This is a genomic window from Citrobacter sp. Cf118, assembly GCF_030334095.1.
Taxonomy (GTDB): Bacteria; Pseudomonadota; Gammaproteobacteria; order Enterobacterales; family Enterobacteriaceae; genus Citrobacter; species Citrobacter freundii.
In genome coordinates, this window is record NZ_JAOWES010000089.1 from 1 (window position 1) to 186,360 (window position 186,360).

The following is a 186,360-nucleotide window of genomic DNA, read 5'->3' on the forward strand; positions in this document are numbered from 1 at the left end:
GGAGCGGATTTGAACGTTGCGCAGCAACGGCCCGGAGGGTGGCGGGCAGGACGCCCGCCATAAACTGCCAGGCATCAAATCAGCAAAAAGGCCATCCATTAGGGTGGCCTTTTTGCTTTCAGTTCGTTGAAATTTAATGGATAACCTGCGACAAGAAGGCGCGTGTGCGTTCAGATTTGGGATGAGCAAAAAACTCATCCGGTGGTGCCTGTTCCACAATCTCGCCAAGATCCATAAAGATCACCCGGTCAGCTACTGTGCGGGCAAAGCCCATTTCATGGGTTACACACAGCATGGTCATGCCCGATTGTGCCAGACCTATCATGGTATCCAGCACTTCTTTGACCATTTCAGGATCCAACGCTGATGTGGGTTCATCAAATAACATGATTTTGGGTTTCATACACAGCGAGCGTGCAATGGCCACGCGCTGTTGTTGCCCGCCAGAGATTTGCCCGGGATATTTATGCGCATGTTCGGCAATGCGGACCCGCTCGAGGTAGTGCATTGCCAGTACTTCAGCCTCTTTTTTCGGCATCTTTTGCACCCAGATAGGCGCCAGTGTGCAGTTTTGTAGGACAGTTAAATGAGGAAAGAGATTAAAGTGCTGAAAGACCATGCCAACTTCTTGTCGGACGCGCTCAATATTGCGGATGTCTTCATTGAGTTCAATCCCATCCACCACAATGCGTCCTTGCTGATGCTCTTCCAGATGGTTAATACAGCGGATAGTTGTCGATTTACCCGAACCGGAAGGCCCGCATAATACGATGCGCTCTCCCTGTTTTACCTTCAGGTTGATGTTTTTCAGGACGTGAAACTGTCCGTACCATTTGTTGACGTTTTCCAGCGTAATCATCGCGTCGGTAGACGGCATTAATAATTGGCTCATAAATTCCTCAGTGCGGTGTACGCCCGGTGTTAAAACGTTTTTCCAGATGTTGGCTGTAACGCGACATACTGAAACAGAAGATCCAGTAAATCAGTGCAGCGAAAACATATCCTTCTGTCGACATACCCAGCCACGCAGGGTCCACAGTTGCTTGCTGCACGCTACTGAAGAGATCAAACAGACCGATGATAATGACCAGACTGGTATCCTTGAACAGGGCGATAATCGTGTTAACCAGGCCAGGGATAACCAGCTTGAGGGCTTGCGGAAGAATGACCAGCCCCTGAGTTTTCCAGTATCCTAACGCCAGTGATTCAGCGGCTTCATACTGACCTTTTGGTAGGGCTTGTAACCCTCCGCGAACCACTTCTGCGACATAGGCCGACTGGAAAAGAATAACGCCGACCAGGGCCCGGATAAGCTTGTCGATACTGGTTCCTTCGGACATAAACAGAGGAAGCATGACCGAGGACATAAACAGAACGGTAATCAACGGCACACCGCGCCAGAACTCAATGAAAATGACGGATAAAACCCGCACGACTGGCATATGGGAACGACGTCCCAGCGCCAGTAAAATGCCCCATGGAAGCGCGCCTGCAATCCCCACGGATGCGATAATTAGCGTCAGTGTTAATCCACCCCACTGCCGGGTTTCTACGCGCTCCAGCCCGAAAAAACCCCCATACATCAGCCACCAAACCACCACTGGATAAACGACGGCCCAGACAGCGATATAGCGGCCACGATGCGGGATTGTTTTCAAGAACATGGGAACGATAGACAGCAAACCAATTATCAGGGCCAGATTTACACGCCAGCGCTGATCGTGGGGATAAAGTCCATACATGAATTGCCCAAAGCGTTCATGAATGAACACCCAGCAGGCTCCGGCTTTGGTGCAGTCTGCTCGGGTTGAACCTACCCAGTTGGCCTGAAAGAATACCCAGTTCAACAGTGGCGGAAGAAATGACCAAATCAGCCATATGCATAGTAGGGTGAGCAGGCTATTTGACCAACTGGAGAACAGGTTTTTACGCACCCAGAGTAGGCTGCGGCTTGCCGGATTACTGTGCTGGCGTGAGGGGTGAGACAGCAGGGCTTTTGTCATCATGGCTCCTTAGCGCTCAATCAGTGCAATACGGCGGTTATAAATATTCATCAGCAAAGAAATACTCAGACTAATGATCAGGTATACCGACATGGTGATGGCGATCGTTTCAATGGCTTGCCCTGTTTGATTGAGTACCGTGCCGGCAAACAGTGAAACCATGTCCGGATAGCCAATGGCGGCCGCAAGAGAAGAGTTCTTGACGATATTCAGGTACTGGCTGGTCAGTGGGGGAATGATGACGCGTAGCGCCTGTGGGATGATTACCTGGCGTAGCGTCACCGGATTTGGCAGACCCAGCGAGCGTGCGGCTTCATGTTGGCCATAAGGAACGGCCTGAATTCCCGCCCGAATAATTTCTGCAATAAATGCCGAGGTGTACACCGAAAGCGCCAGAGTCAGTGCCGCCAGTTCGGGAATAAGCACCATACCGCCACGGAAGTTAAAACCACGAAGCGCGGGAATATCCCAGTGAAGCGCAGCGCCAAACATCCACTGTGAAATCACCGGTAAAAGTCCGATCAACGCCAGAGCCATGGGCCAGGTCCGACGTAGCTGGCCGGTTTTGGTCTGATGCATTCTGTTGAAGCGAAATAATCCGATGGTGACGACGATAGCGATAACGACAGCGGTGCAAAAGGCAAAAAAACCTTCTCCCATTTGCGGGGCTGGTATATAGAGCCCCCGGTTACTCAGGAACATCAAATCCAGTGCGTTAACAGCCTGGCGTGGGCCGGGCAGGTTACGTAATACAGCGAAATACCAGAAGAAGATCTGCAGCAGCGGCGGTATATTGCGGAACGTTTCGATGTAGATCGTCGAGAGTTTTCGCAATAACCAGTTATCTGACAGGCGTGCCAGTCCGAGAAAGAAACCGAGAATTGATGCGAAAACAATACATAATGCAGAAACTAATAGCGTATTGAGCAGGCCGACCACAAAGACACGACCATACGTATCGCCTTGCTCGTAATCAATCAGATGCTGGACAATACCAAATCCGGCACTGCGATCGAGAAAAGAAAACCCCGAGGTAATACCGCTATTGTTCAGGTTATTTATCGTGTTATGAATGAGATAGACCGCAATGCTGATAACCGCAATGACGGCGAGTATTTGAAATAACCAGGCGCGGACCGCAGGGTTAGAAAAGGATAACGATCCTTTTACGGTTGAGCGGCGATGGAACATAAGAAAACCTCAGTAACTATGACTCTGGGCTGAGCGCCGCAGTTGCGGCGCCCGTTACATCACTACGCATTAGCGCACCGGTGGCGCATATTGGATGCCACCGTTATTCCAGAGGTTGTTCTGTCCACGTTTGATCTTCAGCGGACTTTCCGATCCAACGTTACGTTCAAAGATCTCCGAATAGTTACCAACCTGCTTGATAATGTTGTAGGCCCATTTGTTATCAAGCTTCAGATCCTTGCCATAATCCCCTTCTTTACCCAACAGGTGAGCCATATCCGGAGTTGCCGGATTAGCCGCTTTTTCATCGACGTTTTTCGAGTTAACACCCATTTCTTCCGCATTCAGCATGGCGAACAGCGTCCAGCGAACAATGGAGAACCACTCATCGTCCCCACGACGTACGACAGGTCCCAGCGGTTCTTTAGAAATAACTTCTGGCAGGACGATCCACTCCGCAGGATTGCTCAGCTTGATGCGTAGGGCATACAGCTGAGACTGGTCGGAAGCCAGCGTATCGCAACGTCCAGATTCCAGAGCTTTGGCTGATTCATCCGAGCGGTCAAAGGTGACGGGGGTGTACTTCATATTGTTGGCTTTAAAGTAGTCGGCCACGTTCAGTTCGGTATCGGTTCCCGCCTGAATACAGACCGTTGCGCCATCCAGCTCTTTAGCGCTCTTCAGACCTGCTTTATTGTGGGTAAGAAAACCAATGCCGTCATAATACGTTACGCCAGTGAAGGACATACCCATACCGGCATCACGAGAGGAGGTCCACGTGGTATTACGAGAGAGCATGTCGACTTCACCAGACTGTAATGCAGTAAAGCGTTCCTTGGCGGTGAGCGGGGTATATTTTACTTTGCTATCATCGCCAAATACGGCGGAGGCAACGCCACGACATATATCAACATCAATACCCGAGAACTTGCCGCTTGCATCGGCATAAGAAAAGCCAGGCAAGCCGTCGCTGATCCCACATTGCACAAACCCTTTTTTCTTTACGGCATCAAGTGTTGCGCCGGCATGCGCCTGATTTGCAACAGCAAGCAGCACGCCGGCCGCAGCCAGGCTGGCGATTATCATCTTTTTCATAGAGCATCCTGTGTGGAGGAATTATTGTTATGGAAACGTTCTGAAAACGTCTTTTACCTGTCTGTGGCTTTGGCCATACTCTTTTAAGCAAAGGTAGTGCCAGTTTTTTGCGCCTGATTATTCGACGCAATATGCAGAGTGTAGACAGGAAAAAATAAATGCAGCGCCCTGAAGTGGTGCAAATTTGAAACGTAAGCCACATTTCGGCGCAAAAAATTTAAAAATCAGACAGGACGCGTGATAACGATTTCTGGCGTTAATATTAATGGCGTGAGAATAATGAAAAGAAACTGTGGTATAACGAAAAACAGAAAAAATGCTAATTTTAAATCGTGGATGTGTGAGGGAAATCTATAATAATTTTATTATATGTCAGTCGCTATTAAGCAACGTTTTGTCTTATATGTAGATTTTATGCTTAGTGCTCAAAGCGCGGTAATAACCGCGCTTTTGAGATGATTTATTTGGTCAGGGCGACAATCCCAAGTGTCAGTCCGGCAACGGCTGCAGCACCACCGGCGATGGCTCCGGCTGTTTCCCAGTTATCCTGGGTAGTGCCTTTCATACAGGTATTGGTATGAACCAGGCGCCCCTGATCGTCGTATACAGGTACGCAAGGAGAATCGTGTGCACAGCCAGCCAGGAATGCGGTAAGCAATGCAACGGATATTAATCTTTTCATGGTGTTACCTCAAAATAAGCGTTTCGCTAATTAAGCAAAGACAAACGCTAAGCCATCTGCGAACTCGGTGATTATTTTACCACTTCTTAAAAAAGGACTGACATGAGGAATAATCTCAATTCATGTGGATTGTAAAAATAATGGATAAAAAGAAAGGTCGTAGGCGAGTTTAGAGGGATAGTTAAAATGAAATAAATGGCTATCTTACTAATAAATAAAGAGGAGCATCGTAGGTAAAAAAGGCGTCCGTAGACGCCTTTATTTTACAAATTAATCGTTGTGCCGACTAAAACGCCGTCTCACGACAACAAAGAAGACGGGGACGAAGAAGATAGCCAACAATGTTGCGGTCAGCATTCCTCCCATAACACCTGTACCGACCGCATTCTGTGCACCACTACCTGCTCCGTGACTGATAACCAGAGGCATAACCCCCAGAATAAAGGCCAGGGATGTCATGAGGATAGGACGAAGACGCATACGCGATGCCTCCAGCGTCGCTTCAATCAACCCCTTGCCTTCTTTATCCATCAGGTCTTTGGCAAACTCGACGATCAGGATGGCGTTCTTAGCCGAGAGGCCGATAGTGGTTAGTAAGCCAACCTGGAAATAAACATCGTTATTCATCCCGCGCAGTGATGCTGCTAACAATGCGCCTACAACACCGAGCGGTACAACCAGCATCACCGAGAACGGAATAGACCAGCTTTCATACAATGCGGCAAGGCAAAGGAATACTACGATTAACGAGATGGCATACAGCGCAGGCGCCTGGTTACCCGACAGCCTTTCCTGATAAGACATACCCGTCCAGTCATGACCAATACCATTCGGCAGTTTTTCCGCCAGACTTTCCATCAGCGCCATTGCTTCACCAGTGCTTCGCCCTGGTGCCGCTTCGCCCAGTATTTCCATGGATGGCATACCGTTGTAACGTTCCAGTCGCGGTGAACCATAAATCCAATGTGATGCACTGAACGCAGAGAACGGAACCATTTCGCCATTGGAGCTGCGGATATACAGATTATTGATGTCCGCTGGCAGCATGCGGTATTTTGCATCCCCCTGAACGTACACTTTTTTCACACGACCGCGGTCAATAAAGTCATTGACGTAATAGCCGCCCAGTGATGCGGAGATAGTTTCGTTGATATCCGACAGCGATACCCCCAGTGCCTGTGCTTTCTCCTGATCAACATCCAGCTTAAACTGCGGAGTATCTTCCAGTCCGTTAGGACGAACGCGAACCAACAGATCGGGGTGTTTAGCCACCATTCCCAGTAGTTGGTTACGCGCTTGCGTCAACGCCGTATGCCCCAGACCGCCCTGATCGATCAGCTCAAAATCGAAGCCGGTTGCGGTACCCAGTTCAACAATAGCGGGCATATTGAAGGGGAAGACTAACCCATCGCGGATCTGGCTGAACGCGCGTGTGGCGCGTGCAATGACCGCTTCAACACTATTTTCCTCGCCGCTACGTTCATTCCAGGGCTTGAGGCTAACGAATGCCAGACCTGAGTTTTGCCCCTGACCGCTGAAGCTAAAACCGTTAACCGTGAAGACGCTTTCGACGTTAGCTTTCTCATTGGTCAGGTAGTACTGAGTAACCTGATCCAGTACTTTCTGGGTGCGCTCTTGCGTAGCTCCTGCCGGAAGTTGAATCATTGTCATAAACACACCCTGATCCTCCTCTGGCAGGAAGGAGGTCGGCAGGCGCATAAACAGAACCGCCATTCCGATCACGATGATCAGATAGACGATAAGGTAACGCCCTGTTTTACGCACAATACCGCTGACGCTATTGGTATAGTGATTGACGCTGTGATCGAATTTGGCATTAAACCAGCCAAAGAAACCGCTTTTTTTCTCGTGATGCTCAGCCGATACCGGCTTCAACAACGTTGCACAAAGCGCAGGAGTCAGGATCAACGCTACCAGTACAGAAAGCGCCATGGCGGAAACGATGGTAATGGAGAACTGCCGATAGATAGCCCCAGTTGAACCGCCAAAGAAGGCCATCGGGATAAATACCGCAGACAGCACCATGGCAATACCAACCAGTGCTCCCTGTATTTGTGACATGGACTTTTCCGTCGCCTCTTTAGGCGGCAGATTATCTTCCATCATCACGCGTTCCACGTTTTCCACCACCACTATCGCATCATCGACCAATAGACCGATGGCGAGCACCATGCCGAACATCGTCAGGGTGTTTATCGAGTAGCCAAACGCGGCAAGTACGGCGAATGTGCCCAACAATACGACGGGGACAGCGATGGTTGGAATGAGCGTTGCCCGGATGTTTTGCAGGAACAAATACATGACCAGGAACACCAGCACGATCGCTTCAAACAGCGTTTTTACCACTTCATGAATGGAGATGGTCACAAACGGCGTCGTGTCGTACGGGTAGACCACCTTCATTCCCTGCGGGAAGAATGGTTGCAGTTCAACCAGCTTGGCTTTGATAGCGTTCGCGGTATCCAGCGCGTTTGCCCCGGTTGCCAGCTTGATCCCAAGGCCGGATGCAGGCTTACCGTTAATACGCGCCACGACGTTGTAGTTTTCCCCACCCAACTCGATACGCGCGACGTCTTTCAGGTGAACAACCGAACCATCGCTGTTCACGCGTAAAGTCACTTTCCCGAACTCTTCAGGGTCTTTCAGTCGCGTTTGCGCAATGATAGAGGCGTTCAACTGCTGGTTAGGTAATGCAGGCGTCCCCCCTAACTGACCTGCGGCAATCTGATCGTTCTGTACCTTCAACTGATTGATCACATCAACTGGCGTGAGCTGATATTTGTTCAATAAGTTTGCATCCAGCCAGATGCGCATGGCGTACTGTGCACCAAACAGCTGCACGTCACCCACGCCATTCAGACGGCTGATTGAGTCTTTAACGTTCGAAGCGACGTAGTCGGAAATGTCATCCTGTGTGGTTTGGGGGTTGTCAGAAACAAAACCCGCGACCATCAAAAAGCTGCTACTCGATTTCTCGACGCTGATCCCTTGCTGCTGAACTTCTTGCGGCAGTAAGGGAGTGGCGAGCTGCAGTTTATTTTGCACCTGTACTTGCGCGATATCGGGATCGGTACCGGACTGGAAAGTCAGCGTAATAGTCACACTCCCGGCTGAGTCGCTGGTGGAGGACATATACATCAGGTTATCGATACCATTCATATTCTGTTCGATAACCTGTGTGACTGTATCCTGAACCGTCTGCGCATCTGCACCAGGATAGGTGGCAGAAATGGCGACCGCAGGAGGCGCAATGGTCGGGTACTGTGCCACGGGCAGTTGCATGATTGCCAGAGCGCCCGCCATCATCAGAATGATAGCCAGTACCCAGGCAAAGATAGTACGCCTGATAAAAAAGTTAGCCATGTCCGGTTACCTTATTGGGCTTTCGTGGCAGGAGTTTCGGTATCGGCGGTTGCTTTAACCTGAACGCCTGGACGTGCTTTCTGTAAGCCGCTCACGATAACTTTGTCACCCGGTTGCAGGCCTTCGCTGATAAGCCATTTGTCGCCAATGGCTTGTGCGGCAACGACTGCTCGAGACTCAACCTGACTCTTGTCATTGACGACCATTACGGTGGCATCGCCGCGAGGCGTACGCGTTACCCCCTGCTGCGGAACGAGAATGGCATTTGGCTGAACACCTTCATCAATGCGTGCGCGCACAAACATGCCCGGCAACAGCGTATGCTGTGGGTTAGGGAACACGGCTCTGAGGGTGATTGATCCGGTGCTTTCATCAACCGTCACATCAGAAAACTGCAAAGAGCCTTTTAGTGGGTATGACTTACCATTTTCCATCACCAGTTCGACTGTACTGCTGGCGCTGTCTTTATGCAGATTCCCTTGTTCAACAGACTGTTTGAGGCGCATAAAGTCGTTACTGGACTGTGTTACGTCGACGTAAATGGGATCGAGCTGTTGAACGGTAGCAAGCTCTGTAGCCTGGCCATTCGTGACTAATGCGCCCTCGGTGACGTTAGATTTACCGATGCGTCCGCTAATCGGCGATGTCACTTTTGTGTAGGCAAGATTGATACGCGCGCTTTCGACCGCCGCTTTTGCCGCGATCACGGAGGCATCGGCCTGACGAGCATCAGCAATTGCCTGATCGTACTCTTGCTGGCTGATGTACTTGGTGCCAACCAATGGCACATAGCGTTTTACCGTTAAATGCGCGATTGCAGCCGCCGCTTCACTCTTCGCCAGTTCACCTTTGGCGCTGTCATAGTCGGCCTGGTAAGTCGCGGGATCGATCTGATAAAGCGACTGTCCGGCGTCAATATCGCTTCCCTCAGTGAAATTCCGTTTAAGCACTATCCCGCTGACCTGGGGACGGACTTCTGCAATTCGGAATGCCGTTGTGCGCCCGGGTAATTCGGTCGTTACGGCTAAAGGAGCCTTTTCGACGACATGGACAGTCACCTGCGGTTCTGCGGGATGAGCTTGTGTTTCTCCCTGATCGTTACAACCGGCGAGTAATGCAGCGGAGACGATGATGAATGAGGGCAGGAGTGAAAACCTGGCATTTTTCGTCATTTCAATTCCTTAAAAAACCGAACGCTCGTTATTAACCGGGTAACGCAGGGGCGATAACGCGCACAAGAGAAAATAATAGTTGGCTATCCTACAAATTATTAGCTAGCGATGTAAGCAATACTTATTTATGGGTGCGATTCACGGCACGTAAAAGCAAAAATAGATTAATCGACTGCTGTTTCATTGTGGTGTTAATAGCAATGCTATGATGCGTATAAACACAAATTGAAATAAGTATTTGGTTTGTGAATATATTGATTGTTGGTATTTGTTTTGTTTATTCGTGTGCAAAGTCAGTAATAATATTCTTTAGGGCTCGTTTAAATAAATGCTAAGTGATACATTTGTTCCATACCGCAAATATTAGATAAGAAAGTTAATCATTCTCTACCTTACCCTTACCTCAGACAGCTGAAACCATGGCCAGAAAAACGAAAGCTGATGCCCTCAAAACGCGGCAGCACCTGATAGAAACAGCGATTGTACAGTTTGCCGCACGTGGCGTAAGCAATACGACGCTAAACGACATTGCAGATGCCGCCAGTGTGACGCGGGGGGCGCTGTATTGGCATTTTGAAAACAAGACGCAATTGTTTAATGAACTATGGTTACAACAACCGCCATTGCGCGATCTTATTCAGGACCAGCTTATTGGCCGTTGGGGAGATAATCCTTTACAGCGACTGCGTGAAAAGTTAGTTGTGGGTTTGCAATATATTGCGCAGAATCCTCGCCAGCAGGCATTAATGCAGATTTTATATCATAAATGTGAATTCCATAACGATATGATATCGGAACAGGCTATTCGTGAAAAAATTGGTATCAATCATCTGGGTATGCGCATTGCCTTGCAGAAATGTATGGATGACGGACTTATCGCAACCAACCTTGATTTAGATGTTATAATAATTATTCTTCATGGGAGTTTTAGTGGCATTGTTAAAAACTGGCTCATTAATCCAATGAGTTATGATCTTTATAAACAAGCGCCAGTATTAGTTGATAATGTATTAAAAATGTTAAGCCCAGATGGTAGCGTAAGGCAATTAGCGCAGAGTGAGAGTCAGGTGGGGTAGTTTTAGCCGCCAGGCCTGACGGCTGCTGAAGTGGGGTTGGTGGCGCTATTCGAGGTCGACGCAGTTGACCAGCTTAAGGGGATTCACTGAGTTCATATTCCGGCACTTATCGTGCTCTGTTGTCATCAGCTCTATCCATTGGATGAGCAGCGCATCAAAAAGAAAAACGAATACTGCAAAAACAACCAGCCACCAATACTTACGAATCATTACCAAACCCTGTGTATTCATGCCCAAGCGTGCAGGGAATATACACGAAATCTGTAACCTGAAAAGCAGACTTACAATGCCTTTACTTTGTTGAAAGATCGCCGCTCTTTGCCGTCAATCGACTCTTTTTAGACAGGTTTTTTGTCTTACGTTTTTTCACCTTGGCAAGCTCAATTTCTGAAAAATGAGAACCGATACTCAGTCTTCTGAGCCCCATTTTTACGTATTCAACATTGATCTCAATCCCGACAAACTTGCGACCCAATTCCACGGCGGTGGCACCGGTGGTGAAGCTGCCGGCAAACGGATCCAGTACCCTGTCATCTGGGTTCGAGGATGCCAGAATTATACGCTCCAGGAGGGCTTTGGGTTTCTGGGTGGGGTGGTTTTCGTATTCGTCCATCAGATAGCGAACGCGTGGGAACTCCCAGACATTTCCCGGCACTTTTTTCTGATTGTATGGCTGTGGTGGATTTTTTCTGTAGTCTATTAGCGCGCGTTGAGCCCCGGTTTTGGCTTCAACCAGAATATCGTCACGATTAAATGTGTAGTTTTTCTGATCTTTTACCATCATCAGGATCGGTTCATACATCGAACCAAAGTAATTTTTAGCCTGTACCCCTGAGCTATCGTATGACCACACGATACGGCTCTTGATAGTAAAGAGCTGGCGGCATTTGAGGTCAATATACGGCATATTCTCCGTACTGTTCATGATGTACATGGTGCCGTGCGGTTTGAGAATGCGATGGCACTCGTCAATGCACTCAAACAGCCACGCCAGAAAAGCCTCTTCATCCCAGGACTCCACCATCCCGTCAAAATCTTTACCGATGTTATAAGGTGGATCGGCAAAAATGAGATCGACGCTTTCAGAAGGCAGTTTTTTCAGTTCGGTCAGTGCATCACCCAGGATTATCTTTTTAGATTCATCGCCAAAATAGACAGGTTCACATCTTGCGTTCATCGCCAAAGCCTCCCGTGTGAAGTTAATAAAAAAGGCGCTTCCCCATGCCGAGTAGCGCCTTTTAAAACAAACATTTAACTGATTAGTATCAGTTCATGCCGTACTGTCAGATTAGCTGTTTTCATGCTTTGGGATGGTTTTTGTATTTTATTTAAAATCAATCAGTTATATGAAATTATGACTGTATATTGTTCCAGTGCTTTTTGTTGTTTATGCTATTATGCAAGCAATTCTGTATAAACATTTGTATAAACACTTTGGGCTGGGTGGTGGTCTATGGCTGGCGAACTTAACAAACTGAGCGACAGGAAGTTAAAGGGATTACATGGCATCCCGGCCAGTAAGATTGAGTTTTATGCTGATGGTGCCGGGTTGAGTGCTAAGGTAACGAAAGCTGGTGGCATTAGCTGGGTGTTTACTTACCGACTCGACGGGCAGAAGCTGCATCGGCTGACTCTGGGGCGCTACCCTGATAGGAGTCTCAAAGAGGCCCGTTCCTCGCGTGATAAATGTCGTCAGTGGCTGGCCTCTGGTAAAGACCCAAAGCACCAGTTGGCGCTAACTACTCAGGAAACGCTTAAACCGGTCACGGTGCAGGAAGCTATCGAATATTGGATACGCGAATATGCGGAAGAAAACCGTGCGAACGTTGAGCGGCATAAAGCGGAGCTGCGCAAACACATTTACCCTTATATTGGGAAAATGGCGCTCGCTGACTGCGAAACCCGCTACTGGCTTGACTGCTTTGACAGGATGAAAAAGAAAACGCCGGTTGCTGCTGGTTATGTATTCCAGATGTGTAAGCAGGCTCTGAAATTCTGCCGCGTTCGCCGTTACGCCGTCAGTACCGCCCTTGAAGATTTGAGTATTCCCGATGTTGGTAAAAAGCAGGCGAAAAAAGATCGGGTATTGAAAGATAAAGAGGTTGGGGGATTGTGGGCTGCTATATCGTCTGGCGATGTTTTTCTGCCTTACTACACAAACTTGCTCAGGATCACCACTTTGTTTGGTTGCCGCACTCAGGAGGCCAGATTGTCAGAGTGGGCCGAATGGGATATGGAGGCGTGGGTGTGGACAGTACCAAAAGCGCATAGTAAAGGTGGTGAAAAGATTGTGCGTCCAGTTCCGGAGGCGATGCGTTCATTTATTGAAATGCTCTACGATGAAACAAAATCATCCGGCTACCTTCTTGGGGTTGTGAAGAATAGCGAAGCTGTTAGCCAGTGGGGCCGTAGTGTTTATAAAAAACTGGGGCATTCTGAACCTTGGACATTGCATGATCTACGGCGAACGCTTGCAACTCATATGAATAATATGGGTATCGCTCCGCATGTTGTTGAACAGTTGCTGGGCCACTCGATGCCAGGGGTTATGGCGATTTATAACCGTAGTCTGTACCTGCCGGAGAAACTGGACGCGCTGAATAAGTGGTATGACCGCTTAGAACTTCTTGCGGGTAATCATCAAAATGTGGTTCTGTTAACTGTAGCGAATAGAGATTAAACTGGTCTTGCGAGTCTAGGTCGGCCAACCGAAAAGCGGGAAACCCTACCCGCCTGGCTCGCGAGTTAATTAGGGGCGTTAAGGGTAACGTTATGGCAGAAAAAGAAATAAAGATTCCATTTTCATATTGTAGATTGTCCAGAGGTGCATCATTTCTGGGGGTTGAACCGTCAGATTTGATCAACCTTGCTATTGAAAATAAAATCGAAATAAGCATGATGCTGAAAAGGTTTCACTGCCGAATCCTTCTTCGTGAAGATTTTAGTGAGGTAAAGGATTGGTATTCATCACTATATTTTCCTCGTACTTTTAATGCTATGTCAGGGCAAACCCGCGCGATAACGAATCACTCTTTTATTGAATTTACTAATGGCCGTTATTTTGAACCGGATAAACTATTATCTGGTTCAGACATCTTTACGGAACAAGAAAGTAAAGGGTTCCTTGTCGGATATGGCTTTGCATTAGGTCTGTGGCGGGTAATGCCCGATCAGTTTGAGTCATCTTTACCTGTGAAGAATTTTTTCCCCGGATTTTTCCCGTGCCTCACGGGCGGTGAAACTCCAGTAATTCAGATTCTGCCAGCCCAATCTTTTATCGATCAGGCTAATGGCAAGAGGTTTAATTTTGACCCTTATGAGTTTGAAGCCGGGTATGATGATTTATGGGTTACTAATTATGATATTAAACGGCTTATGGAAAGCGGCCTTGATTTCGATAAGCTGCCAATGCTCAATGATATTGAACGACCTGATTTAGACTCTGATTCAAAAAATAGTATTAATAAACGCTCAGAAAGTGCAAAAGAAAAACATGCACGAAATGAACTATTAATCTTAAGTGCTGCAATAAAATTCAAAGAAACAAGTGCTGATATTTTCAATGAAAAGTGCTTGAAAAAAGATGGGAGCTACAATTTCTCAGCATGGGCCAGAGAACTTTCCGACAGAGTGCACTTATTCCCTGACGGACAATGCCCGGTCAAGAGCGTTGACACAATTACGTCATACATTAGTAGGCACTTTAAGTTTTAATTGTAGTAGCTTCTAAACGTTAGAAAGGGTGTTCTAATCATTAGATTACCCTTTTTAGAATTAAACACACCCTTTTAAATTTTAGACGCCATTTTTATTAATTCACTTTAGACAAATACTTCCCCCACAACGCAAGAACAGACAGGAAAGGCTCCTTCTGATTGCGTAAAGTGGAGGAAGCATGTCAAATATTCGTTTTACCCCGCCAACACCTGAACAACGCCGCACCATTCTCGCAGAATATGGCATTAAGTTTGATCGCCGTATTCGTGAAAGTGAATGCTTCGAAATAACCAGCCTTTCCCGTTCCACCCGCTGGTATATGGAGAATGAAGGTAAATTCCCGCCACGCTGCCACTTTGGCCGTAATAGTTGCGCATGGCTTTTGTCAGATGTTCTTTGGTGGGTTCGCAATCCACCTGCTGTTGAGAACGTCAACACCCCTTACAACCGTAAATCCGCGTAAGGGGGGCGCTATGCAAAAATTAAATGAGTTGGTTCCGGTTAACCCCGGAAATATTGGCGGCGTGGCGGTATCGCTGGTCAGTGCTAAAAAACTCCATGCGTTTCTCGGCGTTGGGCGTGATTTCACCACATGGATTAAGGGGCGTATCAGTCAGTATGGTTTTACTGCTGGCGTGGATTTTACTGTGGTTGAAAATTTGAGCGCCCCCGTTTCGGGGAGCGCAAAATATCGCCAACAAATTGCACATGATTACTTGATCACTATCGACATGGGTAAAGAGCTGGCAATGGTTGAGCGCAACGAAAAAGGGCGGGAGGTGCGCCGCTACTTCATCAACTGCGAACGCCAGGCAAAAGCCGCCGCTAATATCCCCCAGACGTTACCGGAAGCCCTGCGCCTTGCTGCTGATCTGGCAGAAAAGGCAAGCGAACTTGAAAACCGGCTGGTGGCCGCTGCGCCAAAGGTTGATTTCGCTGATCGCGTGGCGGAGATCAGCAAGGGTATTTCCATTCCCAACTATGCCAAAGCCGTAGGGCTTGGCCCCATCAAATTATTCGGCTGGATGAGGCAACAGGGGATTCTCATCAACGGCGGCCAGCGCCACAACCTGCCTATGCAGCGTTATATCGATAGCGGTTATTTTGCCGTTCGCCAGGGAACGTATGAAACGAATGGCGAGGTAAGAGCCTCATTCACAACGATGCTGACAGGGAAAGGTGAGCAGTGGTTAACGAAGAAACTGATCGCTGGTGGTGTATTGCCGGAGGTGCCGAATGCTGACGCTGAATAAAACAAAGGCAGCTTTGCAGAGCTGCCAATGTCACTACGAAAAGCCGAAACAGATTAAGCATACCAGGGTTAATGCTGGTGGTCAAAGAATGAGCCAGCGCAATTCTGCGCCCGCTGATTTTATTCAGGATTTTGGCTCTTCTTTTGCCTTTTGGCGCTGGCGGCGTTTGATTTCGCCTTTCGCAGCAGTGACAAGAAACCCTGCGGTACTTTCACCTTCATGTTTAAAAAGCTCGATATCTTCCATCACATCATGGGGGATTCGAACTGTGGTCATTTGTGACTTTGCATTCTTCGCACCTGTTGCCATTACTGAAACTCCTTATGTTAGGTGTATTTCAGTATACGCAAAAAAAATAAAAGAAAAAGGCTTGAAGTGTATTTCACTTTGGGCTAGTTTGAATATTAAAGGTGACATACACCTTTCAAGTGCGAAGCCCGGTAGTGCTAGGAACACTAACCGGGCCTCTGACCACAAACCGTTAAGTGAGGTAACAGTTATGGCTGACAATCAGTCTACCCAAACTCGCCCGGAATTTACATGGTTATTCCTGGCAACCCCCGATCACACTCCTGAATGCACACCAGTAGTGCTTCGCTTTGATGCTGATACGGAAGCTAAAGCCCGCGCCGCTTTCCCCGGCTGGGATTTAGTTTTTGCCGCCAAAATCCGCGCTCAGGCTCCTTGCCGCGTTGCGTTCTTCGATTACACCACCCGCCGTGGCTGGGAGTTCGACAGTGCCGCGATTCAGGAGGTACGTCATGGCTAAGCAAACCATAGAGAACAATGTGCACTTCGCATCGTTGAAACAGCGATCCAGCCAGGTAGATGCGCTGATGGTAGCGCTTGAAATTGCCTGCAATGAAATGGAGTCAGGTGATATCGAAACAGCGATAGCCGGAATCCGCTCAATGTCTGCTGATATTTTCACGGCCATCCATGCCATTAAAGATTTGGAGGTGCGCAATGTTTAAAGAGATAAATCTGGATGCTTACTATGAAGATCAGCAGCGTGTTAATGCTCTGATTGGTTCCACTAGTGCGCCTGTACCAACTACACCGGAGAACATTTCGCGCAATCGTCTGTTACGTGTTCAGGCCGGGTTGCGGCATTTACTGACTGAGGTCATACCACAAATCACCGACGAGCAGCACCGCCATGAAGTCTATTTGTGGGTTGATGGGATTTATTCCATTACTCGCTTTGAGGAAGTTGACGCGGAGAAGGTGTAACCATGATCAGTCTCACAAAATTTAATGAGCTGGAAAACCGTGTCGATCTGCTGGTTAACCGCGTCCTGGAGTTAGAACAGCAGGTGCGCACACTCACCGAAAGCCAGGGGGGAGATATTCCTCCCGGTATGGCCCCGGTCGCCACGCTGGCGGCTGAGTTCGGCATATCGACGAAAAAAGCCGAAGAACTGGCAAAAAACACGGGCGTGATACTGGTCAGAATGAAAGCTGGTGGCTTTATCGCGCCGGATAATAAGTTCAGAGAGGTGGCGAGGCAGGTTCTGCGCAGCGCGAAGCGCAAATATGGGTCGGCGTACTGGTATCACCCATTACTTGGCAAATTTCAGATGAGCGGAGGTATCCCACAATGACCGATATTTTTGATGTGCTGGGGCCGTTGTTCCGCAAACTGACCGAAACCTGTATTGCTCACCAGATAGCGGAAACCGGTTCGGCGACATTGCTGGTGGAAAGCGATAAGTATATGGCCCGCTATCGCTTCACGCTGGAGCCGCGCGTAACTGAAAACGTATTGATGAAATATATGATTTTTGGCTGCTTTGACGAATTCGGGCGCGATGAGGGGTTAAGGCGTTTGCGGGATATTCTGCTGACCTGCTTTACCGACGATGGCGATATTAACGAAATGGGGTTGCAGATAGTGAAAAGCTGCCACCTTGAGTACCTGCATGAAGACCTGGGCGCGGATATGTCCAATAAGGTGTTGCACTGATGAAGATGAAGAATGCCCCGAACATTAAATTCCTGCCGAAAGATAAATTTACCGAGGCGATTATCTTTGCGGGTGAAGATGCCTATTCGCATGTGCAGCACTGGATCGAGAGCGAAGGTAAAAGGGCATGGGATGATGTACCGCCTGTTTATCTGGGTAAAAGGCAACTTGCGGAACTGGAACGGTTAAACATTGTTGATAACGGCCGTCGCAGTGTTCGTGTGATCCGCGCTGGCGAACTTTCCGAAATGCAGATAAGCACTATCGCAACCAAACTGGCGCTGGCGGATGTGAAAGAGGCCCGGCTGTTTAATGGCATGTTTGAGCCTCAGCCAAAGGAGGACTGGACGGGCAGGCTTCCACGTCTCAAAGAAGAGGCCGAACGCGGGGAAAGTATTGTGGTGAACCTGCCTGTGAAAAAACGGGAGCCAAAGCCTGAACAGGGCGATGAACTCAAACCCCGCGTGGAAAGCCGCAGCGATGGCCTGTACTGGATCACGCCAAAGGTGGACAAGGATAGTGGCGAGATCATCAATAACGAAACGTGGCTGTGCTCGCCTCTTGAGGTGGTCGGCTCCGGTAGTGACGGGGCAGAGCGCTATCTTGTTTTGCGCTGGCGCTCTCCGCGTGGTCATGAAGATATTACCAGGGCGATCCCCTGTGCTGATATCGGTGAGCGCGACGGTTGGCGCTCACTTAAAGCTGGTGGGGTGAATGTGACCACTAAAAGCACCTTCCGGGCGATTCTGGCCGACTGGTTGCAGCAAAGCGGCATTGATCGGGAATGGATTATCACCCATACCACTGGCTGGCATCACGGCGCATATATCATGCCTGATGGTGAAGTGATTGGTGATCCAGAGACGCCCATTCTCTTTAACGGTCGCAGCGCTGCATCTTCCGGGTATGCCATTGCTGGTACTGCTGCCACCTGGCGGGATTCCGTCGCCCGTCTGGCCGGGGGCAATCCGTCCATGATGCTGGGCGTGGCAGCGGCATTATCCGCGCCGCTTATTGGCCTGGTGGGTGCTGATGGTTTCGGCGTCCATTTGTTCGAGCAGTCGAGCGCCGGTAAGACCACTACCGCCAATATTGCGAGCAGCCTGTGGGGTGAGCCTGATGCGTTGCGGCTTACCTGGTACGGTACTGCGCTTGGCATAGCAAACGAAGCGGAGGCGCATAACGACAGCCTGTTACCGCTTGATGAGGTAGGACAGGGCAGCAGTGCCAAAGATGTTGCCACGTCTGCTTACACCCTGTTTAACGGTGCCGGAAAGTTGCAGGGAGCCAAAGAGGGCGGCAACCGGGAGCTTAAACGCTGGCGCACGGTGGCGATCAGTACCGGGGAAATGGATATTGAAACCTTCCTGGCTGCTGGTGGGCTGAAAGTGAAAGCGGGCCAACTGGTGCGCTTGCTCAACATCCCTATGGAGAAATCGACGACCTTTAACGGTCTGCCAAACGGAAAGGCTCATGCTGACGCACTGAAAGAAGCCTGGATTGATAACCACGGGGCGGCGGGGCGTGAGTGGGTTAAATGGCTGGCGGCTAACCAGCAGGAGGCTAAACAGGCGGTGCGTGACGCGCAAACGCGCTGGCGCGGCCTTATCCCGGCGGATTACGGTGAGCAGGTACACCGCGTGGCCGAACGCTTTGCAATCCTCGAAGCCGCGCTGGTAACTGGTGCATCAATCACCGGATGGAGTGAACAGGCCTGCCGTGACGCTATTCAGCATAGCTTTAACGCCTGGGTGAAAGAGTTCGGCACGGGTAACAAAGAGCACCAGCAGATCATCGAGCAGTGCGAGGCGTTCCTGAATGCCTACGGTTTAAGCCGCTTTGCACCGTTGCCCTATGATCCGTCCAGTATGCCGATTCGCGATCTGGCCGGGTATCGAAAGCGCAAAAGCAGCCATGATGATGCGCCGCTGGTGTTCTATACGTTCCCCGCAACGTTTGAGAAGGAGATAGCTCAGGGCTTTAACGCCAGGCAGTTTGCCCGCGTGCTTGCCGCTGCTGGCTTGCTTTCTGAGCCGTCCAGCGGGCGTGGATACCAGCAGAAATCCCCGCGTATTGATGGGCGTCAGATCAACGTTTATGTGCTTCACCAGGTTGCGGAAGATGGAGAAGAATAAATTACACATGTGAGGGTTGTTAATGTTGGTTCAGTTGGTTCAGTGTCTATTGGTTATGTTCATATGGCTGTTTTATATGGGGTTAATGTCAAAAAAATGAACCAACACTGAACCAACAAATAGCGGTTTTGAACCAACAAACGGGCAGTTTGAACCAACATTTTAGAACCTCATGGACTGAACCAACATGAAAATACCCAATGTTGGTTCAAATCGGGGCTTTGTTGGTTCACTCAACGGAAAATAATCCTTATAAAACAATTACCTTTACAAATTGAACCAACTGAACTAACTGAACCAACATAGTTTTGTATATATACGTGAAAAATAAAGAGGTCATTAATGAAACTGATTGGCAAAGATAACGGGCATATGAGCGATCTTAAGTTTCTCTACAGCGCCGTTGATGAGCTTTCAAATAAAGATGAGATTACGGTGACGGATTTTCTGGCTCTGAGCGCTTTTGTCACTTCTGAAAAACTTGATCTGGAATCGTACCAGTCTGGGCTGGAAGAAGGTGGGCAAGAGCTGTCGAAATATGCCAGCGCTTACCTCGATCTTCTACAGAGGATGGCGGCTGATTTGTCGTACCCAACCTCTGGCCTTGAGAACGCTATCCATAGCGCACAATCAACGGCAAGCTGGGCTTTCTATCAGTGTGGGCTGGATAAAGAATAATCATCCTGCTTAGCAAAAAAAGGCCTGGTTTCTCCAGGCCGTCAAGACTACATGAAATAAATATCTTCTCCCCGTTCGAATACATCAATAATGCCGTGGGCTTCTGAGGGGCATTCTCCGTTAGTAATCAGCGTCTCCCAGAACTTCTGATCGAAACGACGGTCGAGGTAAAAATATCGGCAAATTCCTAAGAGATCACCTCGTTCCCATTCAGGCTTGTATCGAACCTGAAGTTCATCCTCTAGCGCGTAGAAGGTGAGCCTTTCTTTTTTTATCCATGCATCATCAAGTCGCTTGGCAAGAAAAAGTGTTTTTTCCTTTGAGGTAGTGAAAAAATCAGCAAAGGGTTCATGGGGTTTTTGCGGGATGCTACCGTCCGTATCATGGAGAGCTGGATAAACTCCAGACTCCCAAGCATACAGGTAAGCATTGCTGAACTCATCGTGATGCTTTCCGATATGCATTATCTGAATGCGCTGCTGGTTAAAAAGAGCCTGCATGATGTTGTGGTCAGACATGTTAATCCCTCGTCCAGAGTAAAAAGTAAACACCAAAACAATATGGTTTATTCCTGCTTTTGTAAATTATTTGTTCTCCTGTTTTCGCTGCTGTTTGCGACAACATAGAGGTGTTTACTCATTGATTATTATGTATATCTTGAAGAGTGGCACTCAGACGTGAGCCGCCACTGTCCACCTGGTTTTTTCCCGTTCTGCGACGGTTTCCTTTCCAGGTGGACATCCCTCCAAGCGCTGGTTTCACGTCTCAACGTTAATTGTTACGGAAACCACTCCATGAAGAAATTACTTGAATTACGCCAGCAGAAAGCCGCACTCAAAACCCAGATGCGTTCCATGCTGGAAAAAGCTGACAACGAAAAGCGAAGCCTGAACGATGAAGAGGGCAGGCAGTTCGATGAACTCCGCGTCCAGGCAGATGTGCTTGAAGTTGAAATTACCCGCCTTGAAGCTGTCGCCGATGATCAGCGCAATTTGCCTGGTACTTCTGTTGAAGGTAAAGGTGTAAGCAACGATGAGCTGCGCCACTACATCATGACTGGCGATACCCGCTCTCTCTCCACGTTGGTGCAGGCTGACGGCGGCTATACCGTTATCCCTGAGCTGGACAAAGAGATCATGCGCCAGTTGCAGGATGACAGCGTTATGCGCTCCATCGCCACGGTGAAGACCACCAAAACCAACGAATACCAGAAGCTGGTGTCAGTGGGCGGCACTACCGTTAAGCGCGGCACCGAAGGCGAAGCGCGTACCGAAACCAGCACACCGAAGATGGAGCGCGTTGATATCAAACTCAACCCGATCTACGCCTACCCGAAAACCACTCAGGAAATTCTCGACTTCTCCGAAGTTGATATTCTGGGTTGGCTGTCTTCCGAAATCACCGACACCTTCACTGCTACCGAAGAAACCGACTTTGTGAACGGCGACGGTGATAAAAAATCCAAAGGGTTCCTGTCCTATCCGCGTGCGGCCACCAGCGATAAAACCCGTCCGTTCGGCACGCTGGAGAAGATGGAAGCTGCTGCCGTTTCCTCTGATGGCCTTATCGACCTGCTGTATAAGCTGAAAGCCAAATACCGCAAAAATGCCGTATGGGTGATGAACTCCAACACTGCCGCTACGCTGCAAAAGCTGAAAAACGGCAACGGGGATTACATCTGGCGTGATCGTCTCGTCGCTGACTCCCCTGATACCCTCCTTGGCCGTCCGGTTCAATATCTGGAAACGATGCCTGATGCGGCTGCGGGTGAAGCGTTCCTGGCAGTCGGCGACTTCAAGCGCGGTTACTTCATCGTGGATCACACTACTGGCGTGCGTACCCGCCCCGACAACATCACCGAACCGGGTTTCTACAAGGTGCATACTGATAAATACCTGGGCGGCGGCGTGGTGGACTCCAACGCCATCAAGGTGCTTGAGCTTTCCGGCTCCGGTTCCTGATCTGACGTTTAAGGGGCTTCGGCCCCTTTTTGCCCTCTGTGGAGTCCAACAATGAAAACAATCGATTTTGAAATCCGTACCTCCGAACTGAGTGCCAGCAACAAAAAGCTGGTGGGCTATGCCGTGCGCTGGAACAGCCTGTCAGAAGTTATCTGGGATGAGTTCCGCGAGCAGTTTGCGCCGGGGGCGTTTAAAGATAGCCTGGAATCCGGTAGCGATGTGCGTGCGCTGTACGAGCATAACTATACCCAACTGCTGGGGCGTACCAAATCCGGCACGCTGGTGTTGGCCGAAGATGATACCGGGCTACGCTTCGAACTGACCCCGCCGAATACCCAGCTTGGAAACGATGTGCTGGAGCTGGTGGAGCGTGGAGACATTTCCGGCATGAGCTTCGGGTTCCGTGCGCTGAAAGAGTCCTGGGATATTACTCCTACACCGTATATTCGCACTGTTACCGCTGCCGAGCTGCGGGAGATCACCGTTACTTCTATGCCTGCTTACCCTGAGTCCGGCGTGGAAATTGCGCACCGTTCTCTGTTCTCCCAACATCCTGAACTGCGCCGCGCTGGTGATAACCGCCGACGCTGGGCTGACTTAGCGGGGCTGTGATATGTGGAATATCTGGCCTTTTGGCCGTAAATCTGAGCCATCCGAACAGCGCAGCATGACGATTGATGAGTTTCTGGCGATGGCAGGGATTCCAAACACTGGTTCAGGCGAATATGTGTCTGCTGGTACTGCGGAATCTCTGCCGGCGGTGATGAACGCCGTTTCAGTTATCAGTGAGGCAGTGGCAACAATGCCCTGCTATCTCTACCGCGTGCGCAACGATAACGGGCGAGAAGCGCGGGAGTGGTTGAGTAATCATCCGGTAGATTTTCTCCTGAACGAGCAACCGAACGACTGCCAGACGCCATACCAGTTCAAGCGCACGATGATGCGTCATTGCCTGCTGAATGGTAACGCCTATGCGGTGATCCAATGGGGCCGTGACGGCCAGCCGCAATCCCTGCATCCGTATGCGCCGGGGGCGGTTGTTCCTGAGCGTATCGGCCAGCATAAGTACAAATACACTGTTACTGAGCCGTTTACCGGGGCAGTGCGCACTTACTTGCAGGAAGAGATTCTGCACCTGCGCTACTCGACCGATGATGGTTTTCTGGGGCGCTCGCCGATCACCATCTGCCGTGAAGCGCTGGGGTTAGGTCTGGCCCAGCAGCGCCACGGTGCCAGCATTATGAAAGATGGCATGATGGCGGCGGGCGTAGTCACTACTGCTGAATGGCTCGATAGTGTGAAGGGTAAGCAGGCGCTGGACGCGCTTGAGCGCTACAAAGGTGCCAGAAATGCCGGTAAAACACCGATCCTTGAAGGTGGCATGGACTATAAGCAGCTTGGCATGAGCAATCAGGATGCTGAGTGGCTAGCCTCCCGGCGCTTCACCATCGAAGATATTGCCCGCATGTTTAACGTTTCTCCCATCTTCTTGCAGGAATACAGCAACAGCACCTACAGCAATTTTAGTGAGGCGAGCCGCGCCTTTCTCACCATGACGATGCGCCCGTGGCTGGCGAACTTCGAGCAGCAGATTAAATCAGCTTTGCTGGTGGCCTCACCTGTGCCGGGCATTCGCTATCAGGTGGAGTTTGATTCGGCTGACCTCCTCCGTGCTACCCCAACCGAACGTTACGCCACGTATGAACGAGGTATCAAGAACGGGATCATGAACCCGAACGAAGCCCGTGAGCGCGAGGGTATGTCGCCGCGTGAAGGTGGCGACGAATACAGCCAGGCATGGAAGCAGGAAGTGAAGGTCAGTACCGGTTCTGAGAATAAGGAGGATGCGTCATGAGGCCAGGAGGATTAAGGCAACGCGTCACGATTCAGAATTTTACTACCAGCCGAACCCCTTCTGGTGGCGTCATTCAGGAATGGTACGACGTTGCGAGAGTCTGGGCAGAAGTGAAGGGGATCAGTGGCCGTGAGCTGATCGCTGCGGGTGCTGAAATGTCCGAGGTTACATTTCGTATGTGGGTACGTTACCGCTCTGACGTAACCAGTGCCAGCCGGATCATCTGGAAACAGAAAGGACATGATGCAAAAGCATTTGATATTCAGTCGGCAATTCCTGATGAAAAGGCTACCAGGCTGGAGTTGCTTTGTAAGGGAGGGCTTAAGCCGTGAGTGAACTAATTGGGCTTGATGAGGCAAAACTTCACTGCCGCATCGATAACGATGATTCCTATGAAGATGCAATGATTCAGGCATACATCGAAGCGTCACTGGAAGTATGCCAGAAGCATATCGGTAAACGGTTCGGCGCTGGCCTGGAATTCACTCCTGCCATCAAGATTGGATGCCTTATGTACGTTTCCCAACTGTACGAATACCGCACGATGATTAGTGATGTGGAGGCGAAAGAGATCCCCCTTGCTATCTCTGCATTGTGGTCTGTGTATCGCGATGTGGGGGTGTACTGATGCCGTGGCAACCAATGCGCCGGTGCACTGAGCCGGGATGCAATAAGCGGGTTAAGTCTGGTAAGTGCGATGAGCACAAGCGGGAAGCCTGGCGGGCGGAAGATGCCAGACGCGGCCACCGTCGCGCCCGTGGTTACTCAGCATCATGGGAGCAGTACCGCGCTCAGTATCTGAAACGTCAGCCGCTATGTGTCGAGTGCCAGAAGTTGGGCCTCTACGTTCCTGCAAAGATTGTTGATCACATCATCCCTATCGACGGCGGTGATGATGTTCTGTTCTGGCCTGAGTGGAATCACCAGCCGTTATGCCAGATGCATCATAACCAGAAGACCACGCAGCAAGACCCCATCACCAAAGCGAACCGTAAGGCAGGGCTGTACCGAGAGCAGGAAGAGCGTGCAGCCCATCGCAATGACTGGATGTATGAGGCCAGCAATGAATGAGAAAGACGTGGTGAATCTGTACCGATCATTGATGCGCTGCCGTGATGGCTTCATGCAGGGGCGAAGCAGACGCAATGAGCGCCAGACTGCGCAGCGTATGAGCGAGCGTGAACGGGAGTTGCGGGAATGCTTCCGCAACCGCTGACAGACCGCATGGACGGGGTGGGGGAGGTTTTCAGGACAAACCTCAAGGTGCCAGGCACCGCCCGCCCCCTCAAATTTTTATGCACGGTGATTTTTTTGAAAATAAAACGAAAAGGAAAACAGTGAGTTATGCCAAGACCACCAAAACCGCCCGCTTACCTTGATGAAATCGCGGCGCAGCAGTGGAAAGCAAAGGCGAAGCAACTGGCGGAACGTGGTGATCTGACGCCTGCCGACTGGAACAACCTTGAGCTTTATTGCGTCAACTATTCGATGTACCGCAAAGCCGTGGAGGACCTTGCCACGCGGGGCTTCAGCATTGTGAACAGCCAGGGCGGCGAGAGCCGTAACCCGGCACTGAGCGCAAAGGCTGATGCCGAAAAAATTCTCATAAAAATGTCGTCGTTGCTGGGCTTTGATCCGGTAAGTCGTCGCCGTAACCCGCCTGAAACAGAAGAGGAAGACGAGCTTGACCGCATGGAATGATTACGCAATCGCCATAAAATCTGGCGAAATTCCGGCCTGTAAGCGGGTAAAACAGGCCGTTGAAAGGTACTTTTCAGACCTGAATGACCCCCGGTATGAGTTCGATACGGCGACCGTAGAGCGGTTTATTGCCTTCTCGCGGCTCTGTCCACACGTCAAAGGCCCGCTACGTGGTCAGCCTATCGAGCTGGAGCCGTGGCAGCAGTTCGCCTTTGCTAACCTGCTGGGCTTTAAGGTCAGGGAGTCAGGCCGCCGCAAGTACAGCAGCGCCTTTATTGAGGTGCCGCGCAAGAATGCCAAATCCACCGTAGCCGCCATGCTGGCTAACTGGTTTCTGGTGATGGAGAAGGGCCAGCAGGATATCTACACGGCGGCGGTGAGCCGGGATCAGGCCCGAATCGTGTTCGACGATGCCCGCCAGATGTGCCTGCTGTCAAAACCGCTGAAAAAGCGCGTAAATATTCAGGCGCATAAAGTCATTTTCCCGAAGAGCAACAGCCTGCTAAAGCCGCTGGCGGCGAAAGCGGCCACCATTGAAGGGACTAATCCCAGCCTGGCGATTGTCGATGAATACCACCTTCACCCGGATAACGGCGTTTATTCCGCGCTTGAGCTGGGTATGGGCGCACGTCCTGAGGCGATTTTATTCGCCATCACGACCGCCGGAAGTAACGTTGTCTCCGCCTGTAAACAGCATTATGACTACTGCTGCCAGATACTGGCCGGGGAAGAAAGCAACGATTCGCTGTTTGTCCTGATCTACGAGCTGGACGACGAAAGCGAGGTTGAGCAGCCGGAAATGTGGATCAAGGCTAACCCTAACCTGCATGTGTCCGTTGACGCGGCGAAGCTGGAATCCACCATCCAGAAAGCACGGGGCATACCGTCGCAGTGGGTGGAAATGCTGACCAAACGTTTCAATATCTGGTGTCAGGGTTCCACACCGTGGATGGGTGCTGGGGCATGGGATGCCTGTGCACTCGATTATGCCGAAGAAGATCTGGCCGGGATGGAGTGTTACGCCGGATTTGACCTGTCCTCAACCAGCGATATTACCAGCGTGAGTTACGCTTTCCCGTTTGAACGCGAGATCAGGCTTCTTACCCGGCACTATCTGCCCGAAGCGCAGCTACTTAACGTTGCTAACAAAAACCGCGCCATCTATCGCCAGTGGGTAAAAGCGGGCTGGATACGAACCACCCCCGGCGACTGTATCGACTATGACCGCATCCGTGACGATATCCTGCGCGACGCTGAAACATTCAATATCCGGCTGGTGGGCTTTGATACGTGGAACGCCACACACTTGCGCACTCAGTTGCAGGGGGCTGGCCTCGATGTGGAGCCGTTCCCGCAAACCTATCTGAAATTCAGCCCGGTAGCGAAATCCTTTGAGGTTTTTGTTAACCGCAAGGTGGTGCGTCATCGTGGCGATCCGGTTCTGGCCTGGGCGATTGGTAACGTGGTGATGGAGTCCGACGCCAATGCCAATATCAAGCCCAACAAAAAGAAATCCTCCAACAAGATAGACCCTGCGGTTTCTGCGCTTATGGCGTTCGGCACATTCCAGGCAGAGCACGAGGATTTTGCATTCGATATGAGCGATAGCCATAAGCAGCGACTTGCCGAATTTACCGGGATTTGAATATGCTCAAACACAAGAAAATTGAGTCTGTGATCGACGAAATGGCACGTCAATTGGGCCATGAACTTAACGGGCAGGATAAGCTGGTAATCCGCACTAAAACAGCTATGGTGTTGGCCGCTAAACAGCGGCACCGCCAGCGCATGGAAGCGCCACCCTATCAGTGGCGAAAGCCAGATAAATTAAGGCGTTGAAAGAGGTTCATCCCCTATAAAGCACCAGTATTGTTCTGGTGCTTTTTTGTTTGTTCAGACAAATATGTATAAACATCTGTATAAACATTAATAAAAAAGGCGCTATCCCATGCCGAGTAGCGCCTTTTTATTCAATAACATAGCTGAAATCTATCAGTTCATGCCGTATTTTTTCAGTTTTTTACGCAGCGTACCACGGTTGATGCCCATCATCAGGGCAGCACGGGTCTGGTTACCGCGGGTGTATTGCATCACCATGTCCAACAGGGGCTGTTCTACTTCAGCCAGTACCAGCTCATAGAGATCGTTAACATCCTGACCATTCAATTGAGCAAAATAGTTCTTCAGTGCCTGTTTAACCGAGTCACGCAGGGGCTTTTGAGTTACCTGGTCCTGAGAGTTAACGGTAGAAACGGTCAGTACGTCAGAATTTACGCGTTGTTCGAACATAGTTCTGTCAGCTCTTTATTTCTGTTTACGCAAAATTTTCGAAGTATGCCTCCAACGCCGCCAGCTGTTCGCTGGAATCTTCAATGGCGTTGAATGTGCGCCGAAACTGGTCATCCGGAGCGTGTTCCTGGAGATACCAGGATACGTGTTTACGCGCAATTCGGTACCCTTTTGCCTGACCATAAAAGTCGTGCAGTTCCCGAACGTGCGCACAAAGCAAGCGCTTCACCTCTGCCAGAGGCAGCGGGGGCAGCAGCTCCCCAGTGTCCAGATAATGCTGGATTTCCCGAAAGATCCAGGGTCTTCCCTGAGCTGCACGTCCTATCATCAGGGCATCCGCCCCCGTATAGTCGAGTACAGCTCTGGCTTTATGCGGGTCAGTAATGTCGCCATTCGCGATAATCGGAATGGAAACTTTCTGCTTAACTGCCCGAATACTGTCGTACTCAGCATCTCCATTGAACAAACAGGCGCGGGTGCGTCCATGAATGGTCAGAGCCTGAATGCCACAATCTTCAGCCAGTTGGGCAATCTCTACGCAGTTACGGTGTTCCGGAGCCCAGCCGGTGCGAATCTTGAGTGTGACAGGAACGTCCACTGCATTGACGACCTCGGTTAGTATCGACTTCACTAAATCCGGGTACTGCAAGAGGGCTGAACCTGCGAGCTTGCGATTCACTTTTTTAGCCGGACACCCCATATTGATATCAATAATCTGGGCGCCGCTTTCCACGTTAATACGTGCGGCATCGGCCATCTCAACAGGGTCGCTACCGGCAATTTGCACCGTGCGAATTCCTGGCTCATCAACGTGCACCATCCGTAAACGAGACTTGTCACTTTCCCAAACCTGCGGGTTAGAAGACATCATCTCGGATACCGTCAATCCTGCTCCCATCTCATAGCACAGCGTCCTGAATGGTCTGTCAGTGATGCCAGCCATAGGTGCTGCGATCAGGCGATTTCTGAGCTGGTATTGTCCGATGCGCATGAGTTAAGAAATGACCATACTGTGACTGCAAGGCGGCGTATATTACGCATTTTTCGCACGAGATGAAAGGCCAAACTTTGACCAATCCACTGAGGTGGATCAATGAATTGCCGTAAATGTGAACGCATGAAAATATTTAATCATATAAATCATTGCATTATAAAAATGTGTCTATTTTATATACACATATAATTTTGCGTAACTTCTCATTTTTTCTTCAGCTGCAGAAGGTACTGACAAGATATTCTGCTGAATTAATCAGCAAATTACCTCGCCATTGTGTGATCGCTACCTCATTTTAGTACAGGATCTCGGTATCCCCAGAATAGCTTTCCGTAATCTTGCGTTCATTCAACGGCTGCAGCGGGCGATTGTTTGCAGGCCCAACAGTGTAGTGAAATTTATCCAACTGTTCGGCTGAAAGAGCAACAGGCGTTTTCAGGACAGCCCAGGTAACGCCTTCGGTGCAGGGAGGCGTTGTTAGCGAACCACGGTAGCGCCAGTAGGTTTTATTGTCGGGTAAAAGCTGATTGATATTAACTGGTGAGAAGATGGGCATACTGCTGTCTTCCATGGCTGGAAAGGACTCCCACAAATTTTGAATCGCCTGGTTAGGTTCATCGACATCAAACATGACCGCTACGATGGCGATGTCTCCGTGTTGGTTTTTGTGGACTAACTGCAGCTCCAGCGGATAGGTTTTACCGTTGAGGGTATGTTCACTCGGGGCGTGAAAATCAAATTGTTTTAAATAATAAAGCGTTTCATCAATTTCAATGGAATTAGATGTATAGCTACTCATCGTTGCCTGCAACGTATGGTTAATGCTCCGAAATCTAGTTGGGCCATCGAAGTACTGCATGTTGAGCGCGGGAAGACCGAGTTTACTGGTTGTGGTGGTCTGGATGTCTATAGGGGATTGGTTTATGCCTGTCTGGCACGTTGCATACGCTTTGCTGATTTCTCCCCACCGTGCAGGGCCGGTCTCTCCGATATATCCCCATGATGCGGCAAGCGTTGTCAGGGGCATCAAGCATGCTGTTAGTAAAGTTGTTGTAAAACGATAGAAATGCATACGTACACTCAACGAAAACAATATAAAAATTAACAAAATCAATTGATTATTATATCGCTGAGGACAGTGTCGGTATGCTGGTCTATTGTCTGAAAATGGCGTGGTCAGATAACCACGCCGGAAGGGATTATTTTTTCTGACCGGTAATGCGGCACCACTCTTCTTTCTCGATAACCGGATCGAGCGTAAAGAGATCGGCATAGGCTTCACAGACGCTTTCCGCTTGGCTGGCAAGAATACCAGAAAGCCCCAGTAGACCACCCTCAACGGGCAGTACGCTGATTAACGGCGCCAGTTCACGTAATGGGCCCGCGAGGATGTTGGCGACCACCACGTCGGCTTTCATGGCTTCTGGCTGGTCTTTCGGCAGATAAAGCTCCAGACGCTCAGAAACGCCATTACGCTGGGCGTTATCACGGCTGGCCTGAATCGCTTGTGGATCGATATCCACGCCGATGGCTTTCGCTGCACCCAGTTTCAATGCCGCAATGGCAAGAATGCCGGAGCCGCAGCCAAAGTCGATAACCGTTTTACCGTTAAGATCGAGACCGTCCAGCCATTGCAGGCACAGAGAGGTGGTGGGGTGCGTGCCTGTACCAAACGCCAGACCCGGATCCAGCATCACGTTGACAGCATTCTCATCCGGGACATCGCGCCAGCTCGGGCAAATCCACAGACGTTCGCCAAAGCGCATCGGGTGGAAGTTATCCATCCATTCGCGTTCCCAGTCTTTGTCTTCGAGCTGTTCGATTTTATGCACGAAGCCTTCACCCAGCAGCGGATGCTGTTCCAGGATGGCAACAACTTCTTTCATGTCGGTTTCTGCATCGAACAAGCCGATAACGTCGGTATCACCCCACAGGCGAGTCTCGCCCGGCAGAGGTTCAAATACCGGCGTATCATGCGTATCCTGGAAAGTAATGGAAACGGAGCCCGCTTCCATCAGCGCATCGCTCAACTCTTCAGCGTTGGCACCGGTCGTGTTCAGTTTCAGTTGGATCCATGGCATGGCAAAACTCTTTATTTATCAGTAGTCAATATGGCGACTTGCGGGACGGCGGAACCGAAACGGTTGCCGATCAGGAAAGCCAGCAAGCTTATCAGTAACGAGGGCACGATCGGATGGAAGCCCAGGAACTGAACGTTAAAGGTGGCGAGTAAAGCATAAAGCACGCCGCCGACAATCATCGCGCTCAATGCGCCTGACGCGTTTGCCCGCTCCCAGTAGAGGCCCAGCACCAGCGGCCACAGGAAGACGGCTTCCAGCCCGCCAAACGCCAGCAGATTCAGCCAGATAATCATCTCTGGTGGTTTCCAGGCGGCCAGCAACAGTAACGCGCCCAGCAACAGGGTAATCACTGCCGACATGCGCTTCAGCCGGGTTTCGTTTTCCAGCTGTTCCGGGCGAAGGTTCAGGTACAGATCCTTAATGATCGTAGCGGAACTTTGTAGCAATTGGGCATTGATCGTCGACATGATCGCAGCCATAGGGGCCGCGAGGAAAATCCCGGCAGCGACCGGCGGCAAGACTTTGACCATTAGCGTGGGGATAACCAGATCTGGTACCGTCAGGTCAGGGATTACCGCCCGTCCCAGAGCACCCGCCAGATGCATACCAAACATCAGGATCGCCACTACGATGGTGCCGATGATAATGCCGCGGTGTACCGCTTTACTGTCTTTATAAGAGATGCAGCGCACCGCCGTATGCGGCAGGCCAATCACGCCAAAGCATACCAGCACCCAGAATGAGGTCATAAACGTGGGTGACAAAATATCATCCGCGCCCTGCGGCGAGACCAGTTTCGGGTCGATGGTTTGCAGGGTTACCACTGCATTGCTAAGGCCACCGGCGGCATGAACGACGCCGACCAACAAAACGATAGTACCAATCAGCATTACCATGCCTTGCATGGTGTCGTTCAGTACGCTGGCGCGAAATCCGCCGAACGCTGTATACAATGCGATACTGACGCCAAAGATCAGCAGACCGGTTTCGTAAGGAATGCCCGCGGCGGTTTCCAGCAAACGTGCGCCGCCAATAAACTGTACGGTCATTGCTCCGACAAACGCGACCAGCAGGCTAAGGCTCGCCAGCCACACCAGCAGGCGGCTCTGGTAGCGCGCAAACAGCATATCGTTGAGGGTAACAGCATTATAACGACGCGCCAGAATCGCGAATTTCTTACCAAGAATCCCCAATGAGAGCCAGACGGCAGGCAACTGGATCATCGCCAGCAGCACCCATCCCAGTCCGTATTTGTAAGCAGCGCCAGGACCGCCAATAAACGAGCTGGCGCTAATGTAGGTTGCCGTTAGCGTCATCGCTAACACGACCCCGCCCATGGAACGGCTGCCAAGGAAATATTCATTCAGGAAGGTACCGGTCACTCTCTTACGCATGGCGTAAACAGAAAGGCCGAAGACCACCAGAAGATAGGCGACCAGCGGTAAAATAACTTCAAGCTGCATCGTCATCCTCCAACGAAATGTCGCGATAGATAAACTTCACCATCGCCCAGCACAGCACGATGAAAACCAGCGGTGTTAGCAGGCAGGCCATTTCGAACCAGTGCGGTAAGCCGGTAAAACCCAGCGTTGAATCAGGTAAGTAAGCGGCCACTAACCATGTGACCAGATATAAAAGGGTTAGCCACAGCGCCCAGCGCGCCTCTTTATGGGCCTGAACAAAACGAGCGTCCATTTTTTGTCCCTTGTGGATAAAGAAAGCGGGGATTGTACCTTATGGCACGTGCGGGAGGGGAGAAAAACAAAAGGCCGGAATTTCCGGCCTTTTTGGTTAACGCACGCTTACTTTTCCTGAAGTCCGAGTTTTTTCTCCAGATAGTGGATATTGGTTCCACCGTGCTGGAAGTGCTCGTCATTCATGATACGGATCTGCAGGTCAACGTTGGTTTTGATACCGTCGATGATCAGTTCCTGCAAGGCGTTTTTCATACGGGCGATAGCAACGTCGCGGTTTTCGCCATAGCAGATCAGCTTACCGATCATTGAGTCATAGTACGGAGGTACGGTGTAGCCTGCGTAAATATGAGACTCCCAACGCACACCAAAACCACCCGGCGCGTGGAAACGCGTGATTTTACCCGGGCTTGGCAGGAAGGTGTTCGGGTCTTCGGCATTGATACGGCATTCTACCGCATGGCCTTTAACCACAACTTCGTCCTGCTTGATGGACAGCGGTTGACCCGCTGCGATGCGCAGTTGCTCTTTGATCAGGTCAACGCCGGTGATCATTTCGGTTACCGGGTGTTCAACCTGAATACGGGTGTTCATCTCAATGAAGTAGAACTCGCCGTTTTCGAACAGGAACTCGAAAGTACCCGCCCCGCGATAGCCGATATCAACACAGGCTTTGGCGCAACGCTCACCGATGTAGCGACGCAGTTCCGGAGTAATGCCCGGTGCTGGTGCTTCTTCGACAACTTTCTGGTGACGACGCTGCATGGAGCAGTCACGCTCTGCCAGATAAATTGCGTTACCCTGACCGTCTGCCAGCACCTGAATCTCGATGTGGCGTGGGTTTTCCAGGTACTTCTCCATGTAAACCATGTCGTTGTTGAAAGCCGCTTTTGCTTCCGCTTTGGTCATGGAGATGGATTGTGCCAGTTCGGCATCGCTACGCACGACGCGCATACCGCGACCGCCGCCGCCGCCGGAGGCTTTGATGATAACCGGATAACCGATGCGTTTAGCATGAGCGCGGTTAGCGTCCATGTCATCGCCCAGCGGGCCGTCAGAGCCTGGAACTGTTGGCACACCTGCTTTCTTCATCGCGGTGATTGCGGACACTTTGTCACCCATCAGGCGGATGGTGTCGGCTTTCGGGCCGATGAAGATAAAGCCGGAACGTTCTACCTGTTCAGCAAAGTTGGCGTTCTCAGAGAGGAAGCCATAACCCGGGTGAATTGCCACCGCGCCGGTGATTTCAGCAGCGCTAATGATAGCCGGGATGTTCAGATAGCTTTTTACGGATGCTGCCGGGCCAATACAGACCGTCTCATCCGCCAGCAATACGTGTTTTAAATCGCGATCCGCGCTTGAATGCACCGCGACAGTCTTGATGCCCAGTTCTTTACAGGCACGAAGAATACGCAAGGCAATCTCGCCGCGGTTGGCGATAACAATTTTATCCAACATGTTCGCCTCGTTATTCGATGACGACCAGCGGCTCGTCAAATTCTACCGGTTGACCGCTTTCTACCAGAATCGCTTTAACTACGCCGGATTTGTCGGCTTCGATCTGGTTCATCATTTTCATGGCTTCAACGATGCACAGGGTATCGCCCGCATTCACTTTCTGGCCGATTTCGATGAACGCTTTCGCATCCGGGCTCGGGGTGCGGTAGAACGTACCAACCATTGGGGAGCGTACGATGTGACCACTGATTTCCGCTGCTGCCGGAGCTTCCATACTTGGAGAGGCAGTTTGTGCGACAGCGTTAGACAGAGCTGGCTGCTGCATCACTGGTGCAGCATAAGCCTGTTGCATCATCGGAAAACTTGCAGCTGGCGCTGCACGGCTGATGCGTACAGATTCTTCGCCTTCAGAAATTTCCAGTTCGGAGATGCCTGATTCTTCAACCAGCTCGATCAGTTTTTTAATCTTACGAATATCCATGAGTGGGTTCCGTACTCTTTGTTTAGTGAGATTGTGACAAGCGTTTTACCGCCGTCTGTATAGCATTTTTATAACAGTGAGTGACAAGATGCCACGCATCTCAGGCGCTGCACTGGGTGCTGCTGCCATTAAATGAGATTGCCAGACTTGTTAGTCATTGTGCGGCTATCTTCTGCCATTTTCGGGTAAAAGACAAAATATACCTTCAATATGCGATTGTCACCCTTTCAGCGCTTTAAAAACGCTACCGGGGATAGCAAAGTCGCACATTATAACTATTTCGTAGCAATTGGCAGCTAAATACTGGTCTTATCAGGGAAGATAATCAACCGTTAACATGTAAAGAAAATCGGATCGTCCGTGTTTTGCAACGCACTGCACATAACGTGAAACTACCGCCACCACTGGCGAAACTTCTTGTAACGGCACGCTAACAGCACCGCCGCGAGCGCTGCATAAATAATCGGTTGAGGGGAGATAATTTTTACCGACCACAGATAATGTATGGGTGCCAGGATCGCCACAAGATAGACGAAGTTGTGCAGATACTGCCAGTTTTTACCCAGCATTCTCTGTGCAGCTTGCGTAGACGTTAAAGTGAGGGCGAATAATATGACCCAGCTAGCAATGCCCAATGTTAAATAAGGTCGCGTAAGTAATTCCCGCCCTAATAACGCCAGATTATTAATGCCCAGCTCGAGTAACGCGTAGCTGGTTAAATGCAGCGTTGCCCAGGCGAAACACCATAGCCCTAACAGACGACGTGTGCGTATCAATAATGGCTGTTTAGCGTAGCGCGTGAGTGGAGAGACCAGCAAGGTCGCCAGCAAGAATTTCAGAGCTGTCCTACCGGTAAAGTGCTGGATATCTTTGACCGGATCGGCGCTCAGGCCGCCGTGATTTACCGCCCAAAATAGCCAGATAAACGGCAATAAACCGGCAAGATGCAGGCAAACTTTCAGCCCGATAATGTGCTTTGCGGTCAGACGCACTTAAAAATTCTCCTGCAAATTGAGTCCGCGATACAGTGATGCAACCTCTTCGGCATAGCCGTTAAACATCAGCGTGGGCTGACGCTGTACGTCCAGGATACCGCCTGCGCCAATAAAACGCTCAGTGGCCTGGGACCAGCGGGGGTGATCGACATGCGGATTCACGTTGGCATAAAATCCGTATTCATTGGGCGCGGCCAGATTCCAGGTTGTCGGAGGGCGTTCGCGCGTGAGTTTGATACTCACGATCGACTTAATGCCTTTAAATCCATATTTCCACGGCACAATTAAGCGAATGGGCGCGCCATTTTGTGGCGGAAGGGCCTTACCATAAACCCCCACAGTAAGCAGTGTGAGTGGGTGCATTGCTTCATCCAGACGCAGTCCTTCAACATAGGGATATTTTAGCCCGCCGCCAATAAAGCGATCTTTCTGTCCCGGCATATCATCCGGTGCGTACAGCGTTTCGAACGCGACATACTTTGCGTTGCTGGTGGGTTCAACCTGCGCCAGCAGTTTATGTAACGGAAAGCCAATCCACGGCACGACCATTGACCAGGCTTCCACGCAGCGCATCCGATAAATCCGTTCTTCCAGCGGGAAACGGGCGGTCAGCGCATCGTGATCGAGGGTGAGTGGTTTTGCCACCTCGCCACTGATTTGCAACGTCCACGGATCGGTTTTCAGGCTGCCTGCATTGGCTGCCGGATCCGCTTTATCGAGACCGAACTCGTAGAAGTTGTTGTAGCCAGAAACCTTATCCGCAGGCGTTAAAGGAAGTGAATTTTGCCAGGCTGCGGGCTTACTGAAATCAAGCGGCTTACCTGCAGGTGCGGGCGGGCGGTCATTACCCTTAAACCAACTCAGAAGGTCAGCCTGTGCAGGGTGGGGTAAAGACAACGCGGCTGCGCTGATCCCTAGTGCTTTCAGCACCTGGCGACGCTGCATAAAAAAAGCCGACTCGTCAGTGACGTCGGCTTCTGTAAATGGACGTAATTTCTTCATAACAGACTCCCGGCTTACGCGTCATAACTGACAGGGGACGCGTAGTTAATATGGCAGGGAGTCTGTAGATATGCCGCGAAATTTGGTTAATTAAGTGTAAATTTCTGCGCCAGGGCCTGTTACTTCACCTTCACCAGCGTACGGCCTTGCACCTGGTTATTGATGATGGCATCGGCGAACTTCGGCGCATCCGCCAGCGTAATTTCCGTTGCCGCCTGAGCATAGAACGATTCCGGCAGATCCTTAACCAGACGCGCCCAGACCTCTGCACGGCGTGCCGGCGGGGTCATCACCGAGTCCACTCCTTGCAAACGAACGTTACGCAGAATGAATGGCATCACCGTGGTCGGCAGAGCGAAACCACCCGCCAGGCCGCAGGCGGCAACGCAGCCACCGTAGTTCATCTGCGCCAGAACTTTTGCCAGAACTTTGTCGCCAACGGTATCCACCGCGCCAGCCCACAGCTGTTTTTCCAGCGGACGAGACTCGGCAAACTCATCGCGGCCAAGAATACGGTTAGCGCCCAGGCTTTTCAGGTAGTCGTGGGTGCTTTCACGGCCCGAAACCGCCGCAACCTGATAACCCAGCTTATGCAGTAACGCAACGGCTGTGCTGCCCACGCCGCCGCTGGCGCCGGTGACGACAATTTCACCGTCTTGCGGGCGAATACCTGCATCTTCAAGCGCCATAACGCACAGCATAGCGGTAAAGCCGGCGGTACCGATGACCATGGCTTTACGTCCATCCAGTCCTTTTGGCAGCGCAACCAGCCAGTCGCCTTTCACGCGTGCACGCTCAGCCAGTCCACCCCAATGATTTTCACCCACGCCCCAGCCGGTCAGCAACACTTCCTGACCCGCATGAAAACGGGGATCTTCGCTTGCACGTACGGTACCGGCGAAATCGATACCAGGAATCATCGGAAAATTACGAATGATTTTACCCTTGCCAGTGATAGCCAGAGCATCTTTATAGTTCAGGCTTGACCAGTGGATATCCACCGTAACATCGCCTTCAGGTAGCTGATTTTCGTCGAGGGGTTGAACGGATGCGAGGGTTTTTCCGTCCTGCTGTTCTAAGATCAAAGCCTGCATAACCTGTCCTCAATTCGTATAGTGGATTGGAAAATTATTAATGAAGACTATACTCGCTAATCAAAACATGATGCCGATTCTGCGCAATAAATTGCCAGATATACCTGATTTGGTAGTATGCCCACACTGTATGTATAAATGGACGGATTTTGCGTTCAGTTTTGCATTTTTGGGTCGCTTTATCACTTTCAGGCCTGTTTCATAACTGTCGGAGTTAACACAAGGATGCGATTAACGACGAAATTTTCAGCTTTTGTCACGCTGCTTACTGGGTTAACGATCTTCGTGACTCTGATCGGCTGTTCGCTGAGTTTCTATAACGCTATTCAATATAAGTTCACCACGCGCGTGCAGGCGGTCGCGACGGCGATTGATACGCATCTGGTCTCCAGAGATGTCGTTGCGTTAACCCCGCAAATCGATGAGCTGATGGTTTCTGTTGATATCGTGCGCATCGAACTGTTGCAGGGCGAACACGTGGTGTATGACCATTCGCGCACCAGTAGCTACCGACCGGCAGGGACGAACAATCTCTACCGCGAGATCACCGTACCGTTGGTCAAGCATCCGGGCATGTCATTGCGTCTGGTTTATCAGGATCCGATGGGTAACTATTTCCATTCGCTACTGACCACCGCACCGCTCACGATAGCCATTGCTTTCATTATTCTGATGCTCTTTTTGTCTGTGCGCTGGCTTCAGCGCCAGCTTTCGGGTCAGGAGCTGCTGGAGATTCGTTCCACACGTATTCTGAACGGCGAACGTGGACCGAACGTGCGGGGAACGGTCTATGAATGGCCTGCGCGCACCAGCAGTGCGCTCGATATGCTGCTGACTGAAATTCAAAATGCTCGCGAGCAACGCAGCCGCCTGGATACGCTGATTCGTTCCTATGTCGCGCAGGATACAAAAACTGGGCTAAGCAACCGCCTGTTCTTTGATAACCAACTGGCCACGCTGCTGGAAGATCAGGAAAAAGTAGGCTCGCATGGCGTCGTGATGATGGTGCGCCTGCCGGACTTTACGCTGCTGCGCGATAGCTGGGGAATCACCCTCGCGGAAGAACAAATCTCGACGCTGATCAATTTGTTGTCGACTTTTATGACGCGCTATCCGGGCGCGTTGCTGGCGCGTTACCACCGTAGCGATTTTGCCATCCTGCTGCCACACCGCACGTTGAAAGAGGCGGAAAGCATTGCCGGGCAATTATTAAAAGCGGTAGATGCACTTCCGGCTAATAAAATGATCGATCGTGCCGATATGGTTCATATTGGTATTTGCGTTTGCCGCAGCGGTCAGTCGCCGGAGCAAGTGATGGATCATGCTGAAGCAGCCACGCGGAATTCGGTTTTGCAGGGCGGAAATAGCTGGTCGGTCTATGATGACTCGCTGCCGGAAAAAGGTCGGGGCAACGTACGCTGGCGAACGCTGATCGAACAGATGCTCAGCCGGGGTGGGCCGAGAATTTATCAAAAGCCAGCAGTAACCCGTGAAGGGCGAGTGCACCATCGGGAGCTGATGTGCCGTATTTTTGATGGTAACGAAGAGGTCATTTCGGCGGAATATATGCCGATGGTCCTTCAATTTGGCCTGGCTGAAGAGTATGACCGTTTGCAGATAAGCCGTCTGATCCTGCTTTTGGGGTACTGGCCGCAGGAAAATCTGGCGATGCAGATAACGGTTGAATCGCTTATTCGCCCACGTTTTCAGCGCTGGCTGCGTGATACGCTGATGCAGTGCGAAAAATCATTACGCAAACGCATAATTATTGAACTTGCTGAGGCAGATGTCTGTCAACATATCAGCCGGTTACAGCCTGTCATCAGATTGATGAATGCGCTGGGCGTGCGTATTGCCGTTACGCAGGCGGGGTTAACGCTGGTGAGCACCAGTTGGATTAAAGAGCTTAACGTTGAGTTATTGAAGCTGCATCCAAGTCTGGTGAGGAACATTGATAAGCGAACGGAAAATCAGCTTCTGGTTCAAAGCCTGGTGGAGGCCTGTTCGGGAACACCCACGCAGGTTTACGCTACGGGCGTACGTTCGCGTAGTGAGTGGCATACGCTGACAGAACGCGGAGTTGCGGGTGGGCAAGGGGATTTTTTTGCTGCATCACAACCACTTGACACTAACGTGAAAAAATATTCGCAAAGATACTCGGTTTAACCTGCCGTTTAATTTGTTTTCACGTAGAATAACGCGCGCTGTGCCTTCTGGGGGTGTGCTTGCCTGCTCGCCAGGTTGTAACAGCAAACATGCAGGTGAATGACCTTTGACAGGTTGCAAACAAAAGCGAGGAGTGCTGCTGATTTATTCAGCCCTGATGGACTCAGGCCGGTTTTGTAACAAAGGAAACGAACTGCACTAATTTTCACCGTAGCAGATGATTTTTGCGCCTTGTCGCTGCTGCGTGTGGTTGGTAAAGTAAGCGGATTTTGTTTTCCGCCCCAGCTTTCAGGATTATCCCTTAGTATGTTGAAAAAATTTCGTGGCATGTTTTCCAATGACCTGTCCATTGACCTGGGTACCGCGAATACCCTTATTTATGTAAAAGGACAAGGCATCGTATTGAATGAGCCTTCTGTTGTGGCCATTCGTCAGGATCGTGCCGGTTCGCCGAAAAGCGTGGCTGCAGTAGGTCATGATGCGAAGCAGATGCTGGGTCGTACGCCGGGCAATATCGCTGCAATTCGCCCAATGAAAGACGGCGTTATCGCTGACTTCTTCGTGACTGAAAAAATGCTCCAGCACTTTATCAAGCAAGTGCACAGCAATAGCTTCATGCGCCCAAGCCCGCGCGTACTGGTGTGTGTACCGGTTGGAGCAACTCAGGTTGAACGCCGTGCGATCCGTGAATCAGCTCAGGGCGCAGGTGCTCGTGAAGTCTTCCTGATCGAAGAGCCGATGGCGGCTGCGATCGGTGCGGGTCTGCCAGTTTCTGAAGCAACCGGTTCAATGGTTGTTGATATCGGTGGTGGTACCACTGAAGTTGCCGTTATCTCCCTGAACGGCGTGGTTTACTCCTCTTCTGTTCGTATTGGCGGCGACCGCTTTGATGAAGCCATCATTAATTATGTTCGTCGTAACTACGGTTCTCTGATCGGTGAAGCGACCGCAGAACGTATTAAACACGAGATCGGTTCCGCTTATCCGGGCGACGAAGTGCGCGAAATCGAAGTTCGCGGTCGTAACCTGGCTGAAGGCGTTCCGCGCGGCTTTACCCTGAACTCCAACGAGATTCTGGAAGCCCTGCAGGAACCGCTGACCGGTATCGTTAGCGCGGTAATGGTTGCACTGGAACAGTGCCCGCCGGAACTGGCGTCTGACATCTCCGAACGCGGTATGGTGCTGACCGGTGGCGGTGCGCTGCTGCGTAACCTTGACCGTCTGTTAATGGAAGAAACCGGTATTCCAGTTGTTGTTGCTGAAGATCCGCTGACCTGCGTGGCGCGCGGCGGCGGCAAGGCGCTGGAAATGATCGACATGCACGGCGGCGACCTGTTCAGCGAAGAGTAATCGGATGCAGGTTGGGTAGCCCCCGCGGGTTGCCCTTCCGCTCTGATACGAGAATACGCATAGACTATGAAGCCAATTTTTAGCCGTGGCCCTTCGCTACAGATTCGCCTTATTCTGGCGGTGCTGGTGGCGCTCGGCGTTATTATTGCCGACAGCCGCTTGGGTACGTTTAGTCAAATCCGAACGTACATGGATACCGCCGTCAGTCCTTTCTACTTTATCTCAAATGGTCCTCGTGAATTACTCGACGGCGTGTCGCAAACGCTAGCTTCGCGTGACCAACTCGAACTTGAAAACCGGGCATTGCGTCAGGAACTGCTGCTGAAAAATAGCGAACTGCTGATGCTGGGGCAATACAAACAGGAGAACGCGCGTTTGCGCGAGCTGCTGGGATCGCCATTGCGTCAGGACGAACAAAAGATGGTGACGCAGGTCATCTCAACGGTTAATGACCCTTACAGCGATCAGGTGGTGATCGACAAAGGGAGCGTTAACGGCGTCTACGAAGGTCAGCCGGTTATTAGTGACAAAGGCGTTGTGGGTCAGGTCGTGGCGGTGGCTAAACTTACGAGCCGCGTGCTGCTGATTTGCGATGCGACGCATGCGCTGCCCATTCAGGTTCTGCGTAACGATATTCGCGTGATCGCTGCGGGTAACGGCTGCACTGACGATCTTCAGCTCGAACACCTGCCGGCCAATACCGACATTCGCGTTGGCGATGTGCTGGTCACCTCGGGTCTGGGCGGACGTTTCCCAGAAGGTTATCCGGTTGCTGTTGTTTCTTCCGTTAAGCTGGACACTCAGCGCGCTTATACCGTGATTCAGGCTCGCCCGACCGCGGGTCTGCAGCGTTTGCGCTATCTGTTGCTGTTGTGGGGTGCCGATCGTAATGGCGCGAACCCGATGACGCCGGAAGAAGTACACCGCGTTGCCAATGAACGTCTGATGCAAATGATGCCGCAAGTTCTGCCAGCACCAGATGCCATGGGGCCGCCTGCGCCAGTGCCAACTCCTGCAACAGGTGTGACTCCTGCGCCTGTGGATACCACGCCGCCACAACCTGCTCCGCGTAAGCCGGGAGGACAGTAAGTGGCAAGCTACCGTAGCCAGGGACGTTGGGTTATTTGGCTCTCGTTCCTTATTGCACTGTTGCTGCAAGTCATGCCCTGGCCGGATGACATTCTGGTTTTCCGGCCAAACTGGGTACTGCTCATCTTGTTGTATTGGATCCTGGCGCTGCCGCATCGCGTAAATGTGGGCACGGGATTTGTGGTGGGTGCCATACTGGATCTCATCAGCGGCTCCACGCTTGGCGTGCGCGCATTGTCGATGAGTATCATTGCTTATCTGGTCGCGCTGAAATTCCAGCTATTCCGAAACCTCGCGCTCTGGCAACAGGCGCTGGTGGTCATGTTGTTATCACTGGTCGTGGATATTATTGTTTTCTGGGCCGAGTTTTTAGTGATCAACGTCTCTTTCAGACCTGAAGTGTTCTGGAGTAGTGTAGTGAATGGCGTGCTTTGGCCATGGCTATTCTTACTGATGCGTAAAGTCCGTCAGCAGTTTGCGGTGCAATAAGGTTGATATGAATACTCTGTATCTTGCTTCAGGTTCTCCACGTCGTCAGGAGTTGCTCGCTCAGCTTGGTGTTACGTTTGAACGACTGATCCCTGGGATTGAAGAACAGCGGCACCCGCAGGAAAGTGCGCAGCAGTACGTTTCCCGTCTGGCGCGCGAAAAAGCGCAGGCTGGTGTAGCACTGGCACCGCGCGATTTGCCGGTATTGGGTGCGGATACCATCGTTATCCTTAATGGCGAAGTGCTGGAAAAACCGCACGACGCTGCCCACGCCGCAGCAATGCTGCGCAAACTGTCGGGCAAAACGCATCAAGTTATGACGGCCGTGGCACTGGCCGATTGCCAGCACAGTCTGGACTGCCTGGTAGTGACGGAAGTGACATTCAGAGCACTAACCGATGAGGACATCGCGGGTTATGTTGCCAGCGGTGAACCAATGGATAAAGCAGGTGCATACGGTATTCAAGGGTTGGGTGGCTGTTTTGTCAGGAAGATAAATGGCAGCTATCACGCCGTAGTCGGCTTACCGCTGGTAGAAACGTATGAGTTGCTGACCAATTTTAACGCACTGCGTGAGAAAAGGGATAAACATGACGGCTGAATTGTTGGTAAACGTAACGCCATCGGAAACTCGGGTGGCTTACATTGATGGCGGTATTCTGCAGGAAATTCATATTGAACGTGAGGCGCGACGCGGAATCGTAGGCAATATCTACAAAGGTCGTGTAAGTCGTGTACTTCCGGGTATGCAGGCGGCTTTTGTAGATATTGGACTGGATAAAGCCGCATTTCTTCACGCTTCTGACATCATGCCGCACACCGAATGCGTGGCGGGTGAAGAACAAAAACAGTTCACCGTACGCGACATTTCTGAACTGGTGCGCCAGGGTCAGGATCTGATGGTGCAGGTGGTAAAAGATCCTTTGGGAACGAAGGGCGCACGCCTGACGACGGACATCACGCTTCCTTCCCGTTATCTCGTTTTTATGCCGGGGGCCTCGCATGTTGGCGTATCCCAACGTATCGAAAGCGAAACGGAACGCGAACGTCTGAAAAAAGTGGTGGCGGATTACTGCGATGAGCAGGGTGGCTTCATCATTCGCACGGCGGCAGAAGGCGTATGCGAAGAGGATCTGGCCTCGGATGCTGCCTACCTGAAGCGCGTCTGGACAAAAGTCATGGAGCGTAAAAAGCGCCCGCAAACGCGCTACCAGATGTACGGTGAACTGGCACTGGCACAGCGCGTGTTGCGTGACTTTGCCGATGCGCAGCTTGACCGCATCCGCGTCGACTCCCGTCTGACCTATGAGGCGTTACTGGAATTTACGGCGGAATATATCCCCGAGATGACCAGCAAGCTGGAACATTACAGCGGACGCCAGCCTATTTTTGATCTCTTTGACGTTGAGAATGAAATCCAGCGCGCGCTGGAACGCAAAGTTGAGTTGAAGTCCGGCGGTTATCTGATCATCGATCAAACTGAAGCGATGACCACCGTCGACATCAATACCGGCGCGTTTGTTGGGCATCGTAATCTCGACGACACTATCTTTAATACTAATATTGAAGCAACGCAGGCCATTGCTCGTCAGCTGCGTCTGCGTAACCTCGGCGGCATTATCATTATCGATTTTATCGACATGAATAATGAAGATCACCGTCGCCGGGTACTGCACTCCCTGGAGCAGGCTCTGAGCAAGGATCGTGTAAAAACCAGCATTAACGGTTTTTCACAGCTGGGCCTGGTGGAGATGACGCGCAAACGCACACGTGAAAGCGTGGAACATGTATTGTGCAACGAGTGTCCAACCTGCCATGGGCGTGGTACGGTGAAAACGGTGGAAACCGTATGTTATGAAATCATGCGCGAAATCGTGCGGGTACATCATGCATATGACTCCGATCGTTTCCTGGTTTATGCATCTCCGGCAGTGGCTGAAACCCTGAAAGGTGAAGAGTCACATGCGCTGGCGGAGGTTGAGATCTTTGTCGGCAAACAGGTCAAAGTACAAATCGAACCGCTGTATAACCAGGAGCAGTTCGACGTCGTCATGATGTAAATCGTGTAGTGGCACCCGCGCATGTAGGCCGGATAAGGCGCAAGCGCCGTCATCCGGCAATATTCACTCAAGGGGTGTGAGTCATATTTTTTGGTAGACAAGGAGAGGTGCGTGAGGCGATTGCCGGGGATATTACTGCTCACTGGAGCCGCATTCGTTGTCATCGCAGCGCTGCTGGTCAGTGGACTGCGCCTTGCGTTACCTCATCTTGATAGCTGTCGTCCAGCCATTCTTGGCAAGATTGAATCCGCTACAGGTCTACCTGTTTCCGCCAGTCAGCTTTCTGCCAGCTGGCAAAATTTCGGTCCTACGCTTGAAGCGCGTAATATCCATGCGCAGCTAAAAGATGGGGGAGAATTTTCGGTAAAACGCGTCACGCTGGCGCTGGATGTCTGGCAAAGTTTGCTGCACATGCGTTGGCAGTTTCGCGATCTCACCTTTTGGCAACTGCAGTTGCGCACCAATACTCCTATCCAGCGTAGTGAAGGCGGAGATGGAATTGAAACCGACCATCTCAGCAATCTCTTCCTGCGTCAGTTTGATCATTTCGATCTACGCGACAGTCATATCAGCTTTATAACCCTCTCAGGTCAACGTGCTGAACTGGCGATCCCACAGCTTACCTGGCTGAACGGTAAAAATCGGCATCGCGCCGAGGGTCAGGTCAGCCTCTCCAGCCTGACCGGACAGCACGGCGTTATGCAGGTGCGTATGGATCTGCGTGATGACGAAGGGCTATTGAATAACGGTCGGGTCTGGCTGCAGGCAGACGACATCGACGTCAAACCATGGCTGGGCAAATGGATGCAGGATAATGTCGCGCTACAAACCGCGCGTTTTAGCCTGGAAGCATGGATGACGATCAGTAAAGGCGTCGTTTCTGGTGGCGATGTCTGGCTGAAAAAAGGTGGAGCAAGTTGGCTGGGTGAAAATCGTACGCACACGCTCTCCGTCGATAATCTGACAGCGCACATCAGCCGTGAAGAGGCGGGCTGGCAATTCTTTATTCCCGATACTCGTATTACCATGGATGATAAACCCTGGCCGAGCGGTGCATTAACGCTGGCCTGGATCCCTGAGCAGGAAGTCGGTGGCGAGAATAACAAACGCAGCGACGAGTTACGCATTCGCGCCAGCAATCTGGAACTGGCCGGATTAGAAGGGCTACGTCCGATGGCGTCCAGGTTGTCACCAGCGTTGGGTGATATCTGGCGGGCCACGCAGCCAAGTGGCAAGATCGATGTGTTGGCGCTGGATATCCCGTTACAGGCGACAGAAAAAACCCGCTTCCTGTCATCGTGGACCGATTTGGCCTGGAAACAGTGGAAGTTGCTGCCGGGGGCAGAACATTTCTCGGGTACGCTTGCGGGTAGCGTTGAAAATGGGGCGCTCACCGCCTCCATGAAGCAAGCCAAAATGCCGTATGAAACTGTCTTCCGCGCGCCGCTGGAAATAGAGAACGGCGTGGCGACGCTAAGCTGGCTGAAAAATGATAAAGGTTTTCAGTTAGATGGGCGCAACATCGATGTTAAAGCGAAAGCGGTACGCGCGCGCGGTGGTTTCCGCTATCTGCAGCCCACTGGAGATGAACCGTGGTTAGGCATTCTGGCTGGCATTAGCACCGACGACGGCTCTCAGGCTTGGCGCTATTTCCCGGAAAACTTGATGGGCAAAGAGCTGGTTGACTACCTCAGCGGCGCTATTCAGGGCGGCGAAGCGGATAACGCCACGCTGGTGTATGGCGGTAACCCGCATCTGTTCCCGTATCTGCACAACGAAGGGCAATTTCAGGTTCTGGTGCCGCTACGTAACGCGAAATTTGCTTTCCAACCCGACTGGCCTGCGCTAACCGATCTCAATATTGAACTGAACTTCATTAACGATGGTCTGTGGATGAAGACGGATAGCGTCAATTTAGGCGGCGTGAAGGCCAGTAACCTGACGGCTAATATTCCCGACTATGCTAAAGAAAAACTGCTGATTGATGCCGATATCAACGGGCCGGGCAAGGCGGTCGGACCTTATTTTGATGAGACGCCGTTGAAGGACTCCCTCGGCGCTACGCTTGAGCAGTTGCAGATTGACGGCGATGTGAATGCTCGCTTACATCTGGATATTCCGCTAGACGGCTCGCTGGTTACCGCCAAAGGCGATGTCAACCTGCGTAATAACAGCCTGTTTATTAAACCGCTCGACAGCACGCTGAAGAATTTGAATGGTAAATTCAGCTTTATCAACGGCGATCTGAAGAGCGAGCCGATGACGGCGAACTGGTTTAATCAGCCGCTGAACGTCGACTTCTCCACCACCGAAGGGGCGAAAGCCTATCAGGTCGCCGTGAACCTGCAAGGCGACTGGCAGCCAACCCGCATGGGGATTTTACCGGCGCAGGTCAACGATGCCTTAAGCGGCAGCATGGCGTGGAATGGCAAGGTGGGTATCGATCTTCCGTATCATGCCGGACCGACCTACGACATTGAGCTAAAAGGCGACCTGAAGAATGTAAGTAGTCACTTACCTGCTCCGCTGAATAAGGCAGCCGGTGAGGCATTACCGGTGAACGTTAAGGCCAACGGCAATCTGCGCAGTTTTGAACTGACCGGCAACGCGGGCAGTAAGAACCACTTTAACAGCCGCTGGTTGCTGAATCAGAAACTGACGCTTGACCGCGCAATCTGGACGTCGGAAAGCCGCACCGTGCCCGCGTTACCCGATCAGCAAGGTATTGAGCTTAACCTTCCCCCTATGGATGGCGCGCAATGGCTGGCGTTGTTCCAGAAAGGCGCAGCAGATAACGTTGGCACCAACGCCAACTTCCCGCAGCGCATCACGGTGCGTACGCCATCGTTATCCCTGGGCGGTCAGCAGTGGAATAACTTGAGTATCGTGTCTGAGCCTGCGAGCAATGGCTCCATCGTGCAGGCGCAGGGACGTGAAATTAATGCCACGCTGGCTATGCGCAATAATGCGCCGTGGCTGGCCAATATTAAGTATCTTTATTACAACCCCAGCGCGGCGAAAGCATCGCCGACGAAAGCACCACTGAATAGTACTCCAGCCTCGCCGTTTTCCGCCGTGGACAACGTCAGCTTCCGCGGCTGGCCGGATGTTCAGTTACGCTGTGCCGAGTGCTGGATGTGGGGACAGAAATATGGGCGTATTGATGCCGATGTGGCGATTAAAGGCGACACGCTAACGCTGAGTAACGGTCTGTTGGATACAGGCTTTGCCAGACTGACCACCGATGGCGTGTGGGTGAACGCGCCGGGCAAAGAACGAACGTCACTGAAGGGTAAACTGAGCGGCAGTAAAATTGACTCTGCTGCCAGTTTCTTTGGCGTATCGACCCCGATTCGTAACTCTTCGTTCAACGTGGAGTATGACCTGCACTGGCGTAACCCGCCATGGGATCCAGATGAAGCTTCGCTGAATGGGATTTTGCGTACCCGGTTGGGCAAAGGTGAGCTTACTGAACTCAGCACCGGACATGCGGGGCAACTATTGCGACTGCTGAGCTTTGATGCGTTGCTGCGTAAACTGCGTTTTGATTTCAGCGACACCTTCAGCGAAGGTTTCTATTTCGACTCGATTCGCAGCACGGCCTGGATCAAAGATGGCGTGATGCATACCGATGACACGCTGGTGGACGGTCTGGAGGCAGACATTGCGATGAAAGGCTCGGTGAACCTGGTACGCCGGGAGCTGGATATGGAAGCCATTGTCGCGCCGGAAATTTCTGCCACCGTAGGCGTTGCCGCTGCGTTTGCTGTCAATCCGATTGTCGGCGCGGCGGTGTTTGCTGCCAGTAAGGTTCTGGGACCATTGTGGAGCAAAGTGTCGATTCTGCGCTATCGCATCACCGGTCCGGTCGATAAGCCGCAGATTAACGAAGTTCTGCGTCAGCCGCGCAAAGAAAGCCAGCAATAATTTGACGGGGGCGAGTAATTGCCCCAATCTCAACATAGATCCTCTACCGCAGTCCGTAGGCCGGATAAGGCGTTCACGCCGCCATCCGGCATTGAAGTGCCTGATGGCGACGCTGGCGCGTTTTATCAGGCCTACAACAGTAACTAATGAGTAGCAAAACGATGAGTCTGAACCTGGTAAGTGAACAATTGCTAGCGGCAAATGGCCTGAAACATCAGGATCTGTTTGCCATCCTGGGCCAACTGGCCGAACGCCGTCTTGATTACGGCGATCTCTATTTTCAGTCGAGCTATCACGAATCCTGGGTTTTAGAAGACCGCATCATTAAAGATGGTTCTTACAATATCGATCAGGGCGTTGGCGTGCGCGCCATCAGCGGCGAAAAAACAGGGTTTGCCTATGCAGACCAGATTAGCCTGCTGGCTCTGGAGCAGAGTGCTCATGCTGCCCGTACTATCGTGCGTGACAGCGGTGACGGCAAAGTAAAAACGCTGGGAGCTGTGGAGCATCAGGCGCTTTACACCTCGGTTGATCCCCTGCAGAGCATGAGCCGCGAAGAGAAACTGGATATTCTGCGCCGCGTAGACAGCGTGGCGCGTGCCGCCGACAAGCGCGTCCAGGAAGTAACCGCCAGCCTGACCGGTGTTTATGAACTGATCCTGGTAGCAGCGACCGACGGTACGCTGGCCGCTGACGTTCGCCCGCTGGTACGCCTGTCCGTAAGCGTACAGGTGGAAGAGGACGGTAAACGCGAGCGCGGCGCCAGCGGTGGCGGCGGTCGTTTTGGCTATGACTATTTCTTGGGCGACCTTGATGGTGAAGTTCGTGCTGACGCATGGGCGAAAGAAGCCGTACGCATGGCGCTGGTTAATCTCTCTGCGGTAGCTGCGCCTGCTGGTACGCTGCCGGTAGTACTCGGCGCTGGCTGGCCTGGCGTTCTGCTGCATGAAGCGGTCGGTCATGGTCTGGAAGGTGACTTTAACCGCCGTGGTACCTCGGTATTCAGCGGTCACATGGGTGAGCTGGTAGCGTCAGAACTGTGCACCGTTGTGGATGATGGCACAATGGCGGACCGTCGTGGCTCTGTGGCTATTGATGATGAAGGCACACCGGGTCAGTACAACGTGCTGATCGAAAACGGTATTCTGAAAGGCTACATGCAGGACAAACTGAATGCGCGCCTGATGGGCGTCGCGCCGACGGGTAACGGTCGCCGTGAATCTTACGCGCACCTGCCGATGCCACGTATGACCAACACCTATATGCTGCCGGGGAAATCTACGCCGCAGGAAATCATCGAATCCGTTGAATACGGTATTTATGCGCCTAACTTCGGCGGCGGCCAGGTGGATATCACCTCCGGAAAATTTGTGTTCTCTACGTCTGAAGCATATCTGATTGAAAACGGTAGAGTCACCAAACCGGTGAAAGGCGCGACGCTGATTGGCTCTGGTATCGAAGCGATGCAGCAGATTTCGATGGTGGGTAACGACCTGAAACTGGATAACGGGGTTGGTGTGTGCGGTAAAGAAGGGCAGAGCCTGCCGGTGGGCGTGGGCCAGCCGACGCTGAAGGTGGATAACCTGACGGTGGGTGGTACTGCATAACATCATGATGTATGCCCGATAAGCACCAGTGCCATCGGGCATCTTGCCGGATGCGGCGTCAACGCCTTATCCGGCCTACACTTTTTTATTTCTCTTTTCCCCGACCGTACATTCCCTGAAACAGCTGCGCTACATCGACAAAATAGTCTGTCAGATAGTTAATCACCACCTGCACCTTGAGCGGCAATTTGTCTTTTTCGGTATACAGCGCATAGACCGGACGCGGATCCGACTGGTAGCGGGGAAGCAGTATCTCCACTTCGCCACGATTGATCTCATTGATCACCCACATCAGCGGTACATAGGCAATGCCCGCGCCTGCGGCCAGCCAGCGCACCAATGTCATCGGATCGTTAGTCACAAAACGGCCCTCAGGGATCAGACGGGTGGAAATTCCTTCCGGAGCGATAAGCTCGAATTCATTATCCGGGCGCACGCTGTATTCCAGCCACGAGTGGTTGCTGAGATCGGCGGGTTTCTCCGGGACGCCAAACTGTGCGAGATAGCTTTTTGCCGCGCAGACCACCATCGGCATAGCTCCCAGACGGCGTGAAAACAGGCTGGAGTCCTGCAACGCGCCGACGCGGATAACCACGTCCAGACCATCAGCGATTAAATCCGGGGCCGGGATGCCGGTCACCAGATTTACCGTTAATCCCGGATACTCTTTCAGCATCGTGGCGGTTAATCCGGCGAGGACATTTTGTGCCATAGTTGAAGAACAGCCAATGCGCAGGGTGCCGATGGGCGTGTTGTTAAAGGCATAGAGTTGCTCGTGAACATCCTGCGCTTCGTGCAGCATTCTCCGGCAGCCCTGATAATAAATTTTACCGGCTTCAGTTAGCCCAATGCTACGCGTGCTGCGGTTTAGCAGCTTGACTTGTAGTTCATCTTCCAGCTTTGAGACCGTCTGGCTTATCGATGAAACGCTCATTTGTAGCTGTCTTGCGGCGGCGGTGAAGGAGCCCATTTCGACAACTTTGGCGAACACCGACATACGTTTTAATCGTTCCATTGTTCACTCTGGCTTAAAAGTGATTTAGATCACATAATATAGATAACAGCATAACAGTTACGTTAATATATTATTATTCAAATAACGGCTATGTCGCTCTCGCCTGGCTCATCCTTGCCCTTCTCTGCGGTGACATACGCTAGAAAATCTATCATCTGCACTCTCTTACGTTACCAAGGTCAACATGAGTCTGTTTCCCGTTATCGTGGTGTTTGGTCTGTCCTTCCCACCGATTTTTTTCGAATTACTTTTGTCACTGGCGATTTTCTGGCTGGTGCGCCGGGTGCTTGTTCCGACTGGCATCTATGATTTTGTCTGGCATCCGGCTCTGTTTAACACCGCGCTGTATTGCTGTCTGTTCTATTTAATAACGCGCCTGTTCGTTTGAGGTTGAAGTGAAAACACTAACAAGAAAACTCTCCCGCACGGCCATTACCGTGATACTGGTCATTCTGGCCTTCATCGCTATTTTTCGCGCATGGGTGTTCTACACCGAGTCGCCGTGGACGCGTGATGCGCGTTTCAGCGCCGATGTCGTCGCGATTGCGCCGGATGTTGCGGGCCTTATTACCAACGTTAACATCCATGATAACCAACTGGTGAAAAAGGATCAGATCCTGTTCACTATCGACCAGCCACGCTATAAGAAAGCCCTCGAGCAGGCCGAAGCTGACGTGGCCTATTATCAGGTACTGGCGCAGGAAAAACGCCAGGAGGCCGGTCGTCGTAACCGACTGGGCGTGCAGGCTATGTCTCGTGAAGAGATTGACCAATCAAACAACGTCCTGCAAACCGTATTACACCAGCTTGCGAAGGCACAAGCGACCCGCGACCTGGCGAAATTAGATCTGGAACGTACCGTTATCCGCGCGCCAGCAGACGGCTGGGTGACTAACCTGAACGTTTATAGCGGCGAATTTATCACGCGCGGTTCCACGGCGGTGGCATTGGTCAAACAGCATTCTTTCTATGTGCTGGCGTATATGGAAGAAACCAAACTGGAAGGCGTCCGCCCTGGGTATCGCGCTGAAATCACCCCGCTTGGCAGTAATAATGTGCTGAAGGGCACGGTTGATAGTGTGGCGGCTGGCGTAACGAATGCCAGCAGCACGAGGGACGCCAAGGGTATGGCGACCATTGATTCCAATCTTGAATGGGTGCGTCTGGCGCAGCGTGTGCCGGTGCGAATTCGTCTTGATGAGCAGCAGGGAACCTTGTGGCCTGCCGGGACGACTGCGACCGTCGTCATTACCGGCAAGCAGGATCGCGATGCCAGCCAGGAATCTTTCTTCCGTAAAATGGCGCACCGCCTGCGCGAGTTTGGTTAATCGCGATGGGTATTTTCTCCATTGCCAACCAGCATATCCGCTTTGCGGTAAAACTGGCCTGCGCGATTGTACTGGCGCTGTTCGTTGGCTTTCACTTCCAGCTTGAGACCCCGCGCTGGGCGGTGCTGACCGCGGCCATTGTGGCTGCAGGTCCGGCCTTTGCCGCTGGCGGAGAACCTTATTCAGGTGCTATCCGCTATCGCGGCATGTTGCGTATTGTCGGGACATTTATCGGCTGTATTGCCGCCCTGATCATTATCATCAGCATGATCCGCGCCCCGCTATTGATGATCCTGGTGTGTTGTATCTGGGCCGGTTTTTGTACCTGGATCTCGTCGTTAGTGAAGATCGAAAACTCTTATGCCTGGGGGCTTTCAGGCTATACGGCGCTGATCATCGTCATTACTATCCAGGCTGAACCGCTGCTGACGCCGCAATTTGCGCTCGAACGCTGTAGTGAAATTGTGATGGGTATTGTCTGTGCCATTGTTGCCGACCTGCTCTTTTCGCCCCGTTCGGTGAAACAGGAGATTGATGTCGAACTGGATAGCCTGCTGGTGGCGCAATATCAGCTTATGCAGCTGTGCATTAAGCATGGCGACAGCGAGGAAGTGGACAAAGCCTGGGGAGATTTAGTCCGGCGTACGGCGGCGCTGGAAGGCATGCGTAGTAACCTGAATATGGAGTCCTCGCGCTGGGTGCGGGCTAACCGCAGACTCAAGGCATTGAATACGCTGTCGCTTACGCTTATCACACAATCCTGCGAAACCTATCTTATTCAGAATACCCGACCAGAACTGATCACCGATACCTTCCGCGAGTTGTTCGATACGCCGGTTGAAACGGTACAGGATGTCCATAAACAGCTGAAGCGGATGCGTCGGGTGATTGCATGGACCGGTGAACGTGACACACCTGTCACAATTTACACCTGGGCCGGGGCGGCAACGCGCTATCTGTTACTTAAACGTGGAGTTGTCAGCAACACCAAAATTAGCGCTATCGAAGAAGAGATCCTGCAAGGTGAACCGGTGGTGAAAGTGGAATCTGCCGAGCGTCACCATGCGATGGTTAACTTTTGGCGCACCACGCTTTCTTGTGTGCTGGGAACCTTATTCTGGCTGTGGACCGGCTGGACATCCGGCAGCGGCGCAATGGTGATGATTGCGGTCGTCACCTCGCTGGCAATGCGTTTACCCAACCCGCGCATGGTGGCGATAGATTTTATCTACGGTACGTTGGCGGCGTTACCGCTCGGGGCACTCTATTTCCTGGTGATTATCCCTAATACGCAGCAAAGCATGTTGTTGCTGTGCCTGAGCCTGGCAGTGCTGGGATTCTTTCTGGGGATTGAAGTACAGAAACGACGGCTGGGTTCGATGGGGGCGCTGGCCAGCACCATTAATATCATCGTGCTGGATAACCCGATGACCTTCCACTTTAGCCAGTTCCTGGACAGTGCGCTGGGGCAGATTGTTGGCTGCATGTTGGCGTTTATCGTTATTCTGCTGGTGCGTGATAACTCTCGTGACAGAACGGGTCGTGTGTTGCTCAACCAGTTTGTCTCGGCGGCGGTTTCAGCGATGACCACCAACGTGGTACGTCGTAAAGAAAACCACCTCCCGGCGCTTTATCAGCAGCTGTTTTTGCTGATGAACAAATTTCCGGGCGACCTGGCGAAGTTTCGCCTGGCGCTGACCATGATCATCGCGCATCAGCGCCTGCGCGATGCGCCGGTGCCGGTAAACGAAGATCTCTCCGCATTCCATCGCCAGCTTCGACGCACTGCCGATCGCGTGATTTCTGCAGGAAATGACGACAAGCGCCGACGCTACTTTAGCCAGTTGCTGGAAGAGCTTGAGATCTATCAGGAGAAATTAATCATCTGGCAAGCACCACCACAGGTGACCGAGCCGGTAAAACGACTCAGTGGGATGTTGCACAAATACCAGCATGCGCTGGTCAGTAATTAAGAGTTGAAAACCGACGCTAAAAGCGTCGGTTTTTTTATGGCTATACTTACCTGAAAATGCGAGAGACCCCTACATATTGGCGGTCTGTAGAGTGGCTGGCGTCGGGATGGTGGCTATAGATGAATATCTATACATTTGATTTTGACGAGATAGAAGACCAGGGTGATTTCTATCGCGAGTTTACGCGCACGTTCGGTCTCGCCAGGGAGAAGGTGGTTGATTTAGATTCTCTGTGGGAGGTGGTTATCGGGGAAGTTTTACCGTTGCCGCTGGAGATTGAATTTGTCCATTTACCGGACAAGCTGCGCAGGCGATACGGCGCGCTGATTTTACTGTTCGATGAAGCGGAAGAAGAGCTGGAAGGGCAGTTGCGTTTTAACGTTCGTCACTCAATGTAAGACATAAAAAAGCCCCCGGCAGGCGGGGGCAAGTCGTCGGACTTAGACGACGAGGGTTTATTTGTAGAGTTCTGCAGTAGCGTGCCAGTGAGCACCTTCACGGAGTTCTGTGACGCGATAGCTGCTGGCGCCTGCTTTTTCAGCCTTAGCGGCGATGGCTTGACGCATGTCCATTGGTGAACTACCGATCTGAGATACGGAGATGCTACCCATAGATTGCAGATTCTGTGCTTCTTGTGAGTTCACCTGAGTAACCGCGGCACTTGCACCGAAGGAGAGAACAGAAAGAAGGCTTAAGGTTGCAATAGTAGTTTTGATTTTCATGATATTTACCTCGTCGAATTCTTTTATAGGGGTCTACGTTTCGTGACCCTCATCACAAAATCAAGTATACACTAATAACCTGATAAATTAATACCACGCTAATTGTTTCCATGGGTAGTAAGTGTTAAGAAAAATATTCTTTATAACCAAATGGAATTAAAAAGAGCGTTTCGAACATTTTAAAAGAAATAAATTAAATAAAATCAATTGGATATGGTTTTTTGCAAAATGTGCGTTTTTAAGCCTTCATATTCACTATGTGAATGGTTTTTGACGGTTAAACGCACCATTTGTTAAATGCATAGCAGTTAAGAATAGACGGAAGGGGGTAGAAAGAGAGTGTTTTCCCCCGCCGCGAGGCGACGGGGAGGCGGTATTACAGTTCTTGTTCGAACAGTTCCAGAATGGCTTCGTACAGATCTTTTACCGTAAAACCCTTAGCTGGGGTGGTGAAGATGGTATCGTCACCGGCAATCGTACCCAGGATACCTTCCGCTTTCCCCAATGAGTCCAGCAGACGTGCAATCAACTGAGCAGCGCCAGGACTGGTATGAATAACCACGACCGCATCGTTATAGTCGATATCCAGCACCAGATTTTTCAGCGGACTGGAGGTCGTAGGCACGCCCAGCTCCGCCGGAAGGCAGTACACCATTTCCATTTTCGCATTGCGGGTACGCACGGCGCCAAATTTGGTCAGCATGCGTGAAACCTTGGACTGATTGATATTATCAAAGCCCTGATCCTGCAATGCGAGGACGATTTCGCCTTGAGAGCTGAACTTTTCTTCTTTAAGCAGCGCTTTAAACGCCTTTACTAATTCTTCTTGTTTTGCCGAGCTTCGCATAAGTCACCCGTAATATGGCGGTAGAAACAACATTATTGTGCATACAGATGAATTTTTATGCAAACAGTCTGCCTTGTTCAAGGCTGAAATAATGTTATGAAAGAGCGGAATTTTATCAAATTTCGTTATCAAGAAACATGCCTGTGTCACGGCTCGCAAATAAGGTTAAAAGTAAATTAAATGTTATCAAATTGATGTTGTTTTGAGAGGTGGGTAGGGTATATTGTCAGCACCTGTTGGAAAGTTGCTCTACTGTGCGGGTGGTTTTGAATTACGTAACTTAGGTTTTATTTTACGTAAGTTAAATGCATAAAAGCCAAATTTGCGTGACTACGCATTCTTGACGCGTGGTTGTTGTATTCGTTGGATTTGTGAATTAAGGTCGCCGCCGCGGAGCAATAGACACTTTGCTTATCAATATAATAAGGAGTTTAGGATGAAAGTTGCAGTCCTCGGCGCTGCTGGTGGTATCGGTCAGGCGCTAGCATTACTGTTAAAAACCCAACTGCCTTCAGGTTCAGAACTCTCCCTGTACGACATCGCTCCAGTAACGCCTGGTGTGGCCGTTGATTTGAGCCATATCCCTACTGCTGTGAAAATCAAAGGCTTCAGTGGCGAAGACGCTACCCCTGCACTGGAAGGTGCTGATGTAGTACTGATCTCCGCGGGCGTCGCACGTAAACCGGGTATGGATCGTTCTGACCTGTTCAACGTTAACGCCGGTATCGTGAAGAATCTGGTGCAGCAGGTTGCTAAAACCTGTCCGAAAGCATGTATCGGTATCATCACCAACCCGGTGAACACGACAGTTGCTATCGCTGCAGAAGTCCTGAAAAAAGCAGGCGTATACGATAAGAACAAACTGTTTGGCGTGACCACGCTGGACATCATCCGCTCCAACACCTTTGTTGCGGAACTGAAAGGCAAGCAGCCTGGCGACGTTGAAGTCCCGGTTATTGGCGGCCACTCTGGCGTGACCATTCTGCCGCTGCTGTCACAAATTCCTGGCGTAAGCTTCACCGAGCAAGAAGCAGCTGACCTGACCAAACGTATCCAGAATGCGGGTACTGAAGTTGTGGAAGCTAAAGCCGGTGGCGGTTCTGCAACCCTGTCTATGGGTCAGGCCGCAGCACGTTTCGGACTGTCACTGGTTCGCGCACTGAGCGGCGAAAAAGGTGTGGTTGAATGTGCTTACGTTGAAGGCGATGGCCAGTATGCTCGCTTCTTCTCTCAGCCGCTGCTGCTGGGCAAAAACGGCGTAGAAGAGCGTCAGTCTATCGGCAAGCTGAGCGCGTTTGAACAAGCTGCGCTGGAAGGTATGCTGGATACGCTGAAGAAAGATATCACTCTGGGCGAAGAGTTCGTTAAGTAACGAACTGCCCAAAAGTAAAAAACCGGAGCACTTGCTCCGGTTTTTTTATATCCGTATTAGTTGGTCGCCGGATATTCCTGAATCGTGACCTGCAGCGTCAACTGCTTGTCATCGCGCATCACGACCACGGAGATAACTGAACCTGGTCGAATCTCTGCCACCTGGCCCATCGTTTCCAGCGCAGATACCGCCGGTTTGTTATTGACCGAGATAATCAGATCGTTAACCTGAATACCTGCCTGCGCTGCCGGACCGTCCGGGGCTACTTCGTTAACCACAATCCCCTGAATTTGATCCATTCCGCCGCCCTGGGCGTGCAGTGGCGCAATTTCTCGGCCGCTGATGCCGATATAGCCGCGAATCACGCGCCCGTCACGAATCAGCTTATCCATGATTTTGGTTGCCAGCTGAAAAGGAATAGCAAAGCCGATCCCTTCCGGGGTTTCGCCATCGTTGCTCTTATCAAATGACAGGGTGTTAATACCCATCAACTCGCCCAGCGAGTTGACCAGCGCGCCGCCGGAGTTACCGTGGTTGATGGAGGCATCGGTTTGCAGGAAGTTTTGCCGCCCCGTCGGGTTCAGGCCAATACGACCGGTGGCACTGATAATCCCCTGAGTGATGGTTTGCCCGAGGTTGTACGGGTTCCCGATGGCGAGAACCACATCGCCAATGTGCGGTACGCGTTTGTTATTAATCGGAATTGTCGGCAGTCCACCAGTGGCGTTGATTTTCAGCACCGCAAGGTCGGTTAACGTATCAGACCCCACAAGCAGCGCTTCAAATACGCGACCGTCCTGCAATGCGACGATGATTTGGTCGGCATCGTTAATGACGTGCTTATTGGTAATGATGTAGCCGCGCTGATCCATGATAACGCCTGAGCCGAGCGTGCGGATCTCAAGCTGGTTATGCGCTGTGCTGTTCATACTGCGGTTATAAACGTTAACGACGGCAGGTGCTGCACGGCGAACCGCCGGGTTATAGCTGGCGGGCGTTTCATCTGCACTGTCGAACTGCGGTGCGGTAAGCGTATTAATTTTGCGCAGCGAGGGCATCGCGGCCAGCAGAATAGCGCCGACGATTAAACCAATCGCGACCGAACGTAAAAGCTTCACAAACATGATGGCGGCGTCATTAATAAAGGGAACGGCTGCAGCATATCACGAGTTTACCGGACATCACACGAGGGGCTGATGTCCGGTTGCATGCGTTAACGCAGGAGCAGGTAAATACTCTCGTTACCGCGCACCACCTGCAGGGCAATGATCGACGGTTTCGCTTCCAGCACTTTACGCATTTCAGCGATCGAGTTTACGCGATCGCGGTTAACGCCAATAATAACGTCATCTTTATGCAGTCCGGCCTGTGCGGCAGGGCTGCTTTTTTCAACGTTATCAATTCTGATGCCTTTGGTACCGTCTTTTAACTGACCGTCGCTGAGCGTGGCCCCTTGCAACGCAGGCGCAATCATCTCTGCGCTGGCGGACGATGATGTGCTGGTATCGAGGGTGACTTCAACCTCCAGCGGTTTACCGTTACGTAGCAGGCCCAGTTTGACTTTGGTCCCTGGTTCGGTTGTCGCAATACGTGAACGAAGTTCGGCGAAGCTGTTAAGCGGTTTACCGTTGAGACTGGTAATGACGTCACCTGATTTCACCCCCGCTTTTGCGGAGCCGGAGTTAGGCAGAACCTCACTGACAAACGCGCCACGCTGTACGTCCAGTTTGAACGCTTTGGCGATATCGGAAGTCATCTCGGTGCCTTTGATGCCCAACAGACCGCGTTTGATTTCACCAAACTGCATCAGCTGCTGTGCCAGCGTGCGCGCCATGTTGCTCGGGATTGCAAAACCAATACCGATGCTGCCGCCACCGGGGGCCAGAATCGCGGTGTTAATACCGATCAGCTCACCGTTGAGGTTAAGCAATGCGCCGCCGGAGTTACCGCGGTTGATAGAGGCGTCAGTCTGAATAAAGTTTTCCAGACCTTCCAGGTTCAACCCACTGCGACCCAAAGCCGATACAATGCCGGAGGTGGCTGTTTGACCCAAACCGAACGGGTTACCCACAGCCACCGCGAAATCACCCACGCGGAGTTTATCAGAGTCAGCAATGGCAATTTGCGTCAGGTTGCTGGGGTGTTGAATTTGTAGCAGTGCGATATCGCTCTGATCGTCGCTGCCAATAAGCTTTGCGTCGAACTCACGACCATCATTAAGCTGAACGCTGATTTTTTGCGCCTGATTAATAACGTGATTATTGGTCAGGACGTAGCCTTTGGTGGCATCAATAATGACACCTGAACCCAGTCCTTCAAAAGGTTGGGAAGGTTGATCGGGAAGTTCATCACCAAAAAACTTTTTGAACTCTTCCGGGACTTTCTGCCCCTGAGTGGCGGTGCCTTCGACCCTTACACTCACCACGGCTGGCAACACTTTCTCCAGCATCGGGGCGAGGCTGGGGAGCGCAGCCTGACCGGGAACCTGGCCGGGAATCGACGCGACGGCCGGGAATGGCGCCGAGAGAGTTAACCCGACACATAACGCTAATGCACTCAACAGCTGGGTTTGTTTTTTCATGGATCCTGCTCTCGTACCTTGAGTAAACGGAAGATGATTCAAAACAGTTTGATGTTATTGAATTTTCGGTTTGGTCACAATGAGGCTAACGACTAAATAATAGCTGGGACGGGAAGAGAAGCGGAGGGCGCAATTGCTGCGCCCAATAAATTTCTTAACGATGTGCGGTTAGTCGCGCTTTGCGCCACTACGCAGCAGGCCAGATGCCCCTTCAGAATAGTCACGTGGCATCTGAACCGGCGCCTGATCGTTGCCTGCTTCAGACTCTGCCAGACGATTACGGAACGGGTTGTTTTCCGGCGACATACCCGGCAGCAGGTTGCTGGAGCTTTTCGCCATGTGCTGGTAAATCTGACGATAATCGTCCGCCATGTTATCCAGCAATTCAGCGCTGCGGGCAAAGTGGCTCACCAGTTCTTCACGGTACTCTTCCAGCTCAGCTTTATTTTTTTCCAGTTCGTACTGCAATGCCTGCTGTTGGCGTAATTTCCGATTACCAAAACGCATGGCTACAGCACCAATAATGATACCGACGACTAACCCAATTAGCGCATATTCCCAGGTCATGAACATCTCCCGTTGTCTTGTGTTTCCGTAGGGTGTTGGCTTTAGGCTCCATGCCTGCGCCTGATTATGCCACTATAACCGCTAATCCCGTAGAAGTGGAATCCCGTGTTTATATCACGTAATGTAGAACGGCCTTTTTTTCGTCAACCGTGAGCGACGGCACATCGATTCTCAAGGAATAACAATAACATCATGCAAAGCCTTTCCCCGACATCGCGTTACCAGCAAGCCCTCAACGACGGCAGTCATCAGCCCGACAATGTACAACAAGAAGCCGTGAATCGACTGGAAACAATTTTCCAGGCACTTACGACGCCAGCACGTCCTGCGCCGCAGGAGAGCGGACTGATGGCGCGTTTTGGCAAATTGCTGGGCAAGCGTGAGTCGCCGATCAACACACCGGTGCGTGGTTTATATATGTGGGGAGGAGTTGGGCGCGGAAAAACCTGGCTGATGGATCTGTTCTACCATAGTCTGCCGGGCGAACGTAAACAGCGTTTGCACTTTCACCGTTTTATGCTGCGTGTGCATGAAGAGCTTACTGCCTTACAGGGGCAGAGCGATCCGCTGGAAATCATCGCCGATCGCTTTAAGGCCGAAACGGACGTGCTGTGCTTTGACGAATTTTTTGTTTCTGATATTACCGACGCCATGCTACTCGGCGGCCTGATGAAGGCACTGTTTGCCCGTGGCATTACGCTGGTGGCGACCTCCAATATTCCGCCAGACGAGCTGTATCGCAACGGTTTACAACGCGCGCGTTTTCTTCCTGCCATTGATGCTATCAAACAGCATTGCGACATCATGAATGTTGATGCTGGCGTCGATTATCGTCTGCGCACCTTAACGCAGGCGCATTTGTGGCTGTCGCCACTGAATGAGGAAACCCGCCAACAGATGGATAAACTCTGGCTGGCATTAGCGGGAACCAAAGGTGAACATGCGCCGACGCTGGAGATCAATCATCGTCCGATGCAGACGCTGGCCGTCGAAAACCAAACGCTGGCGGTGTCATTTACCACGCTCTGTGTCGATGCGCGTAGCCAGCATGACTACATTGCGCTGTCGCGTTTGTTTCACACGGTACTGTTGTCTGATGTGCCGGTCATGACTCCGCTGATGGAGAGTGAAGCGCGGCGCTTTATCGCATTGGTGGATGAGTTCTACGAACGCCACGTCAAGCTGGTGGTCAGCGCGGCATCGCCACTCTATGAAATTTATCAGGGCGAGCGTCTGAAGTTTGAATTTCAGCGCTGTTTGTCGCGTTTGCAGGAGATGCAAAGCGAAGAGTATCTGAAGCGGGAACATTTAGCCGGTTAAACCTGCCGCAAATCACATAAAGGGGTCGATCTTTGACCCTGACTTCTCTATAATCTTGCGACCCCACGTTACGAGAGAGTTTTTTTCCCAAAACTTTCTATGCGCCGGCATAGGCTATTCGAAGGGGTAGGTTTGCTGGACAATGTCGTGTGAACCTCAACTGACAAAACGTTTGGGTGTTCACCAACGTGTAACTTATTTATTTGGGTAAGCTTTTAATGAAAACTTTTACAGCTAAACCAGAAACCGTAAAACGCGACTGGTATGTTGTTGACGCGACCGGTAAAACTCTGGGCCGTCTGGCTTCCGAACTGGCTCTGCGCCTGCGCGGTAAGCACAAAGCGGAATACACTCCGCACGTAGATACCGGTGATTACATCATCGTTCTGAACGCTGACAAAGTTGCTGTAACCGGCAACAAGCGTACTGACAAAGTGTACTATCACCACACCGGCCACATCGGTGGTATCAAACAAGCGACCTTTGAAGAGATGATTGCTCGCCGTCCTGAGCGTGTGCTTGAAATCGCGGTTAAAGGCATGCTGCCAAAAGGCCCGCTGGGTCGTGCTATGTTCCGTAAACTGAAAGTTTACGCTGGCAACGAGCACAACCACGCGGCACAGCAACCGCAAGTTCTTGACATCTAATCGGGATTATAGGCAATGGCAGAAAATAAATACTACGGCACTGGTCGCCGCAAAAGTTCCGCAGCTCGCGTTTTCATCAAACCGGGCAGTGGTAAAATCGTAATCAACCAACGTTCTCTGGAACAGTACTTCGGTCGTGAAACTGCCCGCATGGTAGTTCGTCAGCCGCTGGAACTGGTCGACATGGTTGAGAAACTGGATCTGTACATCACTGTTAAAGGTGGTGGTATCTCTGGTCAGGCTGGTGCGATCCGTCACGGTATCACCCGCGCTCTGATGGAGTACGACGAGTCCCTGCGTGGCGAACTGCGTAAAGCTGGCTTCGTTACCCGTGATGCTCGTCAGGTTGAACGTAAGAAAGTCGGTCTGCGTAAAGCACGTCGTCGTCCTCAGTTCTCCAAACGTTAATTGTACTCTGCTTCGGCAGACGACAATTTGCGAAAAAACCCGCTTTGGCGGGTTTTTTTATCGTTATTTCTCGCCTCAGATCCACGGTAATCCGCTGATTGCCACCTCTTTTTCCCCATTTCAAGAATCGACTCACCACAAAGGTCACAAAATCTGGTAAACTATCATCCAATTTTCTGCCCAAATGTCCGGTATCGTTCATTTTTTGTTTGTATTTTGAACAGCAATGACTTTCCCGAGTCTGGGTGACATCACTTCTGGCTGGCCACTGAGTGGCTGGTAGCAGTAAAAATTCTGAATATACCTGGAGGTTTTCATGGCTGTCGCTGCCAACAAACGTTCGGTAATGACGCTGTTTTCTGGTCCTACTGACATCTATAGCCATCAGGTCCGCATTGTGCTGGCTGAGAAAGGTGTTAGTTTCGAGATTGAGCACGTGGAGAAGGACAATCCACCTCAGGATCTGATCGACCTCAACCCGAATCAGAGCGTACCGACACTGGTGGATCGTGAGCTGACCCTGTGGGAATCTCGCATCATTATGGAATACCTGGATGAGCGCTTCCCGCATCCGCCGCTGATGCCGGTTTACCCGGTTGCGCGTGGTGAAAGCCGCCTGTACATGCAGCGTATTGAAAAAGACTGGTACACGCTGATGAATGTCATCGTGAACGGTTCTGCATCTGAAGCCGAAGTCGCGCGTAAGCGTCTGCGCGAAGAACTGCTGGCAATTGCGCCAGTATTTGGCCAGAAACCTTACTTCCTGAGCGATGAGTTCAGCCTGGTAGACTGCTACCTGGCGCCGCTGCTGTGGCGTTTACCGCAGCTGGGTATTGAATTCAACGGTGCAGGTTCGAAAGAACTGAAAGGGTACATGACTCGCGTCTTCGAACGTGACTCTTTCCTGGCTTCTCTGACTGAGCCTGAACGTGAAATGCGTCTGGGCCGGGGTTAACCTGTATGGATTTGCCACAGCTAACACCACGCCGTCCGTATCTGCTGCGCGCGTTCTATGAGTGGCTGCTAGACAACCAGCTCACGCCGCATCTGGTGGTGGATGTGACGCTCCAGGACGTGCAGGTTCCAATGGAATATGCGCGTGACGGGCAAATTGTTCTGAATATTGCACCGCGTGCGGTGGGCAACCTGGAACTGGCTAACGATGAAGTGCGCTTTAACGCGCGCTTCGGTGGTGTGCCGCGTCAGGTGTCTGTGCCGTTGGCTGCTGTTCTGGCAATTTATGCACGTGAAAATGGCGCTGGTACGATGTTCGAACCGGAAGCCGCCTACGACGAAGATGTTGCCAGCTTAAATGATGACGACAACGACGCGTCTGGTTTTGAGAGTGAAACAGTCATGTCGGTCATTGATGGCGATAAGCCTGACAATGGCGACGACAACGATCCTGATGACACTCCGCCGCCACCTCGCGGTGGGCGTCCAGCGCTGCGCGTAGTGAAATAAATAGTGAAATAAAAAAACAGGCCCTTTCGGGCCTGTTCTGTTTTCTGGCTTCGGGATCAGTAAAACAGCGCGATGGTGGCTACCATATTCACCACAAATCCTACTGCCATCGGGATTGCTGTACGTTTTACCACTTCAAAGGGCGATACGCCGGCAATACCTGATGTCACGACAATTACAGCGGTTATGGGTGACACCGCGCGGGCAAGCGTAGTGGCAAAATGCATCGGCATAATCATCACTACTGCAGGAATATGCAGCCCGGCGGCAATATCCGGAATGAGGCTGGCAAAAGACATAAACGGTGCGTTGCCTGACCCCATGACAATCGCACAGGCGGCGATGACCATCGCCATGATGATCATCACGCCAATGCCGCCAAGACCGGAATGCTCTGCGCCTTTTATTACGGCGTCGACAGTCCCGATAGTCGTCAACCCTTTCGCAAAGATTTCACCGGCGACCACCAGCGTGACAACGTTGGCAAACTGCGTCCCCATGCCGTCAAAAAAAGCCTGCACATCATCCATCGTTTCGCGCAGATTATGTTTATGCAGGAATTCAACAAACATAGTCAGCGTCATGCTCATCAACATCACCACCACCAGATTCAACTCTGCTTTCATTAGCCCCATTTGCGCAAGGGCAAGCGAGCCCAGCATCAGGATCAGCGGCATGACGGGTAGAATGGCGTAATAGAGCGGAGGTACGTTTTCCAGCGTCTTTTGTTCAGCAAATCCGTTGCTTTCCGGTGCGGCTTTTTTATCAAACTGACGCTGAACGAAAAAATGCGCAATGGCGACGGCGACAATGACACACGACGCGACGGGCAACTGGTATTGAAAGAAATAAGTGGCGATTTTCATACCCGCGACCTGCGCGGCAAAAATAGAGTTGGTTTCCAGAATGCCCCATTCAATCGACATCGAAGTGGCAATGACCGCAACAGCGGATAAACGGCTCACGCCAAGACTGACCAGCGTTGGGAATAGCGTCACCATCAGCAACATACCTAACCCGGATGCGCTGGTAATAAATTGCGCCATGATTTGACCAATCACATAGGTGGCGGCAAGCACAACATAGGGTGAGCGGATTAGCTTGAGCGGGCGGCTTAACAGGCTAACCATCGCTCTGCTGGCTCCCATTCTATCCATATAGCGGGCATAACCACCCACTGCCATGATTGATAACCCCAGTCCGGCTGCGCGGTTGGAGAGCATACGCAAAATTTCGTTGTAAATATCGACCAGTAGATAGCCACTGCTCTTATCGTCAGCGACCAACACGCCGTAGCCCAGCCAGACGCCGCAGATCATCAGGAAGATCCCAGCGGCGGCCAGCACGACCTGCGGTTTGTAGTTTTTGAGGATCAGGTAACCCATCGTTAATAAAACGATGACAGAGATAATGATGCCGAACATTGTTTCACTCCATGCCAGAGAAGAAGATAAATCCGGTAATAACGCTGTTATCCCAACGGATGTTATATTTTTCTGGGCATTTTTTATGGAGTGAATATCTTATTTTTAATTCAAGGGTTTAATTATTTATCGTTATAAAATAGATGGTTATGATAAATTATCACGTTAATGTTCATAAATTTCATGAAGATGATATAACTCTATTAAATTAAAAATAGGCGGAAGATACTCGCTTAAAATAATATTGCTGTTACGTATATTATCAATAAGCCAGCGGGGGCGGATCGACCATCATTTCACCCTGCTTTCGATCCTGTGTTAGGATAAACCCGCTGTTGTTTGTCACCACGACTTAGCTGAATGGACCCTATGAACGCATTTGATTCGCAAGCTGAAGACTCTCCATCCACCATTGGCCGTAGCTTACGCAATCGCCCGCTGGCGCGTAAAAAACTGTCTGAAATGGTTGAGGAAGAACTGGAGCAGATGATTCGTCGTCGGGAATTTGGCGAGGGCGAACAGTTGCCGTCTGAACGGGAGCTGATGGCCTTCTTTAACGTGGGCCGTCCTTCTGTACGAGAAGCGCTGGCCGCGTTAAAACGCAAAGGTCTGGTACAAATCAACAACGGCGAGCGCGCCCGCGTTTCGCGTCCTTCAGCTGATACCATCATCAGCGAGCTGTCTGGTATGGCGAAAGATTTCCTCGCACATCCCGGCGGCATTGCCCACTTCGACCAGTTGCGACTGTTCTTTGAATCAAGCCTGGTTCGATACGCCGCCGAACATGCGACAGATGAGCAAATCGACAGGCTGGCGAAAGCGTTGGAGATCAACAGCCAGTCGCTCGATGACAATACGTTGTTCATCCGTTCGGACGTTGATTTTCACCGCGTACTGGCGGAGATCCCGGGCAATCCCATCTTTATGGCGATCCACGTTGCGCTGTTAGACTGGTTAATTGCTGCCCGTCCGGCCGTTGCCGATCAAGAATTGTATGAACACAATAACGTGAGTTATCAGCAGCATATCGCCATTGTCGAGGCGATTCGTCAGCGTGATCCTGAAGAAGCAGACCGCGCACTGCAAGAACATCTCAATAGCGTTTCCGCAACCTGGCACGCCTTCAGCAAAAGTAAAAAATTGCGTAAGTAATCGCGATCCCGACGATCTTTTAAACCCAAAATCATTCAAGTTGCATCAAGGCGGCAAGAGAGCGAGTCCCCTGGAGCATAGATAACTATGTGACAGGGGTGAGCGAACGCAGCCAACGCAGAGGCGGCTCGAAGGATGAAGTGTTTAGTGAGGTAGATCGCACTATAAGCGTTCTCTATTGTATTGCTGCTTATTTGATCTGGTATAACAGGTATAAAGGTATGCAGTCAGATAACACTAATCATCGTCAGAGGTCGTTATGGCAAGAAATTTAAAAGGCGTAATGCCAGCGTTATTAACTCCATTCGATAACCAACAGAAACTGGACATCGAGAGCCTGCGCCGTCTGGTGCGTTTCAATATTGGGCAGGGGATCGATGGGCTCTACGTTGGTGGCTCAACGGGTGAGGCTTTTGTCCAGAACCGCGCTGAAAGAGAGCAGGTTCTGGAAATTGTTGCTGAAGAAGCAAAAGGCAAGGTGACGCTGATCGCCCATGTTGGCACGGTGAGCACCGAAGAGAGCCAACATCTGGCGAGCGCTGCGCATCGTTACGGATTTGATGCGGTTTCGGCCGTCACGCCGTTTTACTATCCGTTCAGCTTTGAAGAGCACTGCGATCACTACCGCGCAATTATCGATTCCGCCGGTGGCTTACCGATGGTGGTCTATAACATCCCGGCACTGAGCGGCGTAAAACTGACGCTGGATCAGATCAACACGCTGGTGACGTTGCCGGGCGTTGGCGCACTGAAGCAAACTTCTGGCGATCTCTATCAGATGGAACAGATCCGCCGCGCTCATCCCGATCTGGTGCTTTATAACGGTTATGACGAGATCTTCGCTTCTGGACTGCTAGCAGGCGCAGATGGTGGTATCGGTAGCACTTACAACATCATGGGATGGCGTTATCAGGGAATTGTGAAAGCGCTCAAAGAAGGTGACATTCGCACGGCGCAAAAGCTGCAAACCGAGTGCAATAAGGTTATCGATCTGCTTATTAAGGTTGGCGTTTTCCGCGGCCTGAAAACAGTACTGCACTATATGGATGTGGTTTCTGTTCCACTGTGCCGTAAACCCTTTGCTCCGGTAGATGAACGCTATCTGCCGGAACTGAAAGCGCTGGCAAACCAACTGCTGGCGGAAAAGGCGTAATCGCGGGTCGCCGGGGGCGCTTCGCTTGCCCGGCCTGGATTTTTCGACCGTAAGCCGGGTAAGACAAAGCCACCACCCGGCACAACAACAAAGATCGTCGGGAGAGTAAAATGAGTACTTCTACCCAGAGCATCCCGTGGTATCGTCATCTCAATCGGGCACAATGGCGGGCATTTTCCGCCGCCTGGCTGGGATATTTGCTTGATGGTTTTGATTTTGTGTTAATCGCCCTGGTGCTGACAGAAGTGCAGGGCGAATTCGGACTGACGACGGTGCAGGCCGCCAGCCTGATCTCGGCCGCCTTTATCTCCCGTTGGTTTGGCGGGTTAATGCTGGGGGCAATGGGCGACCGTTACGGACGCCGCCTGGCAATGGTCACCAGCATCATTCTGTTCTCCGTGGGGACGCTGGCCTGCGGCTTCGCGCCGGGCTACACCACCATGTTTATCGCCCGTCTGGTTATCGGTATGGGAATGGCGGGTGAGTACGGCTCCAGTGCAACCTATGTTATTGAAAGTTGGCCTAAACACCTGCGAAATAAAGCCAGTGGCTTCCTGATTTCCGGTTTCTCTGTTGGCGCGGTGATCGCCGCGCAGGTCTATAGCCTGGTGGTTCCGATCTGGGGGTGGCGCGCGCTGTTCTTCATCGGCATTCTGCCAATTATCTTCGCCCTCTGGCTGCGTAAAAATATTCCGGAAGCGGAAGACTGGAAAGAGAAACACGAAGGCAAAGCGCCAGTGCGCACGATGGTGGATATTCTCTACCGGGGCGAGCATCGGGTAATTAATATTCTGATGACGATCGCCGCTGCAACCGCGCTGTGGTTCTGCTTTGCTGGCGACCTGCAAAATGCGGCTATCGTGGCGGTCCTCGGCCTGATATGTGCGTTTATTTTCATTAGCTTTATGGTGCAAAGCAGCGGGAAGCGCTGGCCGACGGGCGTCATGCTGATGGTGGTCGTACTATTCGCCTTCCTGTACTCGTGGCCGATTCAGGCACTGTTGCCAACCTATCTGAAAACCGAACTGCTGTACGATCCTTCCACGGTGGCCAGAGTGCTCTTCTTTAGCGGTTTTGGTGCGGCGGTCGGTTGTTGCGTCGGCGGTTTTCTTGGCGACTGGCTGGGCACGCGTAAAGCCTATGTCTGCAGTTTGCTGGCCTCGCAGTTGCTGATTATTCCGGTGTTTGCGATAGGCGGTTCAAACGTCTGGGTACTGGGTTTGCTGCTGTTTTTCCAGCAAATGCTCGGCCAGGGGATCTCCGGGATCTTACCAAAATTGATTGGCGGCTATTTCGATACCGACCAGCGTGCGGCGGGCCTGGGCTTCACCTATAACGTGGGCGCACTGGGTGGGGCTCTGGCACCGATCATCGGCGCGCTGATTGCCCAACGTCTGGATCTGGGCACCGCGCTGGGATCGCTCTCTTTCGGTCTGACATTTGTGGTGATCCTGCTGATTGGTCTCGATATGCCGTCCCGCGTACAGCGCTGGCTGCGTCCTGAAGCGTTACGTACGCATGATGCCATTGATGGTCGACCGTTCAGCGGGGCTGTGCCGTTCGGCGGTGACAAAAGCACCATGGTGAAATCCAAAAGTTAATCCCATTGCCCGGTGTTGAACCGGGCAATTAGCGAAAGGGAAGAAGTATGTCGTTACTTGAGCAACGGGATAAAAAGCGTATCACCGCGATGCAGAAGGCGGTGTCATGACCACATTGGCAATGGATATCGGCGGTACCAAACTGGCTGCCGCGCTGTTAGACAGTAATCTGCAAATTCGCGAGCGGCGTGAATTGCCGACGCCCGCCAGCAAAACGCCGGAGGCGCTGCGCGCTGCGCTACAAGCACTGGTTGCACCGCTACAGGGGCGTGCTAATCGGGTGGCGATCGCCTCGACGGGGATTATCCGTGAGGGGGCTTTACTGGCGCTGAACCCGCATAACCTTGGCGGGTTGATGCATTTTCCGCTAACACAAACGCTGGAACAAATCACCGGCCTGCCGACGCTGGCAGTCAATGACGCACAGGCGGCGGCCTGGGCGGAATACCACGCTATGGCAGATGAGATAAGCGACATGGTGTTTATCACCGTGTCGACAGGCGTCGGCGGCGGCGTGATCAGCAACGGCAAGTTACTCACCGGGTCTGGTGGTCTGGCTGGGCACTTAGGACATACGCTGGCGGATCCCAATGGACCGGCCTGCGGCTGCGGACGTGTGGGCTGCGTCGAGGCGATTGCTTCCGGTCGAGGGATCGCGGCTGCAGCCGAAGGTACGCTTGCTGGATGCGACGCCAAAACCATTTTTAGCCGCGCCGGGCAAGGAGATGAGCAGGCAAGCAGGTTGATCCATCGCTCGGCGCGTACTTTGGCAAGGCTTATCGGCGATGTGAAGGCCACGACCGATTGCCAGATTGTGGTGATTGGCGGCAGCGTTGGGCTGGCTGAAGGATATCTGGCGCTGGTGGAACATTATCTGGCACAAGAGCCCTTGGCCTATCACGTGGAATTACTGGCGGCGCATTACCGCCATGACGCTGGATTACTGGGGGCCGCGCTGTTGGCCCAGGGAGAATGATGATGATATCAGATGAGTTGCGTTCACTGCCTTCTGCCGGATTACATCCGGTCTTACAGCAGGCATTAACGCTTGCCATTGCGGCGAATCCGCAGGAGAAAACGCCAGGGCGCTACGCGTTGCAGGGCGATACTATTTTTATGAATGTCATGCAGTTTGCGACGCAGAGCCCAGAGCAAAAGAAAGCGGAACTGCATCAGCAGTACATTGATATTCAGGTGCTGTTGTCCGGCGAAGAACGCATTCTGTTCGGGATGACCGATTCTGCTCGCCAGTGCGATGAGATGCATGTTGAGGATGACTATCAGCTGTGCAGCGAGATTGCCGATGAGCAGGCGATCGTACTGAAACCGGGAAGATTTGCGATTTTTATGCCGGGCGAGCCGCATAAACCGGGCTGTATGGTGGGGGGGCCGGGGGAAATCAAAAAGGTCGTGATCAAGGTGCGCGCCAGCTTATTACAAGCCTGACGATGAGAGACCGTGTCGGATGGCAAGGCTTGCGCCATCCGACACTGGATAGAACAACTTAGCGCTTAAACGTCACCGCTTCCGGCTGCGCCAGATGCAGCGTGGTCTGGCTTGGCACTGTCTCAGCAATGACTCGCCCGTGACGAATGGAATAACGTGCAGGCGTCTGGCGACGAACTGCGTCAAACCCATTTTCTGCCGCTAAAATCACCAGATTTCCGGAGTTTCCCACGTTCAGACCGTAATCCTGCAGGTGCAGGGTTTTCGCACTGTGGGTGGTAACCAGGTTCAGCCCATCGTTGATCTGTCCGTATCCCATCAGTTGACACACATGTAATCCCATATGCAGTACCTGCAGCATATTGGCGGTGCCCAGCGGATACCACGGGTCGAAGACGTCATCATGGCCGAAGCAGACGTTGATCTCCGCTTCCAGCATCTCTTTGACGCGCGTTACGCCGCGACGTTTAGGATACGTATCAAAGCGCCCTTGCAGGTGAATATTTACCAGTGGGTTCGCGACAAAGTTAATGCCGGACATTTTCAACAGGCGAAAGAGGCGGGAAGCATACGCGCCGTTATAGGAATGCATTGCCGTGGTATGGCTGGCGGTCACGCGTTCGCCCATATTGTCACGATGCGCCAGCGCCGCGACGGTTTCAACAAAGCGTGACTGCTCATCGTCAATTTCGTCGCAGTGCACATCGATAAGCCGATCGTATTTCTGCGCCAGAGCGAAAATTTTGTGCAGCGACTCAACGCCATATTCACGCGTAAATTCAAAGTGGGGGATCGCGCCAATGACGTCTGCGCCCAAACGCACGGCTTCCTCTAATAGCGCTTCACCGTTGGGGTAAGAAAGAATGCCCTCTTGCGGGAAGGCGACAATTTGCAGCTCTACCCACGGCGCGACTTCTTGCTTCACCTCCAGCATGGCTTTCAGTGCAGTCAGCGTCGGATCGGAAACGTCAACGTGCGTGCGGACATACTGGATGCCGTTGGCCATCTGCCACTTCAGCGTCTGCATGGCGCGCGCTTTGACGTCTTCGTGCGTGAGCATTGCCTTACGTTCGGCCCAACGCTCAATGCCTTCAAATAACGTACCAGACTGGTTCCAGCTCGGCTCGCCTGCGGTTTGCGTGGTGTCCAGATGGATATGTGGCTCAACGAACGGTGGAATGGCCAGGCCGCCTTCGGCATCAAGCACTTCGCCCTGCGGTAACGTGGCGGTGTCCTGTGGCTCAATCCGGCTGAAGCGCCCGTTTTCAATCGTGAGCTGCCACAATCCTTCGCGTCCCTGTAAACGTGCCTGACGAAGGGTGATGTTATTATTCTGCATGGCTGACCTCTGGTGATTTAGCAAGGCTGCGATTGAAAAGTGGATTCAGCAGGATATAGCTGAATACGCCGCCAAGTACGGCGTTGACGGGCACAATACCGGGAATATAGTGACCTGCGGCAATGCCCAATGCAACGGACAGGATCGCTATCCAGTTTACGGAAATAAATTGCGCTTTGCTGAAGTCGGCATAGCGACGATGGTTCAGCAGATAGTCGGCGATGATCACCCCGCCAATCGGGGGAATTGCTGCCGACAGAAAAGTCAGCCAACCGACAAAGTTATTGTAAAGCCATAGCGCGCACAATGTGCCGATAATACCGTTAGCCACCGACAGCGTACGGCTGGAAAGGCCGGTAATATTGGCAAATCCCAGACCTGAGGCATACAGCGCATTGTCGTTAGTCGTCCAGATGTTCAGACCGAGCACTACAATCGCGGGCAGCAGCAGTCCCTGGGCAATCATCACGTCAGAGATATCCGCCTGTCCAACGGCAGCCGCGCCCGCAGCGCCGAAGATGAACATCAAGGAGTTGCCAAGGAAAAACGCCACCATGGCAATCAGCACCGCGCCTTTGGCGTTGCGACCAAAGCGAACGAAGTCGGCGGTTAATGTTCCTGCGCTGACAAACGAACCGACCACCAGCGCCAGGGCGGTGGAGAAATTCAGCGGCGTCTGCGGCACTATCGCTTTTAAATGGTCTAAACCGCCGACATCACTCACCGCCAGCCAGACGGAGTAGCTGCCAAGAACGACGATGGCAGGCACGGCGATGATAGATAAAACGGTCAGCGCCGAGATGCCAAAAAAGATGGTCAGGGTCATCAACAGACCAGAAACCGCAATCAGGATATTGACGTCAATTCCCGTCGCTTTGCCCACCGGGATAGCAAACATAGCCACACCCACGCCAAACCAGCCTACCTGCGTACCGCCTAACAACAGTGAGGGAAGCCATGAACCTTTCAAACCAAATGAGTAACGCGCCAGAAGGTGGGTTGAGAGCCCTGTTTCTGCGCCGATAAAACCGAGAAATGCAGTGTAAATACCGAGGAGAAGATTACCGAAGAGAACTGCCAGGAAGAAATCATTATAGGAAAGACCGGTACCGAGTGTGCCACCGGTCCACATACTGGCGGAAAAAAATGTAAGCCCCAACATGACAAATGTTAGTGGAACCACGCCTTTCCGCGCCGCCAGAGGGACGGGGCCCTGGCTATAATTGTTGTCCTGCGACACAACGCCTCCATGAATTTTGCCCAAAAAATCCGCCGCATAATATACAGTTCTCAGAATAAAGCAAACGATTACGTATAATCTTTACATGGTTATTATTTATGGTGTTGATGATTGCGTTGATTTTCCTTGGTCGACAGTTAACCCGCGTCTGTGAGTTGAGTTCCCAGCATGGTTTGTGAACGAATGAGCTCGTCTGCAAGTAATTTTTCATCAGGTAGCTGTACTTTGTACTCGCTCGCCTGGATGGTATTCGGTAGGCCGTTCAACGCGTAGTGCGCTTCCCCCGCCCCTTTTCCTGCGCACAGAATCAGCCCGACTGGCGGATTTTCCCCCGGTATCGTCCAATGTTCTTTGGCATAGTTCAGATACATATTCATCTGCCCGGCATCCGCATAGCTGAATTTGCCTACTTTTAGATCAACGAGCAACAGGCAGCGTAAACGACGATGAAAGAACAGCAGATCGACGCGGAACCAGTTATCGTCAATGCGCAATCGACGCTGACGGCCAACAAAAGCAAAATCGTCGCCGAGCTCCAGCATAAAGTCCATCAGGTGATTGATCAGCGCCTCTTCAAGATCCGATTCTGAATACTCATCCTTGAGGCCAAGAAACTCCAGAATGAACGGATCGCGGATGGCCTTTTCAGGCAAGACTTCAGGCTCCGTCGGGACTGCCTTCTGCAACATGGCGGATTTGTCGCGGGACAACAGCGTCCGCTCATAAAACTGAGTGGCAATTTGTCGATTGAGCTGCCGTACTGACCAGCCGTTACGGAGAGTCTCTTTCTCATAAAAAGTGCGGGCATCGGCATTTTTAACAGACAAGAGGCGGACATACGCCGACCAGGGTAGTGGGAATGTTTTGGCGAGTTGTATGAGATTTTGAGATTCACCAGACAGTGTCTGCTGAATCTCAATTTATTGAAAATAAAGATAAAACATACGCATTTGCCGTATGTTTACCATGGAAAACCCCCGTTTATAGCGTTGGTTTAGATCCACTGACAGCCGTTCAATAAGCTGAGCGCCATAGGCTGCCCGGGATTCACCACCTTGCTCAAATTCAACAATTCGTCGACCAATTTCCCAGTAGGTCGCCGTCATTAGTGCATTGATACTACGGACAGTTTCTGTCCGCGCGGTGTCCAGTAGTCGAACAATTCCGTTATGGATTTGCTGATAGTCATCTGCATCCTGAAGTGACGTCGGCGTGGTCATACTTCATCCCTTTCGTGAAAGTTACGGTGTAAAAATATTCCGCGATCAATACGCCCGGGTGCTGAAGTGGTCAATCCACGTTCTACTAATTACAAAGACTTGCAGTCTTAATTGCGAGTAGCTTTTAAAGAATGGTGGAGAAATACGGAGAAAAAAAGCCCCTGTCGACAAACGTGAACAGGGGCCAGAGAAGGCTCTTTTACACTTCCAGGTAATTCAGAATCCCGTCTGCCGCTTTACGACCTTCGGCAATCGCGGTGACCACCAGATCCGAACCGCGCACGATGTCGCCACCGGCGAAGATTTTCGGGTTGCTGGTCTGGAAAGCGTTGTCGCTACGTTCCGGGGCAATAATGCGCCCCTGTGAATCCAGTTCGACGCTGTGCTCTTTCAACCATTCCATGCTATGTGGGCGGAAACCAAACGCCAGGACCACGGCATCAGCCGGAACAACGTGCTCGGAGCCAGCGACGATCTCCGCACGGCGACGTCCCTTCGCATCCGGTTCGCCCATTTCAGTACGCGCCATTTTCACGCCGCACACTTTCCCGTTGGCATTCACTTCCACACCTAAAGGCTGGACGTTGAACTGGAACTCGACGCCTTCTTCGCGCGCGTTTTTCACTTCGCGTTTCGAACCCGGCATGTTCTCTTCATCGCGACGATAGGCGCAGATAACGTGTGATGCTTCCTGACGTACGGAGGTGCGCACGCAGTCCATCGCGGTATCGCCACCGCCGAGCACGACGACACGTTTGCCTTCCATGCTGATGTATGGCTCATTGCTGCTTTCGCCAAAGCCCATCAACTGTTTGGTATTGGCAATCAGGAACGGCAGGGCATCAAACACGCCATCAGCGTCTTCGTTTTCCAGCCCGCCGCGCATCGACTGATAGGTTCCTACGCCAAGGAACACGACGTCGTAATCCTTCAGCAAATCGTTGAGCTGTACGTCACGGCCTACTTCCACGTTCAGTTTGAACTCAATGCCCATGCCGGTGAAGATTTCACGGCGACGGGTCATGACCTCTTTTTCCAGCTTGAAGGCCGGGATACCGAAGGTCAGCAAGCCGCCGATTTCCGGGTGACGGTCAAATACCACCGCCTTTACGCCGTTGCGGGTCAGCACATCAGCACAGGCCAGGCCCGCTGGCCCCGCACCGATAATCGCCACGCGCTTGTCCGTCTGGCGAACGCCGGTCATATCCGGACGCCAGCCCATCTCGAACGCTTTATCGTTGATATAGCGCTCGATGTTGCCAATGGTTACCGCGCCAAACTCATCGTTCAACGTACAGGATCCTTCACACAGTCGATCCTGCGGGCATACACGGCCACAGACTTCCGGCAGAGTGTTGGTCTGGTGCGAAAGCTCTGCCGCTTCAAAAATACGTCCCTCATTCGCCAACTTCAGCCAGTTCGGGATGTAGTTATGCACCGGGCACTTCCACTCGCAGTACGGGTTACCGCAGGACAGGCAGCGATCTGCCTGTGCTTTGGCTTGGCCTTCGGAAAACGGCTCGTAAATCTCGATAAACTCGATCTTGCGGATCTTCAGCGGCTTCTTCGGCGGATCAACACGCTGCAGGTCGATAAATTGGTATACGTTCTGACTCATTGCTGCTACCCCTTACTGCGCCTGCACACGCAGCTCTGCTGCGCTACGACTACGGTGACCCAACAGTGCTTTCACATCACTGGATTTTGGTTTTACCAGCGCGAATTTCGCCGAGAATGCTGGCCAGTTCGCCAGGATCTCTTCGCCGTGAGAAGAGCCGGTATGCTGTACGTGCTCGGTAATCAGGCCACGCAGGTGCTCTTCGTGGATCGCCAGCGAGTCCACGCTCAGCACTTCGACCAGTTCCGGGTTTACGCGTTTGCGGAATTCACCGTCTTCGTCGAGCACGTAGGCGAATCCGCCGGTCATGCCCGCGCCAAAGTTAACGCCGGTTTTGCCGAGAATACAGACGATGCCGCCGGTCATGTATTCACAGCCGTTGTCGCCAATACCTTCAACCACGGTGATTGCGCCAGAGTTACGCACTGCAAAGCGCTCACCCGCACGACCCGCAGCAAACAGGCGACCACCGGTGGCGCCATACAGGCAGGTGTTACCGATGATGCTCGCCCCATGGCTACGGAAAGCAGAGCCAACCGGAGGGCGTACCGCCAGCAGGCCGCCCGCCATGCCTTTACCGACATAGTCGTTGGCATCGCCGGTCAGATACAACTCCACGCCGCCCGCGTTCCACACGCCAAAGCTCTGGCCTGCAGTACCGCTGAAGTGCGCTTTGATCGGGTCAGACGCCAGCCCCTGATCGCCATGCGTCTGAGCGATATAGCCCGACAGCGATGCGCCGACGGAACGGTCGGTGTTGCGGATATCGAACCAGAAGGTTTTGCTCTGGCGCTCGTCGACGAACGGCTTCGCTTGCTGTAACAGCTGGGCGTTCAGCACGCCATTATCAAACGGCGGGTTGTTCTCGGTGCAATGCAGCGCTTTACCAGGATGCGGTTCGGCTGTTTCCAGCAGACGAGACAGCTCCAGCTTTTGCTGCTTGGCGGTAAACCCTTCCAGCTCTTTGAGCAGGTCGGTGCGACCAATCAGATCCACCAGGCGGGTGACGCCCAGCTCGGCCATCAGCTCGCGCACTTCACGGGCGATAAATTCAAAGTAGTTGGTCACTTTGAACGGCAGGCCGTGATAGTGGTTCTTACGCAGTTTCTCATCCTGAGTCGCCACGCCGGTTGCACAGTTATTCAGATGGCAAATACGCAGGTATTTACAGCCCAGCGCCACCATCGGGCCGGTACCGAAGCCAAAGCTTTCTGCACCCAGAATTGCCGCTTTAATGATATCGACGCCGGTTTTCAGACCGCCATCGACCTGCAGACGAATCTTGTGACGCAGACCGTTAGCCACCAGCGCCTGCTGGGTTTCCACCAGGCCGAGTTCCCACGGGCAGCCCGCATATTTCACTGATGAGAGCGGGCTTGCGCCAGTGCCGCCATCGTAGCCAGCAATGGTGATCAGATCCGCATAGGCTTTCGCTACGCCAGTGGCGATGGTACCAACGCCTGGTTCGGAAACCAGCTTCACCGAGATCATCGCCTTCGGGTTGACCTGTTTGAGGTCGAAAATCAGCTGCGCTAAATCCTCGATAGAGTAGATATCGTGGTGCGGCGGCGGGGAGATCAGCGTCACGCCCGGTACTGAATAGCGTAGTTTGGCGATGTACGGGGTGACTTTATCACCTGGTAACTGACCGCCTTCGCCAGGTTTCGCGCCCTGAGCGACTTTAATCTGAATGACATCGGCATTGACCAGGTATGCCGGGGTTACGCCAAAGCGACCGGAAGCAACCTGCTTAATGCGTGACACTTTATTGGTGCCATAGCGCGCCGGGTCTTCGCCGCCTTCACCGGAGTTCGAGTTGCCGCCGATGCTGTTCATGGCTTCGGCCAGCGCTTCGTGTGCTTCCGGGCTTAATGCGCCGATAGACATGGCGGCGGTATCAAAGCGTTTAAACAGTTCGGTCGCGGGTTCTACTTCGCTAATGCTTACGGCTTCATCGCCAGGCGTAATCGCCAGCAGATCGCGCAGCGTGGCCGCCGGACGCTCATTAACCAGCTTGGCGTATTCCTGATAGTCGCTGTACTCGCCGCTTTGTACCGCCTGTTGCAGAGTGCGTACCACGTCCGGGTTGTAGGCGTGGTATTCGCCGCCGTGGACGTACTTCAGCAAACCGCCCTGGCTGATAGGTTTACGCGCCAGCCAGGCATGTTTGGAGAGGTTCAGCAGATCCTGCTGGAAGTCGGTAAACCCTGCACCGCTAATACGGCTGACCACGCCCTGGAAGCACAACGCAACCACATCATCGTGCAGACCAACGGCTTCAAACAGCTTCGAGCAGCGGTAGGAGGCAATGGTCGAGATGCCCATTTTGGACATGATTTTGTACAGACCTTTGTTGATGCCGTTACGGTAGTTCAGCATCACGGTCCGGTAATCTTTGGCAATCGCCTGAGTGTCGATCAGACGTCCCAATGTTTCATACGCGAGATACGGATAGATTGCCGTCGCGCCAAAACCGAGCAGGACGGCAAAATGGTGCGGATCGCGGGCACTGGCGGTTTCAACGATGATGTTGGCGTCGCAGCGCAGGCTTTGTTCTACCAGACGCGTTTGCACTGCGCCCACGGCCATCGGCGCCGGAACCGGCAGACGATTTTTAGCGATGTTGCGGTCAGAGAGTACCAGCAGCACCGTGCCGTTGCGCACCATCTGTTCCGCCTTATCGCACAATGCTTTGACGGTCTCTTCGAGCGTAGTTTCGGTCGCGTCGAAGGTGATATCCAGACGGTCAGCGCGATAATGCTCCTCTTTCATGGTGGTAAGCTGGGTGAAATCGGAGTACAGCAGGATCGGCGATTTAAAGCTCAGGCGGTGTGCCTGACCTTCAGCTTCGCAGAAGACGTTCATCTCACGACCGATGCTGGTGGCCAGCGACATGACGTGCGCTTCACGCAGCGGGTCGATCGGCGGGTTGGTGACCTGCGCGAACTGCTGGCGGAAGTAGTCATAAATGATGCGCGGCTGGCTGGAGAGTACGGCAAACGGGGTATCGTCACCCATTGAACCGACCGCTTCCTGGCCGTTTTCACCGAGCACGCGGATCACGGAATCCAGCTCTTCAGCGCTGTAGTTAAACTGTTTCTGATAGCTGGCGAGGGTGTCATCGTCGAGTTCACGGCTGCCTACCTGATCGTCAGCCAGGTCTTCGAACGGCACCAGACGGCGGACGTTTTTCTCCATCCATTCTTTGTATGGGTGACGGCTTTTCAGGTCATCATCGGTTTCGGCGGAGTGGAGAATGCGCCCGCTGCGGGTATCGATAACCATCAGCTCGCCAGGGCCGACGCGGCCTTTCTCTACCACTTCATCCGGCTGATAATCCCAGATCCCGACTTCAGAGGCGCAGGTAATCAGCTTGTCTTTGGTGATGACGTAGCGTGCCGGACGCAAGCCGTTACGGTCAAGGTTACAGGCGGCAAAGCGGCCGTCGGACATGACGATGCCCGCTGGGCCGTCCCACGGTTCCATGTGCATGGAGTTAAAGTCAAAGAACGCGCGCAGCTCCGGATCCATATCCGGGTTGTTCTGCCATGCCGGTGGAACCAGTAAGCGCATGGCACGGATGATGTCCATCCCGCCTGCCAGCAGCAGTTCCAGCATGTTGTCCATCGAACTGGAGTCTGAGCCGGTTTCGTTAACAAACGGCGCGGCGTCGTGCAGATCCGGGATCAACGGGGTCTGGAACTTATAGGTACGGGCGCGCGCCCATTGGCGGTTGCCGGTGATGGTGTTGATTTCACCGTTGTGCGCCAGATAGCGGAACGGCTGCGCCAGCGGCCAACGCGGTACGGTGTTGGTAGAGAAGCGCTGGTGGAACAGACAGATGGCCGATTCCAGACGCAGGTCTGCCAGGTCCAGGTAGAAGCGCGGCAGATCCGCCGGCATACACAGACCTTTATAGATATTGACCAGATTCGACAAGCTACAGACGTAGAAATCTTTGTCTTGCAGGAGGCGTTTTTCGATACGACGACGCGCGATGAACAGGCGACGCTCCATATCACGCGGACGCCAGCCCGCAGGGGCGTTAACAAAAATTTGCTCGATACGAGGCAGGGAGGAGAGCGCAATTTCACCGAGAACACCTTCGTTGGTCGGCACGTCGCGCCAGCCGACAATCGACAGGGTCTCCTGCTGTAATTCTTCTTCAACAATGCGACGAGAAGCCGCAGCCAGTTCAGGGTCTTTATTTAAAAAGATCATGCCGACGGCGTAGTTTTTGGCTAAACGCCAGCCGCGCTCTTGCGCCACGATGCGGAAAAAGCGGTCAGGTTTTTGTAACAGCAGGCCGCAACCATCGCCGGTTTTTCCATCGGCAAGAATTGCGCCACGGTGCTGCATACGGGCCAGTGCGTGTATGGCGGTACGCACTACCTTGTGGCTAGGTTCGCCTTCTATGTGGGCGATCAGGCCGAAACCACAGTTATCCCTCTCAAGGGATTTATCGTACAACATATCAGTGAACCTCCCCAGGCTCTGAGGGATTCCCATCTGGACCGTTGCGCACGGGCACACCAAGAGCATGGCGACGGGGTTTGCGTGTCATACGCTTACCTCGCATTCGCCCTCTTTATCCTTTTCGCACAGGTCAAACAAGTTTGAGGACTTGCTTCAGAGGGAATCTCAATTACTGCATAAATATGATGAGCAGACTGCTCATCCAGAAAGCTTCCAGCGGATTTCCAAGTTATCGGGAATCCACACACAGGTCAAATGGCAATCTTATTTATGCAAAAATGTGCTATAGGGCAATTAACTTTATGAAAATATTGAAATAAAAGGATTTTTTACATTGATTTAACCTAAGAGGAATCCCCCTGGAAGTGTGATCTGTCTCACTGTAAGAAAGGCTGGATATCCCTCGTCCTCCCTTTATTTATCGAGATGACTGGCATTTTATGCTGGTTTTTGGAGTTCAGGCGTCTTAAAGATACTGTTTTTACGCTCAGAGTATAAGAAGATAAAAAAAACCGCTGAATATAAGGAAAAGTAATTAGATTTTGAGTGAATGAAATTTCAATTATTTTGATTTGTTATGCAATAAATAAAGGCTCGCCAGGGCGATTGATCCAGGTCATCGCCGACTGGGGCAAAAAATGGCAGGCTTTGGCCTCTTTTCAAGGCGCGGTCTACCAGATTATGCAGTTACAGAAATTAGTCAATATGTTTGGTGGGGATCTTTCTCGCCGTTATGGGCAAAAGGTTCATAAACTCACGCTGCACGGCGGCTTTAGCTGTCCAAATCGTGATGGCACCATCGGACGTGGCGGATGTACTTTCTGTAATGTCGCCTCGTTTGCCGATGAAACTCAGCAGCATCATTCCATTGCCGAGCAGCTTGAGCATCAGGCGCAGTTGGTCAATCGCGCCAGACGCTATCTGGCCTATTTCCAGGCCTATACCAGCACCTTTGCTGAAGTACAGGTGCTGCGTTCGATGTATCAGCAGGCGGTCAGCCAGGCCAGTATTGTCGGGTTATGCGTTGGGACGCGCCCCGACTGCGTGCCGGATGCGGTACTCGATCTGCTTTGCGAGTATAAAGACCTGGGTTATGAGGTATGGCTGGAACTTGGTCTGCAAACCGCACATGACAAAACCCTGCACCGTATTAACCGCGGTCATGATTTTGCCTGCTACCAGAACACCACGCGACTGGCGCGTGAACGCGGGCTGAAAGTCTGTTCGCACCTGATTGTCGGTCTGCCGGGAGAAGGGCAGGCAGAATGCCTGCAAACCATGGAACGTGTAGTGGAGACGGGTGTCGACGGTATTAAGCTGCATCCGCTGCATATTGTGAAAGGCAGTACGATGGCGAAAGCCTGGGAGGCTGGGCGGCTGAACGGAATTGAACTGGACGATTATACGGTTACCGCCGGGGAGATGATCCGCCATACGCCGCCAGAGGTGATTTATCATCGCATTTCCGCCAGCGCGCGTCGCCCAACGTTGTTAGCACCGCTATGGTGTGAAAATCGCTGGACTGGGATGGTTGAACTGGATAAGTACCTTAACGAGCACGGCGTGCAAGGCTCGGCGCTGGGTACGCCATGGGTGCAGCCGGTGATCTAACCCTCGTAGGCCGGATAAGGCAAAGCCGACATCCGGCAATCTGCGCCTGCTTGCCTGATGGCGCTTAGCTTATCAGGCCTACGATTAACCTCTCTACGGTCATTTCACTGATAACCTCCGCATTTCTTGCACATTCTCAAACGTCACGCCAAGAATTGAGTATTATTGTGCCAAGTTGTCGTGAAGGAACCCTCTATGAAGCAAATCCGTATGCTGGCGCAATATTACGTCGACCTAATGATGAAGTTGGGTCTGGTGCGCTTTTCGCTGCTGTTGGCGCTGGCTCTGGTCGTGTTGGCAATTGTGGTGCAGATGGCTGTCACCATGGTGCTGCATGGCCAGGTAGAAAGCATTGATGTTATCCGTTCTATCTTTTTTGGTCTGTTAATTACCCCTTGGGCTGTCTATTTCCTGTCAGTGGTGGTGGAGCAACTGGAAGAGTCCCGGCAACGCCTGTCACGACTGGTACAAAAGCTGGAAGAGATGCGCGAGCGCGATCTCAAGCTCAATGTGCAATTGAAAGATAATATAGCCCAGCTCAATCAGGAAATTGTTGAGCGCGAAAAAGCCGAAGCGGAGCGCCAGGAAACGTTCGAGCAACTGAAGGTTGAAATCAAAGAGCGCGAAGAAACGCAGATCCAGCTCGAGCAACAGTCTTCCTTTTTACGCTCTTTCCTTGATGCCTCGCCGGATCTGGTTTTTTATCGCAATGAAGATAAAGAATTTTCCGGCTGTAACCGTGCCATGGAACTGCTGACTGGCAAAAGCGAAAAGCAACTGGTGAACTTAAAACCGGCTGACGTTTACTCTCCTGAAGCGGCTGAAAAGGTAATTGAAACCGACGAGAAGGTATTCCGTCATAACGTCTCACTCACCTACGAACAGTGGCTGGACTACCCGGACGGGCGCAAAGCCTGCTTTGAAATTCGTAAAGTGCCGTACTATGACCGCGTAGGTAAGCGACATGGCCTGATGGGTTTTGGGCGCGATATTACCGAGCGTAAGCGTTATCAGGACGCGCTTGAACGTGCCAGCCGTGATAAGACCACCTTCATTTCCACCATCAGCCACGAGCTGCGCACTCCGCTTAACGGCATTGTCGGCTTAAGCCGGATCCTGTTGGATACAGACCTGACCGCTGAGCAGGAAAAATACCTGAAAACCATCCATGTCTCTGCCGTGACGCTGGGGAATATTTTCAACGATATCATAGATATGGATAAGATGGAGCGACGTAAAGTCCAGCTCGATAACCAGCCTGTTGATTTCACCAGCTTTATGGCGGATCTGGAAAACCTTTCTGGCCTGCAGGCGCAGCAAAAAGGGCTGCGTTTTGTACTTGAGCCAACATTACCGCTACCGCATAAGGTCATTACCGACGGCACGCGTTTGCGCCAGATTCTGTGGAATCTGATCAGCAACGCCGTGAAGTTCACTCAGCAGGGACAGGTGACCGTGCGGGCGCGCTATGACCAGGGCGATATGCTGCATTTCGAGGTTGAAGATTCTGGGATCGGCATTCCGCAGGATGAGCAGGATAAAATCTTCGCCATGTATTATCAGGTGAAGGACAGCAACGGCGGTAAACCGGCCACAGGAACCGGGATTGGTTTGGCCGTGTCGAAGCGTCTGGCGAAAAATATGGGCGGCGATATTACGGTTTCCAGCCAGGCAGGTAAAGGCTCCATCTTTACTCTGACCGTACATGCGCCTGCGGTAGCGGAAGAGATTGAAGACGCCTTTGAAGACGATGACATGCCGCTGCCAGCCCTGAATGTGCTGCTGGTGGAAGACATTGAACTGAACGTTATTGTTGCGCGTTCCGTGCTGGAAAAATTAGGCAACAGCGTGGATGTCGCGATGACCGGGAAAGCCGCGCTGGAAATGTTTACGCCGGGTGAATATGACCTGGTGCTGCTGGATATTCAGCTACCGGATATGACCGGTCTGGATATCTCGCGGGAGCTCACGCAAAAATACGCTCGTGAGGACCTTCCGCCGCTGGTTGCACTCACCGCTAACGTACTGAAAGATAAAAAAGAGTATTTGGACGCGGGAATGGATGACGTGCTGAGTAAGCCGCTGTCGGTTCCGGCGCTAACCGCCATGATCAAAAAATACTGGGATACCAGAAACGAAGAGGAGAGCACTGTGACATCTGAAGAAAGCAGTAAATCGCAAGCGCTGTTAGATATTCCTATGTTGGAACAATACCTCGAGCTGGTGGGACCGAAGTTAATTACCGACGGGCTGGCGGTGTTTGAGAAGATGATGCCGGGATATTTGAGCGTGCTGGAGTCAAACTTGACCGCACGGGATAAAAAAGGCGTGGTTGAGGAAGGTCATAAAATTAAAGGCGCAGCAGGTTCTGTGGGGCTGCGTCACCTGCAACAGTTAGGTCAGCAAATCCAGTCTCCGGACCTTCCCGCCTGGGAAGATAACGTTGCTGAATGGATTGAAGAGATGAAGCAGGAGTGGCAGCACGACGTGGCGGTATTAAAAGCCTGGGTGGCGAGCGTGGAAAAAAAATGACCCCGGCTTGACCGGGGTGCGCGAATACTGCGCCAACACCAGGGAAATCGTGGCTGCGCCGTAAATTATTATCATTGTTTACAAGGGCGCAGCCCTAATTTTCAGGCCGCACGCAGTTAAGATAGCAAATCTTAAATAATTTGTTACATGAATCAGTTAAATGTGTGAAGCGTAGCATTTAAATCATAATAACTAATATGTTTCAGCCAGTTGAGAAAGGAGTATCACGATGAAAAAAGTGGGTGTAGTGCTCAGTGGATGCGGCGTGTATGACGGTGCAGAGATCCATGAAACTGTTCTCACGCTTCTGGCCATTGCCCGCAACGGCGCTCAGGCCGTCTGCTTTGCTCCGGATAAACAGCAAGCGGATGTGATTAATCATCTGACCGGCGAGCCGATGCTGGAAACGCGTAATGTACTGATTGAAGCCGCACGTCTAACACGCGGTGAAATTCGCCCGCTCGCTCAGGCAGTCTCAGCGGAACTGGATGCGTTGATCGTGCCGGGTGGGTTTGGTGCGGCCAAAAATCTGAGCAATTTTGCCAGTCAGGGCAGCGAATGCCGGGTTGACAGCGACTTAGCCGCGCTGGCGGTGGCCATGCATCAGGCGGGTAAGCCGCTAGGATTTATGTGCATTGCGCCCGCTATGTTACCTAAAATTTTTGATTTCCCGCTGCGTCTGACCATCGGTACTGATATCGATACGGCAGAGGTGCTGGAAGAGATGGGCGCTGAGCATGTGCCTTGTCCGGTTGATGACATTGTCGTCGATGAGGACAACAAAATTGTTACCACGCCCGCCTATATGCTGGCGCAGGATATCGCTCAGGCTGCGAGTGGCATCGATAAACTGGTATCGCGTGTGCTGGTGCTGGCTGAATGAGAACAGGAGTTACCGCCTTTCTGCGACGTATCTTTCTGCGGGCGGTCATTGTCCTCGGCGTATTCTGGGGCGGGGGCATCGCACTTTTCAGCGTGATGCCTGTGCCTTTCTCGGCGGTGATGGTTGAACGGCAACTGGGCGCATGGCTGTCCGGTGATTTTGGTTATGTGGCGCACTCAGACTGGGTGAGCATGGACGAGATTTCACCTTGGATGGGACTGGCCGTCATTGCCGCGGAGGACCAGAAGTTTCCCGAGCACTGGGGATTCGATGTCTCCGCCATAGAGAAAGCGCTGGCGCACAATGAACGCAATGAAAACCGTATTCGCGGAGCGTCGACGTTATCGCAACAGACGGCGAAAAACCTCTTTCTGTGGGATGGACGTAGCTGGGTACGTAAAGGTCTTGAAGCCGGGCTAACGCTGGGTATGGAAACCGTCTGGAGCAAGAAACGTATTCTGACCGTTTACCTTAATATCGCTGAGTTTGGCGATGGGATTTTTGGTGTGGAGGCGGCGGCGCAGCGCTATTTCCATAAGCCTGCCAGTCGGTTGAGTCTGTCTGAAGCGGCCTTGCTGGCGGCGGTATTACCTAATCCTTTGCGTTTTAAAGCGAATGCGCCTTCTGGTTATGTGCGTAGCCGTCAGGCGTGGATCATGCGTCAAATGCGCCAGTTAGGCGGTGAGTCGTTTATGCGGGAAAATAAGCTGTATTAATTGCTGCTGTCGCTGTTTTTGTAGGCCTGATTTAAGTGCAGCGCATCAGGCACAATACGACACAATGGCATTGCCGGATGCGGCGTAAACGCCTTATCCGACCTACTGGCTACGTGTTAAAACCACTTGACTAATCTTCATCAAAACCTGAATTAAACAGGGCAACCACTGCGGCAAGGGCTTCAACTTCCTGCGGACCCGTGGCTTCAACTTCTATCTGACGCCCTTTGGCTGAATCCAGCATCAGCAGAGCGATAACGCTGTTGGCCTCGGCTTCCGTTCCTTCATCATTACGCAGCAAAACTTCTGCTTCGAAACCCTGCATCAATTCAAACAGTTTCATAGCTGGACGGGCATGCATGCCCAGCTTATTAGTGATTTCAACGGTTTGCTTCACGGTCATGATTTACGTTTTTCCAGCGTACGATGGCGTGACTGCACGTTTTTACCGCGTGAGCGGAAGTAGTCTGCCAGCTGCTCTGCAATATACACCGAACGGTGCTTCCCGCCGGTACAACCGATGGCTACGGTGAGATAGCTACGGTTGTTGGTCTCCAGCATGGGTAACCATAGCTCAAGATAGCTGCGCGTCTGGTAGATAAAATTGTGTACTTCTGTGTGCCTGTCGAGGAACGCGGCGACGGGGCGGTCAAGACCGGTCATTGGGCGCAGCTTCGGATCCCAGTGCGGGTTAGGCAGGAAGCGCACGTCAAAGACGTAATCTGCATCAATCGGGATACCGTGTTTGAAACCAAAGGATTCGAAAACCATCGTCAATTCACGTTCACGTTTGCCCAACAGTCGGGTACGCAACATTTCCGCCAGTTCGTGCACGGACATTTCGGAGGTATCAACGATCAGGTCAGCGCGAGAGCGCAAAGGCTCAAGCAAATCGCTTTCCTTATCGATAGCGCTTTCCAGAGACAAGTTCTTGCTGGAGAGTGGGTGCAGGCGACGCGTGTCACTGTAGCGACGAATCAGCGTGTTACGGTCAGCATCAAGGAACAGCAGTTGTGGTGAGAAACCTTCAGGCAGATTGTTCATGGCCTGCTCGAAAATCTCCGGGGACTCAGGCATGTTGCGCACATCAATGCTGACGGCCGCAGAAATCTGGCGATCGGCCAGAGTACGAGCCAGATCGGGCAACAGCACTACGGGAAGGTTATCCACGCAGTAAAAACCCATATCTTCCAGCGCACGCAGAGCGACAGATTTACCTGACCCTGAACGGCCGCTGACGATCATCAGTACCATGTACTGTTTCTCCTCACAACGACAAAAAAGGATGCCATTGGGTTGTTATGCTTCATCCTGTCCACCTTCGGTGTCCGTGATGATTTGATACAACTCCTGGTCACTCTGTGCGGCGCGCAGACGACGACAGATGGTTTTATCCGCCAGACGTTTTGCGACCAGTGACAACGTATGCAAATGCGTCTTGGTTTGGTCCGCCGGAACCAGCAGGGCGAACAGCAGATCGACTGGCTGATTATCAATAGCGTCGAAGGCGATAGGCGTTTCAAGTTGCACAAACACACCAACCGCGCGCATCGTGTCTTCTTCCAGCTTTCCATGCGGGATAGCAATACCATTACCGATGCCGGTACTGCCCATTTTTTCACGCGTCAGAATGGCCTCAAATACCACCTGAGAAGGCAAGCTGAGCTGTTTTGCCGCCAGTTCACTGATGATTTCCAGTGCGCGTTTCTTGCTTTGGCAGTGAACGCCTGCGCGTGTACATTCCTGGTTAAGAACAGTGCTCAGTTGTAGAGTCGTATCGTTATTTGTCATAATTTCACCTAAGCGCTAACTGTACAAATGGCCCGTTGTGCTACACAACAGGCCGTCCTGCACCCGCTAACTGCCCGGACAAGTTAGTGCTGTTTCAGTTTATCTTTATGTTTTGTTAACTGCCGAGCCAGTTTATCAATTAAACCGTCAATGGCGGCGTACATATCCTGACCTTCCGCGCTGGCATGAATTTCGCCACCGTTCACATGCAGCGTTGCATCCGAGATATGTGTAACCTTCTCCACTTTCAACACAATATAGACCTGATTAATCCGGTCGAAATATTGTTCAAGCTTGGCAAATTTTGTATTAACAAAATCGCGCAGGGCTTCAGTGATTTCGACGTTGTTTCCAGTGATGTTGAGCTGCATAGTGTCTTCCTTATCGGTTGGGTCAGACCAGCTGTTTGCGCTGGTTAGACGGCGGAATGGATAAAGACTCTCGGTACTTCGCAACGGTGCGGCGTGCCACCATGATACCCTGTTCTGACAGCATAGAGGTTAACTTGCTGTCACTCAGTGGTTTCGCGGGGTTTTCCGCAGCAATTAATTTCTTCACCAGCGCACGGATCGCCGTGGATGAGGCTTCGCCTCCACCTTCAGTGTTAACGTGACTGGAAAAGAAATACTTCAATTCAAAAATGCCGCGCGGACTGTGCAGATACTTTTGCGTGGTCACACGGGAAATGGTCGATTCGTGCATCTCGACGGCCTGGGCGATATCCGCCAGCACCATCGGTTTCATAAACTCTTCGCCTTGCTCAAAGAAGGCTTGCTGTTGTTCAACGATGCAACGGCTTACGCGCAGCAGTGTATCATTGCGGCTTTCCAGGCTTTTAATCAGCCACTTCGCATCCTGTAGATTGCTACGGATAAACTGACTGTCGGCATCGTTGCGCGCGCTATTGCACATAGCAGCGTAGTGCTGGTTAATCTGCAGTCGTGGGATGCTGTCGCTGTTGAGTTCGACCACCCAGCGATCGTTATGCTTACGCACCAGCACATCCGGAATAACGTATTCTGGTTCGCCAGTCTGGATCGACTGCCCAGGCCTTGGATCCAGTGACTGAATAAGATTGACGGCTTCTTTTAGCACGTCTTCTTTCAGTCGGGTCACGCGCATCAGCGTGCGGAAGTCATGGTTGGCTAACAGGTCGAGATGATCGCTGATGATCAGGCGCGCTTCTTCCAGCCACGGTGTGGCTTTATCAAACTGCGAAAGTTGGATCAGTAAGCAGTCGCGGAGATCTTTAGCGGCCACGCCTACGGGATCAAAGCGCTGAACGCGTTTAAGCACGGCTTCGATTTCGTCCATACCGACGTCGTCATCGCCCATGCTTTCGAGAATATCGTCCAGGGTCACGGTGAGATAACCGGTTTCGTCTACCGCATCCACAATGGATGTCGCAATGGCGCGATCGGTATCCGAGAACGGGGTCAGTTCCACTTGCCACATCAGGTAATCCTGTAGTGATTGCGTGGTCTCACCTTGATACACAGGCAGCTCGTCGTCGATGTAATCTCCGCTGGTGCCCGAAGGCGTCCCGGCGGTATAAATTTCATCCCAACTGGCATCGAGTGGCAGCTCCTCAGGCATCTCTTTTTGTTCGAGAGCATCAGCGGTGTCGAGGGTTTCGCTGTCCTGTTTTTCCTGGGTATCAATTTCGTCGTGAAGATCGGTTTGCTCGAGCAGTGGGTTACTTTCCAGCGCTTGCTGAAGTTCTTGCTGAAGTTCCAGCGTGGACAGCTGCAACAGACGGATAGCCTGTTGTAGCTGAGGCGTCATCGCCAGTTGTTGGCTAAGCCTGAGTTGCAAACCTTGCTTCATGTTCAGAGTTGTTTTCTCCTGCGGTGACGTGAAGTCTTCTACCCTATCAGAGTCTGAAGTCTTCCCCAAGGTATACGCGCTTAACGTGCTCATCCTGCAGTATTTCTGTTGGCGTGCCGTGCGCGATCAGGTGCCCCTGACTCACGATATAGGCGCGCTCACACACTGCCAGCGTTTCGCGGACGTTATGGTCGGTAATCAGCACGCCAAGGCCGCTGTCGCGCAGGTGTTCGATGATCCGTTTGATATCAATAACGGAAATCGGGTCAACACCGGCAAACGGTTCATCCAGCAGGATAAATTTCGGATTAGCGGCCAGTGCGCGGGCGATCTCCACGCGGCGTCGTTCACCACCGGAGAGCGACTGCCCCATACTGTCACGCAGGTGCTCGATGTGGAATTCTTCCATCAGCTCGTTGGCGCGATCTTCCCGCTGCTCGCTGGTCAGATCGTCACGAATTTGCAGTACCGCCATCAGGTTATCAAACACGCTCAGGCGACGGAAAATCGATGCTTCCTGCGGTAAGTAGCCGATGCCGCGACGCGCGCGCGCATGCAGAGGCAGCAGGCTGATGTCTTCGTCATCAATGATAATGTTACCCGCATCGCGCGGGACAATGCCGACCACCATGTAAAAGGTTGTTGTCTTGCCTGCACCGTTAGGACCGAGCAGACCGACGATCTCCCCGGAGTTGACGGTCAGACTGACATCTTCCACCACACGACGGCCTTTATAGGCTTTTGCAAGGTTCTTTGCAGTTAATGTTGCCATAACGAATCAGTTACCTTTTTTCTCTGCCGGAGCCTTGTTTTTGTCCTGCAACTGCGACGGAACCAGAACGGTGGTGACGCGTTTGCCTTTATCGCTGAAGGCCTGCATTTTCTGCTCTTTTACCAGATAGGTGATCTTATCGCCCGTGATGTTGCTATCGAGCTGTTCCAGATACGCCTTGCCGGTTAGCACGACAAAGTCTTTCGCCAGTTCATAGTGCATCTGCGAGGCGCGGCCTTTAACCGGTTTACCGTTGTCCTGCATCTGGTAAAACGTCGCTGGATTGCCATAGCCGTCAATCACTTCTTTGCCGTCTTCGCCGCCAGGACGGGTCACGACGACTTTATCGGCGTTAATTTTGATGGTGCCCTGAGTCACAATCACGTTGCCAGTAAACGTTACCACGTTGCCCTGCATATCCAGGGACTGCTGGTCCGACTCAATGTGAATCGGCTGCTCGGTATCGCCGGTGACGGCAAATGCCGGAATGCTGGCGGCCAGAAGTGAGCTGGCAAGTACAAGATTAAGGCTGAGTTTGTTTGTTTTGGATTTCATATGAGGTTCTAACCTTTTCAATCAGCTCGGCGTTCTTGCTGCGTAAGTTGCCGCGCATCTTCAGTCCGCTGGAGTTAAATGTTGTGCCATACAACGTCACCAGATCATCGGAAGTGACATCTTGTGTCACCAGGTTAATCTGCGCGTTATCGGTCGTAATTCTGCGTAGTTGAGAGTCAGGCACCAGGGCGTTAACCTCAACATGGCCGTACAGATACAGCATCCGATCGTTGGTCAATTTGGCTTTATCGGCCTTGATCGTCCAGGTCGGTACTTTATCCTTATCAAATGTGGTTAATACTGGTTGAGTAAACCACGAAACCGCTTGTTCCGAATAATATTCAACGTGTTGTGCGATCAAGTGATAGCTCAGCGCGCCTTCCGGACTATACACGACGGTATCAGTATGTTCGCTCTTATAGGTTGGCTCGTTGTTATTGACGACGACCTGAGCGGTGTCCTCTTTGTCTGCCAGATTAATACCAATCATCACAAGGACAGCCAGAGACAGTAGAATGATAACCCAACGTCTGGTTTTGCTCATATCGATTGCCCTTTGGCCTCGTCCAGTTTGCCCTGCGCCAGGAGTAATAAATCGCAGACTTCACGCACAGCGCCACGTCCCCCATTAATACGGGTGACATAATCGGCCCGCGGGATCAGCAAAGGGTGGGCATCTGCCACCGCGACGCTCAATCCCACTTGTGCCATCACCGGCCAGTCGATCAGGTCATCGCCAACGTAGGCGACATTCTCCGGCGCGATCGCCAGTTTGCTAAGGAGATCGCCAAAAGCAACCAGTTTGTCTGACTGTCCCTGATACAGGTGGGTGATCCCCAAAGTGGCACAGCGATCTTCTACAAGTTTAGCCTTTCGTCCGGTAATAATGGCAACCTCAATACCGGAAGTGAGCGCACAGCGAATTCCGTAACCATCGCGGACGTTAAAAGCCTTCAGCTCTTCACCGTTGTTGCCCATATAAATCAGACCATCAGACAGTACGCCATCCACATCCAGGATCAGCAAACGGATGTTTTCTGCCCGGGTGATAACGTCTGCGCTGACGGGTCCATAACAGGTCGCAAGCGACGCACCTGCTTTACTCATTTTCGTTATCCTTGAGTTTCTTACACTACACCTGCACGTAGCAGATCATGCATATGTAACACACCGAGTAACTGGTCGCCATCAGCAACCATTACCGAGGTGATATGGCGGGACTGCATTAAGTTCAGGGCATCGACGGCAAGAATACCCGGACGCACGCGAATGCCTCCAGGGGTCATCACATCGGCAATGCCTAACTGGCGTACATCAACGCCCATATCGAAGACACGACGTAAATCACCATCGGTGAAAATACCGTCAATCTTCATGGCATCATCGCAAATGACGGTCATGCCGAGATTTTTACGCGTGATCTCAATTAAGGCGTCACGCAGGCTGGCGTTTTTGGTTACATGCGGGATCTCGTCGCCCGTATGCATAATATCGTTAACGCGCAGTAAAAGCTTACGGCCCAGTGCGCCACCGGGATGAGACAATGCAAAATCTTCCGCGGTAAAGCCGCGCGCTTTTAATAATGCCACCGCAAGGGCATCGCCCATCACCAGTGTTGCTGTCGTGCTGCTGGTCGGCGCCAGGCCTAACGGACAAGCTTCCTTGGGCACTTTAACACACAGATGCACATCTGCTGCACGCGCCATACTGCTTTCCGGACGACCGGTCATGCAGATAAGCGGTACATGAAGACGTTTTAATACCGGGATCAGCGCCGCTATCTCATTGGATTCACCGGAGTTAGAGATGGCGATGACCACATCCTGCGGCGAGACCATACCCAGATCGCCATGTGCAGCTTCGCCTGGGTGTACAAAAAATGAGGGGGTGCCGGTGCTGGCAAATGTGGCTGCCATTTTCCGCCCGATATGGCCGGATTTCCCCATTCCCATCACCACGACTTTGCCCGGGCAACTGAATATTTTCTCGCATGCCAGGGTAAAATTTTGGTTGATGTACTGATCAAGCTCCGCCAGGCCTTCACGTTCAATTGCCAGGACTTCCTTGCCTGCTTGCTGAAAGTCAAAACCCGGTTGCAACTCTAAGTGCGACATAATGCGTTTCCAGTTATCCAACGAGAAGTGGCGATAACCAATACAGCATCGCCAGCCATATGATAAAACCGCCGGTCAGCAGCGCGCCCGCGCCGCGACCAATCTGGCGCGGACGTCGCCAGCAGAGTAATGCAAAAATAACGCTCACCAGCAGCATGACGCTGTAGTCCCGGACGAAGGCCATCGGATTGACTTCGCCCGGCGTAATCAACGCCGGTAGCCCGAGGACGATAACAATATTAAAAATGTTCGCGCCGATAATGTTACCGACGGCAATATCGTTTTCACCTTTACGCAGACCCGCAATCGCCGTTGCCAGTTCCGGCAGGCTGGTACCAATGGCGACCACCGTCAACCCGATGGTGAGTTCGCTCATGGCGAAATAGTTCGCCAGTACGGTAGCGTTATCTACCACCATACGCGTAGCCATAGGCATAATAATCAGCGCAATACCCAACCACAAAAATGCGACGGGTAACCCGCCTTCGCGCGGCAGCTCAGCTATCTGCTCGCGTGTCAGGCTGTCATTGCCTTGTCGCTCGGCCAGACGAGCGATTTTAACAATGAATAGCAGCCATAGCACGGCCAGGAGCAGAAGAAAGAAACCGTCGCTGCGGCTCAACTGCCCGTCATACAGGACGGATGCAGCTAAAATACTTACCAGCAACATTAGCGGTAATTCACGACGCAGAACATCAGAATGCACGGTAAAAGGATGAATCAGCGCCGACAGGCCTAAAATAAGCAGAATGTTGGTGATGTTAGAACCTATGGCGGTCCCTACAGCCAGATCGAGTTGCCCATTCATCGATGCGGCAACGGAGACAATGATCTCCGGTAACGACGTACCAATGCTGACCACGGTCATTCCGATGATAATGGGGGGAATACCGACGTTTCGACATAAAATGGATGCGGCAAATACCAGACGGTCGGCACCGTAGACCACCAGAAGTAAACCAATTATTAACAGCGCCGTCGCTAAAAGCATCTAAAGTCCTTTCTTCAGGTATACTCGCCGGTCCTCTTGAAGGATCTTCTGGAAGCCGTAACGAAGTCTTAATTTTGACTTTATGCGGCTAAAAAGTAAAACAAATGCCAGCTTTCGCTAACCAGGACAGGCAATAATCTGTAAATATGTTGAGTTCAGGGCTAAATTGAGCGCCAAACTCTTCGATCAACGAGGCAATAGTAAAGGATGAATCAATGGGGCAGTCTGTGGCGAATCTAGTCGATATGCGCGATGTCAGCTTTTCCCGGGGCGACCGCTGCATCTTTGATAATATTTCCCTGACGGTACCGCGCGGTAAGGTGACGGCAATCATGGGGCCATCAGGCATCGGCAAAACGACGCTGTTGCGTCTGATTGGCGGACAGATCTCACCGGATAAGGGCGAGATTCTGTTTGACGGTGAGAACGTCCCGGCCATGTCCCGTTCGCGTTTATTTACCGTGCGTAAGCGCATGAGTATGCTGTTTCAGTCAGGTGCGCTATTTACCGACATGAATGTGTTTGACAACGTTGCGTACCCTCTGCGCGAGCATACGACGTTGCCAGCGCCGTTGCTGAAGAGCACGGTGATGATGAAGCTCGAGGCCGTCGGCCTGCGGGGTGCGGCCAAATTAATGCCTTCTGAATTATCCGGTGGGATGGCGCGCCGCGCTGCGTTAGCGCGTGCTATCGCGCTGGAGCCTGACCTCATTATGTTTGATGAGCCGTTCGTCGGTCAGGATCCCATCACCATGGGCGTGCTGGTGAAGTTGATTTCAGAACTGAACAGCGCGCTGGGTGTCACCTGTGTGGTGGTATCCCATGATGTGCCTGAAGTACTGAGTATTGCGGATTACGCCTATATAATGGCGGACAAAAAAATAGTGGCCTACGGTAGTGCTCAGGCGCTACAAGAAAATGCCGATCCGCGCGTACGCCAGTTCCTTGACGGCATTGCCGATGGACCGGTTCCGTTCCGTTACCCGGCGGGTGACTACCATATCGATTTACTCTAAACAGGGAGTTAAGCCACCCATGTTGTTAAATGCGCTGGCATCACTCGGACATCGAGGAATAAAAACCCTCAGGACGTTCGGGCGAGCCGGATTAATGTTGTTCAATGCGGTTGTCGGCAAACCGGAGTTTCGCAAACATGCGCCGCTGCTGATACGCCAGCTTTATAATGTCGGTGTCTTATCGATGCTGATCATTATTGTGTCAGGCGTATTCATCGGTATGGTGTTGGGATTGCAGGGATACCTGGTGCTGACGACCTACAGTGCGGAAACCAGCCTCGGTATGCTGGTGGCGCTGTCATTGTTACGTGAGCTGGGGCCGGTTGTTGCGGCGCTGCTGTTTGCCGGGCGGGCCGGATCGGCCTTAACTGCAGAGATTGGTCTGATGAGAGCGACCGAGCAGCTTTCCAGCCTGGAAATGATGGCCGTCGATCCACTGCGCCGGGTGATCTCTCCGCGTTTTTGGGCCGGTGTCATTTCATTGCCGCTGCTAACGATTATATTTGTCGCCGTGGGGATCTGGGGTGGTTCTCTGGTTGGCGTAAGCTGGAAGGGTATTGATGCGGGCTTTTTCTGGTCGGCTATGCAAAATGCCGTCGACTGGCGTCTGGACCTGGTCAACTGTCTGATTAAAAGCGTGGTGTTCGCCATTACGGTCACCTGGATTGCATTGTTCAATGGTTATGATGCGATCCCGACCTCTGCCGGGATTAGCCGGGCAACGACACGCACCGTTGTGCACGCCTCTCTTGCCGTTCTGGGGCTGGATTTTGTGCTGACCGCACTGATGTTTGGGAATTGAGTTCATGCAAACGAAAAAAAATGAAATTTGGGTCGGGTTATTCCTGCTGGTTGCGCTGCTGGCTGCGCTGTTTGTCTGCCTGAAGGCGGCGAACGTTACCTCAATGCGTACTGAACCGACTTACACGATTTATGCGACCTTTGATAATATCGGCGGCCTGAGAGAGCGTTCTCCGGTGCGGATTGGCGGGGTGGTAGTTGGACGCGTATCGGACATCTCGTTAGATCCGAAAACGTACCTGCCGCGCGTGACGCTGGAAATCGAATCGCGTTTTAACCATATTCCTGACACCAGTTCTCTGAGCATCCGTACTTCCGGTCTGCTGGGCGAACAGTATCTGGCATTGAACGTGGGTTTTGAAGATCCTGAGCTGGGAACGTCTATCCTCAAAGATGGCGGTACGATTCAGGACACGAAATCCGCGATGGTGCTGGAAGATATGATTGGTCAGTTCCTTTACAACAGCAACAGCAAAGGTGATGACAATAAGAATTCTGGCGATGCGCCAGCCGCAACTGAAGGCAATAATGAAGCCACTACGCCTGCGGGCGCAACGAAATAATATCAGGAGAATCGACGTATGTTTAAACGATTGATGATGGTGGCTATGCTGGTGATTGCTCCACTTAGCGCGGCAACCGCAGCAGACCAGACTAACCCGTACAAACTGATGGATGAGGCGGCGCAAAAGACCTTTGACCGTCTGAAAAACGAGCAACCAAAAATCCGTTCCAACCCCGATTACCTGCGTCAGGTCGTCGATCAGGAACTGCTGCCTTATGTGCAGGTTAAGTATGCCGGTGCGCTGGTGCTGGGTCGTTACTACAAAGATGCGACTCCTGCCCAACGTGAAGCCTATTTTGCTGCATTCCGTGAATATCTGAAGCAGGCTTACGGCCAGGCACTGGCGATGTACCACGGCCAGACCTATCAGATTGCCCCTGAGCAGCCGTTGGGTGATGCGACCATCGTACCTATCCGCGTAACCATCATCGATCCAAACGGTCGTCCTCCGGTACGTCTGGATTTCCAGTGGCGTAAAAACTCCCAGACCGGTAACTGGCAGGCGTATGACATGATCGCCGAAGGCGTAAGTATGATCACCACCAAACAAAATGAGTGGAGCGACCTGCTGCGTACCAAAGGTATTGATGGCCTGACGGCACAGCTGAAATCTATTTCTCAGCAGAAAATCACGCTGGAAGAGAAAAAATAATGACGCAGTCACTCACCTGGACGCGCGAAGGCGACAAGCTGGTGCTGGTGGGAGAGCTGGATCAGGACGTGTTAAATCCCTTATGGGATGCGCGAATTGAGGCGATGAAAGGGGTATCCTGCATCGATCTGAACCAGGTATCCCGGGTAGATACCGGCGGTCTGGCGTTACTGTTGCATCTGATTAATCAAGGCAAGCAGCAGGGAAACAGCGTTTCGCTCACTGGTGTTAACGATAAAGTGTACACGCTGGCGCAGCTTTACAATCTGCCTGACGACGTCCTTCCGCGTTAATTTTTCCAGGCCGGATAAGGTCTTGTGCCGCTATCCGGCAAAACCCCTGAGGGGGATCTGCCACTAAAGCCTTGTCTGATTTATCAGCGAGGCTTTTTGCTTATTTATGACAGCGCCACTTTGCTCTAAGATGTTGGGCTGTTTTCACTATCTGACGAATGAAGAGCCCATGGAAAATAATGAAATTCAGAGCGTGCTGATGAATGCACTCTCCCTCCAGGAAGTCCACGTTTCTGGCGACGGCAGTCACTTTCAGGTTATTGCCGTGGGTGAGATGTTTGAAGGCATGAGCCGGGTCAAGAAGCAGCAATCGGTCTATGGCCCGTTGATGGAGTACATTGCGGATAACCGCATTCATGCCGTGTCGATTAAGGCGTTTACCCCAGCGGAATGGGCGCGCGATCGCAAACTTAACGGTTTTTGAGCTACGGGTGATGTGCCGGTAGCGAAGATAAATTCTTAACAGAGAACAGAATAATGGATAAATTTCGTGTTCAGGGGCCAACCAAGCTCCAGGGCGAAGTCACAATTTCAGGCGCTAAAAACGCCGCACTGCCGATCCTGTTTGCGGCGCTGCTGGCTGAAGAACCTGTAGAGATCCAAAACGTCCCGAAACTGAAGGACGTTGACACATCAATGAAGCTGTTGAGCCAGCTGGGTGCGAAAGTTGAGCGTAATGGTTCCGTGCACATTGATGCGCGTGATGTGAACGTCTTCTGTGCGCCGTACGATCTGGTGAAAACCATGCGTGCATCCATTTGGGCGCTCGGGCCGCTGGTTGCCCGCTTTGGTCAGGGCCAGGTTTCACTGCCGGGCGGCTGCACCATCGGCGCGCGTCCGGTGGACCTGCACATTACCGGTCTGGAGCAGTTAGGCGCGACTATCAAGCTGGAAGAAGGCTATGTGAAAGCGTCCGTTGATGGCCGTCTGAAAGGCGCGCATATTGTCATGGACAAAGTGAGCGTCGGTGCGACTGTCACCATCATGTGTGCAGCAACGCTTGCCGAAGGCACCACCATCATCGAAAATGCCGCGCGCGAGCCGGAGATTGTGGATACCGCGAACTTCCTGATTGCGCTGGGCGCGAAGATCACGGGCCAGGGCACAGATCGTATTACGATCGAAGGCGTTGAGCGTCTCGGCGGTGGTGTGTATCGCGTTCTGCCAGACCGTATCGAAACCGGTACCTTCCTGGTGGCGGCGGCAATTTCTCGTGGCAAAATTATCTGCCGTAATGCACAACCGGACACACTGGATGCCGTTCTGGCGAAACTGCGTGATGCGGGTGCGGATATCGAAGTCGGCGACGACTGGATCAGCCTTGATATGCACGGCAAACGTCCGAAAGCGGTCAATGTGCGTACTGCGCCGCATCCGGCGTTCCCTACCGATATGCAGGCCCAGTTCACGCTGCTGAACCTGGTGGCAGAAGGGACCGGTTTCATCACGGAAACCGTGTTTGAGAACCGCTTTATGCACGTGCCTGAGCTGAGCCGTATGGGCGCTCACGCAGAAATCGAAAGCAATACCGTGATTTGCCACGGCGTGGAAACACTCTCAGGCGCACAGGTTATGGCGACCGATCTGCGTGCATCTGCAAGTTTAGTGCTGGCAGGTTGTATTGCTGAAGGTACAACAGTGGTCGATCGTATTTATCACATCGATCGCGGCTATGAGCGCATCGAAGATAAACTGCGTGCGCTGGGCGCAAACATTGAGCGCGTGAAAGGCGAGTAATCGTCAACGTCTCTTGTAACCCCCAGTTCAGTTGGCCGGGGGTTACAGCTCAATGTTCATTCCGGATTCTTTTTCTCTCTGCGACTCCTCATCATCCGCGTTCTGTCAATGAACTCATGCGTTTTGGCATCGTGATAGCGTGACGGCCAAATCACCCAGGGATCAGTTCCCAGTGCCCGGGCGATAATCAACTCACCTTTTGGCCATGGTCTCGTTAACGCATTTGCCAGCGTTGATGAACTCAATCCATTTTTACGTGATTCAGCGGCCATTGAGGTCCCTTTCTTGCGCAGTCCGGCGATGATGTCGGCCGGATGCCAGTCAATCAGCTTGTTTTCCATAAATTCATCTCTCCTTTGGTTAACGACTTACGGTTCCACGATCGGTTGTGGCGACACTATAACGCCCGAAGAACGAATGTTCTAAAATGTTCACGTAAGGTGTGTATATATTCAGAATATGCCAAGGTTCTGCGTGATTATCCGGAGGAGGGTGGGGGGATTACTAGAACTTATAAAAAAATCCCGTGCAGAGCACGGGATGAGGGAGGATGCTGTAGGGAATTAACGGTCGCGCTGTACGGCGATATGTGCCAGACCAATCAGCGCTTCTCTCCACGGCGTATCAGGCAGCACCTGCAACGCAGCGATGGCCTTATCAGCCTCTTCTTCTGCACGTTGGCGCGTCCACTCCAGGGAACCACAGGCGTTCATCGCTTCCAGAACCGGCTCCAGAAGGTGACGACCATTACCTTGCTCAATGGCCTGGCGGATCATTTGCGCTTGTTCTGGAGTACCGTGGCGCATGGCATGCAGCAGCGGCAGCGTAGGTTTACCCTCGTTGAGGTCATCACCGACGTTTTTACCCAGCTGCTCGCCATCCGCGCTGTAATCCAGCAAATCGTCAATTAACTGGAAAGCTGTACCGAGATAACGGCCATAATCCTGCAACCCTTTTTCTTGTTCTTCGCTACAGCCAGCCAGAATGCCTGAACATTGGGCTGCCGCTTCAAACAACCGCGCCGTCTTACTGTAGATGACGCGCATATAGTTTTCTTCGGTGATGTCTGGGTCGTTGACGTTCATCAGCTGCAAGACTTCACCTTCGGCGATGACGTTGACTGCTTTCGACATGACTTCCAGCACTTTCAACGAGCCAAGGCTGGTCATCATCTGAAATGCGCGGGTATAGATAAAATCGCCAACCAGCACGCTGGCCGCATTACCAAACGCCGCATTTGCCGTAGCTTTCCCACGGCGCATGTCTGACTCATCCACAACATCATCGTGCAGCAGGGTCGCTGTGTGGATAAACTCGATGAGGGCCGCGATCGTAACGTGCGCATTTTCCTGGTAACCAACGGCCCGCGCTGCGAGGACGGCGATCATTGGGCGAATGCGTTTTCCGCCGCCGCTAACGATGTAGTACCCCAGTTGATTGATCAACTGAACGTCAGAATTGAGCTGTTCAAGGATTGTCGCATTGACCCCCGCCATATCTTGCGCGGTTAACTCATTGATTTTTTCTAAATTCATCGCAAAAGCCGGGCTTCTCGCCCCGATTACCTTACTGTGTGAGAAGGTAACGTCGGGTTTAGGGTTATAAATATATGCTGATTGTACTGAAAAAACGCCGTAGATAAACGTTACCGTACGTGTTGTGTTTTTTTTCTTCATGTATTGACGGTAGCACTTGTCAAAGGCTCGCGTTTTGCGTAATATTCGCGCCCTATTGTGAATATTTATAGCGCACTCTGAATCATCAAAAAGGTGTGCGCGGAAGCGGAGTTTTTTATGTACGCGGTTTTCCAAAGTGGTGGTAAACAACACCGAGTAAGCGAAGGTCAGACCGTTCGCCTGGAAAAGCTGGACATCGCAACTGGCGAATCTGTTGAATTCGCAGAAGTTCTGATGATCGCAAACGGTGAAGAAGTCAAAATCGGCGTTCCTTTCGTTGATGGCGGCGTTATCAAAGCTGAAGTTGTTGCTCACGGTCGTGGCGAGAAAGTTAAAATTGTTAAGTTTCGTCGTCGTAAACACTACCGTAAGCAGCAGGGCCATCGTCAGTGGTTCACTGATGTGAAAATCACTGGCATCAGCGCTTAAGTTAAGGGGAGCAGATTAAATGGCACATAAAAAGGCTGGCGGCTCGACTCGTAACGGTCGCGATTCAGAAGCTAAACGTCTGGGCGTAAAACGCTTCGGCGGTGAAACAGTTCTGGCTGGTAGCATCATCGTTCGTCAACGTGGTACTAAATTCCACGCTGGCTCCAACGTTGGTTGCGGCAAAGACCACACTCTGTTTGCTAAAGCAGACGGTAAAGTGAAATTTGAAGTGAAAGGCCCGAAAAACCGTAAATTCATCAGCATCGTTGCTGAATAAGTTTTTCGCGTCCCGGTAACGGATAAAAGCCCCGCAACACGTTGCGGGGCTTTTTACATTCGACGGCCGGTAAATACGCTCGTCACGCCGTGACAACCCGGAAACGAGCCCTTGCAGGGAATACGGCATGAAGCAACAGGCAGGCATTGGTATTCTGTTAGCACTCACAACGGCAGTATGTTGGGGGGCTTTGCCAATAGCAATGAAGCAAGTGCTGGAGGTGATGGAGCCTCCTACCGTGGTGTTCTACCGTTTTTTAATGGCAAGCATTGGCCTTGGCGCTATTCTTGCGGTTAAAAAAAAGCTCCCTCCGTTGCGTATTTTTCGCAAAGCGCGTTGGCTGGTGTTGCTGGCTATCGCAACCGGTGGGCTGTTCGGTAACTTCATTCTGTTTAGTTCATCCTTGCAGTATTTGAGCCCAACGGCTTCGCAGGTTATAGGTCAGCTGTCACCGGTTGGTATGATGATCGCCAGCGTCTTTATCCTGAAAGAAAAGATGCGCGGCACGCAAGTAATTGGCGCCATTATGCTTCTGAGCGGCCTGGTCCTGTTTTTTAATACCAGTCTGATCGAAATTTTTACCCGACTCACCGATTACACCTGGGGCGTTATCTTTGGTGTCGGTGCGGCGATGGTTTGGGTGAGCTATGGGGTCGCGCAAAAGGTGTTATTGCGCCGCCTGGCATCACCGCAGATCCTGTTTTTACTGTACACTTTATGTACGATTGCGTTGTTGCCGCTGGCTAAACCCGTTGTTATCACGCAGCTCAGCGACTGGCAGCTGGCATGCCTGGTATTCTGCGGCCTGAATACGCTGGTAGGATACGGCGCTCTTGCGGAAGCGATGGCGCGTTGGCAGGCGGCGCAGGTGAGCGCTATTATCACGCTCACACCGCTGTTTACGTTGTTATTTTCAGATTTATTATCACTGGCCTGGCCCGATTTCTTCGCCAGACCGATGCTAAACCTATTAGGTTATCTCGGTGCGTTTATCGTGGTTGCGGGCGCGATGTATTCCGCCATTGGTCATCGAATTTGGGGCGGTTTACGTAAGCATGAAACGGTGGTTTCGCAACCCCGCTCAGGCGAATGATTTACGGAGAGTAAAATGAAGTTTGTTGATGAAGCATCGATTCTGGTCGTTGCAGGTGATGGCGGTAATGGTTGCGTCAGCTTCCGCCGCGAAAAGTACATCCCAAAAGGCGGTCCGGACGGTGGTGATGGTGGTGACGGTGGTGACGTTTGGCTGGAAGCCGACGAAAACCTGAACACACTAATCGATTACCGTTTTGAAAAATCATTCCGTGCGGAACGTGGTCAGAATGGCGCGAGCCGTGATTGCACCGGTAAGCGTGGCAAAGACGTCACGATCAAAGTGCCTGTTGGTACGCGTGTTATCGATCAGGGCACGGGCGAAACCATGGGCGACATGACCAAACACGGTCAGCGTCTGATGGTCGCTAAAGGCGGCTGGCATGGTCTGGGCAACACCCGTTTCAAATCATCGGTTAACCGTACTCCGCGTCAGAAAACAATGGGTACGCCGGGTGATAAGCGCGATCTGATGCTGGAGCTGATGCTGCTGGCAGACGTGGGTATGCTGGGTATGCCAAACGCCGGGAAATCGACGTTTATCCGTGCAGTATCTGCGGCGAAGCCGAAAGTCGCTGATTATCCGTTCACCACCCTGGTGCCGAGCCTGGGCGTGGTGCGTATGGACAACGAAAAGAGCTTCGTGGTTGCCGACATTCCGGGTCTGATTGAAGGTGCGGCTGAAGGCGCAGGCCTGGGTATCCGCTTCCTGAAGCATCTGGAACGTTGCCGCGTGTTGCTGCACCTCATCGATATCGATCCGATTGACGGTTCCGATCCGGTAGAAAACGCCCGTATCATTATTGGCGAACTGGAAAAATACAGTCAGGATCTGGCATCTAAACCGCGCTGGTTAGTTTTCAACAAAATTGATTTGATGGACAAGGCTGAAGCGGAAGAGAAAGCGAAAGCGATCGCCGAAGCGCTGGGCTGGGAAGGTAAATATTACCTGATCTCTGCCGCCAGCCAGCTGGGCGTGAAGGAACTTTGCTGGGATGTGATGACCTTTATCATCGAGAACCCGATTGTTCAGGCTGAAGAAGCGAAACAGCCAGAGAAAGTTGAGTTCATGTGGGATGATTATCACCGCCAGCAGCTCGCTGAAGTCGAAGACGAAGCGGAAGATGACTGGGATGACGATTGGGACGAAGAAGACGACGAAGGCGTCGAGTTCATCTACAAGCGTTAATCGCATGAAAAACCCCGGCCATGTTGCCGGGGTTATTGTTTTCAGGTCTCTCTGTAGGCCGGATAAGGCACGTTAGTGCCGCCATCCGGCAATCAAACTACCCATCTAATTGTTCTGATAAATATCCTTGTACAACCGGCTCTCGAAGCGCACCAACGGAATACGGCGATTACGCTGGTCAGCCGGTTCTACCGCATAACCAGACAAATACTGCACGAATGCCATGCGTTGGCCGCTTGCCGTGGTAATGAAGCCAGCAAGGTTATAGACTCCTTGCAGCGAGCCTGTCTTCGCCGATACTTTGCCATCCACACCAGCCTGATGTAGACCCGCACGGTATTGCAGGGAGCCGTCGTGCCCCGCCAGCGGCAGCATAGTGATAAAGTTCAGCTCGTTATCGTGTTGAGCGATATATTGCAGCACCTGCATCATGGTCGCCGGAGCAATCAGGTTATGCCGGGAGAGGCCTGAACCGTCGGCAATAATGGTGTTGCCGATATCAACGCCCGCCTGCTGACGCAAAATCTGGCGTACGGCATCAGAACCCGCCCGCCAGGTGCCTGGCACGTTAAATCGGGCATGACCAATCATACGGAAAACGGTATCGGCAATCATGTTGTCCGATTTTTTCAGCATAATCTTAAGCAGGTCATGCAGTGGCGCTGACTGCTTACTGGCGACCACCGTTCCCGGCTCGTTGACCAGCGTCTGGCGCAGCAGCGTACCGCTGTAGGTGATACCTGCTTGTTTTAGCTCATCTTTGATAATCGCCCCGGCATAGCTGGCTCCGTCCTGAATGGCGAACGCCAGCGGCAGCGGATCGGCTCGTTGGGGCAGGCATCCGGTCAGCGTATAGCGGTTGAGATCGCCGGGAACCACATCCAGTTCACAATATTGCGCTTCCGCAGAACCTCGGGCGAGAGTACGCACCTGACTGAACATGGTGACCGGGTAATAAGATGCCACGCGAATAAAGGCGAGATCGTTGGGTTTTTGCGCGCTGTAGAGTGAAACCGAGAAACAGTTTCTATCGACAATAGCCGCTGCGGGCGGTGCGCTAAAACACTGCGTCATGTCGTTCCAGGGCCAACCGGGCGCTTTATCATGACTGGCGAAAATAGAGGTGTCGATCAGGACATTTCCGGCAATTTGCGTCACGCCTGATTTTTTCAGGGTTGCCACCATATTGCGAATATCCTGGCGTTTTAGCGTCGGATCAGCACCAAATCGTGCCACTAAGTCACCTTTCAATACGCCGCCTTCCACGTTGCCTTTAGTCTCAAGCGTAGTGGTAAAACGAAAGTCAGGCCCGAGCTGAATCAATGCCGCCAGCGCGGTGATCACTTTCTGGGTACTGGCCGGCAGCGCCATCTGCTGGCTATGAAAATCAATAGCGGGTGCAGGTGCGCCAACCTTCTGTACCATAAGGGCGAGGTTGGCCCCGGCAGGGAGCTGATTGATATACTCGTCGACGTTCGCAGCCTGAACACTGAACGCTATACTGGCAGTCAATCCGATGGTAAATCTGGAAAATCGCATAATCTCGCGCTAACAACCTGGAAACAGGCCGTCATACTACGGCGCAACGCCCCAAAAAGTAAACGATGACCCATAAGGAACTCCAGGGTAAAATGATCATCAAATAGAGAATTGTAGCTGACCTGGGACCTTGAGCCCCGGGTCGGTATTTTTTTGCTTCTGACTCTGGCATGACATTCGCCAGGGTGGGCTTAGCAGCCGGGGTGAGAGCAACTGCCCCCTACAGGAATGTTCAAGAGGTATAACAAATGCAAGCTATCCCGATGACCTTACGTGGTGCTGAAAAACTGCGCGAAGAGCTGGATTTTCTGAAATCTGTGCGCCGTCCTGAAATTATTGCCGCTATCGCTGAAGCGCGTGAGCACGGTGACCTGAAAGAGAACGCGGAGTATCACGCGGCGCGCGAACAGCAGGGTTTCTGCGAAGGACGCATTAAAGATATCGAGGCTAAACTGTCCAACGCGCAGGTAATCGACGTTACTAAAATGCCGAACAATGGCCGCGTTGTTTTCGGCGCGACGGTTACCGTGTTGAATCTCGATAACGATGAAGAGCAGACCTGGCGTATTGTCGGCGATGATGAAGCCGATTTTAAACAGAACCTGATTTCAGTGAACTCGCCTATCGCTCGTGGCCTTATCGGTAAAGAGCAGGATGACGTCGTGGTTATCAAAACGCCGGGCGGCGAAGTGGAATATGAAGTGACGAAGGTAGAATACCTGTAATTCGCATCTTGGTTAAGATGTTGATACATTGTAAAGAAAGGAAAAAGGCCGCATAGCGGCCTTTTATCAACGAAGAGAGCGTGGCATTTTGCTCTCCTGCTAGCGGAAAACCCCGCGTTTTACACAAACTTCGTGTGCAACTTTGGGATATTCTTAGCGTGGCAGCGAGATTTTACGTTCTTTAGTCGGGCGATACAGTACCAGCGTTTTGCCGATGACCTGCACATTACAGGCGCCGGTTTCGCGTACGATAGCTTCCACGATCAAGGTTTTAGTATCGCGATCTTCCGAGGCGATTTTCACCTTGATAAGTTCATGGTGCTCTAACGCTTGTTCAATCTCGGCCAGTACCCCTTCGGTCAAACCATTGTTGCCAAGCATAACTACAGGCTTGAGCGGATGTGCCAGACCTTTCAGGTGCTGTTTTTGTTTAGTACTCAGATTCATCGTATATTTTTGCTTACGTTGGGATTGAAAACGGGTCATTCTACCGCCATCTCCCATATATCACCAAATAGCTGTGTAGAAATTTACACCATTGGTTACGATGAACTGCCCTTTGGGAATGTGAAATGACAGGTAAAAAGCGTTCTGCCAGCTCGAGTCGCTGGCTTCAGGAACACTTTAGCGATAAATATGTTCAACAGGCGCAGAAAAAGGGGTTACGTTCCCGTGCCTGGTTTAAACTTGATGAAATACAGCAAAGTGACAAAATTTTTAAACCGGGGATGACGATAGTTGATCTCGGTGCTGCACCCGGTGGCTGGTCGCAATATGCAGTTACGCAGATCGGCAACACCGGCCGCATTATCGCTTGCGATCTTTTACCTATGGATCCAATCGTTGGTGTGGACTTCCTTCAGGGCGACTTTCGTGATGAATTAGTCCTGAAAGCGTTACTTGAACGCGTAGGTGACAGTAAAGTACAAGTTGTCATGTCTGATATGGCGCCAAATATGTGTGGAACACCGGCGGTGGATATTCCCCGGGCCATGTATCTGGTAGAGCTGGCGCTTGGAATGGCTCGTGATGTATTAGCGCCAGGTGGTAGTTTTGTAGTGAAGGTGTTCCAGGGCGAAGGCTTCGATGAGTATCTAAGAGAGATTCGCTCCCTGTTTACGAAGGTCAAAGTTCGTAAGCCGGACTCTTCTCGCGCCCGTTCGCGTGAAGTGTATATTGTAGCGACCGGGCGTAAACCATAACCGGCAGATTTCAAACGAAAGTTTGAAAGAAACTGGATATAGAGTATCCTGACGCTGTTTTTAACACAGTTGTAATATGAGGTTAATCCCTTGAGTGACATGGCGAAAAACCTAATTCTCTGGCTGGTCATTGCCGTTGTGCTGATGTCAGTATTCCAGAGCTTTGGGCCCAGCGAGTCTAATGGCCGTAAGGTTGATTACTCTACCTTCCTGCAAGAGGTCAATCAGGACCAGGTTCGTGAAGCGAAGATCAACGGACGTGAGATTAACGTTACCAAGAAAGATAGTAACCGTTACACGACCTACATCCCGGTTAACGATCCGAAGCTGCTTGATAACCTGCTGACCAAAAACGTCAAGGTTGTTGGCGAACCACCTGAAGAGCCGAGCCTGCTGGCTTCTATCTTCATTTCCTGGTTCCCAATGCTGCTGCTGATTGGTGTCTGGATCTTCTTCATGCGTCAGATGCAGGGCGGTGGTGGCAAAGGTGCCATGTCGTTCGGCAAGAGCAAAGCGCGCATGCTGACGGAAGATCAGATCAAAACGACTTTTGCTGACGTTGCGGGTTGTGACGAAGCAAAAGAAGAAGTCGCTGAGCTGGTTGAGTATCTGCGCGAACCGAGCCGTTTCCAGAAACTGGGCGGTAAAATCCCGAAAGGCGTCCTGATGGTCGGTCCTCCGGGTACGGGTAAAACCCTGCTGGCGAAAGCTATCGCAGGTGAAGCGAAGGTTCCATTCTTCACAATTTCCGGTTCTGATTTCGTGGAAATGTTCGTGGGTGTCGGTGCATCTCGTGTGCGTGACATGTTCGAACAAGCCAAAAAAGCGGCACCGTGCATCATCTTCATCGATGAAATCGACGCCGTAGGCCGCCAGCGTGGCGCAGGTCTGGGCGGTGGTCACGATGAACGTGAACAGACGCTGAACCAGATGCTGGTTGAGATGGACGGCTTCGAAGGTAACGAAGGTATTATCGTTATCGCAGCGACTAACCGTCCGGACGTTCTTGACCCTGCGCTGCTTCGTCCAGGCCGTTTCGACCGTCAGGTTGTGGTTGGTCTGCCGGACGTTCGCGGTCGTGAACAGATCCTGAAAGTGCATATGCGTCGCGTGCCGCTGTCTCCGGATATCGATGCGGCAATCATTGCACGTGGTACGCCTGGCTTCTCCGGTGCGGACCTCGCGAACCTGGTCAACGAAGCGGCACTGTTTGCTGCTCGTGGCAACAAGCGCGTAGTGTCGATGGTTGAGTTCGAAAAAGCGAAAGACAAAATCATGATGGGTGCGGAACGTCGCTCCATGGTGATGACGGAAGCGCAGAAAGAATCTACCGCGTATCACGAAGCTGGCCACGCGATTATCGGTCGCCTGGTGCCGGAACACGATCCGGTGCACAAAGTGACGATTATCCCGCGCGGTCGTGCGCTGGGTGTGACCTTCTTCCTGCCTGAAGGCGATGCAATCAGCGCCAGCCGTCAGAAACTGGAAAGTCAGATCTCCACATTGTACGGTGGCCGTCTGGCGGAAGAGATCATCTACGGTGCTGAACATGTTTCTACCGGTGCGTCGAACGACATTAAAGTCGCGACTAACCTGGCGCGTAACATGGTTACTCAGTGGGGCTTCTCCGATAAACTCGGTCCGTTGCTGTACGCTGAAGAAGAAGGCGAAGTGTTCCTGGGACGTTCTGTGGCGAAAGCGAAACACATGTCCGATGAAACCGCTCGCATTATCGATCAGGAAGTTAAACTGCTGATTGAGCGTAACTATGACCGTGCACGTCGTTTGCTGAACGAAAACATGGACATTCTGCACTCGATGAAAGATGCGCTCATGAAATATGAGACTATCGATGCGCCGCAGATTGACGATCTGATGGCTCGCCGCGATGTGCGTCCGCCTGCGGGTTGGGAAGAACCGGGTTCTTCTAACAACAACTCTGGCAGCACCGGCAAGCCGAGTGCACCGCGTCCGGTTGATGAACCGCGTGCGCCGGACTCTGGCACTATGTCAGAGCAGCTGGGCGACAAATAAGTTATCGTTGATGATGACCGTGTTTTAATTGAAAACCCTGGGGCTTGCTCCGGGGTTTTTCTTATCTGCATATTCAAGATTTTACCAGGGATAAAACTATGAAACTCTTTGCTCAGGGTTCTTCACTGGATCTCAGCCATCCGCACGTCATGGGGATTTTGAACGTCACGCCAGACTCATTTTCCGATGGTGGAGCGCACAACTCTTTGGTTGAGGCGGTAAAACACGCAAACCTGATGATTAACGCCGGGGCGACTATCATTGATGTGGGTGGTGAGTCCACGCGTCCGGGCGCGGCTGATGTGAGTGTGGAAGAAGAGTTGCAGCGAGTGATCCCTGTGGTGGAGGCGATTGCTCAGCGTTTTGAAGTGTGGATTTCGGTTGATACCTCAAAGCCCGAAGTGATCCGCGAATGCGCCAGGGTTGGCGCGCATATCATCAATGACATTCGCTCACTCTCGGAGCCTGGAGCGTTGGAGGCCGCAGCGGAGACCGGATTGCCGGTTTGCCTGATGCATATGCAGGGGCAGCCGAAAACCATGCAGGAAGCGCCAAAGTATGAGGATGTTTTTGCTGAGGTAGATCGTTACTTTGTTGAGCAAATAGCACGTTGCGAGCGGGCTGGAATCACAAAAGATAAATTGTTGCTCGACCCCGGATTCGGATTCGGTAAAAATCTCACTCACAACTACACATTACTGGCACGTCTGGCGGAGTTTCATCATTTTAATCTGCCGCTGCTGGTTGGGATGTCACGAAAATCAATGGTTGGCCAGTTGCTGAATGTGGGGCCATCCGAACGCCTGAGTGGCAGTCTGGCGTGCGCGGTGATTGCCGCAATGCAGGGGGCGCAGATCGTTCGTGTCCATGACGTCAAAGAAACCGTAGAAGCGATGCGTGTGGTGGAAGCCACATTGTCTGCAAAGGAAAAAAAACGCTATGAGTAATCGTAAATATTTTGGCACTGATGGGATCCGCGGTCGCGTAGGTGATGCCCCAATTACTCCTGACTTTGTGCTCAAGCTGGGCTGGGCTGCAGGGAAAGTGCTGGCTCGTCATGGTTCACGTAAAATTATTATCGGTAAAGATACGCGTATTTCCGGCTATATGCTGGAGTCCGCGCTGGAAGCGGGCCTGGCAGCCGCCGGACTCTCAGCCTCATTCACAGGGCCAATGCCAACACCTGCTGTTGCTTATTTGACGCGTGCTTTCCGTGCTGAGGCCGGGATTGTTATCTCCGCTTCGCACAACCCATTCTATGACAATGGGATTAAATTCTTCTCCATCGATGGGACCAAACTGCCGGATGCGGTTGAAGAAGCTATCGAAGCCGAAATGGAAAAAGCGATCACCTGCGTGGACTCGGCTGAACTGGGTAAAGCTACCCGTATCGTTGATGCTGCCGGTCGCTATATCGAGTTTTGCAAAGGCACCTTCCCGAACGAACTGAGTCTGAGTGAGCTTAAAATTGTGGTGGATTGCGCTAACGGTGCAACGTACCACATTGCACCAAATGTACTGCGTGAGCTGGGTGCAAACGTGATTGCCATTGGCTGTGAGCCAAACGGTGTGAACATCAATGAAGAAGTCGGCGCCACTGACGTCCGTGCCCTGCAGGCGCGCGTGATTGCGGAAAAAGCCGATCTGGGTATTGCGCTGGACGGCGATGGCGACCGCGTTATTATGGTTGACCACGAAGGCAATAAGGTCGATGGCGATCAGATCATGTACATCATCGCCCGTGAAGCCCTGCGTCAGGGACAGCTGCGTGGTGGTGCGGTAGGTACGCTGATGAGCAACATGGGCCTCGAGCTGGCGCTGAAACAGCTGGGTATTCCTTTTGCTCGGGCGAAAGTTGGCGACCGCTATGTGCTGGAAAAAATGCAGGAAAAAGGCTGGCGTATCGGTGCCGAAAACTCTGGTCATGTGATCCTGCTGGACAAAACCACCACTGGTGACGGCATCGTGGCGGGCCTGCAGGTGCTGGCGGCGATGGTGCGCAACCATATGAGTTTGCACGACCTGTGCAGCGGCATGAAAATGTTCCCACAGCTGCTGGTTAACGTACGTTACACCGCAGGTAGCGGCGATCCGCTGGAACATGAAAATGTGAAAGCGGTGATGGCGGAAGTGCAAGCGGCACTGGGTAACCGTGGACGCGTCCTGCTGCGTAAGTCTGGTACCGAACCGTTAATTCGTGTGATGGTTGAAGGTGAAGACGAAGCGCAGGTGACTGAATTCGCCCACCGTATTGCCGATGCTGTGAAAGCGGCGTAATCCCGAAGAAAGTGAGAGCCGGAGTCTGAGACTCCGGCTTTTTTTACTGTACGGCAAGCGGCTGTTTACGTCGGCGCTGCCAGAAGTAACCACCGACCATCAGTAGTACAAGGACTGCCAGCCACGGCAGAACCGCCAGCAAATGCCCAGACCGGGCAAAGGTTAGCGCAATCATCAGTAGCCAACCGCCCAGCATCGGAATCGCGGTGCGCTTAACAATATCCACAGGCGAGACGCCTGCAATCCCTGCGATAGCAATGATGACGCCGGCAATCGGCGATAACGTACGACCAATACCCGCCGATATCTGGATAGGCAACATCATGACTGCGATATCGCTACCGATATGACGGCTGATGTCCGGCACCATGGGGGCGAAGGAGAAAAATGCCGCATTCCCGGAGCCCATCAGCGCTGAAATTGCGAAGGTGATTAGGGTCATCAGCAGGATAATAGAGGCGGCGCTGAGGCCAAATTCGCCAGAAAGCGACAGCAGCGCGTCGACGGCGCCAATGGCTTTCAGCCCGGCGGAAAAAACTTCACCGGCGATAATCAGCGTCACGACGGTGGCAAAAACGCTGCCCATGCTGTCGAAAACCTTTTGTACGCCAGCCATCACCTCGCGCGCTTTGCGATGACGGCAGTACTCACAAACCAGCGTAATAGCGAGGCTTATCAGTACGGCGGTATCCAGCGTAATCTTAAGCGAGCTAAATACTAAATCGCTACACACCAACATCAATACCAGCGGCAGCATGGGCAGAAACAGCCAGGCGATAGGTGCGTCGGCTTCATCAGTTGCCGTTAATGTCTGCATCTGCTGAGCTGCATTGTCGCCACTTTCCCGACGGTCAAAAAAGCGTTGCACAACAATATGCAACAGGGCGATGAAAAGGATGACGGGCACAACGATCGGCAACTGATCCTGCACAAAATAGTTCACCACCTCAATACCTGCGGTTTTGGCGGCGAGAACCGAGTTGCCGGATCCTGGGCCAAACTCAACCGCACAGGTACTGGCGATAACTGCGGCAACTGCGGCGCGGCTACAGCCAAGACGGGTAAGCAATGGGTAAAGCGTCGCCATCAACAGCAGACCCAATCCGGTGGCGCTGCTGATAAACAGCGACAGGAATTGGCCTAATAGCAGTGCCAGTCCCAGCAGCAGATAAGGCGAGTTCAGCCGTTGTAGAGGACGAGATGTTACCCGAACCAGTACCTGGCTTGCGCCAATGGCTGACATGTACGTGGCGAAACCACCAATCAGCATAATTTGCAGCCCGAGGCCGCCGAGACGCACGCTCAGGGTATCGCGGATAAACTCAAAGGCGTCAAAGGGGCCAAATCCGGTGCTCTTTTTCACCAGACCACTGAGTGAGGTCATTCCGCTAAAATGCGCGATAAGCAACAGCACAATCCCGGTCAATAACAGTACCGACTGGGGGTGATATTTTTTGAGGATCAGACGTCCGGCAAAAATGATGGCGATTAGCGCCAGTAGTAATGACATTCTTGCCCCCTTACTCGAAGTTGCCGGTAACCAGGCACTCGCCATCCCGCAGCAACGGTTTACCCGCGGCAAACAGATGGGCCAGCGAGAGGTCATCATTGAGTACACAGATATCGGCACGTTCTCCGGCGCAGAGCACACCCCCGGAAATACCCAGCGAGCGTGCAACGTTTGCCGTCAGCATTGCGATGGCCTGCGGCACCGGAATACCGACATCAATCAGGCGAGGAAGTAGGTTAAGATTGCCTGCGACCGGTGCCGCGCTTAAACCTTCAACGATACCCTGAGCGTTAAAGCGCGGAACGCTGCCATTGCCGTCAGAACTGATCGTGATGCGCTCCGCCGGAACCTGTGCTTCGAGTGCGTGGAGAATCGCTTGCTCCTGAGGCATAAAACGACTGCCACCAGACGTAACATCGATATGGCCGCCACGATGGGCGAAAGCAATAGCCTGTTCGAACAAAGGCTCTGTTCTTGCAACATGGGTCGGTGAAATATGGTGAATCGGAATACCCGCATCACACAACTCAATAAGTTGCGACATCCCTTCCGGCAGATTCCCCAGGTGCACATGCAGTAAGCCTTTTTTCCCTGCCAGCAGGGAAGCGACGCGAATATCGCTCACTATCCTCAGCAACTCCTGGAAAGAGGGGTAAGAGCCGCGGTGATCGGCGAGGGCGATTTTTACACCAAGAATTGCCGGAATGAAGGCCATATCATCGCGGATGGATCGCGTAATGGTTGGGCTGGGAACGGCATAGGCTCCCGTATGCATAAACGCGCGTAATCCCTCAAGGTTGAGAGACTGCATTTTAGCGTAGAGATCTTTGGGCGAACGAGAAATAGCATCGGTGCCTAACACGCCAACCACCGTGGTAATACCCGCCTGAATCAGATCGCGCAGCTTGACGGCGGGTGTCCGACTGGCAAATCCGGCTTCGCCACCGCCACCGGTAAGATGAACATGCTGATCGATGATGCCAGGGATAACCCATTTACCCCGACAATCGATGACCTCGTTGACGCCATCAAACAATGAAATATCTTTTTCTACCGCCACAATTCGGTCGGCATGAATGAGCAGGGAGCAGAGGCCTAAATCCTCAGGAGAAAAAACACGGGCATTGGTCAATAAAGTAAACATAGCGGTCCTGTCAAACGTCGAAGGTGAGAGTCGGCAGGTGAAACGGAATATTGTTGTTATGATGCCCACCATAAAGCCATTACTATAACTATGACTATTACCGATTTGTTATTGGAGGATGCGGTTATGGCATGGCGGAGAGCACAACGTGGATTGTAAGTGGCTGGAGGATTTTCTGGCCTTGAGCCAGCATGGAAACTACTCTCAGGCCGCGGCGCAGCGGCATATTACTCAACCTGCGCTGAGTCGGCGTATAAAGGCGCTTGAAGAGGTGCTGGGCGTGCCTTTGTTTGATCGGACAACGACCCCCGTCACGCTGACGCGCTATGGTGAACGCTTTGAACCTTATGCCCGGCACGTCCTCAGTACGTTAACAGAGGCACGCCATGAGCTGTCGGCGATGACGCCAGCAACGGATAACACGCTGGTGATGGTCAGCCTGCATACGCTGTCGGTGAATATCCTGCCGGATATGATCAACTACCTGCGACAGAGTGAGCCGCAGCTAAACTTTACGGTAAACGCAAGTATCCAGGGGATAGACAACCACTTCAATGCCCTGATAAACCGGCAAATTGATATGCTGGTGACTTACGATTTACCCTCTTCACAACCAGGGCTGGAGATTGCCGGAGGGTTAAAACGTTCACTATGGCGGTATGAGCGATTTATTCCTGTGATTTCTGCACAGTTGGTGGATACGCTTGACGATCCGCATACTCCGATCCCCTGGCTATGTTACAGCGACTATACCTTTGTCAGACGTATTATTGATCTTGCAGAACAACGAGTGCGACCACGGTTGAAAAAAGTGTTTGAGAGTGGTTTAAGCGAAACGATACGAGAAATGGTGTTGCGCCATATGGGAATGGCCTGGTTACCTGAATCGATGGTGGCGGAAGAGTTGGTGAATCAGCAAATTATTCACTGCTGGCCACAAAATGCAGATCTGATTTGTGAAATCCCCGTTGTGGTATGGGCGAATCTTGACGATCAACGCGCCGTCATGCAGAGATGCTGGGAGAAGTTGCTGCGTTTTTGATTGATATGGCGATTTTTTCCGCAGTTGATACAATGCTAACAAATTGCCCTTGCGAAGGTTATTCGCTTTGGTTAGTATTCACACCCGCTTCAGTGGGAAACAGTAAATATTCCCGCTTTAATGGTCGAAGCATTGTACGCGGCAACTCCGCAAGGAACAGGTTGATTATGCACGAAGCTCTTTTAGTAGTTTTCCTTATTGTGGCAATTGGCCTGGTAGGCTTGATCATGCTGCAGCAAGGCAAAGGCGCTGATATGGGAGCCTCTTTTGGCGCAGGCGCTTCTGGTACTCTGTTTGGTTCAAGTGGTTCTGGTAACTTCATGACCCGTATGACAGCTGTATTGGGAACCTTGTTCTTCATCATCAGTCTGGTGCTGGGTAACATGAACAGCAACAAGACCAATAAAGGAAGTGAGTGGGAAAATCTGAGTGCACCGGCGAAAACCGAGCAAACTCAGCCAGCTGCTCCGGCTCAGCCGACCAGCGATATCCCACGCTAAGTATTCTGTACCGAGGTGGTGGAATTGGTAGACACGCTACCTTGAGGTGGTAGTGCCCTAACGGGCTTGTGGGTTCGAGTCCCATCCTCGGTACCAAATTCCAAAAAAAAGACGCTGCAAAGCGTCTTTTTTTTCGTCTGTTATTTTTGGCTGTCCTGTAGCTCTGCGGCCCAGTAGGTCGGATAAGGCGTTTACGCCGCCATCCGACATTATTACAACGCCTGATGGCGCTACACTTATCAGGCCTACGGGGCCGCAGAGCTATATTCCGCACATAAAAAAGGCCGCTTTCGCGGCCTTAAGATGGTGTATCTTTACTTCGCCTTATTTTCCAGATTCTCAACCTGCGGCAGGCCGGTTGTGGAAGAAGCAGTCAGTAGACCAGACTGCGCATAGCCGAACAGCTTCTCGCGGGTATCGGTGATATCCAGATTACGCATGGTCAACTGACCGATACGGTCGTCCGGAGAGAATACGGAATCGCCTTTTTCCATCGTCAGACGTTCTGGTTTATAAGTCAGATTGTCAGATACGGTGTTGAGGATCGAGTAGTCATTACCACGGCGCAGTTCCAGCGTCACTTCACCGGTAATCTGGCTGGCAACCCAACGCTGCAGACCGTCACGCAGCATCAGCGCCTGAGAGTCGAACCAGCGGCCCTGATACAGCAGACGACCAAGCTGGCGACCATGTGCGTGATACTGCTCGATGGTATCCTCGTTGTGAATACCGGTCAGCAGACGCTCGTATGCGATATGTAACAATGCCATCCCCGGGGCTTCGTAGATGCCACGGCTCTTCGCTTCAATGATGCGGTTTTCAATCTGATCGCTCATACCCAGACCGTGACGGCCGCCGATACGGTTGGCTTCCAGCATCATCTCAACGTCGTCGCTGAAGGTTTTACCGTTCAGTGCAACCGGATGACCCTGTTCAAAACGCACAGTCACTTCTTCTGCCGGGATCTTCACGCTCTCATCCCAGAACTTCACGCCCATAATTGGGTTGACGATTTTGACGCTTGAGTTCAGGAATTCCAGATCTTTTGCTTCGTGGGTCGCCCCGAGCATATTGGAGTCTGTTGAGTACGCTTTCTCAACGGACATCTTGTAGTCGAAACCACAGGCAATCATAAATTCGGACATCTCATGGCGACCGCCGAGTTCATCGATAAAATCGGTATCCAGCCATGGTTTATAAATCTGCAGTTCGGCGTTGGTCAGCAGACCGTAACGATAGAAACGTTCAATATCGTTACCTTTATAGGTGCTACCGTCACCCCAGATATTTACGCCATCTTCTTTCATGGCGGCAACCAGCATGGTGCCGGTCACGGCACGGCCCAGCGGGGTGGTATTGAAGTAGGTCAGTCCGCCAGTGGTGTTGTGGAATGCACCGCACTGAATGGCAGCGATCCCTTCGGCAACGAGCTGCTTACGGCAATCTACCAGGCGAGCATTCTCAGCACCATATTCCATTGCACGGCGAGGAATGGCGTCATAGTCATCCTCATCCGGCTGGCCCAAATTCGCAGTATATGCATATGGGACAGCCCCTTTTTGTCGCATCCACAGCAGTGCTGCACTGGTGTCCAGGCCGCCGGAAAAAGCGATACCAATACGTTGACCTACCGGGAGATGCTTGAGAATCGTCGTCATAAAATAAAACCCTGCTTGATAGACTGGTGAAGAGGTCGCTTATTATGCTAATTGCATTTTTATGCAAAATAAATGAGTTTTCATTTAATCATCTTTTCTGGATGACAGGAAGAGTTTAGTGATAATTTCGTTAAATAACGGCGTGGGTGGCATATTTATCTTGCTGGGCTAGTGCTGGGCAGCATTCATTGATTTGCATAGTCGTAACAAGGTTGACATAACACATATTGAATCAATATACTGTGCGCAGATTTTACGTCCCGTCCTCGGTACCAAATCCCAGCAGTATTTGCATTTTTTACCCAAAACGAGTAAAATTTGCCACGTTTCAGGCGCGGGGTGGAGCAGCCTGGTAGCTCGTCGGGCTCATAACCCGAAGGTCGTCGGTTCAAATCCGGCCCCCGCAACCACTTTCCCTTAGAGTTCTTTTTCAAATATACTGTGAAGACTTAGGCCTTCGTAGCTGGATTTGAAAAAAATTCTTTCGGAAGGTTCTCCGAACCGCAGGTGCGGTTATAGGGTTCAGTTATCTAAAGCCCCGATTTATCGGGGTTTTTTGTTATCTGACTACAGAATAACTGGGCTTTAGGCCCTTTTTTTATGTCTTGGGGGTGGGCTTGTCCACATTAGAGCAAAAATTAACAGAGATGATTACAGCGCCAGTTGAAGCCCTGGGCTACGAACTGGTCGGCATCGAATTTATTCGTGGTCGCACATCCACACTGCGCATCTATATTGATAGTGAAGATGGCATCAATGTTGATGATTGTGCTGATGTGAGCCATCAGGTAAGCGCCGTGATGGATGTCGAAGACCCAATCACCGTTGCCTATAACCTGGAAGTCTCCTCTCCGGGTCTCGACCGTCCTCTGTTCACAGCTGAACACTACGTGCGTTTCCTGGGTGAAGAAGTCACGCTGGTTCTTCGTATGGCGGTACAAAACCGTCGTAAATGGCAGGGCGTTATCAAAGCGGTGGACGGTGAGATGATCACGGTCACAGTCGAAGGCAAAGATGAAGTGTTCGCGCTGAGTAATATCCAGAAGGCGAACCTGGTTCCCCACTTTTAACAGTCTGGATTGAGGTGAAAAGCCCGCGATGAACAAAGAAATTTTGGCTGTTGTTGAAGCCGTATCCAACGAAAAAGCGCTGCCACGCGAGAAAATTTTTGAAGCACTGGAAAGTGCGCTGGCTACAGCAACAAAGAAAAAATATGAGCAAGAGATCGACGTTCGCGTAGAAATCGATCGTAAAAGCGGTGATTTCGATACCTTCCGTCGTTGGGTAATCGTAGAAGAAGTTACTCAGCCGACCAAAGAAATTACGCTGGAAGCGGCACGCTTCGAAGACGAAAGTCTGAACGTGGGCGAATATGTTGAAGATCAGATTGAATCTGTCACCTTTGACCGTATCACCACCCAGACCGCGAAACAGGTTATCGTACAGAAAGTACGTGAAGCTGAACGCGCAATGGTTGTCGATCAGTTCCGCGAACACGAAGGCGAAATCGTCACCGGTGTGGTAAAGAAAGTAAACCGCGACAACATTTCTCTGGATCTGGGCAGCAATGCTGAAGCTGTTATCCTGCGTGAAGACATGCTCCCGCGTGAAAACTTCCGCCCAGGTGACCGTATTCGTGGTGTTCTGTACTCTGTACGCCCGGAAGCGCGCGGTGCGCAGCTGTTTGTAACCCGTTCCAAACCGGAAATGCTGATTGAGCTGTTCCGCATTGAAGTACCGGAAATTGGCGAAGAAGTTATCGAAATTAAAGCGGCTGCCCGTGATCCGGGATCGCGTGCGAAAATCGCCGTTAAGACCAACGACAAGCGTATTGATCCGGTCGGCGCCTGTGTTGGTATGCGCGGTGCGCGCGTTCAGGCGGTTTCTACCGAACTGGGCGGCGAGCGTATCGATATCGTCCTCTGGGATGATAACCCGGCGCAGTTCGTGATTAACGCAATGGCGCCAGCAGACGTTGCTTCTATCGTGGTGGATGAAGACAAGCACACCATGGATATCGCGGTTGAAGCCGGTAACCTGGCTCAGGCGATTGGACGTAATGGTCAGAACGTCCGCCTGGCTTCACAACTGAGCGGTTGGGAACTCAACGTGATGACCGTTGATGACCTGCAGGCGAAGCATCAGGCTGAAGCACATGCAGCCATCGATACCTTCACCAAATATCTCGATATCGATGAAGATTTCGCGACCGTTCTGGTGGAAGAAGGTTTTGCGACGCTGGAAGAACTGGCCTACGTGCCAATGAAAGAGCTGCTGGAAATTGACGGCCTGGATGAACAGACTGTTGAAGCGCTGCGCGAGCGTGCTAAAAACGCACTGACCACTCTGGCACTGGCCCAGGAAGAAAGCCTCGGTGATAACAAACCGGCTGACGATCTGCTGAATCTGGAAGGATTGGATCGTGAGATGGCCTTCAAACTGGCGGCCCGTGGTGTTTGTACGCTGGAAGATCTCGCTGAACAGGGCATTGATGATCTGGCTGATATCGAAGGGTTGACCGACGAAAAAGCCGGTGAGCTGATTATGGCTGCCCGTAATATTTGCTGGTTCGGCGACGAAGCGTAATAAACTGTAGCAGGAAGGAACAGTATGACAGATGTAACCGTAAAAACGCTGGCTGCAGAGATACAGACTTCCGTGGATCGCCTGGTACAGCAATTTGCTGATGCCGGTATCCCGAAGTCTGCTGACGACTCTGTGTCCGCACAAGAGAAACAAACCTTACTGGCGCATTTGAACCGTGAAAACGGCTCAGCGCCGGATAAGTTGACATTGCAGCGTAAAACGCGCAGTACTCTCAATATTCCAGGTACCGGTGGAAAAAGCAAATCGGTACAAATCGAAGTCCGCAAGACACGCACCTTTGTGAAACGCGATCCGCAAGAGGCTGAACGCCTTGCCGCGGAAGAGCAGGCGCAGCGTGAAGCGGAAGAGCAAGCCCGTCGTGAGGCAGAAGAAGCTGCCAAACGCGAGGCGCAACAAAAAGCCGAACGTGAGGCCGCAGAACAAGCTAAGCGTGAAGCCGCTGATAAAGCGAAACGTGAAGCTGCGGAAAAAGACAAAGTGAGCAATCAACAGACCGACGATATGACTAAAACCGCCCAGGCCGAAAAAGCCCGCCGTGAAAATGAAGCCGCAGAACTGAAGCGTAAAGCGGAAGAAGAAGCACGTCGCAAGCTTGAAGAAGAAGCGCGCCGCGTAGCGGAAGAAGCTCGCCGTATGGCGGAAGAAAACGAGAAAAATGGTGTGAATAACGTTGAACCTGTCGAAGACACCAGCGATTATCACGTCACAACTTCTCAGCATGCTCGCCAGGCTGAAGACGAGAACGATCGTGAAGTCGAAGGCGGTCGTGGTCGTACTCGCAGCGCTAAAGCAGCGCGTCCGGCGAAGAAAGGCAACAAACACGCTGAATCTAAAGCTGACCGTGAGGAAGCACGTGCAGCGGTTCGCGGCGGTAAAGGCGGTAAGCAGCGTAAAGGTTCCGCTCTGCAGCAGGGCTTCCAGAAGCCAGCTCAGGCCGTTAACCGTGACGTTGTGATCGGCGAAACCATCACCGTTGGCGATCTGGCGAACAAAATGGCAGTTAAAGGCTCTCAGGTCATCAAAGCGATGATGAAACTGGGCGCAATGGCTACCATTAACCAGGTCATCGACCAGGAAACCGCACAGCTGGTTGCCGAAGAGATGGGCCACAAAGTTATCCTGCGTCGTGAAAACGAGCTGGAAGAAGCGGTAATGAGCGACCGTGACACCGGTGCTGCGGCTGAACCGCGCGCACCAGTTGTGACCATCATGGGTCACGTTGACCACGGTAAAACCTCCCTGCTGGACTACATTCGTTCCACGAAAGTGGCTTCTGGTGAAGCGGGCGGCATTACTCAGCACATCGGTGCGTACCACGTTGAAACTGACAACGGTATGATCACCTTCCTGGATACCCCGGGTCACGCCGCGTTTACCTCCATGCGTGCTCGTGGTGCTCAGGCAACGGATATCGTTGTTCTGGTTGTTGCAGCAGACGACGGCGTGATGCCACAGACCATCGAAGCTATCCAGCACGCGAAAGCGGCGGGTGTGCCGGTGGTGGTTGCAGTCAACAAAATCGATAAGCCGGAAGCGGATCCGGATCGCGTTAAAAACGAACTGTCCCAGTACGGCATCATGCCGGAAGAGTGGGGCGGCGAGAGCCAATTCGTTCACGTTTCTGCGAAAGCGGGTACCGGTATCGACGAGCTGCTGGACGCTATCCTGCTGCAGGCCGAAGTACTGGAACTGAAAGCTGTGCGTAAAGGTATGGCTAGCGGTGCGGTTATCGAATCCTTCCTGGATAAAGGTCGTGGTCCGGTTGCTACCGTACTGGTGCGTGAAGGTACGCTGCACAAAGGCGACATCGTACTGTGTGGCTTCGAATACGGTCGCGTTCGTGCTATGCGTAACGAACTGGGTCAGGAAGTACTGGAAGCAGGTCCGTCCATTCCGGTGGAAATCCTCGGTCTGTCCGGTGTTCCGGCTGCAGGTGACGAAGTTACTGTCGTTCGTGACGAGAAGAAAGCCCGTGAAGTTGCACTGTATCGTCAGGGCAAATTCCGTGAAGTTAAACTGGCTCGTCAGCAGAAATCTAAACTCGAGAACATGTTCGCTAACATGACCGAAGGCGAAGTTCACGAAGTGAACGTCGTCCTGAAGGCTGACGTTCAGGGTTCTGTAGAAGCGATTTCCGACTCTTTACTGAAACTGTCTACCGACGAAGTCAAAGTGAAGATCATCGGTTCTGGCGTAGGTGGTATCACCGAAACCGACGCGACCCTGGCTGCGGCATCCAACGCGATTCTGGTTGGCTTCAACGTCCGTGCTGATGCCTCTGCACGTAAAGTTATCGAATCTGAAAGCCTGGATCTGCGTTACTACTCCGTCATCTATCATCTGATCGACGAAGTGAAAGCAGCGATGAGCGGCATGCTGTCTCCGGAGCTGAAACAGCAGATCATTGGTCTGGCTGAAGTTCGTGATGTGTTCAAATCACCGAAATTCGGCGCTATCGCAGGCTGTATGGTTACCGAAGGCACGATTAAACGTCACAACCCAATCCGCGTTCTGCGCGACAACGTGGTTATCTATGAAGGCGAGCTGGAATCCCTGCGTCGCTTCAAAGATGACGTTAACGAAGTCCGTAACGGCATGGAATGTGGTATCGGCGTTAAGAACTACAACGACGTTCGCGTTGGCGATATGATCGAAGTGTTCGAGATTATCGAGATCCAACGTACTATCGCTTAATCTTCGTCGTCTTTTGGGCCGCAATTTGCAGCCCAAAATCCTTAGAAGATGATTAGGTGTAGGCCGGGTAAGCGAAGCGCCACCCGGCAAGAAATTTAAAAAGGGGCTGATAGCCCCTTTTTTGTCTTTATTCTGGAGAATTTATTATGGCGAAAGAATTTGGTCGCCCGCAGCGTGTCGCGCAAGAGATGCAGAAAGAGATCGCACTCATCCTGCAACGCGAAATCAAAGACCCGCGTGTTGGTATGATGACCACCGTATCGGGTGTTGAGATGTCTCGTGATCTGGCATATGCCAAAGTATTCGTGACTTTCCTCAACGATCAGGACGAAGCTGCTGTGAAAAACGGCATCAAGGCACTGCAGGAAGCCTCTGGTTTTATCCGTTCTCTGCTGGGTAAAGCCATGCGTCTGCGTATCGTGCCTGAGCTGACCTTCTTCTACGACAACTCGTTGGTTGAAGGGATGCGCATGTCCAACCTGGTGACCAGCGTGGTGAAACATGACGATGAGCGTCGTGTGAACCCAGCGGACGACAGCAAGGAGGACTGATGAGTCGTCCTCGTCGTCGTGGTCGCGACATTCACGGTGTCCTGCTGCTGGATAAGCCGCAGGGCATGTCCAGCAATGATGTACTGCAAAAAGTAAAACGCATCTACAATGCCAATCGCGCGGGACATACCGGCGCACTGGATCCGCTCGCGACAGGCATGCTGCCAATCTGCCTCGGTGAAGCGACTAAGTTTTCACAGTATTTGCTGGATTCTGACAAACGCTATCGTGTGGTTGCCCGTCTGGGCCAGCGTACAGACACTTCCGATGCCGATGGGCAAATCGTGCAGGAACGTCCGGTAACCTTCACCGCAGAACAACTGGCGAGCGCGCTGGAAACTTTCCGCGGCGATATCGAGCAGATCCCGTCAATGTATTCGGCGCTGAAGTATCAGGGTAAGAAGCTGTACGATTATGCGCGTCAGGGTATTGAAGTGCCGCGTGAAGCGCGACCGATTACCGTCTATGAGCTGCTGTTTATCCGTCACGAAGGTAACGAACTGGAGCTGGAAGTTCACTGTTCCAAAGGCACCTATATTCGCACCATTGTTGACGATCTCGGTGAGAAGTTGGGCTGCGGCGCGCACGTCACGTATCTGCGTCGTTTGACGGTCAGCAAGTATCCGGTGGATCGAATGGTGACGCTGGAACATCTGCGTGAGCTGGTTGAACAGGCCGAGCAGCAGAACATTCCGGCGGCACAGCTGCTTGATCCTTTGCTGATGCCAATGGACAGTCCTGCATCGGACTATCCTGTTGTTAATTTGCCTTTAACATTCTCGGTTTACTTTAAAAACGGTAACCCGGTACGGACATCAGGCGCGCCGCTGGAAGGGCTGGTCCGCGTGACGGAAGGCGATGACGGCAAGTTTATTGGCATGGGGGAGATGGACGATGAAGGTCGTGTCGCCCCCCGTCGCCTGGTGGTTGAGTATCCTGCATAGCGCTCTCTGTCTTGCGATAAAAGGGCGCTGCGAGTAGAATACTGCCGCTTAACGTCGCGTAAATTGTTTAACAATCTACGCGACGTATACACAAAATCATTCGAGCTGCATCAAGGCGGCAAGTCTGAGAATCCTCAGGAGCTTACTTAAGTAAGTGACTGAGGTGAGCGGACGCAGCCAACGCAGAGTCAGTTTGAAGGATAAAGTGTATACACTGGGATAGCTGAATTAGAGATCGGCATCCTTTCATTCTTATCACTTTGGAGTTTTAAAATGTCTCTAAGTACTGAAGCTACCGCTAAAATCGTTTCTGAGTTTGGTCGTGATGCAAACGACACCGGTTCTACCGATGTTCAGGTTGCTCTGTTGACTGCACAGATTAACCACCTGCAGGGTCACTTTGCAGAGCACAAAAAAGATCACCACAGCCGTCGTGGTCTGCTGCGCATGGTTTCTCAGCGTCGTAAACTGCTCGACTACCTGAAACGTAAAGATGTTGCACGTTACACCGCGCTGATCGAGCGTCTGGGCCTGCGTCGCTAATTCTTTCGAGTTTCAGAAAGAGGGGGCCTTCATGGCCCCTTTTTTCCAGCAGATGGCAGCAATTCGCTGGAAACTAATGTATTGTTGCTAAGAATGATCTTCCGTTGCAGAGGTTCGCGCGGCTAATGAGAGGCTTTACTCATGCTTATGGGTTAGGGTTGTCATTAGTCGCGAGGATGCGCAGAAGATCGGGTATTAACGATGGCGCAAAATGTGCCGTCAAAAAAATAGAGAAAGGATATTATTTTGCTTAATCCGATCGTTCGTAAATTCCAGTACGGTCAGCATACCGTTACGCTGGAAACCGGCATGATGGCGCGTCAGGCGACTGCCGCTGTTATGGTTAGCATGGATGACACCGCGGTATTCGTTACCGTTGTTGGCCAGAAAAAAGCGAAACCAGGCCAGGACTTTTTCCCGCTGACCGTTAACTATCAGGAGCGTACCTACGCTGCTGGCCGTATCCCGGGTAGCTTCTTCCGTCGTGAAGGCCGTCCGAGCGAAGGCGAAACCCTGATCGCGCGTCTGATTGACCGCCCGGTTCGCCCGCTGTTCCCGGAAGGCTTCGTTAACGAAGTTCAGGTTATCGCGACCGTTGTTTCCGTTAACCCGCAGGTTAACCCGGACATCGTGGCAATGATTGGTGCATCTGCTGCGCTGACTCTGTCTGGTATTCCATTCAACGGCCCGATCGGTGCTGCACGTGTTGGTTACATCAATGACCAGTACGTACTGAACCCGACTCAGGACGAACTGAAAGAAAGCAAGCTGGACCTGGTTGTTGCGGGTACTGAAGCTGCCGTACTGATGGTTGAATCCGAAGCAGAACTGCTGAGCGAAGATCAGATGCTCGGTGCTGTTGTGTTCGGTCACGAACAGCAGCAGGTTGTGATTCAGGCTATCAACGAGCTGGCGAAAGAAGCTGGCAAACCGCGTTGGGACTGGCAGCCAGAAGCCGTCAACGAAGCGCTGAACGCACGCGTTGCCGCACTGGCAGAAGCTCGCCTGAGCGATGCTTACCGCATCACTGACAAACAAGAGCGTTATGCTCAGGTTGACGTAATCAAATCTGAAACCATCGCGACTCTGGTGGCTGAAGACGAAACCCTGGACGCTAACGAACTGGGTGAAATCCTGCACGCTATCGAGAAAAACGTTGTTCGTAGCCGCGTACTGGCAGGCGAGCCGCGCATCGATGGCCGTGAAAAAGACATGATCCGTGGTCTGGACGTGCGTACTGGCGTTCTGCCGCGTACCCACGGTTCCGCACTGTTCACCCGTGGCGAAACTCAGGCGCTGGTTACTGCGACCCTGGGCACCACTCGTGATGCGCAGAACCTTGACGAACTGATGGGCGAGCGCACTGACAACTTCCTGTTCCACTACAACTTCCCTCCGTACTGCGTAGGTGAAACCGGTATGGTCGGTTCTCCGAAGCGTCGTGAGATTGGTCACGGCCGTCTGGCGAAACGTGGCGTACTGGCAGTAATGCCGGAACTGGATAAATTCCCGTACACCGTGCGTGTGGTTTCTGAAATCACTGAATCTAACGGTTCTTCTTCCATGGCTTCCGTATGTGGTGCTTCCCTGGCGCTGATGGACGCAGGCGTGCCGATCAAAGCCGCCGTTGCGGGTATCGCGATGGGGCTGGTGAAAGAAGGCGACAACTTTGTTGTTCTGTCTGACATCCTGGGCGACGAAGACCACCTGGGCGATATGGACTTCAAAGTGGCGGGTTCCCGCGACGGTATCTCTGCACTGCAGATGGATATCAAAATTGAAGGTATCACCAAAGAGATCATGCAGGTTGCTCTGAACCAGGCTAAAGGTGCGCGTCTGCACATCCTGGGTGTGATGGAACAAGCGATCAACGCACCGCGTGGCGATATCTCTGAATTTGCTCCGCGTATCCACACCATCAAGATCAGCTCGGACAAGATCAAAGACGTTATCGGTAAAGGCGGTTCTGTTATCCGTGCTCTGACCGAAGAAACCGGCACCACCATTGAAATCGAAGATGATGGTACCGTGAAGATTGCTGCGACCGACGGCGAAAAAGCGAAATATGCTATCCGTCGTATCGAAGAGATCACCGCAGAGATCGAAGTAGGCCGTATCTACAATGGTAAAGTGACCCGTATCGTTGACTTTGGCGCATTCGTTGCCATCGGTGGCGGTAAAGAAGGTCTGGTACACATCTCTCAGATCGCTGATAAGCGCGTTGAGAAAGTGACCGACTACCTGCAGATGGGCCAGGAAGTACCGGTCAAAGTTCTGGAAGTTGATCGCCAGGGCCGTGTACGTCTGAGCATTAAAGAAGCAACTGAGCAGTCTCAGCCTGCAGGCGAACCGGAAGCTCCGGCAAGCCAGGGCGAGTAAGGTTGCCATTGCCCTCCGTGAAAGCGGAGGGCCTTTAACCCGGCAGGATGCCTTGTTAGCAACCGGGGAACCTGGACGTTCATTCAATCGTTGTCTTCGGGAGTGGGAAATGAAGCCTTTTTTGCGCTGGTGTTTCGTTGCGACAGCACTCACGCTGGCTGGATGCAGTAATTCCGCCTGGCGAAAGAGTGAAGTCCTCGCAGTACCATTGCAACCGACTTTGCAGCAGGAAGTGATTCTGGCACGTATGGAACAAATTCTTGCCAGTCGGGCTTTAACCGATGACGAACGCGCACAGCTTTTATATGAGCGCGGAGTGTTGTATGATAGTCTCGGTCTGAGGGCACTGGCGCGAAATGATTTTTCACAAGCGCTGGCAATCCGACCAGATATGCCTGAAGTATTCAATTACTTAGGTATATATTTAACGCAGGCAGGCAATTTTGATGCTGCCTATGAAGCGTTTGATTCTGTACTTGAGCTTGATCCAACTTACAACTACGCGCACTTAAATCGCGGTATCGCATTGTATTACGGCGGTCGCGACAAGTTAGCGCAAGATGATCTGCTAGCGTTTTATCAAGACGATCCCAATGATCCTTTCCGTAGTCTGTGGCTTTATCTTGCCGAGCAGAAGCTCGATGAGAAGCAGGCTAAAGAAGCGTTGAAGCAACGCTTTGAGAAATCGGATAAAGAGCAATGGGGATGGAACATTGTCGAGTTCTACCTGGGCAACATTAGCGAAGCAACGCTGATGGAACGCCTGAAGGCGGACGCAACGGATAACACCTCGCTCGCTGAGCATCTCAGTGAAACCAACTTCTATTTAGGTAAGTACTACCTAAGTCTGGGGGATTTGGACAACGCTACGGCATTGTTCAAACTGGCGGTGGCTAACAACGTTCATAACTTTGTTGAGCACCGATACGCATTGTTGGAATTATCGCTCCTGGGCCAGGACCAAGATGACCTGGCAGAATCGGACCAGCAATAGCTGACGTACACATCAGCCCGTAATCTTTTTTGATTGCCATCACCTTCACGGGTGAGGGCGTTGTTGTTCGTTAATACACCTACTTTGAGCCGGTTCACACTTTTCAATGAAAATTGCAGATCAATTTCATGATGAGTTATGTAGACTGGCCGCCATTAATTTTGAGGCACACGTACTACATGGCTGAATTCGAAACCACTTTTGCAGATCTGGGCCTGAAGGCTCCTATCCTTGAAGCCCTTAACGATCTGGGTTACGAAAAACCATCTCCAATCCAGGCAGAGTGCATTCCGCATCTGCTGGGCGGCCGCGATGTTCTGGGTATGGCCCAGACAGGTAGCGGCAAAACTGCAGCGTTCTCTTTACCGCTGCTCAACAATCTTGATCCTGAGCTGAAGGCACCTCAGATTCTGGTGCTGGCACCGACCCGCGAACTGGCGGTTCAGGTAGCAGAAGCCATGACGGATTTCTCTAAACACATGCGCGGCGTGAACGTGGTTGCCCTGTACGGCGGCCAGCGTTATGACGTGCAATTACGTGCCCTGCGTCAGGGACCACAGATCGTCGTCGGTACGCCGGGCCGTCTGCTGGATCACCTGAAGCGTGGTACTCTGGATCTCTCCAAACTGAGCGGTCTGGTACTGGACGAAGCTGACGAAATGCTGCGTATGGGCTTCATCGAAGACGTTGAAACCATTATGGCGCAGATCCCGGAAGGTCATCAGACCGCTCTGTTCTCTGCAACCATGCCGGAAGCGATTCGTCGTATTACCCGTCGCTTTATGAAAGAGCCGCAGGAAGTACGCATTCAGTCCAGCGTTACCACGCGTCCTGACATCAGCCAGAGCTACTGGACTGTGTGGGGCATGCGTAAAAATGAAGCGCTGGTGCGTTTCCTGGAAGCAGAAGATTTTGATGCGGCGATTATCTTCGTTCGTACCAAAAATGCGACCCTGGAAGTGGCAGAAGCGCTGGAGCGTAGCGGTTATAGCAGCGCTGCACTGAACGGCGACATGAACCAGTCCCTGCGTGAGCAGACTCTGGAACGTCTGAAAGATGGCCGCCTGGATATCCTGATTGCTACCGACGTTGCGGCCCGTGGCCTGGACGTTGAGCGTATCAGCCTGGTTGTTAACTACGACATCCCGATGGATTCCGAGTCTTACGTTCACCGTATCGGCCGTACTGGTCGTGCGGGTCGTGCGGGTCGTGCGCTGCTGTTCGTTGAGAACCGCGAGCGTCGTCTGCTGCGTAACATCGAACGCACCATGAAGCTGACTATTCCGGAAGTAGAACTCCCGAACGCAGACCTGCTGAGCAAACGCCGTCTGGAAAAATTCGCCGCTAAAGTACAGCAGCAGCTGGAAAGCAGCGATCTGGATCAGTACCGTGCTCTGCTGGCAAAAATGCAGCCGGAAGAAGAGCTGGATATCGAAACGCTGGCAGCAGCATTGCTGAAAATGGCTCAGGGCGAACGTCCGCTGATCCTGCCGCCAGATGCGCCGATGCGTCCGAAACGCGAATTCCGCGATCGTGATGACCGTGGTCCGCGCGATCGTAACGATCGTGGCCCTCGTGACCGTAATGACCGTGGTGGTGAAGATCGTCCGCGTCGTGAACGTCGTGACGTTGGTGACATGCAGCTGTACCGCATTGAAGTGGGCCGTGATGACGGTGTTGAAGTTCGTCATATCGTTGGTGCTATTGCTAACGAAGGTGATATCAGCAGCCGTTATATCGGTAACATCAAGCTGTTTGCTTCCCACTCCACCATTGAACTGCCGAAAGGTATGCCGGGCGACGTGCTGCAGCACTTTACCCGTACTCGCATCCTGAACAAGCCGATGAACATGCAGCTGGTTGGCGATGCAGTTCCGCACACCGGTGGTGAGCGTCGTGGCGGTGGCCGTTTCAGCGGTGAGCGTCGTGAAGGCGGTCGCGGTGAAGGTCGTGGCTTTAGCGGTGAACGTCGTGAAGGCGGTCGTGGCGATGGTCGTCGTTTTAGCGGCGAACGTCGTGAAGGCAACCGTGGTCCGCGTCGTGACGATTCTTCTGCTCCGCGTCGTGATGACTCCGCTGGTCGTCGTCGTTTCGGCGGTGACGCATAAGCCTCACGGTATAAAAGCGTAAAGTAATATATACAGCCCCGATCTCAACAATCGGGGCTTTTTTTATTTCATTTGTACTCGTGTACTGGTACAGTGCAGCACATTGAGATGTAGTCACAATATAAATGACTGGAGAGATGGCTAAATGGCAACACTAACCACCACCCAAACATCACCCTCGCTGCTCGGCGGCGTGGTGATTATCGGCGGCACCATTATTGGCGCGGGGATGTTTTCTCTGCCAGTGGTCATGTCCGGGGCGTGGTTTTTCTGGTCAATGGCAGCGCTGATCTTCACCTGGTTCTGCATGCTGCACTCCGGGCTGATGATCCTTGAAGCTAACCTCAATTACCGCATTGGCTCCAGTTTTGACACCATCACGAAAGATCTGCTGGGCAAAGGCTGGAACGTGGTGAACGGCATCTCGATTGCTTTCGTTCTCTATATCCTGACCTACGCGTATATCTCAGCGAGCGGGTCGATTCTGCATCACACCTTCTCGGAGATGTCGCTGAATGTTCCGGCGCGCGCGGCGGGTCTTGGCTTTGCGCTGCTGGTGGCATTTGTGGTGTGGTTAAGCACCAAAGCGGTTAGCCGCATGACGGCGATTGTGCTGGGTGCGAAGGTAATTACCTTTTTCCTGACCTTCGGCAGTTTATTGGGACACGTTCAGCCCACAACGTTGTTTAACGTGGCGGAAAGCAATGCTTCTTATACGCCGTACCTGCTGATGACGCTGCCGTTTTGTCTGGCCTCATTCGGCTATCACGGCAACGTTCCGAGCCTGATGAAGTACTACGGCAAAGATCCGAAGACCATCGTTAAGTGTCTGGTGTACGGCACGCTGCTGGCGCTGGTGCTGTATATCGTATGGTTGCTGGGAACGATGGGCAACATTCCGCGTCCAGAGTTTATCGGTATTGCGCAACAGGGCGGTAACATTGATGTGCTGGTACAGGCGCTGAGCGGCGTACTAAACAGCCGCAGTCTGGATCTGCTGCTGGTGGTGTTCTCCAACTTTGCGGTGGCGAGTTCATTCCTCGGCGTTACGCTCGGTCTGTTTGACTATCTGGCGGATCTGTTTGGCTTTGATGACTCAGCAGTGGGACGTTTCAAAACGGCATTGCTGACGTTTGTCCCGCCAATTATCGGTGGCCTGCTGTGGCCGAACGGTTTCCTGTACGCCATCGGCTATGCAGGACTCGCAGCAACCATATGGGCTGCCATTGTTCCGGCACTGCTGGCCCGTAAATCCCGCGAGCGTTTCGGTAGCCCGAAATTCCGTGTCTGGGGCGGTAAGCCGATGATTGCGCTGATCCTGGTGTTCGGTATCGGCAACGCGGTTATCCATATTCTGTCGAGCGTGGATTTGTTACCGGTCTATCAGTAAAACCGTTGCCCGGTAGCGCTACGCTTACCGGGCCTACAGTACCGTTTAGGCCGGATAAGGCGTAGCCGCCATCCGGCACAAACCGCGCTACCCCAACAATTCCTGCTTCACATCCATCGCCAAATCAAACGAATGAAGACGTGCCTGATGATCAAAAATCTGGCCGTTAACCATAATTTCATCGGCCTGGGTTTCACGCAAAATGGCATCAAGACCGTGACGCACTTTTGCCTTATCACCAACCAGCGACATGCTCAGCGCCTGTTGTACGCCGTACTGTTCAGAAGCGGACCACAGCTGATGCATATTCTCTACCGGCGGTGGTAGCTGGCCGGTTTCGCCACGACGCAGTTTCACAAACGCCTGCTGCATCGAGGTGAAAAGAAACTCGGCATCGCGATTGCTGTCAGCGGCAATGATGTTGATGCACACCATCGCATACGGCTTTGCCAGCCGCGCTGAGGGTTTGAACTGGGTGCGATACAGATGCAGCGCCTGATGCAGCATATCCGGAGCAAAATGCGAGGCGAAGGCAAACGGCAGGCCGAGCTGGGCCGCCAGCTGTGCGCTGTACAGGCTGGAGCCTAATAACCAGACCGGGATCTGTTCGCCGTAGCCGGGAACCGGGCGTACATGGGGATTAGGATCGTGGGCGTCGAACCAGTCCACCAGTTCAGCGACGTCGCGTGGGAAGTTATCTATATCACCGCTCATATGGCGGCGCAGCGCACGCATCGTTGGCTGATCGCTCCCCGGCGCGCGGCCAAGCCCAAGATCGATGCGTCCCGGATACAGCGTATTCAGGGTACCGAACTGCTCGGCGATCACCAGCGGCGAATGGTTGGGCAGCATCACGCCGCCAGACCCGAGATGCAGCGTGGTGGTATTGGCAGCCAGATAGCCAATCAGCACTGAAGTTGCCGCGCTGGCGATACCGACCATGTTGTGATGTTCTGCCAGCCAGTAGCGGTGGTAGCCGCGCTTTTCGGCCAGTCGGGCGAGATCAAGCGAGTGCGTGAAGGCCTCTTTTGCCGAAGACCCTTCAGGGATTGGCGCCAGATCCAGCACCGAGAACGGAATAGTTTTGTCAGTCATAACGGCTCACTTTGTTACCGGTTAATCTTTTAATACTGCATTAAAATTTGATTACCGTTGTTAACAAAGTGAGCTTTTTTACGCCTGCAGCTCCAGACCAGCCAGTCGCTTCCAGTAACCGTTGCAGTCACTGTGGGCGGCAAGCGGTAATGGAGCACTGCCATTTTCATTGGCGCGGAATGCATCAAGCATGGCGAATGTTTCGCTGCCCGAGGGGGACAGGCGCACAATATCAACCAGACCCTGCATTGATGTCAGCTCGTTGCCGAGGTTGTAAACGTAGCCGCTCATGGTCTGGATCCCGTTGAGCACAAAGACCTGCTGATTCTCCTGAGACAGCACATCGCGTCCGTTCGGGTATTTGATGCAGCAGGTTTCACATTCGTCTTTTGGACGATCTTCAGAGCGTGCGGTAAAGCATCGGGCGGAGTATGCCAGCGGCAGATGCCCATAGCTCAGTACCTCGACTTCAAACTGATTGCGAATACCCAGCTCATCACACTGGTTGAGCAGGTTTACCAGCCAGTCGCGGGATAACTCTACCGGCATACACCAGCGCGTCATGCCCTGCTTGAGCAGTAAACGCAGGGTTACCGCGTTGTAGCAGTTGAGCGCATGCCCGGCGACAAACGGCAGCTTACGCTCGGCGCACATGTTTACCACCCCAAGATCGCTGGCTTCCAGCAGGAAGTCGCCGTTTTCAACATAGCGCTTCAGTTCTCCCAGCTCAGAAGAGGCCTGCACCAGCGCCAGCGTCGACAGCACCACCTGTTTACCGCTGCCAGCGAGTGATTTCGCCATATCCAGCCAGTCGCTTACTTTGGTGGCACGGCGTTTACTGCATACCGCTTCGCCAAGATAGATAATGTCGGCCTGGCTTACGGCGGCCTGCTGATAAAAATCTTCCAGCGTTTCTTTCGGCCAGTACCATAGCACCGGCCCTAAGGAATATTTCATTGCTTCTCTCACTGCCATTTACGGTGATACGCGCCAAGCGTGGTCTGTGTGCCTTCGGACATTGAACCGAGCGTTTCCATCCACGCGGCCTGCGGGACGTAGTTTTGCGGGTCGGCCATACAGCGGTCGATTGCTTGACGCCACACTTTCGCCACCTGGCTGACATAGGCCGGGCTGCGCTGACGTCCCTCGATTTTCACCGAGGCAATATTGGCTGCCAGCAGTTCCGGCAGTAGCTCCAGCGTATTCAGGCTGGTGGGTTCTTCCAGCGCATGGTAGCGCTCGCCATCAACCAGATAGCGGCCTTTGCATAACGTCGGATAACCGGCATTTTCTCCATCCTGATAGCGGTCGATCAGCACTTCATTAAGACGGGATTCCAGCCCTTGTTGGGTCTGCTGCCAGCGAACAAAACGAGCAGGAGAGCAGGCACCAACCGTGTTAGGAGACTCGCCTGTCAGATAGGACGAAAGATAGCAACGGCCTTCCGCCATAATGCACAGGCTGCCAAAGGCGAACACTTCCAGGGGAACTGGCGTGACACGAGCAAGCTGCTTCACCTGATGAATAGACAGCACGCGCGGCAGAACCACGCGGGCGACGTCAAAGTTGCGATGGTAGAAATTAATCGCCTCTTCATTGGTTGCAGATGCCTGAACAGAGACATGGCGCTCAATATGCGGGTAGCGCTCTGCGGCATACTCAAGCATGGCGAGGTCGGCGAGGATCAGCGCGTCTGCACCCAGTTGCGCAGCCATATCAACGGCACGCTGCCAGCGCGCGTAACCATCCGGGTGCGCAAAGGTGTTAATCGCAATGTGCAGCTTACGGCGATGTTGATGAACGAAACTCACCGCTTCCTGCAATTTTTTCTCGGTAAAATTAAGGCCGGCGAAATGACGGGCGTTGGTATCATCTTTCAGCCCGATGTAGACAGCATCAGCGCCGTTCTCGATGGCCGCCTTAAGCGCCGGGAGGTTTCCGGCAGGGCAGAGCAGCTCCATAATTTATCCTGAACGTTGCGCCATGTAGGGCGCAGAAATGTTAACGAAGAGGGATTTTAGTTAACCTTGCTGAGACAATTTTTGATTTGAGGCAGTTAAAGTCGTATTGGTGACACCAATAAAGAGGTAACAATTTCGTAGCGAATTGTTGATTTATGCCGCTATGTCGTTTATTTGATATGGCAAAATAGCAGGACTATTGAAACAGGGAGTAAAGCTCGTGTTGGATAAACTGCGTTCACGCTTAGTACATTTAGGTCCTTCTCTGATGAGTGTACCGGTTAAACTGACGCCCTTTGCGCTGAAGCGCCAGGTTCTGGAGCAGGTCCTGAGCTGGCAGTTTAGTCAGGCGCTGGCCGATGGGGAGCTGGAGTTTCTCGAAGGTCGCTGGCTGAGCATTCATGTGCGTGACATTGACCTCAAATGGTATACCTCTGTTGAGAACGATAAACTTATCGTCAGCCAGAATGCAGATGCGGATGTGAGTTTTAGCGCCGATGCCAGCGATCTCCTGATGATCGTGGCCCGCAAGCAGGATCCGGATACGCTTTTCTTCCAGCGTCGCCTGGTGATTGAAGGTGATACAGAATTAGGGCTATACGTAAAAAATCTGATGGATGCCATCGAACTGGAGCAGATGCCTAAAGCGTTGCGCGTCATGCTGATGCAGTTGGCGGATTTTGTTGAGGCGGGGATGAAAACGTCGCCAGAAACCAAACAGACCTCGGTAGGTGAGCCATGCTGATTCGAGTTGAGATTCCCATTGATGCCCCTGGTATTGATGCGTTGCTGCGCCGTTCATTTGAGAGCGATGCGGAAGCAAAATTAGTGCACGACCTGCGTGAAGATGGTTTCTTAACGCTGGGTTTGGTTGCTACCGATGATGAAGGTCAGGTAGTGGGTTACGTCGCGTTCAGCCCTGTCGATGTTCAGGGTGAAGATCTGCAATGGGTCGGCATGGCGCCGCTCGCGGTGGATGAAAACTACCGGGGGCAGGGCCTGGCGCGTCAACTGGTCTATGAAGGACTCGATTCCCTGAACGAGTTTGGCTACGCCGCGGTGGTTACGCTGGGCGATCCGGCACTGTACAGCCGCTTTGGCTTTGAGCTGGCAGCGCATCATGACCTGCGTTGCCGCTGGCCGGGCACCGAAAGCGCGTTCCAGGTTCATCGCCTGGCGGACGATGCGCTGGAGGGCGTGACGGGCCTGGTGGAATACCACGACCACTTCAATCGTTTTTAACATCCGGGGCTTGCAGGCTGTTCAGTAGAGCCTCAAGCCCTTCGCCTTCTACAAGGCGCTCTTTCTGACGCTTTGTGAGCTGTTTGACGCGATACTCTATGCGCAGGGCCAGCGAACGGTCGCCAACTTGCGCCGCAAATGCCAACGTGAGTTCCCCCTTTCCACGTAGCGCCTTCGCGCCTTTCCCACTTTGATGCTGCTTATAGCGGCGCTGCACATCGGTGGTTATTCCGGTGTATAAGGCGTTGTCAGCGGTACGGATCAGGTACAGATACCAGGGTGTCATTGTCACCATCGACGTGATAATTTTCAGGCCTACAGTATAAAAGAGAACAGAAATGGAAACACTGACTGCAGTGTCTCGCTGGCTGGCAAAACAGCACGTCGTGACCTGGTGCGTACACCACGAAGGTGAATTGTGGTGCGCCAATGCGTTTTACCTGTTTGATGCGCAGAAGATGGCATTCTATGTGCTGACCGAAGATAAAACGCGCCATGCGCAGATGTCGGGACCGTGTGCACCGATTGCTGGCACGGTAAATGGTCAGCCCAAAACGGTCGCCCTGATTCGTGGCGTGCAGTTTAAGGGGGTGATTCGCCGTCTTGAAGGGCAGGAGAGTGAAGCCGCGCGTAACGCCTACAACCGCCGTTTCCCCGTCGCCAGAATGTTGCCAGCGCCCGTGTGGGAGATTCGACTGGATGAAGTCAAATTCACGGACAACACGCTGGGCTTCGGTAAAAAGATGCACTGGCTACGTGATCTATAGTTAAAAGAGTGATTGAAGCGTCAGGGGAAAATAAACGATGAGTCAGGTGTTAATAACCGGTGCAACGGGTCTGGTGGGTGGACATTTATTGCGGATGCTACTGAATGAACCCCGGATCAATGCCATTACGGCGCCGACGCGTCGACCGCTGGCTGATACGGTTGGCATCTATAATCCCCACGATCCGCAGCTAACCGATGCTCTGGCGCAGGTTACCGATCCGGTCGATATTGTCTTTTGTTGTCTGGGAACGACCCGACGTGAAGCGGGCAGCAAAGAAGCATTTATCCACGCTGACTATACGCTGGTAGTGGATACAGCTCTGACGGGGCGTCGGCTGGGGGCACAGCATATGCTGGTGGTGAGTTCGATGGGCGCTAATGCCAATTCACCGTTTTTTTATAACCGGGTGAAAGGTGAAATGGAGCAGGCGCTGATCGCGCAGAATTGGCCTCGGCTGACCATTGCCCGGCCTTCAATGCTACTGGGTGATAGGGACAAACAGCGGGCGAATGAGATGTTTTTAGCGCCGTTGTTCAGGCTGCTGCCGGGTAACTGGAAGTCGATTGAAGCGCGCGATGTTGCGCGGGCAATGTTGGCAGAAGCGCTGGCGCCTGGGCATGAAGGGGTTTCGATCCTGACCTCTTCCGAGTTACGCGAAAGGGCTAAATAAAATGCCGGATGGCGCTGACACTTATCCGACCTACAAACGATAACGTCCTGTAGGCCGGATGAGACGCTCAGGCGTCGCTATCCGGCATCAGTATTACTTAATAAACGTAAAGGCCGTCGTGACGCGTTTCACGCCGCTTACCCGGCTGGCGATGTCTGCCGCCGCCTTCGCTTCGCGTTCGGTCACCAGACCTAACAGGAACACTTCTCCATTCTCGGTCGTGACTTTCACGTTAGAGGATTTCACCTGATCGCTGGTCAGTAACTGGGAACGTACTTTGGTGGTTATCCAGGTATCGTTGGACGCATCGCCCAGACCGATTGGCTGGCCCTGACGGATCTCATTAAAGACCTCAGTCGTACCTTCTACGCCCATCGCAATCTGTTTTGCTCGTGCAGACAGTTCGCTATTTGGCGACTGACCGACCAGCAGCACTTTACCCTGATATGCGCTCACGTTGATTCGCGCTTCTTTCTTGATCTGGGCATCTTTCGACAACGCCGTATTGACGCGTAATTCCAGGGTTCCATCATCTACCTGGGTGCCGACGCTGCGAGGATCCGTCGCGGCTTTGGTGCCGACAGCAGCAGTTCCGACAACGGCAGCAGCGACACAGCCTTGCAGCAGCAGTGCAGCGATAATCACAGCAAGCGGCGAAAATGCCTTCATGTGTACTCCTTAATCATCCTGGTGAGGGAAAAGCGTGTTATCGATGAGATCGCAAAGGCAGTTGACCGTCAGCATGTGCATTTCCTGAACGCGGGCGCTGTGGTGTGAGGGGATACGGATTTCAACATCCTGCGGCCCCAGTAATCCGGCCAGTTCCCCTCCGTCATACCCGGTCAGCGCGACGATTGTCATGTCGCGTGTCACGGCGGCTTCAACGGCTTTTACGATATCGCGGCTATTACCACGCGTAGAGATTGCCAGCAGAACATCTCCTGCATGTCCCAGCGCACGGACTTGTTTTGCATAAACTTCGTCGTGCAGGCGATCGTTGGCAATCGCAGTTAAGACCACATTATCAGTGTTTAGTGCAATCGCAGGTAAACTTGGGCGTTCTGTTTCAAAACGATTGATCATGCTGGCAGCAAAATGCTGTGCGTTGGCAGCGGACGTCCCATTACCACAACAGAGAATTTTGTTGCCATTGAGCAGGGACTGAACCAGCGTCATGGCGGCACGGGAGATCGCATCCGGAAGTGCTTCAGCCGCAGCTATCTGAGTTTGAATGCTTTCTGTAAAGCAGACTTTAATTCTATCTAACACGCTAATCCTTAAGAACCAGGCTCTGAATCTTCAACTATGAGCGGTCGTTGAACGCGTCCTTAAACCACTCAACATCATTTCCGGTGAAGGCTAACACATCGAACCGGCAATCCACAGTATCAAAACTCCCATTGTGGCGCGCAAGCCACAAGCGGGCGGTCTGTAATAATTTGTGTTGTTTGCTCCGGGTCACACTCGCCGCTGCGCCGCCAAACTGGGCCGAGCGCCGATAGCGGACTTCAACAAAGACGGTGGTGCTGCCTTCACGCATTATCAGGTCGATTTCGCCGCCACGTTCACGCACGTTGGCGGCGATAAAATGCAGTCCCTTGCTTTGCAGCCAGTCACGCGCGGTGGATTCCCACGCGTCACCGGTCTGTTTACTCGTTAACTGGCGGGGACGACTTGTCCTTGCTGGTATTTGAGCCATGATAACTTCCTGTTAATCACACAATCCGGCGTTGCGGTTAAGGCCCCGGTGTTGCCGTTAATTTCGAAACCCTGTACCTGACGCATTTGCGAGAAGTGGTTGGCAAGTGACCAGGCATCGACGCCCATCGCATACATACGTGCCAGTGAGTAGTCGTTACGAACCGCGCCAAGCGCCTGCTGCATGAGAGGAGCGTTAGCACCTGCAAGCATCGGTATTTCGCTGTACTGCAAGCCTTCCATCTCCAGACGGAAATCCGGGCCAGCAGTTCCCTGCGCGCTACGGGAGCTGGCGTACAGCGTCGCTCCGCTCTGGCTGCCGTTGCGCATAGCGATCATCGGCTTAATAAAGGCAATTTCTTCCGGCGTCGCCAGAATATACACGGCATCAACACGGCCGCTGCCGCCGGTGATCTGCGCATCGGTGGGCGCAGCCGGAATCGTCAGGCCGCCAATCGTCACGCCAGGTTGCGCAGGTACAGAGGAGGCCACCGGGCTGCCCGTCAGGGAAATTCCCGAGCCGCCGTTGACGCCCATTTTCAGCTCGGCGGTGGAGCCAAACTTCTGCTGCAACACTACGCCGCCGCCCAGCTTTTGCCATTCCTGTGCAAAGGCGTTGGCAACGCGATCGCCTAATGAACTCCGAGGGATCAACAACAGCGGCGTCTGTTTTCCTTGATCGCGGATGTGACGCGCGGCGTCGCGCGCTTCATCTTCTGGCGACAAAGCGAAGTAGCAGACGTTCGGCAGGTTTTTCACCGACTCCGGCTGATTAAGTGCCAGCACGTTTAATGGCGTATTGCTTTTCATCAGCTCTTCAACATTATTCTTCAGCAGTGGGCCAACCACGATGCTGGCGCCATCCTGTTGAACCTGAGTCAGGATTTGGTTCAGAGGCTGTGATGAAGTGTCGTAGATTTTCAGCTCTGCTGATGGATTCGCCGGTGCGCTGGTGGTTGTTGGCTGAGCGGGTGCTGTGGGCTGCGCAGCAGGTGTTTCTGGCTGAGCTGGCGTCTCGTTGGTCAGATCGCTTACTGACGCCTGAGAAGGGCTGGCAACGCCGTCAGTCGTTTGCGGCTGTTCTGTGGTCGTCGCAGCTGTTGTATCCGCAGCAGGCACAGCTACCGCAGGGGCCGCTACGGGTTGAGTACCCATATTTTTCGCCGCTTCAAAGCCTTGCTGAATAGTCCGGCCAAATACAGCGGCCTGACCGTTCAGTGGCAGCAGCAGCGCAATTTTGCTGGTGGAGGCGGGCTTAAAGCTCTGGACGTTAACCAACTGCGTTGGCAGTATTTTTGCGCCCGGGTTTTGCGGATAACGTTTCTGCCAGTCCGCAATACCGGCTTTCATCATGTCTGGATCGTTACGGTTATCGAACCAGACGCGCTGGAGATCCAACCAGCCTTGCAGCACGTTTTCATCCGCATTGATGACCAGTGCCTGTGCTTGCTCCTGGGTCATGGATGACAGCGCCTGCCAGGTGGCATCGATGTTTTTCTGCTTAGCATTCGCGGACAGCAGCGGTTCCTGAGCGATCAGGGCGCGCAGTAGTGTCAACGATGGGCGACCCTGGTTGACGTCGATTTGCGCCTGCCAGTATCTGACCTGCTGGTTTTGATCGAAATCGGCAGGAGTGAGTTTATCCAGCAGGGCCTGAGCGCCAGCGATATCTTTCTGTGCGAGCTTGATCTCGACGGCCAGCAGAGACTGCTCACGACGCTGAGTGTCGTTTAGTTTCTGCGGCAGCTGGTTGAACAGCTCGCTAGCCTGCTGGCTCTTGCCTTCTTTCAGCAGTGCACGAATGGCGAGTAATTGCCAGTTGGTCTTGCTATCATCTGAGCTTTGCTGCATTTGTTGCAGATAAAAGCCGGAATCAGCCTGCGCAGTGCCCTGCATATGGGCTGCACTCTGGTCTGGCGCCTGGGTGCCACAGCCTGCGAAAATCAGTGCTGCCAGAATGACTGGTAGCGCGCGCGCGGCTTTCAAACGAGAAAATGTTGAGGGTACCATACTGTATCCAGTGATATTTTTTTACTCAATGCTCAATATTAAATCGGCAATACGGACGACACAATGAAACAACACGAATCGGCGGATAATTCTCAAGGCCAACTCTTTATTGTACCTACTCCTATAGGAAATTTGGCTGATATTACCCAACGAGCGCTCGAAGTTTTACAAGCCGTTGATTTGATTGCCGCTGAAGACACTCGTCATACAGGATTATTGTTACAACATTTCGCGATTAACGCCCGTTTGTTCGCGTTACACGATCACAATGAGCAACAAAAAGCGGAAACGCTGGTGGCGAAGCTCAAAGAAGGGCAAAACATTGCGCTGGTTTCCGATGCCGGAACGCCGCTGATTAACGATCCTGGCTACCATCTGGTGCGCACCTGTCGCGAAGCGGGGATCCGCGTTGTTCCGCTGCCAGGTCCTTGTGCGGCGATTGCTGCCCTGAGCGCTGCTGGTTTGCCTTCAGACCGCTTTTGCTATGAAGGTTTTCTGCCTGCCAAATCGAAAGGGCGTCGTGATGCGATGAAAGCCATTGAGGCAGAGCCGCGTACGCTTATTTTTTATGAATCTACCCACCGCTTGCTGGATAGCCTGGAAGACATGGTTGCCGTCTGGGGCGAATCCCGTTACGTGGTGCTGGCGCGCGAGCTGACCAAAACCTGGGAAACCATTCACGGCGCACCGGTCGGCGAACTGCTTGCGTGGGTCAAGGAAGATGAAAACCGTCGTAAAGGTGAAATGGTGCTGATTGTCGAAGGGCATAAAGCGCAGGAAGACGATCTCCCTGCCGATGCGCTGCGTACGTTGGCTTTATTACAGGCAGAACTGCCGCTGAAAAAGGCCGCCGCGCTGGCCGCTGAAATCCACGGCGTGAAAAAGAATGCACTGTATAAGCACGCACTGGAACAGCAGGGGGAGTAGACGTGAGCACCTACCAACCGCCTTTTACCGTTACGCCATTGATCCTCAATCAAGTCATTGAGATTGGTGAGCTGATGGGGCATTGGGCGGCGATGGCGGGCAGGATATCTCCTCTTTTGCGCAAAGAGAACCGTATTCGTACTATCCAGGCTTCTTTAGCGATTGAGCATAATTCGTTGACGAAGGATCAGGTTACAGCCCTGATGGACGGTAAGCGTATTTTGGCTCCGGCTAAAGATATACAGGAAGTCAGAAATGCGATTCTGGCATATGAAAAAATGTCGGAGTGGAAAAGTGAAAAACTCTCCGATCTTTTACAGGCACATCAAGTCCTGATGATGGGGCTTGTCGATAACCCGGGCCAATTGCGATCTGGCAATGTCGGTGTTTACAGGGAAAAACAGCTGATTCATATGGCCCCGCCGGTCTCACAAGTTCTTCGCTTGATGAATGACTTACTGGACTGGTTAAAAACGACAGAACTTCACCCGCTTATCGCTGGTGCTGTATTCCATTATGAGTTCGAATTTATTCATCCTTTTGCCGACGGCAATGGACGGATGGGGCGATTGTGGCAGACATTAATCCTGAGTGAGTGGCGTTCAGAATTAGCCTGGTTGCCGGTGGAAACGCTGATCCACTACCAGCAGGATCGCTATTACCAGGTGCTAGGAGTGTGCGATCGGCAAAGCAGCTGCACGCCATTTATAGAATTTATTCTGGAAAACATTATCTCTGCTTTGCAAGAGGGATTAGGACAATCATCGACCCTGTCGGAAGAAATGTCGGAAGAAATGTCGGAAGAAATGCCGTCTGATTTACTGGATATGGAAAAGCGCATTCTACAGATTTTGTCGAACCAACCAGGCAGAACCGCCAAAAGTATTGCTGATGAGTGTGAAATCTCACCCCGAACAGTTGAACGCTATCTGAAAGCGTTGCAGCTAAAAGGTAAACTGCAACGTGTTGGTTCGACGAAAGGAGGGATGTGGCGGGTGCTGTAAATTTTATTTATCAGAGTATTGTGAGCCGTCAATCAGGCAACCCACATTGCAGTGTAGCCATAAAAATGAAGCAGGAATGGCTGTTGTAACGGTGGCCGCCAGGTATTTTTCTACCGCATCATGCTTCCCTTCACCTGCTATCAGCAACAAGATCTCTTTTGCATTCAGAATGTCCTTCAGCCCGAGCGTAATGCCGCGAGTTACAGGATTAGCGGCCGTTTTTAACATGTCATGATGGCGCGTTTTCTCATCAAGTACGCTGATATGGCAAAACGGTTCCAGTAACTCCGCGGGTTCATTCAACCCCAAATGGCCATTTTTGCCGATTCCGAGCAGACATAAATCGAGGCCGCCCCGGCTGGCAATAATCTCTGTGATGCGTTCGCATTCCTGCTCGTTAACATTTTCAGATTGAAAACCGACCAGCTGTTCTGCTCGTAAACCCAATGGTTGAACGATGTGTTGTTGCAGGAAATATTCGCACGTTGCTGGAGAGTTCAGGGGAATGCCAACCCACTCATCCAGTTTTACGAAAACTACCTGCTCAATATTGATCTGACGCTGGTTAATTTTCTCGACAAAGTAGCGATAGGTGAGAAGCGGCGTGCCTCCTGTTGCCAGACAGATGGTGGCATCAGGCTTCTTTTGAATCAGCGTAATTAACTGCTCGCTGGCGCGATCGCTCAATACGTCATAATTGTCGCAGTACTGGGTATATTGCATTTTTCGAGTCCTTTTGAAGGAGGATGTTGCAGGCCGCTTCATCCTCTTTTCGTTTAAAGAATGCCAAGTGCTGACGAGATAATTGACAGTACAAACGTTACGCCGATTAACAATACTGGATGTGCTTTTTTCACCCGCAAAAGGTAGTACATCAGCAGCGTGTAGCCCATCGGTAAAATATTCGGGAATACTTTATCGAAAAAATCCTGTTGTAACGCCACGCTGTGGGTACTGTCGATCGCGAAGGAAGTTACAACATTGATATGCACATAGGAGGCGATGAGCCCACCGATAACGGTTATCCCGAGGATCGTTGCTGAGCGGGCGATCATCTGCGAGTTTTCCCGCACTTTATCGATAGCCTTAACCCCGACCGAATAACCAACGTGCGTCCAGCCGACACGCAGAAAAAAGATCATCAAATAAACGGCGAAAAACAGAATTGGCCCCAGGATGTTCCCCTGACTGGCGAAAGAGGAGCAGATCCCCGCCATAATGGGCAGCAAGGTGAACCAGAAAATGGCATCACCGATCCCGGCGATGGGTCCGAACAACGCCACTTTCAAGCCCTTAATCGTGTCGCGATTTTCTCCCTTCTCTTCCATTGAGATTAGTAGTCCCATCAGGAAGCCAACCAGGTTTGGGTGGGTATTGATAAATTCCAAATGATCTTTCATCGCCGCGCTCAGACCGGCTTTATCATCTTTATAGATTTTTCTCAGGATCGGGAGCATCGCCCAGGTAAAACCTCCCGCCTGCATCCTCTCATAGTTAAAGCTGGCCTGAAGAAGGGATGATCGAAACCCCAGGCGAGTAATGTCTTTTTTACTGATTTCAGATCCCATTGCTGTAGTCCTCTTCTTCATTGTTCTTATTGGCGACAGGCTGAGGTTGAGCCTGCTGTTTGGCTTTCGCATTGAAAAACTCATATACGGCGAAGCCTGCGCCTAATACGGCGACGGGCAGAAGGTTATTAACCTGGATGTAGCAAACGAAAAGGAAGCCAGCAATCAGGTATGGAATGTACTGTGCTTTGAACATCACGCGGAGCAACAAACCAAAACCGACTGCGGGTAAAATGCCCCCGGCCACTTCAAATCCATGTGTTAACCAGGCGGGCATGGCTTTTACCAGTGACTGCATAGCACCTTGTGCCAGATACGTACACAGGAAGGCGATGATGGCGTAAGAAGAAGCAACAATCAGCGTTGTCAGCCAGTTCAGACGCGTAAATGCGCCTGTGTTTGCTTCTTTCGCACAATTATCGGCTTTTGCCATGAACAATGAGAAGGCTGAGTAAAAAAACAATATGACGTACTGCATCAAGAGGCTGAAAGGTAAGCCAAGACCGATAGCTGTTTTAGCATCCACACCGGTAGACCATGCGATTACCGTGGTCATTAAACCAGCCATGATTGGATTAGGTGGCTGTACACCACCTGCAGGTGTCAAACCGGCAAAAGCCAGTTCTGTCAGACCACCTGTTATCAGGCCAATATGAATATCGCCGAGAATAGCGCCGGTTAGCGTACATACAATGATTGGCCGGAATAAAAACAAGGCTTCCAGCCAAAAATCTATTCCAAGGAAGAAGACTAATGCAGCCAGGGATATACCCTGAAGTAGTGTTATTTCATGCATGTCGGATACCTCAAATAAATAAATCCTTTTATTATGAAAAATCTGATTTATTCCTTACTCAGGAATCTGTTCTTTTTGATCACCAGGGACATCCTGAATAAAAATATTAACGCCTTGTTTCTTAATAAACTGAAGATTTTCAAGATCCTGATCGTTAACATAAACTTTGCTACTGATTTGTTTTTTGCCTTCAGAAAAATGCATATTGCCTACGTTGACGTCGTTCAGCTTAATACCGCCTTCAAGCAATCTTCTTACCGTTTGTGGCGTCCGGCAAATCAGGAAGATTTTCTGATGTGGTGCGGCCTTACCGATAACGTTGATGGTTTTTTCTATGGAAAAAAAGCGGATGCCAAAACCGTAGGTTTCGGCAGTGATACCCATTAATTTTTGCTGAATCTCATCCTGAGCAACGTCATCATCAACAACGACTAACAAGTTAGCACCAATTGTTGATGTCCATGTCACGCCAACCTGCCCATGGACTAATCTGTTATCAATGCGGGTTAATAGAATATTTGGACTGCTCATATTTAAATCCTCACCATAAAAAGATTGAATGACATAGATTATTGAAATATATTATTGTTGCAGCATCAACTTCATAAATTTATTCAGCGTGATTTAAAAATCATACATCTATTTTATTTGAACAATGAGCACTACCTGATATTACGCAGATAGCACTCGTGAATAAAAATTGAAATCTAACGACGGTCACGATAATTCGCAGGTAGCCACCAATTTGTTTGCTGACCCGCATACAGTGATTTTGCTACGCACCACTTCTTTCATCGCATCCATACCGACCCGCATGTAATAGCGAGGATCGTTGCCCTGCGGATTCTCCGCAAACCACGCCTTGACCGCATCGGCAAAAGCGATTTTCAGTTCAGTAGCGACGTTAACTTTGCACACGCCAAGCTCGATCGTGCGGCGAACGTATTCGTCAGGAACATCGCTTGCGCCATGTAGAACCAGGGGAACGTCGACGACCTCACGAATTTCACCCAGTCGTTGGAAATCGATTTTGGGCGTTTTGGTATATAAACCGTGTGCTGTGCCGATGGCAACAGCAAGGCTATCTACGCCAGTACGCTCAACAAACCGTTTAGCTTCTTGTGGATCGGTGAGGAAGGCGCTTTCTGCATCCACGCTCATATCATCTTCTACGCCACCGAGGCGACCCAGCTCAGCTTCCACACTGCAATCTTTGGCATGGCAAAAATCCACAACGGATTTCACCAGCTTCACGTTTTCTTCAAACGGAAAGTGGCTGCCGTCGATCATTGCGCTGCGTACTCCTGCATTCACTTTACGACGGATATCGTCCAGCGACTCATGGTGATCGAGGTGCAGCGCCAGCGGTATACCGTAGCTGGTGGAATAAGCGCTGCACAGCGCGTAGATCTCTTCCAGCGCGATATGCTTAAAGGTGCCCGGTGTTCCGGCAAGGATCACCGGCGATTGCATTTCATAGCACACCTCAAGGATCGCCTGGATCGTCTCGGCGTTATGAATGTTAAAGGCGGGTACGGCATAACCCTTTTTTTGGGCATCCAGCAGGAGGTATTTCGTGGAAATAATGCTCATAAAACGATCCTTTTAGGCGTTCCAGGGATGAATAACAACGCCCTGTACAACGCGGTTCACAGTGCCGCTGGCAGAAGGCGTATCCGGTGTATTGCCGATATTGATGGATTGCGTCAAAGCAAAGACCTGGGCGTAGATCAGGAAGCAGAATGCCAATTCCATATCGATGAAAGAGCGTGCTGGTGGCAGCAGAATATGTGGGCCAGCTTCAATCGCCTCATGGGTTTGTGCGGCAATCGCGACAACCCGCAATGCCTGCCGATCGCGGCGTAACTCTGCCAGCAGATCGAGATCGTATTGACGTGTATAGGGATGGCTGGAAACAAAGACCACTACCAGCGTTTCGTTATCAACCAGCGACTTTGGACCGTGACGAAAGCCTGTAGGGGAGTCATAGAATGCGGCCAGTTTGCCTGCTGTCAGTTCCAGGACTTTCAGTGCCGATTCCCGCGCTGCTCCCTGTAATCCACCGCTACCGAGGTAAACGATCCGTTTCCAGGGTTCATTGCCAAATACGCCGTCGCTGAAATCACCCAGTGAAGTCAGAATCGCCTGGCACCGATCGGCCACGTCGCGGAAGGTCTGACTGTTGATTTTTTCCGGGGCGAATACTGCCAGGCAGCTGGCCATCATGGTGGTAATGCTGCTGGTCATGGCGAAACCACGGTCATGTGTCTCTGCGGGCATCAACAGAGCAAAGGCATTGTCGCTTGCGACTGCATTTTGATAGAGGCTACCTGCTTCGTTGCAGGTGATTGGCAGGTGATAGCACTCAGGTACAAACTGATTAGCCAGTTCCACTGCCGCAACACTTTCAGGGCTGTTTCCTGAGCGAGCGAAAGAAATGAGCAGCAGCGGATGTGCGGGATTCAGGTAATCCATCGGATTAGTGACCAGATCGGTGGTTGGCACAGCGCTGATGTTTTTACCGGTATAGCTTGCCAGCCAGGGGGCGATGATGTCGCCAATGAATGCTGATGTTCCGGCCCCAGTCAGTATGATCCGCAGATCGTTTTTGCGCAGTAATGGTGCGAGAAAGCTGTCAATGGCAGAGCGAATGTTGTCGATATTCGTAAGGGAACGGATCCAACTGGCAGGTTGTTGACGGATCTCTTCTTCGGTCCAGGTGCCCGTTACCGCGGTAACAGGGGTATAGGTTTCTGGCATAACTTAAGTCCTTAGTCTTGTAAATTCCACATAAGACGCTGGCAAGAATGTCGCTATCTTTCGTTTCGTTTCACTTGTTCATCTTGTCGATTGATTAAAATCTATATGAAAGAAATCGAAAGAGCAATGATCCAAAATGAAATAAAACGAAATTTGTGATCGTGAGAACGAAAGGGATGATTATCTTATTGATCTATAAGAAGTACGCTTGTTGTATGATGGTTAGGTATTTACTCAAGCGAAAGGAAAAGAAAGGCCTTGCGATCGAAGACCGCAGGCCAACACGAGAGAAAATGAAAGGTCAAAGGGGGAGAGCCTGACCCTGAATCCAGATCTGTTGTAAATGCAGCCCGCTATTAAGCGCGATCGCGTCGGCACGTTTTCCCACTGCTAACGATCCCAGGTGGCGATCGATACCCAACAGACGTGCGGGGTGGAGAGAGGCCATATGAATTGCCTCTTCTGCCGTTATCCCGGTGAGCTCGACCATATTACGTACGGCGGCATCAACCGAGAGCGTGCTACCAGCCAGACCACCGGAAGCGGTACGCACAATACCACTGTGCATTTCCACTTCCTCACCGCAGAGCGTATAGCGCCCGTCTGGCATTCCTGCAGCCTGCATGGCATCGGTGATCAGCACCAGCCTGTCTTTGGCGCAACAGCAGCAGAGCTTCATGGCCGCTGGGTGGACATGGTGTCCGTCAGCGATAAGTTCCAGCCAGGCGCGAGGGTTGGTTAACCCTGCGCCAACCATTCCTGGCTCCCGATGATGTAAGCCGGTCATACCGTTATAGCAGTGCACCAGTCCGTCAGCACCGGCGTCAAAGGCCGCGCGGGTTTGTTCCCAGGTAGCAGCGCTGTGTCCCAGCATCACCCGTACGTTGCGCTGCTTCAGATGTTCGATGGCCTGTAATGCACCGGGTTTTTCTGGTGCCAGCGCAACGACGCGCAATGTTTGCTGGGAAATCGAAATCAGTTCATCCAGTTCACTGAGTTCCAGTTCTCTGAAAAGCTCAGGCGGGTGCGCCCCTTTGTTCTGCGGCGTAAAGTACGGGCCTTCAAGATAACTGCCCAGCACCTGTGCGCCGGGCCCTCCGGAATGGTAACGATGGGCGATACGCTCAAGCGCCTTGCGAATATCTGGTAGTGGAGCGGTGACGGTAGTGGGTAGCCAGTTGGCTACCCCTTCACGTGCTTTGTGCATCGCCAGTTTGTCGAGCGTATCCGGTGCTTCATCCATCACATCGACGCCCGCACCGCCGTGCACGTGGATATCAATGTAAGCCGGACAAAGCAGCTCTGCATCGTGGACCATAACGCCAGAGGGGATTGGCTCTATTTCTGCAATGATGCCGTCTTCAATGTGTATTTGATGATCGTCCAGCCAGCCCCGTTCGGTCAGTAGACGTCTGGCGCGAAGTAGCTGTCTCATATCCCTTCCTCAACGGGCTTTTCCTCACGACAGCGTCCCAGTTCGTCCACCAGGCTAGTTAAACCACGATGCCCGCACTCCAGCGCCTGCAAGCGAAATGCTTCGCTGGTCAGGCCATCGCGCTCCAGCACCATTTCCAGCAGTAGTTGCAGATTAGTGCCAGTGATCACCTCGGTGCCTTGCCTTTGCATGGCCAGGGTGGAAGCGACGCGAAATGGTGTCCCGCCTAACAGGTCTGTCAGAAACACGATGTCTTGCTGCGCATCCAGTTCACTCACCGCCTGTTCAAGCTGCGATGTGAGTAAGGCGGTGGTTGAGGTTTCCGGAAAGTCGATGGCGATGAACTGTGATTGTTCACCCAGAATCTGTTTCATCGCTTTTTCCATTCCGCTGGCAAACCCGCCATGACCCGTCAAAATAATACCTAACATCTACAACCCCTTATGTTTACAGGAAGTGACAGAACTTACCTACGACGCCGAGCACCACGGTAATGGCGATAAGGCGCAGAGGACTCCAGCCACGGCGGACCAGCCAGAACATGGTTAATGTGTAGACCAGCGGTAAAAAAGCAGGCATCAGCTTGTCTATCACATCTGTTTGCAGTTTCACTACTGCATCGCCAGCAGTGATTTCCAGCGTAGTGCTCAGGCGAACATAGGTCGCTACCAGCGCGCCGATCACCGTCATCCCAACGATGGATGCCGCATGTCCAACCTTTTTGGTGTTAGCTTTAATCAGCGGGATGGCAGCAACGCCCATTCGATAAGCATAGTGTGCCAGCCCAAAGCGCAGACCAAGATGAACCACGTTGAACATAACAATAAAGACAACAGCGCCAAGAATAGAGCCCTGCAGCGCCAGACTGGCTCCGATACCGCCGCAAATAGGCAGTAACGTTAACCAGAACATGGCATCACCGATACCGCCAAGTGGCGCACCCACGGCAATCTTGGTGCTTTGAATACTGTTCACATCCTGCTTGGAGCGTTCCATCGCCAGGATAATCCCGATAACAAACGTGACCAGGAATGGGTGCGTGTTGAAGAAGCCCATATGGCCTTTCATCGAACGCGCCAGATCGCGCTTATTGGTGTGGATCTTTTTCAGGGCAGGTAACAGGCCGTACAGCCATCCTGATGCCTGCATACGTTCGTAGTTAAAAGAGGCCTGCAACAGCATTGAACGCCAGGCAACACGGTTGATATCTTTTTTCGTCAGCTCGGCACCGATATTCTGGTCTTCGTAGACGTTTTCATTGGTGCCGGACAGCAGCGTTTCTTCGGTTTCGGAAACGTTCGGCAGAGCCGTTTGATTAGATGCCATCTTCGAATTCCTCTTTTTGTGCTGCGGGAGCTGTAGGTTCAGGTGATTTACGCAGAAAATCGATCAGCGCCATTGCCAGTGCTGCGGCGGCGATTGCCAGCACAGGGAGTTTGAGCCAGGCTGCGGCGACAAAACCCAGGATGAAGTAGGGGATATAGACGTTTTTCATCATGATTTTCAGCAGTACGGCGAAGCCGATAGCTGGCATGATGCCGCCTGCCACGCCGAGGCCGTCAATCAGACGCGTCGGCAGAACATCTATCGCGGTTTTGGCATGTTCCGCGCCAAAGTAAATTGGCAGGAACGCGCATAAAAAGTAGAAGGTCCCCAGCGCGAGCAACGCCAGATAGTTGACCCGCTCAATCCCGGCTGTATCGGCATTCGCTGCCATGCGATCGCAGCGAGCCATCACCCCGGACATCACAGAGAACAGGAAGGTAATCCCCATCTGTACTGCTACGGCGAACGGTACCGCCACACCTACGGCAACTTCAGGTTTCACTCCGGTCGTTATGGCAAACGTGGTTCCCACGATAGTGCCGATAATCACGTTTGGCGGCTGAGCTCCTGCCAGTGGGGCCAGACCCATCCACACCAGTTCCAGCGTACCACCTGTTAAAATACCAGTATGCAGATCGCCCAGAATCAGGCCGACCAGCGGCCCGAGAACAACCGGGCGGTGCATGTGCGTTAACCCGTTGAACATATCCAGGCCTGCAATAAAGGCGAGAATACCCAACGCAAAAGCCTGCAACAGACTGATTTCCATTGTGAATCCCTCAGAGAAGTTTATAGAGGTCCTGGGCGGGTTCTGTTGGAACGCCCTGAACGAAGCATTCCACTCCAGCGGCTTTGAGCCCGTTGAACGCCGTAATATCGGCAGCGTCTACAGAAACCGTTTTGGCGATTTGTTGTTTGCCGTTGGCGTAGTGCATATTGCCAACGTTGATACGGTTAACAGGAACACCGCCTTCGACCAGACGGAAGAAATCCGCAGGCGATTTGCAGACCAGCAGAATTTTCTGGCGATCGGCGGCACGGTGAATATTGTCGATCACTTTTTGTAGTGACCAGAAGCGTACGGCGATCCCTTCTGCCAGTACCATTTCCATCAGGTTTTGCTGCACTGGATCTTCAGCCACCTCATCATTAGCGACCAGCACCAGGTTTGCCCCCGCAAACCCAACCCATTGCACACCAACCTGACCGTGAATCAGACGTTCATCAATGCGACTTAATACAATGTTTGGCATGGTATTTTTCTCTTTTTTGTTATGCGTTACGAGCTGGAGCACCCAGGCAGGCGCAGTGATATTGCTGCAGTATGTCCTGAATATGGTTAATGATGAGTTCTCGCGGCGTGGCGCTGAGATCTCCCTCGCGCACTTTTACGTACTGCAAGGGTAAATACTGGCTAATCAGCGGCAGTGGAATGGTGTCATCCGCCAGGTTACGTACCAGACGTTCGAATGCCTCATCAATCTGGCTGTCCGGCCAGTAGTAACGAACCCGATCGGAGTAGCTGTATCCGCGAGCCAGACGGCGTGCGTTGCCATCACCGTGATAGTGGCTCTGCCAGTACTCTGGTCGATCAAGCATTACGCTTTCCAGCACATGTCGCAGGCCTGAACAAGCTTTTGCAGGCAGTAATTCTTCTTCAATGGCGGCTAATGAAAACAGCGCTTCGCGCAGAGCGAAGGTCAGCGCAGGTCCCACTTTCAGAATAGCGAAGTGGTCTATCACCAGTTGACGCAAGGACTGTGGCGTTTGGTAATCGGTAGAGTGCGCTTCAAACACGAGTGTGTCGTAGTCTTCCACCATTTTGCTGAGTGCCACAGCTTTCTGTGGTTGATAATCAATGATGTGTGTGTGGTCGAATTCAACGCCAGGTTGCACCACCAGGGCGATAATACGCGGCCAGATACCTTCCAGACCGTGCTTTTCAAAGGCGTGATAGTGAGCCTGAAGCGTTGCGCGTGCGGCATAGGGCGTTGTTACCGCCAGGTCGGTTAACGTTTCGTGAGCGCCACCTGGAACCGGCACTTCTGTGCCAATCACATAGACCAGGTCAGACTCGCCAAAATGTGCCATACAGGTTTCTTCGGCGACTTTTGCCAGGCGTGCGGCGCGCTCAGCGACAATTTCATCCGTCAGTGGAACCGGGTCGTTAGCACAAGACATGCTGCAATCGAGGTGGATTTTTTTAAAGCCTGCGGCGACATAGCTCTTGATCAGATCGTCTGCATTGGCCATTGCCTGTTCCGCAGGCAGATTTTGCCAACGGTTTGGCCCGAGATGGTCTCCGCCGAGAATCAGCATATCCTGAGAAAAATCAAGCGAGTCGGCTAAACGGCAGACAAAACTGCGAAAATCGGCTGGTGTCATACCCGTATAGCCGCCAAACTGGTCAACCTGATTAGAGGTTGCTTCGATCAACAGCGGTGTATGGTTTGCATGGGCGTAGCGTATTGCGGCTTCCAATACGATTGGATGCGCGGAACAAACGGCATAAATCCCGTTTGCCTTCCCCCGTTTATGCTGCTCGACCATTTTAGTTAGATGTTTCACTTTCCTCTCCAGGTCAGATTACTGCGACATCAATCTTTCGTTTTGTTTCATTTAATACTGCATCATGGTGTTATAAAAATAAAACGAAAGATAATGGTTTTCCGATCTGTTTCACAAAAGAAACACAATGAAAGGTTTCAGCGTAAGTTCGTCCGGCTCTTCCCTGCTTGCGGGGCTTGCATTCGCGCAAAAGAAAGGCGTTAATAGACAAAACGAAATAAAACGAAAGGTTTAACTAAAGGATTTCTTATGAGTAACACCGAGTCCTCTGCAGACAAGCGCGTTATTGGCACCAGCGAAAGACGTGAGCAGATCATCCAGCGGTTACGGCAGCAGGGAAGCGTTCAGGTTAACGATCTTTCCTTATTTTTTGGCGTCTCCACGGTCACTATTCGCAACGACCTCGCCTTTCTGGAAAAGCAGGGGATTGCGGTACGTGCCTATGGCGGAGCGCTAATATGCGAGAGCAATGCGCCTGTTGTGGAGCCTTCTGTAGAAGATAAGAGTTCACTTAATACGGCAGTAAAACGCAGTATTGCCAGAGCCGCCGCAGAGTTAATTCAACCGGGACACCGCGTGATCCTTGACTCCGGCACCACGACCTATGAAATTGCCCGCCTGATGCGCCAGCATACTAATGTCATTGCTATGACCAACGGTATGAATGTCGCCAATGCGTTATTGGAAGCCGAAGGGGTTGAGCTGCTGATGACCGGCGGTCATTTGCGTCGTCAGTCACAATCGTTTTATGGCGATCAGGCTGAGCAGTCGCTACAAAATTATCACTTCGACATGCTGTTTCTTGGCGTTGATGCTATCGATTTAGAGCGTGGTGTTAGCACGCACAACGAAGATGAGGCGCGTCTCAACCGCCGGATGTGTGAAGTGGCTGAACGTATCATTGTCGTTACCGACTCGACGAAGTTTAACCGCTCCAGCCTGCATAAGATCATTGATACCCAGAGGATCCATACCATCATTGTTGATGAAGGCATCCCAGAGGAGAGCTTGCAGGAACTACGCCGCAGCGGTGTTGAAGTGATCATTGTTGAGTAGTCCCGCTCTAAAATTCAAAAATGTGATCCCTTTCAATTAAACAAAAACAAACCATAAGCGAGCTTTTTTAGTAGCTCGCTTTCGTTTTTTCGCATGCTTCCCGCCTCTTTCTCGCATCTTACCCATTTTGAGTCTTTTCATTTTTTCGGTTTTCTTCGTTTCGATTTGCTAAAACGAAAGAAAATAGTCAATTTTTGTTAAATTCAACGCTGGGCCAGTGCGCACAAATTCACCTTATTGCTTCTGATGTAATATATTCAAAAGAAAACGAAAGTGCTAAAGCGCTAAAACAAAACAACATGAATATTTGATGGAGCAATAGAAATGCTGGATAACTTAAGACGTCGCGAGCAAATAATTGATCTGCTATGCGATCAGGGTAGCGTTCGTGTCGAGCCACTGAGCGTCCATTTTGGTGTGTCATCGGTTACGATCCGCAACGACTTACGTTATCTGGAACAGAAGGGATGTGTCATGCGCTCCTACGGCGGGGCGGTTCTCAATCAGCACTTTGCCCTTGACCGGCCTTTGCAGGATAAGGACCGGCTGAATCGCGATGTGAAAACGCGTATTGCCGAAAAAGCGGCCAGCTTTGTGAAAGATGGTGACACGTTAATCCTCGATTCCGGTTCGACCACCACGCTCATTCCTCCTATGTTAAAAAATCGCCGCGATCTGGTGGTGATGACCAATGCGCTCAACATTGCATGGGAACTGGCGAATTTTGAGCGCGTAGACGTCATGATTCTGGGAGGGAATGTCAGGCAAAGCGTCTATTCATTGTATGGCCCTTCAGCAGAACACCAGCTTAGACAATACCGGTTTGATAAGCTTTTCTTAGGCGTTGACGGATTCTGCCTGGAAGCGGGTATTACCACGCCACATCCGGGAGAAGCACATCTGAATCAGGTAATGTGTGAAGTTGCGCAGGAGGTCACGGTGGTCGCTGACTCCAGCAAGTTTGGCCGCAAAAGTTTCTGTATGATTAGCGAAATCAGCGGGATTGACCGGGTGATTACCGACAGCGGGATCCCAGAAAATTATCACCGGACGTTAATCCAGCTTGGGGTGGATGTGGTGATTGCGGATGAATAACTGAAATTGCTGGCGAGATTCCCCCGCCAGCAGTTTTTTAGTGGGTCTGCGTACCCTGTTCAACCAGCAGCAATGCGGCACCGCGAACCCCGCTGGATGCGCCATGGATGGCCGGGAATACGCGGGCAGGTTCTAATCCCGGGAACAAATAACGTGACATGGCCTGCGGCAGCAACGTATAAATTTCTTCGATGTTGGAAATCCCACCGCCGAGAACAAAAGCATCGACATCCAGAATCAACTGCAATTGCGCCAGCGTACAACCCAACATATCAATCCATGCTTCTATGGTAGTAACGGCGCTGGCATTGCCATGACGATAATGCTCCAGCAGGGTCTCCATTTTGAGTTGTTCTCCGCTGAAGTGTTTGTGGAGCCACAGTAAACCGGGGCCGGATTGATAGCGTTCCAGACACCCTTGTAAGCCACAACCGCACTTCAGTTCCGGTAAATGATAACGACGCATAAACGTTGCCGGAAGCGGTAAATGGCCAAACTCACTGGCCATTCGGTTGCGACCCCTATACAGCTGACCGTCAATGACTAACCCTCCACCCATGCCGGTGCCAATAATGGCACCAAAAATTCTGGAGAACTGGCGAGCCTGCTGGGTATGGGCTTCCGAGAGCGCAAAGCAGCAGCAGTCATTGTCCAGCTCAACCGAACGATTGAGGCGGTTAGCTAAATCGTTCATCACCTGGCGTCCGGTCAGGCAGGGCACGTTAGATGACAGTAGTTTTCCGGTATGTCTGTCCATAAGACCGGGCATGCCGATGCCAATTTTTCCTTGCGTTCCTGTCGCCCAGTCGGCGGTATCAATAAGTGAAGTAAAGGTCGAAAGAAAGAGTTCATAATCCTGAACTGGCGTGGCAACGCGCTTACGCCAGCAAACCTGCATTTCCTTATCAAAAGCGACAATTTCAGTTTTGGTTCCACCAATATCAACACCGTAAAACATGCCTCATCTCCTCCGGCTTCACAGCGTAACCAGACTGTTTTCCTTGCGAGCGCGTTCTGCGGCAAAGACCATTAAGTGACTTTCCAGTGACTCATCCGGGCCAGAAAGGATCATATTTTGATCGTTGGCCATCACTGCATGGATAAAGCGATCCATCAGGTAGTAATCGCCACCACCATGTCCCCCCATCTGTGTTTGTGTTCCAGCGGCGATCTCCTCGATCTGATGCACTGTTTCTTTGTCTGTCAGGAAATCAAACACCCGGATCTGCTCGCCATCACCTTCCAGATAACCTCTGGTGCCAAACAGGCGCGTTTTTCGATCTTCCATTTTGGTAAATGCGGTCATGGTAAAGGTCACCGTCTGCTGGTGGGCAAAACGTAAGTTAACAACCTGATGATCCACCACATCATTATCACAACGATAAACGCAGCGACCATAAGGCCCATCGCGCAGCGCCTGGCGGACATTTTCTTCGCTGGGATCTGCAGTCAGCACCCGACGGAAGTGAGGAGTGCATTTGTGGTTTTCACCCAGATAAATTTTGCAGGCAGACCAGGGGCAGGTTGCTTCAACCTGACAATCAAGGCAGCGGTCGGCGGCGCCAGCAGGCTGATTCTCTTTCACAAAGTGGCTCAGGCTGCCAAATGATCCTACGTCCTTGCAGTTGTCGCCCATGATGTAGCGGATCCAGTCCAAATCATGACAGGATTTCTGCAATAACATAAATGACGATTCTGCTTCATTGCGCCAGTTACCACGTACAAACGAGTGCGCCTGATGCCAGTAACCTACGGGTTCGAGATGCTGCATGCTGACAATATCGCCAATTACGCCATCATCAAGCAGTGATTTCAGCTTTTGCGTATAGCGGGTGTACCGCAGGACGTGCGCGACGGCCAGTAATACGTTGTTGCGTTTAACCGCATCAATAATGATCCGGCAATCTTCTGGCGTAGGGGCGAGCGGTTTTTCCAGCAGAATGTGATAGCCGAGATTGGCAAACGCCACGGCAGGATCTTTGTGCATATTATCCTGCGTGCAAATAAGTACTACGTCGGCCATTTTGGGTTGGGCCGCAGCCTCTTGCCAGTCGCAAAATACGTTATTTGGGGCAATCTTATGCTGTGCGACAAACTGCTGGCGATACGCCTCTCTGGGCTCAGCAACGCCTACTACCTGCATTCTGTCTGGATGTTCAAGCGCATAGCGAGCATATATTTCTCCGCGCGCACCAGCTCCTACCACTAATACGGTCACTTTATTCGCACACATATAAACCTCTCATTTTTCACTTAGCCTGAATAACGGTCAGGCCAAATTTTCTTCATGTTTTTTATCAAACAAAAAGGCGGCTTCCAGATTAAATTTCACTTTGATAGATTCGCCGGGAAGAGGGGCCCAGTCGGGTGAGGAGTTAATACGTAAGATCATATGTTGCTCACCAATATCAAAATGCAGAAGGTCTTCGTTGCCCATCCTTTCTACGTTGGTAATGTGCGCATCGAACGCAGAGACGTCATGCTGCGAGGCTAACTGAATGGCCTCTGACCGGATGCCGAACCAGACGCTGGAGTGCGGATATTGCTCCAGTAGGTTACTCAAGCGTGTATTTAATGGCAGGATTAAATTATCAGCCAGGCGCAGACCACGAGTACCGGGTTCAATATCAAGCAGCATAATATTCATTGCCGGATTACCAATAAAACCAGCAACAAATTTATTCCTGGGGTGATGGTAGATATTTCCTGGGGTATCCACCTGCATAATACGACCGCCATTAAGAACGCAAATCCTGTCTCCCATCGTCATCGCTTCAATCTGATCGTGCGTGACGTACACCATGGTTGCGCTCACGCCTTCGTGACGCAGTTGTCGATGCAGTTCTGTCAGCCGCACGCGCATTGAAACACGCAGCTTTGCATCCAGGTTGGAAAGCGGCTCATCAAACAAAAAAACGTCTGGCTTACGCACGATGGCCCTGCCAACGGCAACGCGCTGACATTGACCGCCCGAAAGTTGGCCGGGCTTTTTATCGAGTAATGTCTCTATTTCCAGCTTGTGTGCAGCTTCCCGTACGCGGATATCAATCTCTTCTTTGCTCATTTTCCCTAACAGACTGAATGCCATATTTTTATAAATCGTCATGTGGGGATAGAGGGCATAATTCTGGAAGACCATGGCAACGCCTCGCTCCTTTGGTAGCAGGTCGTTGACGCACTTCTCTCCGATTGCGATATGACCATGAGTGATATCTTCCAGACCTGCAATCATGCGCAGCAGCGTTGATTTGGCGCAGCCTGATGGCCCGACAAACACCATGAATTCGCCATCGTGGATTTCAAGATCAACGCCATGGATCGCCTGGAAGCCATTGGGATAGACTTTGCTTACTGCCTGTAATTGAATACCTGACATAACACTGCCCCTTATCCTTTAATTCCGGCACCAGCGATGCCGCGAATAAAATAGCGCTGGAAGAAGATATAAAGTAACAACATCGGGATAATCGCCAGCAATGCGCCCGCCATTAACATCGGATATTCCACGCCTGAGCGTCCGGAAAGTGAGGCTAACCCCACCGGTAATGTCATTTTATCCATGGAGGTGTTGACGATCAGCGGCCACATTAAGTTATTCCAGCTCCACAATCCGTTAATAATGACGCAGGCAATCAGCCCTGGTTTAATTAATGGCAGCATAATTTTGAAGAAAATAGTCAGATGGTTATACCCATCCATAATGGCTGCCTCTTCCAGTTCTTTAGGTACTGACAGAAAAAACTGACGCAATAAAAAGGCGCTATATATGCTGAATAAACCCGGTAGCACCAGTCCAGGAATTGAGTTCAGCAAACCGATTTTTTCAACGGTTAAAAACTGTGGGATTAAAAAGATCTGACCGGGCACCATCAGAATTGAAATACACAGCATAAACAGGACATCTCGCCCTTTAAAACGCAGTCGGGAGAAACCGTACGCTGCCATTGCCGCAATCAGCGTCTGCAAAATGACGATGACCAACGTGGAGACGATCGAGTTAAAGTAAAAGCTGCCAAAAGGCATTTCATGCAAGATTTTACCGTAAGCCTGAAACCCTGGGTTGGCAGGTAGCAGGATCGGCGGAAAGGCGATGCTTTCTGCCTGGGTTTTAAAAGAGGTGATGATCATCCAGATGAAGGGAACCACAGTTACCAGCGTCGCGAGGATCATCAAGCCGTAAATTAGCCATTTTTCACGTTTAGTCATGAACATCGTGGTTGCCTCACTGTGCTTTAAGTCGTTTACCAATCCATATTTGCAGCAGCGTCAGGACCATCGTGATAACGAAAATCACCACGGCGATCGCTGAGGCATACCCTTTTTCATGGTAGATAAAGGCGTATTTATAGAAGAGATAGGCGATAGTCATCGTCTGATCGTCCACCATGGATGAACTGCCAAACAGCAGATAAACCACATCGAAAATTTGCAGCGTTTCGATAAAAGAGATCACCAGTACGAAAAACAACGTGGGGATCATTAGCGGTAAGGTAATAGACCAGAATCCACGAAATTTGCTGATGCCATCCAGCGACATCGCTTCATAAATTTGTTTGGGGATCCCCTGCAATCCAGCGAGCAGAATGATCATCTTCAGCGCAATAGCCGACCAGATGATAACCAACGAGGCGCTCAGGCGGACGACATCGGGATCGGATAACCAACCGATGGCCGGAAGATCGAAAAAGGCCAGGATCTGATTAATTAAGCCGAAGTTTCGGTTCATCAACCACTGCCAGACCATAGCAATGGCCGCAGGCATAGTGACAGCGGGCAGAAATAACAGCGTGCGAAACAACCACTGACCGCGAATCGCCTGATTCAGGCCAATTGCGAGCAGTAATGACAAAACGGTGATTATTGGTACGCAAATAAAAACATAGGCTAAGGTGTTATATATTGCTGAACGAAACTCATCATCGCTGAATAAATTAATATAGTTATCTAAGCTGATCGTCGTCCAGATCTGAAACTCTCCCAGGTCAGTGAAACTATAAAAAACGTTCTGGAAGAATGGAGTAAAGTAAAAAACAATTAACCCCGCCAGTAACGGCATAATCATTATCCATCCCCAGAAGCGTTCTTCTTTTTCCAGCTTGGTCAGGGATTTTTTTTGCACTTCTCTGGCCGGTAATTGTGGGGATGCAGCTTCATCTGAATAGCTCATACAGACTCCGGGGTGCTCACTGTGCAACCAAAGTATATTGCGCGGGCGAAAGCGAGAGGGAGCATGGCTCCCTCAGGATTATTTCTGCATTTCTCGTTCAACGCGTTTAGCAACACCAGGCATGACTTTCTCTGGGTCAGTACCCGTCCACACTTTTTCAAGCCATCATTCAGAATGCTGTTCCACTTAGCGGTATTGGAGCCCGCGGTTGGATATTTATGTGAGAAAGCCAACGAATCGATATAGGCTGAAACATCAATATCCTTAAAGCCTTCAGCCCACTCTTTGGCCACTTTTTGGTTAGCGGGGATCACGACTTTTCCCGTAGCCAGAGTCTGCTGCGCATGCTCAGAACTCATGAACTCAATGAACTTCCACGCCGCATCTTTATGCTGACTTTTGGCTGACATAGCAAATGCAAGACTATGGGATACACCTGCCTGCTCTGCCATTTTTGGCATTGGCACTACGCCGATGTGATCTTTAATCAACTCGTTTTGAGAGAAGGGTAATGCCCACCATGAGCCTGCGTAGACCATGGCTACCCGGTTTGACTGGAAGACGTCTGAGGCTTCCATCTCGCCTGGCGGTTGGATTAGTCCCGCGTTCAGCATGCCTTGAACATCGCGATAGACGGCGATAGCTTTGTCATTGGCAACATCCGTTTTGCCCTCAGGTAGTACAATCTTATCCCCGGCCTGTAATAGCAGGTTAAAGTAACTATCCTGTCCGCTGCTGAATTCCATTGCCAGTGGATAAGACTGTTTATCCAGCCCTTTACGTAACTGATCTGATTTTTGTTTTAGATCGTTCCACGTCCAGTTTTTATCGGGATAACTCACACCAGCCTGATCGAACATTTTTTTGTTGTACCAGACGGCAATTGCATCAATATCCCTTGGGATGGCATATTGTTGCGACTGGTATTGGTAGGCATCGACTGAGCTTTTAACAAAATCATCCAGTTTCGGCGCTGATTTATCTTTCAGATAACTACTTAGTGGTTCCAGCATGCCATTTTTCACATATTGCTGGAAATTAGGCATGTTCATCCAGAATACATCCGGTGCTACATTTCCACCGACTGCTGAACTGAGTTTGATAAAATACTGGTCATAAGGAGTTAGTTCAATTTCGACCTTAATTCCGGGGTTGTCTTTTTCAAATTCATTAACGAGCTGTTGTTCGCCAGGGAGTTGATTGCGGTCCCATAACGTGTAGCGTAATTTAACAGGCTTTGCGTCCGACTGGCCTTCAGCACTCGCGAAGACAGGAGTTGCCAGTAAACAGGAAATAAGACAAGCCAATGCGACATTATTTTTATTCAGGGTATACATAACTTCCCTCTTTATTCAGGTCAGAATGCTTATGAGGTAAATTACAGGAGCCTATGAATAATCTGTTTTACACCGGAGAAAGTCAAAGCAGTAAAAAAGAGGGGATTATCGCATTAAAACAAGGTCGTCTTTCGGTAGGTTTCTCTTTTATCAAAACGAAAATATAACGTAAAACAATGGTGGTATTATTTCTTTTAATTTCATGTCGTTAGGTTCATTTGGTAGGTTTGAATCGAAAAAAATAGATGTTTAAAAAAACCTCTTAAAATGCGAACGTTATCACTTTATTTGTTGAAGCATCGACATCAAAAACGGGGACAAATCCCCGTTTTTTCGTTGGCTTTCGTTTCGATAATCAGGTCACTGGCGCCGGGTTAAACACCGCCAGCTGGTTATGCAGTCCCCACTGATCTGAGAAGGTTTTCTTACGTCCGCTGGCGACGTCGAGAATAAACTCGAACAGTTTCAGACCCACGTCTTCAATGGTTTCTTCTCCGGTAGCGATGGTACCGGCGTTGATGTCCATCAGGTCAAACCAACGATTGGCCAGCTCGGTGCGTGTCGCCATTTTAATCACCGGCACGGCCATCAGGCCATACGGCGTACCGCGACCGGTGGTAAAGACTTGTATTGTGATCCCGGAAGCAACCTGTTGCGTACCGCAGACAAAATCGCTGGCGGGGGTGGCAGCGTAAATCAGGCCACGTTTGGTTGGACGCTGGCCCGGCGACAAGACTTCGACAATCGCGCTCTTGCCCGACTTCGCAATAGAACCCAGCGCTTTTTCCACCACGTTTGCCAGACCGCCTTTCTTGTTGCCCGGTGATGGGTTGGCGCTCCGGTCAGTCTTGCCCATATCCAGGTAGTTATCGTACCAGGCCATCTCTTCGAGCAGGCGTTTACCCACCTCTTCGTTAATCGCGCGCGGGGTCAGAAGGTGGATGGCATCGCGCACTTCAGTTACTTCGGAGAACATCACTGTCGCGCCGCAGCGTACTAACAGGTCGGAGGCATAACCTACCGCTGGGTTGGCCGTCACGCCGGAAAACGCATCGCTGCCGCCGCACTGCATGCCGACCACCAGTTCTGATGCCGGGCAGGTTTCACGCTGGCGCTGATTGAGCTTTGCCAGATGGCGTTCGGCCACTTGCAAAATATCGGCAACCATCGATTGAAAGCCGACGTGTTTTTCATCCTGCAGGCTGACGATGCTGGCGCTGTCGACCGGAATGCTTTTTACATCGTGCGTACCTTCCAGCAGGCGCTCTGGCTGCAGTTTTTCACAGCCGAGGCCAATGACCATTACCTCACCGCCAAAGTTAGGGTTCAGCGCAATATTATGAATAGTTCGAATGGGCACGATGGCGGCTGGAGCGTTAATCGCCACGCCGCAACCGTACAGATGATTGAGCCCCACCACACCGTCAACATTCGGGTATTTGGGCAGCAGATCGCATTCAATGATTTTCACCACATAGTCCACCACGCCCGCCACGCAGTGCACGCTGGTGGAGATGCCGAGCAGATTCTTGGTGCCAACGCTACCGTCAGCATTGCGGTAACCTTCGAAGGTATAACCCTCGAGAGGCGGCAGCGGCTCAGGCACTTTAGTTGCCAGCGGCAGCGTCTCCAGCGGCGGAGCCTTGGGCAGCTCAACCATTGATTCATCAATCCAACTGCCGCGGGGGATGTCGCGAACGGCATAGCCTATCACTTCGCCATAACGCACGATTTCACCATGAACAGGAATATCCACGAGCGCCACTTTATGACCCTGGGGAATATGTTCAATGAGTTCCAGTCCGTCCGGAAAACGCGTTCCGGCTTTCAGACCATTGTCATTGACAATTATCGCCACATTATCTGTTTCGTGAACTTTAATATAAAACGCCGTTGGCGATTCTTGTCTAATTTCGATGTCGGCCATTGTCCAGTATTCTCCAACAAGTGGTGATAATAGTGTGGATATTTATATTTTGAATCTTATTGTCAGTAATAAAGATTCGGTATCGTGAAATAAGAATGTCAGGAGTTTATCGTGAAGAATGTGACAATGATCACTTAAACTCAGCAAGGCCGCACCAGCAGGGGTAGCAATACGTAAATGTGTGGATTAGCGCCCACGCATGTGTGCATATGCCCAAAACATTATTTTCATAACGCATGTTTAATGAGCGCTTGCACAATGATTAACGTTGCGCTGCTGATTATACTAAATCACGGTTTCATTGCGTCTGATAAATTATTATACGTTTTTATTATCGGTAATTTATCACCAGGGATATCTGCCAAATAATAATAAAAACTTTTATGTACCCGAGGTAATTAGAATGATACTGGATACAGTTGTCGAAAAAAAGAAAGGTACGCACACCCGTTACTTAATATTGCTAATAATATTTATTGTTACCGCCGTTAACTACGCGGACCGTGCCACGCTATCTATTGCCGGCACGGAAGTGGCGAAAGAGTTGCAGCTCAGTGCCATTTCAATGGGTTACATTTTCTCCGCCTTCGGTTGGGCTTACCTGTTGATGCAAATCCCTGGCGGCTGGCTGCTGGATAAGTTCGGTTCGAAGAAAGTCTACACTTACAGTCTGTTCTTCTGGTCACTGTTCACCTTTCTGCAGGGTTTTGTCGATATGTTCCCGCTGGCCTGGGCGGGTATTTCAATGTTCATCATGCGCTTTATGCTGGGCTTCTCGGAAGCACCGTCCTTCCCGGCGAACGCCCGTATTGTGGCCGCCTGGTTCCCGACGAAAGAGCGCGGTACGGCATCTGCGATTTTTAACTCCGCACAATATTTCTCCCTGGCGCTGTTTTCGCCGCTGCTGGGCTGGCTGACCTTTGCCTGGGGCTGGGAGCACGTCTTTACCGTGATGGGCGTGATCGGTTTTGTGCTCACCGGCCTGTGGGTAAAGTTTATTCATAACCCAACCGATCACCCGCGTATGTCGCAGGAAGAGCTGAAGTTTATCTCTGAAAACGGCGCGGTCGTGGATATGGACCATAAAAAGCCCGGCGATGTGAAATCAGGTGGTCCTAAACTGCATTATATCAAGCAGTTGCTGACCAACCGCATGATGCTTGGCGTGTTCTTCGGACAGTATTTTATTAACACCATCACCTGGTTTTTCCTTACCTGGTTCCCGATTTACCTGGTACAGGAAAAAGGCATGTCGATCCTGAAAGTCGGTCTGGTGGCGTCGATTCCTGCGCTGTGCGGATTTGCCGGTGGCGTGCTCGGCGGTGTGTTCTCTGATTATCTGATTAAACGTGGCTTCAGCATCACTTTGGCACGTAAGCTGCCGATTGTGCTCGGAATGTTGCTCGCGTCGACCATTATTCTGTGTAACTACACCGATAACACCACCCTGGTTGTCGCGCTGATGGCGCTGGCGTTCTTCGGCAAAGGCTTCGGCGCGCTGGGTTGGCCGGTGATCTCCGATACTGCACCGAAAGAAATCGTCGGTCTGTGCGGTGGGGTATTTAACGTATTTGGCAACGTAGCCTCTATCGTCACCCCGCTGGTGATTGGTTATCTGGTGAGCGAGCTGCACTCATTTAATGCTGCGCTGATGTTTGTAGGGTGTTCGGCGCTGATGGCAATGGTTTGCTACCTGTTTATTGTCGGTGACATTAAACGTATGGAATTGCAGAAATAAACAAAGGTATAGGCGATGAATAACACGATTTTCCCGAATAAGTTTAAAGCGGCCCTCGCGGCGCAACAGATTCAGATTGGCTGCTGGTCTGCATTGGCCAGCCCAATCAGTACCGAGGTTTTAGGTCTGGCAGGCTTTGACTGGCTGGTACTGGACGGCGAACACGCGCCGAACGATATCTCGACGTTTATCCCGCAATTGATGGCGCTGAAAGGCAGCGCCAGCGCGCCGGTCGTACGCGTGCCGACCAACGAGCCGGTGATTATCAAGCGCCTGCTGGATATTGGGTTTTACAACTTCCTGATCCCGTTCGTTGAGACACAAGAAGAGGCGGTGAACGCCGTGGCGTCGACCCGCTATCCGCCTGAAGGTATTCGCGGCGTGTCCGTCTCCCATCGCGCCAATATGTTTGGCACCGTACCGGACTACTTTGCGCAATCGAATAAGAACATCACCATCATCGTGCAGATCGAAAGTCAGCAGGGCGTTGATAACGTTGACGCCATCGCGGCGACCGAAGGCGTAGACGGTGTCTTCGTCGGCCCAAGCGATCTGGCTGCGGCGCTAGGCCACCTCGGCAATGCGTCGCATCCTGATGTGCAGAAAGCTATCCAGCACATTTTTGCCCGCGCGAAAGCACATGGCAAACCAAGCGGAATTCTGGCCCCGGTAGAGGCGGATGCGCGTCGTTATCTGGAGTGGGGCGCGACCTTTGTTGCCGTTGGCAGCGACCTTGGCGTGTTCCGTTCAGCCACACAGAAACTGGCTGATTCTTTTAAGAAATAACCACCATCGACAGTAGAGAGAGATAAAGACATGACAATGAAAGTTGGTTTTATTGGCCTCGGTATCATGGGTAAACCAATGAGTAAAAACCTCCTCAAGGCAGGTTACTCGTTGGTGGTTGCTGACCGTAACCCGGAATCCATTGCGGAAGTCATTGCCGCAGGTGCAGAAACCGCCGCCACGGCGAAAGATATTGCTGAGCAGTGCGACGTGATCATCACCATGCTGCCGAACTCTCCGCATGTTAAGGAAGTGGCGCTGGGTGAAGGCGGAATTATTGAAGGGGCGAAACCGGGCACAGTGCTTATCGATATGAGCTCCATTGCACCGTTGGCCAGCCGTGAAATCAGCGACGCGCTGAAAGCGAAAGGCGTGGATATGCTGGACGCGCCGGTAAGCGGCGGAGAGCCAAAAGCGATTGATGGTACGTTGTCGGTAATGGTCGGCGGCGATAAAGCGATTTTCGACAAGTATTACGATCTGCTGAAAGCGATGGCGGGTTCAGTGGTACATACCGGCGACATTGGCGCGGGTAACGTCACTAAGTTGGCGAACCAGGTGATTGTGGCGCTGAACATTGCGGCGATGTCTGAAGCGCTGACGCTGGCGACCAAGGCGGGTGTGAACCCGGATCTGGTGTATCAGGCGATCCGTGGCGGACTGGCGGGAAGCACCGTGCTGGACGCGAAAGCGCCGATGGTCATGGACCGCAACTTTAAGCCAGGTTTCCGTATTGACCTGCATATCAAAGATTTGGCGAATGCGCTGGACACTTCTCATGGGGTCGGCGCGCAGTTGCCGCTGACTGCTGCAGTCATGGAGATGATGCAGGCACTTCGCGCAGATGGGCTGGGCACCGCCGATCACAGCGCGCTCGCATGCTACTACGAAAAACTGGCGAAAGTGGAAGTCACACGCTAACAAGAAGGGCGCGGATGTGCGCCCTGTATTTCTTGCCTTGCGCGGCACAGTCAGGCTACATAACTATGAAAATCGTAATTGCCCCAGACTCTTATAAAGAAAGTCTATCTGCCACTGAGGTCGCTCAGGCAATAGAAAAAGGATTTCGGGAAATATTTCCCGATGCGCAATATGTTTCAGTTCCGGTGGCCGACGGCGGCGAAGGAACGGTCGAAGCCATGATTGCCGCCACGCAAGGGAGTGAATATTCCGCGTGGGTAACGGGGCCGCTGGGCGAAAAAGTGAATGCCTGCTGGGGCATGTCCGGAGATGGTAAAACTGCGTTTATCGAAATGGCGGCAGCCAGCGGTCTGGCGTTAGTACCTCCCGATAAGCGTAACCCATTAGTCACCACGTCACGCGGTACCGGGGAATTGATTTTGCAGGCGTTGGATAGCGGGGCGCAGAGCATTATTATCGGCATTGGCGGTAGTGCAACCAACGATGGTGGCGCGGGTATGGTGCAGGCTCTGGGGGCGAAACTTTGCGACGCTAACGGGACAGAGATTGGCTACGGGGGCGGCAGTCTGATGAGCCTCAACAGCATCGACATTTCCGGTCTGGATCCGCGATTAAAAACCTGCTCCATTCGCGTGGCCTGCGATGTGACCAATCCGCTCACAGGTGATACTGGCGCTTCGCGCATCTTCGGCCCGCAGAAAGGGGCGACGGAAGAACGCATTCTCGAACTGGACCGAAATTTGTCTCACTATGCCGACATCATTAAAAAATCGCTGCGGGTTGAGGTGAAAGAGGTTCCCGGCGCAGGAGCGGCAGGCGGAATGGGTGCCGCGTTAATGGCTTTTTTAGGCGCGGACCTGCGCAGTGGTATTGAGATTGTGACCCAGGCGCTCAACCTGGAAGAGCATATTCACGACTGTACGCTGGTGGTGACCGGCGAAGGACGCATCGACAGCCAGAGTATTCACGGCAAAGTGCCGGTTGGCGTGGCGAATGTCGCGAAGAAATACCACAAACCGGTAATTGGTATTGGCGGCAGCCTGACGCGCGATGTGGAGGTAGTGCATCAATATGGTATCGATGCGGTGTTTAGCGTATTGACCAGCATCAGCACGCTGGAAGAGGCCTTCCGTGGGGCATTTGATAATATTTATCGCGCCTCAAGAAACATCGCTGCCACGTTAGCGATAGGAATGCGCAGTGCGGGGTGACATTACCCCGCAAACCCTCTATACTGCGCGCCGAAGCTGACCAGACAGTCGCCGCTTCGTCGTCGTCCTCTTCGGGGGAGACGGGCGGAGGGGAGGAAAGTCCGGGCTCCATAGGGCAGGGTGCCAGGTAACGCCTGGGGGGGAAACCCACGACCAGTGCAACAGAGAGCAAACCGCCGATGGCCCACGTAAGTGGGATCAGGTAAGGGTGAAAGGGTGCGGTAAGAGCGCACCGCGCGGCTGGTAACAGTCCGTGGCACGGTAAACTCCACCCGGAGCAAGGCCAAATAGGGGTTCACAAGGTACGGCCCGTACTGAACCCGGGTAGGCTGCTTGAGCCAGTGAGCGATTGCTGGCCTAGATGAATGACTGTCCACGACAGAACCCGGCTTATCGGTCAGCTTCACTCTTTATAAAACCCCGCTTCGGCGGGGTTTTTGCTTTCCGGATAAGCCAGATGAATGACTGTCCACGACGCTATGTTCAAAAGAACGCGGCTTATCGGTCAGCTCCACTCTTTATGAAACCCCGCTTCGGCGGGGTTTTTGCTTTCCGGATAGGCCAGATGAATGACTGTCCACGACGCTATACTCAAAAGAACGCGGCTTCTCGGTCAGCTTCACTCTTTATAAAACCCCGCTTTGATGGGTTTTTTGCTTTCCGTATAGGCCAGATGAATGACTGTCCACGACGCTATGCTCAAAAGAACGCGGCTTATCGGTCAGCTTCACTCTTTATAAAACCCCGCTTTGATGGGTTTTTTGCTTTCCGTATAGGCCAGATGAATGACTGTCCACGACGCTATGCTCAAAAGAACGCGGCTTATCGGTCAGCTTCACTCTTTATAAAACCTCGCTTTGATGGTTTTTTTGCTTTCTGGGCAGGTTGTTATGCCTGATGGCGCTGCGCTTATCAGGCCTACAGGGATGGCTGGAACGGGTTTTGTAGGCCGGATAAGTTGTTTACACCGCCATCCGGCAGACGTTTTACCTGTCGCGTTACGCTTGGTTTAACACGATTCTGGCGTTTATTTTCTCTTCATCTACTCTTTATTTGACCTTTATTTATGCGCTGAACGTCTTTTATTTGAGGGAATGCGTTGTGGGATATTTCCGTTTTTGTGATGGCTAGCACAAAACGCTGCGCGATACGTTTTTATCGAGAATAATCGAACGCAATCGATCGCCATCACAAAATTACGCGCTAATAAAGTGTACAAAATCAGTGTTAATATAATGTTGCATGTGATAATTATTTGTATTATATAGATTGAATTTTAATAAACGCAATGTTTCTTTGCAAACAAATATGGCGAAAAAATGTGATGCATGGCGTTATTTAATCACCACAAACGGTAAAATATAATTATATTTGATAAATTACTCATTAAATTTAAGTGTCATTCTGCCCGATAATTGCGCTGTAATTGATTGAAATATAGCCTTTCCTGGTTTTTAGAAATAACAGATAAAATGGCGATGTTATAGCCATAAAAAATCGTTATCCCCCCATCTTTTTTTGATTAAAGTCAGGGTAAAGTGAGATTGGTATTTAATATCTATCTGATTAATAAAGGATTTCAATTCTCATAATAGTCTTACAAAATGTAAGTCAAGGGGATTTGTGAGGGGTAGCACATATCCTTGTTTGCTTAATTTGATACACTTCCTGCCGTCAACAAAGTAATTAACGCAGGTCGATATGAATACTATTACACTCCCTAAAACACAGCACTTAGTGGTCTTTCAGGAAGTCATTAGAAGCGGTTCTATCGGCTCAGCTGCAAAAGAATTAGGTTTAACTCAACCCGCTGTCAGTAAAATCATCAACGATGTTGAGGCTTATTTTGGTATTGAGTTAGTTGTGCGTAAAAATACTGGTGTGACATTGACTCAGGCAGGTCAGGTGATGCTCTCATGGTCTGAATCAATTACCCGTGAAATGAAAAACATGGTTGATGAGATGAACAGCATGACGAGCAATGCGGTCGTTGATGTGTCGTTTGGTTTTCCTTCACTGATTGCCTTCACCATCATGTCCGGCATGATTAAAAAATTCAAAGAGGTATTCCCGAAAGCACAGGTTTCTATGTATGAAGCTCAGCTCTCCTCGTTCTTACCGGCAATCCGTGACGGGCGTCTGGATTTTGCCATCGGTACGCTTAGCGATGAGATGAAATTGCACGATCTGCATGTGGAGCCGCTCTTTGAGTCAGACTTTATCCTGGTTGCCAGCAAGTCCCGAACATGCACCGGCATCACCTCGCTGAGCGCGTTGAAAAACGAACAGTGGGTGTTGCCACAAACGAATATGGGGTACTACAGCGAACTTCTTACCACGTTACAGAATAATGGCATCAGCAGTGAAAACATCGTTAATACTGACTCCGTCGTCACCATTTATAATCTTGTTCTCAATGCTGATTTCTTAACAGTAATTCCCTGCGATATGACCACACCGTTTGGCTCAAACCAGTTTATTACTATCCCGGTACAAGAAACCTTACCCGTCGCGCGTTATGCCGCCGTGTGGTCGAAAAATTATCGAATTAAAAAAGCAGCATCTATTTTGGTGGAATTAGCCAAAGAGTATTCATCATATAATTGTCGGAGACGAAGGCAATTAATTGAAATTGATTAAATATTGAAATTGTTTTAACACAAAATAAACGCCATCTGTCTATATCTGACAATGGTCACGGCTATCTATTTACTTTAATACCCTAGTAAGAGGTTCTAATGCACATTACATACGATCTCCCAGTTGCAATTGAAGATATCCTCGAAGCGAAAAAAAGACTGGCGGGGAAAATTTATAAAACGGGAATGCCTCGCTCTAACTATTTTAGTGAACGTTGCAAAGGGGAAATTTTCCTCAAGTTTGAAAACATGCAGCGTACCGGTTCATTTAAAATCCGTGGCGCTTTTAACAAGCTCAGTTCCTTAACAGAAGCAGAAAGAATGAAGGGCGTGGTGGCTTGCTCTGCAGGTAACCATGCGCAAGGGGTTTCTCTCTCCTGCGCTATGCTCGGTATCGACGGCAAAGTGGTGATGCCGAAAGGCGCACCGAAGTCTAAAGTAGCGGCAACCTGCGATTATTCCGCGGAAGTTGTGCTGCATGGCGACAACTTCAACGACACCATCGCTAAGGTTAGCGAGATTGTGGAAACGGAAGGCCGTATCTTTATTCCACCATATGATGACCCGAAAGTTATTGCTGGTCAGGGCACTATTGGTCTGGAAATTCTGGAAGATCTGTATGATGTCGATAACGTGATTGTGCCAATTGGCGGTGGTGGACTGATTGCGGGTATTGCGGTGGCAATTAAATCTATTAACCCGACCATTAAAATTATTGGCGTGCAGTCTGAAAACGTTCACGGCATGGCGGCTTCTTTCCACGCTGGAGAAATAACCACGCACCGAACGACCGGCACCCTGGCGGATGGTTGTGACGTCTCTCGCCCGGGTACTTTAACGTATGAAATCGTTCGTGAGTTGGTGGATGACATTGTCCTGGTCAGCGAAGATGAAATTCGCAACAGCATGGTGGCATTAATTCAGCGAAATAAAGTTGTAACTGAAGGTGCCGGTGCGCTGGCATGCGCAGCATTATTAAGCGGGAAATTAGATAGCTATATCCAGAACAGAAAAACAGTCAGCATTATTTCTGGCGGTAATATCGACCTTTCTCGTGTATCTCAAATTACTGGTTTAGTTGACGCTTAATATACTTCGTTGAGGATAGGATATGAGTACTACTGATAGCATTGTATCCAGCCAGACAAAACAGTCGTCCTGGCGCAAATCGGACACCACCTGGACACTGGGTTTATTTGGTACAGCCATCGGCGCTGGGGTGCTGTTCTTCCCTATCCGCGCAGGTTTTGGCGGACTGATCCCCATTCTGATCATGCTGGTGTTAGCATACCCCATCGCGTTCTATTGCCACCGTGCGCTGGCACGCCTGTGTCTTTCCGGTTCTAATCCTTCCGGTAACATCACAGAAACGGTTGAAGAGCACTTTGGTAAAACGGGCGGCGTGGTTATCACGTTCCTCTACTTCTTTGCGATTTGTCCGCTGCTGTGGATTTATGGCGTCACCATTACCAACACCTTTATGACCTTCTGGGAAAACCAGCTGCAAATGCCAGCATTGAACCGTGGCTTCGTGGCGCTGTTCCTGTTGCTGCTGATGGCATTCGTCATCTGGTTTGGTAAAGATCTGATGGTTAAAGTGATGAGCTACCTGGTATGGCCGTTCATTGCCAGCCTGGTGCTTATCTCTCTGTCACTGATTCCTTACTGGAACTCTGCGGTTATCGATCAGGTTGATATCAGCAATATCGCTCTGACTGGCCATGACGGCATCCTGGTTACCGTGTGGCTGGGTATTTCCATCATGGTGTTCTCTTTCAACTTCTCGCCAATCGTTTCTTCCTTCGTGGTCTCTAAACGCGAAGAGTATGAGAAAGATTTCGGTCGCGAATTTACCGAGCAGAAATGTTCTAAAATCATCTCCCGCGCCAGTATGCTGATGGTTGCGGTGGTAATGTTCTTCGCCTTTAGCTGCCTGTTCACGCTGTCTCCGGCAAACATGGCGGATGCGAAAGCGCAGAACATTCCAGTACTGTCTTATCTGGCGAACCACTTCGCTTCACTGTCCGGGACGAAGTCCACCTTCGCGACCGTTCTGGAATACGGTGCTTCTATTATCGCCCTGGTTGCTATCTTCAAATCGTTCTTCGGCCACTACCTGGGTACGCTGGAAGGTCTGAACGGTCTGGTGCTGAAGTTTGGTTACAAAGGCGATAAGACCAAAGTTTCCGCCGGCAAACTGAACACCATCAGCATGATCTTCATCATGGGTTCCACCTGGGTTGTGGCTTACGCCAACCCGAACATCCTGGACCTTATTGAAGCAATGGGCGCGCCGATTATTGCCTCTCTGCTCTGCCTGCTGCCGATGTATGCCATCCGTAAAGCGCCATCACTGGCGAAATACCGTGGCCGTCTGGATAACGTGTTTGTTACCGTGATTGGTCTGCTGACCATCCTGAACATTGTCTACAAACTGTTTTAATCCTTAAGCTCAGGATGAGCGGAGTAGTGAAATGAATGAGTTTCCGGTAGTACTGGTTATTAACTGTGGTTCGTCTTCCATTAAATTCTCAGTGCTGGATGCAGCTAACTGTGAAGTTTTAATGGCGGGAATCGCGGACGGTATTAACTCTGAAAATGCGTTCATAGCAATTAATGGAGGAGAGCCAGCTAAGCTGGCTCACCACAGCTACGAAGACGCATTAAAAGCAATTGCCGTTGAACTAGAGAAACGTAATTTAATGGACAGCGTGGCCTTAATTGGCCACCGCATTGCACACGGCGGAAATATCTTTACCGAATCAGCAATTATTACTGACGAAGTTATTGATAATATCCGCCGGGTATCGCCGCTAGCACCGTTACATAATTATGCGAATCTGAGTGGGATCGAATCTGCTCAGCACCTTTTCCCTGGCCGACAGCAGGTTGCGGTATTTGATACAAGCTTCCACCAGACGATGGCCCCTGAAGCCTATTTGTACGGTTTACCGTGGAAATATTTCGAAGAGTTGGGCGTTCGTCGTTACGGCTTCCACGGCACGTCGCATCGCTATGTTTCTCAGCAAGCGCATGACCTTCTTGACCTGCAGAGTGATGACTCGGGTCTGGTTGTGGCTCACCTGGGGAACGGTGCGTCAATCTGTGCGGTGCGTAACGGGCAGAGCGTTGATACCTCAATGGGCATGACGCCGCTGGAAGGGCTGATGATGGGCACACGCAGCGGCGATGTCGATTTCGGCGCGATGGCGTGGATTGCCAGCGAAACCAACCAGACGCTGAGCGACCTTGAGCGCGTAGTGAATAAAGAGTCCGGTTTACTGGGTATTTCCGGTTTGTCCTCTGACTTACGTACGTTAGAAAAAGCCTGGCACGAGGGACATGAGCGTGCGCAGCTGGCGATTAAAACGTTTGTGCATCGTATCGCGCGTCATATCGCCGGCCATGCTGCATCGCTGCATCGTCTTGATGGGATTATTTTCACCGGTGGCATAGGTGAGAACTCGGTATTAATTCGTCGTCTGGTTATTGAGCACCTTGCTGTTTTAGGCGTGAATATCGACAACGAAATGAATAGTCTGCCAAATTCCCATGGCGAAAGAATTATCTCAAATAAAGATGCTCGTGTTGTTTGTGCGGTAATTCCCACAAACGAAGAGAAAATGATTGCACGTGATGCCATTGCATTAGGCAAAATTAATACTCCAGTAGCATTTGCATAATTAATTTTCAGCAGAGAGATTATTTTTCATGAAGGTAAATATCGATACCAGCGATATGCTGTATGCCGAAGCCTGGAATGGCTTTAAAGGTACGGACTGGAAAGAAGAAATTAATGTCCGTGATTTTATTCAGCACAACTATACGCCTTATGAAGGGGATGAATCTTTCCTCGCCGAAGCAACGCCTGCGACCACTGCATTGTGGGAAAAAGTGATGGCGGGCATCCGTATTGAAAACTCGACGCACGCGCCGGTTGATTTCGATACTAATATTGCTACCACGATAACCGCGCATGATGCGGGTTATATTGAACAAGAACTGGAAAAAATCGTTGGTCTGCAAACGGATAAGCCGCTCAAGCGCGCTCTGCATCCGTTTGGTGGCATCAACATGATCAAAAGCTCTTTTGATGCTTATGGTCGTGAGATGGATGCTGATTTTGAATACCAGTTTACTGAACTGCGTAAAACCCATAACCAGGGCGTATTCGACGCCTACTCTCCGGATATGCTGCGCTGCCGTAAATCCGGCGTGCTGACCGGTCTGCCGGACGGCTATGGTCGTGGCCGTATCATCGGTGACTATCGCCGCGTGGCGCTGTACGGTATTCGCTACCTGGTGCGCGAGCGTGAACTGCAGTTTGCCGATCTCCAGTCGAACCTGGAGTGGGGCCAGAATCTTGAAGCCACGATTCGTCTGCGTGAAGAGCTGTCTGAGCACCGTCGCGCTCTGCTGCAAATGCAGGAAATGGCTGCGAAGTATGGCTGCGATATCTCCCGCCCGGCGCGTAATGCGCAAGAAGCGGTGCAGTGGGTGTACTTTGCTTACCTGGCTGCGGTGAAATCGCAGAACGGCGGCGCGATGTCGCTGGGCCGTACCGCATCGTTCCTAGACATCTACATTGAGCGCGATTTCAAAGCGGGGATTTTAAACGAGCAGCAGGCGCAGGAGCTGATCGACCACTTCATTATGAAGATCCGTATGGTGCGCTTCTTGCGTACGCCGGAATTCGACACCCTGTTCTCAGGCGACCCTATCTGGGCGACCGAAGTTATCGGTGGTATGGGGCTTGATGGCCGCACGCTGGTGACGAAGAACTCGTTCCGCTATCTGCATACGCTGCACACCATGGGCCCGGCACCAGAGCCGAACCTGACGGTGCTGTGGTCTGAACAGCTACCAATCGCCTTTAAAAAGTACGCTGCCCAGGTGTCTATCATCACCTCGTCTTTGCAGTATGAAAACGACGATTTGATGCGTGCCGACTTTGACAGCGATGACTATGCCATTGCCTGCTGCGTCAGCCCGATGGTTATCGGCAAACAAATGCAGTTCTTCGGGGCGCGTGCCAACCTCGCTAAAACGTTGCTGTACGCAATCAACGGCGGCGTGGATGAGAAGCTGAAAATCCAGGTCGGGCCGAAAACGGCACCACTGATGGATGACGTGCTGGACTACGACACGGTGATGGAGAGCCTGGACCACTTTATGGACTGGCTGGCCGTGCAGTACATCAGCGCGCTGAACATCATCCACTACATGCACGACAAGTACAGCTACGAAGCTTCGCTGATGGCGCTGCACGATCGTGATGTCTATCGCACAATGGCCTGTGGTATGGCGGGTCTGTCCGTGGCGGCGGATTCTCTGTCGGCTATCAAATACGCTCGCGTGAAACCGATTCGCGATGAAAACGGCCTGGCAATTGATTTCGAAATCGAAGGCGACTATCCGCAATACGGCAACAACGACGAGCGCGTAGACAGTATTGCCTGCGATCTGGTCGAACGCTTTATGAAGAAAATTAAAGTGTTGCCAACCTACCGTAACGCGGTGCCGACGCAGTCCATTCTGACCATCACCTCCAACGTGGTGTACGGACAGAAAACCGGTAACACGCCGGACGGACGTCGCGCAGGTACGCCGTTTGCGCCAGGGGCGAACCCGATGCACGGCCGCGATCGTAAAGGTGCGGTGGCGTCGTTAACCTCGGTCGCCAAACTGCCGTTCACCTATGCCAAAGATGGTATCTCGTACACCTTCTCCATTGTGCCGGCAGCGCTGGGCAAAGAGGATGGAGTGCGTAAAACCAACCTGGTCGGTCTGCTGGACGGTTACTTCCACCATGAAGCTCATGTGGAAGGTGGGCAGCATCTGAACGTTAACGTTATGAACCGTGAAATGTTGATGGATGCCATTGAGCACCCGGAAAACTATCCGAACCTGACGATCCGCGTGTCTGGCTATGCGGTGCGCTTCAACGCGCTGACCCGCGAACAGCAGCAGGATGTTATTTCACGTACTTTCACCCAGGCGCTCTGACGCCGGAGGGACTATGAGAAAAGTTATTGCAACCGAATGTGCGCCAGGGGCGATTGGGCCTTACGTACAGGGTGTGGATCTGGGCAGCATGGTGTTGACGTCAGGTCAAATCCCGGTGTGTCCACAGACCGGTGAAGTGGCTGAAAACGTATCCGATCAGGCGCGTCAAAGCCTGGAAAACGTGAAAGCGATTGTCGAGTCTGCAGGTTTGAAAGTGAGCGATATCGTCAAGACCACCGTTTTCGTTTCCGACCTGAACGACTTCGCCACCATCAATCAGGTGTACCAGCAGTTCTTTGATGAGCATAAGGCAATCTACCCTACGCGCAGCTGCGTGCAGGTCGCCCGCTTACCCAAGGATGTGAAGCTGGAGATTGAAGCCATCGCCGTACGTGGCGACACGCTGTAATCCCTTGCGGGGCGATCTCAGGATCGCCCCGATCCTTAATGAGTGTGAAACCTGGTCTTCACTGAACGGCAATCCGAGGGTGTGGATATGATTAGCGCATTCGATATTTTCAAGATTGGCATTGGACCTTCCAGCTCCCATACCGTGGGGCCAATGAACGCAGGTAAAAGCTTTATCGATCTGTTGGTCAGCAGCGGGGAACTCCCCAAAGCTACGCATATTGTGGTCGATCTTTATGGATCGCTTTCCTTGACCGGAAAAGGTCATGCGACAGATGTCGCCATCATGATGGGACTGGCCGGTAACAGTCCACAAAATGTTAATATAGATTCTATCGCTGGTTTTACTCAGGAAGTGGCCCGTACCGGACGTTTACCGGTTGCAGAGGGCACGCATGTTGTCGATTTTTCCCCAGACGAAAATATTCTCTTTCATACCGAAACGCTGCCGCGCCATGAAAATGGCATGCGTATCACCGCGTGGAACGGCACCGAGACACTATTAAGCAAAACCTATTACTCCGTCGGCGGTGGTTTTATCGTAGAAGAGGAGCAATTTGGTCAGGCGCATGATGTTGAAGCACACGTACCCTACAATTTTCATTCCGCCAGCGAACTGCTGAAACTGTGCGAGCGCAACGGGCTGTCTGTTTCCGGCCTGATGATGCAAAACGAACTGGCGATGCGCAGCAAAGAAGAAATCGATGCTGGCTTTGCTGCTATCTGGGACGTTATGCACGCTGGAATTGAGCGCGGCATGAACACCGAAGGCGTTCTGCCGGGTCCACTGAACGTCCCGCGCCGCGCCGTGGCATTACGTCGGTTGCTGGTTTCCAGCGATAACCTGTCCAGCGACCCGATGAACGTTATCGACTGGATCAACATGTTTGCGCTGGCCGTGAGCGAAGAAAACGCCGCCGGATGCCGGGTTGTGACGGCACCGACCAATGGAGCATGTGGGATTATCCCTGCTGTCCTGGCCTATTACGACAAGTTCCGCCGCCCGGTGAATGCAAACTCCATTGCCCGCTACTTACTGGCTGCGGGGGCGATAGGTGCGCTGTATAAGATGAACGCCTCGATTTCGGGTGCCGAAGTGGGCTGCCAGGGTGAGATTGGCGTTGCTTGTTCAATGGCAGCAGCTGGGCTGACCGAGTTGCTCGGCGGTAGCCCGTCTCAGGTGTGTATTGCGGCGGAAATCGCCATGGAGCATAACCTGGGACTGACCTGCGATCCGGTCGCCGGACAAGTGCAAATACCGTGTATTGAGCGCAATGCGATCAACGCGGTAAAAGCCGTCAACGCCGCGCGTATGGCGCTACGTCGAACATCTGAGCCACGCGTTTCGCTCGATAAAGTGATCGAGACCATGTATGAAACGGGCAAAGATATGAACGACAAATACCGTGAAACGTCACGTGGTGGTCTGGCTATCAAAGTGATTTGCACTTAACTAAATTTGTGTTTATTTCTCCTTTGGGCGCACTTGAGTGCGCCCTTTTTTTTGTTGTGATCCGCTTCAAAAAGGGAAATTAATCCCATTTTGTAAATATAAAATAGAAAAATTTTATTAAACATTATGAAATGAGTGGGTATTTATGTGAAGTTTTTCTCTGACCCTCGGCGTATGATTTCTCCATTCTAACGAACTCGCCTGCACGACTCGTACCGCGTATCGCATTGATGCGGAACGGAAAAATAATAAAACCTTACCCTACATTTTGAGCGAGATTTTTATGGAAACGGCAACGAATAACAGCGTAATACTCGACGCATCTGCTCCGGCGCGTCGGGCGGGGATGACCGAAAGTGAATGGCGTGAAGCCATTAAATTCGACAGCATGGACACTGGCTGGGTCATTATGAGTATCGGTATGGCAATTGGCGCGGGGATTGTTTTTCTTCCTGTCCAGGTCGGGTTAATGGGGCTGTGGGTGTTCTTGCTGTCCTCTATCATTGGCTACCCAGCCATGTATCTGTTCCAGCGTCTGTTTATCAATACGCTGGCTGAGTCCCCGGAATGTAAAGACTACCCGAGCGTGATCAGCGGCTATCTGGGTAAGAACTGGGGCATCCTGTTAGGTGCGTTGTATTTTGTGATGCTGGTTATCTGGATGTTTGTCTATTCCACCGCCATCACCAACGATAGCGCCTCTTATCTGCACACGTTTGGCGTTACTGAAGGTTTACTGTCCGACAGCCCGTTCTATGGCCTGGTGCTGATTTGCATCCTGGTGGCCATCTCGTCACGCGGGGAAAAACTGCTGTTTAAAATCTCCACCGGCATGGTACTGACCAAGCTGCTGGTAGTGGCAGCGCTTGGCGTATCGATGGTTGGGATGTGGCATTTGTATAACGTAGGTTTGCTGCCGCCGATGGCGCTTCTGATCAAAAACGCGATCATAACGTTGCCATTTACGCTGACCTCAATTCTGTTTATTCAGACATTAAGCCCGATGGTTATCTCGTATCGTTCTCGCAACAAATCCATTGAAGTGGCGCGCCATAAAGCCCTGCGAGCGATGAATATCGCGTTCGGCATTCTGTTCGTGACCGTCTTTTTCTACGCCGTTTCCTTCACGTTGGCGATGGGCCATGACGAAGCGGTTAAAGCTTATGAGCAGAATATTTCCGCTCTGGCGATTGCCGCGCAGTTTATCAGCGGTGCGGGTGCTGGTTGGGTGAAAATCGTCAGCGTTGTTCTGAACATCTTTGCCGTTATGACCGCTTTCTTCGGCGTCTACTTAGGTTTCCGTGAAGCGACTCAGGGGATCGTAATGAACGTGCTGCGCCGCAAAATGCCAGCCGAGAAAATCAACGAAACCCTGGTTCAGCGCGGCATTATGATTTTTGCCATCCTGCTGGCCTGGAGTGCAATTGTGCTCAATGCGCCGGTACTGAGCTTCACCTCTATTTGTAGTCCTATCTTCGGCATGGTGGGTTGTCTGATCCCGGCCTGGCTGGTCTACAAAGTTCCTTCACTGCACAAATACAAAGGCGCTTCCCTGTATCTGATTATTATCACGGGCCTGCTGCTGTGCGTTTCTCCGTTCCTGGCATTTTCCTGAGTTATCTGAGCAAAGGTTGTTGTTATGTTTGAGACTACATTGAATCCATTATGGGATAGTTTTATCTGCGCGGTACAGGAAGAGGTTAAGCCTGCGCTGGGTTGTACGGAACCTATCTCTCTGGCGCTGGCGGCAGCGGTCGCATCCTCTGAGCTGGACGGCGCGGTTGAACGTATCGATGCGTGGGTCTCACCGAACCTGATGAAAAACGGCATGGGCGTTACCGTGCCGGGTACTGGAATGGTCGGGTTACCTGTCGCGGCGGCGCTGGGTGCGCTGGGGGGAAATGCCCGTGCTGGTTTAGAGGTACTGAAAGATGCGTCGCCCCAAGCAATCGCTGATGCGAAAGCGATGTTGAGCGCTGGCAAGGTTGCGGTGATGCTGCAGGAACCTTGCGAGGATATCCTCTTTTCCCGCGCGAAGGTTTACAGCGCTGAAGGATGGGCGTGCGTGACGATTGTGGGCGGTCATACCAACATCGTCCACATCGAGACCAATAAGGGTGTAGTGTTCACCACAGAACAGAATACTCAGGAAGAGGAGCTGGAGTCGCCGCTGGCGGTATTGTCTCACACCTCGCTGGAAGAGATTCTGGCGTTCGTGAACGCGGTACCGTTTGAGTCGATCCGCTTTATTCTTGATGCGGCAAAGCTGAACGGTGCGCTGTCGCAGGAAGGGCTGCGCGGTAACTGGGGCTTGCACATCGGAACCACGCTTGAGAAGCAGTGCGCGCGTGGCCTGCTGGCGAACGATCTCTCCACCTCTATTTTGATCCGTACCAGTGCGGCATCGGATGCGCGAATGGGCGGGGCGACGCTGCCGGCCATGAGCAACTCCGGATCCGGCAATCAGGGTATTACCGCGACTGTTCCGGTCATGGTGGTGGCCGAGCACTTTGGCGCGGATGAGGAGAAACTGGCGCGGGCGCTAATGTTGTCTCACCTGAGCGCTATTTACATCCATCATCAGCTTCCGCGTTTGTCTGCGCTATGCGCGGCAACTACGGCGGCGATGGGCGCAGCAGCGGGGATGGCATGGATCGTGGATGGCCGCTACAACACCATCGCGATGGCGATCAGCAGCATGATTGGCGACGTGAGCGGAATGATTTGCGATGGCGCTTCAAACAGCTGCGCGATGAAAGTCTCAACCAGCGCATCTGCGGCGTGGAAAGCGGTGCTGATGGCACTGGATGATACTGCCGTAACCGGAAACGAAGGGATTGTGGCGCATAACGTGGAACAATCTATCGCTAACCTGTGTGCGCTGGCGTGTCGTTCGATGCAGGAAACCGACAAGCAGATCATTGAGATCATGGCCAGTAAGGCGCATTAATCTCCAGGTCGGGTAAGGCGTTGCCGCCACCCGGCATCAGTCAAAGCCGCCTGTTCAGGCGGCTTCTTCGTCTTCCAGCCGTAGCTCAGCATCGGCCACAATCGCTTCCAGCTCTGTCAGCATTTCTTCATAGCCGAAGGCAACTGTTTCCTGTTTTTTCAGCTCAACCTGCGGCTGGCGTTTTTTTGATGATTTCTTGCTCAATAGTCGTACTCCATTGTTTTCCCTGACTATACGGGCAAATCTATCAGCAAAGCGCGCAGCGGGGTATCGGCGACTAACGTTATGTTAGTTTCGTCACGAATAAATGCTCCATCGCCACAGGTGAGCGCTTCTTTTTCGGCGCCAGACGTCACCGCATGGAATCTGCCGTGAATCGACTGTAAATAAGCGCGTGGCCCATGTAACTGAAAACTCAGCGATTCACCTTGCTGCAGTTCAACGTGGTGCACCCATACCTGTTGGCGCAGATGCAGGCTGCCTTGTTCACCGTCCGGCGAGGCCAGCAGCTGATGCTTACCGGTACCCAGCGTGGCTTTCTGTACGCAGGCGTTTTCACGCTGCGGGCAGGCGTCCAGCCAGAGCTGCATCCGCGTTAACGGTTTGTCTTTGCTGATATTGTGTTCGCTATAGCTAATCCCGGGCTGTGTCGCGAGCAGTAAAACTTCGCCTGCTTTGGCCTTGATATGGTTGCCTTCGCTGTCTCGGTACTCTGCTTCCCCTTCAAGGATCAGATTGACGATATCCACCTTCGGATAGGTCCGTGGCTGGAAAGAGGCCCCCGGTGCCAGAACTTCCTGGTTCAGAACACGCAGCGAGGCATAACCCAGCAGTTTAGGATCAAAATAGTGTCCAAAGGAGAAGGTATAACGGGCCTGCAGCCAGCCGTAGTCTGCTTGCCCGCATTGTTTGGCTGTACGGGTAGTAATCATAGTTCTTGACCTCTCTTTACTTCCTTTTATGTTAAATGGCTAGACGCTGCATTGTTAGCCAGATATTCTGCCTGGTATGTTCAAATTTCCTGAATGAGAACGAGATGGCTAAAGAAAGGGCTTTAACGCTTGAGGCGTTACGCGTCATGGACGCAATAGACAGGCGCGGCAGCTTTGCCGCCGCAGCAGACGAACTGGGGCGCGTGCCTTCCGCACTTAGCTATACCATGCAGAAGCTGGAGGAAGAGCTGGACGTAGTGCTGTTTGACCGTTCAGGCCACCGCACAAAATTCACTAACGTCGGGCGTATGCTGCTGGAGCGTGGGCGCGTACTGCTGGAAGCTGCGGATAAGCTGACTACTGATGCCGAAGCGTTGGCTCGCGGATGGGAAACGCATTTGACTATCGTTACCGAAGCACTGGTGCCAACGGCGGCGTTTTTCCCCCTGATCGACAGACTGGCCGGGAAGGCCAATACCCAGCTTTCCGTTATTACCGAAGTTCTGGCCGGGGCGTGGGAGCGTCTTGAGCAGGGGCGGGCGGATATCGTGATTGCGCCGGATATGCATTTTCGCTCATCTTCCGAAATCAACTCGCGCAAGCTGTACTCACTGATGAACGTGTATGTGGCAGCACCGGATCATCCTATCCATCAGGAGCCGGAACCGTTATCGGAAGTCACCCGTGTGAAATACCGTGGGATCGCTGTGGCGGATACCGCCCGTGAACGTCCGGTGCTGACCGTTCAACTGCTGGATAAACAGCCGCGTCTGACGGTGAGTACGATAGAAGATAAACGTCAGGCGCTGCTGGCCGGATTGGGCGTAGCGACAATGCCGTACCCGCTGGTGGAAGAGGATATTGCAGCTGGTCGACTGCGGGTCGTTAGTCCGGAATCGACAAGCGAGATAGATATTATTATGGCCTGGCGTCGTGACAGCATGGGCGAGGCGAAATCCTGGTGTCTGCGAGAAATTCCCAAGCTGTTTGCGGGTAAATAAGAAATACGCCCCTCCAACGGAAGGGGCGTATTTAAATTCAGGATAACTGTTTGGGGTCAGCGCCGAAGCGGTTACTCCCCGGAGTGCCGTTTTGACAGTTGAAAATAATGATGATCAACCAGCCGACGATCGGGATCAATAGCACCAGCAGCCACCAGGCTGAACGATCCGTGTCATGTAAACGCCGGAACTGTACCGCCCACCACGGAATAAAGACCAGAACCCCGTAAATCGTCGTTAATATGCCTTCTCCTCCGGCGCGCTCCCAGCCAAACATTCTGTCCAGAATACCCAGCACGAACGTGAAGATGATGTTGACCAGCACAAACATCCAGTATTCTTTACGACGCGCGCGGCCACCAAAACCAAAGTAATTCTTTAATACGTTTAAATACCAATCCATTTTTGCCTCGTTCTGCGTTCAATTACTTGTTTTTAAAGCAATCAAATTAAGAATAGCTGCGAATGGAATGCTGGTAAATATTTGTGTTGTTAATTATTTGGCCTCCAAACGGGCAATGCCGATCAGTTAAGCATGTATGGTGAACATGTGATTCTTGCTCAGGGTTCCGTTCACCTCATGTGCGTTGCTTCTCTGATATCTTTATACCCGTGAACGGGCAAGGGAGGCTCACCGCCGCCTCCCTTGCAACCCAGGCTCCCGGCGGGAAAATCGTCGCTGCGCGATGTATTCGTCTTATTCCGTCTGCCTGTCGGGTCGGGGCCGAGCCTGCGTCCATGCAGGCCGTCCCCTCTGCCCGCATCCCTGCGGGCAGCCCCGGTCAGCCGTCAACGCCTCATCGATTTTCAGCCGGACCGGGGTCATCGCTGTAATGCTCTGACTTCCAGTTAAATCTGATTTGCTGTTCAGATATATTCAAAAAAAACGCAGATGGTCAGGTGTGGGCTGGTCCGGCTGAAAATTGCCGACGTGTTTCCGTAAGGCCGGGAGAACCCGCATGGATGCGGGTTCAGGGCGCGTTTT

General features: G+C 51.8%; 180 protein-coding genes, 2 tRNA genes, 1 other RNA gene and 2 pseudogenes. 103 read left to right on the forward strand and 82 right to left on the reverse strand.

The window, feature by feature from the left end; all coding sequences use genetic code 11:
• Positions 1-133: 133 nt before the first annotated feature.
• The 7 genes from OGX67_RS23620 to OGX67_RS23650 form a co-directional block, all read right to left on the reverse strand.
• On the reverse strand, positions 134-892 hold the full coding sequence (locus OGX67_RS23620; RefSeq protein WP_003025300.1) for an amino acid ABC transporter ATP-binding protein: 759 nt from the start codon (positions 890-892) through the stop codon (positions 134-136).
• A 7-nt stretch (positions 893-899) separates the two neighbouring features.
• Complete coding sequence (locus OGX67_RS23625; protein ID WP_032950347.1) at positions 900-2,003, reverse strand: amino acid ABC transporter permease; 1,104 nt, start codon at positions 2,001-2,003, stop codon at positions 900-902.
• A 9-nt stretch (positions 2,004-2,012) separates the two neighbouring features.
• Complete coding sequence (locus OGX67_RS23630) at positions 2,013-3,194, reverse strand: amino acid ABC transporter permease (RefSeq protein ID WP_032950346.1); 1,182 nt, start codon at positions 3,192-3,194, stop codon at positions 2,013-2,015.
• A 69-nt stretch (positions 3,195-3,263) separates the two neighbouring features.
• Complete coding sequence (locus tag OGX67_RS23635) at positions 3,264-4,289, reverse strand: amino acid ABC transporter substrate-binding protein (protein ID WP_057064879.1); 1,026 nt, start codon at positions 4,287-4,289, stop codon at positions 3,264-3,266.
• 460 nt (positions 4,290-4,749) lie between these two features.
• Positions 4,750-4,971: a lipoprotein gene (locus OGX67_RS23640; RefSeq protein WP_003025292.1), complete on the reverse strand. Its 222-nt coding sequence runs from the start codon at positions 4,969-4,971 to the stop codon at positions 4,750-4,752.
• Between the two features lie 270 nt (positions 4,972-5,241).
• On the reverse strand, positions 5,242-8,355 hold the full coding sequence (locus OGX67_RS23645; protein WP_286527608.1) for an efflux RND transporter permease subunit: 3,114 nt from the start codon (positions 8,353-8,355) through the stop codon (positions 5,242-5,244).
• 11 nt (positions 8,356-8,366) lie between these two features.
• The gene (locus OGX67_RS23650; protein ID WP_071697437.1) at positions 8,367-9,527 is read right to left on the reverse strand and encodes an efflux RND transporter periplasmic adaptor subunit; all 1,161 of its coding nucleotides are present in this window, start codon (positions 9,525-9,527) and stop codon (positions 8,367-8,369) included.
• A gap of 419 nt (positions 9,528-9,946) precedes the next feature.
• Between OGX67_RS23650 and envR the strand changes: the two genes are divergently transcribed.
• Entirely contained in the window at positions 9,947-10,603 is a 657-nt protein-coding gene (gene envR / locus OGX67_RS23655) for an acrEF/envCD operon transcriptional regulator (protein ID WP_204583227.1), read from the forward strand.
• Between the two features lie 45 nt (positions 10,604-10,648).
• Here envR and OGX67_RS23660 read toward each other — a convergent pair whose 3' ends face one another.
• Complete coding sequence (locus tag OGX67_RS23660; protein WP_003025279.1) at positions 10,649-10,813, reverse strand: DUF2556 family protein; 165 nt, start codon at positions 10,811-10,813, stop codon at positions 10,649-10,651.
• 82 nt (positions 10,814-10,895) lie between these two features.
• Entirely contained in the window at positions 10,896-11,780 is an 885-nt protein-coding gene (yhdJ, locus tag OGX67_RS23665) for an adenine-specific DNA-methyltransferase (RefSeq protein ID WP_003844806.1), read from the reverse strand.
• Between the two features lie 276 nt (positions 11,781-12,056).
• On the opposite strand from yhdJ, the gene OGX67_RS23670 reads away from it, so the two are divergent.
• From OGX67_RS23670 to OGX67_RS23685, 4 genes are all read left to right on the forward strand, one after another.
• A complete protein-coding gene (locus tag OGX67_RS23670; protein ID WP_257651783.1) occupies positions 12,057-13,283 on the forward strand; it encodes a tyrosine-type recombinase/integrase in 1,227 nt (408 codons plus the stop codon).
• A gap of 92 nt (positions 13,284-13,375) precedes the next feature.
• On the forward strand, positions 13,376-14,317 hold the full coding sequence (locus tag OGX67_RS23675) for a hypothetical protein (protein WP_286527615.1): 942 nt from the start codon (positions 13,376-13,378) through the stop codon (positions 14,315-14,317).
• A gap of 181 nt (positions 14,318-14,498) precedes the next feature.
• Entirely contained in the window at positions 14,499-14,783 is a 285-nt protein-coding gene (locus OGX67_RS23680; RefSeq protein WP_049007531.1) for a helix-turn-helix transcriptional regulator, read from the forward strand.
• Positions 14,784-14,793: 10 nt separating this feature from the next.
• Positions 14,794-15,573 (forward strand): phage antirepressor KilAC domain-containing protein, encoded by a 780-nt coding sequence (locus OGX67_RS23685; RefSeq protein WP_257651782.1) that lies wholly within the window; start codon positions 14,794-14,796, stop codon positions 15,571-15,573.
• A 123-nt stretch (positions 15,574-15,696) separates the two neighbouring features.
• Here the strand turns inward: OGX67_RS23685 and OGX67_RS23690 are convergent, their stop codons facing one another.
• Positions 15,697-15,882: a YlcI/YnfO family protein gene (locus OGX67_RS23690; RefSeq protein ID WP_001547837.1), complete on the reverse strand. Its 186-nt coding sequence runs from the start codon at positions 15,880-15,882 to the stop codon at positions 15,697-15,699.
• 190 nt (positions 15,883-16,072) lie between these two features.
• Between OGX67_RS23690 and OGX67_RS23695 the strand changes: the two genes are divergently transcribed.
• The 7 genes from OGX67_RS23695 to OGX67_RS23725 all read left to right on the forward strand — a co-directional run bounded on the left by OGX67_RS23695 (position 16,073) and on the right by OGX67_RS23725 (position 20,352).
• Complete coding sequence (locus OGX67_RS23695) at positions 16,073-16,342, forward strand: host cell division inhibitor Icd-like protein (protein ID WP_196594957.1); 270 nt, start codon at positions 16,073-16,075, stop codon at positions 16,340-16,342.
• Positions 16,335-16,547: a hypothetical protein gene (locus tag OGX67_RS23700; RefSeq protein ID WP_085178578.1), complete on the forward strand. Its 213-nt coding sequence runs from the start codon at positions 16,335-16,337 to the stop codon at positions 16,545-16,547. Before OGX67_RS23695 ends, OGX67_RS23700 begins: the two co-directional genes overlap by 8 nt.
• On the forward strand, positions 16,540-16,806 hold the full coding sequence (locus tag OGX67_RS23705) for a transcriptional regulator (protein ID WP_257651781.1): 267 nt from the start codon (positions 16,540-16,542) through the stop codon (positions 16,804-16,806). The genes OGX67_RS23700 and OGX67_RS23705 overlap by 8 nt, the downstream gene beginning before the upstream one ends.
• 2 nt (positions 16,807-16,808) lie before the next feature.
• On the forward strand, positions 16,809-17,177 hold the full coding sequence (locus OGX67_RS23710; protein WP_257651780.1) for a hypothetical protein: 369 nt from the start codon (positions 16,809-16,811) through the stop codon (positions 17,175-17,177).
• Complete coding sequence (locus tag OGX67_RS23715; protein WP_257651779.1) at positions 17,174-17,539, forward strand: hypothetical protein; 366 nt, start codon at positions 17,174-17,176, stop codon at positions 17,537-17,539. Before OGX67_RS23710 ends, OGX67_RS23715 begins: the two co-directional genes overlap by 4 nt.
• On the forward strand, positions 17,539-19,674 hold the full coding sequence (locus OGX67_RS23720) for a DUF927 domain-containing protein (RefSeq protein ID WP_044597563.1): 2,136 nt from the start codon (positions 17,539-17,541) through the stop codon (positions 19,672-19,674). Before OGX67_RS23715 ends, OGX67_RS23720 begins: the two co-directional genes overlap by 1 nt.
• A gap of 342 nt (positions 19,675-20,016) precedes the next feature.
• A complete protein-coding gene (locus OGX67_RS23725; protein ID WP_171858546.1) occupies positions 20,017-20,352 on the forward strand; it encodes a hypothetical protein in 336 nt (111 codons plus the stop codon).
• A gap of 47 nt (positions 20,353-20,399) precedes the next feature.
• Here the strand turns inward: OGX67_RS23725 and OGX67_RS23730 are convergent, their stop codons facing one another.
• Positions 20,400-20,870 carry a hypothetical protein gene (locus OGX67_RS23730; protein ID WP_039671529.1) on the reverse strand — a complete coding sequence of 157 codons (471 nt, stop codon included), beginning with the start codon at positions 20,868-20,870 and terminating at the stop codon, positions 20,400-20,402.
• A 276-nt stretch (positions 20,871-21,146) separates the two neighbouring features.
• Here OGX67_RS23730 and OGX67_RS23735 point away from each other — a divergent pair, with 276 nt between their 5' ends.
• From OGX67_RS23735 to OGX67_RS23780, 10 genes are all read left to right on the forward strand, one after another.
• Positions 21,147-22,313, forward strand: coding sequence for a phage major capsid protein (locus OGX67_RS23735; protein ID WP_171858547.1), 1,167 nt, complete (start codon positions 21,147-21,149; stop codon positions 22,311-22,313).
• Positions 22,314-22,364: 51 nt separating this feature from the next.
• On the forward strand, positions 22,365-22,925 hold the full coding sequence (locus OGX67_RS23740; RefSeq protein WP_171858548.1) for an HK97 family phage prohead protease: 561 nt from the start codon (positions 22,365-22,367) through the stop codon (positions 22,923-22,925).
• A gap of 1 nt (position 22,926) precedes the next feature.
• Positions 22,927-24,168: a phage portal protein gene (locus tag OGX67_RS23745; protein ID WP_171858549.1), complete on the forward strand. Its 1,242-nt coding sequence runs from the start codon at positions 22,927-22,929 to the stop codon at positions 24,166-24,168.
• A complete protein-coding gene (locus OGX67_RS23750) occupies positions 24,165-24,500 on the forward strand; it encodes a phage head closure protein (RefSeq protein WP_171858550.1) in 336 nt (111 codons plus the stop codon). The genes OGX67_RS23745 and OGX67_RS23750 overlap by 4 nt, the downstream gene beginning before the upstream one ends.
• Entirely contained in the window at positions 24,497-24,796 is a 300-nt protein-coding gene (locus tag OGX67_RS23755) for a head-tail connector protein (RefSeq protein WP_001547824.1), read from the forward strand. The genes OGX67_RS23750 and OGX67_RS23755 overlap by 4 nt, the downstream gene beginning before the upstream one ends.
• Positions 24,796-25,239 carry an HNH endonuclease signature motif containing protein gene (locus OGX67_RS23760; RefSeq protein ID WP_171858551.1) on the forward strand — a complete coding sequence of 148 codons (444 nt, stop codon included), beginning with the start codon at positions 24,796-24,798 and terminating at the stop codon, positions 25,237-25,239. The genes OGX67_RS23755 and OGX67_RS23760 overlap by 1 nt, the downstream gene beginning before the upstream one ends.
• Complete coding sequence (locus OGX67_RS23765; RefSeq protein ID WP_171858552.1) at positions 25,232-25,384, forward strand: hypothetical protein; 153 nt, start codon at positions 25,232-25,234, stop codon at positions 25,382-25,384. The genes OGX67_RS23760 and OGX67_RS23765 overlap by 8 nt, the downstream gene beginning before the upstream one ends.
• Before the next feature lie 128 nt (positions 25,385-25,512).
• Positions 25,513-25,869, forward strand: coding sequence for a phage terminase small subunit P27 family (locus OGX67_RS23770; protein WP_001137908.1), 357 nt, complete (start codon positions 25,513-25,515; stop codon positions 25,867-25,869).
• The gene (locus OGX67_RS23775) at positions 25,853-27,514 is read left to right on the forward strand and encodes a terminase large subunit (protein WP_087812401.1); all 1,662 of its coding nucleotides are present in this window, start codon (positions 25,853-25,855) and stop codon (positions 27,512-27,514) included. Before OGX67_RS23770 ends, OGX67_RS23775 begins: the two co-directional genes overlap by 17 nt.
• A gap of 2 nt (positions 27,515-27,516) precedes the next feature.
• Positions 27,517-27,708, forward strand: coding sequence for a hypothetical protein (locus tag OGX67_RS23780; RefSeq protein WP_001549737.1), 192 nt, complete (start codon positions 27,517-27,519; stop codon positions 27,706-27,708).
• A gap of 153 nt (positions 27,709-27,861) precedes the next feature.
• On the opposite strand, the gene fis is transcribed toward OGX67_RS23780, so the two are convergent.
• The 11 genes from fis to acuI form a co-directional block, all read right to left on the reverse strand.
• Positions 27,862-28,158: a DNA-binding transcriptional regulator Fis gene (gene fis / locus OGX67_RS23785; protein ID WP_000462905.1), complete on the reverse strand. Its 297-nt coding sequence runs from the start codon at positions 28,156-28,158 to the stop codon at positions 27,862-27,864.
• Positions 28,159-28,183: 25 nt separating this feature from the next.
• The gene (gene dusB, locus OGX67_RS23790) at positions 28,184-29,149 is read right to left on the reverse strand and encodes a tRNA dihydrouridine synthase DusB (RefSeq protein ID WP_003025224.1); all 966 of its coding nucleotides are present in this window, start codon (positions 29,147-29,149) and stop codon (positions 28,184-28,186) included.
• A 298-nt stretch (positions 29,150-29,447) separates the two neighbouring features.
• Positions 29,448-30,224: a carbonic anhydrase gene (locus OGX67_RS23795; protein WP_204583228.1), complete on the reverse strand. Its 777-nt coding sequence runs from the start codon at positions 30,222-30,224 to the stop codon at positions 29,448-29,450.
• Positions 30,225-30,351: 127 nt separating this feature from the next.
• Complete coding sequence (gene prmA, locus OGX67_RS23800) at positions 30,352-31,233, reverse strand: 50S ribosomal protein L11 methyltransferase (protein ID WP_003839878.1); 882 nt, start codon at positions 31,231-31,233, stop codon at positions 30,352-30,354.
• 11 nt (positions 31,234-31,244) lie between these two features.
• Positions 31,245-32,696, reverse strand: coding sequence for a sodium/pantothenate symporter (gene panF, locus OGX67_RS23805; protein WP_071697440.1), 1,452 nt, complete (start codon positions 32,694-32,696; stop codon positions 31,245-31,247).
• Entirely contained in the window at positions 32,686-32,928 is a 243-nt protein-coding gene (locus OGX67_RS23810) for a YhdT family protein (protein ID WP_044714552.1), read from the reverse strand. Before OGX67_RS23810 ends, panF begins: the two co-directional genes overlap by 11 nt.
• A gap of 107 nt (positions 32,929-33,035) precedes the next feature.
• Positions 33,036-34,385 carry an acetyl-CoA carboxylase biotin carboxylase subunit gene (accC, locus tag OGX67_RS23815; RefSeq protein WP_003025213.1) on the reverse strand — a complete coding sequence of 450 codons (1,350 nt, stop codon included), beginning with the start codon at positions 34,383-34,385 and terminating at the stop codon, positions 33,036-33,038.
• Between the two features lie 10 nt (positions 34,386-34,395).
• Positions 34,396-34,866 (reverse strand): acetyl-CoA carboxylase biotin carboxyl carrier protein, encoded by a 471-nt coding sequence (gene accB / locus OGX67_RS23820; RefSeq protein WP_003025210.1) that lies wholly within the window; start codon positions 34,864-34,866, stop codon positions 34,396-34,398.
• Between the two features lie 392 nt (positions 34,867-35,258).
• Positions 35,259-35,858: a protein-methionine-sulfoxide reductase heme-binding subunit MsrQ gene (gene msrQ, locus OGX67_RS23825; RefSeq protein ID WP_096878796.1), complete on the reverse strand. Its 600-nt coding sequence runs from the start codon at positions 35,856-35,858 to the stop codon at positions 35,259-35,261.
• Positions 35,859-36,863, reverse strand: a complete 1,005-nt coding sequence (gene msrP, locus OGX67_RS23830; RefSeq protein WP_257651778.1) for a protein-methionine-sulfoxide reductase catalytic subunit MsrP — start codon at positions 36,861-36,863, stop codon at positions 35,859-35,861.
• Between the two features lie 119 nt (positions 36,864-36,982).
• Positions 36,983-37,957, reverse strand: a complete 975-nt coding sequence (gene acuI / locus OGX67_RS23835) for an acrylyl-CoA reductase (NADPH) (RefSeq protein ID WP_257651777.1) — start codon at positions 37,955-37,957, stop codon at positions 36,983-36,985.
• 225 nt (positions 37,958-38,182) lie between these two features.
• Between acuI and csrD the strand changes: the two genes are divergently transcribed.
• From csrD to tldD, 8 genes are all read left to right on the forward strand, one after another.
• A complete protein-coding gene (gene csrD / locus OGX67_RS23840; protein ID WP_003025202.1) occupies positions 38,183-40,123 on the forward strand; it encodes an RNase E specificity factor CsrD in 1,941 nt (646 codons plus the stop codon).
• 306 nt (positions 40,124-40,429) lie between these two features.
• Positions 40,430-41,473, forward strand: coding sequence for a rod shape-determining protein MreB (gene mreB / locus OGX67_RS23845; protein WP_000913396.1), 1,044 nt, complete (start codon positions 40,430-40,432; stop codon positions 41,471-41,473).
• Between the two features lie 66 nt (positions 41,474-41,539).
• Positions 41,540-42,562, forward strand: coding sequence for a rod shape-determining protein MreC (gene mreC, locus OGX67_RS23850; RefSeq protein WP_003025198.1), 1,023 nt, complete (start codon positions 41,540-41,542; stop codon positions 42,560-42,562).
• Positions 42,563-43,051 (forward strand): rod shape-determining protein MreD, encoded by a 489-nt coding sequence (gene mreD, locus OGX67_RS23855; RefSeq protein WP_003025196.1) that lies wholly within the window; start codon positions 42,563-42,565, stop codon positions 43,049-43,051.
• 7 nt (positions 43,052-43,058) lie between these two features.
• Entirely contained in the window at positions 43,059-43,652 is a 594-nt protein-coding gene (locus OGX67_RS23860) for a Maf family protein (protein ID WP_003839891.1), read from the forward strand.
• Positions 43,642-45,111: a ribonuclease G gene (rng, locus tag OGX67_RS23865; protein WP_003025190.1), complete on the forward strand. Its 1,470-nt coding sequence runs from the start codon at positions 43,642-43,644 to the stop codon at positions 45,109-45,111. Before OGX67_RS23860 ends, rng begins: the two co-directional genes overlap by 11 nt.
• 111 nt (positions 45,112-45,222) lie before the next feature.
• Positions 45,223-49,038, forward strand: coding sequence for an AsmA2 domain-containing protein YhdP (gene yhdP / locus OGX67_RS23870; protein ID WP_286527657.1), 3,816 nt, complete (start codon positions 45,223-45,225; stop codon positions 49,036-49,038).
• A 161-nt stretch (positions 49,039-49,199) separates the two neighbouring features.
• The gene (gene tldD, locus OGX67_RS23875; protein ID WP_044701339.1) at positions 49,200-50,645 is read left to right on the forward strand and encodes a metalloprotease TldD; all 1,446 of its coding nucleotides are present in this window, start codon (positions 49,200-49,202) and stop codon (positions 50,643-50,645) included.
• Between the two features lie 85 nt (positions 50,646-50,730).
• Here tldD and aaeR read toward each other — a convergent pair whose 3' ends face one another.
• Positions 50,731-51,660: an HTH-type transcriptional activator AaeR gene (gene aaeR / locus OGX67_RS23880; protein ID WP_071697443.1), complete on the reverse strand. Its 930-nt coding sequence runs from the start codon at positions 51,658-51,660 to the stop codon at positions 50,731-50,733.
• Positions 51,661-51,844: 184 nt separating this feature from the next.
• Between aaeR and aaeX the strand changes: the two genes are divergently transcribed.
• The 4 genes from aaeX to OGX67_RS23900 all read left to right on the forward strand — a co-directional run bounded on the left by aaeX (position 51,845) and on the right by OGX67_RS23900 (position 55,359).
• A complete protein-coding gene (gene aaeX / locus OGX67_RS23885; protein ID WP_003025177.1) occupies positions 51,845-52,048 on the forward strand; it encodes a p-hydroxybenzoic acid efflux pump operon protein AaeX in 204 nt (67 codons plus the stop codon).
• A gap of 7 nt (positions 52,049-52,055) precedes the next feature.
• Positions 52,056-52,988 (forward strand): p-hydroxybenzoic acid efflux pump subunit AaeA, encoded by a 933-nt coding sequence (aaeA, locus tag OGX67_RS23890; RefSeq protein ID WP_003025174.1) that lies wholly within the window; start codon positions 52,056-52,058, stop codon positions 52,986-52,988.
• 5 nt (positions 52,989-52,993) lie between these two features.
• Positions 52,994-54,961 carry a p-hydroxybenzoic acid efflux pump subunit AaeB gene (gene aaeB / locus OGX67_RS23895; protein ID WP_003025171.1) on the forward strand — a complete coding sequence of 656 codons (1,968 nt, stop codon included), beginning with the start codon at positions 52,994-52,996 and terminating at the stop codon, positions 54,959-54,961.
• A gap of 119 nt (positions 54,962-55,080) precedes the next feature.
• Complete coding sequence (locus OGX67_RS23900) at positions 55,081-55,359, forward strand: barstar family protein (protein WP_003025168.1); 279 nt, start codon at positions 55,081-55,083, stop codon at positions 55,357-55,359.
• Between the two features lie 57 nt (positions 55,360-55,416).
• Here OGX67_RS23900 and yhcN read toward each other — a convergent pair whose 3' ends face one another.
• Complete coding sequence (gene yhcN, locus OGX67_RS23905) at positions 55,417-55,683, reverse strand: peroxide/acid stress response protein YhcN (protein ID WP_003025165.1); 267 nt, start codon at positions 55,681-55,683, stop codon at positions 55,417-55,419.
• A 376-nt stretch (positions 55,684-56,059) separates the two neighbouring features.
• Positions 56,060-56,530, reverse strand: a complete 471-nt coding sequence (gene argR / locus OGX67_RS23910) for a transcriptional regulator ArgR (RefSeq protein WP_003025162.1) — start codon at positions 56,528-56,530, stop codon at positions 56,060-56,062.
• A 436-nt stretch (positions 56,531-56,966) separates the two neighbouring features.
• On the opposite strand from argR, the gene mdh reads away from it, so the two are divergent.
• A complete protein-coding gene (mdh, locus tag OGX67_RS23915) occupies positions 56,967-57,902 on the forward strand; it encodes a malate dehydrogenase (RefSeq protein WP_003025158.1) in 936 nt (311 codons plus the stop codon).
• A gap of 56 nt (positions 57,903-57,958) precedes the next feature.
• Here mdh and degS read toward each other — a convergent pair whose 3' ends face one another.
• From degS to zapG, 3 genes are all read right to left on the reverse strand, one after another.
• Positions 57,959-59,026, reverse strand: a complete 1,068-nt coding sequence (gene degS / locus OGX67_RS23920) for an outer membrane-stress sensor serine endopeptidase DegS (protein WP_286527660.1) — start codon at positions 59,024-59,026, stop codon at positions 57,959-57,961.
• 89 nt (positions 59,027-59,115) lie between these two features.
• Complete coding sequence (gene degQ, locus OGX67_RS23925) at positions 59,116-60,483, reverse strand: serine endoprotease DegQ (protein WP_268046384.1); 1,368 nt, start codon at positions 60,481-60,483, stop codon at positions 59,116-59,118.
• Between the two features lie 168 nt (positions 60,484-60,651).
• Complete coding sequence (zapG, locus tag OGX67_RS23930) at positions 60,652-61,050, reverse strand: Z-ring associated protein ZapG (protein ID WP_003025147.1); 399 nt, start codon at positions 61,048-61,050, stop codon at positions 60,652-60,654.
• A gap of 192 nt (positions 61,051-61,242) precedes the next feature.
• On the opposite strand from zapG, the gene zapE reads away from it, so the two are divergent.
• From zapE to sspB, 5 genes are all read left to right on the forward strand, one after another.
• Positions 61,243-62,370, forward strand: a complete 1,128-nt coding sequence (gene zapE, locus OGX67_RS23935; protein ID WP_003839902.1) for a cell division protein ZapE — start codon at positions 61,243-61,245, stop codon at positions 62,368-62,370.
• 218 nt (positions 62,371-62,588) lie between these two features.
• Complete coding sequence (gene rplM, locus OGX67_RS23940; RefSeq protein WP_003025141.1) at positions 62,589-63,017, forward strand: 50S ribosomal protein L13; 429 nt, start codon at positions 62,589-62,591, stop codon at positions 63,015-63,017.
• A 15-nt stretch (positions 63,018-63,032) separates the two neighbouring features.
• Positions 63,033-63,425, forward strand: a complete 393-nt coding sequence (gene rpsI, locus OGX67_RS23945; protein WP_286527667.1) for a 30S ribosomal protein S9 — start codon at positions 63,033-63,035, stop codon at positions 63,423-63,425.
• Positions 63,426-63,741: 316 nt separating this feature from the next.
• A complete protein-coding gene (gene sspA / locus OGX67_RS23950; protein WP_003025132.1) occupies positions 63,742-64,380 on the forward strand; it encodes a stringent starvation protein SspA in 639 nt (212 codons plus the stop codon).
• Between the two features lie 5 nt (positions 64,381-64,385).
• Entirely contained in the window at positions 64,386-64,889 is a 504-nt protein-coding gene (gene sspB / locus OGX67_RS23955; RefSeq protein ID WP_003025130.1) for a ClpXP protease specificity-enhancing factor, read from the forward strand.
• A gap of 56 nt (positions 64,890-64,945) precedes the next feature.
• Here the strand turns inward: sspB and dcuC (OGX67_RS23960) are convergent, their stop codons facing one another.
• Complete coding sequence (gene dcuC, locus OGX67_RS23960; RefSeq protein WP_046670199.1) at positions 64,946-66,313, reverse strand: anaerobic C4-dicarboxylate transporter DcuC; 1,368 nt, start codon at positions 66,311-66,313, stop codon at positions 64,946-64,948.
• 360 nt (positions 66,314-66,673) lie between these two features.
• Here dcuC (OGX67_RS23960) and nanR point away from each other — a divergent pair, with 360 nt between their 5' ends.
• The 5 genes from nanR to nanQ all read left to right on the forward strand — a co-directional run bounded on the left by nanR (position 66,674) and on the right by nanQ (position 71,665).
• Positions 66,674-67,465: a transcriptional regulator NanR gene (nanR, locus tag OGX67_RS23965; protein WP_286527670.1), complete on the forward strand. Its 792-nt coding sequence runs from the start codon at positions 66,674-66,676 to the stop codon at positions 67,463-67,465.
• 259 nt (positions 67,466-67,724) lie between these two features.
• Entirely contained in the window at positions 67,725-68,618 is an 894-nt protein-coding gene (gene nanA / locus OGX67_RS23970; RefSeq protein ID WP_257651774.1) for an N-acetylneuraminate lyase, read from the forward strand.
• A 110-nt stretch (positions 68,619-68,728) separates the two neighbouring features.
• On the forward strand, positions 68,729-70,219 hold the full coding sequence (locus OGX67_RS23975; protein WP_054528830.1) for an MFS transporter: 1,491 nt from the start codon (positions 68,729-68,731) through the stop codon (positions 70,217-70,219).
• Between the two features lie 106 nt (positions 70,220-70,325).
• Positions 70,326-71,195: an N-acetylmannosamine kinase gene (nanK, locus tag OGX67_RS23980; RefSeq protein ID WP_257651773.1), complete on the forward strand. Its 870-nt coding sequence runs from the start codon at positions 70,326-70,328 to the stop codon at positions 71,193-71,195.
• A gap of 2 nt (positions 71,196-71,197) precedes the next feature.
• Positions 71,198-71,665, forward strand: coding sequence for an N-acetylneuraminate anomerase (gene nanQ / locus OGX67_RS23985; RefSeq protein ID WP_003025108.1), 468 nt, complete (start codon positions 71,198-71,200; stop codon positions 71,663-71,665).
• Positions 71,666-71,723: 58 nt separating this feature from the next.
• Here the strand turns inward: nanQ and OGX67_RS23990 are convergent, their stop codons facing one another.
• From OGX67_RS23990 to gltB, 5 genes and pseudogenes are all read right to left on the reverse strand, one after another.
• Positions 71,724-73,004, reverse strand: coding sequence for a cytosine deaminase (locus OGX67_RS23990; RefSeq protein WP_003025105.1), 1,281 nt, complete (start codon positions 73,002-73,004; stop codon positions 71,724-71,726).
• Positions 72,994-74,244: a cytosine permease gene (codB, locus tag OGX67_RS23995; protein WP_257651772.1), complete on the reverse strand. Its 1,251-nt coding sequence runs from the start codon at positions 74,242-74,244 to the stop codon at positions 72,994-72,996. Before codB ends, OGX67_RS23990 begins: the two co-directional genes overlap by 11 nt.
• Before the next feature lie 137 nt (positions 74,245-74,381).
• A pseudogene (locus OGX67_RS24000) lies at positions 74,382-75,464 on the reverse strand (PDDEXK nuclease domain-containing protein).
• Positions 75,465-75,663: 199 nt separating this feature from the next.
• Positions 75,664-77,082: a glutamate synthase small subunit gene (locus tag OGX67_RS24005; RefSeq protein ID WP_257651771.1), complete on the reverse strand. Its 1,419-nt coding sequence runs from the start codon at positions 77,080-77,082 to the stop codon at positions 75,664-75,666.
• A 12-nt stretch (positions 77,083-77,094) separates the two neighbouring features.
• A complete protein-coding gene (gene gltB / locus OGX67_RS24010) occupies positions 77,095-81,555 on the reverse strand; it encodes a glutamate synthase large subunit (RefSeq protein ID WP_286527678.1) in 4,461 nt (1,486 codons plus the stop codon).
• A gap of 684 nt (positions 81,556-82,239) precedes the next feature.
• On the opposite strand from gltB, the gene mnmL reads away from it, so the two are divergent.
• The 4 genes from mnmL (at position 82,240) to mtgA (ending at position 87,300) form a co-directional block, all read left to right on the forward strand.
• Positions 82,240-83,169: a tRNA modification radical SAM protein MnmL/YtqA gene (gene mnmL, locus OGX67_RS24015; protein WP_003025090.1), complete on the forward strand. Its 930-nt coding sequence runs from the start codon at positions 82,240-82,242 to the stop codon at positions 83,167-83,169.
• A 195-nt stretch (positions 83,170-83,364) separates the two neighbouring features.
• Positions 83,365-85,701, forward strand: a complete 2,337-nt coding sequence (gene arcB, locus OGX67_RS24020) for an aerobic respiration two-component sensor histidine kinase ArcB (protein WP_049015921.1) — start codon at positions 83,365-83,367, stop codon at positions 85,699-85,701.
• A 229-nt stretch (positions 85,702-85,930) separates the two neighbouring features.
• Entirely contained in the window at positions 85,931-86,584 is a 654-nt protein-coding gene (elbB, locus tag OGX67_RS24025) for an isoprenoid biosynthesis glyoxalase ElbB (RefSeq protein ID WP_016151059.1), read from the forward strand.
• Positions 86,581-87,300, forward strand: a complete 720-nt coding sequence (gene mtgA / locus OGX67_RS24030) for a monofunctional biosynthetic peptidoglycan transglycosylase (protein ID WP_003839927.1) — start codon at positions 86,581-86,583, stop codon at positions 87,298-87,300. The genes elbB and mtgA overlap by 4 nt, the downstream gene beginning before the upstream one ends.
• Before the next feature lie 130 nt (positions 87,301-87,430).
• On the opposite strand, the gene npr is transcribed toward mtgA, so the two are convergent.
• The 11 genes from npr to OGX67_RS24085 form a co-directional block, all read right to left on the reverse strand.
• Positions 87,431-87,703 carry a PTS phosphocarrier protein NPr gene (gene npr / locus OGX67_RS24035; protein WP_003025086.1) on the reverse strand — a complete coding sequence of 91 codons (273 nt, stop codon included), beginning with the start codon at positions 87,701-87,703 and terminating at the stop codon, positions 87,431-87,433.
• Entirely contained in the window at positions 87,700-88,554 is an 855-nt protein-coding gene (gene rapZ / locus OGX67_RS24040; protein WP_003025085.1) for an RNase adapter RapZ, read from the reverse strand. Before rapZ ends, npr begins: the two co-directional genes overlap by 4 nt.
• A 45-nt stretch (positions 88,555-88,599) precedes the next feature.
• The gene (gene ptsN, locus OGX67_RS24045; RefSeq protein WP_003025083.1) at positions 88,600-89,091 is read right to left on the reverse strand and encodes a PTS IIA-like nitrogen regulatory protein PtsN; all 492 of its coding nucleotides are present in this window, start codon (positions 89,089-89,091) and stop codon (positions 88,600-88,602) included.
• Between the two features lie 83 nt (positions 89,092-89,174).
• Positions 89,175-89,462, reverse strand: a complete 288-nt coding sequence (hpf, locus tag OGX67_RS24050) for a ribosome hibernation promoting factor (protein ID WP_003025078.1) — start codon at positions 89,460-89,462, stop codon at positions 89,175-89,177.
• Positions 89,463-89,484: 22 nt separating this feature from the next.
• Entirely contained in the window at positions 89,485-90,918 is a 1,434-nt protein-coding gene (gene rpoN / locus OGX67_RS24055) for an RNA polymerase factor sigma-54 (RefSeq protein WP_003025074.1), read from the reverse strand.
• 46 nt (positions 90,919-90,964) lie between these two features.
• Positions 90,965-91,690, reverse strand: a complete 726-nt coding sequence (gene lptB / locus OGX67_RS24060) for an LPS export ABC transporter ATP-binding protein (protein ID WP_003025073.1) — start codon at positions 91,688-91,690, stop codon at positions 90,965-90,967.
• A gap of 6 nt (positions 91,691-91,696) precedes the next feature.
• The gene (gene lptA / locus OGX67_RS24065) at positions 91,697-92,245 is read right to left on the reverse strand and encodes a lipopolysaccharide ABC transporter substrate-binding protein LptA (RefSeq protein ID WP_003025070.1); all 549 of its coding nucleotides are present in this window, start codon (positions 92,243-92,245) and stop codon (positions 91,697-91,699) included.
• On the reverse strand, positions 92,214-92,789 hold the full coding sequence (gene lptC / locus OGX67_RS24070) for an LPS export ABC transporter periplasmic protein LptC (RefSeq protein WP_003025068.1): 576 nt from the start codon (positions 92,787-92,789) through the stop codon (positions 92,214-92,216). The genes lptA and lptC overlap by 32 nt, the downstream gene beginning before the upstream one ends.
• Entirely contained in the window at positions 92,786-93,352 is a 567-nt protein-coding gene (gene kdsC / locus OGX67_RS24075; RefSeq protein ID WP_003025065.1) for a 3-deoxy-manno-octulosonate-8-phosphatase KdsC, read from the reverse strand. Before kdsC ends, lptC begins: the two co-directional genes overlap by 4 nt.
• A 20-nt stretch (positions 93,353-93,372) precedes the next feature.
• Positions 93,373-94,359, reverse strand: coding sequence for an arabinose-5-phosphate isomerase KdsD (gene kdsD, locus OGX67_RS24080; protein ID WP_003025063.1), 987 nt, complete (start codon positions 94,357-94,359; stop codon positions 93,373-93,375).
• 13 nt (positions 94,360-94,372) lie between these two features.
• Positions 94,373-95,350: a calcium/sodium antiporter gene (locus OGX67_RS24085; RefSeq protein ID WP_003839941.1), complete on the reverse strand. Its 978-nt coding sequence runs from the start codon at positions 95,348-95,350 to the stop codon at positions 94,373-94,375.
• A gap of 215 nt (positions 95,351-95,565) precedes the next feature.
• Between OGX67_RS24085 and mlaF the strand changes: the two genes are divergently transcribed.
• The 7 genes from mlaF to murA all read left to right on the forward strand — a co-directional run bounded on the left by mlaF (position 95,566) and on the right by murA (position 100,414).
• Positions 95,566-96,366: a phospholipid ABC transporter ATP-binding protein MlaF gene (gene mlaF / locus OGX67_RS24090; RefSeq protein WP_003025057.1), complete on the forward strand. Its 801-nt coding sequence runs from the start codon at positions 95,566-95,568 to the stop codon at positions 96,364-96,366.
• 19 nt (positions 96,367-96,385) lie between these two features.
• On the forward strand, positions 96,386-97,168 hold the full coding sequence (gene mlaE / locus OGX67_RS24095; RefSeq protein ID WP_003025053.1) for a lipid asymmetry maintenance ABC transporter permease subunit MlaE: 783 nt from the start codon (positions 96,386-96,388) through the stop codon (positions 97,166-97,168).
• 4 nt (positions 97,169-97,172) lie between these two features.
• Positions 97,173-97,730 carry an outer membrane lipid asymmetry maintenance protein MlaD gene (mlaD, locus tag OGX67_RS24100; protein ID WP_003025050.1) on the forward strand — a complete coding sequence of 186 codons (558 nt, stop codon included), beginning with the start codon at positions 97,173-97,175 and terminating at the stop codon, positions 97,728-97,730.
• Positions 97,731-97,748: 18 nt separating this feature from the next.
• Positions 97,749-98,384 carry a phospholipid-binding protein MlaC gene (mlaC, locus tag OGX67_RS24105; RefSeq protein ID WP_003025047.1) on the forward strand — a complete coding sequence of 212 codons (636 nt, stop codon included), beginning with the start codon at positions 97,749-97,751 and terminating at the stop codon, positions 98,382-98,384.
• Positions 98,384-98,677 (forward strand): lipid asymmetry maintenance protein MlaB, encoded by a 294-nt coding sequence (gene mlaB, locus OGX67_RS24110; RefSeq protein ID WP_003025045.1) that lies wholly within the window; start codon positions 98,384-98,386, stop codon positions 98,675-98,677. The genes mlaC and mlaB overlap by 1 nt, the downstream gene beginning before the upstream one ends.
• Positions 98,678-98,846: 169 nt before the next feature.
• Positions 98,847-99,101, forward strand: coding sequence for a BolA family iron metabolism protein IbaG (gene ibaG, locus OGX67_RS24115; RefSeq protein WP_003025040.1), 255 nt, complete (start codon positions 98,847-98,849; stop codon positions 99,099-99,101).
• 53 nt (positions 99,102-99,154) lie between these two features.
• On the forward strand, positions 99,155-100,414 hold the full coding sequence (murA, locus tag OGX67_RS24120; RefSeq protein WP_003839949.1) for a UDP-N-acetylglucosamine 1-carboxyvinyltransferase: 1,260 nt from the start codon (positions 99,155-99,157) through the stop codon (positions 100,412-100,414).
• 56 nt (positions 100,415-100,470) lie between these two features.
• On the opposite strand, the gene sfsB is transcribed toward murA, so the two are convergent.
• The gene (sfsB, locus tag OGX67_RS24125; protein ID WP_003839952.1) at positions 100,471-100,755 is read right to left on the reverse strand and encodes a DNA-binding transcriptional regulator SfsB; all 285 of its coding nucleotides are present in this window, start codon (positions 100,753-100,755) and stop codon (positions 100,471-100,473) included.
• Between the two features lie 222 nt (positions 100,756-100,977).
• Positions 100,978-101,949: an octaprenyl diphosphate synthase gene (gene ispB / locus OGX67_RS24130; RefSeq protein WP_003025033.1), complete on the reverse strand. Its 972-nt coding sequence runs from the start codon at positions 101,947-101,949 to the stop codon at positions 100,978-100,980.
• Positions 101,950-102,207: 258 nt separating this feature from the next.
• Between ispB and rplU the strand changes: the two genes are divergently transcribed.
• From rplU to cgtA, 4 genes are all read left to right on the forward strand, one after another.
• Complete coding sequence (rplU, locus tag OGX67_RS24135) at positions 102,208-102,519, forward strand: 50S ribosomal protein L21 (RefSeq protein WP_003025032.1); 312 nt, start codon at positions 102,208-102,210, stop codon at positions 102,517-102,519.
• A gap of 19 nt (positions 102,520-102,538) precedes the next feature.
• Complete coding sequence (gene rpmA / locus OGX67_RS24140; RefSeq protein ID WP_003025030.1) at positions 102,539-102,796, forward strand: 50S ribosomal protein L27; 258 nt, start codon at positions 102,539-102,541, stop codon at positions 102,794-102,796.
• A gap of 127 nt (positions 102,797-102,923) precedes the next feature.
• The gene (locus tag OGX67_RS24145) at positions 102,924-103,889 is read left to right on the forward strand and encodes a DMT family transporter (RefSeq protein WP_257651770.1); all 966 of its coding nucleotides are present in this window, start codon (positions 102,924-102,926) and stop codon (positions 103,887-103,889) included.
• A 15-nt stretch (positions 103,890-103,904) separates the two neighbouring features.
• A complete protein-coding gene (gene cgtA / locus OGX67_RS24150; RefSeq protein WP_257651769.1) occupies positions 103,905-105,077 on the forward strand; it encodes an Obg family GTPase CgtA in 1,173 nt (390 codons plus the stop codon).
• 105 nt (positions 105,078-105,182) lie between these two features.
• On the opposite strand, the gene dacB is transcribed toward cgtA, so the two are convergent.
• On the reverse strand, positions 105,183-106,616 hold the full coding sequence (gene dacB / locus OGX67_RS24155) for a serine-type D-Ala-D-Ala carboxypeptidase (RefSeq protein ID WP_003025021.1): 1,434 nt from the start codon (positions 106,614-106,616) through the stop codon (positions 105,183-105,185).
• Positions 106,617-106,864: 248 nt separating this feature from the next.
• Here dacB and greA point away from each other — a divergent pair, with 248 nt between their 5' ends.
• A complete protein-coding gene (gene greA, locus OGX67_RS24160) occupies positions 106,865-107,341 on the forward strand; it encodes a transcription elongation factor GreA (protein WP_003025019.1) in 477 nt (158 codons plus the stop codon).
• Between the two features lie 153 nt (positions 107,342-107,494).
• On the opposite strand, the gene yhbY is transcribed toward greA, so the two are convergent.
• Positions 107,495-107,788, reverse strand: a complete 294-nt coding sequence (yhbY, locus tag OGX67_RS24165; protein ID WP_003025016.1) for a ribosome assembly RNA-binding protein YhbY — start codon at positions 107,786-107,788, stop codon at positions 107,495-107,497.
• A 125-nt stretch (positions 107,789-107,913) separates the two neighbouring features.
• On the opposite strand from yhbY, the gene rlmE reads away from it, so the two are divergent.
• The 4 genes from rlmE to glmM all read left to right on the forward strand — a co-directional run bounded on the left by rlmE (position 107,914) and on the right by glmM (position 112,854).
• Positions 107,914-108,543, forward strand: coding sequence for a 23S rRNA (uridine(2552)-2'-O)-methyltransferase RlmE (gene rlmE / locus OGX67_RS24170; protein ID WP_003025015.1), 630 nt, complete (start codon positions 107,914-107,916; stop codon positions 108,541-108,543).
• 99 nt (positions 108,544-108,642) lie between these two features.
• Positions 108,643-110,577, forward strand: coding sequence for an ATP-dependent zinc metalloprotease FtsH (gene ftsH, locus OGX67_RS24175; protein ID WP_003025013.1), 1,935 nt, complete (start codon positions 108,643-108,645; stop codon positions 110,575-110,577).
• A 98-nt stretch (positions 110,578-110,675) separates the two neighbouring features.
• Entirely contained in the window at positions 110,676-111,524 is an 849-nt protein-coding gene (folP, locus tag OGX67_RS24180) for a dihydropteroate synthase (protein ID WP_003025010.1), read from the forward strand.
• Positions 111,517-112,854, forward strand: coding sequence for a phosphoglucosamine mutase (gene glmM / locus OGX67_RS24185; RefSeq protein WP_286527691.1), 1,338 nt, complete (start codon positions 111,517-111,519; stop codon positions 112,852-112,854). Before folP ends, glmM begins: the two co-directional genes overlap by 8 nt.
• Positions 112,855-112,897: 43 nt before the next feature.
• Here glmM and dcuC (OGX67_RS24190) read toward each other — a convergent pair whose 3' ends face one another.
• Complete coding sequence (gene dcuC, locus OGX67_RS24190) at positions 112,898-114,364, reverse strand: C4-dicarboxylate transporter DcuC (RefSeq protein ID WP_003025006.1); 1,467 nt, start codon at positions 114,362-114,364, stop codon at positions 112,898-112,900.
• A 10-nt stretch (positions 114,365-114,374) separates the two neighbouring features.
• Positions 114,375-115,508 carry a beta-aspartyl-peptidase gene (gene iadA / locus OGX67_RS24195; protein WP_003025004.1) on the reverse strand — a complete coding sequence of 378 codons (1,134 nt, stop codon included), beginning with the start codon at positions 115,506-115,508 and terminating at the stop codon, positions 114,375-114,377.
• 148 nt (positions 115,509-115,656) lie between these two features.
• On the opposite strand from iadA, the gene OGX67_RS24200 reads away from it, so the two are divergent.
• The 3 genes from OGX67_RS24200 (at position 115,657) to OGX67_RS24210 (ending at position 117,146) form a co-directional block, all read left to right on the forward strand.
• The gene (locus tag OGX67_RS24200) at positions 115,657-116,550 is read left to right on the forward strand and encodes a LysR family transcriptional regulator (RefSeq protein ID WP_008320638.1); all 894 of its coding nucleotides are present in this window, start codon (positions 115,657-115,659) and stop codon (positions 116,548-116,550) included.
• A gap of 167 nt (positions 116,551-116,717) precedes the next feature.
• Positions 116,718-117,050, forward strand: a complete 333-nt coding sequence (gene secG / locus OGX67_RS24205) for a preprotein translocase subunit SecG (protein WP_003025000.1) — start codon at positions 116,718-116,720, stop codon at positions 117,048-117,050.
• 9 nt (positions 117,051-117,059) lie between these two features.
• A tRNA-Leu gene (locus OGX67_RS24210) sits at positions 117,060-117,146 on the forward strand.
• 218 nt (positions 117,147-117,364) lie between these two features.
• Here OGX67_RS24210 and argG read toward each other — a convergent pair.
• Entirely contained in the window at positions 117,365-118,708 is a 1,344-nt protein-coding gene (gene argG / locus OGX67_RS24215; RefSeq protein WP_003024998.1) for an argininosuccinate synthase, read from the reverse strand.
• A gap of 333 nt (positions 118,709-119,041) precedes the next feature.
• On the opposite strand from argG, the gene OGX67_RS24220 reads away from it, so the two are divergent.
• From OGX67_RS24220 to mtr, 12 genes are all read left to right on the forward strand, one after another.
• A tRNA-Met gene (locus tag OGX67_RS24220) sits at positions 119,042-119,118 on the forward strand.
• Positions 119,119-119,325: 207 nt separating this feature from the next.
• Positions 119,326-119,778, forward strand: a complete 453-nt coding sequence (rimP, locus tag OGX67_RS24225) for a ribosome maturation factor RimP (protein WP_003024996.1) — start codon at positions 119,326-119,328, stop codon at positions 119,776-119,778.
• A gap of 28 nt (positions 119,779-119,806) precedes the next feature.
• Complete coding sequence (gene nusA / locus OGX67_RS24230) at positions 119,807-121,294, forward strand: transcription termination factor NusA (RefSeq protein ID WP_003024992.1); 1,488 nt, start codon at positions 119,807-119,809, stop codon at positions 121,292-121,294.
• A 24-nt stretch (positions 121,295-121,318) separates the two neighbouring features.
• Positions 121,319-124,009, forward strand: a complete 2,691-nt coding sequence (gene infB, locus OGX67_RS24235; RefSeq protein ID WP_204583238.1) for a translation initiation factor IF-2 — start codon at positions 121,319-121,321, stop codon at positions 124,007-124,009.
• 146 nt (positions 124,010-124,155) lie between these two features.
• Entirely contained in the window at positions 124,156-124,560 is a 405-nt protein-coding gene (rbfA, locus tag OGX67_RS24240; RefSeq protein ID WP_003024988.1) for a 30S ribosome-binding factor RbfA, read from the forward strand.
• Positions 124,560-125,504: a tRNA pseudouridine(55) synthase TruB gene (gene truB / locus OGX67_RS24245; RefSeq protein ID WP_257651767.1), complete on the forward strand. Its 945-nt coding sequence runs from the start codon at positions 124,560-124,562 to the stop codon at positions 125,502-125,504. The genes rbfA and truB overlap by 1 nt, the downstream gene beginning before the upstream one ends.
• A 273-nt stretch (positions 125,505-125,777) precedes the next feature.
• Positions 125,778-126,047: a 30S ribosomal protein S15 gene (rpsO, locus tag OGX67_RS24250; RefSeq protein WP_000059465.1), complete on the forward strand. Its 270-nt coding sequence runs from the start codon at positions 125,778-125,780 to the stop codon at positions 126,045-126,047.
• Positions 126,048-126,293: 246 nt separating this feature from the next.
• The gene (gene pnp, locus OGX67_RS24255) at positions 126,294-128,426 is read left to right on the forward strand and encodes a polyribonucleotide nucleotidyltransferase (protein WP_257651766.1); all 2,133 of its coding nucleotides are present in this window, start codon (positions 126,294-126,296) and stop codon (positions 128,424-128,426) included.
• A gap of 109 nt (positions 128,427-128,535) precedes the next feature.
• On the forward strand, positions 128,536-129,420 hold the full coding sequence (nlpI, locus tag OGX67_RS24260; protein WP_003024982.1) for a lipoprotein NlpI: 885 nt from the start codon (positions 128,536-128,538) through the stop codon (positions 129,418-129,420).
• A 106-nt stretch (positions 129,421-129,526) separates the two neighbouring features.
• Positions 129,527-129,607: a protein YrbN gene (yrbN, locus tag OGX67_RS24265; RefSeq protein ID WP_010723222.1), complete on the forward strand. Its 81-nt coding sequence runs from the start codon at positions 129,527-129,529 to the stop codon at positions 129,605-129,607.
• Positions 129,600-131,528, forward strand: a complete 1,929-nt coding sequence (locus OGX67_RS24270) for a DEAD/DEAH family ATP-dependent RNA helicase (RefSeq protein ID WP_048218712.1) — start codon at positions 129,600-129,602, stop codon at positions 131,526-131,528. The genes yrbN and OGX67_RS24270 overlap by 8 nt, the downstream gene beginning before the upstream one ends.
• A gap of 145 nt (positions 131,529-131,673) precedes the next feature.
• A complete protein-coding gene (gene mtr / locus OGX67_RS24275; protein WP_257651765.1) occupies positions 131,674-132,918 on the forward strand; it encodes a tryptophan permease in 1,245 nt (414 codons plus the stop codon).
• Between the two features lie 87 nt (positions 132,919-133,005).
• Here the strand turns inward: mtr and OGX67_RS24280 are convergent, their stop codons facing one another.
• The 3 genes from OGX67_RS24280 to ubiU form a co-directional block, all read right to left on the reverse strand.
• A complete protein-coding gene (locus tag OGX67_RS24280) occupies positions 133,006-134,013 on the reverse strand; it encodes a luciferase-like monooxygenase (RefSeq protein ID WP_071696766.1) in 1,008 nt (335 codons plus the stop codon).
• A 78-nt stretch (positions 134,014-134,091) separates the two neighbouring features.
• A complete protein-coding gene (locus OGX67_RS24285) occupies positions 134,092-134,970 on the reverse strand; it encodes a U32 family peptidase (RefSeq protein WP_127790455.1) in 879 nt (292 codons plus the stop codon).
• A gap of 8 nt (positions 134,971-134,978) precedes the next feature.
• The gene (ubiU, locus tag OGX67_RS24290; protein WP_003024971.1) at positions 134,979-135,974 is read right to left on the reverse strand and encodes a ubiquinone anaerobic biosynthesis protein UbiU; all 996 of its coding nucleotides are present in this window, start codon (positions 135,972-135,974) and stop codon (positions 134,979-134,981) included.
• Between the two features lie 220 nt (positions 135,975-136,194).
• Between ubiU and ubiT the strand changes: the two genes are divergently transcribed.
• Positions 136,195-136,719, forward strand: a complete 525-nt coding sequence (gene ubiT, locus OGX67_RS24295; RefSeq protein ID WP_003024968.1) for a ubiquinone anaerobic biosynthesis accessory factor UbiT — start codon at positions 136,195-136,197, stop codon at positions 136,717-136,719.
• Positions 136,713-137,216: a GNAT family N-acetyltransferase gene (locus OGX67_RS24300; protein ID WP_003024966.1), complete on the forward strand. Its 504-nt coding sequence runs from the start codon at positions 136,713-136,715 to the stop codon at positions 137,214-137,216. The genes ubiT and OGX67_RS24300 overlap by 7 nt, the downstream gene beginning before the upstream one ends.
• Here OGX67_RS24300 and OGX67_RS24305 read toward each other — a convergent pair.
• Positions 137,203-137,511 carry a GIY-YIG nuclease family protein gene (locus OGX67_RS24305; RefSeq protein ID WP_269430568.1) on the reverse strand — a complete coding sequence of 103 codons (309 nt, stop codon included), beginning with the start codon at positions 137,509-137,511 and terminating at the stop codon, positions 137,203-137,205. The two genes, OGX67_RS24300 and OGX67_RS24305, sit on opposite strands and share 14 nt — an antisense overlap.
• Before the next feature lie 43 nt (positions 137,512-137,554).
• Between OGX67_RS24305 and OGX67_RS24310 the strand changes: the two genes are divergently transcribed.
• Complete coding sequence (locus tag OGX67_RS24310; protein WP_257651764.1) at positions 137,555-137,983, forward strand: YhbP family protein; 429 nt, start codon at positions 137,555-137,557, stop codon at positions 137,981-137,983.
• 37 nt (positions 137,984-138,020) lie between these two features.
• Entirely contained in the window at positions 138,021-138,656 is a 636-nt protein-coding gene (locus OGX67_RS24315) for an NAD(P)H-binding protein (RefSeq protein WP_003024957.1), read from the forward strand.
• A 93-nt stretch (positions 138,657-138,749) separates the two neighbouring features.
• Here the strand turns inward: OGX67_RS24315 and dolP are convergent, their stop codons facing one another.
• From dolP to OGX67_RS24335, 4 genes are read right to left on the reverse strand one after another with little or no spacing between them, the layout of a single operon-like run.
• Positions 138,750-139,325: a division/outer membrane stress-associated lipid-binding lipoprotein gene (dolP, locus tag OGX67_RS24320; RefSeq protein ID WP_003024954.1), complete on the reverse strand. Its 576-nt coding sequence runs from the start codon at positions 139,323-139,325 to the stop codon at positions 138,750-138,752.
• Between the two features lie 9 nt (positions 139,326-139,334).
• Positions 139,335-139,925, reverse strand: a complete 591-nt coding sequence (gene diaA / locus OGX67_RS24325) for a DnaA initiator-associating protein DiaA (RefSeq protein ID WP_003024948.1) — start codon at positions 139,923-139,925, stop codon at positions 139,335-139,337.
• 34 nt (positions 139,926-139,959) lie between these two features.
• Entirely contained in the window at positions 139,960-140,355 is a 396-nt protein-coding gene (locus OGX67_RS24330; RefSeq protein ID WP_003024946.1) for a YraN family protein, read from the reverse strand.
• A complete protein-coding gene (locus OGX67_RS24335; RefSeq protein ID WP_286527703.1) occupies positions 140,313-142,364 on the reverse strand; it encodes a penicillin-binding protein activator in 2,052 nt (683 codons plus the stop codon). The genes OGX67_RS24330 and OGX67_RS24335 overlap by 43 nt, the downstream gene beginning before the upstream one ends.
• Before the next feature lie 63 nt (positions 142,365-142,427).
• On the opposite strand from OGX67_RS24335, the gene rsmI reads away from it, so the two are divergent.
• Together rsmI and OGX67_RS24345 are read left to right on the forward strand one after the other, a co-directional pair.
• Complete coding sequence (rsmI, locus tag OGX67_RS24340; protein WP_003024942.1) at positions 142,428-143,291, forward strand: 16S rRNA (cytidine(1402)-2'-O)-methyltransferase; 864 nt, start codon at positions 142,428-142,430, stop codon at positions 143,289-143,291.
• A 2-nt stretch (positions 143,292-143,293) separates the two neighbouring features.
• Positions 143,294-144,295, forward strand: a complete 1,002-nt coding sequence (locus OGX67_RS24345) for a Fic family protein (protein ID WP_257651762.1) — start codon at positions 143,294-143,296, stop codon at positions 144,293-144,295.
• A 3-nt stretch (positions 144,296-144,298) separates the two neighbouring features.
• Here OGX67_RS24345 and OGX67_RS24350 read toward each other — a convergent pair whose 3' ends face one another.
• The 12 genes from OGX67_RS24350 to kbaZ all read right to left on the reverse strand — a co-directional run bounded on the left by OGX67_RS24350 (position 144,299) and on the right by kbaZ (position 154,748).
• Entirely contained in the window at positions 144,299-145,018 is a 720-nt protein-coding gene (locus OGX67_RS24350; RefSeq protein ID WP_138827960.1) for a galactosamine-6-phosphate isomerase, read from the reverse strand.
• A 53-nt stretch (positions 145,019-145,071) separates the two neighbouring features.
• Positions 145,072-145,863: a PTS galactosamine transporter subunit IID gene (gene agaD, locus OGX67_RS24355; protein WP_005131762.1), complete on the reverse strand. Its 792-nt coding sequence runs from the start codon at positions 145,861-145,863 to the stop codon at positions 145,072-145,074.
• Positions 145,853-146,659, reverse strand: coding sequence for a PTS galactosamine transporter subunit IIC (gene agaC, locus OGX67_RS24360; protein ID WP_096889930.1), 807 nt, complete (start codon positions 146,657-146,659; stop codon positions 145,853-145,855). The genes agaD and agaC overlap by 11 nt, the downstream gene beginning before the upstream one ends.
• Positions 146,660-146,713: 54 nt before the next feature.
• Positions 146,714-147,190 carry a PTS galactosamine transporter subunit IIB gene (gene agaB / locus OGX67_RS24365; protein ID WP_049015903.1) on the reverse strand — a complete coding sequence of 159 codons (477 nt, stop codon included), beginning with the start codon at positions 147,188-147,190 and terminating at the stop codon, positions 146,714-146,716.
• 186 nt (positions 147,191-147,376) lie between these two features.
• Complete coding sequence (gene kbaY / locus OGX67_RS24370) at positions 147,377-148,252, reverse strand: tagatose-bisphosphate aldolase subunit KbaY (protein ID WP_049015901.1); 876 nt, start codon at positions 148,250-148,252, stop codon at positions 147,377-147,379.
• Between the two features lie 12 nt (positions 148,253-148,264).
• Positions 148,265-149,419 carry an AgaS family sugar isomerase gene (locus OGX67_RS24375; protein ID WP_003839993.1) on the reverse strand — a complete coding sequence of 385 codons (1,155 nt, stop codon included), beginning with the start codon at positions 149,417-149,419 and terminating at the stop codon, positions 148,265-148,267.
• A gap of 301 nt (positions 149,420-149,720) precedes the next feature.
• The gene (gene nagA, locus OGX67_RS24380; protein ID WP_257651761.1) at positions 149,721-150,854 is read right to left on the reverse strand and encodes an N-acetylglucosamine-6-phosphate deacetylase; all 1,134 of its coding nucleotides are present in this window, start codon (positions 150,852-150,854) and stop codon (positions 149,721-149,723) included.
• On the reverse strand, positions 150,851-151,285 hold the full coding sequence (agaF, locus tag OGX67_RS24385; protein WP_003024930.1) for a PTS galactosamine/N-acetylgalactosamine transporter subunit IIA: 435 nt from the start codon (positions 151,283-151,285) through the stop codon (positions 150,851-150,853). Before agaF ends, nagA begins: the two co-directional genes overlap by 4 nt.
• A 16-nt stretch (positions 151,286-151,301) precedes the next feature.
• Complete coding sequence (gene agaE / locus OGX67_RS24390; protein WP_003024929.1) at positions 151,302-152,180, reverse strand: PTS N-acetylgalactosamine transporter subunit IID; 879 nt, start codon at positions 152,178-152,180, stop codon at positions 151,302-151,304.
• Entirely contained in the window at positions 152,170-152,949 is a 780-nt protein-coding gene (agaW, locus tag OGX67_RS24395) for a PTS N-acetylgalactosamine transporter subunit IIC (protein ID WP_003839998.1), read from the reverse strand. Before agaW ends, agaE begins: the two co-directional genes overlap by 11 nt.
• Positions 152,950-152,959: 10 nt before the next feature.
• On the reverse strand, positions 152,960-153,433 hold the full coding sequence (gene agaV / locus OGX67_RS24400) for a PTS N-acetylgalactosamine transporter subunit IIB (protein ID WP_003024925.1): 474 nt from the start codon (positions 153,431-153,433) through the stop codon (positions 152,960-152,962).
• A 19-nt stretch (positions 153,434-153,452) separates the two neighbouring features.
• On the reverse strand, positions 153,453-154,748 hold the full coding sequence (gene kbaZ, locus OGX67_RS24405; RefSeq protein WP_286527717.1) for a tagatose-bisphosphate aldolase subunit KbaZ: 1,296 nt from the start codon (positions 154,746-154,748) through the stop codon (positions 153,453-153,455).
• A 249-nt stretch (positions 154,749-154,997) separates the two neighbouring features.
• Here kbaZ and OGX67_RS24410 point away from each other — a divergent pair, with 249 nt between their 5' ends.
• Both OGX67_RS24410 and agaR read left to right on the forward strand, forming a co-directional pair.
• Complete coding sequence (locus tag OGX67_RS24410; protein ID WP_003024922.1) at positions 154,998-155,804, forward strand: DeoR family transcriptional regulator; 807 nt, start codon at positions 154,998-155,000, stop codon at positions 155,802-155,804.
• A 324-nt stretch (positions 155,805-156,128) separates the two neighbouring features.
• Positions 156,129-156,899, forward strand: a complete 771-nt coding sequence (gene agaR / locus OGX67_RS24415; RefSeq protein WP_003024920.1) for a transcriptional repressor AgaR — start codon at positions 156,129-156,131, stop codon at positions 156,897-156,899.
• Between the two features lie 37 nt (positions 156,900-156,936).
• On the opposite strand, the gene OGX67_RS24420 is transcribed toward agaR, so the two are convergent.
• From OGX67_RS24420 to garD, 7 genes and pseudogenes are all read right to left on the reverse strand, one after another.
• Positions 156,937-157,857, reverse strand: coding sequence for an ROK family protein (locus OGX67_RS24420; RefSeq protein WP_171858568.1), 921 nt, complete (start codon positions 157,855-157,857; stop codon positions 156,937-156,939).
• Positions 157,858-157,875: 18 nt separating this feature from the next.
• Positions 157,876-159,132, reverse strand: a complete 1,257-nt coding sequence (locus OGX67_RS24425) for a Gfo/Idh/MocA family protein (protein WP_003840006.1) — start codon at positions 159,130-159,132, stop codon at positions 157,876-157,878.
• A gap of 36 nt (positions 159,133-159,168) precedes the next feature.
• Positions 159,169-160,275, reverse strand: a complete 1,107-nt coding sequence (locus OGX67_RS24430; RefSeq protein ID WP_003024911.1) for an ABC transporter ATP-binding protein — start codon at positions 160,273-160,275, stop codon at positions 159,169-159,171.
• 11 nt (positions 160,276-160,286) lie between these two features.
• On the reverse strand, positions 160,287-161,111 hold the full coding sequence (locus OGX67_RS24435) for a carbohydrate ABC transporter permease (protein ID WP_003024907.1): 825 nt from the start codon (positions 161,109-161,111) through the stop codon (positions 160,287-160,289).
• Positions 161,112-161,121: 10 nt separating this feature from the next.
• The gene (locus tag OGX67_RS24440; RefSeq protein ID WP_057064126.1) at positions 161,122-162,066 is read right to left on the reverse strand and encodes a carbohydrate ABC transporter permease; all 945 of its coding nucleotides are present in this window, start codon (positions 162,064-162,066) and stop codon (positions 161,122-161,124) included.
• 78 nt (positions 162,067-162,144) lie between these two features.
• Positions 162,145-163,403: pseudogene (locus OGX67_RS24445) on the reverse strand (ABC transporter substrate-binding protein).
• 355 nt (positions 163,404-163,758) lie between these two features.
• Positions 163,759-165,330, reverse strand: coding sequence for a galactarate dehydratase (garD, locus tag OGX67_RS24450; RefSeq protein ID WP_286527723.1), 1,572 nt, complete (start codon positions 165,328-165,330; stop codon positions 163,759-163,761).
• A gap of 403 nt (positions 165,331-165,733) precedes the next feature.
• On the opposite strand from garD, the gene garP reads away from it, so the two are divergent.
• The 14 genes from garP to OGX67_RS24520 all read left to right on the forward strand — a co-directional run bounded on the left by garP (position 165,734) and on the right by OGX67_RS24520 (position 183,442).
• Positions 165,734-167,068, forward strand: coding sequence for a galactarate/glucarate/glycerate transporter GarP (garP, locus tag OGX67_RS24455; RefSeq protein ID WP_003024898.1), 1,335 nt, complete (start codon positions 165,734-165,736; stop codon positions 167,066-167,068).
• A 15-nt stretch (positions 167,069-167,083) separates the two neighbouring features.
• Positions 167,084-167,854 carry a 2-dehydro-3-deoxyglucarate aldolase gene (gene garL / locus OGX67_RS24460; protein ID WP_003840018.1) on the forward strand — a complete coding sequence of 257 codons (771 nt, stop codon included), beginning with the start codon at positions 167,084-167,086 and terminating at the stop codon, positions 167,852-167,854.
• Between the two features lie 30 nt (positions 167,855-167,884).
• Positions 167,885-168,775, forward strand: coding sequence for a 2-hydroxy-3-oxopropionate reductase (gene garR / locus OGX67_RS24465; RefSeq protein ID WP_003840019.1), 891 nt, complete (start codon positions 167,885-167,887; stop codon positions 168,773-168,775).
• Positions 168,776-168,840: 65 nt separating this feature from the next.
• On the forward strand, positions 168,841-169,986 hold the full coding sequence (garK, locus tag OGX67_RS24470) for a glycerate 2-kinase (protein WP_199880196.1): 1,146 nt from the start codon (positions 168,841-168,843) through the stop codon (positions 169,984-169,986).
• Between the two features lie 32 nt (positions 169,987-170,018).
• An RNA gene (gene rnpB, locus OGX67_RS24475) (RNase P RNA component class A) lies at positions 170,019-170,395 on the forward strand.
• A gap of 1,292 nt (positions 170,396-171,687) precedes the next feature.
• Positions 171,688-172,626, forward strand: a complete 939-nt coding sequence (tdcA, locus tag OGX67_RS24480) for a transcriptional regulator TdcA (RefSeq protein WP_003024882.1) — start codon at positions 171,688-171,690, stop codon at positions 172,624-172,626.
• A gap of 98 nt (positions 172,627-172,724) precedes the next feature.
• A complete protein-coding gene (gene tdcB / locus OGX67_RS24485; RefSeq protein ID WP_003024877.1) occupies positions 172,725-173,714 on the forward strand; it encodes a bifunctional threonine ammonia-lyase/L-serine ammonia-lyase TdcB in 990 nt (329 codons plus the stop codon).
• Positions 173,715-173,736: 22 nt separating this feature from the next.
• A complete protein-coding gene (gene tdcC / locus OGX67_RS24490) occupies positions 173,737-175,068 on the forward strand; it encodes a threonine/serine transporter TdcC (protein WP_003024875.1) in 1,332 nt (443 codons plus the stop codon).
• A gap of 31 nt (positions 175,069-175,099) precedes the next feature.
• Positions 175,100-176,308 carry a propionate kinase gene (tdcD, locus tag OGX67_RS24495; protein WP_106672517.1) on the forward strand — a complete coding sequence of 403 codons (1,209 nt, stop codon included), beginning with the start codon at positions 175,100-175,102 and terminating at the stop codon, positions 176,306-176,308.
• A 28-nt stretch (positions 176,309-176,336) separates the two neighbouring features.
• Positions 176,337-178,631 (forward strand): formate C-acetyltransferase, encoded by a 2,295-nt coding sequence (pflB, locus tag OGX67_RS24500; protein WP_003024871.1) that lies wholly within the window; start codon positions 176,337-176,339, stop codon positions 178,629-178,631.
• A 13-nt stretch (positions 178,632-178,644) separates the two neighbouring features.
• Positions 178,645-179,040 carry an enamine/imine deaminase gene (locus tag OGX67_RS24505; RefSeq protein WP_003024870.1) on the forward strand — a complete coding sequence of 132 codons (396 nt, stop codon included), beginning with the start codon at positions 178,645-178,647 and terminating at the stop codon, positions 179,038-179,040.
• An 87-nt stretch (positions 179,041-179,127) separates the two neighbouring features.
• Positions 179,128-180,492, forward strand: coding sequence for an L-serine ammonia-lyase (gene tdcG, locus OGX67_RS24510; RefSeq protein WP_003024868.1), 1,365 nt, complete (start codon positions 179,128-179,130; stop codon positions 180,490-180,492).
• Between the two features lie 283 nt (positions 180,493-180,775).
• Positions 180,776-182,107, forward strand: coding sequence for an SLC5/6 family protein (locus OGX67_RS24515; RefSeq protein ID WP_016151027.1), 1,332 nt, complete (start codon positions 180,776-180,778; stop codon positions 182,105-182,107).
• A 24-nt stretch (positions 182,108-182,131) separates the two neighbouring features.
• Complete coding sequence (locus tag OGX67_RS24520) at positions 182,132-183,442, forward strand: L-cysteine desulfidase family protein (protein ID WP_257651758.1); 1,311 nt, start codon at positions 182,132-182,134, stop codon at positions 183,440-183,442.
• A 54-nt stretch (positions 183,443-183,496) separates the two neighbouring features.
• On the opposite strand, the gene OGX67_RS24525 is transcribed toward OGX67_RS24520, so the two are convergent.
• Positions 183,497-183,646 carry a protein YhaL gene (locus OGX67_RS24525; RefSeq protein WP_003841507.1) on the reverse strand — a complete coding sequence of 50 codons (150 nt, stop codon included), beginning with the start codon at positions 183,644-183,646 and terminating at the stop codon, positions 183,497-183,499.
• A gap of 26 nt (positions 183,647-183,672) precedes the next feature.
• Positions 183,673-184,374 carry a pirin family protein gene (locus OGX67_RS24530; RefSeq protein ID WP_003024860.1) on the reverse strand — a complete coding sequence of 234 codons (702 nt, stop codon included), beginning with the start codon at positions 184,372-184,374 and terminating at the stop codon, positions 183,673-183,675.
• Between the two features lie 104 nt (positions 184,375-184,478).
• Here OGX67_RS24530 and yhaJ point away from each other — a divergent pair, with 104 nt between their 5' ends.
• Positions 184,479-185,375 (forward strand): DNA-binding transcriptional regulator YhaJ, encoded by an 897-nt coding sequence (gene yhaJ, locus OGX67_RS24535; protein ID WP_003024855.1) that lies wholly within the window; start codon positions 184,479-184,481, stop codon positions 185,373-185,375.
• A 37-nt stretch (positions 185,376-185,412) separates the two neighbouring features.
• Here the strand turns inward: yhaJ and OGX67_RS24540 are convergent, their stop codons facing one another.
• Positions 185,413-185,778 (reverse strand): DUF805 domain-containing protein, encoded by a 366-nt coding sequence (locus OGX67_RS24540; protein WP_071696779.1) that lies wholly within the window; start codon positions 185,776-185,778, stop codon positions 185,413-185,415.
• Between the last annotated feature and the right edge of the window lie 582 nt (positions 185,779-186,360).

Coding starts and splice junctions, on each gene's coding strand:
- OGX67_RS23620 (WP_003025300.1), bottom strand. CDS start 892: ATGAGCCAATTATTAATGCCGTCTACCGACGCGATGATTACGCTGGAA.
- OGX67_RS23625 (WP_032950347.1), bottom strand. CDS start 2,003: ATGACAAAAGCCCTGCTGTCTCACCCCTCACGCCAGCACAGTAATCCG.
- OGX67_RS23630 (WP_032950346.1), bottom strand. CDS start 3,194: ATGTTCCATCGCCGCTCAACCGTAAAAGGATCGTTATCCTTTTCTAAC.
- OGX67_RS23635 (WP_057064879.1), bottom strand. CDS start 4,289: ATGAAAAAGATGATAATCGCCAGCCTGGCTGCGGCCGGCGTGCTGCTT.
- OGX67_RS23640 (WP_003025292.1), bottom strand. CDS start 4,971: ATGAAAAGATTAATATCCGTTGCATTGCTTACCGCATTCCTGGCTGGC.
- OGX67_RS23645 (WP_286527608.1), bottom strand. CDS start 8,355: ATGGCTAACTTTTTTATCAGGCGTACTATCTTTGCCTGGGTACTGGCT.
- OGX67_RS23650 (WP_071697437.1), bottom strand. CDS start 9,527: ATGACGAAAAATGCCAGGTTTTCACTCCTGCCCTCATTCATCATCGTC.
- envR (WP_204583227.1), top strand. CDS start 9,947: ATGGCCAGAAAAACGAAAGCTGATGCCCTCAAAACGCGGCAGCACCTG.
- OGX67_RS23660 (WP_003025279.1), bottom strand. CDS start 10,813: ATGATTCGTAAGTATTGGTGGCTGGTTGTTTTTGCAGTATTCGTTTTT.
- yhdJ (WP_003844806.1), bottom strand. CDS start 11,780: ATGAACGCAAGATGTGAACCTGTCTATTTTGGCGATGAATCTAAAAAG.
- OGX67_RS23670 (WP_257651783.1), top strand. CDS start 12,057: ATGGCTGGCGAACTTAACAAACTGAGCGACAGGAAGTTAAAGGGATTA.
- OGX67_RS23675 (WP_286527615.1), top strand. CDS start 13,376: ATGGCAGAAAAAGAAATAAAGATTCCATTTTCATATTGTAGATTGTCC.
- OGX67_RS23680 (WP_049007531.1), top strand. CDS start 14,499: ATGTCAAATATTCGTTTTACCCCGCCAACACCTGAACAACGCCGCACC.
- OGX67_RS23685 (WP_257651782.1), top strand. CDS start 14,794: ATGCAAAAATTAAATGAGTTGGTTCCGGTTAACCCCGGAAATATTGGC.
- OGX67_RS23690 (WP_001547837.1), bottom strand. CDS start 15,882: ATGGCAACAGGTGCGAAGAATGCAAAGTCACAAATGACCACAGTTCGA.
- OGX67_RS23695 (WP_196594957.1), top strand. CDS start 16,073: ATGGCTGACAATCAGTCTACCCAAACTCGCCCGGAATTTACATGGTTA.
- OGX67_RS23700 (WP_085178578.1), top strand. CDS start 16,335: ATGGCTAAGCAAACCATAGAGAACAATGTGCACTTCGCATCGTTGAAA.
- OGX67_RS23705 (WP_257651781.1), top strand. CDS start 16,540: ATGTTTAAAGAGATAAATCTGGATGCTTACTATGAAGATCAGCAGCGT.
- OGX67_RS23710 (WP_257651780.1), top strand. CDS start 16,809: ATGATCAGTCTCACAAAATTTAATGAGCTGGAAAACCGTGTCGATCTG.
- OGX67_RS23715 (WP_257651779.1), top strand. CDS start 17,174: ATGACCGATATTTTTGATGTGCTGGGGCCGTTGTTCCGCAAACTGACC.
- OGX67_RS23720 (WP_044597563.1), top strand. CDS start 17,539: ATGAAGATGAAGAATGCCCCGAACATTAAATTCCTGCCGAAAGATAAA.
- OGX67_RS23725 (WP_171858546.1), top strand. CDS start 20,017: ATGAAACTGATTGGCAAAGATAACGGGCATATGAGCGATCTTAAGTTT.
- OGX67_RS23730 (WP_039671529.1), bottom strand. CDS start 20,870: ATGTCTGACCACAACATCATGCAGGCTCTTTTTAACCAGCAGCGCATT.
- OGX67_RS23735 (WP_171858547.1), top strand. CDS start 21,147: ATGAAGAAATTACTTGAATTACGCCAGCAGAAAGCCGCACTCAAAACC.
- OGX67_RS23740 (WP_171858548.1), top strand. CDS start 22,365: ATGAAAACAATCGATTTTGAAATCCGTACCTCCGAACTGAGTGCCAGC.
- OGX67_RS23745 (WP_171858549.1), top strand. CDS start 22,927: ATGTGGAATATCTGGCCTTTTGGCCGTAAATCTGAGCCATCCGAACAG.
- OGX67_RS23750 (WP_171858550.1), top strand. CDS start 24,165: ATGAGGCCAGGAGGATTAAGGCAACGCGTCACGATTCAGAATTTTACT.
- OGX67_RS23760 (WP_171858551.1), top strand. CDS start 24,796: ATGCCGTGGCAACCAATGCGCCGGTGCACTGAGCCGGGATGCAATAAG.
- OGX67_RS23765 (WP_171858552.1), top strand. CDS start 25,232: ATGAATGAGAAAGACGTGGTGAATCTGTACCGATCATTGATGCGCTGC.
- OGX67_RS23770 (WP_001137908.1), top strand. CDS start 25,513: ATGCCAAGACCACCAAAACCGCCCGCTTACCTTGATGAAATCGCGGCG.
- OGX67_RS23780 (WP_001549737.1), top strand. CDS start 27,517: ATGCTCAAACACAAGAAAATTGAGTCTGTGATCGACGAAATGGCACGT.
- fis (WP_000462905.1), bottom strand. CDS start 28,158: ATGTTCGAACAACGCGTAAATTCTGACGTACTGACCGTTTCTACCGTT.
- dusB (WP_003025224.1), bottom strand. CDS start 29,149: ATGCGCATCGGACAATACCAGCTCAGAAATCGCCTGATCGCAGCACCT.
- OGX67_RS23795 (WP_204583228.1), bottom strand. CDS start 30,224: ATGCATTTCTATCGTTTTACAACAACTTTACTAACAGCATGCTTGATG.
- prmA (WP_003839878.1), bottom strand. CDS start 31,233: ATGCCATGGATCCAACTGAAACTGAACACGACCGGTGCCAACGCTGAA.
- panF (WP_071697440.1), bottom strand. CDS start 32,696: ATGCAGCTTGAAGTTATTTTACCGCTGGTCGCCTATCTTCTGGTGGTC.
- OGX67_RS23810 (WP_044714552.1), bottom strand. CDS start 32,928: ATGGACGCTCGTTTTGTTCAGGCCCATAAAGAGGCGCGCTGGGCGCTG.
- accC (WP_003025213.1), bottom strand. CDS start 34,385: ATGTTGGATAAAATTGTTATCGCCAACCGCGGCGAGATTGCCTTGCGT.
- accB (WP_003025210.1), bottom strand. CDS start 34,866: ATGGATATTCGTAAGATTAAAAAACTGATCGAGCTGGTTGAAGAATCA.
- msrP (WP_257651778.1), bottom strand. CDS start 36,863: ATGAAGAAATTACGTCCATTTACAGAAGCCGACGTCACTGACGAGTCG.
- acuI (WP_257651777.1), bottom strand. CDS start 37,957: ATGCAGGCTTTGATCTTAGAACAGCAGGACGGAAAAACCCTCGCATCC.
- csrD (WP_003025202.1), top strand. CDS start 38,183: ATGCGATTAACGACGAAATTTTCAGCTTTTGTCACGCTGCTTACTGGG.
- mreB (WP_000913396.1), top strand. CDS start 40,430: ATGTTGAAAAAATTTCGTGGCATGTTTTCCAATGACCTGTCCATTGAC.
- mreC (WP_003025198.1), top strand. CDS start 41,540: ATGAAGCCAATTTTTAGCCGTGGCCCTTCGCTACAGATTCGCCTTATT.
- OGX67_RS23860 (WP_003839891.1), top strand. CDS start 43,059: ATGAATACTCTGTATCTTGCTTCAGGTTCTCCACGTCGTCAGGAGTTG.
- rng (WP_003025190.1), top strand. CDS start 43,642: ATGACGGCTGAATTGTTGGTAAACGTAACGCCATCGGAAACTCGGGTG.
- tldD (WP_044701339.1), top strand. CDS start 49,200: ATGAGTCTGAACCTGGTAAGTGAACAATTGCTAGCGGCAAATGGCCTG.
- aaeR (WP_071697443.1), bottom strand. CDS start 51,660: ATGGAACGATTAAAACGTATGTCGGTGTTCGCCAAAGTTGTCGAAATG.
- aaeX (WP_003025177.1), top strand. CDS start 51,845: ATGAGTCTGTTTCCCGTTATCGTGGTGTTTGGTCTGTCCTTCCCACCG.
- aaeB (WP_003025171.1), top strand. CDS start 52,994: ATGGGTATTTTCTCCATTGCCAACCAGCATATCCGCTTTGCGGTAAAA.
- OGX67_RS23900 (WP_003025168.1), top strand. CDS start 55,081: ATGAATATCTATACATTTGATTTTGACGAGATAGAAGACCAGGGTGAT.
- yhcN (WP_003025165.1), bottom strand. CDS start 55,683: ATGAAAATCAAAACTACTATTGCAACCTTAAGCCTTCTTTCTGTTCTC.
- argR (WP_003025162.1), bottom strand. CDS start 56,530: ATGCGAAGCTCGGCAAAACAAGAAGAATTAGTAAAGGCGTTTAAAGCG.
- mdh (WP_003025158.1), top strand. CDS start 56,967: ATGAAAGTTGCAGTCCTCGGCGCTGCTGGTGGTATCGGTCAGGCGCTA.
- degS (WP_286527660.1), bottom strand. CDS start 59,026: ATGTTTGTGAAGCTTTTACGTTCGGTCGCGATTGGTTTAATCGTCGGC.
- degQ (WP_268046384.1), bottom strand. CDS start 60,483: ATGAAAAAACAAACCCAGCTGTTGAGTGCATTAGCGTTATGTGTCGGG.
- zapG (WP_003025147.1), bottom strand. CDS start 61,050: ATGACCTGGGAATATGCGCTAATTGGGTTAGTCGTCGGTATCATTATT.
- zapE (WP_003839902.1), top strand. CDS start 61,243: ATGCAAAGCCTTTCCCCGACATCGCGTTACCAGCAAGCCCTCAACGAC.
- rplM (WP_003025141.1), top strand. CDS start 62,589: ATGAAAACTTTTACAGCTAAACCAGAAACCGTAAAACGCGACTGGTAT.
- rpsI (WP_286527667.1), top strand. CDS start 63,033: ATGGCAGAAAATAAATACTACGGCACTGGTCGCCGCAAAAGTTCCGCA.
- sspA (WP_003025132.1), top strand. CDS start 63,742: ATGGCTGTCGCTGCCAACAAACGTTCGGTAATGACGCTGTTTTCTGGT.
- sspB (WP_003025130.1), top strand. CDS start 64,386: ATGGATTTGCCACAGCTAACACCACGCCGTCCGTATCTGCTGCGCGCG.
- dcuC (WP_046670199.1), bottom strand. CDS start 66,313: ATGTTCGGCATCATTATCTCTGTCATCGTTTTATTAACGATGGGTTAC.
- nanR (WP_286527670.1), top strand. CDS start 66,674: ATGGACCCTATGAACGCATTTGATTCGCAAGCTGAAGACTCTCCATCC.
- nanA (WP_257651774.1), top strand. CDS start 67,725: ATGGCAAGAAATTTAAAAGGCGTAATGCCAGCGTTATTAACTCCATTC.
- OGX67_RS23975 (WP_054528830.1), top strand. CDS start 68,729: ATGAGTACTTCTACCCAGAGCATCCCGTGGTATCGTCATCTCAATCGG.
- nanK (WP_257651773.1), top strand. CDS start 70,326: ATGACCACATTGGCAATGGATATCGGCGGTACCAAACTGGCTGCCGCG.
- nanQ (WP_003025108.1), top strand. CDS start 71,198: ATGATATCAGATGAGTTGCGTTCACTGCCTTCTGCCGGATTACATCCG.
- OGX67_RS23990 (WP_003025105.1), bottom strand. CDS start 73,004: ATGCAGAATAATAACATCACCCTTCGTCAGGCACGTTTACAGGGACGC.
- OGX67_RS24005 (WP_257651771.1), bottom strand. CDS start 77,082: ATGAGTCAGAACGTATACCAATTTATCGACCTGCAGCGTGTTGATCCG.
- gltB (WP_286527678.1), bottom strand. CDS start 81,555: ATGTTGTACGATAAATCCCTTGAGAGGGATAACTGTGGTTTCGGCCTG.
- mnmL (WP_003025090.1), top strand. CDS start 82,240: ATGCAGTTACAGAAATTAGTCAATATGTTTGGTGGGGATCTTTCTCGC.
- arcB (WP_049015921.1), top strand. CDS start 83,365: ATGAAGCAAATCCGTATGCTGGCGCAATATTACGTCGACCTAATGATG.
- elbB (WP_016151059.1), top strand. CDS start 85,931: ATGAAAAAAGTGGGTGTAGTGCTCAGTGGATGCGGCGTGTATGACGGT.
- mtgA (WP_003839927.1), top strand. CDS start 86,581: ATGAGAACAGGAGTTACCGCCTTTCTGCGACGTATCTTTCTGCGGGCG.
- npr (WP_003025086.1), bottom strand. CDS start 87,703: ATGACCGTGAAGCAAACCGTTGAAATCACTAATAAGCTGGGCATGCAT.
- rapZ (WP_003025085.1), bottom strand. CDS start 88,554: ATGGTACTGATGATCGTCAGCGGCCGTTCAGGGTCAGGTAAATCTGTC.
- ptsN (WP_003025083.1), bottom strand. CDS start 89,091: ATGACAAATAACGATACGACTCTACAACTGAGCACTGTTCTTAACCAG.
- hpf (WP_003025078.1), bottom strand. CDS start 89,462: ATGCAGCTCAACATCACTGGAAACAACGTCGAAATCACTGAAGCCCTG.
- rpoN (WP_003025074.1), bottom strand. CDS start 90,918: ATGAAGCAAGGTTTGCAACTCAGGCTTAGCCAACAACTGGCGATGACG.
- lptB (WP_003025073.1), bottom strand. CDS start 91,690: ATGGCAACATTAACTGCAAAGAACCTTGCAAAAGCCTATAAAGGCCGT.
- lptA (WP_003025070.1), bottom strand. CDS start 92,245: ATGAAATCCAAAACAAACAAACTCAGCCTTAATCTTGTACTTGCCAGC.
- lptC (WP_003025068.1), bottom strand. CDS start 92,789: ATGAGCAAAACCAGACGTTGGGTTATCATTCTACTGTCTCTGGCTGTC.
- kdsC (WP_003025065.1), bottom strand. CDS start 93,352: ATGAGTAAAGCAGGTGCGTCGCTTGCGACCTGTTATGGACCCGTCAGC.
- kdsD (WP_003025063.1), bottom strand. CDS start 94,359: ATGTCGCACTTAGAGTTGCAACCGGGTTTTGACTTTCAGCAAGCAGGC.
- OGX67_RS24085 (WP_003839941.1), bottom strand. CDS start 95,350: ATGCTTTTAGCGACGGCGCTGTTAATAATTGGTTTACTTCTGGTGGTC.
- mlaF (WP_003025057.1), top strand. CDS start 95,566: ATGGGGCAGTCTGTGGCGAATCTAGTCGATATGCGCGATGTCAGCTTT.
- mlaE (WP_003025053.1), top strand. CDS start 96,386: ATGTTGTTAAATGCGCTGGCATCACTCGGACATCGAGGAATAAAAACC.
- mlaD (WP_003025050.1), top strand. CDS start 97,173: ATGCAAACGAAAAAAAATGAAATTTGGGTCGGGTTATTCCTGCTGGTT.
- mlaC (WP_003025047.1), top strand. CDS start 97,749: ATGTTTAAACGATTGATGATGGTGGCTATGCTGGTGATTGCTCCACTT.
- mlaB (WP_003025045.1), top strand. CDS start 98,384: ATGACGCAGTCACTCACCTGGACGCGCGAAGGCGACAAGCTGGTGCTG.
- ibaG (WP_003025040.1), top strand. CDS start 98,847: ATGGAAAATAATGAAATTCAGAGCGTGCTGATGAATGCACTCTCCCTC.
- murA (WP_003839949.1), top strand. CDS start 99,155: ATGGATAAATTTCGTGTTCAGGGGCCAACCAAGCTCCAGGGCGAAGTC.
- sfsB (WP_003839952.1), bottom strand. CDS start 100,755: ATGGAAAACAAGCTGATTGACTGGCATCCGGCCGACATCATCGCCGGA.
- ispB (WP_003025033.1), bottom strand. CDS start 101,949: ATGAATTTAGAAAAAATCAATGAGTTAACCGCGCAAGATATGGCGGGG.
- rplU (WP_003025032.1), top strand. CDS start 102,208: ATGTACGCGGTTTTCCAAAGTGGTGGTAAACAACACCGAGTAAGCGAA.
- rpmA (WP_003025030.1), top strand. CDS start 102,539: ATGGCACATAAAAAGGCTGGCGGCTCGACTCGTAACGGTCGCGATTCA.
- OGX67_RS24145 (WP_257651770.1), top strand. CDS start 102,924: ATGAAGCAACAGGCAGGCATTGGTATTCTGTTAGCACTCACAACGGCA.
- cgtA (WP_257651769.1), top strand. CDS start 103,905: ATGAAGTTTGTTGATGAAGCATCGATTCTGGTCGTTGCAGGTGATGGC.
- dacB (WP_003025021.1), bottom strand. CDS start 106,616: ATGCGATTTTCCAGATTTACCATCGGATTGACTGCCAGTATAGCGTTC.
- greA (WP_003025019.1), top strand. CDS start 106,865: ATGCAAGCTATCCCGATGACCTTACGTGGTGCTGAAAAACTGCGCGAA.
- yhbY (WP_003025016.1), bottom strand. CDS start 107,788: ATGAATCTGAGTACTAAACAAAAACAGCACCTGAAAGGTCTGGCACAT.
- rlmE (WP_003025015.1), top strand. CDS start 107,914: ATGACAGGTAAAAAGCGTTCTGCCAGCTCGAGTCGCTGGCTTCAGGAA.
- ftsH (WP_003025013.1), top strand. CDS start 108,643: ATGGCGAAAAACCTAATTCTCTGGCTGGTCATTGCCGTTGTGCTGATG.
- folP (WP_003025010.1), top strand. CDS start 110,676: ATGAAACTCTTTGCTCAGGGTTCTTCACTGGATCTCAGCCATCCGCAC.
- glmM (WP_286527691.1), top strand. CDS start 111,517: ATGAGTAATCGTAAATATTTTGGCACTGATGGGATCCGCGGTCGCGTA.
- dcuC (WP_003025006.1), bottom strand. CDS start 114,364: ATGTCATTACTACTGGCGCTAATCGCCATCATTTTTGCCGGACGTCTG.
- iadA (WP_003025004.1), bottom strand. CDS start 115,508: ATGTTTACTTTATTGACCAATGCCCGTGTTTTTTCTCCTGAGGATTTA.
- secG (WP_003025000.1), top strand. CDS start 116,718: ATGCACGAAGCTCTTTTAGTAGTTTTCCTTATTGTGGCAATTGGCCTG.
- argG (WP_003024998.1), bottom strand. CDS start 118,708: ATGACGACGATTCTCAAGCATCTCCCGGTAGGTCAACGTATTGGTATC.
- nusA (WP_003024992.1), top strand. CDS start 119,807: ATGAACAAAGAAATTTTGGCTGTTGTTGAAGCCGTATCCAACGAAAAA.
- infB (WP_204583238.1), top strand. CDS start 121,319: ATGACAGATGTAACCGTAAAAACGCTGGCTGCAGAGATACAGACTTCC.
- rbfA (WP_003024988.1), top strand. CDS start 124,156: ATGGCGAAAGAATTTGGTCGCCCGCAGCGTGTCGCGCAAGAGATGCAG.
- truB (WP_257651767.1), top strand. CDS start 124,560: ATGAGTCGTCCTCGTCGTCGTGGTCGCGACATTCACGGTGTCCTGCTG.
- rpsO (WP_000059465.1), top strand. CDS start 125,778: ATGTCTCTAAGTACTGAAGCTACCGCTAAAATCGTTTCTGAGTTTGGT.
- nlpI (WP_003024982.1), top strand. CDS start 128,536: ATGAAGCCTTTTTTGCGCTGGTGTTTCGTTGCGACAGCACTCACGCTG.
- yrbN (WP_010723222.1), top strand. CDS start 129,527: ATGAAAATTGCAGATCAATTTCATGATGAGTTATGTAGACTGGCCGCC.
- OGX67_RS24270 (WP_048218712.1), top strand. CDS start 129,600: ATGGCTGAATTCGAAACCACTTTTGCAGATCTGGGCCTGAAGGCTCCT.
- mtr (WP_257651765.1), top strand. CDS start 131,674: ATGGCAACACTAACCACCACCCAAACATCACCCTCGCTGCTCGGCGGC.
- OGX67_RS24280 (WP_071696766.1), bottom strand. CDS start 134,013: ATGACTGACAAAACTATTCCGTTCTCGGTGCTGGATCTGGCGCCAATC.
- OGX67_RS24285 (WP_127790455.1), bottom strand. CDS start 134,970: ATGAAATATTCCTTAGGGCCGGTGCTATGGTACTGGCCGAAAGAAACG.
- ubiU (WP_003024971.1), bottom strand. CDS start 135,974: ATGGAGCTGCTCTGCCCTGCCGGAAACCTCCCGGCGCTTAAGGCGGCC.
- OGX67_RS24300 (WP_003024966.1), top strand. CDS start 136,713: ATGCTGATTCGAGTTGAGATTCCCATTGATGCCCCTGGTATTGATGCG.
- OGX67_RS24305 (WP_269430568.1), bottom strand. CDS start 137,511: ATGGTGACAATGACACCCTGGTATCTGTACCTGATCCGTACCGCTGAC.
- OGX67_RS24310 (WP_257651764.1), top strand. CDS start 137,555: ATGGAAACACTGACTGCAGTGTCTCGCTGGCTGGCAAAACAGCACGTC.
- OGX67_RS24315 (WP_003024957.1), top strand. CDS start 138,021: ATGAGTCAGGTGTTAATAACCGGTGCAACGGGTCTGGTGGGTGGACAT.
- dolP (WP_003024954.1), bottom strand. CDS start 139,325: ATGAAGGCATTTTCGCCGCTTGCTGTGATTATCGCTGCACTGCTGCTG.
- OGX67_RS24330 (WP_003024946.1), bottom strand. CDS start 140,355: ATGGCTCAAATACCAGCAAGGACAAGTCGTCCCCGCCAGTTAACGAGT.
- OGX67_RS24335 (WP_286527703.1), bottom strand. CDS start 142,364: ATGGTACCCTCAACATTTTCTCGTTTGAAAGCCGCGCGCGCGCTACCA.
- rsmI (WP_003024942.1), top strand. CDS start 142,428: ATGAAACAACACGAATCGGCGGATAATTCTCAAGGCCAACTCTTTATT.
- OGX67_RS24350 (WP_138827960.1), bottom strand. CDS start 145,018: ATGCAATATACCCAGTACTGCGACAATTATGACGTATTGAGCGATCGC.
- agaD (WP_005131762.1), bottom strand. CDS start 145,863: ATGGGATCTGAAATCAGTAAAAAAGACATTACTCGCCTGGGGTTTCGA.
- agaC (WP_096889930.1), bottom strand. CDS start 146,659: ATGCATGAAATAACACTACTTCAGGGTATATCCCTGGCTGCATTAGTC.
- agaB (WP_049015903.1), bottom strand. CDS start 147,190: ATGAGCAGTCCAAATATTCTATTAACCCGCATTGATAACAGATTAGTC.
- kbaY (WP_049015901.1), bottom strand. CDS start 148,252: ATGAGCATTATTTCCACGAAATACCTCCTGCTGGATGCCCAAAAAAAG.
- OGX67_RS24375 (WP_003839993.1), bottom strand. CDS start 149,419: ATGCCAGAAACCTATACCCCTGTTACCGCGGTAACGGGCACCTGGACC.
- nagA (WP_257651761.1), bottom strand. CDS start 150,854: ATGAGACAGCTACTTCGCGCCAGACGTCTACTGACCGAACGGGGCTGG.
- agaF (WP_003024930.1), bottom strand. CDS start 151,285: ATGTTAGGTATTATTTTGACGGGTCATGGCGGGTTTGCCAGCGGAATG.
- agaE (WP_003024929.1), bottom strand. CDS start 152,180: ATGGCATCTAATCAAACGGCTCTGCCGAACGTTTCCGAAACCGAAGAA.
- agaW (WP_003839998.1), bottom strand. CDS start 152,949: ATGGAAATCAGTCTGTTGCAGGCTTTTGCGTTGGGTATTCTCGCCTTT.
- agaV (WP_003024925.1), bottom strand. CDS start 153,433: ATGCCAAACATTGTATTAAGTCGCATTGATGAACGTCTGATTCACGGT.
- OGX67_RS24410 (WP_003024922.1), top strand. CDS start 154,998: ATGAGTAACACCGAGTCCTCTGCAGACAAGCGCGTTATTGGCACCAGC.
- agaR (WP_003024920.1), top strand. CDS start 156,129: ATGCTGGATAACTTAAGACGTCGCGAGCAAATAATTGATCTGCTATGC.
- OGX67_RS24420 (WP_171858568.1), bottom strand. CDS start 157,857: ATGTTTTACGGTGTTGATATTGGTGGAACCAAAACTGAAATTGTCGCT.
- OGX67_RS24425 (WP_003840006.1), bottom strand. CDS start 159,132: ATGTGTGCGAATAAAGTGACCGTATTAGTGGTAGGAGCTGGTGCGCGC.
- OGX67_RS24430 (WP_003024911.1), bottom strand. CDS start 160,275: ATGTCAGGTATTCAATTACAGGCAGTAAGCAAAGTCTATCCCAATGGC.
- OGX67_RS24435 (WP_003024907.1), bottom strand. CDS start 161,111: ATGTTCATGACTAAACGTGAAAAATGGCTAATTTACGGCTTGATGATC.
- OGX67_RS24440 (WP_057064126.1), bottom strand. CDS start 162,066: ATGAGCTATTCAGATGAAGCTGCATCCCCACAATTACCGGCCAGAGAA.
- garD (WP_286527723.1), bottom strand. CDS start 165,330: ATGGCCGACATCGAAATTAGACAAGAATCGCCAACGGCGTTTTATATT.
- garP (WP_003024898.1), top strand. CDS start 165,734: ATGATACTGGATACAGTTGTCGAAAAAAAGAAAGGTACGCACACCCGT.
- garL (WP_003840018.1), top strand. CDS start 167,084: ATGAATAACACGATTTTCCCGAATAAGTTTAAAGCGGCCCTCGCGGCG.
- garR (WP_003840019.1), top strand. CDS start 167,885: ATGACAATGAAAGTTGGTTTTATTGGCCTCGGTATCATGGGTAAACCA.
- garK (WP_199880196.1), top strand. CDS start 168,841: ATGAAAATCGTAATTGCCCCAGACTCTTATAAAGAAAGTCTATCTGCC.
- tdcA (WP_003024882.1), top strand. CDS start 171,688: ATGAATACTATTACACTCCCTAAAACACAGCACTTAGTGGTCTTTCAG.
- tdcB (WP_003024877.1), top strand. CDS start 172,725: ATGCACATTACATACGATCTCCCAGTTGCAATTGAAGATATCCTCGAA.
- tdcC (WP_003024875.1), top strand. CDS start 173,737: ATGAGTACTACTGATAGCATTGTATCCAGCCAGACAAAACAGTCGTCC.
- tdcD (WP_106672517.1), top strand. CDS start 175,100: ATGAATGAGTTTCCGGTAGTACTGGTTATTAACTGTGGTTCGTCTTCC.
- pflB (WP_003024871.1), top strand. CDS start 176,337: ATGAAGGTAAATATCGATACCAGCGATATGCTGTATGCCGAAGCCTGG.
- OGX67_RS24505 (WP_003024870.1), top strand. CDS start 178,645: ATGAGAAAAGTTATTGCAACCGAATGTGCGCCAGGGGCGATTGGGCCT.
- tdcG (WP_003024868.1), top strand. CDS start 179,128: ATGATTAGCGCATTCGATATTTTCAAGATTGGCATTGGACCTTCCAGC.
- OGX67_RS24515 (WP_016151027.1), top strand. CDS start 180,776: ATGGAAACGGCAACGAATAACAGCGTAATACTCGACGCATCTGCTCCG.
- OGX67_RS24520 (WP_257651758.1), top strand. CDS start 182,132: ATGTTTGAGACTACATTGAATCCATTATGGGATAGTTTTATCTGCGCG.
- OGX67_RS24530 (WP_003024860.1), bottom strand. CDS start 184,374: ATGATTACTACCCGTACAGCCAAACAATGCGGGCAAGCAGACTACGGC.
- yhaJ (WP_003024855.1), top strand. CDS start 184,479: ATGGCTAAAGAAAGGGCTTTAACGCTTGAGGCGTTACGCGTCATGGAC.
- OGX67_RS24540 (WP_071696779.1), bottom strand. CDS start 185,778: ATGGATTGGTATTTAAACGTATTAAAGAATTACTTTGGTTTTGGTGGC.